This is a genomic window from Methylomonas koyamae, from assembly GCF_019669905.1.
GTDB lineage: Bacteria > Pseudomonadota > Gammaproteobacteria > Methylococcales > Methylomonadaceae > Methylomonas > Methylomonas koyamae.
On sequence record NZ_AP019777.1, the window covers coordinates 3,494,126 to 3,724,811 of the forward strand.

205 protein-coding genes, 6 tRNA genes and 2 pseudogenes (2 of these 213 cut by a window edge) are annotated in these 230,686 nt (G+C 57.7%); 108 read left to right on the forward strand and 105 right to left on the reverse strand.

Features of this window, described 5'->3' with window-relative positions; translation table 11 throughout:
- Positions 1-135: the 3' end of a hypothetical protein gene (locus MKFW12EY_RS15635; protein ID WP_245006325.1), read on the forward strand. 378 nt of this gene lie to the left of the window's left edge; only the last 135 of its 513 coding nucleotides appear in the window; its start codon lies off the left edge, out of view; it ends in the stop codon at positions 133-135.
- 39 nt (positions 136-174) lie between these two features.
- Here MKFW12EY_RS15635 and parE read toward each other — a convergent pair whose 3' ends face one another.
- From parE to MKFW12EY_RS15650, 3 genes are all read right to left on the reverse strand, one after another.
- The gene (gene parE / locus MKFW12EY_RS15640) at positions 175-2,067 is read right to left on the reverse strand and encodes a DNA topoisomerase IV subunit B (protein ID WP_221053337.1); all 1,893 of its coding nucleotides are present in this window, start codon (positions 2,065-2,067) and stop codon (positions 175-177) included.
- A gap of 402 nt (positions 2,068-2,469) precedes the next feature.
- A complete protein-coding gene (locus MKFW12EY_RS15645) occupies positions 2,470-2,967 on the reverse strand; it encodes a phage tail protein (protein WP_221053338.1) in 498 nt (165 codons plus the stop codon).
- 583 nt (positions 2,968-3,550) lie between these two features.
- On the reverse strand, positions 3,551-6,583 hold the full coding sequence (locus MKFW12EY_RS15650; protein ID WP_054763114.1) for a DEAD/DEAH box helicase: 3,033 nt from the start codon (positions 6,581-6,583) through the stop codon (positions 3,551-3,553).
- A gap of 292 nt (positions 6,584-6,875) precedes the next feature.
- Here MKFW12EY_RS15650 and MKFW12EY_RS15655 point away from each other — a divergent pair, with 292 nt between their 5' ends.
- Genes MKFW12EY_RS15655 through MKFW12EY_RS15670 form a run of 4 tightly spaced genes read left to right on the forward strand, consistent with a single transcriptional unit; the run spans position 6,876 to position 10,435 of the window.
- Positions 6,876-7,109, forward strand: a complete 234-nt coding sequence (locus MKFW12EY_RS15655) for an exodeoxyribonuclease VII small subunit (protein ID WP_054763113.1) — start codon at positions 6,876-6,878, stop codon at positions 7,107-7,109.
- The gene (ispA, locus tag MKFW12EY_RS15660; RefSeq protein ID WP_064020938.1) at positions 7,102-7,995 is read left to right on the forward strand and encodes a (2E,6E)-farnesyl diphosphate synthase; all 894 of its coding nucleotides are present in this window, start codon (positions 7,102-7,104) and stop codon (positions 7,993-7,995) included. Before MKFW12EY_RS15655 ends, ispA begins: the two co-directional genes overlap by 8 nt.
- A 47-nt stretch (positions 7,996-8,042) precedes the next feature.
- Positions 8,043-9,905 (forward strand): 1-deoxy-D-xylulose-5-phosphate synthase, encoded by a 1,863-nt coding sequence (gene dxs / locus MKFW12EY_RS15665; protein ID WP_221053339.1) that lies wholly within the window; start codon positions 8,043-8,045, stop codon positions 9,903-9,905.
- A 14-nt stretch (positions 9,906-9,919) separates the two neighbouring features.
- Positions 9,920-10,435 (forward strand): adenine phosphoribosyltransferase, encoded by a 516-nt coding sequence (locus MKFW12EY_RS15670; protein ID WP_054763211.1) that lies wholly within the window; start codon positions 9,920-9,922, stop codon positions 10,433-10,435.
- A gap of 42 nt (positions 10,436-10,477) precedes the next feature.
- Here MKFW12EY_RS15670 and MKFW12EY_RS15675 read toward each other — a convergent pair whose 3' ends face one another.
- The 3 genes from MKFW12EY_RS15675 to hpnH are packed head-to-tail and all read right to left on the reverse strand — an operon-like array spanning position 10,478 to position 13,253.
- Positions 10,478-11,488 (reverse strand): MlaA family lipoprotein, encoded by a 1,011-nt coding sequence (locus MKFW12EY_RS15675; protein ID WP_221053340.1) that lies wholly within the window; start codon positions 11,486-11,488, stop codon positions 10,478-10,480.
- Positions 11,489-11,508: 20 nt separating this feature from the next.
- Positions 11,509-12,114 (reverse strand): ABC transporter substrate-binding protein, encoded by a 606-nt coding sequence (locus MKFW12EY_RS15680; protein ID WP_054763210.1) that lies wholly within the window; start codon positions 12,112-12,114, stop codon positions 11,509-11,511.
- Between the two features lie 35 nt (positions 12,115-12,149).
- Positions 12,150-13,253, reverse strand: a complete 1,104-nt coding sequence (gene hpnH, locus MKFW12EY_RS15685; protein ID WP_064023399.1) for an adenosyl-hopene transferase HpnH — start codon at positions 13,251-13,253, stop codon at positions 12,150-12,152.
- 436 nt (positions 13,254-13,689) lie between these two features.
- Between hpnH and MKFW12EY_RS15690 the strand changes: the two genes are divergently transcribed.
- The 9 genes from MKFW12EY_RS15690 to MKFW12EY_RS15730 all read left to right on the forward strand — a co-directional run bounded on the left by MKFW12EY_RS15690 (position 13,690) and on the right by MKFW12EY_RS15730 (position 24,595).
- A complete protein-coding gene (locus MKFW12EY_RS15690) occupies positions 13,690-14,781 on the forward strand; it encodes a phytoene/squalene synthase family protein (protein WP_054763209.1) in 1,092 nt (363 codons plus the stop codon).
- Positions 14,782-14,790: 9 nt separating this feature from the next.
- Positions 14,791-16,749 carry a squalene--hopene cyclase gene (gene shc, locus MKFW12EY_RS15695; RefSeq protein WP_054763208.1) on the forward strand — a complete coding sequence of 653 codons (1,959 nt, stop codon included), beginning with the start codon at positions 14,791-14,793 and terminating at the stop codon, positions 16,747-16,749.
- Between the two features lies 1 nt (position 16,750).
- The gene (locus tag MKFW12EY_RS15700) at positions 16,751-17,455 is read left to right on the forward strand and encodes a phosphorylase family protein (protein WP_054763207.1); all 705 of its coding nucleotides are present in this window, start codon (positions 16,751-16,753) and stop codon (positions 17,453-17,455) included.
- An 81-nt stretch (positions 17,456-17,536) separates the two neighbouring features.
- Positions 17,537-18,922, forward strand: a complete 1,386-nt coding sequence (locus MKFW12EY_RS15705; protein ID WP_054763206.1) for an aspartate aminotransferase family protein — start codon at positions 17,537-17,539, stop codon at positions 18,920-18,922.
- Positions 18,923-18,932: 10 nt separating this feature from the next.
- Positions 18,933-19,292 (forward strand): copper resistance CopC family protein, encoded by a 360-nt coding sequence (locus MKFW12EY_RS15710; RefSeq protein WP_054763212.1) that lies wholly within the window; start codon positions 18,933-18,935, stop codon positions 19,290-19,292.
- Positions 19,293-19,298: 6 nt separating this feature from the next.
- Positions 19,299-20,930, forward strand: coding sequence for a copper resistance D family protein (locus MKFW12EY_RS15715; RefSeq protein ID WP_054763205.1), 1,632 nt, complete (start codon positions 19,299-19,301; stop codon positions 20,928-20,930).
- A 1-nt stretch (position 20,931) separates the two neighbouring features.
- Positions 20,932-22,794, forward strand: coding sequence for a 1-deoxy-D-xylulose-5-phosphate synthase (dxs, locus tag MKFW12EY_RS15720; RefSeq protein WP_221053341.1), 1,863 nt, complete (start codon positions 20,932-20,934; stop codon positions 22,792-22,794).
- 98 nt (positions 22,795-22,892) lie between these two features.
- A complete protein-coding gene (gene gloB, locus MKFW12EY_RS15725; protein WP_054763062.1) occupies positions 22,893-23,660 on the forward strand; it encodes a hydroxyacylglutathione hydrolase in 768 nt (255 codons plus the stop codon).
- 77 nt (positions 23,661-23,737) lie between these two features.
- Positions 23,738-24,595, forward strand: a complete 858-nt coding sequence (locus tag MKFW12EY_RS15730) for a glycosyltransferase family 2 protein (protein ID WP_172680340.1) — start codon at positions 23,738-23,740, stop codon at positions 24,593-24,595.
- A 5-nt stretch (positions 24,596-24,600) separates the two neighbouring features.
- On the opposite strand, the gene MKFW12EY_RS15735 is transcribed toward MKFW12EY_RS15730, so the two are convergent.
- The 12 genes from MKFW12EY_RS15735 to MKFW12EY_RS15790 form a co-directional block, all read right to left on the reverse strand.
- Entirely contained in the window at positions 24,601-25,734 is a 1,134-nt protein-coding gene (locus tag MKFW12EY_RS15735) for a methyltransferase (RefSeq protein WP_054763060.1), read from the reverse strand.
- Positions 25,735-25,934: 200 nt separating this feature from the next.
- Complete coding sequence (locus tag MKFW12EY_RS15740) at positions 25,935-26,732, reverse strand: TatD family hydrolase (RefSeq protein WP_221053342.1); 798 nt, start codon at positions 26,730-26,732, stop codon at positions 25,935-25,937.
- A gap of 46 nt (positions 26,733-26,778) precedes the next feature.
- Positions 26,779-27,129, reverse strand: a complete 351-nt coding sequence (locus tag MKFW12EY_RS15745) for a PilZ domain-containing protein (RefSeq protein WP_054763059.1) — start codon at positions 27,127-27,129, stop codon at positions 26,779-26,781.
- A gap of 4 nt (positions 27,130-27,133) precedes the next feature.
- A complete protein-coding gene (locus MKFW12EY_RS15750) occupies positions 27,134-28,129 on the reverse strand; it encodes a DNA polymerase III subunit delta' (protein ID WP_054763058.1) in 996 nt (331 codons plus the stop codon).
- The gene (gene tmk, locus MKFW12EY_RS15755; RefSeq protein ID WP_054763057.1) at positions 28,117-28,743 is read right to left on the reverse strand and encodes a dTMP kinase; all 627 of its coding nucleotides are present in this window, start codon (positions 28,741-28,743) and stop codon (positions 28,117-28,119) included. Before tmk ends, MKFW12EY_RS15750 begins: the two co-directional genes overlap by 13 nt.
- A complete protein-coding gene (mltG, locus tag MKFW12EY_RS15760; protein ID WP_231879557.1) occupies positions 28,740-29,729 on the reverse strand; it encodes an endolytic transglycosylase MltG in 990 nt (329 codons plus the stop codon). Before mltG ends, tmk begins: the two co-directional genes overlap by 4 nt.
- Positions 29,714-30,553, reverse strand: a complete 840-nt coding sequence (gene pabC, locus MKFW12EY_RS15765) for an aminodeoxychorismate lyase (RefSeq protein WP_054763056.1) — start codon at positions 30,551-30,553, stop codon at positions 29,714-29,716. Before pabC ends, mltG begins: the two co-directional genes overlap by 16 nt.
- 27 nt (positions 30,554-30,580) lie before the next feature.
- On the reverse strand, positions 30,581-31,825 hold the full coding sequence (gene fabF / locus MKFW12EY_RS15770; protein ID WP_221053343.1) for a beta-ketoacyl-ACP synthase II: 1,245 nt from the start codon (positions 31,823-31,825) through the stop codon (positions 30,581-30,583).
- 94 nt (positions 31,826-31,919) lie between these two features.
- Positions 31,920-32,153 carry an acyl carrier protein gene (acpP, locus tag MKFW12EY_RS15775; protein ID WP_013820083.1) on the reverse strand — a complete coding sequence of 78 codons (234 nt, stop codon included), beginning with the start codon at positions 32,151-32,153 and terminating at the stop codon, positions 31,920-31,922.
- Between the two features lie 162 nt (positions 32,154-32,315).
- Entirely contained in the window at positions 32,316-33,251 is a 936-nt protein-coding gene (locus MKFW12EY_RS15780) for a hypothetical protein (RefSeq protein WP_054763063.1), read from the reverse strand.
- A 105-nt stretch (positions 33,252-33,356) separates the two neighbouring features.
- Positions 33,357-34,247: an ADP-ribosyl-[dinitrogen reductase] hydrolase gene (draG, locus tag MKFW12EY_RS15785; protein ID WP_221053344.1), complete on the reverse strand. Its 891-nt coding sequence runs from the start codon at positions 34,245-34,247 to the stop codon at positions 33,357-33,359.
- The gene (locus tag MKFW12EY_RS15790; RefSeq protein ID WP_221053345.1) at positions 34,247-35,053 is read right to left on the reverse strand and encodes an NAD(+)--dinitrogen-reductase ADP-D-ribosyltransferase; all 807 of its coding nucleotides are present in this window, start codon (positions 35,051-35,053) and stop codon (positions 34,247-34,249) included. Before MKFW12EY_RS15790 ends, draG begins: the two co-directional genes overlap by 1 nt.
- A gap of 306 nt (positions 35,054-35,359) precedes the next feature.
- Between MKFW12EY_RS15790 and aqpZ the strand changes: the two genes are divergently transcribed.
- From aqpZ to MKFW12EY_RS15810, 4 genes are all read left to right on the forward strand, one after another.
- The gene (gene aqpZ / locus MKFW12EY_RS15795) at positions 35,360-36,049 is read left to right on the forward strand and encodes an aquaporin Z (RefSeq protein ID WP_054763055.1); all 690 of its coding nucleotides are present in this window, start codon (positions 35,360-35,362) and stop codon (positions 36,047-36,049) included.
- A gap of 99 nt (positions 36,050-36,148) precedes the next feature.
- Positions 36,149-37,072: a DUF3616 domain-containing protein gene (locus tag MKFW12EY_RS15800; protein WP_054763054.1), complete on the forward strand. Its 924-nt coding sequence runs from the start codon at positions 36,149-36,151 to the stop codon at positions 37,070-37,072.
- A gap of 87 nt (positions 37,073-37,159) precedes the next feature.
- Positions 37,160-37,909: an IS5 family transposase gene (locus tag MKFW12EY_RS15805; protein WP_054763859.1), complete on the forward strand. Its 750-nt coding sequence runs from the start codon at positions 37,160-37,162 to the stop codon at positions 37,907-37,909.
- A 177-nt stretch (positions 37,910-38,086) separates the two neighbouring features.
- On the forward strand, positions 38,087-38,494 hold the full coding sequence (locus MKFW12EY_RS15810; RefSeq protein WP_054763149.1) for a hypothetical protein: 408 nt from the start codon (positions 38,087-38,089) through the stop codon (positions 38,492-38,494).
- A 137-nt stretch (positions 38,495-38,631) separates the two neighbouring features.
- On the opposite strand, the pseudogene MKFW12EY_RS15815 reads toward MKFW12EY_RS15810, so the two are convergent.
- The 4 genes and pseudogenes from MKFW12EY_RS15815 to MKFW12EY_RS15830 all read right to left on the reverse strand — a co-directional run bounded on the left by MKFW12EY_RS15815 (position 38,632) and on the right by MKFW12EY_RS15830 (position 45,309).
- A pseudogene (locus tag MKFW12EY_RS15815) lies at positions 38,632-39,171 on the reverse strand (REP-associated tyrosine transposase).
- A 431-nt stretch (positions 39,172-39,602) separates the two neighbouring features.
- A complete protein-coding gene (locus tag MKFW12EY_RS15820; protein ID WP_221053346.1) occupies positions 39,603-42,863 on the reverse strand; it encodes an efflux RND transporter permease subunit in 3,261 nt (1,086 codons plus the stop codon).
- Positions 42,860-43,957, reverse strand: coding sequence for an efflux RND transporter periplasmic adaptor subunit (locus MKFW12EY_RS15825; RefSeq protein WP_054763150.1), 1,098 nt, complete (start codon positions 43,955-43,957; stop codon positions 42,860-42,862). The genes MKFW12EY_RS15820 and MKFW12EY_RS15825 overlap by 4 nt, the downstream gene beginning before the upstream one ends.
- Before the next feature lie 20 nt (positions 43,958-43,977).
- The gene (locus MKFW12EY_RS15830; RefSeq protein WP_245006327.1) at positions 43,978-45,309 is read right to left on the reverse strand and encodes a TolC family protein; all 1,332 of its coding nucleotides are present in this window, start codon (positions 45,307-45,309) and stop codon (positions 43,978-43,980) included.
- Positions 45,310-45,540: 231 nt separating this feature from the next.
- Between MKFW12EY_RS15830 and MKFW12EY_RS15835 the strand changes: the two genes are divergently transcribed.
- From MKFW12EY_RS15835 to MKFW12EY_RS15865, 7 genes are all read left to right on the forward strand, one after another.
- Entirely contained in the window at positions 45,541-46,065 is a 525-nt protein-coding gene (locus MKFW12EY_RS15835) for a hypothetical protein (RefSeq protein ID WP_054763151.1), read from the forward strand.
- Between the two features lie 50 nt (positions 46,066-46,115).
- Positions 46,116-46,191 (forward strand) — tRNA-Gly (locus MKFW12EY_RS15840).
- Between the two features lie 49 nt (positions 46,192-46,240).
- Positions 46,241-46,314: transfer RNA gene (locus tag MKFW12EY_RS15845), tRNA-Cys, on the forward strand.
- 164 nt (positions 46,315-46,478) lie between these two features.
- Positions 46,479-47,717 (forward strand): tyrosine-type recombinase/integrase, encoded by a 1,239-nt coding sequence (locus tag MKFW12EY_RS15850; RefSeq protein WP_221053348.1) that lies wholly within the window; start codon positions 46,479-46,481, stop codon positions 47,715-47,717.
- A gap of 128 nt (positions 47,718-47,845) precedes the next feature.
- Positions 47,846-50,458, forward strand: coding sequence for a COR domain-containing protein (locus MKFW12EY_RS15855; protein WP_221053349.1), 2,613 nt, complete (start codon positions 47,846-47,848; stop codon positions 50,456-50,458).
- Between the two features lie 82 nt (positions 50,459-50,540).
- On the forward strand, positions 50,541-51,638 hold the full coding sequence (locus tag MKFW12EY_RS15860; protein WP_221053058.1) for an IS5 family transposase: 1,098 nt from the start codon (positions 50,541-50,543) through the stop codon (positions 51,636-51,638).
- An 89-nt stretch (positions 51,639-51,727) separates the two neighbouring features.
- Complete coding sequence (locus MKFW12EY_RS15865; RefSeq protein WP_221053350.1) at positions 51,728-51,961, forward strand: hypothetical protein; 234 nt, start codon at positions 51,728-51,730, stop codon at positions 51,959-51,961.
- A 53-nt stretch (positions 51,962-52,014) separates the two neighbouring features.
- Here MKFW12EY_RS15865 and MKFW12EY_RS15870 read toward each other — a convergent pair whose 3' ends face one another.
- Positions 52,015-52,266 carry an Ogr/Delta-like zinc finger protein gene (locus MKFW12EY_RS15870; RefSeq protein WP_054763777.1) on the reverse strand — a complete coding sequence of 84 codons (252 nt, stop codon included), beginning with the start codon at positions 52,264-52,266 and terminating at the stop codon, positions 52,015-52,017.
- A gap of 227 nt (positions 52,267-52,493) precedes the next feature.
- On the opposite strand from MKFW12EY_RS15870, the gene MKFW12EY_RS15875 reads away from it, so the two are divergent.
- From MKFW12EY_RS15875 to MKFW12EY_RS15955, 17 genes are all read left to right on the forward strand, one after another.
- Complete coding sequence (locus MKFW12EY_RS15875) at positions 52,494-53,078, forward strand: hypothetical protein (protein WP_221053351.1); 585 nt, start codon at positions 52,494-52,496, stop codon at positions 53,076-53,078.
- A gap of 358 nt (positions 53,079-53,436) precedes the next feature.
- On the forward strand, positions 53,437-54,156 hold the full coding sequence (locus MKFW12EY_RS15880) for a hypothetical protein (protein WP_157199694.1): 720 nt from the start codon (positions 53,437-53,439) through the stop codon (positions 54,154-54,156).
- Positions 54,157-54,409: 253 nt separating this feature from the next.
- Positions 54,410-55,507, forward strand: coding sequence for an IS5 family transposase (locus MKFW12EY_RS15885; protein WP_221053058.1), 1,098 nt, complete (start codon positions 54,410-54,412; stop codon positions 55,505-55,507).
- Between the two features lie 171 nt (positions 55,508-55,678).
- Positions 55,679-55,909: a helix-turn-helix transcriptional regulator gene (locus MKFW12EY_RS15890; RefSeq protein WP_054763857.1), complete on the forward strand. Its 231-nt coding sequence runs from the start codon at positions 55,679-55,681 to the stop codon at positions 55,907-55,909.
- A 299-nt stretch (positions 55,910-56,208) separates the two neighbouring features.
- Positions 56,209-56,451 carry a hypothetical protein gene (locus MKFW12EY_RS15895; RefSeq protein ID WP_054763856.1) on the forward strand — a complete coding sequence of 81 codons (243 nt, stop codon included), beginning with the start codon at positions 56,209-56,211 and terminating at the stop codon, positions 56,449-56,451.
- The gene (locus tag MKFW12EY_RS15900; protein WP_221053352.1) at positions 56,448-56,825 is read left to right on the forward strand and encodes a DUF7673 family protein; all 378 of its coding nucleotides are present in this window, start codon (positions 56,448-56,450) and stop codon (positions 56,823-56,825) included. The genes MKFW12EY_RS15895 and MKFW12EY_RS15900 overlap by 4 nt, the downstream gene beginning before the upstream one ends.
- Positions 56,822-57,172: a hypothetical protein gene (locus MKFW12EY_RS15905; protein WP_054763074.1), complete on the forward strand. Its 351-nt coding sequence runs from the start codon at positions 56,822-56,824 to the stop codon at positions 57,170-57,172. Before MKFW12EY_RS15900 ends, MKFW12EY_RS15905 begins: the two co-directional genes overlap by 4 nt.
- Before the next feature lie 96 nt (positions 57,173-57,268).
- Positions 57,269-58,135 carry a toprim domain-containing protein gene (locus MKFW12EY_RS15910; RefSeq protein ID WP_221053353.1) on the forward strand — a complete coding sequence of 289 codons (867 nt, stop codon included), beginning with the start codon at positions 57,269-57,271 and terminating at the stop codon, positions 58,133-58,135.
- Positions 58,135-59,646, forward strand: a complete 1,512-nt coding sequence (locus MKFW12EY_RS15915; protein WP_221053354.1) for a DUF5906 domain-containing protein — start codon at positions 58,135-58,137, stop codon at positions 59,644-59,646. Before MKFW12EY_RS15910 ends, MKFW12EY_RS15915 begins: the two co-directional genes overlap by 1 nt.
- Complete coding sequence (locus MKFW12EY_RS15920; RefSeq protein ID WP_157199492.1) at positions 59,643-59,999, forward strand: hypothetical protein; 357 nt, start codon at positions 59,643-59,645, stop codon at positions 59,997-59,999. Before MKFW12EY_RS15915 ends, MKFW12EY_RS15920 begins: the two co-directional genes overlap by 4 nt.
- Positions 60,000-60,068: 69 nt before the next feature.
- Complete coding sequence (locus MKFW12EY_RS15925) at positions 60,069-60,374, forward strand: hypothetical protein (RefSeq protein WP_054763071.1); 306 nt, start codon at positions 60,069-60,071, stop codon at positions 60,372-60,374.
- A gap of 23 nt (positions 60,375-60,397) precedes the next feature.
- Complete coding sequence (locus MKFW12EY_RS15930; protein ID WP_054763070.1) at positions 60,398-60,976, forward strand: tail assembly protein; 579 nt, start codon at positions 60,398-60,400, stop codon at positions 60,974-60,976.
- An 80-nt stretch (positions 60,977-61,056) separates the two neighbouring features.
- Positions 61,057-61,419, forward strand: a complete 363-nt coding sequence (locus MKFW12EY_RS15935) for a hypothetical protein (RefSeq protein WP_054763069.1) — start codon at positions 61,057-61,059, stop codon at positions 61,417-61,419.
- 78 nt (positions 61,420-61,497) lie between these two features.
- Complete coding sequence (locus MKFW12EY_RS15940; RefSeq protein WP_054763068.1) at positions 61,498-61,767, forward strand: hypothetical protein; 270 nt, start codon at positions 61,498-61,500, stop codon at positions 61,765-61,767.
- 62 nt (positions 61,768-61,829) lie between these two features.
- The gene (locus MKFW12EY_RS15945; protein WP_054763067.1) at positions 61,830-62,459 is read left to right on the forward strand and encodes a hypothetical protein; all 630 of its coding nucleotides are present in this window, start codon (positions 61,830-61,832) and stop codon (positions 62,457-62,459) included.
- A gap of 69 nt (positions 62,460-62,528) precedes the next feature.
- Entirely contained in the window at positions 62,529-62,999 is a 471-nt protein-coding gene (locus MKFW12EY_RS15950) for a phage integrase (protein ID WP_054763066.1), read from the forward strand.
- A 634-nt stretch (positions 63,000-63,633) separates the two neighbouring features.
- Positions 63,634-63,709: transfer RNA gene (locus tag MKFW12EY_RS15955), tRNA-Gly, on the forward strand.
- Between the two features lie 173 nt (positions 63,710-63,882).
- On the opposite strand, the gene MKFW12EY_RS15960 is transcribed toward MKFW12EY_RS15955, so the two are convergent.
- The 3 genes from MKFW12EY_RS15960 to MKFW12EY_RS15970 all read right to left on the reverse strand — a co-directional run bounded on the left by MKFW12EY_RS15960 (position 63,883) and on the right by MKFW12EY_RS15970 (position 71,074).
- Positions 63,883-67,794, reverse strand: coding sequence for a DUF3683 domain-containing protein (locus tag MKFW12EY_RS15960; protein WP_221053355.1), 3,912 nt, complete (start codon positions 67,792-67,794; stop codon positions 63,883-63,885).
- Between the two features lie 198 nt (positions 67,795-67,992).
- Complete coding sequence (locus tag MKFW12EY_RS15965) at positions 67,993-69,228, reverse strand: autotransporter outer membrane beta-barrel domain-containing protein (protein WP_157770251.1); 1,236 nt, start codon at positions 69,226-69,228, stop codon at positions 67,993-67,995.
- Between the two features lie 145 nt (positions 69,229-69,373).
- Positions 69,374-71,074 (reverse strand): serine/threonine-protein kinase, encoded by a 1,701-nt coding sequence (locus MKFW12EY_RS15970; protein ID WP_221053356.1) that lies wholly within the window; start codon positions 71,072-71,074, stop codon positions 69,374-69,376.
- A gap of 105 nt (positions 71,075-71,179) precedes the next feature.
- On the opposite strand from MKFW12EY_RS15970, the gene MKFW12EY_RS15975 reads away from it, so the two are divergent.
- On the forward strand, positions 71,180-71,998 hold the full coding sequence (locus tag MKFW12EY_RS15975; RefSeq protein WP_245006328.1) for an alpha/beta fold hydrolase: 819 nt from the start codon (positions 71,180-71,182) through the stop codon (positions 71,996-71,998).
- An 84-nt stretch (positions 71,999-72,082) separates the two neighbouring features.
- Positions 72,083-74,323: a caspase family protein gene (locus MKFW12EY_RS15980; RefSeq protein ID WP_245006329.1), complete on the forward strand. Its 2,241-nt coding sequence runs from the start codon at positions 72,083-72,085 to the stop codon at positions 74,321-74,323.
- A 56-nt stretch (positions 74,324-74,379) separates the two neighbouring features.
- Here the strand turns inward: MKFW12EY_RS15980 and MKFW12EY_RS15985 are convergent, their stop codons facing one another.
- A complete protein-coding gene (locus MKFW12EY_RS15985) occupies positions 74,380-75,735 on the reverse strand; it encodes a coiled-coil domain-containing protein (protein ID WP_221053358.1) in 1,356 nt (451 codons plus the stop codon).
- Between the two features lie 222 nt (positions 75,736-75,957).
- Here MKFW12EY_RS15985 and MKFW12EY_RS15990 point away from each other — a divergent pair, with 222 nt between their 5' ends.
- Positions 75,958-76,161 (forward strand): hypothetical protein, encoded by a 204-nt coding sequence (locus tag MKFW12EY_RS15990; RefSeq protein ID WP_054762987.1) that lies wholly within the window; start codon positions 75,958-75,960, stop codon positions 76,159-76,161.
- On the opposite strand, the gene MKFW12EY_RS15995 is transcribed toward MKFW12EY_RS15990, so the two are convergent.
- A complete protein-coding gene (locus MKFW12EY_RS15995) occupies positions 76,139-77,026 on the reverse strand; it encodes a DMT family transporter (RefSeq protein WP_221053359.1) in 888 nt (295 codons plus the stop codon). The two genes, MKFW12EY_RS15990 and MKFW12EY_RS15995, sit on opposite strands and share 23 nt — an antisense overlap.
- Positions 77,027-77,206: 180 nt before the next feature.
- Between MKFW12EY_RS15995 and MKFW12EY_RS16000 the strand changes: the two genes are divergently transcribed.
- The 4 genes from MKFW12EY_RS16000 (at position 77,207) to MKFW12EY_RS16015 (ending at position 79,728) form a co-directional block, all read left to right on the forward strand.
- Entirely contained in the window at positions 77,207-77,986 is a 780-nt protein-coding gene (locus MKFW12EY_RS16000; protein WP_054763001.1) for an MlaA family lipoprotein, read from the forward strand.
- 93 nt (positions 77,987-78,079) lie between these two features.
- Positions 78,080-78,364, forward strand: a complete 285-nt coding sequence (locus tag MKFW12EY_RS16005) for a hypothetical protein (RefSeq protein ID WP_054762990.1) — start codon at positions 78,080-78,082, stop codon at positions 78,362-78,364.
- Between the two features lie 210 nt (positions 78,365-78,574).
- Positions 78,575-79,150, forward strand: a complete 576-nt coding sequence (locus tag MKFW12EY_RS16010) for a chemotaxis protein CheD (protein WP_054762991.1) — start codon at positions 78,575-78,577, stop codon at positions 79,148-79,150.
- A gap of 185 nt (positions 79,151-79,335) precedes the next feature.
- The gene (locus MKFW12EY_RS16015) at positions 79,336-79,728 is read left to right on the forward strand and encodes a lipocalin-like domain-containing protein (RefSeq protein ID WP_054762992.1); all 393 of its coding nucleotides are present in this window, start codon (positions 79,336-79,338) and stop codon (positions 79,726-79,728) included.
- A 159-nt stretch (positions 79,729-79,887) separates the two neighbouring features.
- Here MKFW12EY_RS16015 and MKFW12EY_RS16020 read toward each other — a convergent pair whose 3' ends face one another.
- The 5 genes from MKFW12EY_RS16020 to MKFW12EY_RS16040 form a co-directional block, all read right to left on the reverse strand.
- Positions 79,888-80,415, reverse strand: coding sequence for an SRPBCC family protein (locus MKFW12EY_RS16020; RefSeq protein ID WP_054762993.1), 528 nt, complete (start codon positions 80,413-80,415; stop codon positions 79,888-79,890).
- A gap of 132 nt (positions 80,416-80,547) precedes the next feature.
- The gene (locus tag MKFW12EY_RS16025) at positions 80,548-82,338 is read right to left on the reverse strand and encodes a sigma-54-dependent Fis family transcriptional regulator (protein ID WP_054762994.1); all 1,791 of its coding nucleotides are present in this window, start codon (positions 82,336-82,338) and stop codon (positions 80,548-80,550) included.
- Positions 82,335-84,977 carry a hybrid sensor histidine kinase/response regulator gene (locus tag MKFW12EY_RS16030; RefSeq protein WP_221053360.1) on the reverse strand — a complete coding sequence of 881 codons (2,643 nt, stop codon included), beginning with the start codon at positions 84,975-84,977 and terminating at the stop codon, positions 82,335-82,337. Before MKFW12EY_RS16030 ends, MKFW12EY_RS16025 begins: the two co-directional genes overlap by 4 nt.
- Positions 84,974-85,432, reverse strand: a complete 459-nt coding sequence (locus MKFW12EY_RS16035; RefSeq protein WP_054762998.1) for a hypothetical protein — start codon at positions 85,430-85,432, stop codon at positions 84,974-84,976. The genes MKFW12EY_RS16030 and MKFW12EY_RS16035 overlap by 4 nt, the downstream gene beginning before the upstream one ends.
- Entirely contained in the window at positions 85,429-86,562 is a 1,134-nt protein-coding gene (locus tag MKFW12EY_RS16040) for a TonB-dependent receptor (protein WP_221053361.1), read from the reverse strand. The genes MKFW12EY_RS16035 and MKFW12EY_RS16040 overlap by 4 nt, the downstream gene beginning before the upstream one ends.
- 409 nt (positions 86,563-86,971) lie before the next feature.
- Between MKFW12EY_RS16040 and MKFW12EY_RS16045 the strand changes: the two genes are divergently transcribed.
- Positions 86,972-87,175, forward strand: a complete 204-nt coding sequence (locus MKFW12EY_RS16045; RefSeq protein ID WP_054763131.1) for a hypothetical protein — start codon at positions 86,972-86,974, stop codon at positions 87,173-87,175.
- Positions 87,176-87,224: 49 nt separating this feature from the next.
- On the forward strand, positions 87,225-87,443 hold the full coding sequence (locus tag MKFW12EY_RS16050) for a hypothetical protein (RefSeq protein WP_221053362.1): 219 nt from the start codon (positions 87,225-87,227) through the stop codon (positions 87,441-87,443).
- A gap of 354 nt (positions 87,444-87,797) precedes the next feature.
- On the opposite strand, the gene MKFW12EY_RS16055 is transcribed toward MKFW12EY_RS16050, so the two are convergent.
- Positions 87,798-89,819, reverse strand: coding sequence for a cache domain-containing protein (locus MKFW12EY_RS16055; RefSeq protein WP_054763133.1), 2,022 nt, complete (start codon positions 89,817-89,819; stop codon positions 87,798-87,800).
- A gap of 348 nt (positions 89,820-90,167) precedes the next feature.
- Between MKFW12EY_RS16055 and MKFW12EY_RS16060 the strand changes: the two genes are divergently transcribed.
- The gene (locus MKFW12EY_RS16060) at positions 90,168-92,309 is read left to right on the forward strand and encodes a sensor domain-containing protein (RefSeq protein WP_245006330.1); all 2,142 of its coding nucleotides are present in this window, start codon (positions 90,168-90,170) and stop codon (positions 92,307-92,309) included.
- Positions 92,310-92,590: 281 nt separating this feature from the next.
- Here MKFW12EY_RS16060 and MKFW12EY_RS16065 read toward each other — a convergent pair whose 3' ends face one another.
- The 11 genes from MKFW12EY_RS16065 to MKFW12EY_RS16115 all read right to left on the reverse strand — a co-directional run bounded on the left by MKFW12EY_RS16065 (position 92,591) and on the right by MKFW12EY_RS16115 (position 106,053).
- Positions 92,591-93,322: a PEP-CTERM/exosortase system-associated acyltransferase gene (locus tag MKFW12EY_RS16065; RefSeq protein WP_054763136.1), complete on the reverse strand. Its 732-nt coding sequence runs from the start codon at positions 93,320-93,322 to the stop codon at positions 92,591-92,593.
- Positions 93,323-93,644: 322 nt separating this feature from the next.
- Entirely contained in the window at positions 93,645-94,595 is a 951-nt protein-coding gene (locus tag MKFW12EY_RS16070; RefSeq protein ID WP_221053363.1) for a glycosyltransferase family 2 protein, read from the reverse strand.
- Positions 94,592-95,788 carry a glycosyltransferase family 4 protein gene (locus MKFW12EY_RS16075; protein ID WP_054763134.1) on the reverse strand — a complete coding sequence of 399 codons (1,197 nt, stop codon included), beginning with the start codon at positions 95,786-95,788 and terminating at the stop codon, positions 94,592-94,594. The genes MKFW12EY_RS16070 and MKFW12EY_RS16075 overlap by 4 nt, the downstream gene beginning before the upstream one ends.
- Before the next feature lie 14 nt (positions 95,789-95,802).
- On the reverse strand, positions 95,803-96,669 hold the full coding sequence (locus tag MKFW12EY_RS16080; protein WP_054763135.1) for a glycosyltransferase family 2 protein: 867 nt from the start codon (positions 96,667-96,669) through the stop codon (positions 95,803-95,805).
- A complete protein-coding gene (locus MKFW12EY_RS16085; protein WP_221054622.1) occupies positions 96,666-97,457 on the reverse strand; it encodes a glycosyltransferase family 2 protein in 792 nt (263 codons plus the stop codon). The genes MKFW12EY_RS16080 and MKFW12EY_RS16085 overlap by 4 nt, the downstream gene beginning before the upstream one ends.
- A gap of 7 nt (positions 97,458-97,464) precedes the next feature.
- Entirely contained in the window at positions 97,465-98,433 is a 969-nt protein-coding gene (locus MKFW12EY_RS16090) for a class I SAM-dependent methyltransferase (protein WP_245006331.1), read from the reverse strand.
- A gap of 38 nt (positions 98,434-98,471) precedes the next feature.
- Positions 98,472-99,809 (reverse strand): lipopolysaccharide biosynthesis protein, encoded by a 1,338-nt coding sequence (locus MKFW12EY_RS16095; protein ID WP_221053364.1) that lies wholly within the window; start codon positions 99,807-99,809, stop codon positions 98,472-98,474.
- Positions 99,802-101,043 carry an O-antigen ligase family protein gene (locus tag MKFW12EY_RS16100; protein WP_221053365.1) on the reverse strand — a complete coding sequence of 414 codons (1,242 nt, stop codon included), beginning with the start codon at positions 101,041-101,043 and terminating at the stop codon, positions 99,802-99,804. Before MKFW12EY_RS16100 ends, MKFW12EY_RS16095 begins: the two co-directional genes overlap by 8 nt.
- Positions 101,044-101,050: 7 nt before the next feature.
- Positions 101,051-103,402 (reverse strand): polysaccharide biosynthesis tyrosine autokinase, encoded by a 2,352-nt coding sequence (locus MKFW12EY_RS16105; RefSeq protein ID WP_221053366.1) that lies wholly within the window; start codon positions 103,400-103,402, stop codon positions 101,051-101,053.
- A 113-nt stretch (positions 103,403-103,515) separates the two neighbouring features.
- Positions 103,516-104,619, reverse strand: coding sequence for a polysaccharide biosynthesis/export family protein (locus MKFW12EY_RS16110; protein WP_064024483.1), 1,104 nt, complete (start codon positions 104,617-104,619; stop codon positions 103,516-103,518).
- 12 nt (positions 104,620-104,631) lie between these two features.
- Positions 104,632-106,053, reverse strand: coding sequence for an undecaprenyl-phosphate glucose phosphotransferase (locus MKFW12EY_RS16115; RefSeq protein WP_054763296.1), 1,422 nt, complete (start codon positions 106,051-106,053; stop codon positions 104,632-104,634).
- A gap of 374 nt (positions 106,054-106,427) precedes the next feature.
- On the opposite strand from MKFW12EY_RS16115, the gene MKFW12EY_RS16120 reads away from it, so the two are divergent.
- Positions 106,428-107,177 (forward strand): zinc ribbon domain-containing protein, encoded by a 750-nt coding sequence (locus MKFW12EY_RS16120; protein WP_221053367.1) that lies wholly within the window; start codon positions 106,428-106,430, stop codon positions 107,175-107,177.
- A 25-nt stretch (positions 107,178-107,202) separates the two neighbouring features.
- On the opposite strand, the gene MKFW12EY_RS16125 is transcribed toward MKFW12EY_RS16120, so the two are convergent.
- The gene (locus MKFW12EY_RS16125) at positions 107,203-111,087 is read right to left on the reverse strand and encodes a hypothetical protein (protein ID WP_221053368.1); all 3,885 of its coding nucleotides are present in this window, start codon (positions 111,085-111,087) and stop codon (positions 107,203-107,205) included.
- 208 nt (positions 111,088-111,295) lie between these two features.
- Between MKFW12EY_RS16125 and MKFW12EY_RS16130 the strand changes: the two genes are divergently transcribed.
- From MKFW12EY_RS16130 to efpL, 7 genes are all read left to right on the forward strand, one after another.
- A complete protein-coding gene (locus MKFW12EY_RS16130; protein ID WP_054762140.1) occupies positions 111,296-112,756 on the forward strand; it encodes a HAMP domain-containing sensor histidine kinase in 1,461 nt (486 codons plus the stop codon).
- A 7-nt stretch (positions 112,757-112,763) separates the two neighbouring features.
- A complete protein-coding gene (locus MKFW12EY_RS16135) occupies positions 112,764-113,339 on the forward strand; it encodes a hypothetical protein (RefSeq protein WP_054762137.1) in 576 nt (191 codons plus the stop codon).
- A gap of 5 nt (positions 113,340-113,344) precedes the next feature.
- Positions 113,345-114,925, forward strand: coding sequence for a sensor histidine kinase (locus MKFW12EY_RS16140; RefSeq protein WP_054762135.1), 1,581 nt, complete (start codon positions 113,345-113,347; stop codon positions 114,923-114,925).
- Between the two features lie 12 nt (positions 114,926-114,937).
- Positions 114,938-115,666, forward strand: coding sequence for a response regulator transcription factor (locus MKFW12EY_RS16145; RefSeq protein ID WP_231879360.1), 729 nt, complete (start codon positions 114,938-114,940; stop codon positions 115,664-115,666).
- Positions 115,667-115,749: 83 nt separating this feature from the next.
- Positions 115,750-116,439, forward strand: a complete 690-nt coding sequence (gene aat, locus MKFW12EY_RS16150) for a leucyl/phenylalanyl-tRNA--protein transferase (RefSeq protein ID WP_221053369.1) — start codon at positions 115,750-115,752, stop codon at positions 116,437-116,439.
- Complete coding sequence (locus MKFW12EY_RS16155) at positions 116,439-117,158, forward strand: arginyltransferase (protein WP_221053370.1); 720 nt, start codon at positions 116,439-116,441, stop codon at positions 117,156-117,158. Before aat ends, MKFW12EY_RS16155 begins: the two co-directional genes overlap by 1 nt.
- 3 nt (positions 117,159-117,161) lie before the next feature.
- Positions 117,162-117,728: an elongation factor P-like protein EfpL gene (gene efpL, locus MKFW12EY_RS16160; protein ID WP_054762133.1), complete on the forward strand. Its 567-nt coding sequence runs from the start codon at positions 117,162-117,164 to the stop codon at positions 117,726-117,728.
- Between the two features lie 15 nt (positions 117,729-117,743).
- On the opposite strand, the gene MKFW12EY_RS16165 is transcribed toward efpL, so the two are convergent.
- Positions 117,744-117,953, reverse strand: a complete 210-nt coding sequence (locus tag MKFW12EY_RS16165; protein ID WP_064020858.1) for a hypothetical protein — start codon at positions 117,951-117,953, stop codon at positions 117,744-117,746.
- 627 nt (positions 117,954-118,580) lie between these two features.
- On the opposite strand from MKFW12EY_RS16165, the gene MKFW12EY_RS16170 reads away from it, so the two are divergent.
- From MKFW12EY_RS16170 to MKFW12EY_RS16195, 6 genes are all read left to right on the forward strand, one after another.
- The gene (locus MKFW12EY_RS16170) at positions 118,581-120,125 is read left to right on the forward strand and encodes a 2-isopropylmalate synthase (RefSeq protein WP_054762131.1); all 1,545 of its coding nucleotides are present in this window, start codon (positions 118,581-118,583) and stop codon (positions 120,123-120,125) included.
- Positions 120,126-120,133: 8 nt separating this feature from the next.
- Positions 120,134-121,003, forward strand: coding sequence for a uracil-DNA glycosylase (locus tag MKFW12EY_RS16175; protein ID WP_221053371.1), 870 nt, complete (start codon positions 120,134-120,136; stop codon positions 121,001-121,003).
- A gap of 5 nt (positions 121,004-121,008) precedes the next feature.
- Entirely contained in the window at positions 121,009-121,563 is a 555-nt protein-coding gene (gene rimI / locus MKFW12EY_RS16180) for a ribosomal protein S18-alanine N-acetyltransferase (RefSeq protein ID WP_054762129.1), read from the forward strand.
- Positions 121,564-121,610: 47 nt separating this feature from the next.
- Complete coding sequence (locus MKFW12EY_RS16185) at positions 121,611-122,471, forward strand: L-ribulose 3-epimerase (protein ID WP_054762127.1); 861 nt, start codon at positions 121,611-121,613, stop codon at positions 122,469-122,471.
- Between the two features lie 3 nt (positions 122,472-122,474).
- The gene (locus tag MKFW12EY_RS16190; RefSeq protein ID WP_054762126.1) at positions 122,475-123,119 is read left to right on the forward strand and encodes a YqiA/YcfP family alpha/beta fold hydrolase; all 645 of its coding nucleotides are present in this window, start codon (positions 122,475-122,477) and stop codon (positions 123,117-123,119) included.
- A gap of 115 nt (positions 123,120-123,234) precedes the next feature.
- Positions 123,235-123,531 (forward strand): GIY-YIG nuclease family protein, encoded by a 297-nt coding sequence (locus tag MKFW12EY_RS16195; protein WP_064024456.1) that lies wholly within the window; start codon positions 123,235-123,237, stop codon positions 123,529-123,531.
- A 40-nt stretch (positions 123,532-123,571) separates the two neighbouring features.
- Here the strand turns inward: MKFW12EY_RS16195 and MKFW12EY_RS16200 are convergent, their stop codons facing one another.
- Together MKFW12EY_RS16200 and MKFW12EY_RS16205 are read right to left on the reverse strand one after the other, a co-directional pair.
- Positions 123,572-124,171 (reverse strand): retropepsin-like aspartic protease family protein, encoded by a 600-nt coding sequence (locus MKFW12EY_RS16200; RefSeq protein ID WP_221053372.1) that lies wholly within the window; start codon positions 124,169-124,171, stop codon positions 123,572-123,574.
- A 104-nt stretch (positions 124,172-124,275) separates the two neighbouring features.
- Positions 124,276-124,944, reverse strand: a complete 669-nt coding sequence (locus tag MKFW12EY_RS16205) for a Bax inhibitor-1/YccA family protein (protein WP_054762121.1) — start codon at positions 124,942-124,944, stop codon at positions 124,276-124,278.
- A gap of 126 nt (positions 124,945-125,070) precedes the next feature.
- On the opposite strand from MKFW12EY_RS16205, the gene MKFW12EY_RS16210 reads away from it, so the two are divergent.
- From MKFW12EY_RS16210 to MKFW12EY_RS16230, 5 genes are read left to right on the forward strand one after another with little or no spacing between them, the layout of a single operon-like run.
- Positions 125,071-125,463: a group II truncated hemoglobin gene (locus MKFW12EY_RS16210; RefSeq protein ID WP_064020850.1), complete on the forward strand. Its 393-nt coding sequence runs from the start codon at positions 125,071-125,073 to the stop codon at positions 125,461-125,463.
- A 5-nt stretch (positions 125,464-125,468) separates the two neighbouring features.
- Positions 125,469-127,373: a bifunctional diguanylate cyclase/phosphodiesterase gene (locus tag MKFW12EY_RS16215; RefSeq protein WP_221053373.1), complete on the forward strand. Its 1,905-nt coding sequence runs from the start codon at positions 125,469-125,471 to the stop codon at positions 127,371-127,373.
- Positions 127,360-128,031, forward strand: a complete 672-nt coding sequence (locus tag MKFW12EY_RS16220; RefSeq protein WP_245006332.1) for a transglutaminase-like cysteine peptidase — start codon at positions 127,360-127,362, stop codon at positions 128,029-128,031. Before MKFW12EY_RS16215 ends, MKFW12EY_RS16220 begins: the two co-directional genes overlap by 14 nt.
- Positions 128,028-128,747, forward strand: a complete 720-nt coding sequence (locus MKFW12EY_RS16225; RefSeq protein ID WP_245006333.1) for a M48 family metallopeptidase — start codon at positions 128,028-128,030, stop codon at positions 128,745-128,747. The genes MKFW12EY_RS16220 and MKFW12EY_RS16225 overlap by 4 nt, the downstream gene beginning before the upstream one ends.
- Positions 128,747-129,229 carry a protein disulfide oxidoreductase gene (locus MKFW12EY_RS16230; RefSeq protein ID WP_064020847.1) on the forward strand — a complete coding sequence of 161 codons (483 nt, stop codon included), beginning with the start codon at positions 128,747-128,749 and terminating at the stop codon, positions 129,227-129,229. The genes MKFW12EY_RS16225 and MKFW12EY_RS16230 overlap by 1 nt, the downstream gene beginning before the upstream one ends.
- A gap of 22 nt (positions 129,230-129,251) precedes the next feature.
- Here MKFW12EY_RS16230 and MKFW12EY_RS16235 read toward each other — a convergent pair whose 3' ends face one another.
- Complete coding sequence (locus tag MKFW12EY_RS16235) at positions 129,252-129,626, reverse strand: PilZ domain-containing protein (RefSeq protein ID WP_054762117.1); 375 nt, start codon at positions 129,624-129,626, stop codon at positions 129,252-129,254.
- A gap of 4 nt (positions 129,627-129,630) precedes the next feature.
- Complete coding sequence (locus tag MKFW12EY_RS16240) at positions 129,631-130,209, reverse strand: FHA domain-containing protein (RefSeq protein WP_245006334.1); 579 nt, start codon at positions 130,207-130,209, stop codon at positions 129,631-129,633.
- 279 nt (positions 130,210-130,488) lie between these two features.
- Here MKFW12EY_RS16240 and pta point away from each other — a divergent pair, with 279 nt between their 5' ends.
- From pta to MKFW12EY_RS16270, 6 genes are all read left to right on the forward strand, one after another.
- Positions 130,489-132,624 (forward strand): phosphate acetyltransferase, encoded by a 2,136-nt coding sequence (gene pta, locus MKFW12EY_RS16245; protein ID WP_221053374.1) that lies wholly within the window; start codon positions 130,489-130,491, stop codon positions 132,622-132,624.
- Complete coding sequence (locus MKFW12EY_RS16250; RefSeq protein WP_245006335.1) at positions 132,615-133,151, forward strand: DUF2380 domain-containing protein; 537 nt, start codon at positions 132,615-132,617, stop codon at positions 133,149-133,151. Before pta ends, MKFW12EY_RS16250 begins: the two co-directional genes overlap by 10 nt.
- Positions 133,148-134,353, forward strand: a complete 1,206-nt coding sequence (locus tag MKFW12EY_RS16255; protein ID WP_221053375.1) for an acetate/propionate family kinase — start codon at positions 133,148-133,150, stop codon at positions 134,351-134,353. The genes MKFW12EY_RS16250 and MKFW12EY_RS16255 overlap by 4 nt, the downstream gene beginning before the upstream one ends.
- Positions 134,354-134,468: 115 nt before the next feature.
- A complete protein-coding gene (locus MKFW12EY_RS16260) occupies positions 134,469-134,951 on the forward strand; it encodes a cupin domain-containing protein (RefSeq protein WP_054763826.1) in 483 nt (160 codons plus the stop codon).
- A gap of 413 nt (positions 134,952-135,364) precedes the next feature.
- Positions 135,365-137,437, forward strand: a complete 2,073-nt coding sequence (locus MKFW12EY_RS16265) for a TonB-dependent receptor (RefSeq protein ID WP_221053376.1) — start codon at positions 135,365-135,367, stop codon at positions 137,435-137,437.
- 136 nt (positions 137,438-137,573) lie between these two features.
- Positions 137,574-137,714, forward strand: coding sequence for a hypothetical protein (locus MKFW12EY_RS16270; RefSeq protein ID WP_157199701.1), 141 nt, complete (start codon positions 137,574-137,576; stop codon positions 137,712-137,714).
- 116 nt (positions 137,715-137,830) lie between these two features.
- Here MKFW12EY_RS16270 and MKFW12EY_RS16275 read toward each other — a convergent pair whose 3' ends face one another.
- A complete protein-coding gene (locus tag MKFW12EY_RS16275) occupies positions 137,831-138,142 on the reverse strand; it encodes a hypothetical protein (RefSeq protein WP_221053377.1) in 312 nt (103 codons plus the stop codon).
- A 111-nt stretch (positions 138,143-138,253) separates the two neighbouring features.
- Entirely contained in the window at positions 138,254-138,979 is a 726-nt protein-coding gene (locus tag MKFW12EY_RS16280) for a restriction endonuclease subunit S domain-containing protein (RefSeq protein ID WP_157199669.1), read from the reverse strand.
- Positions 138,980-139,172: 193 nt separating this feature from the next.
- On the opposite strand from MKFW12EY_RS16280, the gene MKFW12EY_RS16285 reads away from it, so the two are divergent.
- Positions 139,173-140,633, forward strand: a complete 1,461-nt coding sequence (locus tag MKFW12EY_RS16285) for a bacteriohemerythrin (RefSeq protein ID WP_221053378.1) — start codon at positions 139,173-139,175, stop codon at positions 140,631-140,633.
- 292 nt (positions 140,634-140,925) lie between these two features.
- Here the strand turns inward: MKFW12EY_RS16285 and MKFW12EY_RS16290 are convergent, their stop codons facing one another.
- From MKFW12EY_RS16290 to MKFW12EY_RS16305, 4 genes are all read right to left on the reverse strand, one after another.
- Positions 140,926-143,991, reverse strand: coding sequence for a DUF3857 domain-containing protein (locus tag MKFW12EY_RS16290; RefSeq protein WP_221053379.1), 3,066 nt, complete (start codon positions 143,989-143,991; stop codon positions 140,926-140,928).
- A 272-nt stretch (positions 143,992-144,263) separates the two neighbouring features.
- A complete protein-coding gene (blaOXA, locus tag MKFW12EY_RS16295; protein WP_425334045.1) occupies positions 144,264-145,046 on the reverse strand; it encodes a class D beta-lactamase in 783 nt (260 codons plus the stop codon).
- 59 nt (positions 145,047-145,105) lie between these two features.
- Positions 145,106-145,624, reverse strand: a complete 519-nt coding sequence (locus MKFW12EY_RS16300; protein ID WP_054763645.1) for an REP-associated tyrosine transposase — start codon at positions 145,622-145,624, stop codon at positions 145,106-145,108.
- Between the two features lie 637 nt (positions 145,625-146,261).
- Entirely contained in the window at positions 146,262-146,807 is a 546-nt protein-coding gene (locus MKFW12EY_RS16305; protein ID WP_054761211.1) for a uracil-DNA glycosylase, read from the reverse strand.
- Between the two features lie 157 nt (positions 146,808-146,964).
- Here MKFW12EY_RS16305 and MKFW12EY_RS16310 point away from each other — a divergent pair, with 157 nt between their 5' ends.
- From MKFW12EY_RS16310 to bfr, 3 genes are all read left to right on the forward strand, one after another.
- A complete protein-coding gene (locus MKFW12EY_RS16310) occupies positions 146,965-147,117 on the forward strand; it encodes a hypothetical protein (RefSeq protein ID WP_221053381.1) in 153 nt (50 codons plus the stop codon).
- Between the two features lie 55 nt (positions 147,118-147,172).
- Complete coding sequence (locus tag MKFW12EY_RS16315) at positions 147,173-148,156, forward strand: CobW family GTP-binding protein (RefSeq protein WP_245006336.1); 984 nt, start codon at positions 147,173-147,175, stop codon at positions 148,154-148,156.
- A gap of 109 nt (positions 148,157-148,265) precedes the next feature.
- Positions 148,266-148,733, forward strand: a complete 468-nt coding sequence (bfr, locus tag MKFW12EY_RS16320; protein WP_054761208.1) for a bacterioferritin — start codon at positions 148,266-148,268, stop codon at positions 148,731-148,733.
- 130 nt (positions 148,734-148,863) lie between these two features.
- On the opposite strand, the gene MKFW12EY_RS16325 is transcribed toward bfr, so the two are convergent.
- The 3 genes from MKFW12EY_RS16325 to MKFW12EY_RS16335 form a co-directional block, all read right to left on the reverse strand.
- On the reverse strand, positions 148,864-153,078 hold the full coding sequence (locus tag MKFW12EY_RS16325) for a PAS domain S-box protein (RefSeq protein ID WP_221053382.1): 4,215 nt from the start codon (positions 153,076-153,078) through the stop codon (positions 148,864-148,866).
- Between the two features lie 167 nt (positions 153,079-153,245).
- Positions 153,246-154,190: an ATP-binding response regulator gene (locus MKFW12EY_RS16330; protein WP_221053383.1), complete on the reverse strand. Its 945-nt coding sequence runs from the start codon at positions 154,188-154,190 to the stop codon at positions 153,246-153,248.
- A gap of 4 nt (positions 154,191-154,194) precedes the next feature.
- Complete coding sequence (locus tag MKFW12EY_RS16335; protein ID WP_221053384.1) at positions 154,195-155,295, reverse strand: response regulator; 1,101 nt, start codon at positions 155,293-155,295, stop codon at positions 154,195-154,197.
- A gap of 281 nt (positions 155,296-155,576) precedes the next feature.
- On the opposite strand from MKFW12EY_RS16335, the gene tgt reads away from it, so the two are divergent.
- Entirely contained in the window at positions 155,577-156,689 is a 1,113-nt protein-coding gene (tgt, locus tag MKFW12EY_RS16340) for a tRNA guanosine(34) transglycosylase Tgt (RefSeq protein ID WP_221053385.1), read from the forward strand.
- 9 nt (positions 156,690-156,698) lie between these two features.
- On the opposite strand, the gene lpxB is transcribed toward tgt, so the two are convergent.
- From lpxB to MKFW12EY_RS16365, 5 genes are all read right to left on the reverse strand, one after another.
- Positions 156,699-157,853 (reverse strand): lipid-A-disaccharide synthase, encoded by a 1,155-nt coding sequence (lpxB, locus tag MKFW12EY_RS16345; RefSeq protein ID WP_221053386.1) that lies wholly within the window; start codon positions 157,851-157,853, stop codon positions 156,699-156,701.
- A 51-nt stretch (positions 157,854-157,904) separates the two neighbouring features.
- Positions 157,905-159,002 carry a DegT/DnrJ/EryC1/StrS family aminotransferase gene (locus MKFW12EY_RS16350; RefSeq protein ID WP_054761191.1) on the reverse strand — a complete coding sequence of 366 codons (1,098 nt, stop codon included), beginning with the start codon at positions 159,000-159,002 and terminating at the stop codon, positions 157,905-157,907.
- Between the two features lie 12 nt (positions 159,003-159,014).
- A complete protein-coding gene (locus MKFW12EY_RS16355; RefSeq protein WP_221053387.1) occupies positions 159,015-159,953 on the reverse strand; it encodes a Gfo/Idh/MocA family protein in 939 nt (312 codons plus the stop codon).
- 442 nt (positions 159,954-160,395) lie between these two features.
- Positions 160,396-162,654, reverse strand: coding sequence for a heavy metal translocating P-type ATPase (locus tag MKFW12EY_RS16360; RefSeq protein ID WP_245006337.1), 2,259 nt, complete (start codon positions 162,652-162,654; stop codon positions 160,396-160,398).
- Positions 162,655-162,700: 46 nt separating this feature from the next.
- The gene (locus tag MKFW12EY_RS16365; protein WP_064026687.1) at positions 162,701-162,910 is read right to left on the reverse strand and encodes a heavy-metal-associated domain-containing protein; all 210 of its coding nucleotides are present in this window, start codon (positions 162,908-162,910) and stop codon (positions 162,701-162,703) included.
- A gap of 119 nt (positions 162,911-163,029) precedes the next feature.
- On the opposite strand from MKFW12EY_RS16365, the gene MKFW12EY_RS16370 reads away from it, so the two are divergent.
- The 4 genes from MKFW12EY_RS16370 to mutM are packed head-to-tail and all read left to right on the forward strand — an operon-like array spanning position 163,030 to position 166,150.
- Positions 163,030-164,235, forward strand: coding sequence for an EAL and HDOD domain-containing protein (locus tag MKFW12EY_RS16370; protein WP_064022421.1), 1,206 nt, complete (start codon positions 163,030-163,032; stop codon positions 164,233-164,235).
- A 27-nt stretch (positions 164,236-164,262) separates the two neighbouring features.
- Positions 164,263-164,700, forward strand: coding sequence for a rhodanese-like domain-containing protein (locus MKFW12EY_RS16375; RefSeq protein ID WP_054761190.1), 438 nt, complete (start codon positions 164,263-164,265; stop codon positions 164,698-164,700).
- Between the two features lies 1 nt (position 164,701).
- Entirely contained in the window at positions 164,702-165,325 is a 624-nt protein-coding gene (hflD, locus tag MKFW12EY_RS16380) for a high frequency lysogenization protein HflD (protein WP_054761188.1), read from the forward strand.
- Between the two features lie 9 nt (positions 165,326-165,334).
- Positions 165,335-166,150 carry a bifunctional DNA-formamidopyrimidine glycosylase/DNA-(apurinic or apyrimidinic site) lyase gene (gene mutM / locus MKFW12EY_RS16385; RefSeq protein ID WP_221053388.1) on the forward strand — a complete coding sequence of 272 codons (816 nt, stop codon included), beginning with the start codon at positions 165,335-165,337 and terminating at the stop codon, positions 166,148-166,150.
- 8 nt (positions 166,151-166,158) lie between these two features.
- Here the strand turns inward: mutM and MKFW12EY_RS16390 are convergent, their stop codons facing one another.
- Complete coding sequence (locus MKFW12EY_RS16390) at positions 166,159-167,832, reverse strand: fused response regulator/phosphatase (protein ID WP_221053389.1); 1,674 nt, start codon at positions 167,830-167,832, stop codon at positions 166,159-166,161.
- Positions 167,833-167,959: 127 nt separating this feature from the next.
- Between MKFW12EY_RS16390 and MKFW12EY_RS16395 the strand changes: the two genes are divergently transcribed.
- Positions 167,960-168,325: a DUF6164 family protein gene (locus tag MKFW12EY_RS16395; RefSeq protein WP_054761182.1), complete on the forward strand. Its 366-nt coding sequence runs from the start codon at positions 167,960-167,962 to the stop codon at positions 168,323-168,325.
- On the opposite strand, the gene MKFW12EY_RS16400 is transcribed toward MKFW12EY_RS16395, so the two are convergent.
- Genes MKFW12EY_RS16400 through MKFW12EY_RS16420 form a run of 5 tightly spaced genes read right to left on the reverse strand, consistent with a single transcriptional unit; the run spans position 168,322 to position 171,472 of the window.
- Positions 168,322-168,561, reverse strand: coding sequence for a TIGR02647 family protein (locus MKFW12EY_RS16400; RefSeq protein ID WP_054761180.1), 240 nt, complete (start codon positions 168,559-168,561; stop codon positions 168,322-168,324). The genes MKFW12EY_RS16395 and MKFW12EY_RS16400 overlap by 4 nt on opposite strands.
- A gap of 22 nt (positions 168,562-168,583) precedes the next feature.
- Positions 168,584-169,357, reverse strand: coding sequence for a DUF3530 family protein (locus MKFW12EY_RS16405; protein WP_221053390.1), 774 nt, complete (start codon positions 169,355-169,357; stop codon positions 168,584-168,586).
- 5 nt (positions 169,358-169,362) lie between these two features.
- A complete protein-coding gene (locus MKFW12EY_RS16410) occupies positions 169,363-170,430 on the reverse strand; it encodes an AI-2E family transporter (RefSeq protein WP_064022427.1) in 1,068 nt (355 codons plus the stop codon).
- A 24-nt stretch (positions 170,431-170,454) separates the two neighbouring features.
- Positions 170,455-171,090 (reverse strand): DedA family protein, encoded by a 636-nt coding sequence (locus MKFW12EY_RS16415; RefSeq protein WP_054761176.1) that lies wholly within the window; start codon positions 171,088-171,090, stop codon positions 170,455-170,457.
- A 52-nt stretch (positions 171,091-171,142) separates the two neighbouring features.
- Positions 171,143-171,472 carry a cold shock domain-containing protein gene (locus MKFW12EY_RS16420; RefSeq protein ID WP_054761174.1) on the reverse strand — a complete coding sequence of 110 codons (330 nt, stop codon included), beginning with the start codon at positions 171,470-171,472 and terminating at the stop codon, positions 171,143-171,145.
- A 52-nt stretch (positions 171,473-171,524) separates the two neighbouring features.
- Here MKFW12EY_RS16420 and MKFW12EY_RS16425 point away from each other — a divergent pair, with 52 nt between their 5' ends.
- Complete coding sequence (locus MKFW12EY_RS16425) at positions 171,525-171,722, forward strand: hypothetical protein (RefSeq protein ID WP_054761172.1); 198 nt, start codon at positions 171,525-171,527, stop codon at positions 171,720-171,722.
- Between the two features lie 21 nt (positions 171,723-171,743).
- Here MKFW12EY_RS16425 and MKFW12EY_RS16430 read toward each other — a convergent pair whose 3' ends face one another.
- The 6 genes from MKFW12EY_RS16430 to MKFW12EY_RS16455 form a co-directional block, all read right to left on the reverse strand.
- On the reverse strand, positions 171,744-172,106 hold the full coding sequence (locus MKFW12EY_RS16430) for a hypothetical protein (protein ID WP_054761170.1): 363 nt from the start codon (positions 172,104-172,106) through the stop codon (positions 171,744-171,746).
- A gap of 106 nt (positions 172,107-172,212) precedes the next feature.
- The gene (locus tag MKFW12EY_RS16435) at positions 172,213-172,623 is read right to left on the reverse strand and encodes a ketosteroid isomerase-related protein (RefSeq protein ID WP_054761169.1); all 411 of its coding nucleotides are present in this window, start codon (positions 172,621-172,623) and stop codon (positions 172,213-172,215) included.
- 62 nt (positions 172,624-172,685) lie between these two features.
- Positions 172,686-173,222, reverse strand: coding sequence for a cob(I)yrinic acid a,c-diamide adenosyltransferase (cobO, locus tag MKFW12EY_RS16440; RefSeq protein WP_054761216.1), 537 nt, complete (start codon positions 173,220-173,222; stop codon positions 172,686-172,688).
- Positions 173,223-173,332: 110 nt separating this feature from the next.
- The gene (locus MKFW12EY_RS16445; protein ID WP_054761166.1) at positions 173,333-173,593 is read right to left on the reverse strand and encodes a SemiSWEET transporter; all 261 of its coding nucleotides are present in this window, start codon (positions 173,591-173,593) and stop codon (positions 173,333-173,335) included.
- A gap of 6 nt (positions 173,594-173,599) precedes the next feature.
- Complete coding sequence (locus MKFW12EY_RS16450) at positions 173,600-173,794, reverse strand: hypothetical protein (RefSeq protein WP_054761164.1); 195 nt, start codon at positions 173,792-173,794, stop codon at positions 173,600-173,602.
- 4 nt (positions 173,795-173,798) lie between these two features.
- On the reverse strand, positions 173,799-176,117 hold the full coding sequence (locus MKFW12EY_RS16455; protein ID WP_221053391.1) for a DNA translocase FtsK: 2,319 nt from the start codon (positions 176,115-176,117) through the stop codon (positions 173,799-173,801).
- A 171-nt stretch (positions 176,118-176,288) separates the two neighbouring features.
- On the opposite strand from MKFW12EY_RS16455, the gene trxB reads away from it, so the two are divergent.
- Positions 176,289-177,245 carry a thioredoxin-disulfide reductase gene (gene trxB / locus MKFW12EY_RS16460; protein ID WP_054761214.1) on the forward strand — a complete coding sequence of 319 codons (957 nt, stop codon included), beginning with the start codon at positions 176,289-176,291 and terminating at the stop codon, positions 177,243-177,245.
- Between the two features lie 150 nt (positions 177,246-177,395).
- On the opposite strand, the gene MKFW12EY_RS16465 is transcribed toward trxB, so the two are convergent.
- On the reverse strand, positions 177,396-177,968 hold the full coding sequence (locus MKFW12EY_RS16465) for a methyltransferase family protein (RefSeq protein WP_054761160.1): 573 nt from the start codon (positions 177,966-177,968) through the stop codon (positions 177,396-177,398).
- A gap of 84 nt (positions 177,969-178,052) precedes the next feature.
- Between MKFW12EY_RS16465 and MKFW12EY_RS16470 the strand changes: the two genes are divergently transcribed.
- From MKFW12EY_RS16470 to MKFW12EY_RS16485, 4 genes are all read left to right on the forward strand, one after another.
- Entirely contained in the window at positions 178,053-178,748 is a 696-nt protein-coding gene (locus MKFW12EY_RS16470; protein ID WP_064026710.1) for an ABC transporter ATP-binding protein, read from the forward strand.
- Positions 178,745-181,156: an FtsX-like permease family protein gene (locus MKFW12EY_RS16475; protein ID WP_221053392.1), complete on the forward strand. Its 2,412-nt coding sequence runs from the start codon at positions 178,745-178,747 to the stop codon at positions 181,154-181,156. Before MKFW12EY_RS16470 ends, MKFW12EY_RS16475 begins: the two co-directional genes overlap by 4 nt.
- 223 nt (positions 181,157-181,379) lie before the next feature.
- Positions 181,380-182,366, forward strand: coding sequence for a methyl-accepting chemotaxis protein (locus MKFW12EY_RS16480; protein ID WP_054762975.1), 987 nt, complete (start codon positions 181,380-181,382; stop codon positions 182,364-182,366).
- The gene (locus tag MKFW12EY_RS16485) at positions 182,252-182,515 is read left to right on the forward strand and encodes a hypothetical protein (RefSeq protein ID WP_245006338.1); all 264 of its coding nucleotides are present in this window, start codon (positions 182,252-182,254) and stop codon (positions 182,513-182,515) included. The genes MKFW12EY_RS16480 and MKFW12EY_RS16485 overlap by 115 nt, the downstream gene beginning before the upstream one ends.
- Positions 182,516-182,538: 23 nt before the next feature.
- Here the strand turns inward: MKFW12EY_RS16485 and MKFW12EY_RS16490 are convergent, their stop codons facing one another.
- The 4 genes from MKFW12EY_RS16490 to MKFW12EY_RS16505 all read right to left on the reverse strand — a co-directional run bounded on the left by MKFW12EY_RS16490 (position 182,539) and on the right by MKFW12EY_RS16505 (position 187,702).
- Positions 182,539-182,943 carry an RNA-binding protein gene (locus MKFW12EY_RS16490; protein ID WP_064022438.1) on the reverse strand — a complete coding sequence of 135 codons (405 nt, stop codon included), beginning with the start codon at positions 182,941-182,943 and terminating at the stop codon, positions 182,539-182,541.
- Positions 182,944-183,037: 94 nt separating this feature from the next.
- Positions 183,038-184,534: a phytoene desaturase family protein gene (locus MKFW12EY_RS16495; protein WP_221053393.1), complete on the reverse strand. Its 1,497-nt coding sequence runs from the start codon at positions 184,532-184,534 to the stop codon at positions 183,038-183,040.
- A complete protein-coding gene (locus tag MKFW12EY_RS16500) occupies positions 184,534-186,126 on the reverse strand; it encodes an aldehyde dehydrogenase family protein (RefSeq protein ID WP_221053394.1) in 1,593 nt (530 codons plus the stop codon). The genes MKFW12EY_RS16495 and MKFW12EY_RS16500 overlap by 1 nt, the downstream gene beginning before the upstream one ends.
- Before the next feature lie 49 nt (positions 186,127-186,175).
- Positions 186,176-187,702 carry a phytoene desaturase family protein gene (locus tag MKFW12EY_RS16505; protein WP_221053395.1) on the reverse strand — a complete coding sequence of 509 codons (1,527 nt, stop codon included), beginning with the start codon at positions 187,700-187,702 and terminating at the stop codon, positions 186,176-186,178.
- A gap of 873 nt (positions 187,703-188,575) precedes the next feature.
- Here MKFW12EY_RS16505 and MKFW12EY_RS16510 point away from each other — a divergent pair.
- The gene (locus MKFW12EY_RS16510) at positions 188,576-189,373 is read left to right on the forward strand and encodes a hypothetical protein (protein WP_221053396.1); all 798 of its coding nucleotides are present in this window, start codon (positions 188,576-188,578) and stop codon (positions 189,371-189,373) included.
- A gap of 62 nt (positions 189,374-189,435) precedes the next feature.
- Here the strand turns inward: MKFW12EY_RS16510 and MKFW12EY_RS16515 are convergent, their stop codons facing one another.
- The 5 genes and pseudogenes from MKFW12EY_RS16515 to fdhF form a co-directional block, all read right to left on the reverse strand.
- Complete coding sequence (locus MKFW12EY_RS16515) at positions 189,436-189,672, reverse strand: phosphopantetheine-binding protein (protein ID WP_054762980.1); 237 nt, start codon at positions 189,670-189,672, stop codon at positions 189,436-189,438.
- A 321-nt stretch (positions 189,673-189,993) separates the two neighbouring features.
- Positions 189,994-190,664 (reverse strand): annotated as a pseudogene (locus MKFW12EY_RS23095) (IS5 family transposase); the annotation flags it as partial.
- A gap of 133 nt (positions 190,665-190,797) precedes the next feature.
- Complete coding sequence (locus MKFW12EY_RS16530) at positions 190,798-191,226, reverse strand: TOBE domain-containing protein (protein WP_054762981.1); 429 nt, start codon at positions 191,224-191,226, stop codon at positions 190,798-190,800.
- 104 nt (positions 191,227-191,330) lie between these two features.
- Positions 191,331-192,140 (reverse strand): TOBE domain-containing protein, encoded by an 810-nt coding sequence (locus MKFW12EY_RS16535; protein WP_064026741.1) that lies wholly within the window; start codon positions 192,138-192,140, stop codon positions 191,331-191,333.
- Between the two features lie 2 nt (positions 192,141-192,142).
- Positions 192,143-195,010, reverse strand: a complete 2,868-nt coding sequence (gene fdhF, locus MKFW12EY_RS16540; protein ID WP_221053397.1) for a formate dehydrogenase subunit alpha — start codon at positions 195,008-195,010, stop codon at positions 192,143-192,145.
- A gap of 690 nt (positions 195,011-195,700) precedes the next feature.
- On the opposite strand from fdhF, the gene MKFW12EY_RS16545 reads away from it, so the two are divergent.
- Positions 195,701-196,927: an IS256 family transposase gene (locus MKFW12EY_RS16545; protein WP_221052987.1), complete on the forward strand. Its 1,227-nt coding sequence runs from the start codon at positions 195,701-195,703 to the stop codon at positions 196,925-196,927.
- A gap of 97 nt (positions 196,928-197,024) precedes the next feature.
- On the opposite strand, the gene MKFW12EY_RS16550 is transcribed toward MKFW12EY_RS16545, so the two are convergent.
- From MKFW12EY_RS16550 to MKFW12EY_RS16610, 13 genes are all read right to left on the reverse strand, one after another.
- Positions 197,025-199,019 (reverse strand): ABC transporter ATP-binding protein, encoded by a 1,995-nt coding sequence (locus MKFW12EY_RS16550; protein WP_221053398.1) that lies wholly within the window; start codon positions 199,017-199,019, stop codon positions 197,025-197,027.
- On the reverse strand, positions 199,016-200,197 hold the full coding sequence (locus MKFW12EY_RS16555; protein ID WP_054759821.1) for an ABC transporter permease: 1,182 nt from the start codon (positions 200,195-200,197) through the stop codon (positions 199,016-199,018). The genes MKFW12EY_RS16550 and MKFW12EY_RS16555 overlap by 4 nt, the downstream gene beginning before the upstream one ends.
- Entirely contained in the window at positions 200,190-201,263 is a 1,074-nt protein-coding gene (locus tag MKFW12EY_RS16560; RefSeq protein ID WP_054759823.1) for an ABC transporter permease, read from the reverse strand. Before MKFW12EY_RS16560 ends, MKFW12EY_RS16555 begins: the two co-directional genes overlap by 8 nt.
- Before the next feature lie 159 nt (positions 201,264-201,422).
- Complete coding sequence (locus MKFW12EY_RS16565; RefSeq protein WP_245006339.1) at positions 201,423-203,270, reverse strand: peptide-binding protein; 1,848 nt, start codon at positions 203,268-203,270, stop codon at positions 201,423-201,425.
- Between the two features lie 248 nt (positions 203,271-203,518).
- Positions 203,519-205,387, reverse strand: coding sequence for a SurA N-terminal domain-containing protein (locus MKFW12EY_RS16570; protein ID WP_221053399.1), 1,869 nt, complete (start codon positions 205,385-205,387; stop codon positions 203,519-203,521).
- Between the two features lie 98 nt (positions 205,388-205,485).
- Positions 205,486-205,562 (reverse strand) — tRNA-Asp (locus MKFW12EY_RS16575).
- A 6-nt stretch (positions 205,563-205,568) separates the two neighbouring features.
- Positions 205,569-205,644 (reverse strand) — tRNA-Val (locus tag MKFW12EY_RS16580).
- 13 nt (positions 205,645-205,657) lie between these two features.
- Positions 205,658-205,930 carry an HU family DNA-binding protein gene (locus tag MKFW12EY_RS16585; RefSeq protein WP_054759825.1) on the reverse strand — a complete coding sequence of 91 codons (273 nt, stop codon included), beginning with the start codon at positions 205,928-205,930 and terminating at the stop codon, positions 205,658-205,660.
- Between the two features lie 206 nt (positions 205,931-206,136).
- A complete protein-coding gene (lon, locus tag MKFW12EY_RS16590; protein WP_054759827.1) occupies positions 206,137-208,545 on the reverse strand; it encodes an endopeptidase La in 2,409 nt (802 codons plus the stop codon).
- Positions 208,546-208,704: 159 nt separating this feature from the next.
- Positions 208,705-209,982: an ATP-dependent Clp protease ATP-binding subunit ClpX gene (clpX, locus tag MKFW12EY_RS16595; protein WP_054759829.1), complete on the reverse strand. Its 1,278-nt coding sequence runs from the start codon at positions 209,980-209,982 to the stop codon at positions 208,705-208,707.
- 104 nt (positions 209,983-210,086) lie between these two features.
- Positions 210,087-210,692, reverse strand: a complete 606-nt coding sequence (clpP, locus tag MKFW12EY_RS16600; protein WP_054759870.1) for an ATP-dependent Clp endopeptidase proteolytic subunit ClpP — start codon at positions 210,690-210,692, stop codon at positions 210,087-210,089.
- A 48-nt stretch (positions 210,693-210,740) separates the two neighbouring features.
- Complete coding sequence (gene tig / locus MKFW12EY_RS16605; protein ID WP_221053400.1) at positions 210,741-212,033, reverse strand: trigger factor; 1,293 nt, start codon at positions 212,031-212,033, stop codon at positions 210,741-210,743.
- Positions 212,034-212,140: 107 nt separating this feature from the next.
- Positions 212,141-212,224, reverse strand: a tRNA-Leu gene (locus tag MKFW12EY_RS16610).
- A 69-nt stretch (positions 212,225-212,293) separates the two neighbouring features.
- On the opposite strand from MKFW12EY_RS16610, the gene MKFW12EY_RS16615 reads away from it, so the two are divergent.
- On the forward strand, positions 212,294-212,779 hold the full coding sequence (locus tag MKFW12EY_RS16615) for a DUF192 domain-containing protein (protein ID WP_082409694.1): 486 nt from the start codon (positions 212,294-212,296) through the stop codon (positions 212,777-212,779).
- Here the strand turns inward: MKFW12EY_RS16615 and topA are convergent.
- The 4 genes from topA to MKFW12EY_RS16635 all read right to left on the reverse strand — a co-directional run bounded on the left by topA (position 212,776) and on the right by MKFW12EY_RS16635 (position 217,779).
- The gene (gene topA, locus MKFW12EY_RS16620; protein WP_221053401.1) at positions 212,776-215,091 is read right to left on the reverse strand and encodes a type I DNA topoisomerase; all 2,316 of its coding nucleotides are present in this window, start codon (positions 215,089-215,091) and stop codon (positions 212,776-212,778) included. The two genes, MKFW12EY_RS16615 and topA, sit on opposite strands and share 4 nt — an antisense overlap.
- A gap of 16 nt (positions 215,092-215,107) precedes the next feature.
- Positions 215,108-215,575 (reverse strand): Smg family protein, encoded by a 468-nt coding sequence (locus tag MKFW12EY_RS16625; protein WP_054759831.1) that lies wholly within the window; start codon positions 215,573-215,575, stop codon positions 215,108-215,110.
- A gap of 8 nt (positions 215,576-215,583) precedes the next feature.
- Positions 215,584-216,630: a DNA-processing protein DprA gene (gene dprA / locus MKFW12EY_RS16630; protein WP_054759872.1), complete on the reverse strand. Its 1,047-nt coding sequence runs from the start codon at positions 216,628-216,630 to the stop codon at positions 215,584-215,586.
- Between the two features lie 117 nt (positions 216,631-216,747).
- On the reverse strand, positions 216,748-217,779 hold the full coding sequence (locus MKFW12EY_RS16635) for a LysM peptidoglycan-binding domain-containing protein (RefSeq protein ID WP_054759833.1): 1,032 nt from the start codon (positions 217,777-217,779) through the stop codon (positions 216,748-216,750).
- A gap of 239 nt (positions 217,780-218,018) precedes the next feature.
- On the opposite strand from MKFW12EY_RS16635, the gene def reads away from it, so the two are divergent.
- The 8 genes from def (at position 218,019) to rpsI (ending at position 225,699) form a co-directional block, all read left to right on the forward strand.
- Positions 218,019-218,525, forward strand: a complete 507-nt coding sequence (gene def / locus MKFW12EY_RS16640; protein ID WP_221053402.1) for a peptide deformylase — start codon at positions 218,019-218,021, stop codon at positions 218,523-218,525.
- Positions 218,526-218,533: 8 nt separating this feature from the next.
- Entirely contained in the window at positions 218,534-219,460 is a 927-nt protein-coding gene (gene fmt, locus MKFW12EY_RS16645; protein WP_054759834.1) for a methionyl-tRNA formyltransferase, read from the forward strand.
- Positions 219,457-220,752, forward strand: a complete 1,296-nt coding sequence (rsmB, locus tag MKFW12EY_RS16650; protein WP_054759835.1) for a 16S rRNA (cytosine(967)-C(5))-methyltransferase RsmB — start codon at positions 219,457-219,459, stop codon at positions 220,750-220,752. The genes fmt and rsmB overlap by 4 nt, the downstream gene beginning before the upstream one ends.
- Positions 220,727-221,293: a DUF4390 domain-containing protein gene (locus tag MKFW12EY_RS16655; protein WP_221053403.1), complete on the forward strand. Its 567-nt coding sequence runs from the start codon at positions 220,727-220,729 to the stop codon at positions 221,291-221,293. Before rsmB ends, MKFW12EY_RS16655 begins: the two co-directional genes overlap by 26 nt.
- A complete protein-coding gene (locus MKFW12EY_RS16660) occupies positions 221,275-223,434 on the forward strand; it encodes a sensor histidine kinase (protein ID WP_221053404.1) in 2,160 nt (719 codons plus the stop codon). Before MKFW12EY_RS16655 ends, MKFW12EY_RS16660 begins: the two co-directional genes overlap by 19 nt.
- A complete protein-coding gene (locus tag MKFW12EY_RS16665; protein WP_064022482.1) occupies positions 223,427-224,788 on the forward strand; it encodes a sigma-54-dependent transcriptional regulator in 1,362 nt (453 codons plus the stop codon). Before MKFW12EY_RS16660 ends, MKFW12EY_RS16665 begins: the two co-directional genes overlap by 8 nt.
- 77 nt (positions 224,789-224,865) lie before the next feature.
- On the forward strand, positions 224,866-225,294 hold the full coding sequence (gene rplM / locus MKFW12EY_RS16670; RefSeq protein ID WP_054759837.1) for a 50S ribosomal protein L13: 429 nt from the start codon (positions 224,866-224,868) through the stop codon (positions 225,292-225,294).
- A gap of 15 nt (positions 225,295-225,309) precedes the next feature.
- Positions 225,310-225,699 (forward strand): 30S ribosomal protein S9, encoded by a 390-nt coding sequence (gene rpsI, locus MKFW12EY_RS16675; RefSeq protein WP_054759838.1) that lies wholly within the window; start codon positions 225,310-225,312, stop codon positions 225,697-225,699.
- Between the two features lie 64 nt (positions 225,700-225,763).
- Here the strand turns inward: rpsI and MKFW12EY_RS16680 are convergent, their stop codons facing one another.
- The gene (locus MKFW12EY_RS16680; RefSeq protein ID WP_245006340.1) at positions 225,764-226,471 is read right to left on the reverse strand and encodes a 4'-phosphopantetheinyl transferase family protein; all 708 of its coding nucleotides are present in this window, start codon (positions 226,469-226,471) and stop codon (positions 225,764-225,766) included.
- Positions 226,472-226,615: 144 nt separating this feature from the next.
- Here MKFW12EY_RS16680 and MKFW12EY_RS16685 point away from each other — a divergent pair, with 144 nt between their 5' ends.
- The 4 genes from MKFW12EY_RS16685 to MKFW12EY_RS16700 all read left to right on the forward strand — a co-directional run.
- Complete coding sequence (locus MKFW12EY_RS16685) at positions 226,616-228,352, forward strand: acetolactate synthase 3 large subunit (RefSeq protein ID WP_054759840.1); 1,737 nt, start codon at positions 226,616-226,618, stop codon at positions 228,350-228,352.
- On the forward strand, positions 228,352-228,843 hold the full coding sequence (gene ilvN / locus MKFW12EY_RS16690) for an acetolactate synthase small subunit (protein WP_054759842.1): 492 nt from the start codon (positions 228,352-228,354) through the stop codon (positions 228,841-228,843). The genes MKFW12EY_RS16685 and ilvN overlap by 1 nt, the downstream gene beginning before the upstream one ends.
- Positions 228,844-228,942: 99 nt before the next feature.
- Positions 228,943-229,959: a ketol-acid reductoisomerase gene (ilvC, locus tag MKFW12EY_RS16695; RefSeq protein ID WP_064022486.1), complete on the forward strand. Its 1,017-nt coding sequence runs from the start codon at positions 228,943-228,945 to the stop codon at positions 229,957-229,959.
- A gap of 66 nt (positions 229,960-230,025) precedes the next feature.
- On the forward strand, positions 230,026-230,686 hold the 5' portion of the coding sequence (locus MKFW12EY_RS16700) for an outer membrane protein OmpK (protein WP_054759845.1). 113 nt of this gene lie beyond the right edge of the window; 661 of the gene's 774 nt are visible here — the first part of the coding sequence; the start codon lies at positions 230,026-230,028; its stop codon lies beyond the right edge, outside the window.

A 230,686-nucleotide genomic window follows, 5' to 3' on the forward strand; every position in this document is an offset into this window, starting at 1 on the left:
GTGGTCTGGTACATCAGTATCGTCAGCTACATCTTCCGCGGTTTTTTCAAATATCCGACCAGCACCAGCGTAATCTATGCCGTCAGTTACTTCGTGATGACCTACGGCATTCCGATGCTGTTGATGGACATTTAATCGGGCTCCGGGCGGGCTCGATTCGGCGTCGGCTTGACGTTACAAAATCTCCGCCAAATTGCCTTTGTCTTCCAACCAGATCTTACGGTCGCCGGCTCGTTTCTTTGCCAGCAATAGATCCATCTGCTGAAACGCCTCGGCGTGGTCCGGCACCGTCAATTGCACCAGCCGGCGCGTATCCGGATTCATCGTCGTTTCGCGCAGTTGCGACGGATTCATTTCGCCCAAACCCTTGAAACGCTGGATATTGATCTTGCCGCTGAGTTTTTCGGCTTCGATCCGCGCCAGCACACCCAAACGTTCCGATTCGTCCAACGCGTAAAACACCTTTTTGCCGACGTCTATACGGTACAACGGCGGCATTGCCACGAACACATGGCCGGCTTCGACCAAGGCTTTGAAATGCTTGTAAAACAGTGCGCAAATCAAGGTCGCGATATGGTTACCGTCGGAATCGGCATCGGCTAGGATGCAGATTTTGCCGTAACGCAGATTGCTGAGATCGTCGCTGTCCGGCTCGATGCCCAGCGCCACGGCGATGTCGTGCACTTCCTGCGACGCCATCACCTCGTTGGAATCGACTTCCCAGGTGTTCAAGATTTTGCCGCGTAACGGCATGATGGCCTGGAACTCGCGGTCGCGAGCCTGTTTGGCCGAACCGCCGGCCGAATCGCCCTCGACCAGAAACAGTTCGGTACGGCTGATATCCTGCGCCGAACAATCGGCCAGCTTGCCGGGTAAGGCCGGCCCGGCCGTGATTTTCTTGCGGACGATTTTCTTGGCCGAGCGCAAGCGTTTTTGGGCGCTGGCCAAGATGATCTCGGCGATTTTCTCGCCTTCCTGCGGATGCTGGTTCAGCCACAGGCTGAAGGTATCCTTGGCTACGCCGGAGACAAAAGTCACACATTCGCGCGAACTCAAGCGTTCCTTGGTTTGCCCGGAGAATTGCGGATCTTCCAGTTTCACCGACAGCACGAAATGGCAATTTTCCCAGACGTCTTCCGGCGCGATCTTGACGCCGCGCGGCAGCAGATTGCGAAAATCCAGAAACTCGCGGATTGCTTCGGTCAAACCGGCGCGCAGGCCGTTGACGTGGGTACCGCCTTGCGCGGTCGGCACCAGGTTGACGTAACTTTCCGCGACCGCCTCCGGCAGACTGTCCGGCGTCCAGACGATACCCCACTCCACCGCCTCGTTGCTGGCGACCATGTTGGCCATGAACGGCGGCTGCGGAAAGATTTCGGCATCGCCGACCCGGTCCAGCAAGTACTCCTGCAAGCCGTTCTGGTAGCACCATTCCAAGCGTTCGTCGCTGAGCTCGGACACCAGCACGATTTTCAGCCCCGGACACAGCACGGCCTTGGCCCGCAATACGTGCTTCAGCTTGCTGACCGAGACCCGGTTGGAATCGAAATACTTGGGGTCCGGCCAGAAATGCACGCTGGTACCGGTGTTGTTTTTGCCGACGTTGCCGGTTTGCACCAATTCGCCGACTTTATCGCCGCCGGCAAACTCCATTTGGTAAACGCCGCCGCCGCGTTTGATCTCGACCAGCAATTTCTCGGACAGCGCATTGACCACCGACACACCGACGCCGTGCAGGCCGCCGGAGAACTGGTAATTCTTATTGGAAAATTTACCGCCGGCGTGGAGTTGGGTCAGGATCACCTCGACACCGGGAATGCCTTGTTCCGGATGCATATCGACCGGCATGCCGCGGCCGTCGTCGACGACCTTGACCGAGCCGTCTTTATACAACGTCACTTCGATGTACTTTGCGTAACCGGCCAGCGCTTCGTCGACGCTGTTATCGACCACTTCCTGCACCAAATGGTTGGGCCGGGTGGTATCGGTGTACATGCCGGGACGCTTGCGCACCGGGTCCAGGCCGCTCAGCACCTCAATCGCGGCGGCGTTGTATTCTTGGGTCATGGTGTCTTGTCAAAGTTAATGAACGAGTGTCGGCCGGCCATTATATGCCAAGCCAACCGCGCAACGGAGGCTACGGGCAAATGTTCGTAGCGGTGAGCGCGAGCCGGAACCACTGAATTCATAAGCACCCTGGCCGGTGCAACAGCCAGTTGCGCGAATTCCAACTCACATTGCTAGCCGTTATCGAATGGGTGTGATCGAGGTTAAAGGTATGTTTTTCGGATTGAAACGGCCACCATTGCATTCGACGCGCATGAATCTATCACACGCGGTTATCGGCCTGCCCTTGGCAGATAAGGAAAGGCTCTGCGAAAAGCCGGACTAACGGCATTTTCCAGAGCCCTATTGCTTATTGTGATGGGGAGCCAACTATATCGGTCTTGGCGGTAGACCCGATTTCGATCAGCGCAGCCGTTGAACTTGGTCGGCGGCAAACACGATGGTTTCTTTGCCGGGCGTCGTGTCGTTGAAATCGATCGATGCCGGCCACAAGCCATTGAAGCTCCACTCCGCAATGGGTGTCATCGCCTGGTCATAGGCGATCAGTGTCGCATCGACCCGCGACCGGGCTGACCGTCCGCTGACAAACTGTTGTCGCCAAGTCCAAAGATCCATCGACTTGGTCAAACCTTTGCTGCAAGTAATATTTTTAACCGACAAGCGTCCGGGTATCTTAACTGTAAGGTTCTCTCCGCGCGCACTAACCCTGGTTTGCTCCACTTCGTTCTGCGAACCCATGCCTTTGCAATCCGTGAAATAAGTGGTGATACCGCCTGCGCTGAATTCGTAATAGACCAACGGGGCGGCATTATCTATGACATTCTCAACGGCGCCGCCGCTGGCTGACGAAACCATGAGCGCACCCAATAAAACGCTGATAAAACGGCTAGTTGTTTTCATGACATATCCTCAAAAAGTTTGGTAAATAACTATCCGGCTAAGCCTTAGCGGCGGCCGAACGGTTCGATAATTTGGTTTAGAAGAAAGCCACCGATCCGATGTTTAAACAATCTGTCGTAAAAATCGATGAACTTCGACTTGTAGTCGCAAATGGAATGCCACTTTCCGAAAATCGGAGCAAAAACAGAATAAACCATTGAATAAAAACAATTATTTTTAAACCGCCATCGACAAACAACACCGCCAATACAGTCTATCGCCCACGGCATATCGTTTTTTGCACGAAATATCGTAAAACTTCGAGAGGTTAGTTGGTCTGGCTTGCTGACCCTTCGTACCCAGCGACGTAAAAGCTATCGAATAATGGCGTAAGCGGAGAGCGGTTCTGGCGGAAACTGGATAGAGATACAGGCAAATCCAAGTTCATAAAGAGGCATTGCCCGCTTAAACGCCCCCCATTGCAACTGGAAATTTCGGACGTGCTTGGCTTGAGTGGGGCTTTTGCTGGGGCTTCACTCAAGCCGGATTTCTTAATACTCGCCCGCACAAAGCTAGGCGGTCGCGCCTCTACTGTTTGCGGCGGTCAAACCAGCATACTGAAATACCGCTCGGCATCGGCGGCCACCTGGCGCAGCAGTGGTTCGGGAAGGCTGGGACTTTGGCTGAGCGATACGGCTTGCAAAACCAGCGTGACCTGCTCGGCCTCCAACAGGCCGCGTGGCACGATGTCGGCGTAGAGCCAGACCGCCGCTGCGTTGACCGGCGGCGCGCGGTCCGCCCCGGCCAGCGCGGCGACCTTGTCGAGCAGGGCCGACGCCAGCAAATCCATCACGCCTGCGGTGCACTGTTGTTCCAGCAATACTTGCGCCGAGCGCAGTTTTTGCATGGCCGTCTCGTGCAGCGGATTGACCGGCGCCGGCTCGGCGGCGGCTTCGAACACGGTGCTCGATTCGGCCAACGGCGAGGCGCCACCCAAACGCAGCAAACCGCGCCAGGTGCGGCGGTCGATCACCGCGACCGGCAGGCCGCCGGCGGACAAGTTTTCGGCGGCTTCGTCGTCGCCTTCCCGCCAGCTTTCGACCACCACCAGCAAACCGCCGGCCTTGGCCAGCACGCGTTCGATGCGCGCGCCAAAAGCGGTCTGGATGCCGGCGACCGCCAGCCTAACGCTGTCTTCGTCGTCGGAGCCAGTTTCGGTCGGCACATGGACGGTAGCCGGACGAGGCTGTTCCGCTTCGGTTTCCGGAACCACAAGCGGCTCGGGCGCCTCCACCCTGGCCGCATCGTCAGCCGGCGCACCGCCCGCCAAATCGTCGACCAGGCTTTCCAGCATTTTCTTGGACAGGCCAACCACGTCTTCGCTGGCATCCGGCTCGATGACGTTGTCGAACAAATCGCGCTTGCCCTTCACCAACTGGGCGACGCGCTGCTCGTAGGAATCCTCGGCCAGCAAAATGAAAATCTGCACCTTGTGTTTCTGGCCCAGACGGTGAATCCGGGCGATGCGCTGATCCAGAATCGCCGGGTTCCACGGCATGTCCAGGTTGACCAGCACCGTCGCTTCCTGCAGATTCAGGCCGGTGGCGCCGGCGTCGGTGGAAATGAACACCTGTATCGAGTCGTCGTTACGGAAACGCTCCATCAGCTCGCCGCGCTGGCTGCTCGGCACGCCGCCGTGCAGGCGCACGCAACCCAGGCCCATGCCGCGCGCCAGCGACTCGACCATCTCGGTCATCAGCGCCCATTGCGAGAACACCACGGCCTTGCGGTTGCTTTGCAAACACAGCTCTTCCAGCAAGCGCGCCAATTCGTCGAGTTTCGGCGAACCGACGGTTTCCTTGTCCACCAGTCCCGCCGCGTTGCAGGCCATCCGCGCTTGTTGCAATGCCGCCAACATGCGATTGCTCTCGCCCGGCGTCAGCGGCCGGCGTTTGGCGATTTGCGCGATCTGGCCGGCGGCGTGCATGGCGGCCTCGTGCAAACCCCATTGCGCATCAGACATCGCAATGTCCAGCGTCACCTCGGTGCGGTCCGGCAACTGGTCGGCGACCAGACTACGGTCGCGGCGCAGCAACACCGGCGCAATGCGGCGGCGCAGTTCCGACAGATTGCGGTAGCCGATGACCTTGCCGCGCTCGTCGGTGACGTGAAAATCCAATAAACAACGCCACAGCGGCCCCAGTACCCGCGCGTCCACCAGTTGCAGCAGGCTGTACAAATCCTCCAGGCGATTTTCCAGCGGCGTGCCGCTGAGCACAAACACGTAGCGGGCCGGAATCAGTTTGACGGTCGAGGCCAGTTTGGTACGCCAATTCTTGATGCGCTGGGCTTCGTCGAGGATCAGTAAGTCGGGTTTGAGTTCTTCGCCGATCAGACTCAGGTCGCGCAGCACCAATTCGTAGTTGAGGATGAAAAAGCTCGCGTCGGCGCGGTATTGCACGCCGCGTTGCTCCGGGCCGCCGCTGACGATTTGGGTGGAAAGGCCGGTGAACTTGGCGATCTCCCGCGCCCATTGGTGTTTCAACGACGCCGGGCATACCACCAGGATGCGCTTGACACCTTCGTGCTCGGCCAACCAACTGCCAGCGGCGATGGCTTGCAAGGTCTTGCCGAGGCCCATGTCGTCGGCCAGCAAGCCCCGGCCGCGCGCCGCCAAAAACGCCACGCCGTCGACCTGATACGGAAACAATTTGACCTTCAACCCCGGCAGCACGCCGTTGCCTTGCTTGATTTGCCGGGCGATTTCCTGGCCACGCAGCGCCTGAGCCGCGTCTTCGGCGACTTGCCGGACGTATTGCACGGCATCGTCGCCGAGCAGAAAATCCTCGCGGCCGTAAACGAGTTGCGAGAAGCGGAAGAAATCCTCCGGCAGGCGGCCCGAGAAGCGGTCTTGTTCGTCGAAGAACTCGGCCAGCAGCGCCGCCAAGTCTCCGGCCAGACTGGCGCGGCGTTGCAGTTTCAGCACCGGCCTAGTCGCCGACTCCCAGGCCAGATAGACGAAGGACAACCGGCAACCGGCGTCCTTCAGGCGTTGGTAATGCGGCTGCTTGCGGGCATGATGCAGCACCGCCTCGATATGCTTGCAGGTGCCGAGCCGGTTGCTGGCGAGATCGGGACAGGTGCAGTAATTGACGCGCTGGTCCAGCGAACGGATCTGCACCTGGTAGGAGCGCTGCCAATGCGTCGCCGACACCAACGAGGTGGCTTGCCAGGTGCCGAAACCCAGATTGCCGCTCAGCAATTTAACCCTGACCTCGTTGCGGCCCTTCTTGATCCGCTCTTGTATCGCCTCGTCCACCGCGCTATCCAGGCCGCTGGTGTCGATAGCCGCGAACTGGTCGGCATAGGCATACAGCGCGGCGACGGCATGGACGCAGGCAGTGGATTCTGGATGGCAATCGCAGCCCACCAACAGATTGCCGTCGCCGTCGTTCGCGAGTTCCAGCCAATATTGCTCGCCGTTTTCGTCCTCGACCTGAGCCGTCAGTCGCTCCTCTTCCCGCGCGACGCCAATCACCCGGTTATCGTTGAAATAGCGCAAGCCTTGCTTGATCAAATCGTCCGAGGCGATGGCGTGCAGGCGTTCGGTGTCGTAGAGGTAAATATCGTTGTCCATCGCAGGTCGATTACAGTTTTCGGAATGTCCGAGATTCTAACTGGACGGAACTGCAGGCAAAACTTAAATCCGCTGCCAGCGACGCCACCGCGCTGCTTGCCGCGGGCCGGCTGAAACCGTTACATCGGGCTCACCAGTCCGCCGCTAATCAACGAATAGCAAACGCCTCCGCCAGTTCGTCCGCAATCGCAACTAGCGTTGGCCGAATGCCGGATCGCCAATCCGGACTCAATCGGCCGGCAAAACATACTATAATGCTCGGTCATTTTTTCGAGCATAACCGCGCATACCAATGACGAGACGCAAAAACGCTGCCCAATTCGAAGAAGCCATGGCCGAACTGGAAAAGTTGGTCGAGCAGATGGAGCGCGGCGATATTACGCTGGAAGAATCGTTGAAATTCTTCGAACGCGGCGTCGGCTTGACCCGCACCTGCCAGCAAGCCTTGCAGGACGCCGAACAGAAGGTGCAGATTTTATTAGAAAAAAACGGCCAGCAAACTTTGGAGCCATTCACCGATGAGTAAGTTGAAAGAATATTTAGTCGCCTGCCAAAACCGCGTCGAACGCGCGCTGGATGCCAGGCTGCCGGGCGAAAACATTTTGCCGCAGACGCTGCATGCGGCGATGCGCTACAGCGTTTTGGACGGCGGCAAGCGCACGCGGCCTTTGCTGACCTATGCAACCGGCGTGGCAGTGGGCCTGAGCGAAGACGAGCTGGACGCCCAGGCCTGCGCGGTGGAGTTCATCCACGTGTATTCGCTGATCCACGACGACTTGCCGGCGATGGATAACGACGATCTGCGCCGCGGCAAACCGACCTGCCACAAGGCTTTCGACGAAGCGACGGCGATCTTGGCCGGCGACGCATTGCAAGCCCTGGCTTTCGATACCTTGGCAAACGACGCCGCCATCAAAGCCGGCGCGGAAGCGCGGCTGAGAATGATTGCCGCATTGGCCCGCGCCAGCGGCTCGCAAGGCATGGTCGGCGGCCAAGCCATCGATTTGGGCTCGGTCGGACGCAAACTGACGCTGCCCGAATTGGAAAATATGCACATCCACAAAACCGGCGCATTGATCCGAGCCAGCGTGAATCTGGCGGCGCTATCGAAGCCGGACCTGGATGCCGACGCCGCCAAAAAACTGGACCATTACGCCAAGTGCATCGGCTTGTCGTTCCAAGTCAAAGACGACATTCTCGACATCGAAGCCGACACCGCTACCCTGGGCAAAACCCAAGGTAAAGACGTCGATAACGACAAACCGACCTACCCCGCCTTACTGGGTCTGGCCGGCGCCAAGGAAAAAGCCCAGCAATTGCACGAACAAGCGGTGGCAAGCTTGGCCGATTTCGGCCCCGAAGCCGACCTGTTGCGGGATTTATCCTTGTACATCATCGAGCGCACCCATTAGACAAGCGCTTTCCCGCCGCCCTGCGTCCCCAAGGAAATAATAACAACATGACATCTTCCGGAAACTTCCCGCTACTCGACACCATTGCCGGCCCGACCGACATCCGTGCCCTGAAGAAAGAGCAACTGCCGCAGTTGGCCGACGAGGTGCGTTCGTATTTGACCCACACGGTCAGTATCTCCGGCGGCCATTTCGCCGCCGGCTTGGGCACGGTGGAATTGACCGTGGCGCTGCATTATGTGTTCGATACGCCGGTAGACCAGTTGGTGTGGGATGTCGGCCATCAGGCCTATCCGCATAAGATTCTGACCGGGCGCAAGGATAGGATGACGACGATCCGCACCCTCGGTGGGGTGTCGGCGTTTCCGTCGCGCGAGGAGAGCGAGTACGACGCCTTTGGCGTCGGCCATTCGTCGACGTCGATCAGTGCGGCACTGGGTATGGCCATCGCTTCGCAGTTGCGCGGCGAGGACAAGAAGATGGTGGCGATCATCGGCGACGGTTCGATTACCGGCGGTATGGCCTTCGAGGCGATGAACCATGCCGGCGATGTCAATGCCAATCTGTTGGTGATTTTGAACGACAACGAGATGTCGATTTCGCCGCCGGTCGGGGCGATGAATAATTATCTGACCAAGATTTTATCGAGCAAGTTTTATTCGTCGGTCAAGAAGGAAAGCAAGAAGGCCTTGTCCAGCATGCCCAGCGTCTGGGAATTGGCGCGCAAGGCGGAAGAACATGTGAAAGGCATGATCGTGCCGGGCACCTTGTTCGAGGAGTTGGGCTTTAATTATTTCGGACCGATCGACGGTCACGATCTGGAGATGTTGGTATCGACGCTGGAGAATCTGAAGGATTTGACCGGGCCGGTGTTCCTGCATGTGGTGACCAAGAAGGGTAAGGGCTACGCCCCGGCCGAGAAAGATCCTTTGGCTTACCACGGCGTACCGGCCTTCGATCCGACCAAGGATTTTTTGCCCAAGGCGGCGCCGTCGCCGCATCCGACTTATACCGAGGTGTTCGGGCGTTGGCTGTGCGACATGGCGGCACAAGACGAGCGGCTGTTGGGTATTACGCCGGCGATGCGCGAAGGTTCGGGACTGGTCGAGTTTTCGCAAAAGTTTCCGAAACGTTATTTCGACGTGGCGATTGCCGAACAGCACGCGGTGACCTTGGCGGCCGGCCAGGCTTGCCAAGGCGCCAAGCCGGTGGTGGCGATTTATTCGACCTTTTTGCAACGCGGTTACGACCAGTTGATTCACGACGTGGCTTTGCAGAATCTGGATGTGCTGTTTGCGTTGGATAGAGCCGGTCTGGTCGGTCCGGACGGCCCGACCCATGCCGGGGCGTTCGATTACAGTTATATGCGCTGCATTCCGAATATGCTGGTGATGGCGCCGGCCGACGAGAACGAGTGCCGGCAGATGCTGACCACCGGTTTCAAGCATAACGGCCCGGCCTCGGTGCGCTATCCGCGCGGCAAGGGTCCCGGTGCGGCGATCGATCCTGCGTTAACCGAACTGGAAATCGGCAAGGGCGAGATTCGCCACCAGGGCGGGCGGATTGCGATTCTGGCTTGGGGCAGCATGGTCGCACCGGCCAGCGAAGCCGGCAAGCAACTGGGCGCCACCGTCGCCAACATGCGTTTCGTCAAACCGATCGATGAAGACTTGATCCTGCAATTGGCCAAGACCCACGACGTGTTCGTCACGGTCGAGGAAAACGTGTTGGCCGGCGGCGTCGGCAGTGCGGTATTGCAATTCTTGCAACAACAGAAGATTCTGATGCCGGTGTTGAATATCGGCCTGCCCGACCGCTTCGTCGAGCAAGGTTCTCGCGAGGAACTGCTCAGCTTGGTCGCACTCGATGCCAAGGGCATAATGCAACAGATTGAAGCGTTCTGCGCTTGATAACGAGGTGATAAATGGACCGCTTACGTAATAAAATCCGCGATATTCCCGACTTCCCAAAACCCGGAATTATCTTTAAAGACATTACGCCGCTGGTTAAAGATCCGGCCACGCTGCGCTTGTCGGTACACCAACTGTTGCACCCGTTCTTGGGCCGGGACATTACCGCGGTAGCCGGTATGGAAGCCAGAGGCTTCATTTTCGGCTCCTTGGTAGCCTGGGAACTGGGCATTCCGTTCATACCGCTACGCAAACCCGGCAAACTGCCTTACGACGTTCAGAGCGTTTCTTACGATCTGGAATACGGCTCGGCGGAACTGGAAGTCCATATCGATGCCGTCGACAGCGACGATAGAGTGTTACTGATCGACGACTTGCTGGCAACCGGCGGCACGGCGAAAGCCAGTTGCGACCTGATTGAGAAATTAGGCGCCCAGGTCATTGCCTGCGCCTTTGTGGTGGAACTGGATTTTTTGGCGGGAAGAGAAAAACTGGCAGGCTACGAAGTACACTCCCTGTTGCACTACTAATTCAAGGAATCGAAAGACGCTTCCGTGCGTCTCTAAACAAAGTCAACGGCGTTTACGCCGAACTTTTTTTTTACTGCTGAACTCATCCATCTTTGCCGAGGCTTGCTCGAACTGAGACTCCGCTCTTGCGAACGAGCGGGACATATTGTCGAATGCGTCGGGTTCGGCCGCGGCGCTATCCACAACCGGTTTCAGACTGGATTGAGGCCCCAGCAAGTCGCTTCCGTTTGAAGATTTAGCTTTGTCCGCCGCTTTTTCGGATTTTGCCGGCTTGGCTTCGCCACCGATAGCGTCTTCGACGTCGATATCATAAATTTCGGCGGAGTGCTTGCCGTCGTTGACCAAATTTTGCCGGTATTGCAAAAACGATTCGCGAGTAAAGACGTAAGGGTCCAACGCCGCTTCGTCGATAAAATTCAACGCACCTTCGGCATTGGCCCGGTCGTTGATACCCTCAACAATGCCGGTACCAGGCACATAAGTACCAGGGTTAGCCGCCCTGTCGAGAATACTGGCTGAGCCGTCACGAATTGTAGTGGGACCTAAAATCGGCAGCACCAAATAAGCGCCCTGATCGACCCCCCAAACCGCCAACGTCTGGCCGAAATCCTCGACGTTGCCCTGCATGCCAAAACCGCTGGCAACGTCGAACAGGCCCAACAAACCAATGGTCGAGTTGGTCAAAAAACGGCCGGTATCGGACGCCCCTTGGCTAACTTTACCTTGCAGAAAATCGTTCAAAACGACGTTGATACCTTTCAAATTGGTGAAAAAATTTGTCACGCCGGTTTCCATGAAATCCGGAGTAATGAACTTGTACCCGTCGGCTACCGGCTTCAGCAGATATTTATCCAACCCCATGTTGAAACTGTACATGGAGCGGTTGAATCCTTCGTACGGATCGACCGAATTGGATTTGGGCTCGGCAATATTGGTGGTACCTAGATCTTTCGGCTCGGTGCTGGCGCAACCGCCGACCGATAACGCGCCGGAAAACAGCATGGCCCACATCAGACAGGCTTGGCTTTTACCTTGATTACAGGGGTTAAACATTACTCACAATTCCTGGCAAACTATTGTTTCGCGTAGCTTTCTATTTTTTCGTTGATTTTGGCGATCAATGCGTCGAAACCTTCCCTGCTTAAAACGCTGGTATATTCCGATCTTTTCAAGGCCAAATCGCTGACACCATCCGCTATTATATTGATAATTCGCCAGCCATCGTCCTTTTTCTTCATCATGTAGTCGAATTTGACGTCCTTCTCGCCGGGAATTACCAAATTGGTATGGATCACCACGCCGCCGCGGCCGGTCTCCTCTTCCGAGACGAAATTGAACGATTCCCCGGAAAAGTCTTTGAAGTTATGCGCATACGCGGAAACGCTGAGGCGACTGAAAACGGTCTCCAATTTTTCCTGCTGTTCCGGAGTCAATTCTTCCCATTGTTTGCCGACCACGATACGCGCGATCTTCGGCAAATCGTGGCTCTTTTTGACCAATACATCCAGCTTGTCGTAACGGCCGCTGAAGCCGAGCGTCTTGCCCTGCTTCATGATCGCCAGCAATTCGTTTTGAAACTCATCGACCACCTGCCTGGCGGTCTGTTCTTCCGCCGCCACCAGCGGAGAAAACACCAGCAACACCAGCAAGCTCAGTACGCAATACATTCTGTGGAACATAACGTTATCGAAACCTCATATTAAGAGCGGCCATTTTAAGACTCGACTTTGACCGGGATTTCCGAAATCGAGCTTTTTTTGTAGGTCATCACGAACTCGGGCTGTTTTTCCGGCAGCATGTCTCCGGACGTTTTCGGCCCGCGAATTTTAGCCAGTAAAGCCTTCAGCGGATTGGCCAAAGTATCCTCCACCGCAGTCGCTTCATAACCGCAATGAGCCATGCAATTCGCGCATTTGGGATTCTTGACGGTACCGTATTTATCCCACGGCGTAGAGTCCAACAACTCTTGGAAGGATGAGGCGTTACCTTCGTCGGCCAACAAATAGCAAGGTTTCTGCCAACCGAATACGTTACGGGTCGGATTGCCCCACGGCGTGCAGTCGTAGTTTTGGTTACCGGCCAGAAAATCCAGGTAAAGCGAGGAGTGGTTCAGCTTCCACTTGCGGGTTTTACCGATCTTGAATATGTCGCGGAATAAGTTTTTGACTTCCAAGCCTTTAATGAATACATCTTGGCGCGGCGCCCTCTCGTAGCTAAAGCCCGGAGCGATGGTTACGCCTTCCACGCCGAGTTCCATCGCATAATCCAGAAACTCCGCAACCTCTTCCGGCGTTTCGCCCTGAAACAGCGTGCAGTTGATCGTCACGCGAAAACCTTTGCTCAAAGCCAATTTGATCGCTTCCACCGCAATATCGAACACACCGTCCTGGCAGACGGATGCGTCATGGCGGTTTTTCAAGCCGTCCAAATGCACCGAGAACGTCAGATAAGGCGACGGTTTGTAATCGTTGATGCGCTTTCTCAACAATAATGCGTTGGTGCACAAATAGACGAATTTCTTTCTGGCAACGATGCCCTCGACGATTTGCGGCATCTCTTTATGGATCAAAGGCTCTCCGCCCGGAATCGAGACCATAGGCGCGCCGCACTCGTCGACGGCATCCAGGCACTCCTGAACGGACAGGCGCTTATCCAAAATGTCGTCGGGATAATCGATCTTACCGCAACCGGCGCAAGCCAGATTACATCTGAACAAAGGCTCCAGCATCAGAACCAAGGGATACTTTTTTACCCCTTTGATTTTTTGCTTGATCAGATAACTACCCACAGCCAATTGCTGACGTAAAGGAACACTCACGGCATTATTCTCCAAAAACTATCAAGACCTTCAGCTCCGCCGGCTGTTACATAAAAACAACAGCACTCGAGCCATGACTATCGCGAGCGCGCCCCGGCCAACAACCTTCGGCCCAAGCAAACCAGCGGGCGCACAACTAGATGTGGTAAGAATACTACTTTTTTACCCGACACTCCAGTCGAAATACGCAAAAAACAACAACATGCTGCGGCAGCCCGTCGCAAAACCACAATTTCGACCGCTTAAACGCCAACCGACCCAGCACCGAATATCAAAAAATTTCCTTTTTAAATCATAACAAAAGCACAAAAACCCAGAATTAAAATCGGAAAAACCAACACCGCTTCCGGCAAATTTGCCTTAACGCAACATCACTTTGCAAAACCCCAACAAACAGTCTATCATTGCCGCTACCGATAGTTAGACCAAAAAGTAAATGAACGGATTTCAATCACCCATCGACAACCCGGAATCGCTGAAACAGCTATCCGACCACGAACTTCAAGCCGTGCTGCTCGAAGGCGTTTCGCGTACGTTTGCGTTGACCATTCCGCAACTGCCGGAAGCGCTGTACCCGGCCGTGGCCAATGCCTACCTGCTGTGCCGAATTGTCGACACTATCGAAGACGAGGTTTCCCTCAGCCCGCCGCAGAAAAAGCGCTTTTGCGACAGCTTTATCGAAATCGTCAAAACCGGCCGCGGCGCTGATGCATTTGCCGACGAATTGGCGCCATTACTGTCCGCGCAAACCATTCCGGCCGAGCACAGCCTGATACGCCTAATTCCCCGCGTCATTGCCATCACTCATAGCCTGTCGGCCCCGCAAATCGAAGCCCTGGCTTGCTGCGTGGAAACCATGGCCCGCGGCATGCCGGTATACCAGGCCCTGGACCTGCACGCCGGCCTGAAAACGATGAAGGACATGGACGACTACTGCTATTACGTGGCCGGATGCGTCGGCGAAATGCTGGCCAAACTGTTCTGCCATTACTCGCCGGAAATAGCCGCGCACCGCGAAGAACTGTTGAAGTTATCGGTATCGTTCGGCCAGGGTTTGCAGATGACCAACATTCTGAAAGACATCTGGGACGACGCCAAACGCGGCGTATGCTGGCTGCCGCAAGATATTTTCGACGAAACCGGCTTCGATTTGGCCGATCTGACGCCGACCACCAACGACGAACGCTTCCGCAAAGGCCTGGAACGCTTGATCGGCATCGCTCACGGCCACTTGCAAAACGCGCTGACCTACACCCAGTTGCTGCCCAGCCATGAAACTGGCATCCGCAATTTCTGCCTGTGGGCACTGGGCATGGCGGTGTTGACCTTGAAAAAAATCAAACAACATCTGGATTTCAACGAATCCAACCAGGTCAAGATCAGCCGCAACAGCGTCAAGGCCACGATTATCGCCAGCAAATTATCGGCACGCAGCAACTGGCTGTTGTCACTGCTTTTCAATCTCACCAGCAGCGGCCTAAAAACCCCTGACTGGCAGTATTCACCCGTATCTCACACTGGACCATAAGGAATCGCCATGTTTACTGAAGCCCCTGTAGAGACCAGCAATCACGACTTTTCCCACCACAGCTCGGCGGCTGCCATCAGCCCGGGCAAAATCCAAGCCGCCATCGACCGGGCGCAGGCGAAACTGCTCAGCCTGCAGCATCCGGCCGGCTATTGGGTATTCGAACTGGAAGCCGACTGCACTATCCCGTCCGAATACATCATGATGATGCATTACCTGGACGACATTAACGAAGAGCTCCAGGCCAAGATAGCCGTTTATCTGCGCAGCCGCCAATCCGAGGACGGCAGTTATCCGCTGTTCACCGGAGGCCCCGGCGACATCAGCGGTAGCGTCAAAGCCTATTACGCATTAAAAATGGCCGGCGATGCCGTCGACGCGCCACATATGAAAAAACTGCGCGACTGGATTTTGAGTCAGGGCGGTGCGGCGCGCGCCAACGTCTTTACCCGAATCGCGCTGGCGATCTTCGACCAACTACCCTGGCGCGGCGTGCCTTACATTCCGGTGGAAATCATGCTGTTGCCCAAGTGGTTTCCTTTCCACCTGGACAAAGTGTCTTATTGGTCGCGTACCGTAATGGTGCCGTTGTTCATCCTGTGCACGCTGAAAGCCAAAGCCAAGAATCCGCATAATGTCGACATTCTGGAATTGTTCGTCGTACATCCGGACGAAGAAAAACACTACTTCCCGGAACGCACCTTCTTAAACAAATGCTTTCTGGCGCTGGATAAGCTGGGCCGCGTGGCCGAACCGCTGATCCCCAAGAGCATGCGCAAACGCGCCATCGACAAAGCCGTGTCGTGGTTTACCGAGCGCCTGAACGGCGAAGACGGCTTGGGCGGTATTTTTCCGGCGATGGTCAACGCCTACCAAGCCATGCTGCTGCTGGGTTTCCCGGAGGATCATCCCAACGTCGCGATCTCCCGCAGGGCCATCGACAAATTGCTGGTCGTCAAGGACGACTACGCCTATTGCCAACCCTGTCTGTCGCCGGTTTGGGACACGGCATTGGCGAGCATGGCATTGATCGAAGCCGACAAACACGGTAACGCCGGCCACCTGGAGAAAGCCAACGACTGGCTGAAAAGTGTGCAATTATCCGACGAACCCGGCGACTGGCGCGTCAGCAAACCCGATCTGGCCGGCGGCGGCTGGGCCTTCCAATTTGCCAATCCGCATTATCCGGATGTCGACGATACCGCGATCGTCGGTTTCGCGATGGCAGAATCCGAGCAAGACGGCCTGGATGAATCGATTCATCGCGCCACCCGCTGGATCGTCGGCATGCAATCCAAGAACGGCGGCTACGGTGCGTTCGATGTCGACAACACTTATTACTACCTGAACGAAATTCCGTTCGCCGACCACGGCGCGCTGCTCGACCCCCCGACCGTCGACGTCAGCGCCCGTTGCGCGATGCTGATGGCCCGCGTCGCCAAAGGCCACGACGAATACCGCCCGGCCCTGCAACGCACCATCGATTACATTCGCAGCGAACAGGAAGCCGACGGCTCCTGGTTCGGCCGTTGGGGCACCAACTTCATCTACGGCACCTGGTCCGCATTGCTGGGCCTGGAGCAAACCGACCTGCCAAAAACCGATCCGATGTACGTTAAAGCGGCCGCGTGGCTGAAAAGCGTGCAACGCGAAGACGGCGGCTGGGGCGAGGACAATCTGAGCTACCACGACGACGTCAAATACCGTGGTCGTTACCACTTCAGCACCGCCTTTCAAACCGCGTGGGCAATATTGGGCCTGATTGCGGCCGGCGAAGTGCACAGCAAGGAAGTCAAGGCCGGCATCGAGTTTCTGTTGCGCAGCCAGCAAGCCGACGGCGTCTGGAACGACCCTTGCTTCACCGCACCGGGTTTCCCGCGCGTGTTCTATTTGAAATACCACGGCTACGACAAATTCTTTCCGTTGTGGGCGCTGGCCAGATACCGTAACGAGCTGAGCAAGCACTAACGTGAGTTGCGGAATCGTCGTCGCCCTACCCGAAGAGCTTAGCACGCTGACCAAGCGCAAATTCGCGCCGGGCGAGTGCCATGCCATCGGTGGCGGCGTACTGCTGAGTTACTCCGGCGCCGGCCCGGCCAACGCCGAAAAAGCCGCCGCCGGGTTAATCGACCGGGGTGCGAATCGGCTAATCAGCTGGGGCTGCGCCGCGGCATTGGCTCAAGATCGGCGACCGGGGGATTTGGTCTTGCCGGAATACGTCCTCACCCAGGATCGGCATAGTTTGGCTACCGATCCGTCTTGGCGGCAACGTTTGGCAAACCTGCTGGCGGACCACCAAGCCGTCGGCTCCGGCACTTTACTGGAAAGCGGCCGGATCGTCGGGCAACACGAGGAAAAGCGGCAATTGTTCGAACAGACCGGCGCCGTCGCCCTCGACATGGAAAGCGCGGCGGTCGGCCGAACCGCCGCGAATGCCCAGTTGCCGTTTTTAGTGGTCCGCGCTATTGCCGACCCGGCCGAGATGAGCCTGCCGGAAGCAGTGGTTCATGCGCTGGACGCCGACGGCCAAGTGCAATTGGGCCGCCTGCTTGCATTTCTATTGGCCCACCCTTGGCAACTCGGCGGTTTGATCCGCTTAGGCATACATTTTCGCGCGGCGCAAACCAGCCTGAAGACCGCCGCCCGGTTCATCAACGAAATTACTCGGATTTAGCATCAGACTCCAACGCCACGCGGTGGAAAGCGGCGAACCTGTTCGACACCGGCCTGGCGTTAACCAACTACGAGGTATTACATGTCCTTTAGCATTGCCGAACTTTTTAACCAACATTTCGCGGAAAAATTCGAACTGCACGAACACTATCTGAACAACCAGATGGTGCGGGTTTTGCGGACTATCGGTTACGACCGCAATTATAAAAAAGCTATCGGCCAATACCTATACGACGAAGACGGCAACGAATACCTCGATCTATTGAGCGGTTTCGGCGTATTCGCGATGGGCCGCAACCATCCGACCATCGTCAGCGCCCTACAGGAAACGCTGACCATGGAATTGCCGAATCTGGTGCAAATGGATGTGTCGCTGTTGAGCGGCTTGCTGGCCAAGGAAATTCTGGCCACCTGCCCTGACAATCTGGAAAAGATGTTTTTCTGCAATTCCGGTACCGAAGCGGTGGAAGCGGCGATTAAATTCGCCCGCTACACCACCAAACGACCGCGAATTCTGCATTGCGAACACAGCTACCACGGCTTGACGATGGGAGCGCTGTCGTTGACCGGCGAGCATATCTTCCGCGAAGGCTTCGGCCCCTTGTTGCCGGACACCGGCTCGGTGCCGTTCAACGATCTCGAAGCCTTGGAAAAAGCGCTGAGCGGCAATGACGTCGCCGCCTTCATCGTCGAACCGATTCAAGGCAAGGGCGTCAACGTCCCCGACGACAACTACCTGCCGGAAGTCGAACGCCTATGTAAAAAATACGGCACGCTGTTCGTCGCCGACGAGATCCAGACCGGTATCGGCCGTACGGGCAAGTTCTGGGCCATCGAACACTGGGGCGTCAAGCCCGATATGATTTTGATGGCAAAAGCCCTGTCAGGCGGCTTCGTGCCGGTCGGCGGCGTGGCGATGACCAGCAAAATCATGGATACCGTGTTCAACCGGATGGACCGCGCCGTCGTGCACGGCTCGACCTTCTCCAAGAACAACATGGCGATGGCCGCCGGTCTGGCCAGCTTACACGTCGTACACTCGGAAAAGCTGGTCGAAAACAGCGCCAAAATCGGCGATGACATTATTGCTACCATCAACGCGATGGCTCCGAAATACGAATTCCTGAAAGAAGCGCGCGGCAAAGGTTCGATGATCGCAATCGAATTCCACGCCCCGAAAAGCTTAGGGCTAAAAGCCGCCTGGGCCATGCTGGAAGCGGCCAACAAAGGCCTGTTCTGCCAGATGATTCTGATTCCGCTGTTCAAGGAGCACCGGGTGTTGGCGCAAGTCGCCGGCCACGGCATGAACGTCGTCAAATTCCTACCGCCGCTGATCCTGACCGAAAAAGACCGCGACTGGATCGTCGGCTCGGTCGAGAAAACCATCGCCGACACCCATAACGTCACCGGTTCGATTTGGACGCTGGGCAAAAACCTGGCCGGACACGCTTTGAAAAACAAAAAATAAGGAGATGAGCATGCGTTTTGTACCCCGGATCTTATTGGTGTTGACCCTGGCCGCCAGCCAGACCGCCTTCGGCCACGCCGTCGTCACCCACAACTCGCTGAAACTGAAACCGGTGCCGGTCAACCAGGCCAGCCAGGTCGAGTTATCGTTCAACTCCAAAGTCGAGTTGGACTTGTCCGAAGTGTTTCTGGTCAGCGCCGGCGACGTGATGAAGCCGGTCGCCGCTTCGCCGGGCGCTAAACCCGGCCAGGTATTGTTGGATTTACCGGCTTTGGCGCCGGGCGAATACGCCATCAAATTAAAAATTTTCGCCGCAGACGGCCATCTCAGCGAAGACCTGTTGCGCTTTTTCGTCAAAGAACCCAAATAACCGGATATGGAAGGTATAGCCAATTATCTCGACTCGCTGATCGGCGGCGTCGATCTGACGTTTTACTCGATCGCCATCGGCGGTTTGCTGTGGGGCTTGTTCGTCCTGCGGCCGTGGGATGAAAATGCCAACTACAACAGCGCCTTGCTGGAAAAAACCGTCAACCTGATCCATTTCGGCAGCAAGGCGCTGGTCATTACCCAACTGTCGAAAATCGGCCTGAAAATCTGGTTAATGGCCGTGACATTGGGCAAATCGCCGTTTCCGGCGTTTTTCAATACGGTGCAGTTCAATGCCGGCTTGGCACGCGCCACATTCGCTTTTGCCTTGTTTTTATTCATCAAACAAGCGCTGAAAGCCAATCTGCGCTCGAAAACGCATTGGCTGGTCGCTACGGCCATTGTGGTCCCGCTGGTCATGGCCGCAGCCTGGTTGGTGCACGGCGCCAGCCGTCTGGAAGATCGCGGACTGCTGATGGCATTGACCGTCAGCCACCAGATCGCCGCGGCGGCCTGGGTCGGCGGCATTTTCCAAATTCTGGCGCTGTGGGGTTTGAAAAAACAAAATGCGATTGCCGAAGAACTCTGGCCGTTGCTGCTTAAGCGATTCTCGGCCCTGGGTATTGTCGCGGTCGCGTTGTTGCTGGTGACGGGTACGCCGTTGGCCTGGTACTACATCCGCACCTTCCAAGGCTTCATCGGCGCCGGCTACGGCAACCTGTTGATGGTCAAAATCATGATGATGGGCCTGGCCTTGGGTTTTGCCTGGATAAACCGGCAAGCGGTAGAAGAATATTTTGCCAGCCGCAGTCTGTATGCGTTGACGGCACGAGTCCCTTACTATATCGAAGCGGAAACGCTGATTCTGCTGACCATACTATTCACTGCAGCAAGTTTGGCCTCGCAACCGCCCTCGGTCGATATTCCGCACCTGACCGCGACTTGGGAAGAAGTGTTGAACATGTTTCATCCGCGCATTCCGCGTTGGGAATCGCCGACCCATGAAGCCTTGATTGCCGGGGAAGCCGGCCGCGTTGCCATCGTCGGCCAAGTGCCTTCGGAAGCCGCCACCGCCTGGTCGGATTACAACCATAACATCTCGGGCATCTTCCTGACCGTGATGAGCTTCTTCGCGATGCTGTCCTACTCGGAACGCTTTCACCGTTGGGCGCGTTACTGGCCGGTCGGTTTCATGGGACTCGGCATCTTCCTGTTTTTCCGTTCCGACGCCGAGAGCTGGCCGTTGGGTCCGATCGGCTTTTGGGACAGCACCTTCAACAACGGCGAAATTCTTCAACACCGCATCGCCACGTTTTTGGTTTTCATGCTGGGCTTATACGAGACCCGCGCCCGCGTCAAAGCCGATCCCGGCATCCTGCCCTATTTGTTCCCGCTGATGTCGGCCTTCGGCGGCATGATGCTGCTGGCGCACTCGCACGTAGGCTTCGAAGCTAAAACCGCGTTCCTGATTCAAGTCGGCCACACCCTGATGGGCGTGTTTGCGTTGATTCTGGCCTGCGGCCGTTGGCTGGAGCTGAAGCTGGACGCTCCCGGCAAGAATGTTGCCGGCTTTATCTCGGTTTTCGCCTTGTTCCAAATCGGCGTGATTCTGATGTTCTACCGCGAACCCCTGTACTGATATGAAACAGACTCAAGAATTTCCTCTGCTGAACACCATTGCCGGCCCGACCGACATCCGTGCTCTGAAGAAAGAGCAACTGCCGCAGTTGGCCGACGAGGTGCGTTCGTATTTGACCCACACGGTCAGTATCTCCGGCGGCCATTTCGCCGCCGGCTTGGGCACGGTGGAATTGACCGTGGCGCTGCATTATGTGTTCGATACGCCGGTAGACCAGTTGGTGTGGGATGTCGGCCATCAGGCCTATCCGCATAAGATTCTGACCGGGCGCAAGGATAGGATGACGACGATCCGCACCCTCGGTGGGGTGTCGGCGTTTCCGTCGCGCGAGGAGAGCGAGTACGACGCCTTTGGCGTCGGCCATTCGTCGACGTCGATCAGTGCGGCACTGGGTATGGCCATCGCTTCGCAGTTGCGCGGCGAGGACAAGAAGATGGTGGCGATCATCGGCGACGGTTCGATTACCGGCGGTATGGCCTTCGAGGCGATGAACCATGCCGGCGATGTCAATGCCAATCTGTTGGTGATTTTGAACGACAACGAGATGTCGATTTCGCCGCCGGTCGGGGCGATGAATAATTATCTGACCAAGATTTTATCGAGCAAGTTTTATTCGTCGGTCAAGAAGGAAAGCAAGAAGGCCTTGTCCAGCATGCCCAGCGTCTGGGAATTGGCGCGCAAGGCGGAAGAACATGTGAAAGGCATGATCGTGCCGGGCACCTTGTTCGAGGAGTTGGGCTTTAATTATTTCGGACCGATCGACGGTCACGATCTGGAGATGTTGGTATCGACGCTGGAGAATCTGAAGGATTTGACCGGGCCGGTGTTCCTGCATGTGGTGACCAAGAAGGGTAAGGGCTACGCCCCGGCCGAGAAAGATCCTTTGGCTTACCACGGCGTACCGGCCTTCGATCCGACCAAGGATTTTTTGCCCAAGGCGGCGCCGTCGCCGCATCCGACTTATACCGAGGTGTTCGGGCGTTGGCTGTGCGACATGGCGGCACAAGACGAGCGGCTGTTGGGTATTACGCCGGCGATGCGCGAAGGTTCGGGACTGGTCGAGTTTTCGCAAAAGTTTCCGAAACGTTATTTCGACGTGGCGATTGCCGAACAGCACGCGGTGACCTTGGCGGCCGGCCAGGCTTGCCAAGGCGCCAAGCCGGTGGTGGCGATTTATTCGACCTTTTTGCAACGCGGTTACGACCAGTTGATTCACGACGTGGCTTTGCAGAATCTGGATGTGCTGTTTGCGTTGGATAGAGCCGGTCTGGTCGGTCCGGACGGCCCGACCCATGCCGGGGCGTTCGATTACAGTTATATGCGCTGCATTCCGAATATGCTGGTGATGGCGCCGGCCGACGAGAACGAGTGCCGGCAGATGCTGACCACCGGTTTCAAGCATAACGGCCCGGCCTCGGTGCGCTATCCGCGCGGCAAGGGTCCCGGTGCGGCGATCGATCCTGCGTTAACCGAACTGGAAATCGGCAAGGGCGAGATTCGCCACCAGGGCGGGCGGATTGCGATTCTGGCTTGGGGCAGCATGGTCGCACCGGCCAGCGAAGCCGGCAAGCAACTGGGCGCCACCGTCGCCAACATGCGTTTCGTCAAACCGATCGATGAAGACTTGATCCTGCAATTGGCCAAGACCCACGACGTGTTCGTCACGGTCGAGGAAAACGTGTTGGCCGGCGGCGTCGGCAGTGCGGTATTGCAATTCTTGCAACAACAGAAGATTCTGATGCCGGTGTTGAATATCGGCCTGCCCGACCGCTTCGTCGAGCAAGGTTCTCGCGAGGAACTGCTCAGCTTGGTCGCACTCGATGCCAAGGGCATAATGCAACAGATTGAAGCGTTCTGCGCATAGGCCAGATCTTTCTGGCAGGTTATTTTTAATTCTTGTATCAGCCCTCCACGACGGAGGCAGCAGAGATCGTAACTGACGATAGTTAAGGCCACTGAGTTATGTTAGAAATCAGCATCATTCCGGCGTTAACCGACAACTATATTTACCTGCTGCACGAACCCGATAGCGGGCTGACCGCGGTGGTCGACCCGGCTGCGGCAGCGCCGGTTATAGCCGCCTTGCAACGGTGCGGTTTTGGATTGAACTACATTTTCAACACCCACCACCACAGCGATCATATCGGCGCCAATCTCGAACTCAAAGCCGCGACCGGCTGTAAAATCGTCGGCGCCAAGGCCGACCGCAGCAGAATTCCGGGTATTGACATCGCGCTTGGCGACGGAGACCGGATAGCACTCGGCGCAGAAGAACTGGTGGCCACGGATACGCCGGGCCACACCGTCGGCCATATCGTCTACTACAGTGCCGGCAGTAGCGCCTTGTTTTGCGGCGATACTTTGTTTTCGTTGGGCTGCGGCCGCCTATTCGAAGGCAGCACCGAACAGATGTGGCATTCGCTGCAAAAACTGAAGACACTCCCGGCCGCCACCAAGGTCTACTGCGCGCACGAATATACCGAAGCCAACGCCCGCTTCGCGCTGACGCTGGAACCCGGCAATCCGCTATTGCAGCAGCGTTACGCCGACGTCTGCCAACTCCGGCGCAGCAACGCTCCCACCCTGCCCACCACTATCGGCCAGGAATTGGCGACCAATCCTTTTTTCCGCGAGCACAGCCCGGAAATCCGGCAAAACCTGGCCTTGGCCGAGGCGTCGCCGTTGGCCGTGTTTGCCGCGATACGCAAACTTAAGGATGGGTTCCGCTAAAGCCGATACCAGGTGATACCGGCTAAGTCTGCTAAACTGAACGGCGCTTTCCACCGTTAATTGACCGCTCGATGAAGATGCCTGAGTCGCTGAGTATTGTCCTGCCCGCCAAAAATGAAGCGGCAAACCTGCCGGTTTTTCTGCCGAAATTACTGGAGTTGTATCCGCAAGCCGAAATTTTACTGGTCGACGACGGCTCCAGCGACGATACCGCCGCCATTGCCGGCAACGCCGGCGTCAGGGTCGTTCGCCACCCGTATTGCATGGGTAACGGCGCCTCGATCAAGACCGGGGCCAGACAAGCCAAAGGCGAAATTCTGGTGTTCATGGACGCCGACGGCCAGCACGACCCGCAAGACATCGCCCAGTTATTGGCAAAATTACACGAAGGCTACGATATGGCGGTCGGCGCCAGAAATGCGCGTAGCCACGCTTCGTGGTTCAGGCGCATTGCCAACAAGTTTTACAACAAACTGGCGTCGTTGATGACCGGCCATCGAATCGAAGACTTGACCTCCGGCTTCCGTGCTGCGCGCGCCGACAAATTCCGCAAATTTCTTTACCTGCTGCCCAACGGATTTTCCTATCCGACCACCAGTACCATGGCCTTTTTCCGTTCCGGATTTCCGGTGGCCTACGTCCCGATCCACGCCGGGAAACGCAGCGGCAAGAGCCACATCCGCCTGCTGCAAGACGGCTTGCGCTTCTTTATCATTATTCTGCGCATCGGCGTACTATTTTCGCCGATGCGGCTGTTTCTGCCGATCAGCGCCTCGATTTTTAGCCTCGGCATGGGATATTACGCCTACACCTATCTGACCGAAGCCCGCTTCACCAATATGAGCGCCGTACTATTCCTTTCCGCCATCGTGACGTTCCTGATCGGCATCGTCTCGGAACAAATCTCGTCGCTGCATTACAAAAACATCGAATAGCCGGATCAAGCCTTTTCGCAACTGAAAATGGCAAACTTGGCATTAGCCGCCAGTTGCCGGCAGCGGCCGAACAGTTTTTTCAGCGTGATATGGTAATTCAGATGGCGGTTACCGATCACTCGCAACTCGCCGCCGGGCCGTAACACCGCATGCGCCTGTTGGAACATGCGCCAGGCAATATGATCGCCGATCGCGTGTTGTTGATGAAACGGCGGATTGCAGACAATGCAGTCGGCACTGGCCGGCGCAAAGCCGGTTAGACAATCGCCGACCACGAACTTAGCCTGCGCCGAATCCCCGAACCGGCTGCGAAAATTTTCCGTTGCCGATGCGATTGCCATGAACGATTCGTCGACAAACACGATATTCGCGTCCGGATTCAGTTCGGCGAGGCGTAACCCGATCACGCCGTTGCCGCACCCCAAATCGATAAAATCCCGATATAAAGCCGATTCCGGTAAATGTTGCAATAGAAAGCGGGCGCCGATATCCAGGCTTTCCCGAGAAAACACATTGGCATGATTGCAAATCGGCGGCTGTTCCGCCGTCAAGCGGTAATACGTAGGGTATGGATTCGGCGGCAGCCGGATGTTGGGATCGAAACCGGCGAAAATCAGCCGGGCCTTTTTTCTGGCCAGCGACGGCACGGTCGGGCCGACCAGCCGCTCCAGCAGTTTCCAGGCATTGGCCGGCAAGGTTTTGACCATGCCCGCCGCAACGATGCGGCAATCCGGCTGCAGCAAGGGCCGAAGCCGGTGTAATTGGTATTCCAGCAAAGCCAAAGTCTTCGGAACCTTGATAAGCAACCGATCGATCGGAGCCGACGGCAACGACAAACTGTCCAACAGCAGCACCCGGTCGGCTGCTACCGCGTTCGCGGCCAAATTTTCGCGCGTCGCCTGCTGCGACAACCAGGAGTCGGAAATGGCCGTCGGCCGAAATTCGCTCAACGCCACTGCCAGCGCCCCGAAGCTATCGTTGAGGATGGCGATATTCTTACCGGCAAGCGCTTCCTGCTCGGCCAGATGATGCAGCAAATAGTCGTCGGCCGCATCCCAGGCCTGCAACAACTCGTTTTTTCGGTGGGGTTGGCGCGTTAGTCGAAAACGGCCCTGCGGGACGCTGAATTCCTGTTCCATCGCTGGTTAAGTCCGGAAAATGGGAGATGTAGAGCTACGACCGAAGTCAGCGACAAATTGTCACGCGGCAAATTGCCACATTTTCAACGTTAGAATGCTTCAGTACACTGACAGCAACTCTTGTATGCGTCCTTCGGGAAATGAGAGTTATACCCCACCTCTTTGTGCGGTAGCGCCGGTTCCGGCACTACCGCATTTTTTTAGGCGGCCAAATTGCGGCGGCCGGCATCGAGTCCGAACAGCCGATAAAAATTTTCGCTGGATTGCGCCGCCACCGCTTCGACCGAGCTGCCGCGCAATTCGGCAATATGCTCGGCGACATGGCGCACGTAAATCGGGTAGTTGGGTTTGCCGCGGTAAGGCACCGGAGCCAAATAAGGCGAATCGGTTTCGATCAGAAAGCGGTCGGCGGGGATTCTCCGCGCCACGTCCTTAATCGCTTCGGCGTTTTTGAAGGTGACGATCCCGGAGAACGAGACGTAAAAATTCAAATCGATCGCCCGTTGCGCGTAGGCCCAATCCTCGGTAAAGCAGTGAATCACGCCGCCTACCGTATCGGCGCCTTCCGCCTGCAACACATCCAAAGCATCCTGCCCGGCATCCCGAGTATGAATGATCAAGGGCTTGTGCAACTGCTTGGCCACGGCGATATGGTTGCGGAAACGCTGAAACTGCCATTCCAGATCGCCTTGGCTATGAAAATAATCCAAGCCGGTTTCGCCGATGGCAATGACCTTGGCGTTCGCCGCCAATTCCAGCAATTCGTCGAGAGTCGGTTCGCGGCCGTCGCTGACATTCGGATGCACGCCCACCGACAACGAGATGTCCGGATAAGGCGCCGTTTGCGCCAGCATCGCCGGGTAGGATTCCATATCGATGGCAATGCACAGCATGTGCTCGACGCCAGCGGCCCGGGCCGCACCGACAAAAACGTTGAAATCGTTGGCATAAGGTGCCAAATCGATGCGATCGAGATGGCAATGGGAATCTATGAACATGAAGCTTGGGAAACGGTAGCGCCGAGCGGAATGTGCCCGGTACGGGTTACATGGTATGGGTGGAGCGGTCCGACTCCAGCGCGCCGGCCAGATAGGTTTCGATTTTATTGCGCGCCGCCCCGCCGTCCTGATCGCTGAACTGCACGCCGATACCCGCAGAGCGGTAACCTTCGGCGCCGTTCGGCGTTTTCCAGATAATTTTTCCGGCAATCGGTAAGCGTTCGGTCTCTTCCATCAAATTCAACAACATGAACACTTCCTCGCCCATTTCGTACTCGCGTTTGGTCGGAATGAACAGACCGCCGTTTTTGACGAACGGCATGTAGGCCGCGTAAAGCGCGTTTTTGTCCTTGATCGAAAGAGACAGGATGCCCTGCCGAGGAGCTGCTTCCGCCATAATGTCAGTGTGCGTTGAGTTGAGACCAGTCGATTAACAGTTGTTCTAGCATCAGTTGCTGATTCAGTTGCGTGGCCAACTGCGCTTTCGCGGTTAACACGCGGTCGTAGAATCGGTAAACTCCGGGCAATTCTAGCCGCTCGGCAAAGCCTTGCAAGCTGTTTTTCAGATCGGGATTGGCCAAATGCGCCGAATCGGCCCGATGCCGGCATTTGACGATATCGGCCAGCCAACCGGCCATCCAGGCCAACACCACCCCTAAATCGAGATGTTCCTGTTTCTGCCAGCGCTCGGCGACGGCCAACCAGTCGGCCTTGCCCTCGGCAATTTGCAGCCAAGCCCGAAAATATTCTTGCCGCAGCGGGACTATCCCGGTTTCGGCGTATCGTTTGGCCAATAGCGGCGCGCCCCCGGCCAAATCCAGCAGCAACTCGGCCTGTTCTCGCACGCCTGCGCCGCTCAACCACTGTAAGGCTGCGTTACGTTCCGGTACTTCGCAGACGATCTTCTGGCAGCGGCTGCGTATCGTCGCCGGCAGGCGGGCCGGTTGTTCGCTGATCAACAGCAGACAAGTCCGCTCGCCAGGCTCTTCCAGGCATTTCAGAAACGCATTCGCGGATGCGGTGTTCATTGCATCGGCCGGTTGGAAAATTGCAACCCGGTAAGCATGGTATTGCGGCTTCAACGCCAGTTTGACGATCAACTGCCTGACTTTATCGATGCCGATGGTCTTGCCGGGTTCGTCCGGCTCGACCGCGATCAAGTCGGGATGGGTAGCGGCGTCGCATAATTTGCAAGCGGAGCAAACCCCGCAGGCATTACCGCCGTCTTGCGGGGCATGGCAGAGTATGGCGCGGGCGTAATATTCGGCCAGATGGCGGCGACCCTGGCCGGCCGGCCCGGAAAATAACAGGGCTTGCGGAACTCTGTTTTGTTGAATGTAGCTCCGCAGCCGCTGCCAATGTTGCTGTTGCCACGGATAAAGCGTCAGTTCGCCCATAGCGTTTCCAACTCGGCCAGCAGACGCGCCTGAACTTGCGGCAACGGCAGCGCGGCGTCGATGACTTTGTAACGCGCGGGGTCGCCGGCGGCGCGGTGTAAATAGCTTTGCCGAATGCGTTCGAAAAAACCCAGTTGTTCGGTTTCGAAACGGTCCAATTCGCCGCGGCATTTGGCCCGCTGCAAACCGGTCGCGACCGGTGCATCAAGGACGAAGGTCAAATCCGGGCGCAGCCCGCCTTGCACCGTCCGCTCCAGCCAGCCTATCGTAGCCAGGTCCATATTGCGCCCGGCACCTTGGTAGGCGTAGGTCGCATCGGTGAATCGATCGCAAACCACCCATTCTCCGCGCAGCAACGCCGGCTCGATCACGTGGCGGATATGTTGGGCCCGCGCTGCGAATACCAGCAACAGTTCGGCCTGTTCGCTCAACGCTTCGTCGCTCCGTTCCAACAGAATGGCGCGGATTTTCTCGGCAATCGGCGTACCGCCCGGTTCGCGGGTAACCAGCAGCGGAATATCGCGTTCGGCCAAACATTGGCGGATGAATTGCAAATTAGTGGATTTGCCGACGCCTTCGCCGCCTTCCAATGTAATGAACCGGCCCGGCTTCATCGCTGGTAACGGTCCACGTATTTCTCGTGCTCGGCCAGGGTTGCCGAGAAGGCGTGACGGCCGTTGCCGCGGGCGACGAAAAACAGCGCATCGCCGTCGTCCGGATGCAAAGCGGCGGCGATAGACTGTTTGCCGGGCATCGCGATCGGCGTCGGCGGCAGGCCTTCGATCACGTAAGTGTTGTAAGGCGTCGGCTCGCGCAAATCTTTGTGGCGAATGTCGCCGTGGTAATCGTCGCCCATGCCGTAAATCACAGTCGGATCGGTTTGCAACAGCATGCCCTTCTTCAAACGGCGGGCGAACACGCCGGCTATTTGCCGGCGTTCTTCGCCGGCACCGGTTTCTTTCTCGACAATCGACGCCAGAATCAGCGCCTGGTAAGGGTCGTCCAACGGCACGTTCTGGTCGCGCTTGCGCCATTCCTCGCGCAGCACGGCCTGCATCCGGTCATGCGCGCGTTTCAGCAAATCCACGTCCGAGGTATTTTTTTCGAAAAAATAGGTATCGGGAAAGAACAGGCCTTCCGGGTGGTTCTTGTCGGAACCGATCTTCGCCATCAAGTCTTTCAGCTCGCTGTCGCTCAGCGTGTGTTGCAAATTCGGGTTTTCCTTGATGGCCTGGAACATCTGCTTGAACGTCCATCCTTCCGGAAAGGTAATCGAATATTGGCGGGTACGGCCTTCGGTAAGCTGTTGCAGCACGTCGGCGGCGGTGGCGCCCTTGGCCAGCACGTATTCGCCGACCTTCAAGGTGCGGTCCAGATGCTTGCGGTAGGCGAACAGCTTGAACCAAAACCGGTTTACCATAACCCGCTGGTTACGCAGGGTTTTGATTACCGTTTCCAGCGTATCGCCCTTTTTGATTTCGATGACGGTTTCGCCGATCACAATCGGTTTTTTCTCGATGATGTGGTAATGCATGCCGGCCCAAATCGACAGCAGACCGAAGACCATCAGCAAGGTGAAGGCGACTATGCTGCGAAACACGGCTGTGCCTCGGCCATTCGGGCCTGATTCAACAAGCTCTGCAGGCGCCGGGTTAACGGCCCCACTTCCAGTACGCGCTGTTCCAGGCGTCTGACCGGCCAAATGCCGATCACCGAATTGGTTACGAACAACTCGTCGGTGGCCAGTACCTCGACTTGATCGAGCGGAATTTCATGGACCGGCAGGCCGATATCGCGGGCAAAACCGATCACCAGTTCGCGGATAATCCCGGCTACGCCGCAGCCGGCCAGGCTCGGCGTATACAACTGGCCGGCTTTGACGGCAAACAGGTTGCTCATCACGCCCTCGACCACGCGTTCCTCGGTATCCAGCATCAAGCCCTCCTGAATATCGTCGTCGCGCCATTCGGCTCTGGCCAAAATTTGTTCCAGCCGATTCAAATGCTTGATCCCGGCCAGAGCGGAATTGACCGACAAGCGCTGCCAACAGAAACGGGCGCGAATACCTTGGGTTTGGAAATTCTCGGGATAGTCCGGGTAAGGATGCAGGCCAAGCAGCCTGGTCGGTTGAATTGGCTCGGGCTGGCGATAGCCCCGGCCGCCGCTGCCGCGGGTAACGATTATTTTCAGCACGCCGCGGTCGGACTCAAGCGCCAGTTGCCTAGCCTCTGCCGCCAACAGCTCGGACGGCGGCATCGGAATCAGTAAACGCCGGCAGCCGTGGGCCAAGCGTTTCAGGTGGCGATCAAGAAATAGCGGCCGCCCATTCAGAACTTCGATAGTTTCGAATAGGCCGTCGCCGTATTGAAAGCCGCGATCGGCAACGTCGACATAATGTCCGGGTTCGCCATTCAATAAAAACATAGCCGGACACTGTCGGATCGGGCCGCTTTATTCGAAGCGCTTGAAAACCAGCGAGCCGTTGGTGCCGCCGAATCCGAAGGAGTTGGAAATCGCCACGTCGATTTTCATGTTTCTGGCAGTGTTGGGCACGTAGTCCAGATCGCAATCGGGATCCTGATTTTCCAGATTGATGGTCGGCGGCGCGATCTGGTGCTTGATCGCCAAGGCCGTCAACACCGCTTCGATACCGCCGGCGGCGCCCAACAGGTGGCCGATCATCGATTTGGTGGAACTGACCGCCACTTTATAGGCGTGATCGCCCAGCGCCTTCTTCATGGCATGGGTTTCGCCGACATCGCCGGCCGGGGTCGACGTGCCGTGAGCATTGATGTAGTCGACCTGCTCCGGGGTGATTTTGGCGTCGCGCATCGCATTACACATACAACGCGCCGCGCCTTCGCCGCCTTCCGACGGCGAGGTGATGTGGTAGGCGTCGCCGCTCATGCCGTAACCGACCAACTCGGCGTAAATCCTGGCGCCGCGGGCCTTGGCATGTTCCAGCTCTTCCAGCACGATAACGCCGGCGCCGTCGCTGAGGACGAAGCCGTCGCGGTCGCGGTCCCAGGGCCGGCTGGCGCGTTGCGGATCGTCGTTACGCCGCGACAAGGCTTTTGCCGAGGCAAATCCGCCCATCGCGGTCGGCGAAGTCGTGCAGCGCTCGGCGCCGCCGGCGACCATCACGTCGGCATCGCCGTATTTGATCAGCCTGGCGGCGTCGCCGATGTTGTGGGTACCGGTCGAACAGGCAGTGACGATTGCGAAATTCGGCCCTTTCATACCGTATTTGATCGACAGGTTGCCGGAGATCATGTTGATGATGTTGCCGGGTACGAAGAACGGCGAAATCCGGCGCGGGCCGCCCGCCACGTATGTCGCGTAGCACTCTTCGATACCGGTGATGCCGCCGATGCCGGCACCGATAGCGATGCCGATGCGCTCGGCGTTTTCTTCGGTAACGACGATGCCGGAGTCCTCGATCGCCTGGCAGCCGGCGGCGATGCCGTAGTGGACGAAACCGTCCATCCGCTTGGCATCCTTCTCCGGGATGTAGTCGCCGATATTGAAGTTTCTGATCACGCCACCAAAAGTCGTTGCGAAAGGCGAAATATCAAAGGAATCGATCGGGCCGATGCCGCTTCTGCCATTGACAATACCGTCCCAGGTATCCGCAACATTGTTGGCTAACGGCGTAACAGCGCCTAAGCCCGTAATTACAACTCGACGTGTGCTCACAGTAAACTACCGGTAAATAAAGAAGACGACCAGAGAAGGGGATATATCGGCTAGTGGATGGCATCATCCACTAGCGTTTGGAAACAACGTGCTGTTATTGCAGATTGGCGTTGATGTAATCGATAGCCAATTGGACGGTGGTGATTTTTTCGGCTTCTTCGTCCGGAATTTCGCATTCGAATTCTTCTTCCAAAGCCATGACGAGTTCAACTGTGTCTAAAGAATCAGCACCAAGATCGTCGACAAAAGACGCATCGTTTGCGATTTCTTCCTTTACGCCTAATTGTTCCGCGACAATCTTTTTTACTCGTTCTTCGATATTACTCATATGTTTTTCCTCGAACAATGCAAATGCCCGATTGCAAGCACTTACCTTATCTTTAGTGTTGTATTAATTGAATTTGCTATCTCGTCACTGGCCTAGCCTAACGACTTCGCGGATTATACTTGATGTTCCAAAAATTTCACAACATTAGGCCGGCCCGCGCCGCTAAGCGGCCTTACCGCGCAAATTTCTCAGAATCTCTTCCAAAGGCACCAAATTCAGCTTGATCCGGTACAAAATCGTGCCGTCTTCCAACAAACCGAAGCACTCGTAAGTGCGCAGCATGATACTGGTTTGGTTCAGCGTATTGTCTTTCGATTCCGGCAATTGCTTGACCAGGATATGCAGTTTGTCGTTATTTTTGACCCTGGCCAAATGCACTCGGTCCACCGAAATATCGTGCGAGGTGTATACCATCGGATTGCGCTTGAAATCGTGGTTCTCCAACTGCGCTTTCTCCAGCAAGGCTCCGGAGGTCAGGCTGCACGGATACACCTCCGGATAATGCGCGACATGGGTCAATTCGTCGAAATAATCCGATTGCTCGGCGAACGATCCGGACAGAAAATTTTTGACGTTGCCGTTGTTCATCCATTTCCGCTTCAGAAAGAAATCGGTGCCCGGCACTACGGTTTTATCGGCGATGCCGTTCAAATCCGGCAAGCCGCCCAAATCGACATCGGCCAAAAACAGCGGCGACTTGGTCTCCTTCTTGTAACCCAGCAGAATGGTCTTGCCTTGCGATTTCATCGCCACCCGGTTGGTCAAGGTCAACTCCGGTATGGTATTGATCAAAGTCTTCTTGATGTTCAACGCCATTTCCTGACGCGGCCGTAGCGCGTTGACAAAGGTAATCTGGTAATTGCTGAACCGCAGTTGCTTCTCGGCAATGATTTGGTCTTCGTACTGCGCCTCGCGGTACAGGCGCATCTGGTACTCGATCAGCGTATTCAACTGGAAACCCAGCACGATCGGGCCTTTGAACGGGTTATGGGTAATCTGCAACCATTTATGCTTGTCGTGAAACAGGTTGAAATCGTCTGAGGCGTTGCGGGCGACTTCTATATGGATTTGTTCGAAGGTAAACGACTGTTGCGTCATCGGTTGATCATCCTTATGGCCAAGCTCGGCATTGTAGGCCGAATCGGGCTGATCGAACAAAAATCTCCCGTCAACGAGCGGCCGTTTCCGTGTGCGTTATGCCGTTTATCCCGGAGAACCGGCACCACTGAGCCGCAATAGAGCATCGGTCTGGCTGCGAATTTGTGCGGCAACCGCGGAGTCCAGTCGATGCAGCCAGCGCTGCGGAATGTCGTCTACGCCATATTTGGCACCGGCCAGCATGCCTGCCAGCGCGCCGGTGGTATCGGCATCGCCGCCCTGGTTGACGGTGGCAACCAGGCAGGATTCGACGCTGTCGCTGTTGAAAAAATGGTGCAGCACGGTCTGCACGGTATCGACGATATATCCCGATGCCCGGCCCGGATAAGGGTCGTAAGCGAACTCCGCGAACCGCCCCACCAAACCATCGGCTACCTCGCGGCAAGCTGCTGCGTCTTGGCCGTCGATCAACAGCCCGGCGATCCGGCCCAGCGCCAAAGTCCCGGCGTCGGATAACGGATGGTGGTGAGTGATCCGGCTCTGCTGCAAACTCCACAGTTCAAACAATTCCGGCCGCCGCAAGGTCGCCAACACTACCGGCAGATTGCGCATGCAGGCGCCGTTACCGGCTTCGTCGTCGCGTGGATCGCCGGACAGTTCGCCACGGTCGCGAAACCGGAGGATGCCGCGGCGGCAGGTATTGCCGACATCGACCGGCCCGCTTTCCAGCCAGGCCAGAAAATTTTCGGCTACCGCCGACAAATTCCAGCCTTGGTTGCCGATGATTGCCTGACCCAAGGCCAAACACATCTGGGTATCGTCGGTAACCTGGCCCGGCTCCAGGCCCAGCCAGCCGCCGCCAACGATGTCGCGGTGCACACCGTAACGTTTTTGAATCCGCTGCGGCGACATGAACTCCACCGTCGCCCCCAGCGCATCGCCGCAAGCAAAGCCCAGATAAGCGCCCAAGGCACGATTCGAAATCTGCGCATCCATCAGCTCAACACCCTAACCCGGTAATCGCCGCCAATCGCCAGATATTCCGCTTCGCCGCGCAAAGCGTGGTGCGGCAGCAATTCGTTAAAAAACACCAGCTTGACCATCGGCACCCGCACTTCCAGAATGTTGGCGCCGAATTCGCTGGCGATACCGGGCCGGTCGGTAAAGGACGTAATACTGTTAAACCGCACGATTTTGTCGTGCCGGCCCTCGTCTTTGACGACGCAATCGTCCAGCGTATCGACACCGCGGTACAAGGTTTTGTGGGTCGCGGCCGGAACCTGGAACCGCTCCACCACCCACTGGCAAAACTCGTAAACCAGATCCAACTGCATATAAATGCAATTGTTGTGGTAGCGGCTGTTCATCTTTTCTTCGATGTAAATCAACCAGTCGTTGCTGATGAAATTGCGAATCCGGGTTTTATGAAAGTTCGGAAACAAGCCGAAGCGGCTTTCCACCCAGCCCTTCAGTACCGCACCCTGGGCGTTGTTGGAATCCATGCCCCAATCCTGAATCAGCCGTAAGTAACTGTTACGGTAGCGGCGCCGGCCCAGGGCATCGTCGCGCAGGCGCTGTTCGGTCTCGAAACCGAACACCACGCACATATAATCCTGAAACACCCGGCCGCATTCGGCCAAACTCGGCTGCTGCGCCAATTGTTCGAACAAACCCGGCGCAGACTCGCGGGTACCGGCGATATGCAGAGGTTTGGGATAGTCGTTAAACAGATGGCTGGCCATGCAAGCCGTCGCCATGCCGATCAAATTGGTGCTGTGGCTATACAAAGAACTATCGGGCATAGATTTATCGGAAAGCAAGTCCGGCAATTGGATAAGCGCTAATTCTCACATCGAATAGGGCAATTCGCCATCCCGAACAGGCCTGCAGGGACGAATTCGCCCGGTATTCTTCGCGCCGTAAAGCTAAATCCCAAACCACGCAACCGGGCGACGATAAAAATAGCAAGCAGCAAGCAAGAACCTAGCCGTTTTTTGTGATTGACATCACACAAAGACAGAGAATACAGTGCGGTAGCCGATTGATTATTAAACAAAAAACAAGTGATCGATGACGGGCAAAACTATAACAACACACAGGAGATTCATATGAAAAAGTATGTAGCCGAGTCCTTCGGGACATTTTGGTTGGTTCTTGGTGGCTGCGGTAGCGCGGTGTTGGCCGCGGCGTTTCCAAATGTGGGCATCGGCTTGCTCGGCGTCTCGCTGGCGTTCGGCTTGACGGTACTGACCATGGCCTACGCCATCGGCCATATATCGGGCTGCCATCTCAATCCGGCGGTGTCGGTTGGCTTGTGGATGGGCGGCCGCTTTCCGGCCAATCAACTATTGCCTTACATTGTCGCCCAAGTCATCGGCGCCATCGTCGCCGGCGGCGTGTTGTATTTAATCGCCAGCGGCAAGGCCGGTTTTGATGTGGCTGCGGGATTTGCCTCCAACGGTTACGGCGAACATTCGCCGGGCGGCTACTCCCTGCTGTCCGCGCTGATTACCGAAGTGGTGATGACGATGATGTTTTTACTAATCATCCTCGGCGCCACCGACGCCCGCGCCCCGGCCGGCATGGCACCTGTCGCGATTGGTTTGGGCCTGACCTTGATTCACTTGATCAGCATTCCAGTCACCAACACCTCGGTCAATCCGGCTCGCAGCCTGGGCGTGGCGGTTTATGTCGGCGATTGGGCCTTGGCGCAACTCTGGCTGTTCTGGCTGGCACCGATTATCGGCGCGGTGCTGGGCGCGTTGATCTATCGCTTTATCGGTAGCCCCGACGAGTAAATTTCGCACAAACATCCGTTCCAGTACTCCACGATAGTGGGGCGAGCCTTCAGGCCGCCCCACTAAACATGCAATCAGCTCTTCTTCCATCATTCCACCATGGATATAAAAACCTATAAAGGCCGATCCAATGTGTCCGGCGCCATCGCGCTGAACGACCGCTACTTTGTCGTCGCGGACGACGAAGACAACCAACTCAGCGTGTTCGACAAAAATGCGGAAAAAGCCTTGAAACCGGCAATCGCCCTCTCGGCGGTGTTCGACGGCGAGATCGAAGACGGCAAACATCAGGAAATCGATCTGGAGGGCGGCACGTGCATCGGCGACGTCTATTTCTGGATAGGTTCGCACAGCACTAGCAGCAAAGGAAACGACCGGCCCGCCCGGCGGCGCTTGTTCGGCATTCATCTGAACGAAGTCGAACCGGGCGAATTCAGCGCCCAACGTTACGGCTCGATCTACACGCAATTCATCGCCGATCTAAAACAGGACAGCCGCTTCGCCCGCTACGACTGGGAACAAGCCGAACGCACACCACCCAAAGACACGGGCGGCTTGAGTATCGAAGGCCTGGCGACCACGCCGGCGCAAGGTTTATTGATAGGCTTTAGAAATCCGCTAGCTGGCGGCACCAGCGAAAATGGCGTGTTGAAAAACGGCAAAGCCATATTAGTGCATCTGCTCAACCCGCTGGCATTGCTGCAAGATCAAACCGCCCAATTCGCCGCGCCGATAGAGCTGGATTTAGCCGGCTTGGGCATCCGCGACATCGCCTGGCGCCAGGACAATCAATACCTAATCGTCGCCGGCCCATACCACGCCAATGAACAGCGTTTGGAGAAACATTGGCTGTATTTATGGGATAGCGAATCCGGGGACCTGAAACGTCTGGAGCATATCGACCTGGGAGAATTGAATATCGAAGCGGCGTTCTTTTTTCCCGGCGATGAAAATTGGGTAATGCTGCTTAGTGACGATGGCAAGGATAAAAAGAGCTTTCGATGCGTTTCGGTAAAACTTTAGGGGCTGTTGCCATTTTCAAACAATAGCCTTGAAATTGAGCGGCTCTGCCTCAGTAGATTGATTTTTCAATCAAAAGACAAGCAACCGATGCCACGACAATTGTTTACGGACGAATACTGGAATAAATTCAAAGCCATCATGTTAAGCCTGGGGATTTACGACAAGCCTTCGCTCCGGCAAACGGTAGAAGGGATTTTTTATCGCATGCGAGTCGGCTGCCCCTGGCGAGACCTGCCTGCCACGTTTGGTAAGTGGAATGCCGTGTACAAACGGTTCAATGCGTGGTCACTGCAAGAAAAACTGATGGGCATTTTTCGAGGTCTAGTTGTGGCACCCGATTTGGAATGGACCTTTATTGACGGCAGTATCGTAAAAGCGCATCAGCATAGTAGTGGCGCGGCTCGTGAACAGGATGCCGCGATTGGGAAATCCGTCGCGGGTAACACCACGAAAATCCATATGGCCGTTGATGCCTGCGGGCTGCCTATTCATTTCTCGGTCACCGGTGGTGAAGTCCATGACTGTAAAGAAGCGCCGAAATTAGTGGCTAAACTGCCTTTGGCTGACTACACGGTCGCTGACAAAGGCTATGACAGTGAACCTCTAAGGATTCAAATTCGAGAGAAAGGGAGTGTGCCCATCATTCCTAGAAAACAGAATTCAATCGTCGGGAATGACGGAATGGATTGGTGTCTCTACCAATATCGCCACCTCGTTGAAAATGTCTTTGCGCGATTGAAACATTTCAGAGCCATCGCGACGCGATATGACAAATTGAAACGCAATTTTGAAAGCGTTGTCGCTTTGGCCTGCGCTTTTATTTGGTTACCCATGTAAAACGGCAACAGCCCCTAACCAAAGCTGGCTTTTTGAAGTGGACTGAGATCGACGCTCGGAATGTAGGACTTCTAATCAGCTCGGTAATTTTGTTAGTATACAAACGCTATATCATCTGTTTTGGCGAGATATACAGAAACCATTTAGTTACTTGTTAGAGCCTACAATATTCATCCTATGGACACAAAGAAGATTGCCTCCATCGCTGGCGACGTTGCCATTGAGTTTTTTGTCCCCGGTTACCTGCGGGCGGCCTATACAGCGCTCTCGAAGTCACGTGAGGATGTTGATGCCGCAGAATCAAAAGGAGTTGCGAGCCTTGAGGAAGAGGCGCGAAAGCAGCAGATCGTCATGGAATTCCAGGCTCATCAAGCCCGCGTCTCGCAAGAGCTGGCAATCGCCGAACGCATCGCAAACTCCGCTGAAGTCCAAATCGAGGAGTTCTACGATCTTTCAGGTAAGGGACACACCGGCGCGAAAGCCGACGAACAATCCATTACTCTTGGTATTGGCGCAGAAGGACGTAGGGTGACCAAACGGGTTATCCGATTCACGGGTTGGCGCGACCAAGCTGGACAGCAGTGAGCTCTAACAGGTTGATCGAGCCGACTCATGCGGCGTGTCGCCCAGCTAGCGGCGCGACTTCAACGCGAGGCAACCACAGGAAACGCACATGAGCCGCGTAGGTTGGGTTGCATGCTGTTCGCAACCCAACAAACCGCTCACTCCCATCCAATACTGCTGTCCAATATTAACGGCGATTCTCCCCAATTCGCGGGCAACACACCTTGCCGAATGTAACGGTGGAGACTGCTGAAAGGCCAATCCACGGGCCTGGCAACTAAACCGTGTTTGACCGGGTTGTAATGGATGTAATCGATATGCTGGATAAAATCGCGTTCGTCGCGAATCTTCTGTTCCCAAAAACGCCGCTGCCAAATCGCTTGTTCGTTTTTATGTTGCCGACTCGCTGAGACAAAAGGCCTTTGGCTGTCGGCAATCGATGCGGTAAAGGCCCGTTTAATATTGCGCCAGCGGATCGAATAATCGCTATCGCCATCCGGTAATGTCCATATGGCATGAAGATGATCCGGCATCACCACAAACGCATCGATTGCAAAGGTACGCCGGGCTTTTTCTTGCCGAATTGCCTTACGTAATTGTTCCACCGTTTCAGGCTCGGCAAACCAAGGCTACCGCCGATGCATTACCACGGTAAAAAAATAGCAAGCTCCGGGATGATAAATACGGCGGTATTGCATGATTGTGTGGTTTCCGGATTATGCCAGCATCATGTTGGGTTGCGAACAGCATGCAACCCAACCTACAAATAACGAGAATCCAGCGAGCGACGTATTTGGGACCGGCCTTATCCCGTATGCCGCGCCGAGTACCGGAGCTTTTGAATGGATCAGCCCGTAGGGGCGATGCAGGGATGCATCGCGTTGCCGAAGGGGCAGGAAGCCCCTTTCGGCAACCCCGTTCAAAAGCTTCGGAGCGCAGGGAACAAGCGGCATCCGGGTCGCCTTTTCTTTGGATACTTTCTTTTGGCGGAGCAAAAGAAAGTATCTCGGCTGTCGGTCCGAGAACCGACATTAAAATAACCGTCGCGCCAGCGACACATCATTCTGCAAAACATCAAACCCGCGTGGGCACAAAAACCGTGCCCACCCTACCCCTGCGCCATTCAAGCTCACTCCTCCTCCGCGACTACCTTGGGCATATCCCGATTAATCAAGAAATACACCACCGGTATCACCACCAACGAAAACAAGGTGGAAGCGATGATGCCGAAAATAAAGCTCCAGGCCAAGCCGGAAAAAATCGGGTCCAGCACGATCATCATCGAACCCAATACCGCCGAGGCGGCGGTCAAAAAGATCGGGTTCAAACGGGTGGCGCCGGCTTCGACGATGGCGTCGGCCAGGCTGATGTCCGGATTGCCGCGGTAAATGTTTTCGATGAAGTCGATCAGAATAATCGAGTTACGCACCACGATACCGGCCAGCGCGATCATGCCGATCATCGCCGTGGCCGTGAAATAAATCGGGCTGGCGTACTCGCCGACATCGCCGGCAAACAGATTGATCAGCCAGAAGCCTGGCATGATGCCGATCACGGTCAACGGAATCGCGATCATCATGATCAGCGGTACGCCCAACGAGCCGGTTTGGCCGACCAGCAGGATGTAGATCATCACCATCGCCGCGGCAAAAGCCAGACCGAGGTCGCGGAACACGTCGACGGTGATCTTCCATTCGCCCTCGCCGGCCATTTCGGCTTTATAACCGGCCGGCAGCGGTTTGGTTTCGAACACGTCGAACAAATCCAGAATCGCCTCGACCGGACTGCGGCCGGCCATTTCCGCGGTGACGTAAGCCACACGCTGCAAGTTCTTGTGGTAAATGGCTTTTTGCCCGCTCTGGCGGTCGAATCGGCCCAATTCGCTCAGATGCACCAAGACGCCGTTGGCGGTTTTGACCGACAAGGCCTGCAAATCGGCTTCGGCCGAACGCGCGGCTCTGGGTAATTGCAGCCGGATCGCCAGCGGCTGCCGCTCGTTTTCGGCATGCAATAAGCCGACATCGGCGCCGGCCAGCGCCAACTGCAAGGTTTGGGCAATTTGCGCGGCCGTGACGCCCAACGCGGCGGCCTTGTCGTGCTCCACCAGAAACTGCCATTTTTCGTAGTCGGCTTCGACGAAATCGTCGACATCGACCACACCCTCGGTTTGCTGCATGTCGGCCCGCACCCGGTTGGCGACATTGATGATATCGGCATAATCGGCTTGCGGCGGGCCGTAGACTTCGGCGACGACGGTGGACAATACCGGCGGCCCCGGCGGCATTTCCACGATCTTGATGTTGGCGCCGAATTGTTTTTCGATGCGGTCGATCTCGGGCCGCATCCGCAACGCGATTTCGTGCGAGCCTTGCTCGCGGCGGGTTTTATCGGCCAACACGATGCGAATATCGCCCAGGTTGGCGCCCTGCCGTAAATAGTAATGGCGAACCATACCGTTGAAGTCCATCGGCGACGACAATCCGACGTAGCTCTGGTAGCTGCTGATTTCGTTGACGGTCGCCAAGTAGCGGCCTAGCTCGGCGGCAACTCGGTCGGTAGCCTCCAATGACGTCCCTTTCGGCATGTCGATGACCAGTTGCAGCTCGTTTTTATTGTCGAACGGCAACAGCTTGAGCGGCACTACTCGGGTCACCGCCATCAACGCCGACAACACGAAGGCCACGATCACCGCCGCCAGAAACCACCAGGCCTTGGTCTTATCGGCCAACAGCGGCGCCAGAATGGCCTGATAAATCTTGAAGCCCCGACTTTGTTTCAAATCGAACGCCGGGCCGTGGTCTTTGCCGTAATCGCCTTTCAATAAACGATAACTGGCCCACGGCGTGACGCTGAAAGCGATGACCAGCGACAGCAGCATCGCGATCGGCACGTTAAATGCCATCGGCGCCATATAAGGCCCCATCATGCCGGTAATGAAAAACATCGGCACGAAGGACATGATCACCGCAAACGTCGCCAGTATGGTCGGCGGCCGAATTTCATCGACGGCGCTGAGCAAGGCTTGCAATGGTGGCTCTTTACGCATCTTGTAATGGCGGTGGATGTTTTCGACGTCGACGATAGGGTCGTCGACCAGTAAACCCAGCGACAAGATCAAGGCAAACAAGGTCACCCGGTTGATCGTGTAACCGAAGATCAAATCGCACAGCAGCGTGATGGCGAACGTCATCGGCACCGCCAGCGATACAATCAGCGATTCCTTAAATCCCAGCGACAAGGCCAGCAGCACAATGATGGTCAGAATGGCAATGCCCAAGTGCATGACCAGTTCGTTGACTTTGTGATCGGCGGTTTCGCCGTAGTTGCGGGTCACGGTCAGCAACACGTCGTCCGGAATCAAGCTGCCTTGCAGTTCCTCGGTCAGCGCCAGCACCTGCTCGGCCACGCCGACCGCATTGGCGCCGCGGCGTTTGGCGATGGCGACGGTCGCCAGCGGCCGTTCCTCGCCGGCTTGCGGCAAGCGGCCGGGCTCGCCGAGCGCGTGCATTTGCGCCACAGCCGGACCGAAGCCGATACGGGTGTAGTAATCGGTATCGGCCGGTCCGTCGACCACCTCGGCCACGTCGCGCAAATGCAGCAAACGGCCGTTGCCGCCGGCCACCACGGTATTGCCGACCTGCTCCGCGCTTTGGTAGTACGGTCCGGCTTCCAACACGATTTCGCGGTCGTTGGCGGTAGTTTGGCCAACCTGCAAATTCAGGTTGTTCTGTTGCAAGGCGCGCTGGACATCGGCCAGTCCGATACCGCCGGCCTGCAATTTGGCCGGGTCCGGATAGACCGAGACCCGCCGCGGTGCGGCGCCGACCACCCAGCTTTTGCCGACGTTATCCACCGCGCGCAGACGCTCGATCAGTTCGTCGGCAATTCGGCGCAAAGCCATAGCATCGACGTTGGCGTTTTGCGGCGACAGGCTCAGCAATAAAATCGGCACGTCGTCGATTTCCACCGGTTTGACCAGCCAATCGCTGACGCCCGGCGGAATGATGTCCTGGTTCGCCAGCAATTTATCGCGGGTCTTGATCAGGCTGTTTTCCAGGTTTTCGCCGACGTAATAGCGCACCGTCACCACGGCTTGGCCCGGCCGGGAGATGGAATAGACGTATTCCACGCCTTGAATCTGGCGCAGCAATACTTCCAGCGGCGTCGTAATCTGTTTTTCCACTTCGTCGGCCGAGGCGCCCGGCGCCTGCACGAACACATCCATGACCGGTACCACGATTTGCGGGTCTTCCTCGCGCGGCGTCAACATCAGCGCCGCGGCGCCGGCCAACAACGAGATCAGCAAAAACAACAAAGACAGGTGCGACGTGGTAAACAACCGGACGATGGCAACCGTCAGACTGTCTTTTTTAATTTCGTTGGAATTCATTGCCCAAGCTCGCCTTGCCGGAGGATGGTTTCGCCGTCCTTTAAACCGGACAGCACTTCCAGTTGGTCGCCGTAACGTTTGCCGCTACGGATATGCCGCATCTGCCATTGTCCGCCCTCGACCACGCGCACGGCCTGTAATTGGCCGAATTGCACAATGGCGCTGGCCGGCACCAGCAGCACCGCTTGCGGCGCCTGGCAGCGCGCTTCCAGCCAGGCGAATTGGCCGTGTTGCAAGCCGGGCGTTTTCGGCAAATTGACCTTGACTTGTTGAGTCAGGGTTTGCGGATCGATCTCCGGGCTGATTTCGTCTATGGTGCCCGCCAGCGTCTGCCGCAAGGCGTCGATTCTGACCGATACCATTGCACCCAACTCAAGCTGAACGGCACATTGGCTGGCTATCGCCGCTTCCAAGCGCAAATCGTCAGGTTGATGAAAACTGATGACAGGCTGGTTCGGCGCGGCCATGTCGCCCGGCTCCTGGAAGCGTTCGCCGACCACGCCGTCGAACGGTGCGTACAGCATGTTCTCGCCGAGCATGACCTTGCTCTGCTGCGCCGCGCTGGCGGCCTGATTCGCCATGGCCCGCGCGGCTTTGGCCTGGGCTATTACCGCATCGTAGTTTTGCCGGGTGGCGGCTTGCTTCTGGTACAGATCGACGATGCGTTTCTCGTCGGCGCCGGCCTGAGTTGCCTGGGCTTGGGCCGCGACGTAGGCGGCATTCGCAGCGTTATAGGCGGCTTGCAAATCGCGGTCGTCCAATTTGGCGATCAATTGGCCTTTTTTCAAACGGTCGCCGGGATGAACCGGCATTTCGACGATCCTGGCGTTCAGTTTCGGCGCAATTTTTACCGCCAGCCGCGAACGCAGTGTACCCTGCCACACCGACGATCCGGCCTCCGCCTGTCTGGCAATGCGCACAGTCGCCGCGTTGGCGGGAACGGTTCTGGCGGCTATCGAGGTAGTGCCGGGCTTGGTCTTGCTGTCGCCGCCGAGCACGCCGAGCGCCAGCAGAATGACCAATAACAGGCCGCCGATAGCCGCCAGCGGCACCAGCCATTTCGGTTTGTCGGAAAGAAAACGATGTTGGGACATGTGGTTTTGCCTGCAAGGGTTTATTGCCAAAAGCCGATGGCTTGTTTCAAGTCCGCTTCGGCGCGCAATGCATCGTAACGGGCGCCGATTTGCCGATTGCGCGCCCGATCACGGGCGACTTCGGCCTCGAGGTAGCGGGTGACGGTGACGACGCCGGCCCGGCGTTGCTCGTTGACTAAGCGCAACGCTTCTTCGGCGGCTCGCACCGCGGCGTCGCTGACCTCGGCCCGGTGCAAAGCCTGCTGCAAGCCGAGCTGCGCCGATTTAAGCTGGTTTTCGATGCGCAACCGGGTCTGCCTGACGGTTTCTTGGGCCGCGGTCAGTTCGTGCTCGGCCTTGCGGATTTTTTCCTGGGTGGCAAATCCGGAAAACACGTCCACTTCGACCATAACGCCGGCACTGACGTTGTCGCGGTTGCTGCTGAACGCCAAATCCTTGCTGTCCGAACCGTAACTGACATAAGCATCGGCGCGCGGCAGATGCGCGGCTTTGGCCGCCGCCAATTGCTGTTCGGCAATAGCCACGCGTTTCTCGGCATTTTTCAACTCGGGGTGTTGCGCCAAGGCTTGGTTCAGCAATTCGTCGAAACCGGCGGGATTGTCCGGCAGACCGGGTTGAAAATTGCCGGCAAAATCGAATGCGTCGTTAGCATTCAAGCCCAATAGCGTCCTCAACAGGCTCTGCGCCAACTCGATGGCATGCGCCGACTGGATTTCGGCATCTTTAGCCTCGGCCAATTGCGTTTCCAACGACAGCACATCGGATTTCAGCACCACGCCGGCGTCGTATTGAATCTTGGATTGATTCAATTCGCTCTGTACCGCTTCAATTGCGCGGTTATTGACCTGATGCGCTTCGATCGCCGCCAAACCGCCGTAGAAGGCGGCGGTGACGTTATTCACCAAACGGTTGCGGGTAGCGGCCCTTTCCAGTTCGGAACTTTCGACGCCCAGTTGTGCGGCTTGGCTCAAATAGTAGTCCTGGCCGCCGCGAAACAGCGAGTAAGTCGCCGTGACTTGCGGACGGTAATTGTCGACGCCGCCCGGATGGTTAAAATCGCCGCCGTTAAGATTCAAGCGGCGTTGAGCAATGATCATCGAGAACGCCATGGCCGGATTGTCGCTATGCTGGTATGACAGGCTGGTTTTGATTTGCGGGTAAAAATTGGCCAGCGCCTGCCCCAACTGGGCGTCGGCTTGCTCGATCCGCTCCTGCATGATTCGCAGTTCCGGGTTGTTCGCCAACGCCTGCTCGACGGCTTGTTCCAGCGTGTAGGTATTCGACGCCCGCGCCGCCGATTGCGCAAAACCCAACAAAGCCGCAAGCGGCACAAGGCCATATTTCACAATCATTCGCATAGAAATGCCAAACGTTAGTAATTAAGTATTTCCTAATATTATAGGCCAAATCCGTCCTTTCCTCGCCTTTTTTATTTGCCTAAATTCGATATTGCCCGTATGCCAATTTAAGATAGTCGTTTAGGCGTAGAAATGAATGCTTGAAATGTTTGGTCATCATGGTAACTTTAGGCACTCACCCAATAACCTTCCCATAATAATAATTAGCTTGAGAGGATACAGCGCATGAGCCTTGACGAAAACACCAACGAAACCGCGAATCAAGCCGAGGAGCCGAATCAGGCCGCCGCTAGCCCTGCTGCAGCCCCAACCGCCGCCGGCAATGCTCTGGCCGGTTTTCTGGCTTTAAAAGAATCCAACCCCAAAGTTTTTTACGGCGCGATCGGCGGTGCTGCCGTCGTTCTGCTCGCTTTGATGTTCAGCGGTGGCTCCGACCCAAAATTGCCGGTCCACCAACAAAAACCGCTGGTACCCGGCCAAAGTTACGTACTGAAAAGCCCTAACACTTACGATCCGAATGCGACGGTTAGATTGGTTTCCGTGCCGGGCTCGTTGGCGGCCTACGACGATACCGAGGAAAACGACCGCGATGGCTCTTGCAAACACATGCCGATGAATACACCGGTCAAATTAACTCAAGTCCAAAACGATCCGACCGACAAGAATCTGGTGTGGGCCGAAGTCGAAATCGCAGCCAGCGGGGAATGCCAAGGCCGACGCGCGTGGACTTCTTCAATAAACTTGCAATAAGAGTTGACACAAAAAAATAAGCTTTTATAATACGCAGGATAGTTAGCCAAGCGGGAATAGCTCAGTTGGTAGAGCACGACCTTGCCAAGGTCGGGGTCGCGAGTTCGAGTCTCGTTTCCCGCTCCAAATTCGATTAAGCCGCGGCAAAACGCGGCTTTTTTGTTTAACCGATCAAGGCTGCGTAGCAAAGTGGTTATGCAGCGGCCTGCAAAGCCGTATACACCGGTTCGATTCCGGTCGCAGCCTCCATTAGTCGATTCGGCACAGTTCAACGAAGTACATCAAACCCGCAAGCTGCAAGGCTTAGCGGGTTTTTTATTGTTCAATAGCGTTCAACGGGATTCATTGAAATCCAGGGGTAACTGGGGGTAACATTCGGGGGTAACCGAGTTACCCCGATTGGAGTTACCCCCATGGTCCTATCCGACATCGCCTGCAGGAACGCCCACAAAAGCGACAAAGCCAAAGACGGCAAGGCTTTCAAGCTGTTCGACGACAAAGGTTTATTCCTGCTGGTCAAGCCCACGGAAAGCGGCTGGGGTAAGTGGTGGCGGTTTAAATACCGCTTCGACGGCAAAGAAAAACAACTCTCGCTCGGCACCTATCCGGAAGTCAGTCTCGGCCAAGCCCGAGAAAAACGCGACGAAGCCAGAAAACTGGTCGCGGCGACGATAGACCCCGGCGAAAACCGCAAAGCCGTCAAAGAAGCCAGAGCCGACAGCTTCGCCAACAGCTTCGAAGTCATCGCCCGCGAATGGGGCTCCAAAAAAGTCCAAACCTGGGACGAAAAAAACAACCGCTCCAAGCGCATGCTGGAACGCAACATTTTCCCCTGGCTCGGCGCCAAGCCGATTGCCGACATCCTGCCGAAAGACATCCTGGCCAGCCTGCGCCGCATCGAAGAGCGCGGCACCATAGAAACCGCCCACCGTACCCTGCAAATCTGCGGCCAAGTGTTTCGCTACGCCGTCGCCACCGGCCGCGTCGATCGCGACATCACCCAAGACCTGAAAGGCGCCCTGCCCCCGGCCAAGGGCGAACACTTCGCCGCCATCACCGAACCAAAAGAAGCCGCCGAACTATTACGCGCGATCGACAGCTACCAAGGCTCACTGCCGGCGCTGTGCGCACTGAAACTGGCGCCGCTGGTGTTCGTGCGGCCGGGCGAACTGCGAGCCATGCAATGGCAAGACGTTAATCTGCAAACCGCCGAATGGCGTTACCTGGTAACCAAAACCAACGTGCAACACATCGTGCCGCTGTCGCGCCAGGCGCTCGCCATCTTGGAAGAACTGCAACCGCTCACCGGACACGGCCGCTACGTGTTCCCGTCGGAACGGACGCCGTCCGGCATTCGCTGTATGAGCGAAAACACGCTGAACGCCGCGCTAAAACGCTTGGGCTACGGCAAAGACAAAATGACGGTGCACGGCTTCCGGGCGATGGCCAGGACTATACTCGACGAGGTGTTGGGCGTACGGCCGGACTTTATCGAACACCAACTCGCCCACGCGGTCCGCGATCCCAACGGGCGCGCCTACAACAGAACCGCACATTTGCCGGAACGGCACAAGATGATGCAGCAGTGGGCGGATTATTTGGATGCAATACGAAACGGCGCGACGGTTCTCCAGTTTCCGCGCCAGACTTGACTCTAAAATGCAGTGTGCGTGGCAGGATTGTGCGTTGGACCTTCAGAATTTTCTGTCCCGAAATAATGCCTTTAAATTGGTGGCGGCCAGAAAGGCCTGCCCGTAGTGAACTTTAGAAAGGATTGTAAATGGTTAACAAATCAACGATACCTAAAATTGAAAAACAAATTCGAAGTTTGCCGCCAAAACTTGTTGGTCTAGTTTCGGTGCGCGCAGCGATGCGCCTATTGCCTTGGGTTGAGTCCGAAGAATCAATTTGGGGGAAATCGCAATTGCTTAAGTTGCTAAAACGCCCACTTAACGAGATGGTTTCCGAAATGAGTTTCCCGTTATGGCGCGCCTGTCAAGTAGCCAATGCAGTTACAAATATTGATAGTGTCGTTACATTCGCCGACGCCGAGATCACTACATACGCCGCCAGTGCCTCAGCCACTTATGCGGACATACACTCCGAAATCTCCAACTATGTCAAAACTGACCGGATTGTTGCCGCTGTCATCATATCCTCCGCAGCCAACTCCGTCGCTGCCTACGCAGCCTCGACGGCCTCCGCTAACAACTTCGATGATGGCGGCAGCACCTACAAAAACGCTTTACGATGCATTAGTTTTCATAAATTTTTATCTGTTAGCTTGTATCTGCAAGCCATCAGTCACGATTTGAAATTGGCTGATCAGACTAAGTCATTAAGCAATCAGCCGCTTTGGCCTGACACATCGCTAAGGCCACGTAGAGACATCCAGTTCTGGCAAGAACTGCAAAAAAAATGGTTGGAACTCGATACAAGCTACCAATATTGGATTGATTGGTACGAGGCACGTTTGCGTGGTGAGCCGGTCGTCTGGCAGGAGGTCCGTGATCAAATCCTATTAACCGAAGAGCAATTAAGACAAAAACCAGAAGCCATCAACGCCTATTTACTGAAATTGGCTCAATCAGCGCAGCAAGATGGTTTGCGACCACTGAATCGGTTGCGGGTGATTTTGATTGGGCCGGGAGACTCCGGCAAGACCTCATTATTGAATGCCTTGCATCGGCAGCCAGTGGTGGAGGGCGTTGGCGATAAAACGGTCGGTATCGAGGTGCGCGAATCGGTGTTCGACGACAAGAAGTCCAGTTTCTGCAATCATACCGCTCCAGATCAGCGTGGTGACGACGTTATCATCCACTTTTGGGATTTCGGCGGCCAAATCATGTACCACGCCACCCATCAGTTTTTTTTACGTGCCAATTGCGTTTATATCGTGGTCTTAGACGGCCGGCGTGCGGCTGCCGGCGGCAGCGAGGCGGATTATTGGCTGGAGCATATTCGGGCGTTCGCTCCCGATGCCCCGGTTTTGCTGGTCGGCAACAAAGCCGATTTGGGCCCGATGGAATGGGATGCTAATAGGCTTCGCCGCAAATATCCCAACATCCGCGAAGGTGGATTTTTCCAGTTGGCTTGCACCGACCCGAGCAATCCCCGCTATGATTTCGCCAAATTCGTTAGCGCTTTACGGGACGAGTTACAACGCGCAAGCACGGTGCAACAAAAGTTTTCGAGGGCTGAGTTTAATGTATTGGCAGAGCTGCGGCGTTGCTCTGCGAATGATACCTTTATGCCTAAAAACGATTACGGAAACTTGTGTCGCAAACACGGTTTGTCGGTTGAGGAGGGGCAAGCCGTATTGCTGGATTTGCTGGACAAATTGGGCGTCATCATCCATTTTCCAAGCTTATATCGGCTGGACGATTTTTTGTTGAATCCACGTTGGCTCACGTATGGCGTGTATCAAATCATCGAACGGCAGCAGGCGGATGTTTCTGAACAAGAGGTGATTGCTTGGCTGAAAGACAAAACGGTGGTCGATAACCTGGGCAACACTTTGGCGTTTCCTAGGACGCATTGCGGTTATCTGTTGGACGCGATGGAAGCCTTTAAGGTGGCTTATCCTATAACAAACCTAGGAGGTGCGCATCGCTTTATCATTCCGAGTTTATTGCCAACCGATGAGCCTCCTTTGACGTTTCCGGAGCGAGAGGCACGAGCCTTCCGCTTTCGCTTTGAAGGTTTATTGCCGCCGCAATTGTTGCCTCAATTGATCATAGCTAGGAATTCGGACATTGATGCGGAACACGTTTGGCGACATGGCGTCATGCTGAAATCGACGCATCATGGCGGTGCCCGTGCTTTGGTGCGTGGCGACGATTACGCCAGAACCTTGACACTTTGGGTGATTGGGCAGGGTTTGCAGGATTATTTCTCAGTTCTTTATCAGGCTGTACAGGATGTTTTGGCATCCATGCCTAAGTTGAAATATGACGAACTGATTCGTTTACCAGATTCTGCTCGTGTTGGCGATAATGGATTTGCCGATTCGGTGACTCAAGAGAATTGGGCCAGTTGGACCAACGTGCTTTATGCATGGCGGGACGGCGAGAAAAATTATCGAGAAAACGGAGTTAAATACGATTTGATCAAAGTGTTAGGCATCATTAATAGCAGTACGTGGGAAACATTTTTGAGTAAACTTACCGTCAATCAATTGGAAATTTTTATGGGTGATCAATTTATCAATAACGGGCAAGCGGGTGCGATGGGACCAAATGCTAAGGCGGAAGGCAACCATTTCCAGCAAGTATTGCAACAATTGCAGGCTGCGGACACCGGCCAATTAGCTGAAGAGTTAGGGACATTGCGTAGCCATTTACGCCAAGCCGCGACCGAACCGGAACATGATGAAGCGTTAGCAGGCTGGTGAAAAACTCCCAAAGCTGCAGTCATCAAGGCGCATAGCCTCAGCAAACAAGTAAAATAGCGCATCTAAATTGGAGAAGCCCCCCATGCGCGGACACGATGCCATTCAAAATAGCTGGTTCAGCTACGTTAGCCTGGAAGACCGTATTCCCAAACAGCATCCGTTGCGTCGTTTACGGCTACTCGTCGATGGCGTATTGGCCTCTATGGATGCGGTCTTTGCCGAATGCTACTCCCATACTGGCCGCCCGTCGATTGCGCCCGAAAAACTGCTGCGCGCCTTGCTATTGCAAGTGCTGTACACCGTTCGTAGCGAACGCCAGTTGATGGAACAGCTGGACTACAACCTGCTGTTTCGCTGGTTTGTCGGTTTGGGTATCGACGATGCTGTCTGGGAACGCAGCGTGTTCAGCGCCAACCGCGAGCGCCTGCTGTCCGAAGCACTGAGTCGCGAGTTTTTTGAGCGGGTCTTGGCCATTGCCGAATGGCAAAACCTGGTGTCCGACGAACACTTCAGTGTCGACGGCAGCCTGATCGAAGCCTGGGCCTCGCACAAAAGCTTCGTGAAGAAAGACGGCAGCGGTCCTGATAAACCCGCCGGCCGCAATCCCGAGGTCGACTTCAGCGGCGAAAAGCGCAGCAATGCCACGCATCAGAGCACGACAGACCCCGAAGCGCGGCTTTACAAGAAAGGCGAATACACCGAGGCCAAACTGCGTTACATCACCCATGCCCTATCCGAGAATCGTAACGGCCTGATTGTCGATGTCGAAACCACCCAAGCCACCGGCACCGCTGAAATCGAAGCCGCGCAAACAATGATCAAACGCCGTGTTCCCAAAGGCGGCAGCGTCGGTGCCGACAAAGGCTATGACCAACCGGCGTTCGTCAACAAACTCAAGACGCAAGACATCAAAGCCCATGTTGCTCGCAAAAAGACCGGCAGTGCCGTCGATGGCCGCACCGCGCGCGGCAAAGCGTACGCTCAAAGCCTCAAGCGCCGCAAAATCGTCGAAGAAGCCTTCGGCTGGATCAAGACCGTCGGGGGCCTGCGTAAAACCCGCCACATCGGCTTAGCCAAAGTCGCAGGTCAGGCCTTGTTTTGCTTTGCCGCCTACAACCTGACGCGCTTGCTCAACCTATTGGTGTTCACGCCGAAACCGGCGTGGAGTGCGCCCACCTAGGGCGAAGTGCGCCTGAAAACCGTCCACAGACGGCTTCAGGCGAATAAAAAGCCCTTGAAACAGGGGCAAAACGGTTGAAACTCGATGTCATGACCGATTTCAACACGAAAAAATCACGGAAACCGTGGGTAAGGGGAAATATCAGTGGGTTTTTCACCAGCCTGTTAGGCGCGGTAGCAGGTGCCGAAAAAGCGGCCCGGAACGGCGATGGGCCTGCATTGTTGGAGCATCTGAAAAAAGCCGGAAAGTGGTCGCTGGACATTGCCAATAAGGTGGGCATAGCCGTTGCTGCCAAAGCCATCCAAGCGGCAATGGGGCTATAGTCGGGAACGTTGTAACGAATGTCGTTAATCGTTGGTATCGGTGAGGCTCTCCATTAACCAAATTGTCTTAACAGCGCCAATCTCTCCTCCTTCGACAACGTGCCAATCAAACTGGCGGCTAGTTCCATGGTATTTGTGATGGGCGGGTTAATCCAGCGTTGGAAGCCGAGTTGCATGACGAAGCGGGCGGCGCAGGCGGGGTTTGAGCAGTTGCAGTAAAGGTCGGCGATGGTTTTTTCGTCGTTCAGGTTGTTGCGCGAGGCGATGTGGGCTTTGTGTTGGCAGTGCGGGCAATATATGATCATGTTTTTAGATAGTAAGTTTCAACCTAATAGCGAATATCTAGCCAAATAATTATAACTATTAAATGGAAGAACTAAGACGACTTGCTACCGAATACTATAATAAAACGGTTGGCTTTAGTTACTATGGGCCGAAGGGGATAATATTTTTATCCCTATCTTTGCCATTTCTATTTTTTTCATTGTATTTTAACTTCAAAACGCAGAGCTCTTATCTCACAATCTTATTAATGTTTCTAGCAGTATTCTTATGGGGTTTAGCAAAAAAGGAATACGAAAAAAACTTAATCTACCAGCTTTCATTCTATACACACCTGCAAAGCAAAAACGTCGATGAACAAAAGGCCGCTTATTTGTTATTGCTGACAAGCCACGTAGCAGGCTCTTTGTTCGAAAGCATGAAAATATTTAAAGAAATTGTAGAGACTAATAATAAGAATAAAAGCTTAGTTTTAGATAATGTCTGGCATCATTTTTTTAAGTTTTTATACAACCCTGATTCCAAAAACAGAATATTGAGTTTGATTATTTATTTAATAAGCTTAGTTGCATTGCTTACAATAGTAAAGCCACAAACAAACATTGATTTTTATGGCATCATTTATGCGATTGATTGGGAGGAATTGATTTGGTATTTTGCAGGGATCGCACTCATGATTGTAATATCTTACGTAATAATTGTAGTGCCAATCATGTTTGTAATTACCTACCTGGCTATTCCGCTAATGTTAAAGAATAATTCGAAAGTTATGTTGAATAAGTTCTTTATTTCCGAGCTGAATAAATATGCATTCCTTGAGAAGAGTATTGATTAATTTTTTCGGCTGCAACAAAATTTTTTGACTAGGCCGAGGAGATTTTGTGGGAAATAAAGGTATCAAACTTGAGTTGTTTTCCACGGTCACGATACTTCCGATATTGGCCTATACCACTCGCCAAATGACGTCGGCTGATTGGTTGGTAGTTGTCATACTTTTGGGGCTTGCCGCGTCTTTTCTTAGTTTTTCGACATCTTTCATCTGCTGGTGGTGGCGCCGATAAAGCAGATTATTTAGCGTTATGGTCATTATGGCTATAATGTAATCAACCGGATAGCCCGACGGGGCGAAAAGCGGGTTTCGTCAGCTCGTTTCCGGTTTTCCATTCTGACGGTTTCACTTTGACGGAGTGGCAATGCTGCTGGTGTATTTTTCCGGGCACGGCAATTGGTATCTTGCCGACGCAACGGGCGTTTCAAAATCAGAAAACCGGGTTGAACATCGAGAAATCTCGCCCGAAAATCCTAGAGAGTCGGGATCAGCATTTTACCGACCCGGAGACGCCGTTGCCGGCGTATTTAGTTTGTCGGAAGCCGACAACTTGCAATACCAAATTACCGGATCGCTCGACAAGGAAAAAATCAATCGCTTATTTCCTTGTCGGCATCCGCACAGCGCTTTCCAAAAACTCGCGGATAACGGTAGGCTTCCGCCAGAAATCTTTGAGCGCTGTTACTTCGAAATCAGAAGGAATAGATATTCCGAATTCATAATAAGCCGCCGACCATATTTGCGAGAACGCGGCGCGTTGGATTATTCGTTGGAATTTCTCACTCCATCCGAACAATCAGACTTGCAAGATGCGCAACGCCAAGATAAACCTATTCTCGATTTCCTAGACCAAAAACACCCATTGCACAGCTCCGAATTACGGATCGCATTCGAGGTGTGGAACGCGGTACTGAAAGACAATCCGGAGAAGCCCAAGCGCGGTAGTCGCAAGAAATTTATCGAGGATTGGTTGAGAAAACATTACCCCACAGAAAAGGAATTAACCAATTCGGCCAGAGACAGAATTTCGACCTTGGTCAATTCCGACATCGATAAAAACGGCGGGCCTCCTTCAGCTTTTTAAATAACCTACCTACCCCCGGAGGTCTTGCCCGGCATGGCCTAGCGAGAATTGCGACGGCTGAAAATTCATAACCCCCTGGAACTGTTCCACCTTCTTTACATCCACCAGACGCCGTACGCTGACCCCGAACGTAATTGGTCCAAACGGACAAAGGGGTTAACAGGCTGGTGAAAAACTCCCAAAGCTGCAGTCATCAAGGCGCATAGCCTCAGCAAACAAGTAAAATAGCGCATCTAAATTGGAGAAGCCCCCCATGCGCGGACACGATGCCATTCAAAATAGCTGGTTCAGCTACGTTAGCCTGGAAGACCGTATTCCCAAACAGCATCCGTTGCGTCGTTTACGGCTACTCGTCGATGGCGTATTGGCCTCTATGGATGCGGTCTTTGCCGAATGCTACTCCCATACTGGCCGCCCGTCGATTGCGCCCGAAAAACTGCTGCGCGCCTTGCTATTGCAAGTGCTGTACACCGTTCGTAGCGAACGCCAGTTGATGGAACAGCTGGACTACAACCTGCTGTTTCGCTGGTTTGTCGGTTTGGGTATCGACGATGCTGTCTGGGAACGCAGCGTGTTCAGCGCCAACCGCGAGCGCCTGCTGTCCGAAGCACTGAGTCGCGAGTTTTTTGAGCGGGTCTTGGCCATTGCCGAATGGCAAAACCTGGTGTCCGACGAACACTTCAGTGTCGACGGCAGCCTGATCGAAGCCTGGGCCTCGCACAAAAGCTTCGTGAAGAAAGACGGCAGCGGTCCTGATAAACCCGCCGGCCGCAATCCCGAGGTCGACTTCAGCGGCGAAAAGCGCAGCAATGCCACGCATCAGAGCACGACAGACCCCGAAGCGCGGCTTTACAAGAAAGGCGAATACACCGAGGCCAAACTGCGTTACATCACCCATGCCCTATCCGAGAATCGTAACGGCCTGATTGTCGATGTCGAAACCACCCAAGCCACCGGCACCGCTGAAATCGAAGCCGCGCAAACAATGATCAAACGCCGTGTTCCCAAAGGCGGCAGCGTCGGTGCCGACAAAGGCTATGACCAACCGGCGTTCGTCAACAAACTCAAGACGCAAGACATCAAAGCCCATGTTGCTCGCAAAAAGACCGGCAGTGCCGTCGATGGCCGCACCGCGCGCGGCAAAGCGTACGCTCAAAGCCTCAAGCGCCGCAAAATCGTCGAAGAAGCCTTCGGCTGGATCAAGACCGTCGGGGGCCTGCGTAAAACCCGCCACATCGGCTTAGCCAAAGTCGCAGGTCAGGCCTTGTTTTGCTTTGCCGCCTACAACCTGACGCGCTTGCTCAACCTATTGGTGTTCACGCCGAAACCGGCGTGGAGTGCGCCCACCTAGGGCGAAGTGCGCCTGAAAACCGTCCACAGACGGCTTCAGGCGAATAAAAAGCCCTTGAAACAGGGGCAAAACGGTTGAAACTCGATGTCATGACCGATTTCAACACGAAAAAATCACGGAAACCGTGGGTAAGGGGAAATATCAGTGGGTTTTTCACCAGCCTGTTAAGCAATGTCAGAAGCAAACACGCCGCAACCGGCGGTCGGTTATTTACGAGTCTGGGACATCGTCGGCGATCGGAAACGCGGCATCGAGCCGTTGATTCCGGTCAGCCGCACCACGTGGTGGAACGGCGTCAAAGAAGGCAAGTATCCCAAGCCGGTTAAACTCAGCGAACGCATCACCGTTTGGAAGCGTGCCGACATCATGGGCTTGCTGGAAAGTGTAGGCGGTGAAGCATGAATTTGTTGACGAGTCAAAGTTGCAGCGCTATTCTTTCAAACGCTGGAAGATCCAGCACCTGGCCTGAGAAACCTGGTTTTAGTTATGGCGAAAAGTCGCCGCAGCCTATAGCGGCTTTTTTATGCCTGCCATTCAACGCGGCCTTGTGCCGACTTATTCTGTTTTGGCGGCACGATTTGGGCAGCGTTCGGCGCTGGCCGGACCCATAACCCGGTTTTTCTCAGTCCCACTTCGTGCCGTCGCCCAATGCCCTGAGAAAGTGTTGGCGGCGGTTAAATCCTCAGTTATGGAGTAACCGTATGAATACCCCAACTACGGGCAAAATCCGCCCAATCACCAAGAAACAACTCATTTCGTTAACCCAAAAACACTTCGGCCTGAAAAAGCCGTTTCAGCCGCTGATCGAGATCCGCAAAGGCTATACCGGCCACTGGGAGATCTACAACCAACACGGCTTAGAATTCGGCGTTACCGACGAGCAAAAAACCTTCATGCTTGACTTGATCGAACAGCATGGCGGCGTTGTCGGAGGTGCAAAATGAGCGCGAATACCGTCAATTCAAGTTCTCCGGCCGGCACTCAACCGCTTAACGATTTTTTCCAGCAAATAGCCGAACTGGACACCGAGCGCCAAGCCGCCACCGCGGCCGGCATTCCGGCGTTGCTGCGCCTGGCCGACGTGGCCGAGCGCGACAGCGGCCAAGCCAACACCGTGCGCAGTTTCCTCCTTGGCTTGTATAACGGTTACCGCTTCCCGTTCAACCTGGTCCGCCTCAGAGGCTTGGACAAAACCCTGTTCGACGACTGCCTTTTGGTGCTTACCCTGGACGCCAGGGCGACCGCTAAGGAGGTCCACCAATATTTGGACGACGGCGGCGACCGTTTCGAGCGCTGGGCGCAAGGCGGTGCAGCATGAGCGCGCAATCCGTCAAAAAATCCGCGGTTACCTCATCGCCATTGGCCAGCATCAAACCGGCCGGCACCGTTGCCATGGTGCCCGACTCCGCCGAGCGAATCAGTTACTGGCAGGACCAGGTTGAAGACTTCCTGACCGAGTTGAGCAAATTGCGTTGCCTCTCCGGCCTGCTGAACGGCCAAAACGAGCACAACAACATTACGCTGTCGGAGCTGTGCTATCTGATTGACCCCAGTGTGGAGCGCTTGAAGGACATTTGCGACGAACTGAGCGACCTGTTTTATCAAAAGCAGGTGGCATTCGTGCAAGCGGCCGACGAGCGCGGCAACCCAACTGACGCGGCATAAGCCGACCGGCAACTTTTAGCTGCCGGTTTTGCGCCGGCCGTGGCCGTTCTCCGCCCGGAGACCGCCCGCGGCCGCGTACCGGCAAGGAAGCAGACAATGACAAACGATGTCCAAACGATTATCGATCAGTTTCGCGCCGATATGGCGGCGGCCGGGATGGTCGTCAACGAACCCCTGATCGCCGACGGCGTATTGCACCGCGTCTACGTGGCAGGCGACCGGAGCGGCACCCAGAACGGCGCCTATATCCTGCATGTGGACGGCCATTCGGCCGGCTACTTCGAACACTTCCCGCAAGGCTTGAAAGTGACGTGGCGCTTCGGTAGCGCCGCTGCCAAGCCGTTGTCGTTAGCAATGCGCCGGCAAATCGAAGCCGAGCGTAAACGCCGCCAACGCGAGCGCTGGCAACGCCAACAGGAAACCGCTGACAAAGCGCGTTTGATCTGGCAGAACGCCAAACCGGTGTTCGAGACCCGGCAACACCCTTACTTGAAGCGCAAATCGGTCAAGCCTTACGGCATCCGTACCGGCCGCGGCGCGCTGATCTTGCCGTTTTACGACGACACCCGCCAGTTGGTGAATCTGCAATTCATCGAGGGCAACGGCCAAAAGCGTTTTATGGCCGGCGGCCGCAAGAAAGGCTGTTTTTCCCCGATCGGCGAACCTGCCGGCGCCGAGCGCTTGTTGATTTGCGAAGGCTGGGCCACCGGCGCCAGTCTGCACGAGGCCTTGGGCGTGGCCGTGTTGGTCGCGGCCGATGCCGGCAACTTGGAACCCGTGGCCCTGGTGGCCAGGCGTTTGTATCCGGCGGCCGAGATCGTCATTGCCGGCGATAACGACGCCAGCGGCGTCGGCCAGATAGCGGCGAAAAAGGCCGCGCTGGCGGTTAAGGGTAAATACCTGATACCCGCGCAACCGGACACCGACTGGAACGACGTGATTGCGGCGGGAGGCTCGGTCTGATGGACGCCGCCGACGACTTGAGGCAAGACCTGTTCGATAACCTGGCCGAACAGGGCGAACTGCCGGCAATCGAGCCATCTGCCCCGTACAAAGGTACGGTGCAGGTGCCGCAAACGCCAACGAAAGGCGCTAAAACGGCGCCCAATTTGGCAGCGGCAGTCGATCCATTCGAGGAGGATGCGGACCTGCTCACCGCGCTGCCGGACGGCACGCAATTGAGCCCGGACGACATCGCGATTCTGAAACGGATGAACCGCGACTATTGCCATACCTTGGTCGGCGGCAAAAACCTGGTGATCGGCCAACGCTATTGCCAGGTACAGGGCAACGTACTGACTTTCGAGGCGCCGGCGGAATTCAAGAAAAAGTTCATGCATGCGCCGTTGATAGGCATGAGCGACGGCCACGGCCGCGGCAAACGCAAGAATCAGGGCCAGGCGTGGCTGGAATGGCCGGGTAAGAACATCAAGCTCGGCGGCACCGGCTTTTTCCCCGATCCGAAAAAATGCCCGGCCGACGCGCTTAACTTTTACCGCGGCTTGCAGGTAAAGCCGATGGCCGGCGACGTCAAGCCATATCTGGACCATTTGCGCTACGTGATTTGCGCCGGCCACGAGCCATCGTTTCGTTATCTGGTGGGTTGGATGGCGCACCTGTTCCAAAAGCCGGACATCAAGCCCAGCGTGGCCGTGGTCCTTAAATCTGTCGAAGGCACCGGCAAAGGCACCATGGCGGAACCTTTGTTGCGGATCTTGGGTTCGCACGGCAACAAGACCAACGGCGCTTATGCGATCGCCGGCCGCTTCAACGGCTTGGTCGCCAATCGGCTATTGATCTTCGCCGACGAGGTGGACTTGACCGACAAGCACGTCGCCGACCGCCTGAAAGGCATCATTTCCGAAACCACCGTCAACCTGGAACGCAAAGGCCTGGAGATCGAGCCTTTGCCGAACTATTGCCGGCTGATCTTCGCCAGCAACCACGCCAGAGTTTTGAGCGCCGGCATCCGCGAACGCCGCTATCTGGTGTTGGAACCGTCGGACGGCTTTGCCCAAGATCCCGGTTACTTCCGCCGGCTGTGGCATTGGATCAATCAAGACGGCCCGGCCAAGCTGCTGAACTATCTGCTGATCGTCGACATCGCCGACTTCGACCCGTACCGCTGCCCGCAAACCGCGGCGCTGATCGCCGAAAAGCTGGGCAACCTGAGCGGCGTGAACCAGTTTTTCTATCACCAGATCGCCAAGGCGGAACCGTTCGGGGGCCGGCCCAGGATTCGGGCGACGGAACTGGTCGACGACTTTGTCAGTTGGAGCGCCGAGGAAGGCGAGAAAGTCTCCAAGGCGGCAGCCGCCAATTTAACCGGACGCATGATGGCCAAGCTGGGTATTCAAGTACACGGCCGCTCCGATCGCGGCGGCGGCAAGTATTACGATCTGCCGGAACGGTCTGAATTGGTACAGCGGTTCGCTTTATTGCTGGATATCCCGGTCGAGGAGCTTGACCAATGAAATTCTGCAAACCGGCGTTCTTGCTGCCCCAACTGTACCACCAAGAAAAACCCACTGTATTTCAATATGTTAAGTGGTATAGCAATTATTTATCTATCTATACCATATCGATACCAACTAACCCGAAATCAGCGGGAAAAAAGGAAAGCGGCAACAGTTATTTAATCGCTGTACCACCTATTTTGGCAACTGTACCCCACCTGGAAGCCGCGCCAGCCGTGGGCTTGAGGGGTGGTGGTACAGTTGGGATGGCAAAAATCGCATTTTTTCTTTTTATTTATTTCGTCGGCGTTTTCCGCCGTTCCTTCCCGTTTTTGGCGACCGCACCCGGCGCCGGGGAGGTGCCGCACTGATCGACTAAGCAATCCCGTTGGACTGGCCAGGGCTTGAGGAGGAAACCAACCACTGACGAGGATTTGAACATGACTGAATTTAACCCTTTGGCGGAACTTCGCCGGCAAGGCTTCGACGCCGATTTACACCAAGGCCGAGTGCGGGTTTGGCCGCGGCACAAGGTCAAAAAGGCGCTGGCTTTGTTCGTTACTACCAACTTACCGGCGATTACCCAAGCGCTGGCGGTCGAACACAACATGAAGAGCGTCAACAACGTGTTGTTGTGGGAGCCACCGACACCGGTAGCCATCGCCGACCGCGAGCCGCCGGCCGGCGCCATTCCGGAACACTTAAACGGCCAACGGTTTGCCGGCATTCCGGCGCCAGGCGCTTGATAAACCGATTTACGGAGAATCTCATGAAAACAATTCGATTGTTCGGCGAGCTGCAGAAATACAAAGCGGAGTGGCGACTTGACGTGAAAACCCCGGCCGAAGCCCTACGCGCGATCGACGTGCAACGCGACGGCTTTCTGTCCGAATGCGATGCCGGAAACTACGCGGCGATCCTGATCGATAAAAACAACACCGAACTTTGTCGCCGCCTTGACCCGCAAAACGCCAACGATCCTTGGGCTGATGAAGAGCTTTGGATCATGCCGGTTGCCAGCGGAGAAATCATGGCGCCTATGGTTGTCGCGGCGTTTGCGACTGTCGGTATTGCCGTTGGTGAAGTGGCGGCAATGATGATCGCCGGCCTGCTTAATATCGCGATATCCATGGCGTTTACCGCGGTGGCCAATATGTTAACCAGCAAGAAACGCAATACCACAGCACCACAACAGGAACGGCCGGACAGCAAGCCGTCATTCATCGCCGACGGCGTCGTCAATCTGACCGCGGCCGGCCATCCGCACCCGATCTTGGTCGGCGACGTGCCGGACGTGGGTTGCATCATCCTGTCGTCCGATTACTGGGTCGAGGATGTGCCTGTTTAAGTTTGGCCGCACTACCAATTGGGTTTGAGGAGCAGTTCCGGCTGTAACCGGTTTTTTAACGATTATTTTGGAGAACGAACATGGCTTTAACCGCATTACCCGTTAATTCACCGCTGACCCAGCTACGCGCGCAGGGCTTGGAAGCGGAATTCAACCGCGCTCGGGTCATCGTCTACCCGCGGCCGAAGATCACCAACACGTTGCGGCAATTCGTGTCCGACAACTTGGTGTCGATCGTCAACGAGCTGAACCTCGAGGGCTATTACACCAAGAATCCGGACCCGCTGGGCTATGCCGCCAAGAGCACCAGCGACGGTCGCCGCAATCAGGGTTGGCTGATCTGGTCGCTGAATGCCGATCTGCGTACCGAACTGGGTGCAAGGCCGGTCGACGAGACCATAGACGCCGTTCCGGATGCGTTGAACGGATATCTGTCGTTTTAACGTCAGAGACAGGGGCTTGAGGAGGCCACGCCGGCCGCGACAGCGCCGGCATTTTTAACCCAATACCAGGAAATCACCATGAACCACTTAAGCGCCACGCAAAAGCAATACCTCAGCGAGACAGTCCAAAAGCTGTCCGCCTGCATGAAAAATATCAAGTTCACTCGGAAAATGTCGCGCGACGAAGCCGACGCGATCCGCCGGGATCTGGACGACGTGAAAGGCGCGCTGTTTATGTTCGGCGACCTCCATCCGGAGGTGCAACAGATCGAGCTGTTCAAACAGACGGCCGATTTGACGGAATACGCCCTCAGAGCCTTAACCGATAGCCACGAACATTTGGTTTAACCCTTATCCGTTGCGCGGCAGACACCGCGCAGCGCTTGATTCATTAATTTGGAGTACATGACATGAATTCTTCATCGATTGCCGAACAGGCCTTTCTGGCCAAGAAAACCGAGCTGCAAGCGGCCCAAGCCGACGAAGCCAACAAGCGTCGAGAAGTGGCAACGCTCAGACAACGCCAACACGACCTGGAAGCGGAACTGGCCGCCTTAAATCAACGCCTGGCGCAGGCCAGTAATGCCTTGGCCAACGGCGATATGACCAGCGCCGACTATATCGCGCTGAAGCGCTCGATTGCCGACAAGGAGCTGGAATGCGAAGCGGCAAGCGCAGTGTTCGAAGCGCAGAACAACGCGCTGCAAATGCTGGTCGACCATGCGAGGATTTTGGCCGGAAGGTTGGGGCGGCATTTAACCGACGCCGCCGCAGGCGTTAAACAACGGGCGCTGGCCGCGGGTGTCGCCACCGGCGAGGCACATTTGAAACTATTCGCCTTGGCGGTCGCCGCGCAGCACTTGGAAAGGCATCCGTATACGGGTCAAGAGAAATCCGAACAAGCCCAATTGGCCTATCGGATCATCGGCGAAGAATTGTGCAAAGCCGTGTTCGCCGACGAGACCGAAGCCTGGCTGTTTATGGTCGAGCCGTCGCGGGCGCGAATCGCGATCGAGGAGATTATCGAGCAGGCGGCTTAATCGCATTGGCAAGCCGGGATCGCGCCGGCTTGCCTTTTCGTTGTCAGCCTATCACCGGAGGGATTAAGGATGGCCATTCATCAAGACGAAAACGGGATTTGGCATGTACAAGTCCAGCGCAAAGGGATACCCCGCATCCGCCGGAGCGGCTTTCTGTCGAAAGATGCCGCCATCGTGTTCGAGCGCAGTTATTTGGAGAAGCACCGCGCCGCCGCGGGATCGTCCGGCGACGGCCGCCTGCTGTCGGAACTGATCGAGCTATGGTTCGTCCGCCACGGTGCGCACTTGGTCGACGGCAAACGCCAGCGCCGCGAGCTGCTGGCGATCGCGGCCGAGTTGAAAAACCCGGTGGCCAGCCGGCTGTCGCGCGATCAGTTCTTGGCCTACCGTTACGCAAAAACCCGCCAGGCGGATACCGCCGGATTGCGCTCATTCAACCAGGCGCACCATGGCTTGATCGCCATGTTCAACCGCTTGCGCAATCTGCGGGAGATCGATTACACCTCGCCGGTCTGCGACCTGGAACTGATCGAACTGTAACGGCCGGAAACCTCCTCCTAGCTACGGGGAGGTGGTCGGTCGTGCCGTTCGCGTCCCGGTACCGGTATAGCGGTCGAAATCGCCGCCGCCCGGGCCCAAATTCACTCCTCCTCACCTGCGCGGTTTTTGCACAAAAATTTGCATGTGAATTTCGTTTTGCAGGGCTTGAACCGGGATAAATTGCCGGAAAGCCACGAAAACCGCGGCTTTCAGATACCAAAGCGGCCCACCTTTACCCGATTTGCAAACTTCACAAAGTGACGATCATTCTCACTTTCTGCAATTGAACACACCGAAACGGCAAACCTAAAAACCGGTCGATTTACGGTAACTCATTGATAGATACGACGTGAATTATCGATTCCATTTTTTGGCGAAATTTCGATGCGTGCAGCAAGACGGGCTGAAGGCCGCGAAAATGCTGGAATTGATTGCAAAGCAATTGGCGAAAATTGGCGTTTATTTTGCATTCAGAGCCCCCTTGCCTTTTGCGACTGTTTTATGTGAAAATAGCCGCTCTTTCGGAGGTAGCAGGGGTAACTTTTGGGGTAACCCAAAAAATCGAAACCTGCAAAAACCAGAAAAGACGCTACTTGCAGAGGTTTTTGCGGTAGTGGTCGCACCATACAAATATGCGGGAATAGCTCAGTTGGTAGAGCACGACCTTGCCAAGGTCGGGGTCGCGAGTTCGAGTCTCGTTTCCCGCTCCAAATTAATAAAAAAGCCGCGATATTCGCGGCTTTTTTATGCCCGACAGATTTCCTCTCCCGCTCAAACTTGGCGGTCTACCGGGAGAAAGCGGCGCCAATAAAACAGCCGCCTCGTATCCGAACCCAATGTCAGGTCGTGCTCGCTGCAGCGCAGCGAGCACGACACATCACCGTCATACCAACACCCGCTCGACGCCGCCCTGGGTCACCTGCTCGACATATTCCGGCATCCAGTTTTCGCCCAGCACGTGTTTGGCGATTTCGACGACGATGTAATCGACTTCCAGCGTTTCCACTTCGTCCTGAAAACGTTGCAAACCCTGCATGCAGGACGGGCACGAGGTCAGCATTTTTACCGGGCCGGCGTAACCGTCACCGCGCAATTTGGCGGCATCCTTTTGTAGCTCCTCGGCTTTTCGAAACCGGATCTGCGTCGAAATATCCGGCCGCGCCACCGCCAGCGTCCCCGATTCGCCGCAGCAACGCTCCGACTTGCTAACCGGTGCGCCAAGCAATTGGTTTACCACTTTAACGCCGTCCTGCTGTTTGAATGGACTGTGGCAAGGATCGTGGTACAAATAGCGCGCGCCATTCACGCCATCCAATTTCACGCCTTTTTCCAACAAATATTCGTGAATGTCGATCAAGCGGCAGCCTGGGAAAATCTTGTCGAATTCGTAATCCTGCAACTGGTCCTGGCAGGTACCGCAACTGACCACGACAGTCTTGATGTCCAGATAATTCAAGGTGTTCGCCACCCGGTGAAACAATACCCGGTTATCGGTGGTTATTTTCTGCGCCTTGTCGAATTGGCCGCCTGCCCGCTGCGGATAACCGCAGCACAAATAGCCCGGCGGCAATACCGTTTGCACCCCGATCTCGTACAGCATCGCCTGAGTCGCCAGACCGACTTGGGAAAACAAGCGCTCGGAACCGCACCCCGGAAAATAAAACACCGCTTCGGAATCGGCTTTGGTCTTCTGGTGGTTGCGGATAATCGGCACGATTTGGTTATCCTCGATATCCAACAGCGCCCGTGCAGTCTTGTTCGGCAATTCTCCAGGCATTTTCCGGTTCATGAAATGAATCACCTGCTCCCGCATCGGCGGCTTACCGACCGTCGCCGGCGGCTGCGCAATCTGCGCCCTGCCCCAATGTTTCAAAAAGCGATTGCCGATGCGTTGCGCCTTGTAGGTCCAGTCGATCATCGCCTTGCGCATGGCTTTGACGTTACCCGGCTTGGACGCGGTCAAAAAGGCCAGCGCCATGGTTTTGGCCGGGTTGAAGCTCTGTTTGCCCATTTTGCGCAGCAAATTGCGCATATTCATCGATACGTCGCCGAAGTCGATATCGACCGGACACGGATTGAAACACTTATGGCACACCGTGCAATGGTCGGCGACATCCTCGAACTCTTTCCAGTGGGTAATCGAAATACCGCGCCGGGTTTGCTCCTCGTACAAAAAGGCCTCGATCAATAACGACGTCGCCAGAATCTTGTTGCGCGGCGAATACAGCAAATTCGCCGGCGGCACATGGGTAGCGCAGACGGGTTTGCATTTGCCGCAGCGCAGGCAGTCTTTCACCGATTCCGAAATCGCGCCGATATCGCTTTGTTGCATGATCAGCGACTCATAGCCCATCAGACTGAACGAAGTGGTATAGGCCGAGCGTAAATCGGCGCCGGGCATCAGTTTGCCGCGATTGAAACGGCCTTCCGGATCGATCCGGTTTTTATAGGCGTGAAAATCGGCCAGTTCGGCCTCGCTGAGGAACTCGTATTTGGTGATGCCGATACCGTGCTCGCCGGAAATCGCCCCACCCAAGGCCCGCGCCAATTCCATAATCCGCGCCACCGCCGCATTGGCTTCCTGCAGCATTTCATAATGGTCGGAATTGACCGGCAGATTGGTATGCACATTGCCGTCGCCGGCATGCATGTGCAAGGCCACGAACACCCGGCCGCGCAGGATTTCCTTATGTACCGCTTCGATACGCTCGATAATGGGCCGGAAATTGTCCCCTTCGAAGATTTCCTGCAAACGCGGCAATAGCTCCAGCTTCCAGGACACTCGTATCGAGTAATCCTGCAAACGATGAAACAAGGTTGGTTGCGCAGCGCGATTGGTCAGTTCGCCTGCCAGAACGCCGTAGTTGGCGAACTGCGGCTCGGCCTGCGCCAACGGCAAATCGAGATTATCGTAAAGCCAGGCCCAGCGCGCCTGCACCGCCGCGACGGTCTCCAACGCCTGACCCTGTCGCTCGCCGAGCAGTTCTTGGCGATTGACGCCGTCCTCGTAAGCGCGCAACGGCAATTCGCCACTGAAGAATTCCGCCAAAGCCGAGCATAGGCGCAACTTGTTACGAATCGACAATTCGATATTGATGCGCTCGATGCCGTCGCAATAATCGCCCATGCGCGGTAACGGAATCACCACGTCTTCGTTGATCTTGAAGGCGTTGGTGTGTTTGGCGATTGCCGCGGTCCGGGCCCGGTCCAGCCAGAACTTTTTGCGGGTCTCGGCCGACACGGCGATAAAACCTTCCGCCCCGCGCGCATTGCACAAACGCACCACTTCCGAAGCGGCCAGCGCCACCTGGTTCTCGTCGTCGCCAACAATATCGCCGATCAATACCATCTTCGGCCGGCCGTGGCGCTTGGCCTTGGTGGCGTAGCCGACCGCCTTGACGTAGCGTTCGTCCAGATGCTCCAAGCCGGCCAACATCACCCGTTGCGCGCCGTCTTTCGGCAAGCTCTCCAAATAATCTCGAATCTCGACGATGGCCGGCACCGCTTCGCGCACCTGGCCGAAAAACTCCAGACAAAAGGTGCGGGTCACCGGCGGCATTTCGTGCAAAATCCAGCGTGCCGAGGTGATGATGCCATCGCAACCTTCTTTCTGCACGCCGGGCAAACCGCCCAAAAACTTGTCGGTGACGTCCTTGCCCAACCCGGTTTTGCGGAAAAAACTGCCGGAAATTTCCAAATCTTCTTCGCCCAGCAACTGCTTGCCGCTGGCGTCGAAACGCTTCAACACAAATTTAGCGGTTTCCTGCTCGTGGATCTTGCCCAGATTATGCTGCAACCGTTCGATTTCCAGCCAGTTGCCGTCCGGCGTCACCATGCGCCAGGAGGCTAGATTGTCCAGCGCGGTGCCCCACAGCACCGCTTTCTTGCCGCCGGCGTTCATCGCGATATTGCCGCCGATGCAAGAGGCATCGGCCGAGGTCGGATCGCAGGCGAATACCAAACCGGCCTGCTCGGCCGCATCCATCACCCGCCGGGTGACGACGCCGGCGCCGGTGTGGATCGTAGCGTAGGATTTATCGACGCCGGGCAACAAAGTCTGACGATCCACCTGGCCCATCGCCAGCAATTTTTCGGTGTTGATCACCGCCGAGTAGGCATGCAGCGGTACCGCACCGCCGGTGTAACCGGTACCGCCGCCGCGCGGAATGATGGTCAAACCCAGATCGATACAGCCGCGTACCAGATGGCCGACTTCGTCTTCCGAACAGGGATACAGCACGACGAAGGGATATTCCACCCGCCAGTCGGTGGCGTCGGTGACATGGCTGACCCGGGCGAAGCCGTCGAAGCTGATATTGTCTTTACGGGTGTACTGCGACAACAGCGTCATGACACTGCGCCGCAATTGGGCGGTACGTTCGAAATGAGCTTCGAATTCGTCTACGGCCCGATGCGCGGCGAGGATTAATTTGGCGACGCGTTCGGCGCGGTCGGCATTTTGGTTTTCGGCTTCGGCGTGCCTGGCTTCCATTTGCCGCAAACGGTGGCGTAAAGCTTGCAACAAGGCTCGGCGGCGCTTAGCGTTATCGAGCAGGTCGTCTTCCAGATAGGGATTGCGCCGCACCGCCCAGATGTCGCCCAACACTTCGTAAAGCATCCGCGCTGAGCGCCCGGTGACCCGCTCCTCGCGCAACACATCCAGGATCGCCCACATGTCTTCGCCCAACAGGCGAATCACAATTTCGCGGTCGGAGAACGAGGTGTAGTTGTAGGGAATTTCCCGCACGCGGGCGGGGGTTGAATCAAGCGAAGCGGGAAATAATGGAGAAGCCACAGGATTTCGGCGAACGGAAAGTCAGAATCCACCGAATTTTAACACGGCACCCAACCGGGCCGACCGAAAAATCGCCGCGCAAACCGCGGAATATCTGGGGTTTATCGGCCGCCACCACTCGATAATGCGGCCTAACCGTTGCCACCGGACAACCGGTGCGCCGTTCGCCGGCGCCCGATCGTCCCGGTAGCGGCGACTTTAAAATTCCAAACGGCCGCCCAGCATCAAACGGTTACTTTCCACATGCCGATAACTTTGCAATGTCTCGTAAGCCAGGAAGGCCGAGACGCCGCCCGGCAACACCGTGGATACTTCGGCGCCGAAGGTGTAGTAATCCCGAGTCGGGGCGTCGTTGACCAAACTAAAGGTGGAGCCGCTACCGTCCGCAATAAAACTGCCGGTCACGCTGCGCCGACCGTCAAGAAATTGGTGGTGCCACTCGCCGCGCAATTGCGGAATTAAAACGCCCCACGGAAAACTGAAGGTGTAAGCGGTTTGCACGCCCACCGTGGAAATCAGCGATTCGATATTCTGCTTACCGAATCGAACCGCGGCGACACTCCCGGATTCGGCGTAGCCGTCGATGTTCAAAGCGGTATATTCGCCCCGCGCATAAGGCGCAATGCTCAACGCCTTATGGTGCCAGTCGTAGCCGCCACCCCAACTGAACGAATATTGGTCAGCATTCGGCTTGGCTTTGGCCACCGACGATACGCCGCCCAACGTGATATTACGGGTGGTTTCGAATTCATGGCCGCCATACGAAGCCGTTGCATCTAAATGAAAGGCCTCGGTCACGAAGTAAGAGGTATACAGCATACCGGTATAACTATCGCCCAACGTTTCGCCGCGGCCGGCGTTGAACGCGGCGTTACTATGGCGGTAGTTGAAGACTGCGCCGCTGACCCAACTGTCACTAATCCGGTAATCGACGCCGGCCATGAAATTATGGTTGTCGTATTTAAAACCGGCCACGTTAAGCCCGGTATTGTCGTACGCACCGAAGCCGCTATCGACCTTGGTCCAAAAATTCAACGGCGGAAAATCGGCGTCGCCGCTGCCAGCGCCTAATCTCGAGGTTTGATTGTTGCTGTAATAGTCGTAAGGCACCGGATTACGGCCGCCGTCCAACCGCGTGATCGAGTTGCCCAGACCCAGGACTTGATCCGGCGTCAGGCTCTGGATGTCGGAAAAACTGGCTTGGCAAACCGCCGGTGAATCGCTTTCCAAATCCGAGTAATACGACGAACACGAACCGATTGCCGCATCCACCGATCGTTGATTAGGATTCAGATTATTCAGCGGCGCGGGCGCCCCGTTGGCTTGAACCGAAGACAAAGCCAACACAGCCATTCCGGCCGCAATCGGCAAATGCCGCTTTACCGCCGGCCCAAGCGGAACTGCAGCTTCCGCTTTCGAAATCGAATAACGCATAATATTCTCCAATGAATTCATAACACACATCTTAACACTGTAGCCGGCGCTACCGCAAAATTGCTACCAAGCAATTACCCAGCAAAATCAGACAAATAACCAAAATTCACAACTCAATCTATCAACATAATCCGGCCGCCGCCATTCAATTGAACCGAAGTTTTTCCTGCAAACTCAGCAGGCCTTTATGCGCCGGGTTGACCTCCAAGCCCTCCTGAACTCTCTTCAGGGCTTCGGAACGGTCGCTCTTTTCGTAAAACTCCCAGGCTTGTTGTTCCAGGGTATCGGCGATCTTGTTCAAACCGGCAATCGCCGCTTTATTGTACGGATCGATCTTCAACACCTCCTGGTAAGCCCAAAAGGCGTTGCTACCGGTCGGCGCAGTCAAATAGCCCACGTCGAAATGAATCTCGGCCAGTTCCAACAGGTCCTTGATCTTTTGCAGTTGTTCCGCGGTCAGGCTCGGCACCACCTTGGGCGGTTCGGCCACTGCCGTCTTCTCGGTCAACGTCCAATAGACGTTGACGCCGATCGAACAAACGATAATCAAGGCGCTGGCCCACAGGCCGTAATACACCGACGAACGCGGGCCGATAGACGCGACGAATTCGTCGATACTGGCGCTGCGGTTTTCCTGCTTGAACGCCAGACCTTTTTGCAAGCCCTTCCACTGCCGGCGCGACAATTTCGGAATCGGCTTCGGCTGCAAATTCAGTTCCCTGGCTTTTTCGGCGGACAAGCGGCCGAACGGATGCTTACCGGATAACAACTCGTAGGCGATACAAGCCAATGCATAGATATCGTCGCGCGGATCCGGCGCGCTGTGCTGCAATTGCTCCAGACTGGCGTAGGCTGGCGTCATCGCCCCCAAATCGCGGGCATTGAACACAGTCGCGTCGTGGCCGTCTTTCTCGCCGCGGCCGATGGCGCAGGCAATGCCGAAATCCAGCACTCGGATTTCGCCGTCGTCGCTGACGAAAACATTGCCGGGTTTGAAATCGGAATGGACGATATTTTTGCTATGCGCATGCCCCAGGGCTTCGGCCATGGCATGGATGATAGGCCAGGCTTTTTTGAACGGCAGACCGGTTTCGGCGTGGTCGCGGATCAAATGGCTCAACGGCCGGCCTTGTAGATATTCCATCGACATGAAGACGTAGCCGCCGTCCCGGTCGAAGTCGTAAACTTTGATGATATTGGGGTGGGAAAGGGTTTGCGCCCGCTTGGTTTCGCGTTGCAGCCCGACCAGCGCCATCGGATTGAACTGAAAATCCTGGTTCAACACTTTCAAAGCCACGAACGGGTCTTTATCCGCTGCCTCGACTTTGCGCAAGTCGGTAGCCTTGAACACCATGCCCATACCGCCGACGCCGAGCAGTTCCTCCAGCACAAAGCGGTTTTTCAAGGTACAGCCGACCGTCAGCTCCGCTTGCGGTTGGCTCGGGTCCAAACCTTGTAACAGGGATTCGGTGGTCATGGTCGGCGCCTGGGTTTGCAGCGAGGTCGGCTCGGCTGCAATCGGGGCCGCCGAAGGCCCTGGCACGACCTCTGTCGCCTCGTCGGCCGACGCGGGCCGCGGCGCCAGTAACGTTTCGTCGTCGCCGCCCGCCGATAGCGGTGAAACCGGCGCAACCGCCAAACGGGTTTGGTCCTGCAAGGCCGCCTGCAACGCGAAATAGCGCTCGGCCGCCAAGCCGCCGCCACGGTATGCCGCCTCCAAATGTTGCAACGCTGCCGCCACTTCCGCGGCCGATTGCCCGCCGGCAGCGCGGGCCGCCGCCAATAACTCGTCGAATGAAATTTGCGATTGCCGGAACGCGTTTAATGCGCTATCAAATGCTGCCATGATCAATCCAAAACCAAATTGTCCAAGGATTTTAGCCGAAGACCTGGTTTTGTGTCGCCGCCGCTACGGACAACCGCCCGATTCCGGCCAAGGCAGCGCGCAAATATGCTGAAACCACGTGCCCATCGGTATTCGTTACTGGTATGGCTGACGCTGGCGCCAATGCTGCCGGGCTGCGTTTCCCCGGTCGCCAAACTGCATCAACAAGCTAGTGACTTCGGTTTCGTCGGGCTGGACCTCAGCGGCGGCGGTTATATGATGCGCGGCTTCCTCAATCAGCCGGCCCCGGCCGCAGCACGGCTACACGTTTACTTGGAAGGCGACGGCCGGCCGTGGGAGCGCGGCGTGATTCCCGCCGCCGAGCCGACCACGCGGGACTCGGTGATATTGCCGTTGATGGCCGCCGATCCGGCGCCCAGCCTGTATTTGGGCCGGCCTTGCTATAACGGCCACGCCGAAGACCCCGGTTGCACCCCGGAACTGTGGACCGGCAGCCGCTACGGCGAAAACGTCGTCGCCAGCATGGCACAGGCGTTACAACGCTTTATCGAGCGGAACGGTTACCGCGAACTGGTATTGATCGGCCACAGCGGCGGCGGCACGCTGGCCCTGCTGCTGGCGGAAAGATTGCCGCAAACCGCTGCCGTCGTGACCTTGGCCGGCAACTACGACATCGAGCGCTGGACCGCTTACCACGGCTACCAGCCGCTGCAAGGCTCGCTCAATCCGGCGTTACGGCCGCCGGGCCGGGTGCCGGAGTGGCACTTGCTCGGCGAGCGCGACCCGATCATCCCGCCGGCATTGTTCGAACCGGCTTTAAGCGCCCGCCCGCACGCCGGCGTGATTCGGGTCGATGCCGACCACAGCCGCGGCTGGCAGGCGATCTGGCCGGAAATATTGCAGCGCTTGCACAGCGTGAGATAAGCGCTATTGCGGCCCGGCGGTTTTCTGCTATCGTTGCCGGCCTAACCCTTCACAGCAAAAAGGCGGCTCGTTATGGCTCAGAAGATGTATCAAAATCGTACGCTCGCTCTGGCGATCGGCAGCATACTCATGGCGGCTTGCGCCCGCGACGTCAGCCAAGAAGAAATGGCCAAGGCCACCGAAGGCTACATCGTAGCCGATACCAATAAACTGTTTGTGGTCGATTGCCTGCTGCCCGGCCAGGTACGCAAACTCGGCTCGCAAATGACCTATCTCAGCGCCCGCCGACCGATTCGCACCACCGCGGCGGATTGCGAAGTCCGCGGCGGCGAATATGTCGCCTACGACCGTGCCAATTACGCCAGCGCCTTGAACATCTGGCTGCCGAAAGCCCAGGAAGGCGACGCCTCGGCGCAATTGACCGTCGGCGAAATTTTCGAGAAAGGTCTGGGTACGCAAGCCGACTACAAGGCCGCCGCACAGTGGTACGAAAAAGCCGCCCAGCAAGGCAATGCCCAGGCGCAATTGAACCTGGGCCATCTCTACGAAAAAGGCCTCGGCGTCGCCCAGGACAAGGAAGCCGCGTTGCGTTGGTACCGCAAATCGGCCGGCCTGGAAGACGCCGGCATCCAATTCGCCCCGGCGGTCAATGCCCAGGAACTGGAGACGCTGCGCGGCGAAGTCGCCGAATCGCGCCGCGAAGCCGAACAACTGCGCGAGCAATTGCAAAACACCCGCCAACAAACTCTGGACCAACAGGAAAGCCTGCGTAAGGCCCAAAGCGAATTGGAAGCCTTGCGCAACAAGCTGCAGCAACAAAAATCCACCGCGCCGGGCAATTCCAGCGACATCGAAATGCTGGAAAAACAATTGCGCGAAAAAGAGTCGCAACTCAAAGAACAACAGGCCAAACTCGGCACGTTGACCCAAACCTTGAGTCAGGAGCGGCAACGCATGAAGCGCGAGCTGGAAACAGCCCGCCAAGAGGCTCCCGCCGCCAAAGCCCTTGATAGCAAGGCCAACGAACTGGAAAGCCGGCTGAACGAAAAAATCGAGACTTTCCAAAAACAATCGGCCGAATTGACCGCTTGGCTGACTTCGCCCGACAAACTCGACCGTAGCCAGATCGACAGTCGCAAACAAGCATTGCAACAGCAAGCCAAGGAAATCGCCGCGCTGAAAGAAAAACTGGAACAATCGCGCAGTACGCTGCTGGCTTCCGGCGCCGGGCCGAACATCGAGTTGATCGAACCGGCCGTGACCGTCACCCGCGGCATCCCCAGCATCCAATTCGCCGTCGGCGAAAGCAGCAAACGCATCATCGGCAAAATCGACGCCAGCACCGGCCTCAGCCGCTTGTTGCTGAACGACAAACCGGTCAAAGTCGACGCCAACGGCCGCTTCGAAACCGACGTCAGCCTGCAGGGCGACGAGACGGTGGTCCGTATCAGCGCGACCGACAAGCGCAACCAACGCAGCGACCTCAGTCTGCGCCTGCTGGCAGCCAGCAGCGGGATTGCGGCCGAACCGTTTCCGAGCGGCAACGGCAGCGGCGGCGATCTGAAACGCAGCGGCGATATCCAGTTCGGCAAGTTTTACGCCATCATCATCGGCAACAACGACTACGGCGCCTACCCGGCGCTGAAAACGCCGATGGCCGACGCCAAGAGTCTGGAACTACTGTTACGCGAGCGTTACGGCTTTAAAACCAAACTGCTGCTGAACGCCAACCGCCACGCGATCATGTCGGCGCTGAACGAGCTGAACCAAAAATTGACCGAGCAGGACAATGTGCTGATTTATTACGCCGGCCACGGCGAAATCGACAAGCGCAGCCAAACCGCCTATTGGCTGCCGGTCGATTCCGAAACCGGCAACAGCGCCAACTGGATTTCCAGCCAAAGCATCACCGAGTTTTTGAGCATCATGCCGGCCAAGCACATCATGGTGGTGGCCGATTCCTGTTATTCCGGCGCCTTGACCGGGTCCGCGGTGGCCAAATTGCCCGAGGGCATGGACGACGCCAAACGCGAGCGTTGGTTGAAAGCGATGAACAGCCGCAAGGCCCGCACCGTGTTGACCTCGGGCGGAGTCAAACCGGTTATGGACCAGGGCGGCGGCGAGCATTCGGTGTTTGCCAATGCGTTTTTGAAGGTGTTGCGCAGCAACAAACGCATTATCGAGGATTACGATATTTTCAGAGACGTGGCGAATCAGGTGCAGGCGTCGGCGGCGCGCGGCGGCTTCGAACAAAAACCGCAATATGCGCCGTTACAACATGCCGGGCATGAAGGTAGCCCGTTCTTTTTCGTACCGGAGGTTTGATCCCGCCGAAGCGGGCCGGGCCACTAAAGCCCGGCCGGAACGGATGTTTTAAACGCTTATTTCCATTTCGAAAATAAATCTTTCAGCTTGTCTTGCTTGGCCGCGGCCGGGATTGGCGCCGGCTCCGGCGTTGGCACAGGCTCCGGCTCGGGAGCCGCGACCGGAGCGGGTTGCGCTTCCGCGGCCGGTTTGCTTTTGCCGAACAGGCTTTTCAATTTACTAGCTTTTGCCGGCGCAGCCGGCTCTGCCACCGGTTCGGCAACCGCAACCGGCGCTGGCGGCGCGGCTTCGATAATCGGTTCCGCGGCCGGCGCGGCCGCTTCTTCGACGGCTTCGGCCACCTCCACCGTAGTTTGGGTACCCAGCTTCTGGTCCAGTTTGGCCATTTGCTGCATCGTGTTGTTCAGTAGCTGTTTGAACTTACCGAAGCCGCCGCTCTTCTCGACGGCCTTATCCACCGACGAATGCTTGGCCGTAGCGGCAATATCGTTAGCGGCGACGGTTTCGACCGGGGCTGCGGCAGGGGGAACCGGAGCCCGCGCAGCCGCAGGCTCGACCGCTGCCGGTTTTACCACTGCCGGCGCGGGAGCGCTGGCCGCTTCGATCACGCTGGGTTTTGGCTCGTCCACCGGTTCGGGTCTGGGTACTGGCGCGGGAGCAATTGAGACAGCCGCGTTGTCCGCCGGCTTGACCTGCTCCGCGAATTCGGTTTGGTAGCGGTTGACGGTTGCGGCCAGCGCTTTCTCGGCATTGGCTTGCTGGCGTTCGAATAGAATTTTTTGCTCTTCCAGCGCCAGTTCCAATTTAGCGACCTGCGCGGTTTGTTCTTCCACCTTACGTTGCAGCGGCTCCAGCAAGGCGTCCTTTTCGGCCAGCTTCGCGCTTTCCGCCCACAGCGACAATTGCAGATCGGTCTTGCCTTTTTGCTCGGCTTGGAAACGTTCGACCGCCTGCTCGCTAATCGCCGCATACCGGTTCCACAGTTCGCCGTTGTCGGCCGAGTTAGCCGCAGGCAGGCTCGGCTCGGTCAATTCGAACTTGTTGGCCAAAGCCTTGATGCTGTCGATCAGTTGCCGGTTGCCGGCCACGACTTGTTCTTCCAAACCGGCGGCGCGTTGCGCGGATGCTTCGGCGGCGGTTTGCACTTCGGCCAATTGCTGGACGCTGGCGGCCAATTCGGCTTGGCTGCTTTGCACTTGCTGCTGCGCCGCTTCCAGGTCGGCCTGCAAGCCGAGACGCATTTTCACCAGAGCGGCGTTGGCTTTTTTCAAAAAGTAAATACGGATACTGTAAAAAATCGAAGTCAGCAACCATACCGCAATGGCCACGGCTCCGGCATATTCCGGATTGGCAACGGTTAATTGGTACCAATCCAATAATATGCTTTGAATCATCGGTAAATATGCGTCCATAGAAAATCCCGGCTAAATGTAGTTTTTATAATGAAGACCCGCGCCCGGCACCGAGCGGCCTGGAACCGCTCCGGATCGGAACGGTGCAGTATACCAGCTTGATTGTATTACGGATTATCGGCGTCCGCCGGCCGGCGGTATCGGGCAGCCGCAGCGCCGGATTAAGCCGCTGTTAAGCGCTGGGCGGCCAGACTAGCGGCAGGATCGCCAACAGGAACCGACATGAAACACGTACCCAACGCAATTTCCCGCAACCGCACCGTACCTTATCTGGCTACCGACGGCGCGTTACGCTTCTGCGTCAGCGCACCGTTGCTCGAACCGCCGGCGGATTTCAAAGAGTGGTACCGCCCACGGCAAAGACCGGAGCGGCCACGCCGGCTGGAGTCCGCCGCGGCTGCCGCTAAGCCGGTTTGCGCCGCCTGACAAGATCGCCAACCCGAAAACCGGTCGACAGCGCCGTTCCGGCCAAGATCACCGCCATGCCAAGCAGTTGCTGCGGCGTGACCGCTTCGGCTAGATACAGCGCACCCCACAAGGTCGCGAATACCGGATTTAAAAACGTGACGGTCAATGCCGAAGAAGCGCCGATATCGCGGATCAACCGGTAATAGAGCGGAAAGGCGACGCCGGTGCAGACGATACCCAAACCGACCACGGCGATTAACGACTCTGCCGTCGGCACCTGCTTTACCGGCCACAGAAACAACATCGGCAACAAAAGCAGCGACGCCGCCCACAGGCTGCCGTGAGCGGTCTCGAACGGTGCTAATCTGGCGTTGGCCTTGGCATAATTCGTCGCAATGCCGTACGAAAATGCGGCGGACAGCGAACCGATTACCGGCAGCAAAAATTGGTCCGGACTCGCGGCCAGCACCCCCCAAAACAACAGCACGACGCCGCAGAACGCAGTTACCATGCCGCACAGCCTTTTAAAATCGAGCCGCTCAAGTCCGAGCGCCAAACCGATCGCATAAGCCCAAATCGGCGCAGTCGCGTTCAACACCGACAGTTGCGAAGTCGACAGCGTTGCCGCCGCATAGGCGAACAAACTGAACGGCAACGCGACGTTGAAAAACCCCATCGTCAGCAAATAACGCCAGTTCCGCAACAATCCGCCCGACCGTTTCCTGAACAAGGCCAGCACGAACAGAAATAACGACGCCGACAACACCCGGCCCTCCGCGACATAGGCCAGCCCCAAAATCGGCGCGGCAATCCGCATCAACAGAAAGGACCCGCCCCAGATTGCAGACAGAAGCAGCAAGCGCAAAGCATCGGCAAAAGCCATAAGGATGATCGGTTGTTGGAAAAGGCATTATTGTGCCGCACCGCTACGCAACCGAAAACGTGCCGCAATCGAAATACCGCCGGACACGTCGCCCACGGCGATGAGCGCATGCGGCAAGACAAATACCCCGCGAATACGTTAACCTTGCCGTTTCAGTCGTTGGCTTCTGGAGCACGCTCTATGCGAAACGGAACAATCCCTACCCTGGCTACTGTCGCCGCCGCCGTGGCCGTTTTGGCCGGCTGCGCCGGCATTCCGGCATCCGACCCGCGCGACCCGTGGGAAAACTGGAACCGGCCGGTGCAAACCTTCAACGACCGTGTCGACGACTACGTGATGAAACCGGTGGCGCGCGGCTACCGCTGGATTACGCCGGACTTCGTCGATGCCGGCATCAGCAATTTTTTCAGTAACGTCGCCGACATCCGCGTGTTCATCAACGATGCGCTGCAGGGTAAATTCCAGCAAGCCGGCATGGACGCCGCCCGCTTTTTGGTCAATACCACCGCAGGCGTGGCCGGTTGGTTCGATCCGGCCAGCAGCATCGACTTGCCCAAACACCACGAAGATTTCGACCAAACCCTGGGCTATTGGGGCGTCCCGACCGGACCGTATTTGGTATTGCCGCTGCTGGGGCCGAGTTCGCCGCGCGGCGTCGTCGGCTTGATCGGCGATACCGCCGCCAACCCGATCAGCTATACCGGACTGTTCACCAACTCGTCGGTACTATCGCAGGCGATCTCCGGCGGCTTGGGCGGCCTCAACGCCGCCGATTTGCGTGCCGACAATCTGGAAACCGAAAAAATCGCCAGCGAAGCCGCCGTCGACCGCTACGGATTTTTCCGCGGCGCCTATTTTTCGCAGCGCAACTATTTGGTCAACGACGGCAACGTCACCGACGACGACATCTTGCATCTCGACGAAACCGAGGAAAAACTGTCGCCGGTCAATCCGTATTAACCGGCACATCGGCCGCAGGCTTGATCCGGGCAAACGCGCCATCCGGCAAAGCTTGCCCGGTCGATCATCGAGCGACAACCAGAGCGACCTGCCATGAAAAAACCGATATTCACCGCGTTATTGAGCCTCATCGGGACCCATGCCGCCGCAATGCCGCCGGACATCCGTTCGTTGCCGCTGGAGCGGATCGGCATCGAACGCATCGATATCCAGAGCCAGATCAGAACCTGGACCCTGAATAAAGTCTGCATCGACGGCCAGGCCTACCTGCTGTTAATGAAAGGCTTGACCGAACCGGTGAGTATTACGGCGGCGTTCGCAAACGGCAAGCCTGAGCAATGTAGGGTCGCAGCCGACGACACTTTACCGGGCAAATGACGACCCGTTCCCGGCCAACATAGCACGTCCGGCCTGCAACCGGTCGAGCACCGGAGACTCGTCGAACCTCTGCGCCTGTCGATCCGCTTTACACTCCGGTTGCCGAGTGCCGGCCGGCAAGGCCAACCATTTGTACCGCTACCGTTACTGGAGATTGGCTCGATTTTTGTTTGTTATCTTTACAGTTTGCCCAACCGAATCCATTGAGCCATGTACCTGAAGCAGCGCTCCGAAACCTATTTCGACCCTTACTGGCGCACCCGCGCTCAGAAAATCGCCCCTGGCGAATACTGCGTCGCCGCGGCCGACTCGGTCATCGTTACCGTGCTCGGCTCTTGCGTCACCGCCTGCATCCGCGACCGCAACAAGGGCATCGGCGGCATGAACCATTTCATGGTCGCTAACACCAACGAAGGCCGGCCGGTCAATGCGCGTTTGGAACACCAAGCCAAGGCGGCGATGGACAAATTCATCGACCACTTGCTCGACTTTGGTGCGGAACCGCACCAGTTGGAAGCCAAACTATTCGGCGGCGGCAATATTCTGAACGGATTGCAGCGCGACAACGTCGGCGCCCGCAGCGCACAGTTCCTACGCAATTACTTGGCCGAACGCGGCATACCGGTTGTCGCCGCCGACATGCTGGACATTTATCCACGCAAGGTCTCCTTCTTTCCCGAATCCGGCAAAGTGCTGGTCAAAAAACTGAAAGACATCAAAAACGAAACCATCCTGATCCGGGAACAGCAATATTCGCAGCGGCTATTTGCCGGCAGCCTGGCCTAGCCGGTTTTGGCGATAATCGCAAGCTCATCCGAACCACCCCGCTAGCCAATTCGCCGCGCGCTCGCCGCAATAGCAAGTAAACCGGCGCATTATCAACGGCATAGTCTTTATTGCAGCCGGAATAACCCTGCTATCCGTACGTGATACAATCCGCGACTCACCCACAATCAAATCAAAGGAATTTTATGCCTTTTCTCAAACACCTTGGCTTGCTGTTGTTCTCCGCTTCATTCGCTGCCGGCGCCGCGGAAATTCCGCTGACCCAAGCCGACCTGCTGGGCACTTGGCAAATCGAAAAAGAGTCGGTCAACGCCGACGGCAGCGGCGCCCGTGGCCTGAACACGACATGGACCTTCAGAAACGACGGCACCATGGAAGGCATTTCCCAAGAAAACGACTCCCATGCCCGGATCGAGCAACTTAAAGCGGTATTGAATTACAGCGTCGAAGACGGCAAGTTGAAAAAACAAGCGGCGCCGGGCCGCTCGAAAATGGAAACCTGTGCCGCCACTGCCAGAGACGGCAACAAAATGGTCTTGAAGTGCCAGTCGATTTATTTCTTTATGACAAAAAAATAATCTTAGCGATCTGCACGGGCGACATGTCGAACCCACCTTACCCGGCTTCTTCCCGTGCGGAGCCCTTAAGGCGAAACACCTGGATGCGTTTCGTGAAACCGGCTGTAAATGAGTGCCGCCGCGTCAGCGACACAACCGGGCCAACAGGCGAAAAAGCCCCTACTTCTCCAACTTCCCCTTCAACCCGTTCAAGCCGTCTTTGAAAAACCGGGTCATGGCCTCGACGGCGGCGGCGTCGTTCAGGTTGTCGGGCGGCGTGTTGCCGGTGTCGCCGCGGTAGAAGCGGCTTTTCAGCGTGACGACGCTGGAGTCGGCGCTGTCGCCGTGGCCGACTTTCAAGTCGACGGTATGGGAGCTGGTCGGAAAGGCTTTGACGTTTTCGGTTTTCAGCCGATAGCTGTATTCGTGTTCGGCCTCGTTGTAGTAGTCGAGCTCTTCGACGATGCTTTCGCCGTTCTGGAAGGTCAGTTTGCGGCTGCCGCCGGACTGGTTTTTGCCGTCGCCCTCGGCCGCCTTCAAATCCGGATGCCAATTGCCGATGTCGCCGAAATTTTTTACCGCCTCCCAGACCTTGGCGACCGGGGCTTGAATCGTCACGCTTTCCTTGGCTTTTTGCGGAGTGGGGCCGTGGGCCTGAGCTTGGCTGCACAGCAGGGTGAGTCCGAGGGCGTATATGATCTGGCGCATGCTAAATACCGGTAATAGTTAAAACCGGCATTATCGGCAACGGCGGCCATTCTGCCTTGGGAAGAATGCCTGTTATGCGCCGGGCAGTTTTCATTAATTTGGCTGCCGCCGGGCCGCCGCGCGCAAGCCCGCTCAGACCGGCTTGCTGATGCCCAAGCGCTCCATCCGCGAACGTAACGTGGTCGATGGCACGCCAAGGATTTTGGCGGCACCCTGGTTGCCGGCGATACGCCAGGAGGTAGCTTCCAGCGCTTTCAGAATATGCTGCCTTTCGGCTTCGTCCAACGTCAGGATCGGCCCTGCGGCTTGCGCCCCCCCGCTCGCGGTGGCGTGCACGCATTCGACGTTGGCGAGTTGCGAGCCGTTGGTCAGAATCACGGCCCGCTCGATGATGTGCTGCAACTCGCGGATATTGCCGGGCCAGATGTAGCTTTGCATGTCCGACATCAACCGTTCCGGAATCGTCGTAATTTTCTTGCCGAACTTGGCCGCGTATTTGTTGATGAAATGCCGCACCAGATGCGGAATATCTTCTTTGCGCTCGCGCAGCGGCGGCAAATGGATCGGAAATACGTTCATCCGGTAATACAAGTCGGCGCGGAACCGACCCTCTTGGGAAAACTGGGCCAGATCGCGGTGGGTGGCGGCGATGACGCGCACGTCGCATTTCAGGGTTTGAGTGCCGCCGACCCGTTCGTATTCGCCCTCCTGCAGCACGCGCAGCAGTTTGGCCTGCATTTCCAGCGGCAGTTCGCCGATCTCGTCCAAAAACAAGGTTCCGCCGTTGGCCAATTCGAACCGGCCCAGTTTGCGGTTGATCGCGCCGGTGAAGGCGCCTTTTTCGTGGCCGAACAATTCGCTCTCGGCCAGATTTTCCGGAATCGTCGCGCAGTTCAATTTCACCAGCGTCTTGTCCTTGCGCCCGCTCAGATTATGGATCGCCCGCGCAATCAACTCCTTACCGGTACCGGTTTCGCCGGTGATCAATACCGTCGCATCGGTCGCCGCCACCTGCTTGACCAACGCCATCGCCTGGCGCAGGCCGGCCGAATTGCCGATCAATTCCTCGCCGTCGCGGCTGGCCAAAACCTCTTCCTGCAGATAAGAATTGATGCCGCGCAGGGTATGGCATTCGGCTTCGGCCTGTTCCCGCGCCTTGCGTTCGTTGATGTCGCGCAGAATCAGGATGTAAAGCTGTTGGCCGGACGATTCCACCCGCGATATGGTGGCCTCGATCGGGAATTCGCTGTCGTCGCCGCGGCGGGCGGTCATGCCCTCGGAAATCCAGATCGCCTGCTTGGCCGGCACGCCGGCGCGGAAATTGGTCACGGTCTTGTACAACTCCGGCGACAGGAAGCGGTCTACAGCGCGGCCGATGGTGTCTGTGGCTTTGCGGAGGAACATTTGCTCGGCGGCGGCATTGAACATGGTAATCCGGCCGTCCTGGTCCAATGCCAGGATCGCGTCCATCGCGTTCTCGAAGATGCGCGACAGGCGCTGCTCCTTTTCCTGCAGCTCCGATTTGAGCATTTGCAAGGTCAAATGGGTTTGCACCCGGGCGATGACTTCCTCGTATTGAAACGGCTTGGTGATGTAATCGACCGCGCCGACGTGGAAACCCTGCACCTTGTTGGCGGTATCGGCCAGCGCCGTCATGAACAGCACCGGAATCTCGCGCGTGGCCGGGTGGCTTTTCAACGTGGCGCAGGTGGTGAAGCCGTCCACGCCCGGCATCAGCACGTCCAGCAACACCAAGTCCGGCTGCCGGCTTTTCGCCAGTTCCAGCGCGGTTTCGCCGGTCTCTGCGCGCAGCACGTCGAAACCGGCGTCGTTCAATAAAAACGCCAGCTCTTCCAGATTGACCGGATTGTCGTCCACCATCAGGATGGTGGGTTTGGCGTCGGAGCGGGCGGACATTGTCATACGCTATTCTCGGCCAGGAAAGTTTGGATTTCGGGTTCCAGGCGCAGCATCGCCGCGCGCAGCAAGGCCAGATCGGCGCCGGCATCGTCATAGGCGGCTTCCAGGCCCGAGGATTCGATGCGCTGGGCGATCTGGCCGAATTCGAAGGCGCCGATGCTGTTGGCCGAGCCCTTCAAGGTATGCGCCGACAGGCGCAGGGCTTCGCCGTCGCGGCGTCTGATCGCCTCGGCGGCGTCTTCCAGCAAACCGGTGGACTGCTCCAGAAACAGCGACATCATCTTGGCCAGCAACTGGCTGCGGCCGCGCACCCGGTTGAGAGCCTCCTGCCATTCCAGTACCGGCGCTGCCGGCGCCGCAGCGCCGCTTTGGTGTTCCAGTTCTGCCGCCGCCATATTCCAACACTCCACAGTCGCTAGTAATTCCTGTTCCTGCACCGGTTTGGCGATGTAATCGTCCATGCCGGCGGCCAGACAACGTTCGCGGTCGCCCTTCAAGGCGTGGGCCGTCATCGCCACGATACGCTGGTGTTTTTGAGTTTGCGCTTCCGCGGCGCGGATCGCTTCGGTGGCCTGGAAGCCGTCCATCACCGGCATTTGCACGTCCATCAGGATCAAATCGAATCGGTCGCGCTGCAAAATATCCAGCACTTCCTGGCCGTTGTTGGCGACTTGCACCGTATGGCCGCGCTCTTCCAGCAAGGCCACGGCCATGAACTGGTTCACCGGGTTATCTTCGGCCAACAGAATATTCAGTAATTTCGGCGGTTTCGCCAATACCAGCGGCCCGCGCTCGGCCGAACGGCTTTCGGCCTTGCCCAGCGCCGACTGGATCGCATGCCACAGCTCGGAGTGCTTGACAGGCTTGCGCACGTACAGATTAATACCCAGATCGCGGCAGCGTTCCGAGTCGTCGGGGCGGTCGGCCGACGACAGCATCATGATGGTCACCGGCTCCAGCCGCGGGTCTTCGCGGATCATTTTCGCCACCATAAAGCCGTCCATGATCGGCATCATCGCATCGAGCAAAATCAAAGAATAAGTGCCGCCGGTTTCGGCCATGCGCTGTAAGGCCTCGATCGCCGCCTCGCCGCTGTCGACCGTGGTCGGGGCCATGCCCCAATGGTGCAGAATTTCCTCGAACACGCGCAGATTGATGTTGTTGTCGTCGACGATCAACACCGGCAGTCCTTTAACGTCGATCAAGGCCGGCGCGGCGGCTTCGGCGTCGCTCCGGCTATGGCGGTCGAACCAGGCGCTGAAATAGAAGGTGCTGCCTTTGTGTTCCTCGCTTTCCAGCCACAACTGGCCGCCCATCAGTTCGACCAGCCGCGACGAGATCGACAAGCCCAGGCCGGTACCGCCGAATTTGCGGGTGGACGAGGCGTCAATCTGGGCGAAGGCTTCGAAAATCAATTGCTGTTTGTCGCGCGGAATGCCGATGCCGGTATCCTGCACGGAGAAATGCAGCCGCACCCGGTCGTCGTTGACCGCCTCGGGTTTGACCTGCAACACGATCTCGCCGTGCTGGGTAAATTTGATCGCATTGCCGACCAGGTTGATGATGACCTGGTTCAAGCGGCCGATATCGCCCATCAGGTCGTCCGGGGTTTCCGGATCGATGCGCAGCATCAATTCCAGGCCTTTTTCGTGGGAATGGCCGGCCAGCAGTTTCAGCGTGTCGCCCAGGCTTTCCCGCAATTTGAACGGCGCGTGGTCCAGCTCCAGCTTGCGGGCGTCGATCTTGGAAAAATCCAGAATGTCGTTGACGATGCGCAGCAAGGCATCGGCCGAACTGTTGGCCATCGATAAAAACTCGCGCTGCTGCGGCGTCAATTCGGTGCGTAAGGCCAGGCCGATCATGCCCATGATGCCGTTCATCGGCGTGCGAATCTCGTGGCTCATGTTGGCCAGAAATTCGGTCTTGGCGCCTGCCGCCTGCAACGCCGCGTCGCGGGCCGACACCAAGGCCTGGCGCATTTTCTCCAGATGCTCGGTCAAGGCCAGCACTTCGCTGATCTTGGTGCCGGAACTGAATTGGCGGGTGTGGTTGCCGGCGGCGATCTGTTCGGCTTCGTCGCGCAAACGCTCCAACGGACTGACCAAGCGGCGGCCGAACAAACCGACCACCAGTAGCGACAAACCCAGATAAATCGCGACGAAGTAGGCGCTGCGCTGGTAAATGACGACGATGTCGTGGCGCACCTGGCGTTCGTCGTAGCCCAACCGCAATATCGCCAGCGAACCGTCGTCGGGATTGGCGACCGGCACGGCCAGGAAGTAAATGTCGTCGCCGTGCTCGCCGAAGAAAAAGTCTTCCTGGAATTGCTGCTTGGCGTTGAGTTCGACATCGGCGTGCAATTCGCCGCTTTCGCTGACGATGTCGGCGTAAGCCAGGCGGCCGTTCAATAAAAAATCGCCTAACAATTCCTGCAATTCCCGGCTCTTGCCGCCGCCCAACCGCGGCGCGATCAAATTGCCGAACAACAGCGCGTCGGAGCGGACGAAGTTGACGAATTGTTCTTCCACGCTGGGCTTGATCACCCGGTAAATGCCGAACAACAACACCGGCACCAGCAACAGGTGGATACCGACCACCGCCAAAATCATGCGTCCGTTGAAACTATGAAAAAACCGCCTCATTCCGCCGCTCCCTGCCATAACACGTTAACCGCTTTGATACCTTGATTGGCCCGCACCTGGTCTTCCCATAAGTAGGTCACGGTGCCGGGATGTTGTTGCAATGCCGCCAGCAAATCCTTCAAATCGCTGTAGCTTTCCGGCCGTTTGCCGCCTAGGCGGAACACGACGGAAATGGTCTGGTTTTCGTAGGCGTTCGCCGACATGAACGCCACTTTTTGCAGAAACACTTCGTAAATCAACGGGTCGCTGACGTTCAACAACGGCACCGGCCGTTCGCCGCCCTTCTCCAGCGGCACGCCCAGAAACAGTTTTCTGGCTTCCTGCACCGTCAACGCTGGTACCGACGAAGCGGTGCCGGTGACCAGCACCAGCGATTGTCTGGTAACCGCCTTCAGGCTTTGTACGCCGAGCACAAACAGCAAACCGAACAGGCACAGGCCGCGCAACCGTCTCATGGAAATACCGCGCTCCATTGAAACATGACGACGCCGAAATGGTCGTCGCGCAAATGGTCGCGGGAAGCTTCGACCTTCAACGCCATGTTGTTATTGACTTTATAGCGCACGGCGCCCATGAAACGGTCGTCGACGAATTTGGGGAACATCGCCAGATAGGGGTCGTGGTTGGCGCCGAACGTACCTTCTACCCGGCCGACCAGGGTCCAGCGCGGCATCACCTCCCATTCCACCTGGCCGTAGGCGCTGAGGAAATCGTCGTTCTTGGCGCCGCCGTGCGGGTTTTCCAGCCGGTTATTGACGTAAACCAGTTCGCTGAGCAGCGTTACCGCATCGATCTGGTGGTTGGCGTAGGCGGTCGCAACGTACTGGATGACGTTGTTGACTGTCAATTCGTCGGAATGGATCTGGTTGTAAGCGCCGGAGATGCCGTACTCGTCGACGCCGAAGCTGACTGGCTGGTAACCGAGGCGGAACGAGGCGGCCGGCCGGTGCGAGCCGGCCGGCTCCACCAGATTGAAGGCTTCCAGGCCGCGGTTGATTTGCGGGCCGGCGCCGGCACCTATCGTGTAATAAACGCCGCCCTCGTCGAGCTGGTGCACGCCTTCCCACAGAAAACCGGTCAGATGGTTCGGAATCACGCCGCCGGCCGTTTCGAAGGCCATGATGCCGGGCCGGCTGATCGTGGACTGCAAAAACGCGCCGTGGTGGAATTGCATATTCCAGTAGCCGATCGGGTTATGAAACCGCCCTAGCCACAGAGTGGATTCGTCGCCGATATGCAGGCCGAGTTGAAACCGTTCCAGATTATGGGTTTTGCTGCTGACCAGCCATTCGCCGAGAAAACGGAAGCGCTGGTAATCGGTGGTGTAAAACACGTTGATGGCCGGGATCACGTCGCCGGTACTGAGCTTCTTTTGCGGTTCCTGGTCGTAGCGGACGATACCGGTCAAATCCGGAAACAACAGCAAATCGCCCGGCAGCATGCTGGCATCGCCACTCGCGGCGTGGCCGGCGTGGCCGAGCCCGGCCGCTTGCGCCGCGGCACAGGTCAATGCAAGGCCATGAATCGCCGCGGCAAGCGTACGCAGCTTACGGAAAAAGTTCGCTGAACGGTGTCGTCGCCGCATGTTGGGTTCTCTGCCGAAAGAAGCCTGGCTAGATTGCTATTGGTTGAAAGTACAAGTCCGGGTCGAAATTTAGCGAAATGTATCACATTTCAAGCTGAGGTTGACGCTATTTCGTAACTGCCGGCCTCCGCCGCAACCCCGGGCCGCAGCAATGCGCCATCTGCCGCCAATATTTACGAAATGTCGTAACCGCTACGAATAATAGTAACGACTTTGGCCGGTTCCGTCCGCCGCCAGCCGGGCAAGCGCCCCGCAAAATCAAAAAAATACAAATACATTCAATAATTTATAAAAACAAAGCCGGCAACTAGGTTATTTGGCCCGGGATTTGCCATAAGTGAAATAGTTCTCTTACTTCACAACGACAAACGTCGTTTAATCCAACCAGACCGAACGGGAGCCGATTGCCATGAACAGATTACGCCTTCCCCATTATTGCGACAGATGCGGCGACAGCTTGTCGCAACACGAACAACGCCTGTACAGCGACGGCGAGGCTTTATGCGCATTCTGCGAACAAATGCGTAGCGAAGCGCTGGAAATTTACCGGCAAAACCTGGCGCGCAAAGCCGAAATGCCGCGCCTGCGGCCGGTCAAAAACGCTTGCCTGTGAGCGCCGCCCACGCCGGCGGCCAACGACAAAAACCACCAGGAGCACGTAAATGAACCCTTCCAAACTGCTAACGGCCTACTGGCACGAGTTGAAACGCTGCGCGATCAGCCTGCTGTTCATCGTCATAGGCTTGTTTTTGGCTACGGCCAATGCGCCGGCGGCAGAGGCCACGGCATTAACCGGATCGACCGAGCCGGCAGCCGTGACGACGCCGGCTGAGCCCAACCCGTCCTGCCCCCGGATAGCGAATTTTTTTAGTCAGCGGTAACAGCAACCTCCAGTCGGGCGAACGCCATACGGCGTCCGTCCGGTTTTTTTTGCGTTTCGCCCGGCATTGACTGTGTCCGAGCCCGCGGTAAGCTGGTTAGCACGGGGTTGGCGTCCGGTCAAGACTGTATCCCTCGAAGCGCATCCGAAGGCGATCGCCGCCATCCCCACCCGAAAAACCGTCTCGGCTTGACTATGCCGAGTTGCAAGGTAACTTGGCTCCGGTGGTGCTCGTGCTGCTTCGGTTTAGGTTGGAGATAGCTAAAACGGACACATTAGCGCCACTGACTCATTTACGCAGCCCCCTCCCTCGAACAATGCCACTCCCGCTTCCACCTGCGCGGCTAGCTCCGGGTTATAGCGGTATGAACACGAAGGCCAGCACATCGTTGCAGTAACCATCCGCGGTTTTGTATTCGCGGTAGCCCTTCCCGGCCGCAATCCCTAACACATAATTCGCTCCCTCGTGGCGCAGCAGCGACGAGCTGGTCTGGCCGTTTTTCAAAGCAAAGTGGCTATCGTCCAGCGGCAAACGTTCGCCGACCCGGTAATGGCCATGGTTGGCAAGCCCCAAAATTCGGCCCTGGCGATCGGTAAACGCGGCAAAACTGTTTTTCAGCGGCGCGCCGCCGGCTTCTTTGGGAAGGAGCTCCCGCAGCATCGCGCTGAATTGCGGTTCGCTGTCGAACACAATGCCGATACCGCCCACCACCCGGCCGTTGCCGGCCGGATCGGTCACGGCGGCGTTATAAATATAGGTGTGGCGGCCTTGATAGAAGCGGCTCGGCACGAAATCGGAAACCCCGTAATGCTGACTGTCGGCGTTGTTCAATACGGTTCTGCAGCCGCTGGCTTCGTCGGCCTTGCTGCCGATCAACGCCGTTTGCGTCGCATCCGACACCGCGACAATCTCGCCGTGGGCATCGTACAGGTACAGGTTGGTATACACCGTGTACAGCGCGTTGATATAAGCCAGGATTTCGCACATTTGCCGCTTCTCCACAGCAGTGGTTTCGGTTTTGGCCAGATTGCGGCGGAAAGCCGAAGTCAAGGCCCACCAGCGGCAATCGTTGGCCCGTTCGTACAGGTTACGATCCATGATGTTGACGGCGAGCGACGCTAAAAAACCGGCGTTGTTCAGATGCGACGACATCACCGTGACTTCCTGCAGACTGTTCACCGAAGCCGCGAAAATGCCGGCAATATCGGTACCGATCTGTTTGATCGCTTCCAGCACCGGCATGAATTCGGCCGCATTCTGGCGGGCGGAGGCGATTTTGCCGTTCAACACCAGCAGCCCCAAATCGGCGTTGATATCGACAGAAGCTTTGTGGATTTCCTTTAATTCCGGCGGAAAACTGTCCGACTGGCCGATGATCTCGCTGTAGTCGGCACCGCCCTGCTCGTCGCCAGCGCGGCCGAAAGCAAAATCCAGCCGCGTCATCATCTGCCCGCGCCAACCCAGGCCGTAGTATCCCTGATAGCCGTTACCGGGCCGGGTATTGACGATGTAATCCTGGCCCTGAAAATTGACCAAGCCGACCGCCTCGCTACGCGGAAAGCGGGTATCCACCGGCAGCAATTGCTCGTTGCTGCTGGCGATAACCCGCCGCTCCGCATCCAGGATGGCGATGATGCCGCGGTCGCCCGCCGCCAACAAATCGGCAAATATGCCGCGCATTTCGTCTTCGAAGCGAAAACACAGGCACAGCACGCCCAACACCCGAGAGTTCTTTTGGTCGGTTTCGGTGATCTTGCAGGAATAAATCAGTGAGCGGCAACGTTCGGCTTGCAACACACTGTAACGGAAGGTTTCCAGATAATCGCGGTCGCTGTGCAAGGTCTCCGCCACCAGCGGGTCGCTGCCTTCGATCCGGTTATCCGGGTCCAAATGCGCCCGCAACCGGCCCTGCGCATCGAAAATGGCGATTTCGTCGTAAACGCTGTACTTTTTCACGTATTCGCGCAAACGGTTTTCGATGCAGCGGACTTGTTCCGGCTCCGGCTCGGTCTGAGCCAAAAACACCCGAATATCGTCGTCGGTGGCCAGAAAGCCGACGTCGGCGGTGCGCTCGAACAAATTTCGCACCAGCAGATCGATCGCCACCTGCGCTTTCGAGGCATTGTCCAGCACCAGCTTCTGCACGTTCTCCACCAGCAGGTTATGGGTCAGTTTGCGCTGCAATTCGCCGAATTTGCTTTGCGTACGTGCCATATCGTCCAGAATGGTCGGCGCAACATTGTGGCTGTTGATCTTGCCGATCAACGTGATTTTTCCCCACCAGTCGTTCAGTTGCGCCAGACGCGTTTCGAAATTTCTGACGTCGACCATTGCGTTCAGTAGCTTGGGCGTATGTTTCTCGATCAATGCATTCATATGACTCAATCCCTGCAAAGTTAGCGGATGCGAAACCGCGGCCGCTAATTTGCAACGCCCCGGCGCAGGTCTGATAGCAGGATTCGTACCAGCGCCAATGCCAGCCATTTTTTGCGAAACCCGTCTCACCCCCAACTCACAGCGCACCAAGCCAGCGCATATCGCACCAAGCTGAATCAGCCCATTTTGCCCAAAATTAGGTCCCAGGCACTAGAACCAGGCACAACAGCGCCGCTGGCGTGCAAATTGCCGCCGCCTCCGCGTCCGGCAACGGCGGCGGTTCCCGCCAATCGGCAGCGGGTACGAAATGTGCTTAACTCCTGGTTGGTTTATTCAACGATCCCCTTCATGCCAGCCAACTCCAAACTTTCCGCCGCGTCCGACTTCTCGCCATGCCTGAACCCGAAACTGCGCGCGCTGCTGCAAGACCGCGAACGTATGCTCAGCATGCTGATGAGCAATCTGCAAGGCATGGTGTATTGCTGCCTGCTGGATGCCGACTGGACCATGGTCTTCGTCAGCGAAGGTTGCCGGGCGCTGACCGGCTACTCGTCGGAGGAATTGCTGTTCAACAAACGCATTTCCTACGAGGAATTGACGCTGGCCGAAGACCGCCTTTGGGTGCGAAGATTGATCGAAAAAGCCGCCCACGCCCGGAAAAAGTTCGATCTGGAATACCGTATCGTCCATGCCGACGGCAGCGTCCACTGGGTCCAGGAAAGCGGATTTCCGCTGTTCAACGACCACAGCGAACTGGTGGCGCTGGAAGGTTTCATTCAGGACGTGACGGCGCGCAAACGCAGCGAGCAAGCGGCCCGCGACGCCGAAGCCCGTTACCGCTCGATTTTCGAAAACGCCATCGAAGGGATTTACCAGACCACGCCGAGCGGCCAATACCTGGATTTCAACCCGGCGCTGGCCCGCATCTACGGTTACGCATCGACTCAGGATTTGCGCAACGGCATTTCCGATATTCAACGCCAGCTCTACGTCGATCCGGAAAAACGCGGCGAGTACATAGCCATCATGCAAGCCAACGGCGAAGTGCGTAACTTCGAAGCCCAGGTCTACCGCAAAAACGGCGACATCATCTGGATCACCGAGAACGCCCGCGAAGTGCGCGACCGCGACGGCCGGCTGTTGTTTTACGAAGGTACGGTCGAAGATATCTCGGAACGCAAATATTACGAGCAACAAATCGAATACCAGGCCACCCACGACATGCTGACCGGGCTGCCCAACCGCACGGTGTTGTCCGACCGGCTGCAACAGGCCATCAATTTCGCCGCCCGCTACGACAATATTCTGGCGGTGGCCTTCGTCGATCTGGACCAGTTCAAATTCATCAACGACAGCATGGGCCACCATGTCGGCGATTCGCTGTTGGTAGTGATGGCGGAACGGCTGGCGCAGTGCGTGCGCGACTCGGATACCGTGGTCAGGCTGGGCGGCGACGAGTTCGTGCTGCTGCTGTGCAGCCTGCAAAAGATCGAAGACATCAGCCACAGCATGCAGCGGATTCTGGCGGCGGTGGCGGCGCCCTGCACCATCGACGGCTTGGAATTCGTCGTATCCTGCAGCATCGGCATCAGCGTCTATCCCGGCGACGGCCAGGAGGCCGGCACGCTACTGAAACATGCCGATTCGGCGATGTACAAAGCCAAACAACTCGGCCGCAACAATTTCCAGTTTTATACCCGCGAGTTGAACCAGGTTTTGACCGAACGCATGGCGATAGAATACCGGCTGCGCCACGCCATCGAGAACGAAGAATTTCTGCTGTATTACCAACCCAAAATCGAATTGGCCAGCGGCCGGATTTGCGGCGCCGAAGCCCTGATCCGTTGGCAGCCGCCCGACGGCGCTTTAATTTCGCCGCTGAGTTTTATTCCGATCGCCGAAGAAACCGGCCAAATCGAGCAAATCGGCCGCTGGGTACTGCAACAAGCCTGTCTGGCCGCCAACCGCTTCCAACAAATCCTGGGCCGGCCGCTGCCGGTTGCGGTCAACGTGTCGCCGCGCCAATTTCGCCAGCGCGATTTGATCGGCACCATCGCCGCCACGCTGGCCGCCACCCAAGTCGCCGCGCACACGGTGGAACTGGAAATCACCGAATCCTGCCTGGCGCACGACACGCCGCAATTCATCAAAACTCTGCACGGCCTGAAAGCGTTGGGCTTGACCCTGGCCATCGACGATTTCGGCACCGGCTATTCCAGCATGGCCTACCTGAAGGACTTTCCGGTGGACCGCTTGAAGATCGACAAGGCGTTCGTCGGCAACCTGGAACACGAATCCACCGACGCCGCGATTTTGAAAGCCATTATCGCGCTGGGGCACAGCCTGGGCTTGAAGGTGGTTGCCGAAGGCGTCGAGACCGAACAGCAATCCGCCTACCTGCTGCAAAACGGCTGCGATGAAGCCCAAGGTTATTGGTTCGGCCAACCGCTAGCGGAAGCGGAATTTTGCGCGCTGCTGACCAGCCGCTAGGAGAGTCGCTATTTTTGCCGAAAGATTTTTTCGGGCCTCCTGCCAGAAAAAATCGACAAAAATTACGCGGTCGCTTCTGCCTTCGGCGGCCTCGATTCGTCCCTTTCGTTGCGAAAACCCACCCGGCATTAAGGCTATCGTGTACTGAAAATCTTCGCTTCGCGTTCGCTCCGTTTCTAAGATTTTCAGTGCTGGACATGCTTATGCCGGCGCCCATCCAATCAGCGCCGGCGTAGCCAGATAGGCAGTTGGCCTCTCTCGGCCGAGCGAACAGCCGCCGCTTATGCCCGCTGGCGGACGGCGTAATTACCTTGTTCGAGCTCGGAATAACGACGGTAGCCGAGCTGGTAATCCTCTTGCCACAGCGGATTTTGCAAAATGTGGTGGACATCCAGCCGGTAAGGCGTGCGCAGACCGCGATGTTCGCACGGTTCCGCCACCTGGTGCATTTCGAAGCCCTGTTTTTTCACCGCATAAGCCAAGGCCGGCGCGACCAGAATGAACCAGTGCTCGATGCCTTGCTCCACCGAATAATCGACGGCGGCGCGGTACAGGCCCCACATGATGCTACGGCTTTGCTGGCGTAAGGTGTTCAGGTATTTGACGTTGCTTGCCGGATCGGGCTCGGTTTGGCTGAGGATGCGGGGAGCGAAGCGCCGGGCTTCGCGCAACACGCACAGGCGGGAAATTTCGATGGCGCCGCGGTAATCGGCGTCGGCCAGCGGCTGGTCCGCTTCGCATTTTTCCTCGAACGGAAAGCGCTGCCGATGCGGACTGACCACGCGCAATGCGCCCAGCCATTGGCCGGTGTAACGGTGGCGGACCATGAAATGCTCGGCGTGTTGGTCCCACTCGTCGAATTCCAATTGTTGCGGAAACAGCTCCTTGTCTTCGTAGCCGAGCTCGTCGCAGTAGACTTGATAGCGGAGGTTGTAGTGGATTCGCTTGCTTTCCGGCGTATCAGCTAAAAAAACCTCAAAACAGTTGTCGAAAGAATGCTTTTCAGAAATCAAGTTGAAACTCCATAACAAAATTAATCAAATCCCTTAAATTCAGGCGCTAACTTTCTGGCGTCATTGTAACGCTGCGAAGCGGTTTTGCCGAAGCGCCCTGCCGGGGAATTATGTTTTCCATTCAGCTATTTGCCTGTAGTTCTGCCAATAAATCGCGATAGCGTCTCGTAAGCTACAGGGCCAAGATTAAAGAAAACCTGCAATTTTCATTAAGGAATCATTAAGAAACGGTATTTTTCAAGCAAAAAAGCCCGTCGGAAGCGGAAAATTTACTAGAGCCGCAGGCCTTGGCGGGCCTGGGCTTGAAGCGGATATTGCGAAATCAGTCCGCGCCTGGCGGCGCGGATGAGGAAAATGAAGCGGACCAGTAGGCCCGGTGCAAGCTGAAATAGCGGTTGACGCCGGCCGGCAAACGCCGGTGGCAGGAACGCCCGATGTGATAACCCAGCCACTTCAGCAAGGTCCGCAGCATCGCGGAAGGCAGCAATGCCGGCGCATGCCGAAACAAATAACGCATTTCGGACCCGACGAAGCGTTTGCCCTCGCCGGCGGCACCGCCGAAAGTCCGCTGCAACCACGCCGCCCGGTTATGAAACACGCCGATATCGAAATAGCGTCTGAATTCGTCGGCAAAGCCGTAATCGTGGGAATGGAATACCCTGGCATCGGCGCAATATTGCAATTTCCAACCGTGCAACAGCATCTTTCCGGCGGCGAAGGTATCTTCGTTCATTACGGTATGCCGCGGAAAACCGCCGGCTTGCAACAACGCGCTACGCCGGTAGCCGGCAAAGGAATTGGAGATGAATACGGTCTTGATGCCGAAGCGGTCGCGGTCGGCCAGGCTGCGCACTTGGCTGTGCGCCGGGTAATTGAACAGGCGGGCGTGGGCGCCTATGGCACCGGCGCCGACATGCGGCAACTGCCGGCCATAGGCGACACCGACTTCGGGATCGGCGAAGGCCGCCAGTAAATTGGCCAAGGCCTCGGCGTCGGCCAGCAAGGCGTCCTGGGTCAGAAACAGCAGAATCTCGGCATCGGCCAGATAGTCGACGCCGAATTGGCGGGTACCGCCGTGGTTGAAGTCTTGGCGGGCGATGGTTTTCACTTCGAAACCGGCCGCTCGCGCCAGTTCGGCGGTCGCGTCATCGGACGACGAATCAATCAACAACAGATAATCGGGCTTGCGGGTTTGGCCGGCAAGCGCTTGCAACCAAGCCGGCCATAAAGCGCCGACATTCAGCGTCGGTACGATCAGCCCCACTTTGCTCATGTGCGCTGCTCCGCCAAACTAGCAACCGGGCCGAATTCGGCCGGTTCCGTTAACGCCTGCCAGACCCGGTCGCCCAGCGACACGGCATCCAGCGCTTGTTCGGCATGGCGCCGCGCGGATTGCGACATCTGCCGCCAGCCTTCGGCGTCGATCGCCTGCGCCGCGCGCAACACCTGGCAAACGGCAGCGTGGTCGCGTTCGAACACCCAACCGGCGCCGATCTGAGACAGGTGATCCCAGGCCAAACCTTTGGCGACCAGGGCCGGCCGGCCGCTGGCCAAGGCTTCGGCGACGACGTTACCGAAATTCTCGCGCATGCCGCCGGCCTGCTCCAGACCGGACGGCAAGACCAGAAAATGGCTTTGCGCCAGCAACTCTTTGACTTCATCGGCCGCCAGATAACCCCGGTACTCGATTGCGCCGTCGGCTTGCGCTACCAATTGCAAAAACTCGTCGAAATAAGCGCCGTCGACGCTGCGGCCGGCGACGACCAAACTGTCGCCGCTACACCGGGTTTGCAACCAGGCGCGAATAAAACCATTGATGCCTTTCTCCTGTTGCACGTGGCCCAGAAAACATAATTGCAAACCGGCCTGCGCCGGATAATCCGCAACCCGGAACGCCCGGCTGTCGATGCCGTTCGGCACTAACAAAATTCGCCCGCCGCCGGCCAACGCAGTGCGGACGCCCTCGGCTTCGGTATCGCTGGTGCAATGCACGGCAACGGCCCGGCGTAAGGTCGGAAACGTCAGCCAGCGGTAAAACAGCCATTTCAGCGGCTTGCGGCGTTTTATCAACGCCACGTGCTCCGGCATCAGGCCGCCGTGCACGGCAACGACGAACGGCCGCCGCAATAGCAGACAAAACCAGGCCGCCAAGGTCGAGGGCCAGGTGGCGATACCGTGAATGTAAAGCCGCGGCGCTTGCCGGCACAACTGCCAAATCGCCGGTATTGCCCCCAAGCCGAAGCCCCAGCGTCGCCAGCCGTAGCAGCGGTAAAGCCGCACGTCGACCGTATCGCCCAATTGCACGTCTTCGGCGCGCAAACGGCCGGAAATCGACTCGTCGGACGCCACCAAAGCCATACGGTGACCGCGCTCGGCCCAGGCCTGGGTCAACACGCCGCAAGTCACCGATACGCCGCCGTAGCCCTTGGCCGGCGGCACGTGCGTCGCAACTATTCCCACATCCATCCTATTCTCCTTAACTAAAGGCAACCGCTGCTGCGGTAAGCAAAAAATCCGCGCCAGATGCCGACCAGGCTGTAATACCAGTACGCCAGCTTGGCGCGGTTGCCGGACAAAACCGCCAGCAGCATTTTCAAAACCGGCGCCAGCAACATTTTTCTGGCGATGTAATAAGCGATGAACCAATCGCGCTGATTGGCGAATTTGCGGATATAAGCGCCGATACCGGTCGAGTACATCAACATCCGCGCGTTGCCCAAGCGGTAATGGTCCTTGTCTGGATGGTAGATGCGGATATCCGGCGTATAAAAGGCTTTGGCGCCGGCGCGTAACAATCGATACAGCATTTCGAAACCTTCGCCGCCGGCGTATTTGGCGCCGATGCCGAAATCGTGGTCCAGATAAAACTGGCTGCGTTCCAGCCGAGCGACGGCAAAAAACTGGGTAAACTCGACCCCCAGCATGGCCAAGCGCGAGAAATAACGCGCCTTGCGGCTGTTGACGCCGATGCTGAAGCGGCGGGTATCGGCGTCGTAAGACGCCCCGACCACTATCGCCAGCTCCGGCCGCAGATCGAATTCGGCGACGACCTTCTGCAACACGTCGGCTGCGTAGCAGCAATCGTCGTCCGGAAAGGCGACGATTTCGCCTTGCGCCAGCGCGATACCGTAATCGCGGGCACGGGCGTTGCCGGTGAAATCGACTTTGACGTGCCTGATCGCCAATTCCGGCCCAAACCGATCCATGATTGCGTCTATTTTGCCGTCCCGGTTCTGATCGATGACGATCAGTTCGAAATCCCGGTAATTCTGCGCCAGCAGCGAGCGCAAAAACTCGGCGACCTGCCAGTCCCGCCCCAACGTCGCCAGAATCAACGACACCGTCATGCCGAAGGCTCCGCCCAGCGTCCGGCCTTGGCTTGCAAGTAAATCGTCGCCTCGTACCAGGTAAACATCAACGCAAATTCCAGACCTGCCGCACCATCCAGAAAACCGCCGCGCAACAGGTAGTGGTAAGCAAACCGCGCCGGAATCCGCAGCCAGCAGCGGCCCAGCCAGACGCTGATCCGGCCGCGCGCGGTCATCAAGGCACCGGCGGTCGGTTGCAGCTCGATTTCCTGCGCCGCCTTGCCGACGTGCTTGTGCATCCAGGCCACGATCTCGCCATGGTAAAAATAATGTTGGTAGGCGATATCGGCCGTCGCCACCCGACTGCTTGCCAGCACCGCCTCGCCGTGGCCGGTATGGTTGCGGACGAAACCGACCGTTTCCCGCCGCACCAGCCGCGGATGGTAAATCGGATAGCCCGGCGCGTATTTCAAGCGTTTGCCGCGCAGATACAACACCGACGGCACCATCAACACGTCCATGTCGCGCGAGGTGGCCCATTCGGCATCGAATTGCTGGTAAAACAACGGCGGATAAATTTCGTCGGCATCGACGAACAACACCCACGGCGTCTCGATAGCGCACTGCTGCAGCGCAAAATTGCGTTGCTCGGCAAAGCCCGGCCAGGGATTGTGGTACACCCGGCAGCCGCGGCGCTCGGCGATGGCGACGGTGTCGTCGCTGCTGCCGGAATCGACCATGACAATCGGATAACGCTCCGGAATCGCCGCCAGACAACGCGGCAAATTCGCCGCTTCGTTACAAGCCAAGATCACGACGGTCAACATAGGCACCTCACTCGGCCGCAGCCTTGACCGCGTAAACGTTCAGGTAAATTCCCATGCCAAACAGATTCATCAGGCCGTTGAACGGAATTTGCGCGTATTTGACCAAACCGTTCAACAGCTCGCCCCACTTGCCCTTGGCGCCCAAGCGTCGGGACAAGGCATCGAACGGCACCCGGGTGATCTGTTCGGTTTTCACGACTTGCAAACCGTTACGCTCGAATAAGCTGCGCAAGCCTTGCTCGGTAAAGAAATTGACGTGCTCCGGCACCCACAAACAGGCGTTTTCGTTGGCGCCCAGCAGCTTGACCAAAAACGACGCGTAATTCGGCACGGCACAAGCCAGCACGCCGCCGGTGTCCAACAGGCCCGCCACCTTGCGCAGCGCCCGCTCCGGCTCCAGCAAGTGTTCCAACACCTGCGACATGACGACGACGCCAAAGCGCTCTTCGCTGCGAAACTCTTCGAACATGATCGGCAACGGTTGGTCGCCGTTCATTTGCTCGAACACTTTATTTTCGTAGGCACCAGGATTGATGCTGACGGTGCGGTAACCCAGCAGGCGCAAAGCCCGGGTGTAAAACCCGAATCCGGAACCGATATCCAGCGCCCGGTAATTCAACGTGGCGTTGTAGCGATCGGCATAGTGAGCGATACGTTTGGCATCCACCTTGCAATTCGGATACAGCCGCTCGCGCCGCAGCACTTCGTCCAAACCGATCTCGGCGGTCAAGGCCTGACCGGAATGTCGATAAATCTGCTGTAACCACTCCCGGTGCGGCGGCTGATTCAGAAAGCCGGTGCCACAAACTTGGCAGCGGTAAATCCGAAATTCTTCGGCATCGGCGCCGGCCGTGTACTGGTAGTGTTTGTGCCGCCAAAAGCGGATGCGTTCTCCGCCGCAGGCAACGCAATGGTGCAACAGTTCGCCGTAAGTCTGGTGAGCCATGCTGGCATAAGTCATCGTTTTCACAGGCATCCGCCGTAAATCGTAAGGGTTGAATATCAAAAAACGTATCAGGCCGGCGCCCGTAACGGCGCTGCGGCGGTCGGTTCCGCCACGGCCGGCAGCGATTCGCCGTCGCGCAGCCGCCACGGTTTGGCCAGCAACGCCAGTACCAGGGCCTCGATACCGAAATAGACCGGGTTGGCCCAAGCCGCGCCGGGCAAACCGTATTGCAGGATCAGCAACGGTAAAGCGGTGATCGCGGCCAGAGCCCCGCACAAGCGCCCCTTCAACAAGACCCGCGTGCGCTTTTCCGCCAACAGCGGTTGCGCCCACAACGTACCCAGAGCGTGCAGCAAACAGCCGCCGCCGATGGCCGGCAACAGCGCCGCGACCGGGCGATAGGGCTCCGCCAATAACAGCGCCACCAGCCTATCGCCCAACCACGGCAACGCCAGCAGGCCCAAACCGCCGCCGGCCAGCAAGCAATACAGCCATAAACGCAACACCGCATGGGCGCGGCGGCGCTCGCCGGCCGAGAAAGCTTGGAAATAAGCCGGTTGAAAGGTGCGTAGCAACACCATGGCGCCGCGGTTGAAGGCTTCGTTGACCAGGGTATAACCGGCCGCGTATAGGCCGACATCGGCGGCACTCAGCAAGCAAGCGATTGCATAACGGTCGCCGACGCCGTTCAGCCAAAACACCAGTTCCATCGGCAGCAAAGGCCAGGCGTAACGCCAAACCTTGCCGGCAAAGCGGCGCACATCGGTCGCCGCTAGCTCGCCGGCCGCGGATTCGGCGCCTAACCGGCACCAAAGCAGATTGGACAGCAAGGTCGCCGCGGCATAAGCCGCCAAAATCGACTCGACCTGCGCGCCCAGATAGCCAACCGCGGCCACGGCCAGCGCCGGCCGCAGCAAGCTGTCGCCGGTTTGCCACAACGCGGCGCGGCGCTGGCGGCGGCCGCCGATTGCCAGTTGCACGCCGAATTCGCGCCAGACCGTAACCGCCAACAACGCCCCGGCCAACAAGAACGGCGCCGCCGGCGCCCGGTACAGGTAGGCGTAACAGCCGCCGCCGGCCAACAACAAACCCAGCGCCAGCAAGGTCGCTTGTCCGGTCAGGCCGGCGACGGCCCGCTGCAGTTGGCTGCGTTGCGCCGGACCGGCGCATTCCGGCAACAAACGCATGCCGGCGCAAATGAACGGGTAGGAAAAGGCCGCGACGCCGAGTGCGACGCAGCCGCTCAATAGCGCGACCTCGCCGTAGACGTCCGGCGCCACTCGCTCGGTCAACAATCTGGTACCTAGCAACAGCGCCAGCGCCGAGGCCAGTTGCCCGAGCAACGCCCAGAACGCGTCGCCGCACAGACGCGATTGCCGCAGCCGGAGCAGCGTGCGCTTAACCATAAAACCTCGCCGGTTGCGGTTGGCCGTTCGGTTGCGCCAGAGCGACCGGATGGCGGCTATGCCCCAACATCGCGCCCCACAAAAACATCAGTACCGCATTCTGCGGAAAGTACTCCCACAAATTGAAGGTCAAGCCGGCGACGAAAATAAACGCCGCGACCAAGCCTTTGCCGGGGTGGGCCGACGTCCTTGTCGTTGCCCATAGCAAACCCAGATAGGCCAACAAACCGATCAGGCCGTAACCGTTCAGTAAAAACAAATACAGGCTGTCGGAATCGAACTGGCCGGGAAAATGCTCGGCGCCGAACAACAGGTTGACGGTATTCGAACTCAAGCCCAAGCCCCAACCGAACAGCAAATCGGCGGCATCGTGCACGTGGTTGGCGAACACCCGTTGCCACAAGGCGATGCGGCCGTCCTCGGTCGGATCGGCGTCGTCGCGGCCGCTCAACAAAGGACTGGAGGCCAGGATCAACGCGCCGACCGCCAACATCGGCGCCGGCATCCACAAGGCCCAGCGGTCGCGTGGCCGCAGCGCGGCGTAGACCCGGAAAAACACCACCAGCAACCCGCTCAGAAACGCGGTACGCGAGCCGCTCAACAAAGCCAGCAACACGCTGAGCCCCAGCCAACGGCGCATGCCCGGCACTACGGCGAATACCAGCGCGCAAGTCGCCATCGCCGCGCCGAACAGGTTCGGGCTGACGAAAGTTCCGAACGGCCGGCCGCCGCCCAACATCGACACGCCGAACAACGGCGGCGCCCACAAGGCCTGGGCCAAGGCCAAGCCGGCCTGCAGCAGCAAGTAGTAACGCAAGTAATGGGCGAAGCGGCCGATGACCCAATCGGCCACGCCGCGGCGACCGCAGACGAAGCCGATCAAAGCCAGCGGCAAATATTCGAAAATTCTGAGCCCGGTCATCGGCACGATCAACGGCAAATCCAGATAGACGGCGTAGCCGATTTCGCACAGGACGTAGGCGGCTATTAAACTGAGAAAGGCCGGAATCGGACCGCTGAAGATGCCGTTGCGCAAACGCGGTTCGGCCCAGGCGTAGCAAACCAACAGCGCCAGCATCGCTTCGCGCAGCAAACGCAAGCCCATCTCCTGTTCGCCGTAAACTTCCTTGATGCCGGCCCAGGCCGACTGCACCTGCGGCAACGAGGCGACAGTCGAGGTACAAACCAAGCCGAACAACAGCAGCGGCAGATCTTTCTCCAGCCTCAAGACCATAACCGGATTAACCCCGTTCGTCCGACTCGGCGGCGGCCGGTTGCCATTCCCGCTCCAACTGTTTGCTCAGCCAATCGCCCACGGCATGGTATTTGTCGCTCCATCCGCCGGCCGCAGCCGGCTCCTGGTCGGCGCGCTGGTAGGCGTAACCGTAATACGGGTAATACGAGGAACCCTGTTTCATGTCGTTGATGATGAAGCCGTTCGGGTTGATGCCGACTTGCTGGAAGCGGCGGGCGCTGACTTCCAATTCCTGCGCGGTATAGCGCCCTTCCTTGACTACCAGAAACGTGGCGTCGGCATGCTTGCCCAGGATGGCCGCGTCGGTGGCGCCCAAAATCGGCGGCGAGTCGATCACGATATGGTTGTAAAAACTCTGCAACTGGCGCAAGGTCTCGCCCAACTCGCCCAAAACCAGCAACTCGGCCGGATTCAACACCATATTGCCGCGCGGGATCAGATCGATACCGATCTCGGGCAGGCTGACGATGACCTCGCCCAGCGTGGCGCGGCCGGCCAATAAATCGGACAAGCCGGGCTGCTTGCCGATGCCGAAGGTATCGTGCAGGCGGCCGTTGCGCATGTCGGCGTCTATCACCAATACCCGTTTTTTGATGCTGGCCAGCAAAGCGGCCAAATTGGAGCTGACGAAGGATTTACCCATGCCCGGCGCCGGGCTGCTGACCATGATCACCTTGCTTTCCCGGCTGGCTAACGTGGCTTCCAGGGTCGTGCGCAGGCCGCGCAACGATTCGACCGAGATATCCAGCGGGTCCTGGCTGGCCAGGATGCCGCCGTCCTTGTCGCGGCCGAGCAGGCGCCCCAGTTTGCGCTGCTTTTTACTGTGCGGGATGGCGGCAAACATCGGCAGCCCGACCTGGTATTCCAGCAAGGCCGGATAATTGTCGTGGCGTTGCAGCGAGTGGCGCAGAAAAATCAGTGCCGACCCCAGGCTCAGGCCCAGCAGCGTGGCGATGGCCAGCAACAAACCGGGTTTCGGCCAGTAGGGCTTTTCCGGAACCACCGCGAAATCGACGATGCGCGAGTTGCCCAACGAGCCGGCGGCGGCGATGCGCTGCTCCTGGGCGCTGTTCAGCAACGAGGTATACAGTTCGGTATTGACCTGCACGTCGCGCGACAGGCTGACCATGTTTTGCTGGGTTTTGGGTAAGTCCTTGATCCGCTTTTCCAGGGCTGCCAATTTGTTATTGACCCGCTTGATCTGGGCGTTGGTGGCGATCATGTCCGGATGTTCGGATTCCAGCCGTTGGCTTTGCTCGTCGTATTTTTGCTTGAGCTGGATGCTCAGGGTTTCCATGTCCGACGCCTGCTTCAACAGAATTTCGGCCTCGGCGGAAATATCCACCGCACCGTGCTGTTGGCGGTAGGCGCTCAAGCCCTGCTCGGCCTTCTCCAGCCGTTCTTTGACCACCGGCAACTGGCTTTCCAGGAAAGCCAGCTTTTGCGAGGCCTCCGCCGACTCCCAATTGACGGTGGCGTTGACGTAGATCGCGGCGATGTCGTTGACCGATTTAGCCAACTGCTCCGGGTCGCGGCCTTTCAACTCCACGCTCAAGATGTCGGTATCTTTCGACACTTCCTTGACGGCAAAGGCTTTCTGCAACGTTTCGATGGCCGACAGCGCGGTGCGCCGCACCAGCTCGAAATGGGTGCCGGGATGGGCGTCCAGCGCCTCGACCTTAATGGCGACCGGCGTTTTCTCGCCGACTTCGGCCGTCGCTACCTGGCCGACTTCGCCGGCCAGCAATTCGTCGCCGTTGGGCGCCAATAGCCGATAGCGGCCGTGTTCCAGCGCAATCAGCGTAAATTCTTTTTCCAGATAGCGATCCGGCACTTCGAACGCGGCCACTTTGACGCGCTCGCCGCCCCAGGCCCAGCGGCCGAAGCCCCACCAGGCGCCGGCAACGCCGTCGTGCCTGTCGTGGCGGCGCGCCAGAGTTTCGCCGATCAACGGGAAGTAGTACGGTTGGATTTCGATTGCCAGATTCAGGTTATCCACCACCTTACCCAGCACCGACCGCGAACGCAGAATCTCCACCTCGCGCTGCGCCCGCGGACTTTCCGCTTCGGCCGGGGTCTGGTTATTGTCGCCGCGCAAATTGGCCACCAATAACGCTTTATTCTTATCGATGCGCAGCAATGCGTCGGCCTTGTAGGTGCGCGGCGCCAAGACCAAGTACGCCAGCGCCAGCGTCAAGACCGCGGCCACGGCGACAAGGATGGTTTTTCGGCCTTCGACCAGCAAATCCACGTAATCGCGAATGCTGACGCTCTGCTCTTGCAGGCGGCTTGGATTCGGCAAGGCCAAGACCGGAGTGGCTTCATTGTGTGGAACCATAGTTTTGATAATCCATTCGCTGTTTAACACTGAATTCCCCTCTTTGGAAAAGAGGGGGCTGGGGGAGATTTATGCAAATAATCCCCCCGCGATCCCCTAGGGGAAGCTAATAACTACATCCCCATCAACGCCGCTTGCGACATGATCGCGGTAAACGAACCGGGCAGGATTTGGTTCAACACCCGCGACCATTGGGTAACGCCGGCGGTACCGACGAACAGGGTGTCGTGCGCCTGCAGCGGAAATTGCTCGGCCAGAATCATCGCATCGGGCGATTCGGCATTCAGTTGGAAAATCTCCGGCTGCATATCGCCGGCGCGCACCACGTAGACGTCGCCGGGGCGCGAGGTATTGAAATCGACGCCGTAGGCCTCGACCAACGCTTGCGCCAGACTCATCCGGCCTTTGTTGATCTGTACCGCCTGCTGCCGGCCGACCTCGCCCATCACGTAGACTTTGCTGTCTTTCTGGTCGCCGACGTTCAGCACGTCGCCGTCTTTCAATAGTACGTTCTGCGTGGTCAGGCCTTTCTCGTACAGCGCTTGCACATCCAGTTTGTAGAGTTTGCCGTCTCGGGCCAGCGCAACGTTGTTCATATCGGAATCCTTGGTGGCGCCGCCGGCGCGGCTAATGGCCTCGGCCACGGTCAGCGGGGTTTCGTTCATCGCCAAGATGCCGGGCTGTTTGACCTCACCGACCACCGCCACCCGGTGTGCCTGGAACGACAACACCCGGATGTCGAGTTTGACCTTCTTGAAATAACGCGACAATTCCCGGGTCAACTCTGCGCGCACTTCCGGAATGGTTTTGCCGCCGACGTGAAGCGTGCCGACATAGGGGTAATACAGATCGCCGTTGTCGTCGACCACCTTGCCGGCCATCTCCGGCAGAATTTTCTCGCCGCCGGGATCGTTCAGTTCCGGGTGTTCCCAGACGGTGATTTGCAGGCGATCCTGCGGGCCGATCCGGTAGCTGGTTTTGCTGTTGTCCACCGGCAGCAATTGGCCGACCGCTTGTTGCCGCGCCGTTTCCTTGTCGATGATCAAGTCGGCGGTGATCGGTACGACGCGGACTTTCTCCTTCACCAGCCGGCCGTCTTTGCGCGCCGGCAATTCGATTTCGGTCAAGCCGTTACTGTCCGTCTCCATGTCCATGCCCGGCGCCAGAAAACAACCCGGCAGGATTAAGGCCAACACAATAGGAAGCAATCTGAACATGCAAAGGATTCCTTAATAAGCGTTTTTGTGGATAAAACCGGTCAGCACGGTGCGGAAAGCGATCTCGATATCGAACCACAACGACCAGTTCTGGATGTAATACAAGTCGTGCTCGATGCGCCGATGCAAATCGGTATCGCCGCGCCAGCCGTTGACTTGGGCCCAGCCGGTGATGCCGGCCTTGACCATGTGTTTTTTCATGTAATTGGGGACTTGTTCCTTGAACACTTCGACGAAATCCGGCCGTTCCGGGCGCGGTCCGACCAAGGACATGTCGCCGCGCAACACGTTGAGCAATTGCGGCAGTTCGTCCAGGCTGGTTTTGCGCAGGAAGGCACCGAACGGCGTGGCCCGATTCTCGCCGGGCTTAGCCCAAACCGCACCGGTTTTGGACTCTACGCCGACCGGCATCGAACGGAATTTCAACATCGTGAATTTGCGGTTGTTCCAGCCCACCCTGACCTGGCGGTAAAACACCGGACCGGGCGAACTCAACTTGACGCCGACGGCGATCAGCAACATCAGCGGACTGATCAGCAGCAGCAAAACCAAAGCCAGCAAACGGTCTTCGGCTTCTTTGATGTAGCGGTTGACGCCGTGCAGCGGCGACACCGAAAAATCCAGGGTCGGAATTCCGGCCACCGTGTTCAGGCTCAGGAATTTGCTTTGTTTGAAGGCAAAGCAATCGATCAGCAGCCGGATGCTGACCGGCAGATGCCGCAACTGGTATTGGGCGCGTTCGGTCAGCGACTCGCCTTGATAGGCCACCCAGACTTCGTCGACGCCGTAGCGGTCGATCAGCGCCGGCAAATCGGCCAGCGTACCCAAGTGCGGCAGGCCGTCGGCGTTCAGCGCCTGGCGGTTGCCGCTGCGGTCGTCGACGTAACCTACCGCCTGCAAACCGGCCCAGGGCGACTGGTTCAATTGCCGCGCCGCGGCCACCGCCATTTGATTCAAACCGACCATAACGATTTTGCCTTGCGACCAGCCCCGCGCCCGCAACCCGCGCAAAATCTGCGACATTACCGAGCGCGCAGCCAATACGCAGACCAAGCCCAGCACACCCCAGGAGGCAATCCAGCGGTAACTGGAACCGAACCAGACATGTAACCGCACCAGGAACACGATGGAAACCACCGCCAACAACGCCAACAACCAGGCCCGAACGATGCGCGCCACTTCGCCGCGCATCGCATCGTTGCGCCAGGGCCGGTAAACCTGGCCGATTTCGAAGAAAATGATGGCGCCGAGCACGCCCAGCGCGGTGACGATCCGATAGTGTTGATCGACCGCGTATTCGCGCAGCCAGAAAAAATGCGCAGCCCAAGCTGCGGCTAACAGCATCGCCACATCGACGATCCGCAAAAGCAGAATCACGGTGTGGCCGTATTGGCGAAAAAGTCCGTTGAAAATATTTCCGAAGCCGAGCGGCATAGCGGCGTTCCCCCTGTTGCGTCTAGTTCCGAAGACTTAAGGACGCCATCCTTGGCATCCTCAACCTGCTTGCCGACCGTGCGATTCTGCAGCGGCCGGCTTGGGTACAAAGATTACCGGCGCAAAATGAGAAGAAACCTGGGGGTTCAATTAAGAAGAGATGAGAGGGAAATTAGAGTTGGATAAGCGCGCCGACCGGCGTTAACCCGGCTCCCAAAGCGCCCCGCATACCCGGCTGCCGCGGCCAAAACCGGCTGGCGATCCGTTGTCGCCGACGAATTAGCGCCGGTTCGGCTTAAAAATCCCAGCCCGGCTGCTAAGTTTATCGACACCAGGCCGATAGCTGTCGCACTTCACTGAAACGGAGCCCGTTGATGAAACACTGCCCAAAATGCAATCGCGAGGTGGCGCCTGCGGCTGCAATCTGCCCGCACTGCGGCATCGTCTTTGCCAAATACTATAAATACCACGCCGATCCGCAGGCGCCGGCAACGCCACGCCCGCAAGTAACCGTCGTAATAGACCCGGCGCCGGACTCGCTGCTCGGCGGCGACGCCTACCGCGATAACTCGGCCGTGTTTCTGGGCCGCTGCCTGCTGTTGCCGGGCTTTGTACTGTGGAGCTGGCTGCTGATCGCACCCGGCATCGCCGCCAATGCCGCCGGCGAATCGTTTTTGCATTTGGTCAACCTGCCGTTTCACGAAGCCGGCCACGTAATCTTCCGCCCGTTCGGCCAATTCGTCGCCTCGCTGGGCGGCACGCTCGGCCAACTGCTGATGCCGACCGTCTGCCTGCTGACGCTGTTGTTAAAAACCCGCGACCCGTTCGGCGCCGGCTTGTGCTTATGGTGGATAGGCGAAAATTTTCTGGACATCGCGCCCTATATCAACGACGCCCGCACCGGCCAACTGCCGCTGTTGGGCGGCAACTTCGGCCATTCCGCGCCTTACGGTTTTCACGACTGGGAATACTTGCTGACCGAATCCGGCCTGTTGGCGCAGGACCATCGCTTGGCCAACGCGGCGCAACTGACCGGCGCCGTATTAATGATTACGGCCTTGCTTTACTGCGGCCGGGTGTTGTGGGAGCAGCGGCGCGGGCTAAATCGCCCACAGCAAGAATAACCAGTCCCTATTCGCTGCAAGACCGCTAATTCAAATCCGCCAACTCCCGGCTGCCACCCGCTGTCAGCTTACGGTACAGGGCTGCCGGCAAGATGTAGATCGGGCTGGCGGAAAGCGGCACGCGCGCGCTGCCGGAGCTATCGGTAGCCAAGGCCCGGACCCGGCCGACCACGTCCACCAGCACCCAGGTTTGTTTGGCGTCCAATGGCAGCGGCCATTCTCCCTCGCCTTGCTCGCGCCAAACCATCAGGGTTTCGCCGAAATAACCGGCCTGAATATTGGCATCATGCGTATCGACGGGCCGGTACGGCAGGCCGTCGATCAATGCACCGGCGGTGTAAAGCGCCGCTTCGCCGGGTTTGTGGCCGAGCGAATAATCCCATAAGCGGCCGTATGCCAGATCGTATTCGTGGGCGATGCAGAAGGCCAGGCCCAGGTAATCGTTGCGGCTATTCGCCCAGGCTACGATCTTTGCCACCTGTTCGGCTTGCCAGCGCCGGCCGCTGAAGCCGTGCATGGCTTTGGCGCCGGTCTCGCCCAGCCAGAACGGCAGTTTGTTGGTTTTGCCCAGGCGGGCATACGCCGCCAGCACGCCGCGCTCGTCTTCCAACTCGCCGTTGCCGATCGGCCCGCCGAAACGCGGCGGCCGTTGCGGATAGGCGTGCACGTCCCAGGCATCCTGGTAATTATCCAAGCCAAGCTGCAACACTTGCTTGAACCACTCGCCCTCCCCCGGCCGCACCAGACTGCCGCCCAGGTAAAGGGCGTCGTTACGGGCTTTATGAACCGTCTCGTATTCCCATTTGGCCCGTTCCAGCCAATGCACCGGGTCGCGCAATTTTTGCCATTCCGGCTCGCGGCGGATGTCGATCTCGTTTGTCGCTTTGAAGAAACGGGTATACGCGGCCGCGGCGTTAACGAAGTTTCGGCCGTCTTCCGGCCGGTCGTTCAGCCAGTGGCTATCGCCGGACGAGTCGGCAAATACTTCCAGGCCGCGCTGTTTGGCTTGTTCCCATAACGGCCGATACTGTTCGGCGAAACCGGGGTAGCTGCCGACGCTGCGAAAAATGCCCATCCGCTCCAACCAAGCGAAGTAATCGCCGGCTTGGCGCAAGCTTTTGTCGCCGTCGGCGAAGGCGTAGTAATCGTTGTTCCAGATTTTCTTCCGCGCCAGGCGTTGCTGCTGGGCGGCGTTGCCGGCGACGACGCTAAAGCCGTCGGCCGGGTAATGCATGATCGAGCGGCCGTCCTCGGCATACAAAGACGGATAAACCGCATAGTAGCCCGGCTGTTCGAGTCGGCCGAAATCGGCTGCGACCCGGCCGGGGAACAGCCCGCGAATTTCCCGTTCGGCGATCGGTTTGCCGGCGTAGTCGACCAGCCGCAGGCGCAATTTTGCCGGGAAGCGCAGCAGCGGCGCGGCCAGTTGGGTTTCCTGCAAAATCGGTTGCCAACGCAGATCGACACTCAGCTTGATCGGCTCGCCCGGATGCGGCAGATTGGCCGGCGCAGAGTTGAAAATCAGCGGCCTAAGTTTGGCGGCGATTCGGTTCAAGGCCAAATCGGCGCTGGGTTCGGCGGTTTGCGTGCGTAGACCTTCGAGCGGCTTACCGCCGAAATCGGTGAACCGCCCGGCGAAGTAAAAGCGCTGGCCCTGATCGTGCTGCATGACCAGTTTCAGCAACAGGCTATGCCAGCCGGGCGCCAGGTTTAACGTAGCGACTTGCGGCGGTTGCGGCCGCTCGGGACTGGCGCTTGCCGGCAAGCCTTCGGCCGTCAAACCGTGCAACGTGGCCTGGGCTTGCCGGTCTGCCGCTGGCGCCAATCCGGCCGGCGGCTCGGCAGCGTCCGCCAAGCTCAAAGCTTGCCCGTCCAGCCACGCTGCGGCTTGAATGCCGGATTGGCGCAGGTGCAATTGCGCTTGCAGCGCACGCTCGGCATGCAGATACAACTGGGCATAGCCGGTGCCGCGCGACCAGCCGTAAGCGTGATCGGTGCCGGCCGCAATCGTAACTTCGGCGTTGGCCGCGGTAAGCGCCACCTGCCATTGGCGCAGTTTGCCGCCCATCATTTCCAAACTCGGATAGGTTTGCTCGGGATTGGGCCGCAATGCAGTTTCGGCATCCAAGCCAAACACTGACATGCCGGCCGGCCCGTCCTGTAGGCCGCCGACCAGCCAGGCGGCCGGGACGCCGTTTTGCAGAGGTGTTGGAGCCGGTGACGGCACGGCTAGCGGTGGAGGCATCCAGCCGATTCGGTCGGGTTCGGCTAGAAATTTCGCCACGCCGGCTGCGTCGGCCGGCTGGGTCAACACGCCCAGCACGGTATCGCGGTCATCGGTCACGACCGCGGCCGGCAACGACGGTAGATTCAGTTGCCGCGCCAAGCTTTCTGCGGCCGGCCCGATCAGATAACGCACCGGCGGGTCTTGCCAATCGGGCCGAGCGGCGGCCGCGGCCAGACCGCGAAACAACCGCTCGCCCTGCTCGCCGTCGCCGTCCAACACCAATAAGCGTTGCCGGCCTTTGCCGTCGGTGCGGGTTAAGGCCAAAAACCGGTTGCGGAGTCCGGCCTGTTCCGGCGTCATGCCTCCCGCCAGCGGCGTATCCAACTGCAACAAAAAGGCATCGAACACCTTGGCGCCGTCGGCTTTGCCGCTGTTTTCGATAGTCAGCCAGCGGTCGCCGGGTAGCAACGTCACGCTGTCGGCGGCCGGCAGCCATTGGTATTGCCAAGGCGTGGCATTGCTTGTGCTGAATTCGCCGCGGGCCGCCAGTTCTTCGGGTTTGGCGCCGGCTTTGACGGTGAAATTTTGTTTGACTTGCGCCACCTCGCCGCCGCTTTTGTAGCGAGCCCACAGCCGGTATTGGCCGGGTTGGCTGGTGGCGGGCAGCGGAAACTGGAAGCTGCCGCTCCAGTCGCCGAAACCGGAATGGAACAACAACACTTCGTCTTGCTCGACGGCCAATGCGCCGGTGTTGGCGCCGGCCTGCGCGGTGCCGGCGACAGCGTCGATATGGGCCGGCTTGGGCAACTCCATCAGAGCCGGCGCCTTGCCCAATTCCAACAATATGGCCGGCCGCTCGGCACTGGCGGTTGTCGGCAATTCCGCCCAGGGCGAAGCCAACAAAAACGCATCGAACACCTTGGCGTCGTGGCCGGAGCCGCTGTTGCGAACTTCGATCATGCGGTCGCCGGCCTGGAGCCGAATCAGCTCGGCACTGCTTAACCAGGCGTACTCCCAACCTTTAGGAACCAGTTGCACGCTGCCGCGCCGTTCCAGATGCGTAGCGTCCGCCCCCGCCCATATTTCGAAAGTCTGCCGGCATACCGCCGGATCGCCGCCCTGGCGCCAACGCGCCCAGAAGCGAAAGCTTCCGTTGACCGGTCGATTCAAATCGAAACGAAACGCCGCCCGCCAATCGCCGAAGCCCGGATGCAGCACACCGACGGCGTCCGGCTCGACTTGCCAAGCGACGCCGGGCTGAGAATCCGGCAGCGCTCGGCCGGCAACGGTCAGCAGGTTGGCGGCCGCGCGGCTCGGTACGGTTGCCGCGCTACCGAGTTCGAGCAACAACATAGGCTGGCCGCCGGCGTTTACCAAGGTTAACGCGTCCGGCTCCTGGCCAAGCGCAAGGCTTTCCGCGGCAGCGGCCAAGCCGGCGGCAAACAGCGCGGCCGACGGCAGCCGCCAGCGGCCCCGATTCGAGCGGAATAGCCGGCGATCGGGTAGGTAACGGCCGCCGGCCACGTCGTAGCATGCGGTCGAAGCGGTGTTGGGGCAGGTGCGGCGGGGCGACGCGCCGGGCAAATCGGCGCCCGGTCGGAACAATAAAACCTTTAAAAAAAGGAGCGGAAAAGCCGATACGGCGGCGAGTAAGCGTAGAGTGGGCAGAACGGACTGAGGCATCGCAAATCCTTGTCGAATGGCAACCTCCGGGGCATGCCCCGGCACCTTAAACGTCCCTGTCGACGCCATGATATGACAATCCGTGACATTTTCCGACCAACGGAAACGGCTGCGCCGGTTTAAACGCTAACCGGAATTTTGCCGCGTCCGTCACGAATTTTGCCAGCCAAGCTATACTATTGCGGATTTACAGTCGCTCTTGCCACGGATGAAGTTCAAAAATCTGCTGTCCTTGAAATCCCTGATCGTGCTGGGATTTGTCGTTGCCGTGATCCCGCTGTTCCTGGCCGTGATGTATGCCGCATTTGGTATGCGCGAGACGTCGGCCTTGGGCCGCACGGTGAATTCGCAAGTGTTCGAACAGACCAAAACCATCCGTCTGGTGCTGCAGCGGGCGTCCGACATCGAGCGCAAAGCCAAGCTGTTCGTGCTGCTATCCGACCCCGAATTGCGCCAGCCTTACGAACGGCAGTCCTACGAAACGGTAAGGGCATCGTTCAAACAGGCGCTGAGCGATTTGTTGAAACTGCAGGTCGATAACCGTATCGCGTTGCTGGTCAACGAATTGTCGGAAAAGGAAAACCTGATTTACCAGCAAATCATCGGTTCCGAAGGCGACAACAACCTGAAACTGCCGCTGGACGAGGCGTTTCAAGGTTTGCGCGAGTCGTCTTATACGCTGTCGCGCGAGTTCGAAAGCCACGTCGACCACGAATTCAACGAGCTGCGGCAAATGTCCGAATCGCTGGAGCAAGGCCTGTTGATCAAAGGCGCGGCGCTGTTGGCGATATCGTCGGCGGCGATTGCGCTGTTGTTGCTGGTGATCTCGCGCTCGATGCGGCAATTGGACTCGTCGATTCGGCGCCTGGGCGCCGGCGAATTGGACGAGCCGGTGACCGTCCACGGCCCGTCCGATTTGGCCTTTCTCGGCAACCGCCTGGAATGGTTGCGTACCCGGCTGATGGAACTGGAGTCGTCGAAACAGCAATTCATGCACAACGTCGCCCACGAAATCGAAGCGCCGCTGGCCGGCATCCGTTACGGCGCCGAGCAAATGGCCGACGAGGCCGAATTGGACGGCAATTTGCGCCAGCAGGACATCGTCCGCAAGCTGGGCGCCAACATCGACAAACTGCAAGCTGTTTCCGACGAATTGCTGCGCTACAGCAAACTGAGCAGCCAAAGCGAAGCCAAACCCAAGCAGGCGCTGAACATGAAGGAACTGCTGGAGACGGTGGTCGCCGATTTTCAAGCGGCGCTCACGGCCAAAGCCATCGAAATGCGCATGTTGCTGCGGCCGGTACATATTTCCGGCAACGCCCAGCAACTGCGCGCCATCGTCGAGCAGTTGCTGGACAACGCCGTGAAATTTTCGCCGCCGAAAGGCGAGATCCGCATCATGCTGCGCGACTCCGGTACCCAGATGGAATTGGAAGTTGAGGACGAAGGCCCCGGCATCCCGCTGGACGAACGCGGCCATGCCTTCGAGCCGTTCTACCGCGGCAAGGCCGCTCAGGCCGAAGGCATTCCGGAAGGGCCGGGCCTGGGGCTGGCCATCGTTAAGGAATATGTCGCCAACCACCAGGGCCATGTAGAAATCATCGACGCCCGACAAGACCAACACGGCGCCCGCATCCGGGTGCAATTGCCGTTGAACGAGGAGATTTAAACCAACCATGACGTTTTTCAACCCGCGCCTGCTGCTGCCGGCGTCGCTGATCCTGTTATTTGCCGGCTGCGCCGAAGTCGATTCCAACGTGCGCCAGGGGCCGCCAGTGGCCGCCGCCGAGCCGACCGTCCATTCCGACTTCGAGGATTTGCTGGATTTCGGCGCCAATCTGGCAGCAATGAACGCCCAGGGCCGGAGCGAAACCTGCCGCAGCCTGGCGAAACACCATAAGGAAACCCCGGACAAAACCATAACCCTGCAATTGATGACCGGCCGCCTGTTGTCGGATGCCTGCGGCGACATTCCGAAAATACTGGACGAACTGGCCGACATCCCGCCGGAAAGCTACGCCGACGACCGTACCCGCCGGCTGGTGACAATCCACACCGAAGCCTTGAAGCGCATCAATAGCGCGAACAAGAAAATCGCTTCGTTGGAGCGCAAGCAAAAATCGGTGCAGAACGTGCTGGATGCGAAGGAAACGGCCGGCTCGAAAAAAACCCCATCGCACCTGCTGCGGGAAAAACTGGAAGCGATCCGCTCGATGGAAAAACAATTGGACGAAACCGGCGACGCCAAGTAATAGCCATGTTTCGGTTTCGGCTGGCCATCGTCATGTTCGTTTCGTTCGGCTTCGTCCTTAGCTTGGGCGTGGCCCTGTATCTGGGCGCCGACGAAATGGCGCTACACTTCCAGCACAGCCAGACCGCTTACGAAACCTTCGACGATTACGAACAGCTATCGCAGGAAGCCTACCGCCATTTCAAACAGCGCATGGACCGGCTGATCACCGCGAATCCGAATTCGGAGACCGGCGTCGAATCGTCGAAGCAGCGGCTGCAGGCGGCGATCCAGGCGCTCAGGGAAACCGCAGTCAAGGAACCGGTGATCGGCGGCGAGGCTTGGGTCGACAAACCGGCCGAACTGGAACGGGTAGCGCATTTGACCGCCTTTCTGGAAGCCAGCGAATACCGCTTCGAAGAGGTGGAGCGCCTACGCCTGCAAGGCAAGCTGGCCAACGCCGTGCAAGCCTTGACCAAATTTACCGAAGAAGAAATCGACGGCAAATTTCAGCCGCTGATCGATGCCGCGATCGACGCCGAACGCGAAAAAGCCAAGCAAGCCAAACGCGAGCTGGAAAGCCTGGTGCGCCAGTCGCGGCTGACGGCGATTCTGGCTTCGGTGACCGCCGCGCTGTTCAGCCTGATGTCCGGTATTCTGTTGATGCGCCGCTTCCGCCGGCCGATCCAGGCCTTGATGAAAGGCACCGACGAAATCGCCAGCGGCAATCTGGAATACCGGATCAAACTCGATACCCGCGACGAATTCGCCTATCTGGCCAGCCACTTCAACCAAATGGCGCAAGAACTCGAAGTGCAGCAGAACAAATTGCGCGAGAGCCGGGCGGTACTGGAACAACGGGTGGCGGAACGCACCCTGGAATTGAACCTGCTGAACGACGAACTGAAGCGGATGGACAAGGCCCGCCGCGAATTTTTGGCCGACATCAGCCACGAACTGCGCACGCCGATTACGGTAATCCGCGGCGAGGCCGAAGTCACCTTGCGCGGCGAAGACCGCTCCACCGAAGAATATAAGGATGCGCTGCAACGCATCGTCGAACTGGCGATGCAACTCGGCAAATACGTCAACGATTTGTTGTTTCTAGCTCGCGCCGAAACCGCCCATCTGCAATTCGAGTGGGGCAAGGTCGATCTGACGGAGCTGGTCGGCAATGCGGTCGAGGATTTTCAGGTCATGGCCGAGGAGCGTTCGCTGAGCGTATCGTTCGTGGGGCCGGAGCATCCGGTTTGGGTACGCGGCGATAAGCAGCGGTTAAGGCAGGTGCTTTTTATTTTGGGAGAAAATGCGTGCCGCTACTCAAATCCCGGCGGACATATTTCGGTAGCCTTATGGGTGCAGGGTAAGGAAGCGAGTTTCAGCCTTACCGACCGGGGTATCGGCATTCCCAGCGGGGATTTGGAACGCATTTTCGAACGCCACTTCCGCAGCGATAACGCGCAAAGTTCGCGCGACGAAGGCTCCGGCCTGGGCCTGCCGATGGCAAAATCGATTACCAAGGCGCACGGCGGTCGCGTCGCGGTGGAGAGCCGGGAAAACTCGGGCTCGACCTTTACCGTGACCTTACCGCTGCTGCCGAGCACATAGGACTAACCAGACATGAGCGACAAATACACAGCATCCGGCAATCTGAGCGGCATCGGCTACATGCGCGTGCTGTTGGTGGAAGACGACGAACGCATCGTCGATTTCGTCCAGCGCGGTTTGAAGGCGGAAGGTTATTCCGTGGAAGTGGCCCGCAGCGGCCAGGAAGCCATCACGTTGGGCGGCGAAGGTTCGTTCCAGGTGATCGTGCTGGACTTAGGCTTGCCCGATATGAACGGCCGCCAGATTTGCGAACGGCTGCGCGGCAGCGGCGTCGACACGCCGGTGTTGATGCTGACCGCCCGCGACACGGTGCAGGACAAGGTTTCCGGCCTGCGCGCCGGCGCCGACGACTACATGACCAAACCGTTTGCCTTCGAGGAGTTGCTGGCGCGGATCGAAGTGCTGCTCCGCCGCCGCGGCGGCGAAATCAAGCCTGAAGCCAAGGAGCTGCGCATCGCCGACCTGGTGTTGAACGGCGAAACCCACGAAGTGCGGCGCGGCGATAACCCGATCGAGCTGACGCCGAAGGAATTCGCACTGCTGGAGTGCTTCATGCGCATGCCCGGCAAAGTGCTGAGCCGCACCCGAATATTGGAGCAGGTCTGGGGCTACAGCGCCGACCCGCTGACCAACGTGGTCGACGTTTACATCCGCCAGTTGCGCCGTAAAATCGACGACGATTACGAACAAAAACTGCTGAAAACGGTACGCGGTTTCGGCTACAAACTGGAAGCCCCCTAAGCCCAACCGGCCACCGGCCGGGACGCAGACCGGCCGGGCCGAATTGTCTATAATCCGCGTACCTGAAATTCGCGGCTTATCGCATGCAACTCACCTTACTCGACTCCGACCATCCCGAGCAGGCATTTCCGCCGCTGCACAAGGCGCTGAAAGAACCGAACGGCCTGCTCGCCTTCGGCGGCTGCCTGTCGCCGAAACGCATCGTCAACGCTTACCGCCACGGCGCGTTTCCTTGGTTCAATCCGGGCGAGCCCATCCTGTGGTGGTCGCCGGACCCGCGTCTGGTGCTGTTTCCGGAACATCTGCAAGTCTCGCGCAGCCTGGCCAAAACCCTGCGCAAAGGCCGGTTCGAGATCCGCTACGATACTGCTTTCAAAGAAGTGATTGCCGCCTGCGCCGCACCGCGCAGCGACAGCCGCGGTACTTGGATCACCGACGACATGCGCCGGGCTTACCAGACCCTGCACCATCTCGGCATCGCCCATAGCTGCGAGGCCTGGCGCGACGGCAAACTGGCCGGCGGCCTGTACGGCCTGGCCATCGGCCAGGTCTTCTTCGGCGAGTCGATGTTCCACCGCGAAACCGACGCCTCGAAAGTGGCGTTCGTCAATCTGGTCGAACGCTTGAGCGCTTGGGGTTACCGCTTGATCGATTGCCAGGTGCGCAGCGAACATTTGCTCAGCCTCGGCGCCGAAGAAATCCCGCGCCAACGCTTCGCCGAATTGCTGGAACGGCTTTGTACCCAAGCGCCTGCGGCCGAGGCGTGGCGCTAATGAGCAGCTTGCCGATCTGGCTGGACGGCGCACGCGCCTGCGGTTATCTGCCCGACCGCCAGGCCCGCTCAGGCTTCGTGCATCCGTCGGTGGCGATGACGCCGCAGCTCTACTCGCAACTGATCGCACTGGGCTTCCGCCGCAGCGGCGATTACGTTTACAAACCCTATTGCCCATCCTGCCAAGCCTGCATACCGACCCGGCTGCCGGTCGCGTCGTTCAAGCCGGACCGCAAGCAAAAGCGTTGCCGCAAGCGGAACGCCGACACCCGCAGCGTGATCAGACCGGCCGAATTCGATCCGCGCCATTTCGACTTATACCGGCGTTACCTGGCGGCTCGCCACGACGATCCGGACAAGGAGCCGGTCTCGGCGGAAGACTATCTGAATTTTCTCGGCAGCCGCTGGTGCGATACCCGCTTCGTCGAGTTTTTGATCGGCGGCCGCTTAGCTGCGGTTGCGGTGGTGGATATCGTCGACGACGGCCTGTCGGCGGTCTATACCTTCTTCGATCCCGAGTTCGCCGAGTTCAGCCCCGGCGTTTATGCGGTTTTGTGGCAAATCGAAACCGCCGCACAATGGGGCTTGCCTTACCTTTATCTGGGGTTTTGGATCGAAGACTGTCGTAAAATGCGCTACAAAATCGAATATCAGCCGCTGCTCGGCTTGGTCGGCGACCGGTGGCAACCCCTTTCAAACCACACATTCAACGAGGAATAAGCAGTGCCGAAAGCCAACGAACTGAAACTGGGAACCGCGATCGAAATCAATGGCGAGCCGTACGTGGTCAAACATATCGATGTGCGTAATCCCACCTCGCGCGGCGCAACGACGCTGTACAAAATCCGCTTCAACCACATGAAAACCAAGCAGAAGCTGGATGAAACCTTCAAAAGCGACGATATGCTGAAAGCCGCCGATTGCTCGCGTTGCAACGTGCAGTTCTCCTACCAGGACGGCGACACTTACTACTTCATGAACAGCGAGACTTACGACCAATACGCGCTGTCCGCCGAGGATTTGGAAGGCCAAACCCTATACCTGACCGACGGCCTGGACGGCATCATCATGCTGTTGATGGAGGACTCGCCGCTCGGCATCCAGTTACCGACCACGGTGACATTGCAGATCGTCGAAACCCCGCCGGCGATGAAAGGCTCCAGCGCCACCAAGCGCACCAAGACCGCCAAACTCACCACCGGCCTGGAAGTACAAATTCCCGAATACATCGAGTCCGGCGAACTGATCAAGATCAACACCGAAACCGGCGAATTCTCCTCCAGGGCTTGAGCACGCCGATCCAGATCAGGCCACAACGTTCCTGACGCATTGCCGGGCGTAGGCGTTGATCGGCACGTTGCTGGCCATATACTGGTTAAACAATTCGTTGATCGTAACCGGATTCAAATAGGCATAAATGCCGCAGCCGGTTATGGCAATGAATTGCCGGCTCAGGGTTTCGATGAACACAATCCGCAGATTGTTGATTTCGTTAACTTGATGCATAGTTTCCATGACACTCTCCCGTGGCTGTTGATCGAACTCGACCAAGTAAATGCATTAGTTGCGCCAGCAGAAAAACACCTATAAAAATCAAAGCCATAATTCCTGATCGGCATTTTCAACAGCCCATTCCGTGACGACCTGGCGTCACGACTTACGGCATTTCGTACCGGCGCGTTTCCCGCTTCGACCAGGAACAGCCGCCGCCATTTTTCGGCACCGAAAGATTCGGCTTAAGCTCGGCTGACGTTAACCTGCAATTGAAGCGTGGATTAAGAGTAACGGCCGAGTTCGCGATTGTCGGTGGCGCACACCACTACCATTCGGTGATTTGTTTCACAGTGGTCCGGCAGAATTCGGCTGCGCCTGCGGCGGTCGCCAAGCGATAGCGGTGGCTGCAAATATTTCCTTACCGCCGCAGTTGAGCACCACCGGGCAATGCAGTATAGTGCCGCGGCATGAATATTCGGCCGATGTTTCCCGCACCCACAGCAAGCCGCACACCGGCTGCCAGCCGCTTGCCGTCCGGGCTGCCCCTAAGACTGCTGCCCTGAGGGGCGTGCAATCTTCTTTATCAAGTAAAATCACCCTTTTCCGTATCCTCGGCCCGAGGCCGAACGTTTCATGAACGGAGTTCTCATGAAAGACCAATTGATTATTTTCGATACCACGTTGCGCGACGGCGAGCAAAGCCCCGGCGCGTCGATGACCCGCGACGAAAAAGTCCGCATCGCCCGCGCTTTGGAGCGGATGAAAGTCGACGTGATCGAAGCCGGCTTCCCGGCCGCCAGCCAGGGCGATTTCGAAGCGGTACAAGCCGTTGCCGACGCGATCAAAGACAGTACGGTCTGCGGCTTGGCCCGTGCCTTGGACAAGGACATAGACCGCGCCGGCGAAGCGTTGAAAGGCGCCAACAGTTCGCGCATTCACACCTTCATCGCCACCTCGCCGATTCACATGGCGAAGAAGCTGAACATGCAGCCGGACCAAGTCATCGACTACGCGGTCAAGGCCGTCAAACGCGCCCGCCAGTACACCGACAATGTCGAGTTTTCGCCGGAAGACGCCGGTCGCTCGGAAGAGGATTTCTTGTGCCGAATTTTGGAAGCGGTCATCGACGCCGGCGCCACGACCTTGAACATCCCCGACACCGTCGGTTACAGCATGCCGCAACAGTTTGGCGCCACCATCGCCAATTTGATCCAGCGTATCCCCAACTCCGACAAGGCCATTTTCTCCGTACATTGCCATAACGACTTGGGCTTGGCGGTTGCCAACTCGTTGGCGGCGGTGATGAACGGCGCCCGCCAGGTGGAATGCACCATCAATGGCTTGGGCGAACGCGCCGGCAATGCTTCGCTGGAAGAAGTGGTGATGGCGATACGCACCCGCCAGGACTTTTTCCAGTGCGACACTCGCCTGGACACCCGCGAGATCGTCACCTGTTCGAAACTGGTGTCGTCGATTACCGGCTTCCCGGTGCAGCCCAACAAGGCCATAGTCGGCGCCAACGCCTTCGCTCACGAGTCCGGCATCCATCAGGACGGCGTCCTGAAGAACCGCGAGACTTACGAAATCATGCGCGCCGAGGACGTGGGCTGGACCACTAACCGCATGGTGTTGGGCAAGCATTCCGGCCGTAACGCTTTCAAGACCCGGATGGCGGAATTGGGCGTGGAGTTTAGTGGCGAAGCCGATTTGAACGATGCCTTTTACCGCTTTAAACAACTGGCCGACAAAAAGCACGAGATTTTCGACGAAGACTTGCAGGCCTTGATTTCCGAGCAAAGTTTCGAAGCCGAGGACGAGCACATCAAACTGGTGGCGCTGAAAGTCTGCTCCGAAACCGGCGAAGTGCCGAACGCCACCGTGACGATTCTGGTCGACGGCAAGGAAATGACAGGTAGCGCCACCGGCGGCGGCGCGGTCGATGCCAGCCTGAAGGCCATCGAAAGCTTGGTGCAAACCGGCGCGACACTGGCGTTGTACTCGGTCAATAACATCACCACCGGCACCGATTCGCAAGGCGAAGTGACGATCAGACTGGAAATGGCCGGCCGCATCGTCAACGGTTCCGGCGCCGACACCGACATCGTCATCGCCTCGGCCAAGGCTTACATCAACGCGGTCAACAAACTGCAAAGCCCGGATCAGCGCCAGCACCCGCAAAAGGGCGACGTCTAAAGCTGCCGATGGAAGAATCGGTTCGCTTGCAATATCTGGAGGCAATGGGCATCGATGTCTGGGTTCCCCGGCATCCGCCCGTCGTCACCGAGCAAGCGGTTGCTGCCCCTGTAGGGTTGGCATCGCAAAGCGAAGCCCACCACTTCGACGTCCCCGATAACGAAGCCGCGCCAACACCGGAACATCCGGCCACAAGCGAAACTGCCGTCAATCGCCAGCACGTCGAACCGGCAGCGCAAACCGTCGAGTCCGCCGCGCCGCGTAAATCCGAAAGCGATGCCTTCGCGCCATTGCCGCACCACCCCAAGTCCCACACCGACGACCAGGCCTGGAAAGACCTGCAACACCAAGTCGCAATCTGCCGCGCCTGCTCGCTATGCGAAACCCGTACCCAGACCGTATTCGGCGTCGGCAACAAGCATGCGGACTGGCTGCTGATCGGCGAAGCGCCTGGGCGCGACGAGGATTTGCAAGGCGAGCCTTTCGTCGGCCGCGCCGGCCAGTTGTTGAACGAAATGATCCGCGCCATCGGCCTGCGCCGCGAGCAGGTCTACATCGCCAACATGCTGAAATGCCGGCCGCCCAACAACCGCGACCCGCAGGCCGGCGAAGTCGATGCCTGCCACGGCTTTTTGCAACGCCAGATCGAACTGATCCGACCCAAGTTGATTGTGGCCGTCGGCCGCATCGCCGCGCAAAACCTGCTAAAAACCCAACAACCCTTGTCGCGGCTGCGCGGCATCCGCCACGAACTGGAAGGCGTTCCGCTGACAGTGGTACACCACCCGGCTTATCTGTTACGCTCGCTGCCGGAAAAAGCCAAGGCCTGGGAAGACCTGCAATTTGCTCTGTCCGTTTACCAATCATTACAACTATAACAACGATGTGGAAACTGCTACATAAACTGAAATCAGCCATGGTTTACGACGCCGACCGCGAGTTTTACTCCAAAGTATTCCCGGATTCGGTGGAACCGCGCGACCTGCTGCGCTTGCGCAAAATGGACCACTCCGACCTGCCCGGCGTGATGGCGATCGAAACCGTCAACTACGAATTTCCCTGGACGGAAGGCGTGTTCAAGGATTGCTTCCGGGCCATGAATTACACCAACTGGATTTGCGAAGCGCCCGACGAGACCATCGCCGGCTACGCAATTATTTCGGTCGTGGCCGGCGAAGCCCACATCATGAACATCAGCGTCAACCCGGCCTTTCAACGCCAGGGCGTCGGCCGCAAAATGCTGGAACATTTGATCGAATACGCCCGCCCCCGTGCCGAAACCCTTTACCTGGAAGTTCGGCCCAGCAACCCCGGCGCGATTCATCTGTACCGCAGCAGCGGCTTCCGCGAAATCGGCATCCGCAAGAATTACTATCCGGCCAAGAACGGCAAGGAAGACGCGCTCATGTTCGCGCTGGACTTGGTGCCGATGCTTTGAGCCTCGCCCCGGCCCTATCCTAAAACTATAACCACAGGAGACCCGCTATGGCATTCCCCAAACGTTTGGAATACGGCGGCCACGCCCTGGTCTGGTCCGGCGACTGGTCCGCCGTAGGCGCCCGCAAAGCCATCGCCGGCGCCGCCCGCGCCGGTTACGACTACATCGAAATCGCCCTGCTCGACCCGTGGCAAATCGACGTCGCCCTGACCAAGGATTTGTTGCAGGAATACAATCTGCGCGCTCACGCCTCGCTGGGTTTGTCGGCCGCCACCGACGTCACCAGCACCGACCCGGCCATCGTTGCCAAAGGCGACGAACTGCTGCGCAAGGCCACCGACGTACTTTACGCCCTTGGCGGCAGCGAGCTGTGCGGCGTGATTTATTGCGCGCTGGGCAAATACCCCGGCCCGGCGTCCCCGGAAAACCGCGCCAATTCGGTGGCGGCGATGCAGCGTCTGGCCGACTATGCCGCCGACAAAGGCATCAACATCGATCTGGAAGTGGTCAACCGCTACGAAACCAACATCATGAACACCGGCTTGGAAGGTCTGGCCTTCCTGGACGAGGTCAACCGACCCAACGCCTTCCTGCATCTGGATACCTACCACATGAACATCGAGGAAGACGGCATGGCCAAGTCGGTATTGGCCGCCGGCGACCGGCTCGGATACGTCCATATCGGCGAAAGCCACCGCGGCTACCTGGGTACCGGCAATGTCGATTTCGCCAGCTTCTTCGCCGCCCTGAAACAAATCGATTACCGCGGCCCGATCACCTTCGAATCGTTTTCGTCGGAAATCGTCGATCCCAAACTGTCCAACACCCTCTGCGTCTGGCGCAACCTGTGGCACGACTCCGACGATCTGGCCGGCAAAGCGCTGGAATTCATCAAACAACGCTATTAAGCCATGAAACGAGCCATCGTCTACCTGCACGGCTTCAACTCGGCGTCGCTGGATTCGCACGGCAAACTATTGACCGCCAAAGAAAAACTGGCCGTGCTGCAAGCCTTTTGCACCGAACGCGGCGTACTGCTGTACGCACCGAATCTGGATTACCGCGACTTCCAAGGCCTGATCGAAGACCTGTTATTCGAATGGAACCAACTGCTGGACCAAGGCTACGACGTGGTATTCATGGGCTCGTCGATGGGCGGCTTCAGCAGCGAATACCTGGCCTATAAAACCGGGGCCAGGGCCATCATGATCAACCCCGCCGTCAAACCCAGTGCCGTGCTGCCGCAGTTCATCGGCGTCACCGCCAATTTCGAAACCGGCGCCCCCTACGACTGGCAGCAAAGCCACTGCGACCAATATGCCAAATTCGAGCAAGAACTGGCTGGAAGCCGGCAAAAACTGGATTTGACGCTGCTACTGGACCTCGGCGACGAGCTGCTGGACTCGGCCGCCACCCGCGATTTGTACCAAGTCAAAGCCCGCGTCGCCTGCTTCCCCGGCGGCTCGCACGGCTTCGAACACATGCGCGAGGCCTTGCCGTTGGTTGAGCGGGTGTTGTTTGGCGAAGAAGACAATCCTGTTTCCAGGTTGAATTGAGCCCGCGGTCCTAGCCTCCTCCCACTCGGCACTTGTAAAACATGGCCACTGTAGTCATACGACAGGTGCGAGGAATTATGAAACATCAGATGTCGTCTATACCAAGTTGTACCTCATGAGAACGAAGGTCATCTACAAGATTACCTACCCAAACGGGAAGATATACATCGGGAAGGACCTCACCGGCACCTTCACATACTTTGGTAGCGCCAATGGCGCTTTGGTTGAAAAGGATTTCACGCCCGAGCAACGCCGGATACTAACGGTCACAAAAGAGATTCTATGGGAATCAGCAACGGCAGAAGATAGCGAAGTTAATAAGAAAGAAGTCGAGTTCATCCTCGCGAATGGCTCAAATGATCCTGCCATCGGCTACAACCGGTGGCCAAAGTTCAAGGGGACAAGTACATGACGTGGCACTATGTGTTCCATCCGAAGATTCTCACCACGCCTTACGACACCCCTGCCGCCATCAACACCAAAGAATCCCCGTTCTGCTCGATTCGAAAATATTTCAAGGTATTCATGCCGACCAGCACTTCATCCAAATGGCGGTTGATATGGGCGTCCAGATTGCGCAGTTCCAGGTTGCCTAGCTTCAGGCTGGCGATGCGGGTTTGGTGGTCGGTGACGCGGCCGCCTGCGGTCTCGGCTTGCACCGCGCCGCCGACGGGCAAACCGGCAGCACGCGCGTATTTTTCCGGAATCGAGGTTTTGGTGGCGCCGGTATCGATCATGAACGGCATCGGCACATTATTGATCGATAAAGTACCGCGAAAATGGCCTTGGCGGTCGGCCTTGATTCTTACGGTACCGGCCGGTCTGCCGCTGCCGTCCGCCGCGGACAATAAGACTTCCGGTAGCGGATGTTTGGCAGCGGCTTGCTTTGCCAGCAAGGCGTCCGCGCCGTACCACAGCCCGGCCAAAGCCGCCAACGGCATCAGCAGATAACGCAATGCCCCTGCCGAATCGGCTCTGGCCGGCGGCGCAGATTGTTGCCGGGCCTGGTTGCGCAGCTTCTCCCGGTAATAATCCCGATCTTCGATTCCCATCGCCCTACCCTCTCCTTACAAACAAAAAAGCCCCCGCCGTTCGGCGGGGGCTTGTGTCGGTTATGCCGGATTATATCGCTCCGGCGTTAACGCTAGCGGCCGGATCAATCGTCGCCGCCGAACACGCCCAGGATTTGCAGCAAGCTGACGAACAAGTTGTAGATCGATACGTACAACGATACCGTGGCCAAAATGTAGTTGGTTTCGCCGCCGTGAATGATCTCACTGGTTTGGAACAGGATCATGCCGGACATCAACAGGATGAACATGGCCGATACCGCCAACGACAAGGCCGGCACCGAGAACAGGACCGCAGCCAAACCGGCGAAGAACGCGACCAACACGCCGACCATCAGGAAGCCGGCCATGAAGCTGAAATCCTTACGGGTGGTCAAGGCGTAGCCGGACAAACCGAGGAAAATCACGCCGGTACCGCCCAGCGCGGTCATGATCAATTGATGGCCGTTGCTGAAGGCATTCAGATACATGTTCAAGATCGGGCCCAGGGTCATGCCCATGAAACCGGTCAAGGCAAATACCCACAACAAGCCCCAGGCGCTGTTGCTGAAACGGGTGGTTAAAAACAGCAAACCGAAATAACCCACCATGCTGACGATCATGCCTGGATGCGGCAGATTCAATGCCATGGACAAGCCGGCAGTCGCCGCGCTGAACAACAGCGTCATCGCCAACAACAAGTAAGTGTTTCTCAAAACCTTATTGGTCGCCAGTACCCCGGCTTCCGATCGGGTGGTTGCAGTTGATAATCTCATGGTCAATTGTCCTTTGAAAGTTACGAACGAAGCTGTGACCGCGCAAATGCGCGGGAGTTTCCCGCCATTGTCGGCGCCGTCTGCTAGTATACCTAAACAAAATACAGCGACGAGGTTAATTCAAGCATGAGCACGACGCCCTACGACTTGATCGGCGGCGAAACCGGCATCAGACGGCTGGTGGACAAATTCTACTTTTATATGGATATCCTGCCGCAGGCCAAGGGCATCCGCGCCATGCACGCGCCCAATCTGGCGTCGGCGAAAGACAAACTGTTCAAATTTCTGTCGGGCTGGTTGGGCGGCCCCAATCTGTTTATCGAAGAATTCGGCCATCCGATGCTGCGCGCCCGCCATTTCCCGTTCGCCATCGGCGAAGCGGAACGCGACCAGTGGATGTTGTGCATGAACAAGGCACTGGACGAAGTCACGATGGATGCGCGGCTACGCGAGAACATCCGCAACGCCTTGCAGCAATTGGCTACGCATATGATCAATCAAGAAACCACGGAAAGCTAAGCGACATGTCGTTATCCAAACAATTGCTAATTCTGATCTCGGCTCTGTTTCTGATGATTTTCAGCGTCAACTTCGCCCTCAGCGTCAATAACATCAAGGATTATTTGGAAGGCGAAGCCAAGAACCACGCGCAGGATACTGCGACCTCGCTGGGCCTGTCGCTGAGCCCGTACATGACCAACGACAAGGACCCGGTCATAGAAACCATGATGAAGGCGATTTTCGACATGGGCTATTACAAGGAAATTCGTTTGGTCGACGCCGACAATAAGGAACTGGTGGAGCTGGTCAGCGACAAGGCGGTGGCAGGCGTGCCGGACTGGTTCATGGATCTGCTGCCGATGACCTCGGCCACCGCCGAAAGCGAAATCAGCTCCGGCTGGAATCTGAGCGGCGTGATCTACGTTACCGTCAATTCCGGCTACGGCTATCTAAAGCTCTACGAACAGGCCAAATCCGGCTTTTATTATTCGCTGGCGGCATTCCTGATTTCGATAGGCCTGCTGGCGTTGACCTTGCGCTTTACGTTGGCCTCGCTGTCGCGGATCGACCAACTGGCCCGGCAGATCAGCGACGGTCAATTCGACAGCATCGCCGAACTGCCCTGGACCCGCGAAGTGCGTAACGTGGCGCTGTCGATGAACACCATGTCGCAGAAGATCAAAACCACCATCGCCGGCCTGCACGGCAAGCTGGACAGCATGGGCGCCAGTCTGTTGCGCGACGATCTGACCGGACTCTACAAAAAATCGGTGTTCGAGACCGACATCAAGCAATTGGCCTTGGAAGAAGCCGAGGCGTTTATCCTGTTGATCAAAATCGACGGTTTGCTGGAGCTGGTCAAAGAGTTGGACAGCGATGCCATCGACGGCTTCATCAAAGCCTTCGCCACGACGCTGGAGCAAGTCGCCGCCGCAGCCGGCAACGATACCGGCAAGGCCTACCGCTTCTACGGCGCCGAATTCGCGCTGCTGGTGAAAACCGGGGACCGAAACCAGATCGAGTTGTTGGCCAAAACCCTGAGCAACCGCTTCAGCGAACTGGGCGAGCAATACCAAAAGGCCGACTTGGCCCACATCGGCGTGGTGCCGTTCAACCCGCTGACCACCAGCGACAGCATGCTGGAAGCGGCGCACGAGGCCTACGAACAAGCCCATTTGATCGGCGCCAACAGTTATTTCATCCGCAGCAGCGACAATTTCGCCCGCGACATCGCCACCTGGAAGGAACTGGTGTTCGATTGCGTGGATAACAATGCCTATTCGCTGTGGTACATCGGCCCGATCCACGGCATGAAAAACGGGGAACTGATGATGGAGGAAGCCTTCATTCAAGTCCACGACAAACAAGGCGACCTGGTGGCAATCGGCCCGTTCATTTCGATTGCCGAAAAGTTCGCCAAAATCGTCGATCTGGACAAAGGCGTAATCGGCATGGTGATCGAGCATATTCTGCAAAGCCACGTCGAGCATGCGATTGCCGTCAACGTCTCGACCCGCACCATCAAGAACAGCGATTTCCGGGTCTGGCTGGAAAAACTGATTCAACGCAACGCCGCCGCGGCGAAATACTTGGTGTTCAGTTTGTCGGCCTACGCCGTGGTCAAGGACATCGAGGCCTACCAAGCCTTCATCGAGGTGGTGCACCAGTGCGGCGCCAGAGTCATGATCAAACGCTTCGAAACCCAATCGATGTCGGCCGAGTTGGTCAAACAACTGAAACCGGACTACATCCGCCTGGCGCGCGACATCGGCAACGGCATCGCCGAATCGACGCAAACCCTCGCCTTCGTGCAGACCATCGCCGAAATGGCGGCCTTGCTGGACATTTCGATACTGGCGGAAAACGTGCAAGCCGATTCCGACTTTGCCGCCTTGCGCGGCATAGGCATCGCCGGTGCCAGCCGTTAATACCGGCCGCTCCCACCTCGCCGCACTCGCCGTTTTTGCCGCCAGCCTGTGCTGCGGCATCGCCCTGGCCGGCAGCCTGTTATTCGACCGGGAATTACTGGACAAGGTCGGCACCAAATACGGCGCGGCGGCCCGGCAGCGCTTCGCCGATTGGCAGAATCTGATCGAAACCGGCAAAGACTGGCCGGACGCCGAGAAACTGCGCCAGGTCAACAATTTCTTCAACCGTAACGTCGACTTCGTCGACGATATCGTGCTGTGGAACAAAGTCGATTATTGGGCGACACCGACCGAATTTCTGGCCAAGGGCGCCGGCGATTGCGAGGACTACTCGATCGCCAAATATTTCACGCTGGTGGAAATGGGCGTCGACGAAAGCAAGCTGCGCATCACCTACGTCAAGGCCTTGGAACTGAACCAGGCCCACATGGTATTGACCTACTTCGAATCGATGCGCGCGCCGCCGTTGGTACTGGACAACCTGAAGCCGGCGATACTGCCGGCTACCCAACGCAGCGACCTGCAACCGGTCTACAGCTTCAACGGTACCGGTTTGTGGCTTGCCAAAAGCCGGGGTTCCGGGCAACATGTCGGCGGTTCGGACCGGTTAAGTCTGTGGACCGAGCTAAAATCGAGAATGTTGGAATCGCCTTTTTGAACGCCCCAAGTTATACCCTACGCCGCAGCAGCCGCGCCAAACATACCCGCATCGTCGTCAAAGCCGGCCAAATCGAAGTCGTCGCCCCGCCGAAAGTTTCGGAGCGCAACATTCACAGCTTCGTGCTGGCGCAACGGGATTGGATCGAATCGGCCTTGCGCCGGGTCGCCGCGAAAACCCGCGAGGTGCCGGCGCTGGCCCCGGCCAGTTACCATGACGGTGTCGCTATCCCCTATCTCGGCCGCCAGTTGCCGCTGCGCATCGAAACCACCCGCAACAAAACCCCGCGCCTGGATTTGCACGACGACGCCTGGTTTTGCGCCAAATTGCCGGCCGGCATCGACGCCGGCCAGCACTCCGAACTGGTCCGCCAAACCTTGATCCGCTGGATGAAAAGCCAGGCCCGCCAGCATGCGCAACTGTTCATCGACCGCCATGCGCCGCGCCACGGCCTCTACCCGCGCAGCATCCGCATCAAAACCCAGAAAAGCCGCTGGGGCAGTTGCGGTCCGGACAACGATATCAATCTGAATTGGCTGTTGCTGCTGGCGCCGCCGGCGGCTTTGGAGTACGTAGTGGTACACGAGTTATGCCATATCCGCCACAAAAACCATTCCGCCGCGTTTTGGGACTTGGTCGCGGAACACTTGCCGGACTTCCGCCAGCGCCGCTTGTGGTTGAAGCAGCACGGCGCCAGTTTGATGCAAGGTTTGTGATGCGCAAAAAGGATTGGGCGTTTTATCTGTTTGCCGCGCTGTTCATTTTCGCCGGCCAATTTCTGGCGCATCGGGATTTGGTGACCGGCACGCCGCCGCCAATAACGCAAACCACGTTGAACGGCGAGGCGGCGCTAAAAAACCTGGGTATGCGTCCGGGCTTGATTTATTTCTGGGCGGAATGGTGCGGCGTCTGCCGCAGCATGCAGAACTCGGTGACGCAGGTCGGCAAAGACCATCCGCTGGCGACCGTCGCGATACGGTCCGGCGACGACGCCAAACTGGAAAGCTATCTGCGGGAAAAAAATCTGTCTTGGCCGGTCGTCAACGATAACGGCGGCGACATCGGCCAGCGTTACGGCGTCAAAGCCGTGCCGGCCTTGTTTTTTACCGACCGAAGCGGCGACATCGTCTTCGCCACGGCCGGTTACACCTCGGAATGGGGCATCAGAGCCCGGTTGTGGCTGGCAAGTTGGATTTAGCTTGTATTAAAAGCAGAGAAGCTCAGGAAAAATTGCCCAGCGCCGACAGTTCGCGCTCCAGCAGCTCGCTATCGCCCAGATTCAATTCCACCAGCCGCCGCAGCAAGGAGATGCTGTCGATATCGATATGCGCGCAACGGAATCCGGCTTGATTGCCCTGGACATGGGTAGCGACGATTTCCATCCGGATCGCCGCTTCGGCCGATAACTCGAACTTCAGTTGGTAAGGCTGGTCGCCGATTCCGGCCAGCGGTTCCGCCAATTCCAGCAAACAGCCGCGCAACGATAGGTCGATGATCCGGCAGCTCTGCGCCAAGCCTTCGGCCGACACCAATTGCGCATCGGCATGGTAGAAAATCCGGTGAAACCGGCGTTTTTCTTCGTTTTTTTCGCTCATGCGCTCAATCCAGGAAAAATTGCATGGAAGTGCGGTCGACGACGACCACGTCGTTGTTCTGCAATTGCACGGTGCGGTCGCCCAGGGGTTCGTTGTTCACCGAAAGCCCGTCGTGGCCCTGCAAGGCCGACAAGTAGTAGCCGTCCTTGCGCCGGGCGATGACGATGATGCCGGCGCCTTCGTGGCCGAGCCGGGTCATGGCTTTTTTCAACGGCAGGATGCGGCCGATGTGGACGCCGTTCAGCACTTGCAAACTGGCGTCGCGGGTTTTTACCGCTTCTTCGAGTTTTTCGTTCAAGGCCTGAACGTCGGCGTCGACCGAATTACTCAGCGTATTGACCAACACCTTTTCGGAAAACTCGTCGGTGGTGTTGTAAACGATGTAGTGTTTGCCGATGTTGATGATGTCGTTGTTTTGCAAATGCCATTCCTTGGTCGGCTGGTTGTTTACCAGCAGCGGAAATTTTTCGTTCATTTGCTTCATCACGCAACTGCCGTCTTTGATCACGACCACGGCATGCGCCGGCGCCACGGCCAAGCTGTCCACCACCAAATCGTTGGTGTCGTCGCGGCCGATACGCACGATCCCGGAATCAAAAACACCTGTATGGATTGCTTTATCTTTGAAGTAAACGGTAAATTTCGCCATCGCTGTTGTGTTGGTAATTCCCTGCGCCCGGCTAGTAGTATAGCCACTAAAGCCAAGCTTGCAGATAATCGATAGTAAATTGCAAGCTTGGCACGACGGCGAAACCGGGTGCCGCCGCCCGGATATTAATCCAGCCGCAAACTCGCCGGGTAAAGTTGCTCGCGCTATCGCCGTCCTGGTTTAGAATTTAACAAACAGCCATCCGCAACGACCATGAACTCGACCAGCCCCGCCGCAACCGACGCCGCCTGTTTTGCCCAAGACATTTACATCGCCAGCCTCGACGAAGGCAACGGCAAATCATTGGTAATGCTGGCGATGATGGAGATGCTGTCCGGCCTGGCCGACAATATCGGCTTTTTCCGGCCGATCATCCACAGCACGCCGGATAAGGACGATCTGATCCAGTTCATCAGCCACCGCTACCCGGTTGCCGTGCCGCAAGCCGCGATGTACGGCTGTACCAGCGCCGAGGCCCGCGAGTTGCTGGCCGCCGAACAATACGACGAACTGGTCAAAACCATCCTCAGCAAATTCCGGGCGTTGAAACGGCAATGCCTACACGTGCTGTGCGTCGGCTCCGACTACAGCCACGGCAACGCGGTATTCGAATTCGACTTCAACGCCGACGTCGCCAATAACCTGGACTGCTTGATCATGCCGGTGATCCAGGGCGAAAACCGCAGCAACGAACAACTGCTGAGCAGTATCGCCAGCCTGAAACACTCCGTGCACGAGAACGGCTGCGAACTGCTGGCCAGCGTCGTGATCGGCGTTGCCGGCAACCAATTGGCCGGCCTGCGCCACGACCTGAATCATGCCAAAGGCTTTCCGGTTTATCTGGTCCCGGCCGAATCGTCGCTGGAAAAACCCAGCGTCGGCAACATCGCCAAAGCCCTCGGCGCCAAGGTGTTGTGCGGCGAAGCCGCAGCGATGAGCCGTGAGGTCTACCATTACAAGGTCGCGGCGATGTTGATTCCGGATTTTCTGGATTACGTCGAAACCGGCGACCTGATCATTACGCCGGGCGACCGTTCCGACATCCTGTTGGCCAGCATCATGGCCTACAGTTCGGCCAGTTATCCGCAGATCGCCGGCCTGATTCTGACCGGCCACCAACAGCCGCCGCCGCAGGTGCAAAAATTGATCGACGGCTTGGGCGGCACCCCGTTCGCAGTGCTGGCGGTTGACTCCGATACCTTTACCACGGCGATGCAAGTCAGCCAGGTGCCGGCCAGCCTGCACTCGCAAGACGACCGCAAGATCGCCGCGGCCTTGGGCCTGATCGAACGCAACATCAATATGGTCGAACTGCGGCTGCGCCTATGCAGCAAAGTCGGCCACAAAACCACGCCGCTGATGTTCGAATACGACATGTTGCAGCGGGCCAAGGCCCAGAAACAGCATATCGTGCTGCCGGAAGGCAACGAAGAACGCATATTGCTGGCCGCCGAAATCCTGCTATTGCGCGACGTGGTGAAAATCACGCTGCTGGGCAACGAAGCCGAGATTAGGCAAAAAATACAAAACATGGCGTTGAAGCTCGATGCCGTCAACATCGTCGATCCGGCCAATTCCGAGCTGCGGCCGCTGTTCGCCGAAACTTACTACGAAGCGCGTAAACACAAATGCATCGTTTACGACACCGCCTACGACCTGATGGCCGACCCCAGCTATTTCGGCACGCTGATGATCCATCTGGGCTACGCCGACGGCATGGTCTCCGGCGCCGTGCATTCGACGCAACATACCATCCGGCCGGCGTTCGAGATCATCAAAACCAAGCCCGGCGCCTCGATCGTTTCCAGCGTATTTTTCATGTGCCTGGAAGACCGGGTGCTGGTCTACGGCGATTGCGCGGTGATTCCTAACCCCAATGCCGCGCAACTGGCCGACATTGCCATCAACGCCGCCGAGACCGCGCGCATGTTCAATATCGAACCGCGCATCGCGATGCTGTCCTATTCCACCGGCGAATCCGGCAAGGGCGAAGCGGTCGATAAAGTCCGCGAAGCGGTAAAAATCGCCAAGTCGCTGCGGCCGGAGCTGCTGCTGGAAGGCCCGATGCAGTACGACGCCGCGGTCGATGCCAGCGTCGCCAAAACCAAATTGCCGAACAGCCAGGTCGCCGGCCGCGCCACGGTATTTATCTTCCCCGACCTGAACACCGGCAACAACACCTACAAGGCCGTGCAGCGTTCGTCCGGCGCGATTGCGGTCGGCCCCATCCTGCAAGGCCTGAATAAACCGGTCAACGACCTGAGCCGCGGCTGTACCGTCACCGATATCGTCAACACGGTGGTGATCACGGCGATTCAGGCGCAGGAAGGCGGCAAACCGTGTACCTAGTTCGCGCCTTTTTTGCCGTGTTGCTGGCATTGGCCGCCGCGCCGGCCGCCGCCGACACCCGCATCGCCGTACTCGATTTCGAGTTGAAAGACCTAACGCTGGCGCCCGGTGTCCCGGCCGAAATCGCCCGCACCGCATCGATCAAGCCATTGCTGACCAAAGAACTGGAAAGCGCGGGTTACCGATTAGTCGAGATTCCGGCCGATGCCAGGCAAGCCGCCAATAGCGGCGTCGGCTATTTGTTCGACCACGCCGACGCGGCAGCAGCATTGGCGAAAAGCTACGGCGCCGACTATATATTGGTCGGCCGGCTGCACAAGCCCAGCTTTCTGTTCGCCTACCTGATGGCGCATCTGGTTCGGGTAAGCGACGGCAGCCTGGTCGGCAATTACATCACCGAATCCAAAGGCCCCAATGCCGGACTGACCGGCAAGGCCGTGGAAAGCCTGACGGTCAAAATCGACCATGATCTGGAGCGGCGTTACTCGCCACCGCCGCCGCAAAAACGCGTAATCGACTCTAAATGAAAATTCTGGTACTCAACGCCGGCAGTTCGTCGCTGAAATACAGCCTGTTCGACATGGCCGCGCGGACTGCATTGCTGTCCGGCCTGATCGAACGCATCGGCGAAGCCGAATCCAGCCACCGCTATCGGCTCGGCACTTCCGCTCCGCAACAACAAGCGCTGACTTGCCGCGACCACGGGCAAGCGCTGCAAACCCTATTTAGCCTGCTCCGCGCAACCCTGCCAAGCGGCTTGAGCGAATTGGCGGCGGTCGGCCACCGCGTCGTCCACGGCGGCGAATTCTTCCACGAACCGGCCTTGATCGACCGCCGGGTTATCGCTCACATCGAGGCGGCGATTCCGCTGGCCCCGCTGCACAACCCGGCCAACCTGTCCGGGATCGAACAAGCCCTGCACCTATTGGCCGAGGTGCCGCACGTCGCCGTGTTCGACACCGCTTTCCACCAGACTTTACCCGACTACGCCTTCCGTTACCCGCTGCCGAGCCAGTTGTACAGCGAACACGGCGTGCGCCGTTACGGATTCCACGGCACATCGCACGCCTACGTCGCCAAGCGAGCCGCCGACTACCTGGATAAGCCGCTGGCCGCAACCAATCTGATCACGCTGCATTTGGGCAACGGCGCCAGCGTCGCCGCGATTGCCGGCGGCATCAGCATCGACACCTCGATGGGCATGACGCCGCTGGAAGGATTGATGATGGGTAGCCGTTGCGGCGACATCGACCCGGCCATCGCCTTTTACCTGGCGCGCACGCTGGGCATGGAGCTGGATGCAATCGACAAGTTGTACAACAAGGCCAGCGGCTGCCTCGGCGTCTGCGGCGAAAACGACATGCGCGCCATCCACGCCAAAGCCGAAAGCGGCGACGACTCGGCCAAGTTGGCGCTGGCGATGTACGCCTACCGCATCAAAAAATACATCGGCGCCTACTACGCCGTGTTGGGCCGGGTCGATGCGCTGGTATTCACCGGCGGTATCGGCGAGAACGACGCCTGGCTGCGCCAAACCTGCTGCGAGGGCTTGACGGCGTTCGGCATCGCCGTCGATCCGGCCGCGAACGCGGCGCCGGCCAAACCCGCAGCCGCCATCAGCCCAGCCGCGTCGCCGGTCGCGGTGCTGGTCATCAATACCGACGAAGAACTGGAAATCGCCTTGCAAACGGCGGAGTGTTTGGCAAAACGGGCCGATTCGCCGATTTAGCTTGCATGCAACGGGTTCTATTTGCCGCGGTAGTTATCACGCCGCGATTCGGGCGATACCGCCGTGTGGGCAATTTAGGCCAAATCCACCACATAGTAAGAACAGGAGAAACCGGATGAGAATTTTTTTGATAGCCGTCTTCACGATTTCATTGGCCAATTCGGCATGGGCTCAGGATAAGATCGATCGCCTGCACGCCGAGACCATGGCTTCGTTTAAACCGGATTCGGTTAACTGGCAAGCTGAACCGATACTCCCCAAGGGCGCCCAAAGCGCGGTGCTGGTTGGGGATCCAAACAAAGCCGGCATTTTTATCGCGTGGCTTAAATTTCCGCCCAACTATCCGATTCCTCCTCATATACATCCCTATACCGAAGTGATTACGGTGTTGCACGGCAAATTGGGCAACGGTATGGGCGAAAGATTCGACGTTAACCAGCGCGAGATACTTAAAACGGGCTCCAGTTTTGTGCTCCCGGCAGGCCATAGCCATTATGTCTGGACCACCGATGAGGAAACCATCGTCGAGCTGATCGCTACGGGGCCTTGGGGCATCACTTACACGAATCCTGCCGACGATCCCCGTAACCGTAAATAGCGCGCAGTTTAGACTGACTCTGCAAGCCCTACGCTATTTACCATCGAACTCAATCGGCCTTCCCCTCCACTTAGTATTTGCCAACCAGCGGGGCTTGCGGTTCGGCCGGGCCGGAGCTTGAGCGCCAGCCAAGGCTCTGAATGTTTGTTTCTCATTTCTTCGGGCATTTTTTGCTTCGTTCCGTTACTGTCGCGAACGGGCAACTGAAACAGGCCTTTCACTGGCCCCACTGAGCAGCGTTTCGGCGCCGCTAAATCCCCGGCCAAACCTTAATGGTTGCAACGCAAGGATACGCTAGCTGAGAACCGGCAAGCACGCCGCACAGGACAAACCAGTTTTGTTATATTGTTGCAAACATGGCTGCGACAATATAACATTGGCATTCCGTTTAGCTTAGTCGTCGCGTTTTGATTATGAATAAATTGCCGCCCTTTCTGTTGCTGTTGCCCGCCAGCCTGCTGCACGCGGAAACCCAAACCGATGCCAGGTTGGATGAGATCGTCGTCACCGCGCCGCTGCCGGTCAGCAAATCCGACGCGGGCTCTCCGGTCACCGTGCTCAGCGACGACGAGTTGCGGATGAAGACCGGCCACAGCATCGGCGATACCCTGAAAAACGAATTGGGCATCAGCAGCCAATCCTTCGGCCCCGGCGTCGGCACACCGGTGATTCGCGGCCAGGCCGGCCCCAGGGTGCGGGTATTGAGCAACGGCATCGGCGCCAACGACGTGTCTTCGATCAGCCCGGACCACGCCACCAGCGTCGAACCGCTGCTGGCCGAGCGGATTGAGGTGCTGCGCGGCCCGGCCACCTTGCTGTACGGCAGCGGCGCAATCGGCGGCGTGGTCAACGTCATCGACAACCGGATTCCGGGCAAAGCCTTCGACAAAGCCTTGAACGCCGCGCTGGAACAACGCTTCGACTCGACCAGCGACGAGACCAGCACCACGATGAAAGTCGAAGGCAGCAAGGACCACGTTGCCTACCACCTGGACGGCTTTTATCGCCACCGCAACAACATGGATATTGGTGGCCAAGCCATCGACACCGGCAAAATCGCCGTCAACGATGCGGAGCTGGCCGCGGAAATCGCCGACAACCCGCGCGGCTACCTCAACAACACCGGCGCCGAGGCCATCAGCGGTTCGGCCGGCTTGTCTTGGATCGACAAATTCGGCTTCGCCGGCGTTTCGATCAATAATTTGAACAACAACTACGGCATCGCCCCGGACGGTACCGGCGAGGAAATCGTCCGGATTGCGATGCGGCAGAATAAGTACGACTTCAAAAGCGAAATCGTCAAGCCGTTCGCCTTCGCCAAATCCTTGCGCGCTAGGCTGGGTTACACCGACTACGAACACTATGAAATCGCCAACGGCGAGGTCGGCGCCCATTTCAGCAACGAAAGCTACGAAGGCCGACTGGAACTGGCCCACGAAGACATCGGCCCATTGCGCGGCGTGGTCGGCTTTCAAGCCCAGTCCAGCGATTTTCTCGGCCTACACATGCACGGCCACGAACACGCCGGCGGCGAACCGGAAATCGAAGCCATCGTGCCCCGCTCCAACATTCAGAGTTACGGCGTATTTGCCGTGGAATCCTTCGACGCCGGCCCGGTCGCTTACCAGTTGGGCACCCGCGTCGAACAAACCGACATTCGCCCGGACGGCATGGCCGGCTTCAGCTACACATCGGTCAGCGCCTCGGCCTCTGCGGTATGGAAACTGGGCCAGCGCAACAGTTTCAACTTGGCCGTGACTCGATCCTCGCGGGCGCCGCAAGTCCAGGAATTGCTATCCGACGGCTTCCACCACGCCACCCGCAGCTGGGAGCGCGGCAACGCCGCGCTGAAAGAGGAAACCTCCTACAACCTCGATTTGGGCTACCGCTTCAAAACCGACTGGCTGCGCGCCGAACTGGACTTGTTCCATAACTGGGCCAGCGATTACATTTACCAGCGCCGCACCGGCGAATTTCTCGACGAAGAAGGCACCGGCGACCACTGCGACACCGAGCACTGCGTACCGGTGTTGCAAAGCAGTCAGCAGGATGCGATTTTCAAAGGCTACGAAGCCAAGCTGATCTTCCCGGTGCTGGAAAACCATCTGGGTCTGTTGGAACTGACTCTGTTCAGCGACTACACCCGCGGCGAATTCGTCAACGGCGGCGACGTGCCACGCATGCCGCCGCTGCGTTACGGCCTGCAACTGGACTACAACAAAGACAAACTCTCCAGCTACCTGCGCCTGACCCGCGCCGACGACCAGACTCACGTCGGCGACTTCGAGACCTCGACTGCCGGTTATTACCTGCTCAACGTGGGCGTCAATTACCAAATCAAGGCCTTGCAAGACGCCAAGCTGATGGTGTTCGCCAAAGGCAACAACCTGCTGGACCAAAACATCCGCAACGCCGCGTCCTATCTGCGCAATTTCGCGCCGGAAGCGGGGCGTGGGGCGGAAGTGGGATTTCGCTTAAGCTATTAATTCGTTATTAACTCGTTCCCACGCGCTGCGTGGGAATACCCAGCTACCGCGCTGCGGTACGTATCGGGCCGCAGCGCGGCCAAGCTCTACGTTCTCACGCGGCGCGTGGGAACGAGGAAACTACCAAGTCAAGACCTTGCAAGACGCCAAGCCGATGGTGTTAGCCAAAGGCAACAACCTGCTGGACCAGAACATCCGCAACGCCACGTCCTATCTGCGCAATTTCGCGCCGGAAGCCGGGCGCGGGGCGGAAGTAGGGTTTCGCTTAAGCTATTAACTCGCTCCCACGCGCTGCGTGGGAATGCCTAGCTACCGCGCTGGGGTAAGTATCGGGCCGCAGCGCGGCCAAGCTCTACGTTCCTACGCGGCGCGTGGGAACGAGGAGACCGGCAACTAACTAGCGCCAACCCAAACCCGGTTCACCCGCTCGTCGTCGCGGATCCGCTCCAGGATTTGGTAAATGCGGCCGCAGTCTCGGGCTTGCATCGCGATGCCATAGCGTTGGTTAATCGCATCGGCCAAAGTTTGATAGTCCTCTTCGGTGATGCCCGGCAGAAAATCGCTCAGTTCGGAGCGATTGGTGAAAAACGCTAGCGTATTCGGGCCGAAATCCAGAAACGGCCAGAGGATGTGTTGCAAAAAATCCTCCAGCAATTCCGGGTCGTCGTAAACCCGGTTAGGGCCGTCCAGTTCGTCGTCGTTCATCCTGTTTTCTCCTGTCAAGTTGCTTGTAATGTGGAGCAAAAAGACCGACTACCGTTAAGTTAAGCATTTAGGTTTTACTCCCCTCTTTGAAAAAGAGGGAAGCGGCTTAATTTAACGGTATCGCAAATAGGCCAGGGCCTCGGCTTCCGATTGCTCGATGGCGATTTCGACCGCGCGTTTGGCGGCTTCGAGAAGTTGGGTGGCGCGTTGTTTGGCTTGGCGTGCGGATTTTAAAGACTGCTCAACTGCCTTTTCAGTGGTCATTGAAAATTTTGGAATCGGCAGATTCAGCAAATCGGATTCGGAAATCGCCGGATACATGCTGGCGCTGGTGTACAAATCCATCAATTTGCAAATTAGCGGCAACCCAAGGTAGGTCAGCAATACGTCTCCGCTGATATGCTTGGGCTGCAATACGACAAAACCGGAAGAACAAACGAAGCCGTCTTGCTGCTCGCTAATCGATGCCGACAAACGCCGGTTAGGTCGTACCGTGGATGTAATGACATCATGCGAACGGACATACTGCGTTGCCCGGCTTGGCGCTTCGCGTTGCGGTAAACATTGCGCTTGAGCTTTACCATCGTTGTTGAATGTGCCAATTTCGATGTAATGAAACTCATCGGTTTCGTTGGGGGTAAAGCGTTCTTTTCTGGCGGGCGCTACATCGCGTATTTTTAAACTGTCGCAACTCAGCCGCTTGAGCAATTGGTCGATGCCGGGATTGAAAAACTCGGCGTCCAAGCGGCCGGCTAAGAAGGCTTCGCTACTGTTGCGGATATAACTCAGCGGCTCTGGAACTTGCCAATTCTCAAGGCTTAATGCTCGTAAAAGCAATATTTCGGCATCTAATAGAAAATTTGCTGCCTGACTATTAGCTTCAAACGCAGAATTTACTAAACCGCCAAACACCCCGTTTTCGGTGCCGCGTGTTCCGAGCTATCGTTATCCGGCGATACTGAGTAGAATCCGTCTGAACGCGGTGCTAGATACATCGACACTCTTACAATAATAACAAGCGGATGTTTCGATGACTCAGACAGAAATCTTTCCCTGGAACCCCGGTTTCGAAACCGGCCTGCCCGTAATCGATGCCCAACACCGGCAATTGGTCGAGCTGCTTAACCGCTTAGCGGCGCATTTGGCCTATCGCAGCGCTATCCCGGAATTAGAGGCCATTTTCGATCAATTGACGCAATATGCAGCTTTCCATTTTCAAACCGAAGAAAGTATCTGGGCCCAATACCTCGATAGCGACGATTCGGTGGCGCTGCACAAATTGTCCCATCAACACTTCGTTACCGAACTGCTGGCGCTAAAACACGATCGGACCGATGCCAATTTCGAGAAAATTTTGGAGCGGATCGTCAGCTTCTTAACCCGCTGGCTGGCGTTTCATATTCTGGACACCGACAAACGCATGGCGCAAATCGCCCTGGCAGTCGGCCAAGGCGTCCCCCTGGAAACCGCCAAACGCAGCGCCGAAGATCTCACCGACGCGCAACAGGTTTTAATCAAAACCATATTGCGGATGTACGAAAACCTGTCGTCCCGCACGCTACAGTTGATGAAAGAAGTGGCCGAACGCCAACGCGCGGAAACCAAATTGCGCTTGTTTGCGAAAGTGTTCGAAAACACGCTGGAAGCGATTTGCATCACCGATCCCGAGCGGCGCATCATCGATGTCAACGTCGCGTTTTGCCAGGCGACAAAAAATAGCTCGGCGGAACTGCTCGGCAAACCGCTCGACCGGATTAAATCCGGCTTCACCGATACCCAGTTGGCCGCCACAATCGCCCAAGCCATGCAGGCTAGCGGACATTGGGCCGGAGAAATCTGGAACCGCAACCCAAACGGCGAATTGGAGCCCGAATGGCTGACCCTGTCCGCCATCAAAAACAGCGACGGCGAAATCAGCCACTACGTCAACGTTTTTTCCAGCGTTGGCGAATTGATCAAGCGCCAGCGTTATCTGGAACACGCCGCCAACCACGATGCATTGACCGGTTTACCCAACCGCCTGTTGCTGGCCGACCGGATGAACGTTGCCATGGAATTGGCGCTACGCACCAAAACCCTGTTGGCCGTTTGTTATCTCGACCTGGACGGATTCAAACCGGTCAACGACCATTGGGGCCACGAAGCCGGCGACGAAGTGTTGAAACAGGTAGCGGTCAGATTGAAAAGCTTGATACGCAAATGCGATACGGTTGCCCGCTTGGGCGGCGACGAGTTCGTGTTGCTATTGGGCAATATGACCAACTTGACCGACTGCGACTCGTTTCTGACGCGAGTGTTAACCGAAATCGAACGGCCAACCCCCATCGCGCAAGGCTTCGCCTATGTATCGGCCAGTATCGGCGTCACGGTTTTTCCGCTGGATAACGTGCCGGCCATGACTCTTTTATTGCACGCCGACCAAGGGCTGTACCAAGCCAAAAACTCCGGTAAATCCTGCTTCAGCTACTGTTCCGCGTTGCCGAGGCAATAAGTCCGGTAAGCCGGAAACGCCTGACGGCTTATTCCGGCCTACTCAGCGTTACGTTATACGGAATTGCTTTCCCCCATAATCGGGCAAATCCGCTCGAACCTTCCTGTAGGCCGGAATAAGCGCCAGCGTTTCCGGCGGGGCCTAACTCACCGGAAGCACCAGGCATCGCGCCGGTAGCCACCGCCACAGGTTATGCCGCGATTCAGGCTGGGATATTGTCAAAAACGACGGCAGATCCCCGGCTTTCCCGGCCGGGGCGACGTGCGTTTGTAAAATCGATAACACTGTTCCCTCACCTCACCAACGTCGCCCGCTGTTCGTCGGTCATCAGGCGGGCGGCTTGCTGGCGGGCTTCGGCGGCGTTGGTATCGCCCAGTGCGTCCAGCACTACCGAGTAATTCAACCACAGGTTGCCGTGGGCCGGAAACTTATGGGTGGCGGCTTCCAGCAGGCTTTGCGCCTCCCGGTCGCGGCCGGTTCGATGCAGGAAAAAGCCGTAGCTCGACACCGCATCCGGATTGTCCGGCGCCAGTTCCACCCACTCTTTAAACGCCGGTTCGGCGCGCAGATTGTCGTTGGCCATCGCCGCGGCCGTGGCCAACGCGGCGGCGGCCATCGGTTGTCGCGGAAATTTTTCGCTGACGCCGATGGCAACCGCCAAAGCCTCGGCATGGCGGCCGCTTTCGATCAAGGCCCTGACGTGCTTATAGGCCAAGTACGGGTCGCCCGGTTCGCGCTCGCTGGCGCGCCGCGCCGGTTCGATTGCCCGTTCCGGCCGGCCGGTCACCGAGAAATAGCGCGCCAAGGCGCCCTCCAACGCCGCGCTGGAAACCGGCTGCGAAGCGATCACGCCGGTGATCAGGCTGTCGCCGCGTTCCCGCTCGCCCGCCAACCACAACAAACGCGCCAGGCTATATAAGGCTTCCGGTTCCGCCGGATGGCGCGACAACACCGTTTCCCAGGCCGCCCGCGCGTTGCCGAATTCGCCTGTGCGCTCCGAAACCCGGGCCAGATCGGCATAGACCCGCTCCGGCGCGCCGGCTTGGCCGGCCAAGCGTTTCAACAATTCCAGCGCCTGGGGCAGTTGGCCGCGCGCTTCGAATAACGCCGCCTGCAACTGCTCCGGCAAGATTTCGCCCGTGCGCAGGATACGCGCCTGTGCCAACGCCTGTTCCGCTTCGGCGAAATGGCCGGTGCGGATCGAGGCTTCGCTAAACATGATCTGAAAATCGAAATTGTTGCGGTAATTGGGCTGCACGGCGGCGGCCAGACTGTAGGCCTGGGAGAATTCGCTGCGTTTAACGTGCTCGAACGCTTTGGAGCCCGCCGCTTCTATGCCGCCGGCCTCGCGGACGATACGGTTATTGCCGGCGTTGCCGAGCCAGCCGGCCGCCAAGCCGCCGACCACAGCCAGCACCGGAAACAGGCGCAGCGCGACGGCCACCGGTTTGAAGGCCGGGGTGTGCACCAAAGCCCCGGCCCGTTCTAGCGCCGCCGCCCGTTGTTGGCAGTATTCCGGCCATTGTTCCGCCGCAATCTCCGCCGCGGTGCTTTCCCAACGGTAGTCGAAGCGGACTTCGCGCCGTCGCGACCGGACATCGACCCGGTAACGAAACCCCGGCCCTTCGTGGCTAAGCGCACCCGCTTTCAGTTTTTTCACCGCTTTGCCGCGGACGACGACGCTGTGGCAAACCCGCAGCGGATGGCGCAATTGGAAAGGCTGCGCGCGCTGTTGATGCGGATCGATGGTTTCCACGGCCAGAAACAAGCCGTGGGCACCGTAGCTGAAAAAGTCCGGCGGCTTGCGCCCGGCCTGGCCCCAGGTCGGCAACGAATGGCGGCTACGCAATTCGATCCGGTTACCGTCGCTGTCGTCGCCGATCTGCATGCTTTCGGGATTCGGCAGCAATGCCGGAAAATTCTGCTGCAACGCGTCGGCCCGCTGTTTGGCGAACTGGCGCTGGCCTTGGTTCAGGATGGCCGCGCGGATGTCGTCTGCCAACCAACCGCTGGCCTCCAGCACCTGATCGACGGCGCCGTCACGGCATTTCCGATCCAGTGTGAAGGTTTCGGTCAGCGTCAGTTCGGCCAGCGCCGGTGGCGGCAACTCCAGCAAGGCATCGGTTGCCGGGTCGATCTGCAAACCGGCACCGAACGGCGGCGCGGCCAAACGCTCCAGATCGCCGCCCTGGCCGACCACGGTCGGATCGGCGAAATAACGTTGGCCGTCCAGCTCGAACCCGACAATGACGTGGTTGAAACAGGCCGTGGACGGCATCAGCCGTTGAATGCCGTCGCGCCAGCCGCTGGCGACCAATACCGGCCACGCCGCGATGCCCAACTCGCGCAGCAAGGCCGCCAGCAAAATCGATTTATCCTTGCAGTCGCCGAAGCGCCGCCGCAATACCGTACCGGCCCCGTTCGGCAACATGCCGGCGCCGTGGCCGAAATCGACGCTTAAGTAGCGAATGTCGTTTTGGACGAAACGCAACGCGGCCACTATGGCCGCGGCGCGGGTTTTGCCGTCGGCCAAGCGTTGCGCTTCGGCGGCGACGCTTTCGGCCGCGTCGGTTGCCGCATCGGCCCAAAGCTCGGCGAAAAAGCGGGCGACCTGGCCCCAGGTTTGCCAGCAAGTCGCTTCCAGTACCGGAAACGGCCAATGGCCGCCCGGCACGTTGCCCTCCGCCTGAAACATCGGCGGCCGGTCGTAGCGCCAACTCACGCCATCGGCTTCGCTAGTCTCGACCGGTACGGCCGCGCCATCCGGCGTATGCAAGCGCCAGCGCAAGTCGCAGCCGGAAGCTCCGGTCAAGGCCAAACAGTAAGTTGCCACCGGTACGCTCCAAGCCAGAAAATGCAACGCGGTGAACAACAGGCCCGGCAGCGGTTCGCGCGGCAGCAGCGTCCAGGACAGGTCGATCACGTCGCCGACCCGCACGTCTTCCAGCAAAGCCACCAGCGACACGTAGCCCTTCAGCATTTGCTGTTCGAATTGCTGCTCGCGCTGGCGAAGCAAAAACGCCTCTTTCGCCACCGGCTCGCGCTTTTGCCAGGCGCCCTCCGCGCTCATGCGCCAAATCGCCAATTCGTGGAGTTGTAAACGCTGGGCGGCCGGATCGAACTCGACTACTACCTGGCTTTGGGTTTGCACCGCCGATAACGAGGTCAGCATCTTCACGGTGCGCACATACAGCGCCTGGCTTGTCACATGGTGTTGTTCGTCGATCAGCAAAAAACCGAAACCCTGGCCCTCGCCGGGCCGCCAGGCCCAATCCACGGAGCGTTTCCGCACCCACTCGGCCGGCGGCTGTACCGACCATTCCGCTTGCTCGATCGGCACGTGTACGCGTATCGACATGAAATTCCTCTTCTCGTTATTTTTTCCAATGGGGACGTTTGCTCGGGCCGGCAAACTCTTGGCGGATAACGCCAAGCAACGCGGCCGGTCGCGGCGGAGCTCAGCATGCGGCGAAAGCGGTCTAGAGTCAATCGTCGGCGCCGCGGCTGTTCAGGTACGATGGTTTACGGCTATGACCTCCCGGCTTCAGGCGATGCCAGCCGGTTTCAACAATCAACGGTACGACAAACCGCTCGCCAATCGCTCCGGGGTTTCGCTAGCGTAGTCGGGGCCTAACCGAAGATACCTTTAACCGCCAACGCCTCGCGGGCCAGCTTCTGCCGCAGCGCTAAATCGTCTTTGCCGCGCACATCGATGTTGAGCGCAAACAACCAGACCTCGGCCTGGGTCTCGACGTAACCGACGTACCAGCCAACTTGGGGATTGGCGCGCGCCGCCCAGCCGGTCTTGGCCCGTAGCGCATAAGCGGGGGTTTGTTCGGCCAGCATGATGTCGCGCAGGGTGTCGTAAGCGAATTCATCGAACGGCAGCGAGCGCCTGACCAGTTTGCGCAGGAATTCGACCTGCTCCGCCGCGCTGATCTGCAACGAACCGTCCAGCCAGAATTCCGTCAACGCAAACGGTTCGCGCAATTCGCCGTACTCGGTTTGCTGCAGATAGCGGCGATAGGCATCGGCGCCGATTCGCCGCGCCAACTCCTGGTAACACCAGACGCAGGACACCTTGAACGCCGAAGCCAGGGTCTGGTCGCGGTTCCAATCCGGAAAGTCGTGGATTTGTCCATCCCAGTGCAAACTTTCGTCTTTGCCGGCAATGGCCCGTTCCTGCAACGCAATCAGCGTGTTCAGGATTTTAAAAGTGGAAGCGACCGGCAAACGCCGGTTGGCGCGGGCATCGTTATGGACGAAACTCCGGCCGGTGCGTAGCGACGAGATCACCACTGTGCCCTCCAGGCCGCGGTCGGCAAACAGCTTCGCCAACGCCGGGTCTTCGGCGCGAGCCGGCCCGGCTGCGGAAACCGCAAGCAGCAGAATGGCAAGGCAGGATTTGATTATTGGGTTCGGCATGATGTCAGTGAGTTTTGGTGAGCGGGAACCGTTAGTACGTCGCCGGCTTATTCGCAGTCGAAATCGGCGCTAGCCGGGACACCGGCATTGCCCCAATGCAACGGATACTCACCGCCGGCGACGAAACGACGGAAGGAACTGTGCGGCCAGTTCGCTGGGGAGTCCGTTAAACCGTGCTTGACCGGATTGTAATGAATGTAATCCAGGTGGCGCTGAAAATCGGCTTCGTCGCGAATGCAATGTTCGAAAAAACGCGGTTGCCAGACGGTTTTGGCAGCGTCCGCGTTAACTTCGGTCGTCATGCTGCGGGAAAAGTCGGTCTTAATCATTTGCCAGCGCACCGAATAATTTGCATCGCCTTCCGGCAATTGCCAGATGCAATGCAAATGGTCCGGCAACACCACCTCGGCGGTTAATTCGAACGGCCGCTTGGCTTTCACAGCTTTAAACGCCTGCCGCAGCCGCGCCACATTTCGTCCGTCGGCGAAAATCGCTTGCCGGCGGTAAGTCACCACCGTGAAAAAATAACAACCGCCGGGAATGTAAACGCGTCGGTAATCGCTCATCGCTTTCAAGATGTCGGAGGGATTAAACCAATTCAAACAATGTAGGCCGGAATAAGCGTAGCGTTTCCGGCAATTTAACCGGTATGAATCGTTGGGTTGCACCGCCCAGGAAAATGGGCGGAGAGCAACAGACCGCCACCGTCATTTCATTCGTGGCCCACGTCGGCGAGTCGCGAGTAAACCGCTAGGGTTGCCGGTCGATTTAAAGCTTGCCGGAAAGATTAAACCAATTCAAACAATGTAGGCCGGAATAAGCGCAGCGTTTCCGGCGATTTAACCGGCATGAATCGTTTTGCGTTGTACCGCCTCGGAAAATGAGAGAAGAACAACAGACCGCCACCGTCATTTCATTCGTGGCCCACTTCGGCGAGTCGCGAGTAAACCGCTGGAGTTGCCGGTCGATTTAAAGCTTGCCGGAAGGATTAAACCAATTCAAACAATGTAGGCCGGAATAAGCGCAGCGTTTCCGGCAATTTAACCGGTATGAATCGTTGCGTTGCGCCGCCCCGGAAAATGGGCGGAGAACAACAGTCCGCCGCCTTCATTTCATTCGTGGCCCACTTCGGCGAGTCGCGAGTAAACCGCTAGGGTTGCCGGTCGATTTAAAGCTTGCCGGAAACGCTGCGCTTATTCCGGCCTACATTTTCGTCGCCTTGAGGAACCGAAATAGCTCAACATTCTCTTCCGCCGCCTTTGAATTGCTGTTCATGACTCGCATCGACGGGTGGTGGCAACTTACTATGCGTGCCGCCGTTAGCCGCGATAGAAAAATGTGCGCCCTGCGGGCGGCGGCGCCAACCAATACAATAATCTTCAGGTTTGGCATTGCCTCCAACACAAGCGGAAGGTATTTCATCCCTTCTCTCACATCGTCTCCGTCTGCCGCTCGAATTGCCGTCCCAGCGCTATTCCCGAGATACCAAGGCACTATGTTCCAAATTGCTATTTCATCCCTGTCGATACCCGCTACCGCCAACTCTCTCCCAAATTCCCTCGCAGACGGATCTGGATTATCAAATGAAATTCGCCCAGTCTGAACGGCTTTGGGGCCAGGAGCTTCCAACAGGAACAGATATTCGGCGTTTTCGTTCCCGTTGCTCGGATCAAAGCTGGGGACTTCTTTCCCAAGGTGTTTATCCGCCTTGATGCGCTCAACTATTTCGGCAAACGTCACGTTCTTCATATCCACATCTAATTAAAAAATTCCGCATATCATCCATTCCAAGCCGATATTCAGCTCTACCCAATTCTAACAAACATATTCACCCTCCATAAATCCCGCCAAACGCCACCCCATCCCCAAACCGCCTTATAATCCGGCCAAAATCCCGGAGACCAGCATGCTCAAACACGCCAACGCCCGGCAAGACCACTTTCCGGAATTCGCCGGTTGCCGGGATGCGGTGGTGGCGCAGTTGATGGAGGCGGCGACGCTGCCGGCCGGGCAGCCGGTGTTTTATCCGGGCAAGGCGTGCGAGAACTATTTAATGTAGCGCCGGCCGCCCTATTACTCAGCGACAAAGTCACCAAGCTCGGAACCGACACCGTTTGATTAAGCCCACCCAAAAACCCAGCCTGCCCCAAATCCCGGTGATATTGCTCACCGGCTTCCTCGGTAGCGGCAAGACCACGCTGTTGAACCGCCTGCTGGCGGACGGCGTGAAAACCGCGGTGGTCATCAACGAATTCGGTGCAGAGCCGGTCGACCAGGATTTGCTGCAGCGCCAGGACACGCCGTTGACGGTGCTGTCCGGCGGTTGCCTGTGCTGCCAGGTGAAAGGCGCGCTGGCGCCGACGTTGAAAAACTTGCGCATGGCCTGGGATGCCGCGGCCGACAAACCGTTCGAACGCGTCGTCATCGAAACCAGCGGCGTCGCCAGCCCGGAGCCGATTCTGGATACGCTGCTGCGCGAGCGCTGGCTGGCCGGGCGTTACCGGCTGCAGGCGGTGTTGACGACGCTGGCGATTCCGGCGGCACTCGATCAGTTGGATCGTTTCCCGGAGGCCGCGGCGCAGGTGGCATGGGCGGACCGTTTACTGTTGACGCATGCCGATCTGGCCGACGTCGGGCAACAAACCGCGCTGGCCCGGCGTCTACAGCAGTTAGCCCCGGCCACCCCGAGCGACCTGCTGCGTCCCGATGCGGCGATGCCATCCGACCTGTGCAGCGGCAACGTCAGAAGTTTTCGGCTGCTGCCCGCTGACGCAAAGCCGACGCACGAGTTCCGCAGCCTGTCGCTGCGCTTAACACAACCGCCGGCCTGGACCCAATTGGAAGCGGCGCTGTTGGCGCTGCTGGCCGGCCACCCCCAATTGCTGCGCATCAAAGGCGTGGTTTATCTCGCCGACCGAACCGAACCGGTGGCGATACAGGCGGCCGGGCAACGCTTGTATCCGCCCGCCGCATTGCCGCCGCGCCACGAAGGCGACCTTTACGGGCGCTTGGTGTTTATCGTCAGCGGCACTAGCGACGCGCTGGCCGCGGATTTGGCAACCGCCTTCGGCAGCGGGGCCGATATCCGCGCGTCATAGTAGCTCGTTGCGGAACCCCGGCAATGCCACGAAAACCGGATACGGGGCTAGGTTATTTGTATTACCATAGCAGGCAGCCAATTTACGGACTTTCAGCGGGAGGCAGACTATGCAAGGCGACAAACAAGTCATCGCTTATTTGAACGAATTACTGGCCGGCGAATTGACGGCCATCGACCAATATTTCATCCATTCGCGGATGTACCAAAACTGGGGTTTGGACAAGCTGTACGAACGCATCAGCCACGAAGTCCAGGACGAAACCAACCACGCCGACGCGCTGATCAAGCGGATTCTGTTTCTGGAAGGCACGCCGGATCTGTCCAAGCGCGAACCGCTAGCGGTGGGTGCCACGGTGCCGGAGATGTTGCAAAACGATCTGGCCGTCGAACTGAAAGTGGTGGCCGATTTGCGCAAAGTGATGGCTTATTGCGAAAGCGTGCGCGACTACCAGACCCGCGAGATTTTGAAAGTGATGCTGGACGATACCGAAATCGACCATGCCCACTGGCTGGAAAAACAATTGAGCTTGATCGAAATGGTCGGCTTGGAAAACTATTTGCAATCGCAAATTTAGCGATACTCCGACAAAATCGATTCCGTCCGCGGCGAGCTTGCCCAACCGCGGACGGCAGCTTCAGATTAGCCGCCGTCCCGCGCCGGCCGCAGAATTACCTCCAAACTCCCGCCAACCAACATCGGTCGACTCAGTCGCATCCGCTTGCCGGCGGCGGAGCCGACTCGCCGTCCGGCCCGGCCAGATTGCCGATCCGGTCCAGCAACGCCAGCGCCGCAACGAAATCGAATCCGTCGATCCGGCGGCTGAACTCGGCGTAATCGGCACCCAACGCCGCAGCCAGCGTCGCCGCATAATCCCTGGCCAAACGGCAGGCCAGCGCATTGTCCTCGGCCAGCAAATTCCGCAGTTCGGCAATAGCGGCTTCGGCCCGTGCGCCGCTAACGGCATCCGTAGCCGACGCCAGTTCGGCGTCGCCCAAGACTGCAATGCCGGCCAGCAGCGGACCCAGTTCGTCTTCGCACAATTGCACCAATTCCAGGCAGGCACTTAGTTCGCGTTCATCGTGCAAGGCGCAGTCCAACTTGCCGGCGGCGGCGGCCAGGCCGAAAGCTCCCAATGTCGCGGCGACGCCTTTCAAAGCATGCGCCAAGGCCCGGGCATCGCTTTGCCGGTGTTCCAGCAAGGCATTGACGACCCGCTTCATGTCGTCGCGGTGAGACTGCTCGAACATGCGCAACAAGCGCCGGTATTTGGCGAGATCGCCTTTAACCAGCGCCAGCCCTTGCGCACTATTCAAGCCGGCGATTGCAATCGGCGCGGCGGCAATGTTAGCGGCAACCGGCCGCGCCGGCGGCGGCAAAACCGGTTGCGCCGCAGGTTTCTGCCGGCCGCCGCGCTGCAGCCAATCCAACAATGCCCGGTACAAATCCTCGGGTACCACAGGCTTGACGACGAACCCGTTCATGCCGGCATTCAGGCACGTTTGGCGGTCGTCGTCGAATACATTCGCCGTCATCGCCAATATCGGCAAGCCCGCGTATTCGGCATTTTCCCGGATCAAACGGGTCGCTTCCAGCCCGTCCATTTCCGGCATTTGCACATCCATCAACACCAGATCGTATGGCTCGGCCAAGACTTTTTCGACCGCAATCCGACCGTTGGCGGCGGTCGCCACGGCCAATCCGACGCCGTGCAGCAATTCCATTGCCACTTCGCGGTTGATCGGATTGTCCTCCACCAACAAGATGCGAGCCCCCGAATGCGTGCGCCGCAACTCGAATTCCGCGTCGCTGTTTTTGGCGGCGGCATACTCGGCCACGCCATGCCCGCGTTGCAAGCGCACCGTAAACCAAAAACGGCTGCCTTGGCCGATGCGGCTGTCGGCGCCGGCATCGCCCCCCATCATCCGCGCCAGGCGCCGGGTGATGGCCAGCCCCAGGCCGGTACCGCCGTATTTGCGGGTGGTCGTGACATCGGCCTGGGCGAACACTTCGAACAGCATCGGCATTTTGTCCTGTTCAATCCCGATCCCGGAATCTTCGACCGCAAAACGCACCGTCAAGCCGTCTTCGCCCTCCTGCAGCAATTCGGCCGACAGCCGGATTTCGCCGCGTTCGGTAAATTTCACGGCATTGCTGGCGTAATTCAAGATGGCCTGGCGCAAGCGGGTCGGGTCGCCGCGCAACCATTCCGGCACGTCGCCCTGCACCAACGTTATCTGCAAGCCTTTGCTGCGGGCCTGGTCGGCCACCAGCGAGCGGACGTGGTCCAGCAAGGCCGACAACGAAAAATCGGTATGTTCCAATTCCAGGCGGCCGGCTTCGATTTTCGACAAATCCAGAATATCGTTGATTACCGCCAGCAAATGCTGGGCCGCGCTATCGATCTTGTCCAACCGGTCTCTCTGCTCCGCACTGACCTGGCTTTGCCGTAACAGATAGGTCAGGCCGATGATGGCATTCATCGGCGTGCGGATTTCATGGCTCATGTTGGCCAAAAACGCGGTTTTGGCCTGGTTGGCGGCGTCGGCTTGGGCCCTGGCGGCCGCCAACTCGGCGGTACGGCTGGCCACCAGCTCTTCCAAATGGTGGCGGTGTCGGTCCAGCTCGGCGCCGATCCGCTTCTTCTCGGTGATGTCTTCCTGCACCGCGACGAAGTGGGTAATGCGGCCGGCCTGGCGGATCGGAATCACGCTGGCGAATTCGGTGTACTCGCCGCCGTGTTTGCCGCGGTTGCTGAATTCGCCTTTCCAGACCCGGCCCTCGCTCAGGGTTTGCCACATTGCCCGGTAAGTCTCCGGCGGCGTTTTCCCGGATTGCAGAATCCGCGGATTGGCACCCAACACCTCTTCGCGGCTGTAACCGGTTAGCTCGACGAAAGCTTGATTGACGTACTCGATGTTGCCGTCGGCATCGGTCACCAGAATGCTGGACGGGTTTTGTTCGACCACCTGCACCAGCTTAATCAATTCCTGTTCCGACTTTTTCCTGGCGGTGATGTCCAGATTGATACCGAACAAGCGCACCGGATTGCCGTCCGCATCGTATTGGGCCTGGCCCCGGCTGACCATCCAGCGCAGTTCGCCGGAGCTGTGCCGGAAACGGAATTCGACCTCGATCGGCAGCCGCTGCAGCACGCGTTCCCGCCATTGCGCCTCGATCAGCGGCTGGTCGTCCGGATACACCAGCGCCAGCCAGTCGGCGTTACTGCGCAAGCCGCCCGGCTCCAAGCCGTAAAGCCGGGCGCATTCCGGCGTCCAATAGCACAAGTCATTGACGATGTCCCAGTCCCAGATGCCGACTTGGGCGCCCTCCTGCGCCATCCGCAACCTCTGTTCGCTTTCGCGTAGCGCATTGCTGGCCTGTTCGGCAGTTTGCCGGGCCAGGACGGCTGCTTCCATCGATTTCATCGCCTCGGCCTGGGCCTGGTGCCGCTCCTGCTCGGCCCGCTTCCGCTCGGTAATATCGAACAGCACGGCCATGAAATCGCGGCCGACGATAATGCCGGAAATCTCGACGATTCGGACTTCGCCGTTCTTACAGGTTATCCGGTATTCGGCCGGCTCGATGTCGCCGCCGCTGGCGGCGGCCTTGGCCAACGCGGCACCCCAAGCCTGCATCACCCGGCGGCGGTAGTCCGGATCGGGATAAGCCAGCGGCCACCACGCATCCAGGGACGGCACTTCGCTCAGGTTGTAACCGAATGTCTCGAAAAAACGGGCATTGGCATCGACCAAATCGCCGTTGCCGGCAACGTAAGCCAACGCGATCGGCGCATCTTGAAACAACCGGCGAAACCGTTGTTCGCTTTGCTGCAACGCCATTTCGGCCAGTTTGCGCGCGGTGATGTCCTGCATCATGCCGTGCAAGCCGACAATCTCGCCGCCGGCACTGCGCAGCGCCTCGCCGCGGGCGATCAGCCACCGCCGTTGCCCGTCGCCGCCGACGATTTCGACATCGCATTGGTAGGATTCCATGTCGCTACGGCATTTATCGACTGCCGCCGCCAGCCGCTGCCAACTCTCGGCAGTAAAATAATTGCGCACTTCATCGGAATTGGCCGCCCCTTGTTGCGGGTCGCGGCCGAAAATCCGGTACAGGGCTTCCGACCAGACGATTTCGCCGGTCTCGAAATTCCAGCACCAGTTGCCGATACCGGCCAATTGCTGAGTGTCGCGCAGTGTCCGCTCGCTTTCCTGCGATACGTTATCCGCGCGTTTGCGGTCCTGAATGTCTTCGACCACGGCAAGAAAGCAAGCCGGCATATCGCCGGTTTGGCGGACTACCGATACCGTCCACTGAGACCACCGCTCATGCCCGGCTGTATCGACCAAGCGCTTTTCCGCCGCATATGCGGCAATGGTTCCCGCCAGCAAATCGTCGAATTCGCGGCGACTCAGCGGGTCATCGTCGGGGTGGGTTATTTCGGCGCAAGTCCGGCCGTTGAGTTCTGCCGAGCGATAGCCCGCCATTTCGCAGAAACGGCGATTCGATTGCAGGAAACGGCCGTCGCTATCCAGTAGCGCCATCCCAACCGCCGCCTGTTCGAACGCGGCGGCTTGGCTTGCGCCTCTTAGCCTACGCTGCAGCCGCTGCCGGATTGCGCCGGACAGGCTGGCCAGCAAACCGTTGCCGAGCAACAGCGCAACCGGCAACGCATCGAAATCCGTGCCGCCGAACAAGCCCGAATAGGCCGTAGCGGCGACAGCCGCCAAGGTCGCGGCCAAGCCCGGTCCCGGCCCACCCAGCACGGCGCTGGCGATAACCGGTAACAGCAGCAAGAGCGGTATGCGGTCCGGCTGTGCGCCGGCCGGCAAATAAAACGAGAGTGCGAAAAACGCCGCCACCGCCAATAAGGCCAGCAAATAGACTGCGACGGTCGAGCCAGAGTTAGAGCGCTGCATTCGAGTTCATTCTGAAACCACGCCAAGATTGGACGAATAAGTTTGGACCGGTCCGCCGTTGGCCTGATTCGGCATGGTTTCGGCGGCAGGCGGGAAAATTGCCGGCATCGTCAAATTCCACGCTACGGATATCCCCAAAAAGCCGCAGAAACGGCGCAGCCCAACGGCTAAGCCTGAGCTGCCACGGGTTTAACCGGGTTTAAGCCGACACTGTGTCCGCATAAGTTGAAACGGGCGATTACGGTATTGCCGTTGCCGAGATACTCCAAGCTGTCGAAACTCAAATGCCGCGCCATCGCGATGCCGCGGCCATGGATATCGAAAGCCCGCTCGGGGGAGAAATCCATGTATTCCGTCCAATCGAAACCGTCGCCCTGGTCGGAAATGGTAAAACTCAGTTCTCCCCGGCTGCGCCGGAAATCAACCTCGGCGAAGCGTTGGGAATATTCCGGCGCTGCCAGCCGGCGCTCGATTTCTTCGGCCCAGGTGCCGGCCAGCACGTAACGGCCTTTCTCGGCATAGCAGATGCCCAGGTTGCCGTGTTCGACGGCGTTGACCATCAACTCTTGCAACCCCTGCACCGCGCGCTCCGGCTCCGGGCAGGTGCGGGCCAAATGGGTCGCCAATACCCGGGCATCCTCCAGCGTCTGGAACCGGAAGCGGCCTTCCTGCATCAAGGCCAGCGGCCGTTCCGCACTGCGCAGGTTTTCCTGCATCCTATATTGTTCGTGGCGCTGCTCCAACGCGGCGTCGACGACCGCCAACAGCACTTCGGGCTGAAACGGTTTGGTCAGATAGTAATAAGCGCCCTGGTTCAACCCCTGCTGAATGCTGTTTTTGTCGCTGCGCGCGGTTTCGATGATCACCGGGATACCGGCCAGACTGCGGTCGGATTTGATCAAACGCAACAGCTCGATGCCATCCAGGCTGGGCAAGCCCCAATCCAGCAACACCAGATCGTAAGCGGCCGGCTCGGCTTGCAGTTTTTCCCAGGCGTGCATGCCGTTGCGGCAGACGTCGATCCGGTAACCTCGGTCCTGCAAGATGCTTTCGATCACAATCGATATGATTTCTTCGTCTTCGACCAACAGTACATTAGGGGACGTGATCATGCCGCTACCTCTGCGGAACATCGGGATGGTGGTGGGCAATAGCGCAGTAAACATCGAAATCGGCCAGAAAGGCATCGGCCATATCCGGATCGAAATACCTGCCGCGGCCCTCGGCAATGATAATTTTGACATCGGCCGGCGGCAAAGCCGGTTTGTAGACGCGCCTGGATATCAACGAATCGAACACGTCGGCAACGGCCATAATCCGCGCCGACACCGGAATCGCTTCGCCCGTCAGGCCGTCCGGGTAGCCGTTGCCGTCCCATTGTTCGTGGTGCCAATGGGCGATTTCCTTGGCCAAGGCCAGAAACTCGACGTTGCGGGTCGCATCGCGCTCGGCCATTTCTATCGCGTCGCGGCCCAGTTTGGCGTGGGTCTTCATGATCCGCCATTCTTCGACCGTCAGCGGCCCCGGCTTGCGCAGGATGGCATCGGGGATGCCGACTCTGCCGATGTCGTGCAACGGCGCCGAGCGGGTCAGCAATTCGACGTAATGGTCGCTCAATACTCCGGCGAACCGCGGCAACTTTTGCAGCGACTCGGCCAAATGTTGCACATAGGCCCGGATGCGCAGGATGTGGTTGCCGGTCTCCAGGTCGCGGATTTCCGCCAGGTGCGCCAGTGCCCGGACGCTGATTTTCTGGATCAACTCGTTTTCCTGCATTCTCCTGGCCACTTCCGCTTCCAGATAGGCGTTTTGGTCGCTGAGCCAGTCGCGGGTCTGCTTCAGTTCCAACTGGTTCCGCACCCGCGCCATCGCGATCTGCGGCAGAATCGGCTTGGTGATGTAATCCACCGCGCCGGCGTCGAGGCCGCGCAATTCCGATTCCACACTATCCGTCGCCGTGACGAAAATGACCGGAATTTTGCTCGTCTCCGGAGTGGCGCGCAGGTTTTCGAACACATCGTAACCGTCCATCTCCGGCATCATCGCATCCAGCAGAATCAAATCCGGATGCGGCCGGCTGGCCGCCACCTGCAATGCCCGCGCCCCCGTCGTCGCCACGCGTACCCGGTATTCAGGCTGTAACAATTCGCTGAGATCAGTTACGTTTTCCGGCGAATCGTCGACGACCAAGATGGTCTGCATTTTTTTGTCGTTCATATCCTGCTCATCGCGAAATACCGGATAGGCCAAACCGCCGAAAAACCAAACGTGCTATCGGATCAGGGCCGTGTAGGGCTGTTGCGGTTACGGCGGCAGAAGACGGCGAAACCTCGGTTCATGCCGCCTTTTTCAGGTTCCCGCCCGAAAAACTCCCCCGCCCCGTAGCGCGCGCCTAGATACTTTAGCCTATTTTGGCTTGCCCGCGAGCCAAGCCGGTCTGGCCTGAAGACGGAAAAGGCCGGATAATTGCCGGTTTTTTCGGAATTCGCCCAATCGACATGCAATTTACTTTGAAATCCGCCGACGGTTTCGCCCGCCGCGGCCAGTTGAGCTTTGCCCGCGGCGTGGTGGAAACGCCGATTTTCATGCCGGTAGGCACTTACGGCACAGTCAAGTCACTGACGCCGGAAGACCTGGAAACGCTGGGCGCGCAAATCATTCTGGGCAACACCTTCCATTTGCTGCTGCGGCCCGGCATGGACGTGATGAAAGCCCACGGCGACCTGCACGATTTCATGCGCTGGCAAAAGCCGATTCTGACCGATTCCGGCGGCTTTCAGGTGTTCAGCCTGGGTGCGTTGCGCAAGATCAGCGAGCAAGGCGTGACCTTCAAATCGCCGGTCAACGGCAGCAAGATCTTCATGGGGCCGGAAGAGTCGATGCAGGTGCAGCGGGATTTGGGCTCCGACATCGTCATGATTTTCGACGAATGCACGCCCTACCCGGCCACGTTTCAAGAAGCCGCCGATTCGATGCGGCTGTCGCTACGCTGGGCCGAGCGCAGCAAACGCGCCCACGAGGGCAACGATTCGGCCCTGTTCGGCATCGTCCAGGGCGGCATGTATCCGCAACTGCGGGAGGAGTCTATCGCCGGGCTGACCGGCATCGGCTTCGACGGCTACGCCATCGGCGGTTTGTCGGTCGGCGAACCCAAACATGAAATGCTGGCGACGCTGGACGCGATCCACCAGAAGATGCCGGCCGATAAACCGCGTTATCTGATGGGCGTCGGCACGCCGGAGGATTTGGTCGAGTCGGTGCGGCGCGGCATCGACATGTTCGATTGCGTGATGCCGACCCGCAACGCCCGCAACGGCCATTTGTTCACCCGCTACGGCACCATCAAAATCCGCAACCAGCAGTACCAGTTCGATACCCGGCCGCTGGACGAAAACTGCGCTTGCTATACCTGCCGCAATTACTCGCGCTCGTATTTGAAGCACTTGGACAAATGCAAGGAAATGCTGGGCTCGCGTTTGAACACGATCCACAACCTGCATTATTACTTGGAGTTGATGGCCGGCATCCGCGCCGCGATCGAGGCCGGCCGCTTCGCCCAATTCGCCGAAGAGTTTTACGCGTTGCGCGGCATGCGGCCGCCGGCCGCATAAGCCGGCAAATTAGCCGCCGCGCAACATTTCCAGCGCCAGCTCGGCCATGTTGCGCGAACCGCCGCCTTGGCCGAGCTGGCGCTTGACCTCGCCCAAGCCGCCGATGCAGCGTTCCCGATGTTGGCTGTCGTCGAGCAAACGCCGAATTTCCGCAGCCAGATTGTCCGCCGTCAATTGTTCCTGAATCAACTCCCGGACAATGCCTTTGCCGGCGATAATGTTAGGCAGGCCGATGAACGGAATTTTAACCAGGCGTTTGCCCAGCCAATAACTGAAGGCCGCCAAGCGATAGACGATCACCATCGGCACCTGCAGCAAAGCGATTTCCAGCGAGGCGGTACCGGACGTGGTCATCACCGCATCGCAGCATTGGATCGCATCGTACGGCCGGCCTTTGATGACCCGCACCGCAACTTGCGCCTGCGCCAAATGCGCGGCGAGTTCGGCATCCGCAATCGAATCCGCTTGCGGCAGCAGGAATTGCAGTTGCGGCCGCGCGGCAGCCAGTTTTTCGGCTGCGGCCAGCATCACCGGCAACATGCGCTTGATCTCATTGCCGCGGCTGCCCGGCAACAGGCCGACCACCGGCTGCGCCGGGTCCAGATTGAACAAGGCCAAAGCCTCGTCCCTGCCGAGCTGCGGCAGCACCTTGTCCACCGACGGATGGCCGACGTAGCGCACCGGCACGTTCTCGGCTTCGTAATAGCGGGTTTCGAACGGAAAGATTACCGCCATCATATCGATGGCCTTGCCGTAAGTCTTGACCCGCCCCGGCCGCCAGGCCCAGACCTGCGGGCTGACGTAAAACAGCACTTTGACGCCCCGGCGTTTGGCGAACCGCGCCAGTTTCAAGTTGAATTCCTTGTAATCGACGCAGACCAGCAAGTCCGGCTTTTCGTCGACGACAATCCGTTTCAGCGCGGCCAGCGCCCGGCGGATTTCGCCGTAATGCTTCAGGATTTCCACCAAACCGATCACGCCGATACCGGACGAATCGACCCGAATGTCGATGCCGGCCTGGCGCATTTTGAGGCCGCCCATGCCCAGTCCTTTAATGCCGGGGCAAAGCTGTTGCATCTCGGCGAACATGTGGGCGGCGTGTTGGTCGCCGGAGGATTCGCCGGCGCTGAACAGCACCGTGTAGGAGGCTTGGGAATCGGTCATGGTGGGCGGCAGCGGGCCGCTCTGGGCGGCCCGCCCTGCATCGGTTGAAAGTTAGGCTTGAAATACGCCGCGGATCACGTCGGCGATTTTGCGGACGTTGTCGTCGCTCAGGTTGGCGCAGATCGGCAACGACATGCAGCGGGCCGCGACCGATTCGGTCACCGGCAACGACACGCCGGCACATTCGGCTTTAAACACGTTTTGTTGATGCAACGGCACCGGATAATAAATCGCGCTGGCGATCTGCTGCTGCTGCAAAGCTTGCATGACCTCTTCGCGGCGGTCGCACAACAAAGTGTATTGGTGGTAGACGTGGACGCCGATACCGTCCTCGTAAGGCGTGGTCAACGGCAGATCGGCCAGCAATTCGGAATACAAGTGCGCGGTATGGCGGCGGGCGGCGTTGTATTGGTCGATGCGCTTCAACTTGGCGCGCAACACCACGGCCTGCAACTCGTCCAACCGACTGTTGTAACCGACCACATCGTGGTAATAACGCACTTCCGAGCCGTGGTTGCGGTATTGCTTGACCTTGGCCGCGGTGGCGTCGGAATCGGTCGTGACTAGACCGCCGTCGCCGAAGCAGCCCAGATTCTTGCTGGGAAAGAAACTGAAGCCGGCGGCGTCGCCGAAACTGCCGGTCTGCTTGTTGTAAACCGTGGCGCCGAAGGATTGGGCGCAGTCTTCGATCAGCTTCAAACCGTGCTTGTCGCAGATCGCTTTGATCGCCGGCAAGTCGACCGGCTGGCCGAACAGATGCACCGGCATTACCGCCTTGGTTTTTGCGGTGATGGCTTTTTCGATGTTTTCCGGCGTGATGTTGAAGGTACCCGGATCGATATCGACGAATACCGGCGTCGCGCCGACGTATTTGATCGCTTCGGCGGTGGCGATGAAGGTAAACGCACTGGTGATGACTTCGTCGCCGGCGCCGATGCCCTCGGCCAGCAAGGCCAGATGCAAGGCGTCGGTGCCCGAGGCGCAACCGATGGCGTGTTTGACGCCCAGGTATTCGGCCGCCTCTTTCTCGAACGCTTGCACGTTCGGCCCCAGAATGAACGCGCAATTGTTCAGCGTTTCGCCGAAACCGCTGACGATTTCATCTTGAATTTCCGCATACTGCGCTTGCAAATTGACCATCGGGATCATAGTGGCCGCCCTTTAGCGATGGGTTAAGAATTTGGTGATTTCGATCGCGGTCGCCAGCGCCTTGCGGCCGGCTTCGCCGGGAACCAGCGGATTTTCGCCGGTTTGGATGCAATTGACAAAATGTTTGATTTCTTCCAACAGCGCGTCGCCGCTCTCGAAAGTCAATTCCTCGGTGACGATTTCCGGAATGCCCGGAAACATCTCCTTGTCGCCGGTTTTATGCTTGACCAGCACCCGGTTCTGAAAATCGACCGAGACGTAGGAGCTGGGGCGGAACATGCGCATCTTGCGCTCCATTTTCATGCTGATCCGGCTGGCGGTGACGTTGGCGACGCAGCCGTTTTTAAAGGTGATGCGGGCGTTGGCGATATCGGTGCCCTGGGTCAATACCGCAGTGCCGCTGGCGTCGATTTTTTCGATCTCGGAATTGACCAAGGCCAGAATGATGTCGATGTCGTGAATCATCAGATCCAGCACCACGCTGACGTCGTTAGCGCGCGGGTTGAACGGCGACAAGCGGTGCGATTCGATGAACAGCGGTTTTTCTTCCAGCGTTTCCAGGCCGCGTACCGCCGGATTGAAACGCTCCAAATGGCCGACTTGCAGGATCACGTTTTTCTCTTTGGCGATGGCGATCAATTCGTCGGCTTCTTCGACCGTCACGGTAATCGGCTTTTCCACCAGCACGTGGCAGCCGGCCTGCAGAAAATCCTTGGATACGCTGTGGTGGTAGCTGGTGGGTACCACGATGCTGACCGCGTCGACCTGGCCGAGCAAGGCATGGTAATCGGTCAAAGCCTGGGTGCCGTGCTTTTCGGCGACCTGGCGCGCCGCCTCTTCGTTGATATCGACGACGGCCACCAGTTCGCAGTTTTTTAGCGATGCATATTTTTCCGCATGAAACTTCCCCAAATATCCGGCGCCGATCACGGCACATTTCAATTTACTCATAGACGACCTAAGCACGATTCGCGGTTTCCCGGCCTTTGACCACACGCTGCCGGGCATAAAAAGCCGGCCATTGTATCACCAGAATGGGGCGCGAATAAGCGGCATACCAAACTGCGGCCGCTTTCTCTTGTATTGCCGGCAAACACATCGAACCTTGGCTGTCGACACCGACGGTGCAGCCTGTTTCTTACATGCCTAAAACGGATGTTGCCGTCGAAACGTATACCTTTTTTAGCGGTATTAACAAGCGGCTCTGGAAGATGCAGCCCGCGGTAAAGCCGACTGGATTTGATTTCAAACACTAATGCGAACATAGCCCAACGCATTTACTCCCCTCTTTGAAAAAGAGGGGGCGGGGAGATTATTTACCCCCTCCCATCCCCATCCTGTTCCCAGGCTATTCGTGCTCCGAGGCTACTTTTAAGCTATTGGGGCGAGATCCTTAACCGCCACTGTCCAATTTGATCCAGCGCAACCGGTTGGCGTTGCTGACCACCGTGACCGACGACATCGCCATCGCTGCACCGGCGATCATCGGATTCAACAAAATGCCGAACAAGGGGTACAACAAGCCGGCCGCCACCGGAATGCCGATGGTGTTGTAGATAAAGGCGCCGAACAGGTTCTGCTGGATATTGGCGACGGTCAATTGCGACAGCGCGATCGCCTCCGGAATTTTCAGCAAGGAACCTTGCAACAGGACGATGTCGGCGCTTTCGATTGCCACGTCGGTACCGGCACCCATCGCAAAACCGACATTGGCCTGGGCCAGGGCCGGCGCATCGTTGATACCGTCGCCGACCATACCCACCAGCTCGCCCTGCTGCTGTAAGGTCTTGACCGTTTCGGCCTTATCCTGCGGCAACACCTGGGCGCGAAATTCGGTTATACCGGCCTGGGCGGCGATGGCCTTGGCGGTGATTTCGTTATCGCCGGTCACCATCAGCACCCGCACGCCGCGCCGTTTCAGTTCGCGCACCGCCTGAGCCGAGTCGGGTTTGATCGGGTCGGCCACCGACACCACGCCGACCACGGCCTGATCGACCGCCAGCATCATCGGCGTCTGGCCTTTTCCGGCCAACTCGGCCATCTTGTCCCGGCACACGCCGGTATCGATGCCGTGCTCGGCCATCAGCGCGGCATTGCCGAACAGCCATTGCCGGTCGCCGATGCGGCCGGTAACGCCGTGCCCGGCCACGGCCTGAAACCGGCGAACTTTTTCCAAAGCCAGTCCGCGTTGTTCGGCAGCCGCCAAAATCGCCGCGGCCAGCGGGTGCTCGGAACCGGATTCCAGACTGGCGGCGAACTGCAGCACTTGGCTGCCGTTATAGTCGCCGAACGCCAGCACTTCGGCCAAGGCCGGCTTGCCGGCGGTTACCGTGCCGGTCTTATCCAGTATCAGACAGGTCAATTTACCGGCCGTCTGCAGGGCCTCGCCCTTGCGGATCAAAATTCCGATCTGCGCCGCGCGGCCGACGGCGACCATCACCGAAATCGGCGTCGCCAAACCCAAAGCGCAGGGGCAAGCGATTACCAAGACCGTCATCGAAGTGACGAAGGCATATCCGAAAGCCGGATCCGGCCCTACCGCCCACCAGACCAGGAAGGTAAATACCGAAACCGCAACGACCGCCGGCACAAATACCGCAGAAATTTTATCGGCCAGTTTGGCAATGGCCGGCTTGCTGTTTTGCGCCTGGCGCACGCTCTGAATGATATGCGCCAGGGCGGTATCGCGGCCGATATGGGTGGCCGTGAACAAAAAACTGCCTTGGCCATTGATCGAACCGGCGGCGACGCTGGCGCCGACGTTTTTCTCGACCGGCATCGATTCGCCGGTCAGCATCGATTCGTCGACGCTGGAATGGCCTTCCGCGACCGTGCCATCGACCGCGATCTTTTCGCCCGGCCTTACCCGCAGCGTCTCGCCCAAACCGACCTCCTCGATCGGCACGTCGATCTCTTTGCCGTCGCGCACGACTCTGGCCGTGCGCGGTTGCAAGCCGATCAAGGCTCTGATCGCCGCCGAAGTCTTGCCGCGGGCACGGGTCTCCAAGGCGCTGCCCAGATTGATGAAGGCCAGAATCACGGCCGAGGCTTCGAAATAAGCGTGGGCCGACAGCGGCGGCAATTGTGCGGAATAATCGATGACGATGCAGGAATAAAACCAGGCCGAACCGGTGCCCAACGCAATCAGGGTATCCATGTTGGCCTGCTTCACGGCCAGCAGTTTCAATGCGCTATGAAAAAAATGGCCGCCGGAGTAATACAGTACCGCCAGAGTCAGCAGCGCGACTTCGGACCAAAACACCGTACCGGCTGCGGTGCCCATCGCCGGGAACAGGTCGATATGGGCGCCCAGCATCAGCGGCAGACCCAACGCGCCGGCGACCCCGGCTTTACGCATCAAATCGCGGTAACGCTGTTCTTCCTGGGCCTCCTCTTCCGCCGGGTCTTCCAAGCCTTCCATCACCGCCGCGTCGTAACCGGCGTCTTTCAAGGCCTGCTTCATTGCCTGTCGGTCCGGATCGCCGACCACCGTCGCGGAATGGTCGGCAAAGTTGACCGCGACCGAAGCCACGCCCGGCACGCCTTGCAAGGCGGTTTCGACGGCGCTGACGCAACCGGCACAGCGCATGCCCAATATCGATAGGCGTATCTCCCGGGTTTGGCTGATTTCTGGGTGTTGGGCGTCTGTCATGCTGCCTCCTCGAGCGCCGGCAGCGTCGCCTGCTGCCAGTAGAAAATTATTCGACCTTGAAACCGGCGTCGACGATGGTGTCTTCGATCTCGTCAAGACTGGTCTGGTCCGGATCGAATTCGACGCCTACCTGCTTGTCCTGGTGCGATGCCTTGACCGATTTGACGCCGGGCAGAGCCGAAACCTTGCTGACGATGGTATTTTCGCAACCGCCGCATTTCATACCGGTGACGGTTAACGTTGCTGATTCAGACATTGTTCCTCCTGTAGTTGGTAAAGACGCGTCCAGCCTCAATCTCGACTAAATCTCGGCTTACGTGATATAAGGCGCGACGTAGCAGCATCATAGTGCAATGATCGGGAGCCCGTAAATAAATGACAGATTTTCTGATTGGCCGGCAACAGATACTGGACCGGCAACTGAATACCTTCGCTTACGAAATTCTGTTCCGCGGCACCGATTTCGACCTCAACTTGAAAGATGGGGCCGCCAACGCCACCAAACAAGTCATCAGCGACACGCTACTGGAAATCGGCCTGAACGACTTGGTCGGCCCGCACAAGGCCTTTATCAACTTCACGACCCAGAATATTCTGGATAAAGTGCCGTTGCATCTGCCGAAAGACCGCATCGTGGTCGAAGTGCTGGAGAGCGTGGCGGTCGACGCCGAGATCGTCGCCAACTTGCGGGAACTGTCGCAACTCGGCTACACGCTGGCGCTGGACGACTTCGTGCTGGCACCGGAATGGCTGCCGCTGCTCGAATTCGCCGACATTATCAAGATAGATGTGATGGCCGACACGCTGGAGGCGACCCGCACACTGATAGACCAGCTTCGACCGTATAACCTGACCTTGCTGGCGGAAAAAGTCGAAACCCACAGCCAGTTCGAAACCCTGCGCGATTGGGGTTGCCAGTTATTCCAGGGTTTTTTCTTCAGCAAACCCAATCTGGTGGAAGGCAAACGCCTCGGCGTCAGCCAGACCGCAACCTTGCAATTGCTGGCCACGGTCAATAAACCCGATGTCAGTTTCGCCGAAATCAGCGGTATCATCTCGCAGGACGTCAGCATGAGTTTCAAGTTGCTGCACTACCTGAACTCGGCGTTTTTCGCGCTGCCGCAGAAAATCGAGTCGATCCAGCACGCCGTGGTCTGTTTGGGCCTGGTCGAAATCAAGCGCTGGATCAACATCCTGACCTTGTCGGCGTTGTCGGACAAGCCGTCGTCGGTGCTGCAGAACGTGCTGATCCGGGCCAAAATGTGCGAACTGCTGGCCAAGGAAGCCAAAGACGACAGCGAACATTATTTCTTGATCGGCATGCTGTCCGGCCTGGACAGCCTGATGGATTCGCCTTTGCCGAAATTGCTGGAACAATTGCCGCTGGCGCAGGAAATCAACGACGCCGTGCTGCACCATCGCGGCCCCGCCGGCGAAGCGTTAAAATTCTGCATCGCGTACGAACGCTGGGAACCCGGCCTGAGCGCTTACCGCAACATCGCGCCGGAGCGCATCGCCAACATTTATTTGGAAAGCATCGACTGGTGGGCGACCCACATATCGCCGTTACTGGCCGGATAACACTTCATTGACTGGTATGTATCGACTATGAAACGCAAATTACCCCTGTTCTGCCTGGCCGCGTTATTGTCGGCCAGCCTGCACGCCGCCGAACTCGGCGAACTCGACACCGAACAACTCGGCGCGATGCAACAAAACCAAAGCGCGCTGGTGGTAGACATCCGCACGCCGCAGGAATGGCAGGCCACCGGCCTGATTCCGGGCAGCCACAAGCTGCAATCGTTCGATGCCGACGGTAAATTCGACCAGGAAAAATGGCTGGCCGACCTGGAGAAATTGAAAACTTCGCCCGACCAACCGGTGGTTCTGGTGTGCCGCTCCGGCAACCGCAGCGCCAAAGTCGGCAAAATGCTGAGCGAACAGCCCGGCATAGCCAAGGTTTACCATTTGAACAACGGCATCCAGTCCTGGATCCGTTCCGGCCGGCCGGTAGCGCCGGATTGCCTAGCCAGCGCCTGCAACTGATATGGCGCTGTACACGCTCACCAATCAGACCATCGCGCTGGCCGGCATCGCCCAGACCTGTTCGCTGGTACAGCAACTGGCGACGGCCGGCGCCTGCCAAAGCACCGCTTTGGAAGCCAGCATCGGCAGCCTGTTGAAAATAGACTCGGATAGCGTCGCCGATGTATACGGCGGTCTGGCCGGCGTCCGCCACGGCCTGGAGCAATTGCAGACCCAATTGGGCAGCAGGGCCTTGGCCAATCCGGAACAAGCCCGCTATGCCGCGCAACTGGTCTACCTGCAAAAGCGGCTGGCCGGCAAGCCGGAGATGTTGGACAGCATCCGGGCCGGAGTCGGCCGGGCCCAGGCCCAGGCCGAGCATTTCGGCGTATTGCACGAAAACGTACTGGCCAATCTGGCCGACGTTTACCACAGCACGATCAGCACGCTGCAGCCGCGGATCATGGTCCAGGGCGATCCGCAGCATTTGGGCAACCAAGGCACCGTCAACAAAATTCGCGCCGTGCTGCTGGCCGGCATCCGTTCCGCTCACCTCTGGCGCCAGTGCGGCGGTAGCCGCTGGAAATTGTTGTTGGCCCGGCAGAAAATCCGCCACGAAGCCCAATTCCTGTTAACCCAAATCTGAAGCGCCGCGATGCCGGAATTACCCGAGGTCGAAACCAGCCGGCGCGGCATCGCGCCGCATATTCTGGGCAAAACGTTCAAGGCGGTCGAGGTACGCGAGCCGCGCTTGCGCTGGCCGGTTGCGGCCGAAATCGGTGCGGTTCTGCCCGGCCAAACTCTGCGCTCGGTCGAGCGCCGCGGCAAATACCTGTTGCTCGGCGCCGAAACCGGAACGCTGATTCTGCATCTGGGCATGTCCGGTAATTTGCGGATCACGGCGCCCGACCAGTTGCCCGGCAAACACGACCACGTCGATTTCGTATTTGCCGACGATACGGTGTTGAGATTCAACGACCAGCGCAAATTCGGCGCGGCGCTGTGGACTTCTGCCGATCCGCTGCAGCACCCGCTGCTGGCGGAGCTGGGGCCTGAGCCGTTATCGGCCGAATTCGACGCGGCATATTTGCAACGGCGCGCCGGCCAACGCTCAGCGTGCATCAAGAGCCTGATCATGGACAGCCACATTGTGGTCGGCGTCGGCAATATTTACGCCAGCGAATCGTTATTTCTGGCCGGCGTGCTGCCGACACGCGCGGCCGGAAGTTTGCAAACGGCAGAGTTCGAACGTCTGGCGGCCGCGATCAAAACCGTACTGGGCAAAGCCATCGAACAAGGCGGCACCACGCTGCGCGACTTTACCAACGCCGAGGGCAAACCCGGCTATTTCAAGCAGGCATTGGCCGTCTACGGCCGCGGTGGCGAACCCTGCCGAACCTGCGCCGAACCGGTCCGGCATTTGAAAATCGGCCAACGCGCCAGTTATTACTGCGGCCGCTGCCAGCGCTGAGCTTCGGCTTAGGCCTGCCAATCGAACACGGCCGTGACCCGGTTACCGCATCCGTGGTAGGTCACGCTGCTGCAAAGCTTTTCCAATAGGGCAATGCCGCGCCCGCTGTAGCCGAAATTGTGTTGCAACTCGGTACGGCACCGGCGCCAGTCGAAGCCGCTGCCGCTGTCGGCGACCTTGATCGTCAGCCGCCCGCCGGCCGCGGTGGGTTGGTGGGCAAACAACAGGCGGATTTTGCCGTGCGCCTGGGTTTGCAAGCGTTGCTGTTTCAATTCGTAAAAGCGTAGGAAACCCTCGGGACTATCCTTGTCGGCGGAATCCAGTTGCAGCAGGCCATGATCCAAAGCGTTGCTGAACAACTCGTTGACGATCATGAATATCGCCTGGCGATGGGCCTGCAAGCACTGAAGCTCCAACAAAGTATTGACCAGCAGCGGAACCGGGTTGCTGCTGCGCAGGCTGTCGATATCGAACTCCATCATCTGTTTCCAGGCCATCGCCGCCAATCTATTGCCGGCAGCGCGGTCCCGACTGCTACGCCACGGTGCGCTGTCGACCGCGCAATGCAGAATCGCCATCGTGTTGTCGTCTTTCCGCAGGCCGCCGCCGGTATGTTCCGCCAGCCGGCTTTGCAGCAGTTCGAAGTCGCCGGCCGGATTTTGCAGGATGGCCTGCAATACGCGTTCGGCGCCGAACAATTCGCCCAGCGCGTTTTCCGCCTCGAAAACGCCGTCGGTCAACAAATACAAACTTTCGTGCTCGCCGACCCGGTGCAGTTGCGGATTGGGCCGGATCGCCGGCTGGATCCCGAGCGGGATATTGTTGGAAGTTATGGTCCGGTAACTTTTATCGATACGGTTGACCAGATAATGGTCCGGCAAACCGCAGGCGATGGTTTTTAGCGTCGAACCCTCGGGGTACAGTGCGACCAGCGTCGCCGCCAGGAAGCGATTGGCCGGCAGCAACCGATACAATTTCGCGTTGATCTCCGCGGCGATGTCTTCGACATCGAAGCCTTTGCGGGACATGCCGTAAAACATGTCCGCCAGCGGCGGCGTTGCAATCGACGCCGCCAGGCCGTGGCCGGTGAAATCGCCCAATAGCAGGTGCAAATGGTCTTCCGGCGTTTTCGCCACCAGCACCAGATCGCCGTTGAACAGGGCCATCGGCGACATCGATACGGCAACCGCCTCGGTTTCCAGAAAATCGGCTTTAAGGACGTTGTTGAACAATTTGGCGGCCACTTCGTGCTCGAGGTCGGCGGCCTGCCAGTAGCCCAACAATTGGTTTTTTTGCTCGCGCTCGCGCCGGTACAGTTCGCGCAAGCGTAGCGAAGAACGGATTTTGAACAACAACAAGCCGAAGTGGACCGGTCTGAACAATACCGTATCGACGTCTGCGGCGGCGCACTGCTCTAGGACGGTATCGCTGATCGATTCGCTGATGCGGACGATAGGCAGATAGCTGTCGGCCGCTTCGCGAAGCTCGGCCATTTTCCGCCAAGGCCAATCGCGGCAACTGGCGATCAACAGATCGGCCGGCCGCCCTTCGACCAGTGCCAAAGCCTCCTCGACCGATGTCGCTGGCCAACAGGTGTAGCCTTGGCCGGCCAGCAGGCGTTGTAAATTATCGGCCTCCGCGTCGGCGCCGGCATCCCGGAAAAACACGATTGCTGTTTGCATACTCGGCGAAAATCGAACGGATCGTTACATTTCGGCCAATTCGGCGGAACGGCGTATTGCCATTCGCAACAGGCGCGGGTTTACGGCTGGCTTATAATGGCAGCCCCTAAACCCCGACCCAGCAGCCATGGCGATACTATTTTTTTCACTCCGCGGCGTCCCGGCCGACGAAATCGAGGACGTCCGGCAACTGTTGGCCGATAACGCCATCGAATTCTACGAAACGTCGGCCGGCACCTGGGGCACGTCGCTGGCGGCGATCTGGCTTTACCACGCCGAGGATCTACCGGCGGCGAACGAATTGTTCGACCGCTACCAGACCCAGCGCGCATTGACCCAGCGGGCGCATTACCAAGCCCTGAAAAGCAGCGGCGCGGCGGTCGGGTTTTGGCGTCACAATCTGGCGCGGCCGCTACGTTTCGTCGGATTGAGCATAGCCATAGCGCTGGTCGCTTTCGTCTCGCTGAAATGGCTGTTCGAGTTGGGCCTTTAAGGCGCCGTCGACAATATCGCCAAAGCCCGCTGAGCGTGTTCGGCGGCTTCGATGCCGAGGTCGGTCAAATAACCGCCGTCGGCCTGCGAAATCAAACCCTTGCCGAACAGGCGCCGGGCAGCCTCGATCAATTCCGGATCGGCATTGCCGTGCACTTTGACGCCTTCTTGCGCGCTGGCCAAGTTGAACAGCGATAAAAATCGGATTTCCGCGACTAGTTCTTCGTTGAATAACATGCTGATTCCCCTGTTGTTATGGTTATTTTTCGTTGGCTGTTACAGCCAGCCAAGCATAAATCCGCTTCAGCAGCAGATTGTGTTCTTGTAGATATGCATGCCCCTCGCCATCGACGCGGATTTGCCGGTACACCGGGTTATCCTTGCCGGCCATGCGCCGTTGCCAGGCGCTGCCGAGCACGGCGGGCAGGTCGAATTCGGCATACACATCGAGAAACGGTAAGCCGATCCGTTTGATCTGCTCCAGGCTTTGCCCTTGCGGCAGAGGATAGTCGGCAACCGGTAGACTGATTGCGGCGAAAGCCATGACGCCGTCCGGTTTGCCGCTGAGCCGGTAAAGCGCCATCGCCGCACCGACGCCGTAACCGACCACGGCGATCCGTTTGGCACCGCCCTGCTGCAAGTAGGCGACAGCCGCATCGATCCGCGCTGCCGCTTCGTCGAACAGTGCAAAGTATTCGTCAAGGCCCGCGCCGGCCTCCCGCACCGGCATTTGTATAGCCAACACCGCCCAGCCGTGTTGCGGCAAGCTGGAGCGCAGGCCGCGCACCACCGGACCTTGGTCGGGATGGCCGCCCATGTCGTGCAATACGATAGCGGCATCGCGGTTGTCGGTTTTTTCGGCGTCGCTATAAAGCCCCAGAAACGTCCGGCTCTCGGCCTGTAGCCAAACCGCACGGCCGGCTGCCAACTGACGTTGGATTTGTTCGGCATAATCCTGTTCGCGGCGCGGGTCGCCGGCGGCGGGCAGCGCCGCCGCCAAGCAGAAAATCGCGAACGCCGGCCCGAAACGCAAGACGGCTAACCGTTGCTGTAGAAACCGCTGAAGGTGTAACGCTCGTGGATGTGGCGCAACAGCACCATCACCACCGATGCTACCGGCAAGGCCAATAACACCCCCAAAAACCCGAACAGCCGGCCGCCAGCCATGACCGCGAACATCACCGCGACCGGATGCAGGCCGATCTTGTTACCGACCAGCCAAGGCGTCAGCAACATGCCTTCTATGCTTTGGCCGACCGCAAACACGGCAACCACCGGCAACAAATGCATCGCGTCCTGGAATTGCAGCAAGGCCGACATGCAGGCAAAGACGATGCCGGTGATCGCTCCCATGTAGGGCACGAAACTGACCAAGCCGGCCATCATGCCGATGACCAAAGCCAATTCCAGATCGACCAGCCATAAACCGAAACTGTAGATGCCGCCCAAAGCCAGCATCACGTAAAACTGGCCGCGCATGAAGGCGCCCAACACGTCGTCGGCTTCCGCGGCCAATTTCGCCACGGTGCCGGCCGCCCGGCGCGGAAACAAATCGTGGATTCTTCTGACCAACTCGTCCCAATCGCGCAGCAGGTAAAAGGTGATGACCGGAATCAGCACCAAATTCATGATCCAGCCGATCAACACCGCGCCGGAATGCGACACCGATTCCAGCAGATTTTCGCCGACGCCGCCGTTTTGCCAGTGGTTCTTGATCATGTTCAGCAATTGTTCTTCGCGCAGCGGGCGGATGCTGCGGCCGAAGTATTTTTGCAGATCGGGAATCACCGCCTTGTTGATCCAATTCAAGTAGGACGGCAATTTATCGATGAACTCGCCGATCTGGTATTCCAACGCCGGAATGATGACGACCAGCAGCGCCGCAATCGTGAAAATGATGCCGGAAAACACGACAACCACGGCCAGCGTGCGATTCAGGCGCCAGCCGCGTAATTGCAAAGTTTCCAGCCGGTCGACCAAGGGGTCGCCCAGATAAGCCAGAATCGCGGCGACCGCGAACGGCATCAATACCGGGGCCAGCAAATAGAGCAAAGCGCCGAATACGGCAACGAAAGCCAATAACAACCACTTCTGCGAATCACTCATCTCCACACCGTTTCTCCGCTGGATTTAATTTTCCGGTTGTTTGCGCGCCTTCCAGAGCTCAATTGCAATAGGCGTGACCGACATCAGTACGATGGCCAGAATCGCCAGCTCGAAATTCTGTTTGACGATCGGAATGTTGCCGAAAAAATAGCCGGCAAACACGCAAATCAAGACCCAGGCCAAGCCGCCCACCACATTGTAAAGAATGAAATAAGCGTAGGGCATGCGGCCGATGCCGGCGACGAACGGCGCAAAGGTGCGGACGATCGGCACAAAGCGCGCCAGCACGATGGTTTTGGCGCCGTAGGTTTCGTAAAAGCTTTGCGCCCGCTCCAGATGTTGCCGGTTGACCCAGCTCAACGAGTAAGCGCGTTTGCCGATGCTGCGGCCGATCCAGTAATTGACGGTGTCGCCCAACACGGCGGCTACGCTCATGATGCCGAGCAGCATCGGCAGATTCAGCGCATCCACCGCGACGAAGGCGCCGGCGGCAAACAGCAAGGAATCTCCGGGCAGAAACGGCATCACGACAAAACCGGTTTCGACAAAGATCACGGCAAACAAGATCGCATAGGTCACGGCGCCGTATTCGCCGATCAACTCGGCCAGATGCTTATCGATATGTAACAAAACGTCGAGCAGGTAATGTAGCCAATCCATCTGTAATCTCTGAAATCCTGGAAATAGTGCGGTAATGCGCCGGCCGGCCGAGTTACCGGTAGAAATAAGCCGCGGCCGCCGCGCTGATCAAGCCCAGCAACAGCGCAACCAGCCAACGCCAGACTTTAACGGGCTTGGATGGGGCTGCCTCCTGATAGGCCACGCCTTCGATGCTGGCGTCAACCGCCTTCAATTTGCCATCGGCTTCGCGAGCCACCCGGTAGACTATCACGTCACCCCTTAACGGCCGCCGCGCCATGCCTTTCAGCGAAGAGATATGGATAAAAATGTCCTTGTCGCCGCTATCCGGCTGAATGAAGCCGAAACCTCTGTCGTCTTTCCAGGTTTTTAAAACACCTTTGTGGACGGTGCTATCCGCCATATCGATTCACCTCTTAAATTACGAACTGGATTTGTAGGGAACTCCGCTGCCGATGCAGCAGATTAACGTCGCCCGTATTTTGGACGAAATGCGCGACAATGCGGTTAAGCCGGATCGATCCGGCCGCAAGCGCGAAAATGGAATAGGGTCGCAAGGCTGGCAAATTCGCAAAGTGCAAGTTACCGTCCCGGTCTGCCTCGGCAATAATCCGCGCAGAACCCACCGAGACGAAAACGGCGTTTACGCTTAAGCGCATAAACGCCGTCTGCACTCAAATTTTCTTGTCGATCAAAACCTTATCGTCTATGACCAACTTCGATACGCCCCCCAGCGACAAATGCAGCGTGCAGGACGCGGTTTTAAAGTTGGAGCCCGGTTCGCCCACCCATTCCATCGTCACGTAAGTGGCTTTATCGGTATCGGTCTTGGACGGGAAATAAACCTGGGTGCCGGTTTTGTTTTGAATCAATTTCGGGCATTTTTGGTTGGCCATTTCCTGCATGGCGACCAAAGAACGGATCTGCGACGCGGCTTCCTTCTCTTCGTTGCTTTGCTCCTTGCTGGCGCCAACCAGAATGAAACCGATCACAAATACACCCAGCACAGCGATCATAGCTTTTTGTATTTCACCCATTGTTGCTCTCCTCTGTTTGTAATTATTCTCAAAGCAAATCCGAAACCTCAGGTTTCGGATTCTAAGCTAAATGGCCGGTAGCGGCAATGAGCCGGCAATAGAGCGTTTAGGCCTGCGGATCGACCTGGGCAATCCAGTCGCCGAGATTGTAGTAATTGGTGATGCGGGCGACTTTACCGTCGCGGATTTCGAAGAACGCGCCGGCCGGCAGGCGGTAAGTCTGGCCGTTGGCTTCCGGCAGGCCTTCGTCGGTATTCAGGTATTCGCCCAACACGACGAATTCGGCGGCACCGCGGCTACCGTCGGCATTGGCCATGACCACCATGTCAACCAACTGCTCCTTATAGTGGTGATTCATTTTTTTCATGAATTCGGCAAACGCGGCCTTGCCTTGTTCGCGGCCGCCTTGATTGATGTCGTGCACCACGTCGTCGGTCAACAAGCTCAGGAAAGTCTCCATGTCGCCGTCGTTGAATGCTTGATAGTACTTTTGGATCAATTCGATTGCTTGTTGCATAGTGGTCTGTGACTGAATGGAAAAAGGCGGCAATTTTGCCAGAAGCCCGTTTTTTTTTCAGCTTAAAATTCAACGCCCTGCTCGGCTTTGATTCCGGCTTGAAAGGCGTGTTTGACCCGGGTCATTTCGGTGACGGTGTCGGCGATCTCGACCACTTCCGGCGCCGCGTTGCGCCCCGTCAACACCAAGTGCAGCCAGCCGGGCTTGTGTTGGCGGATGAAATCGGCGATTTCCTGGCCGCTGATCCAGCCGTAGCCGCAGCAGTAATTGATTTCGTCCAAAACCACCAAATCGAATTGTTCCGACAGGATTTTCTGTTTGGCAAATTCCCAAATCTCGCGGCTGGTCTTAATGTCCTGTTCCGGATTTTTGGTATCCCAGGTAAAGCCGTCGCCCAGGGCGTGCCACTCGATTTCCTCGAAGCGGGCGGCCGCTTTCTGTTCGCCGGTCTGCCACTGGCCCTTGATGAACTGGATCACGCAAACCTTCATGCCCCAACCCGCGGCGCGAAACACCATGCCGAACGCGCTGGACGATTTGCCCTTACCCTCGCCGGTATGTACCAATACCAGGCCGTGTCGTTTTTCTCTTACTTTCATGCTGCAGCCTTCGCCATCCCTACGGTTAAAGGGCGCGCATTGTAACAAGTTATTGTTGCCGCTACCGGTTTCCGCCGAGCCGATTGCGGCGGCAACGAAAAACTCCTGATCTATTTCCGCAACGAATTATGCAACTTAACCGCCAGTATCGCTGCGGCCAATAAAAACGTCACGGCGTTGGCGACAATGATCGCCCAGTTCGCCAGAAACACGCCGTAAATCAACCAGCACAGCACGCCCAGCGTGAACAGGCTGTACATGCCCAAAGACAGCGACGATGTATCGCGGGTTTTGACGGTCATGACCGCCTGCGGCAAAAACGAGGCCGTCGTCAACGCCGCGGCCAGATAGCCTATCCAATCGGAATTCATAAAAAATCAAACGCCAAAACGTTGCCAGCCCAAATAGGCCAACACCGCCAATATCAGTAAAGAAAAAGCCAGCCCCCAAAAATAACCGACGAACAGCATGACTTTAACCGGTTTTTCGACGGGCTTGTTGCGGCACAGCAGCCAACCACCCAAGGCCGATACGGCAAGAATAGCCAGTAAGGCGTCGATGGCGGGATTCATCTAGTTAGCGCGGCGGCGGCGCCAACACTTCGCGCGAGCCGTTGGTTTCGGGCGGGCTGACCACACCGGCGTTTTCCATGTCTTCGATAATCCGCGCCGCACGGTTATAGCCGATTTTGAAGCGGCGCTGCACGCTGGATATAGATGCCTTGCGCGACTCGGTAACAAAAGCGACTGCCTCGTCGTACAACGGATCGGACTCGCTCTCGTCGCCGTCCGCACTCGCCACTTCGCCGCTGTCGGTACGCTCCTGGGTAATCTCGTCCAGATAGTCGGTCGGGCCGGTCTTTTTCATGAACTCGACTACCCGATGCACTTCGTGGTCGTCGACGAAGGCGCCGTGAGCCCGCAGCGGAATGCTGGTACCCGACGGCAGGAACAGCATGTCGCCGTTACCCAGCAAGGCTTCCGCACCACCTTGGTCGATGATGGTCCGGGAGTCGATCCGCGACGACACCTGGAACGAAATCCTGGTCGGCACGTTGGCCTTGATCAAGCCGGTCAAGACGTCGACCGAAGGCCGCTGGGTCGCCAACACCAAATGGATGCCGGCGGCACGAGCTTTTTGCGCCAGACGGGCGATCAGTTCCTCGACCTTCTTGCCCACCACCATCATCATGTCGGCCAGCTCGTCGATGATAATGACGATGCTTGGCAACGTGGTCAGGTAGGGATAATCGTCCAGCGGAATCGGCGTTTGCGGGTTGAACAGCGGATCTCGGATCGGCTGGCCGGCCGCGTCGGCTTCCTTAACCGCGTGGTTGTAACCGGCCAGATTGCGCACGCCGACTTTGGACATCAATTTATAGCGCCGCTCCATTTCCGCTACGGCCCAACGCAACGCGTTTTGGGCGTCTTTCATGTCGGTGACGACCGGGGTCAGCAAATGCGGAATGCCTTCGTACACCGACAGCTCCAGCATTTTCGGGTCGATCATGATCATGCGCACGTCTTCCGGCTTGGCTTTGTACAGCAAGCTCAGAATCATGGTGTTGATCGCGACCGACTTACCGGAACCGGTGGTACCGGCTACTAGCGCATGCGGCATTTTGCCGAGATCGGCCACCACCGGCGTCCCGGAAATATCCTTACCCATCGCAATGCTGAGTTTGGACTTGGCCCGCTCGAATTCGTCCGATACCAGTAGATCGCGCAGCGACACCATCTCCCGCTCTTGGTTCGGAATCTCCAAACCGATTACCGATTTGCCTTCGATGATTTCGACGATGCGCACGCTGGTCACCGACAGGCCACGCGCCAAGTCTTTGGCCAGACTGCTGATCCGGCTAACCTTGACCCCGGCGGCCAAACGCAATTCGAACCGGGTAATCACCGGCCCCGGCAGCACCGCTTCCACTTCGGCGGCGATGCCGTAATCTTGCAGCACGTCCTCGACCTGGCGCGAAATCTCTTCCAGCTCGGTTTTGGAATAGCGTTTGACCTTGATGTCGCGTTTGTCCAACAACGACAACGGCGGCAAGGCATTCAGGAAGGCGCTGTCGTCCAAATTTTCCAGGACCTTGCTGTCCTTGCGCCGCGCCGGTCTGATGACCTCGGCGGCGTTGGCGTTCGCCTGCACGGTTTCCACAACCTGAATTTGCGGTTTGTTGCGCGGCGCCTCGTCGGCTCTGGCATCCACTTTGGTTTCGGGTTTGCTGCGCACTTTTTTGGCTTCGGCGCGAACCGGTTTCTCGATGCTACGGTAACGTTCGGCACCGGTGACAGCCTGGCGGCCGACCACGGAACACGCGCTCATCGCGCATTTGCCGATCAAACTCATCACCATCAGCCAGGACAAGCCGGTGAACATCGTCACCCCGGTCATGAAAATGGCCAGCAGCAACAGCGTCGAGCCGGAGTTGCCTAACAAATGTACCAAGGCGTCGCCGATTTCCCGGCCCAGAATACCGCCCGGACTCTCTGGCAGATCGACTTTGGTCCGCAAAAAATGCAGATGTAAGAACAAAATGGCCGAGCCGGAAACGACGGTCGCCAGAAAACCGACCGAGCGCGCCGCGACCAACCATTGGCTGGCCTGCTGTTGGCTGGGACCTTGATAGACCATGTAGCCGTACCAAAACACCATCACCGGGATCAGATAGGCCATCAAACCGAGAAAACTCAACACGAAATCGGCCAGCCAGGCGCCGAACACGCCGCAAGCGTTGCTGATCGATTGGTAGGACGTGCTGTGGCTCCAACCCGGATCGTTGGAGTTAAAAGTCAATAAGGCAATCAAAAAGAACAAGGCAAAACAGGAACAGCCCAGCAATGCGATTTCGCGATATCCTCGCGCGTCTTTCTCTTCCACAACAGCAACCATGGGTGACGGCTCACAATAAAAGTGTAACGAAAACTGGATTATAGATGATAAAAATCGATTTCACATTAGCTCAGTCGGCGCAGCCCGCAAAATCCCGGCATTCCGCCGGTTTAATCCGCGGGGGATTGCCCATATAATCTTTTCATCCTAACCCGCATGGAGATCGTGAAAATGGCTGCTGCCAAGCATTGCAAACTTTTAATCCTAGGTTCCGGCCCGGCCGGCTACACCGCAGCCGTTTACGCCGCGCGCGCCAACCTCAATCCGGTCATGATCACCGGCATGCAGCAAGGCGGACAATTGACCACCACCACCGAAGTCGACAACTGGCCCGGCGACGTCGACGGCGTCCAAGGCCCGGAATTGATGGACCGGATGTTGCGCCACGCCGAGCGTTTCAACACCGAGGTTATTTTCGACCACATCCACACCACCGATCTGTCGCAAAAACCGTTTACCTTGACCGGCGACGCCGGCGTTTACACCTGCGATGCGTTGATCATCGCCACCGGCGCCTCGGCCAAATATCTGGGGTTGGATTCCGAAGAAGCTTTCAAAGGTAAAGGCGTTTCCGCTTGCGCCACCTGCGACGGTTTTTTCTACCGCAACAAACCGGTCGCGGTGATCGGCGGCGGCAATACCGCGGTAGAAGAAGCCTTGTATCTGGCCAATATCGCCTCGGAAGTCATCGTCGTGCATCGGCGCGATAAATTCCGTTCCGAGAAAATCCTGTCCGACAAATTGATCGAGAAATCCAAATCCGGCAACGTGCGTATCGAATGGAACCACGAACTGGACGAGGTGTTAGGCGACGACATGGGCGTCACCGGCCTGCGCATCAAAAGCACGCAGGACGGCTCGACCAAAGAACTGGACGTACACGGCGTCTTTATCGCGATCGGCCATACGCCCAACACCGACATTTTCGCCGGCCAATTGGAAATGGACCACGGGTACATCGTGGTTAAAAGCGGCATCCACGGCAACGCCACCGCCACCAGCGTGCCGGGCGTATTCGCCGCCGGCGACGTGATGGACTCGCATTACAAACAAGCCATCACCTCGGCCGGCGCCGGCTGTATGGCGGCATTGGATGCCGAGAAATACCTGGACGATTTGTTCGGTTAAACCCTCCGCTGCGTTGCGGCCCGGCGCCGCAACGCCGTTTCAAGCCCCCTGACCCATCTGCTCAGCGGCCCGCCAAATCTTAATGGCCCGAAACGCCCCGTCCGCAGCGCCCGGTTCGGCGCCAATCCCAAGGTAAAACTTCGGCTTGTTTCAATAAAACCAGGGCAGCAAGCGCCAGCGGTTGTTCCGGTACGCCCGGTATGCGTCGCCGAATTGCCGCTCCAACAAACGCTCTTCGATCTCGATCCGCCGCGCCAGCGCCCAAGCGGCCGGCAGCAACACACTGAGCAATGCCAGGCCGTCGCCCATGGCCAATCCGGCCGCGGCCAAAGCAATCAACAAACCGGTATAAGCCGGATGCCGCAGCACACGGTAGGGCCCGTCCTCGACCAATCGATGGCCGTGCAAAATCGCTACATTCGTGGTAAAGAACCGACCTAGCCCGACCACCGCCGTATAACGCAAATACAAACCACCGGCAAATATCGCCAACGCCAGTATCTGCCGCGGCAGATAATCCAGCGGAATCGGCAGCCAGGCCAGTTGTTTGAACACCAGCGCCGACAACAGTCCCAGCGTCACAAACAGCCACAGCCGGCGTTGCGAACGCCGCTCGCCGAAGGCGATTTCGCTATCCGGCGAACTCCGCCGCCGGGCCAGCCCGATCTCGGCCGCTACCCAGGCCAGAAACACCAAAAACCAGAAAACTCTCACCCAAACCATCGCCTGCCCTCCTCCGGCTAGCGGCAGAATCCTTTGCCTCGCGTCGCGTTACCTCGTGTAACATACCCCAATTTGCCGAGCGCCATGCAGCCGATTATCGAACTGAACCAGGTTTACAAGGATTACCCGCAAGCCGGCGGCCGGCAAACGGTCTTGCACGGCATCGATTTACGCATTGCCGCCGGCGAATTCGTCGCGATCGTCGGCCCGTCCGGTAACGGCAAATCCACGTTATTGAACCTGATCGCCGGCATCGACCACCCGAGCCGCGGCGAGATCGTCGTCGCCGGCCACGCCCTGCAAAACCTCGGTAACGAACGGCTGGCGCGCTGGCGCGGCGAGCATGTCGGCATCGTATTCCAGTTCTTCCAACTGCTGCCGGCGCTGAGCCTGCTGCAAAACGTGATTCTGCCGATGGACTTCCTGGGCCGGCTGCCGAAAAGGCAACGCCGCGAGCGGGCACTGCAATTGCTGGACAGCGTCGGCTTGCTCGGCGCAGCGGACCGGCTGCCGAGCCAGGTATCCGGCGGCCAGCAGCAACGGGCGGCCATCGCCCGCGCCCTGGCTAACGACCCGCCGCTGATCGTCGCCGACGAGCCGACCGGCAATCTGGACAGCGCCAGCGCCGACTCGGTGTTCGATTTATTCAGCCATCTGCGCGACCGCGGCAAGACGCTGTTGATGGTCACCCACAACGAGGCGCTGGCCGACGCGGCCAGCCGCAAACTGGAAATTCGCGGCGGCCGGCTGCACGCCGACAGCCACCGGGAACCGCGTTGAGCGCGCTGGCCTACAAATTCCGCGCCGATTTGTGGCGCCATAAAGGCCGCAGTCTGCTCGCCGTCGCCAGCATCGCCATCGGCTTGTTTTGCGTCGGCACCATCTTCGGCATGATCGATTTATTGCTGGCAAAAATGGATGCCGCTCACCGCCAATCGCAACCTTCGCATATCAATATGCTCCTGCGCAGCGCCGCCGATTCGGCGCTACTGGAGCGGATCGCGGCGCTGCCCGACATCGCCGGCGTCGAAGGGGTAAATCCGGTGGCGGCGCGCTTCCGTTCGGCGCCTGACGCCGCTTGGCAAAACGCCAGCCTGATCGTCAGAACCGATTACGCCCACCAGCTTTACGACAGGACGACCTTGGTTTCCGGCGACTGGCCGACTGCGGGCAGGCTGGCCATCGAAAACCTGTCGGCCCAACATACCGGGCTCGGCAGCGGTGCCAACCTGCAACTGCAAATCGAACGCGCTGAACTCAATTTTCCGCTCGATGGCGTGGTCCGCCACCCGTTCGTCAAACCGCCCAAATTCGGCGGCCAGACCGTGTTTTTTGCTTCCGCTGCGGATGCGGCCTTATTCGGGCTGGCCCCGCGCAGTTTTCGGCAACTGCTGGTACAGGTCAAGCCGCCTTACAGCGAGGACAAGGCCCGCGCCGCCGCGTCCCAAATCCGCAGCCTACTCGCCGAACGCGGCGTTGCGGCTAACGCCACTTTATTGCAAGACCCGGACCGGCACTGGGGCCGGCCGTTTCTGGCCGGCATCAACGGCGTACTGGAAATCATGGCTGTGGCGGCGTTGGCGCTGTCCGCTAGCCTGATCGCCAACACCGTCTCGGCCCATATCACCCAACAAACCGATCAGATCGGCGTGATGAAGGCGGTCGGCGGCAGTAATCTCGCCATCGCCGGTTTGTACCTGAGCGAAACCTTGCTGCTGGCGATTGCCGCAATCGCGCTGGCCGCGCCGCCGGCGGCGCTGGCCGCCCATTTTGCTTCGTGCCGGCTGCTGGCCATCTTCGATATCGGCTGCGGCACGTTCGAACTCCCCAACCGGGCACTGGCGTATCTGGTCGTCGGCGGTTTGCTGGTGCCGCTGGCAACCGCCGTCGGGCCGGTGTGGCGCGGCGCGGCGATGACGGTGCGCGCCGCGATCGCCAGCTACGGCCTCGGCGCCGATTTCGGCAAAAGCCGGTTCGACGCCCGGTTACAAGGCCTGGCCGGCCGCTGGTTCCCTACCGTCTACGCCGCAGCGCTGGGCAATCTGTTCCGCCGCAAAACCCGGTTACTGTTGACGCAGAGCGTATTGGCCGTGGCCGGCGTCGCGTTTTTGAGCCTGGCCAGCCTGATCGCGTCGCTCAACCTGACCTTGGACAACGAAATGGCGCGCAGCCGATATGCCTTAAAATTGGGTTTGGCCAGCGACCAACCCCGGCAAATGGTGCAGGATACGATCAAGGCCGCCGATCCGGCCTGCAGCGTCGAAATCTGGCGCCGCCTGCCGCTGGAACTGAGCGGCGGCCGGGGCGTTTTCCGCCAGAAAGGCAGCCTGGGCCTGCAATTGCTGGCATTGCCGGCCGGCAGCGAGACTTACCGGCCGCGGATCGAGAGTGGCCGCTGGCTGCAAGCCGACGACGCCGGCCGGGCCGTATTGGTGCTGAATGCCGAAACCGCGGCCTTGAACGGCATTAAAACCGGAGACACGGTCGCAGCGGCGATCGGCAGAGACCGCCAAACTTGGCAAGTCGTGGGTTTGTACCGCTGGCTGGCCGGTAGCCAATATGCCGTGGAACCGGTATACGCCCCGCTGGAAACGATAGAAAAAAGCCTGGGCGGCGATACCGCATCGTTGGCGCTGGTCACCGCGCCGGTCGCCACTCTGCAGGACGAAACCGCGCTGCTGAGCCGGCTCAGCGAGATACTGCAGCAACGCGGCGTCGCGGCGGACATTTACAACACACACGGCCGACTGGAACAGCGCGGATACGCCCGCAACCAATTTAAACCGTTGATTGGGGCCTTATCCGGCCTGGCGGCGATGCTGGCCGCGGTCGGCGGCATCGGCCTTTCCGGTACGCTGGCGATCGGCGTGCTGCAACGCAGCCGGGAAATCGGCGTGTTAAGGGCAATCGGCGCCCCATCGCCGACCCTGTTCCGGCTGTTCATGCTGGAAGGCTTGTTCCACGGCGTTCTGGCCTGGCTGATCAGCGTACCGCTGGCCTACCGGGCCGGCGCACCGCTGGCGAAACGGCTCGGCGAAACCATGTTCGGCTTGAGTCTGGACTATCGCTTCGACTTCGCCGCGGCCGGCTATTGGCTGGGCCTAATCTTACTGCTGGCCGCCACGGCCTCGTATTTCCCGGCGCGGAAAGCGGCAAATATGGCGATCCAAGACTGCCTGTCGCATTGAGCGCCGGCTGCGGCCGTTCCAGGCACCTGCTTGCAGTTCGTAGCTCGGCTTGCGACCGCCGAAAAAGCGGAACTCGGCAGCAAAACGCCGGAACGCGGCGGTCGCAGCGGCTGCAGAAAGCGGCCGGGTAGCCGATAATGATGAATAACGACGAGCCGCTGCGACTGCTCGATCGAACCCATTTGCTACCGTAACTCAAGCTTTTATTACTCTCACCCGAATTATGTTCTCAATATTCAGCCGCAAACGCGAAATAGAAGAATTACAACAACATCTGGCTAAAGCGGAACAGCGCATCGAACAGCAAAACAGCGAGCTGGAACAACTGCGCCAGCGTGTGCAAGTAGCCGACAAAGCCAATTCCAGCCTGGAGCAGCAGTTGAACAGCCAGAACGGCACCGTGCGCCATTTGCAAAATTTCGGCCAGTCGCTGGTGACGATGCAGGCCAGTTTGCTGACACTGGCCAACCGCCTGCGGGACGAAAAAGACAATGCGGTCGAGGCGCAAGGTATCTCGCTGGATAGCAGCAACGCCATCGAGCGCATTTCGAAAAACCTGGCCAACCTGGCCGACGCCTCCAGTTCCGCCGCGCAGCAGGCCGGATCGCTGGACCAAAGTTCGCGAGAAATTATCGGCGTCGTCAAACTGATTCACGATATCGCTGACCAAACCAATCTGTTGGCGTTAAACGCGTCGATAGAATCGGCCCGTGCCGGCGAACAAGGCCGCGGTTTTGCCGTCGTCGCCGACGAAGTGCGGACGCTGGCGCAAAGAACGGCCGAGGCCACCAACAAAATCGCCAAACTGGCCGAGTCGATCCGCGTCGCCAGCGGCGGCACCCGCGACCAGATGAACTCGCTGGCCGAACAGTCGCGCAGCTTCAGCGAGGATGGCCAGCGCGCCACCGGCACGATGCGCGAATTGCTGGATTTTTCGGTGACGATGGAGAAAGTGGTCGCCGCGTCGTCGTTACGCAGTTTTTGCGAACTGGCGAAACTGGACCATCTGATTTACAAGTTCGAACTGTATAAAGTGCTGTTCCATTTATCGCAAAAATCGCGGTGCACGATTTTGCCCAACACACCGAATGCCGCTTGGGTAAATGGTATTACCAGGGCGAAGGCAGGGCCTGTTTTTCGCAATTGCCCGGTTACCACGACATCGAACAACCGCATATCGGCGTACACAGCAGCGCCATCAACGCGCTGAAAGCCCATGCCGCCGGCGACGTCGACACCATGTTGCGCGAGGTCGGCAATATGGAAGACGCCAGCTTGTTGGTGTTGTCGAATTTGGAAAAGATGGCGCACAGCGCCGAAGCGAACAGCAATTTGCTGTGCCAAGCCAAGCACCCCTGAATTGGCGACGGTTGCCCCGACCGCTAAAGCAAAGGGTCGGGTGCGAAGAAAATATTCGATAAATCGATGAAAATTTCGATCCGGTCGCCGCGCCGGCGTTCCCGCTGCCTTTGCTCCGCTGCGACATCCTCTTCGCAGCCGCGGCGGCGGTCGTTCAGATCGTCCCGGAAATTGTAGGGCCGCACCAAGATTTCGCTGCCGTTGAAGGCTTTGCCGTTGAGCCGCTCTATGGCTCTGAGGCCGGACTGTTCCGAATCGAGCATGGCCAAACCGTGGTGCTCCAGCGCATTGGTGGTTTTGTCCCGGATCACCATGACCTCGGCTTTCAACACCTCGCCGCTGTCCGCTTCGCCGCCGGCCGAGGCAATCAGGCTGTACAGTTCGTTGGGCCGGGAATTAACCGGAATATCTTTAAAAAACAAAATCATAAAGCGCTCGATGCCGTTGCGGCAGGCTGGTTATGGGCCAAGCCGGCGACGACAACCGGCCCCGGCCGCATTTTAGCCCGTTGCCCGGCTAACTTTAAACCCCCATGTCGGCCAGGATTTTGTCGCGCACCAATTGCCCGGACAGCGTTACCATCGGCATGCCGCCGCCCGGATTGACGCTGCCGCCGACAAAATACAGATTGGCCAACTGGCTGCTGCGTTGCGGCGCTTTGAAGCCCAAATTCTTGTTGCGGTCGGCCACCACGCCGTAAATCGAGCCCCGATTCGAATAGTAACGGGCCTGGATATCCAGCGGCGTCCAGTACTCCTCGGTAACGATGTGCTTACGCAGATCGGTCAGACCCATCCGTTCCAGCTTCAGCAAGACCCGTTCGCGCAGCGCCCAATAATCCTCCGCGGTTAACGGCTTGTCCGGGTCCAAATGCGGAATGTGCGGCAGAATTTTGATGATCTCGCAACCGGCCGGGGCCTGCTCCGGATCGGTTTTACACGGTGCGACCAGATAAATGGTCGGATCTTCCGATAACCGGTGGCTGTGAAACACCGCGTCGAAATGCGCCCGCGAGTCGGCCGAATAAAAGAAGTTGTGGTGCGCCAATTGCGGATAAATCCGGTCCACGCCCAAGTGCAACACCAGACCGGAACAGGTCGGCTCGAAGCGCTGCATTTTTTTCAGTTCGGCCGGAGTGCTGTTTAGCAATTTCTGCATCGCCGGGATCACTTCCATGTTCGATACCACGATATCGGCCTGCAACAACTCGCCGTCGGCCAAACGCACGCCGGTTGCCCGGCCGTTTTGGCGTTCGATTTCGGCGGCTTCGGCGTTCAAGCGGATCGTCACGCCGAGTTCTAAAGCCAGTCGTTCCATGGCCTTGGCCAAGCCGTACATGCCGCCTTTGACGTACCACAAACCGTAGCCGTATTGGATGTAAGGCATCAGATTCATCAAAGCCGGTGCATCGTAAGGCGAGGAACCGACATATTTAATGAAGTAATTTAGAATGTCGGCCAGCTTCGGATCCGAAACGAAACGCCTGACGCCCTGGTCCATGGTCCGAAACACATCGAATTTCAAACTGCGCAACGGACCGTAAAACTTCAGCAATTCCCAAAAGCCGTCCAAGCCCTTGGCAAAATACCCGGCTTCGGTTTCTCTAGTAAGCTCTTGCGAATAGGCCATGAAGCGTTGAAACTCTTGGTAGACCTGCGGCCCGAGCTTATCCAGTTCTCGGCGCTGGTTGTCCGGGTCTTCGCATAAATCGACGACGGTGCCGTCTTCGAAAAAATTGCGCCAGTGCGGTTCGACTTTTTCGATCGCGACGTAATCGGCCATGCGTTTTCCGGCCCGCTCGAACAACGCCTCGAACACGTGCGGCATGGTCAGAATCGACGGCCCCAGGTCGAAGGTGAATCCGGCTTGGGTCATGATATTCAGCTTGCCGCCGACTTTGTCGTTCTTGTCCAGTAACTGTACCCGAAAGCCTTCTGTGGCCAACGAGATCGCCGCCGACAAACCGCCCAGGCCGGCACCGACTACGACGACGTTTTGATTACCAAGGTTTTGCTTCATCAATAATTCCTATGCCAAGTCAGCAGTAATTTCAGGTTATGCCAGCGCTGGGCCAGATCGAAAGCCGAATACTCCCGAAACGCCTGCAAGGCCGGCCAATTGCGCTTTATGCGTTGCCGCAGCGAACCGCTGCCGTAGACGAAATCGAGGTAGCCTTGCAACGCCCGGTAATGTTGTGCCGAATACGGAAACCAGTTGGGTTCCTTGGGCAAGTGGCTACGGCTGGTCAAGCCCGACACCGGATAACTGAACGCCAGCAAGCCTTCCGCACCGTGGTAACGGCCGAAACCGCTACGTTTGACGCCGCCGAACGGCAAGCCGGCGTGGCCAATGTTTTTGATCACATCGTTGACCGCCCAATTGCCGACCTGCAATTGCCGAGCGACCCGCTCGGCTTTGGCGATGTCGCGGCTCCACACCGAAGCATTCAAGCCGTATTCGCTGTCGTTGGCCAGCCCGACTGCATCGGCTTCGCCGTCGAAGGCCATCACCGGCAGCAAGGGGCCGAAGGTCTCTTCCCGCATCAGCCGCATGCCGTGGTGCACGTTCCACAACACCACCGGCCTAACGAAGTTGCCGTCGCAAACCAACGGTCCGGAGGCTGCCGCGCCCTGCGCGATGGCATCCTCGTACTGCGCCTTGATCAGCTCGATTTGCCGCCCGGAAACCATCGCCCCCAGCTCGGCATCTGCGCCGACTCCGACCCGTAGCGCCGCCACAGCGTCGAGCAAGCGGCGCAGGAATTCGTCGTGGCAGTGCCGCTGCAGGTACAGCCGTTCCACTGAGACGCAGACCTGGCCGCTGTTGCTGAAGGCGCCGTAAACGGCCGCCGCCGCGGCCCGATCCAAATCGGCATCGGCGAACACCAACATCGCATCCTTGCCGCCCAATTCCAGCAATACCGGCAGCGGATGCTGCGCAGCCTGGCGCATTACCGCTCGGCCACCCTCCAGACTGCCGGTGAAAAAAACCAGATCCGGGCCGGCCTCGATCAACTGGGCACCAACCGAGCCGTCGCCCGCCAGCCATTGCACCAAGTCCGGCGGCAGCTCCAGGCGTTGAAATAAATCGACAATGAGTTGGCCGACCGGCAGGCTCAACTCCGACGGTTTCAAAATCACGGCGTTGCCGGCAAACAAGGCGGTCAGCAGCGGCGCCACCGACAATTGGAACGGATAATTCCACGGCGAAATTATCGCCGCGACGCCGACGGGCCGGTAGCGAATGCCGGCGGTGGCGCCGGGAAAGGCAAACGGCGAGGTCGCCACACTACGATCGGCCAAAATATCCGGCGCATGTTTGCGGTAATACGCCAGCAAATCCAGCAACGGATAGATTTCGCCGAGCAAGGCCTCGCATGCCACCTTGCCGGTAGCCAGACGCAGGCAATCGACGATAGGGTCGATTTCGGCCAGGACCAGTTCGCCGAATTTCGCCAGAATTCGGCAACGCTCCCGAACCGGCGTTTGGCCCCAAATGCCGGCAGCGGCACGGGCGCGCTGCAGCTTGAGGGCTATCTCGTCAGCAGTAGCGGCGGGATACTCGCCGAGCAAACGGCCGTCGAGCGGAGAAATGGCAGGTAATATCGCCACGGCTGGGGCAATCCGGTTAGCGGAAATATTGAAATAACATGGCCGAGGCTTACGACTTCAACCAGCGGCTGTGCTGGATGTCGGCAAAGTCCGCACCGTGTTTTCGGGAAATCATGTTGGCGGAGATCCGCGCCGACTCGTAAATCGTCGGCAAGCCGCTGCCGGGATGGGTACCGCCGCCGACCAGATAGCAATTGTCCAGTTCTTCGAAGCGGTTATGCGGCCGCCAGTACAGCATCTGGCTGAATTTGTGCGCCAGACTGAAAGTGGCGCCTTTGTAAACGTATTCGTCGCGCTCCCAGCCGCCCGGCGTGATGATTTTTTCGCATTCGATATGGTCGCGGATATCGCTCAAACCCAGGCGGGCGCCCAAGCTATCCAACACCTGCTCGCGTACCGCCTGGCAATGGGCATCCCAATCCAAGCCGCTGTCGTTGTTCGGCATCGGCGCCAACACGTACAAGGCCGACTTTCCGGCCGGCGCCAGACTGGGATCGTTGACCGAAGCGTTTTGCACGTAAAACGACAAATCCGCGCTCAGCGTCTTGTTGGCGAAGATATTGCTGATGTTGGTCCGGTAATCCTTGGCGAACACGATGGTGTGATGCGGCAGGTCGTAAAGCTTGTCCAGCCCCAGATAGAGCATGAAGGTGGAACAGGAATAATCCAGCTTTTGCAATTTGTCCGGCGCATATTTCTTTAGGCTGCCGGCCGGCGCCAACCGGCTCATCGCATGGGCGAAATCGGCATTGACCACCGTTTCGTCGCCGCTTACTTCAGTGCCGTCGTCGAGCCTGACGCCCTTGACCGCGCCGTCTTCGACCCATAACGACGCCACGCCGGTCGAGGTGTGAATTTCGCCGCCGTTTTCGACGACGACTTTGGCCATCGCCGCGGCGATGCGGTTCAATCCGCCAGCCACGTGGTAGATACCGTATTCGTGTTCCAAATACGGCAACATGGTGAACAGTGCCGGACATTCCCACGGCGACATGCCCAGATATTTGGACTGGAAACAAAAAGCCAGGCGCATTTTTTCCTGGGTGAAATAGCGACCCAGATTGGCGAACACGCTTTTCGGAAACGCCAGCCACGGTAAGGCTTTAATCAAGTCCGCCGACAAAAACGAACTGAGACTGGAATAGTCGCGGGTGATGCAGGGATAGAGTGCGTTAAAACGCTTGCGCTCGACTTGTAAGAACGCTTCGTAACCGGCCGCGCCTTCGTCGAACACCCGGTTCAACTCGGCCCGCATGTTTTCCCGATCGGAATACACCTCGATCTGACGGTCGTCGTACACCAGCCGGTACATCGGCGACAGCGGCAGGAATTCCAGATAATCCGAACTACGCCGGCCGCACATTTCGAACATTTCATCCAACACACCTTTCATCAACAAAAAGGTGGGACCGGTATCGAAGGTAAAACCGTCGAGCCGAATCGGCCGGTTCCGGCCGCCGACTTCCGGATGCTTGTCGTATATCGAGACTTTGAAACCGCGCTGGCTCAGGAGCATGCCTGCGCACAAGCCTCCCGGGCCGGCGCCGACGATGATGATGTGTTTGGACTGGCTCATGTTTCCGATTGAGTTTTCGTAGCTATAGCTTTGGAATATGCCGGTAATGTAACAGTAAAACTCGAAAAAGCGATTTTTGATCGGCCTTGCAGCGTATTCGGATCTGGCAGCGGATTGGCAGGAAACACAGCCGAGAGGCCTGGCGCAGGCGGATTGCGGGAATTGCAGGGCCTGGCCGCGTGGCGAAAGGCGGCCAACGAAGTTGCCGCAGCCATTACCTCGGCGGATGATTTGTTCGCAGGCATAAAAAAGCCCACCTAAGTGGGCTTCGTCCGGTTTTATTTGTTATGTGTTGGACGCCTACCGCGCGATACGGCAGGTTAATGGCTTGCGTTTATTATTGTTGTTCTACCAGATAACTGGTCGCTTTCCTCCCTCCCCCTATTGGCAGGAAGCGCCTCTTGCGAAGCGACCAACCTACTCAAGGTGGACGCATTGTAGGGGATAAAAAAACCGATGTCCAGAAAAACTGCGACGTTTTGTCGCATACCCTGCCACACCTTGAATCTTAAGGCTTACAGCCGTTCGGAGCGGATGAGTTCGCCGTGTATTTGCCCGGTTTCGAATCTTGGCCTGGCCGTCGCTGCCTGCAAAAAAAAGCCCCGGAGAACCGGGGCAAATGTCAAAGAGGGGGAACTCCGCTTCAGGCTGCGCCGGGTATTCGCTCCGGAATACGCCGTCGTGCCGCTCCGCTCATAGTTCGGAAACAGTTATAGAAGAGTCTGCCGAAAAAACCTGGACGGCAATCACAGATACAATATTGCGCGGCAATCGGAGCCGAACGCTTGGTACCGAAAAGCTGCGGCCGTCACAAAATCACCCAGCAACCCAACGCATGCCGCCGATCAGGCGCACGACACCCATACGACTTCGATGATCGCGGAATTCATACACTACCTGGGTACACGGACCAATCCAGGCGCGCGACGATTGGGTTACGCCGGCGAAGCAGCCGCCTTGGAAGCCCGCCACCGCCGCTGCCGGGAGGCCTGGTTACCGCATTTGGCCGCCACCCGAGCCGCCTTGCTGCGCGCCGCCGAACTGGCTCATCCGAATTCGGGCGACGCTTTGCTGGTCGGCGGCGGCAGCGTCCACGATCTGCCGCTCGCCGAGTTAATGGACCGGTTCGACCGCATCGTGTTATTGGACATTGCTTTCGGCGTCGAGGCCCGGCGCTTGGCCAAACGTTGGCCGAAGCGGTTGCGGCTATGCCGCCACGACGTCACCGGCATCGTCGATTGGCTGGCAAAACACCGCAGCCTGCCGCCCGCCGAATTGCTTAGCCGCCCCGTGTTGCCGCAACTTGACATACCCCCCGGCTGGGTCGCGTCGGTGAACTGCCTGACGCAATTGCCGCTGCTGCCGCTAAATTACCTAGCCGGCCGCATAGTCGACGAATCCGCGCTCGAGGCATTCGGCCGAGCGCTGGTACAAGGCCATTTGCATTGGTTGCAAGCGTGGCGCGTGCCGATTTGCCTGGTCACCGAAGTCGAGGACCGGCAGTTCGACCGGGACGGGGTATTGACGAGCGGCACCGACTACCGCGCCTTACTGCAAGGGTTTACAACCGATGCCGCACGCATCGGCCGCTGGCCGTGGCTGATTCATCCGCCGGGCGAACTGGCCGACGGCCGCCACGAAAGCAGAATTGTCGAAGCTTGGTGCCTTTGACGTTTGGCCGCTCGAAAAAAAGCCGGCGCGAGGCCGGCTTGGTTGAGCGGGTTCGGAATGGTTCAGTGAACCGTCACTTTGGCGATCTGCCGAACCACGTCGCGCACGGTATTCGCCTGGCTGAAGTCGACCTGAAAATTGTTAAACATCTCCATGATCGATTGGTCCAGTTCGTGCAGAACCGCGGATGTCATACCTAAATCCTGCTTCAGGTTGCTGTCGGGGTAAATCTCGTCGACATCGATATCCAATGTGTCGGCGATCACCAAATAAACCGCCATGGACATCATATTTTCCATACTCTCAATCTCGTTCTCACCCATTTTTCCGCACATTTGCTGGAATCTCCATGCTGTTATAGATGGAACAATTGTCGGAAAATACTTACAAAATATCCGTGAATAACTACCTTTTTCCTTACCCGAATTGAGAAATACCGGACAAATAAAGCGATATTGCGTCCAGACCGCCCCAAACCGCTTCGCAAAGGAATCGCGCTACCTTGTTATATTTTTTAGAGACCACCGTTTTTCGCCAATTTCCTCGTCAAAAAAACTGTTTCTAAAAAACGTACTAATAAATCGATTAGCCAGCAAATCAGCCCCTTACCCCAAGCCACAAGGCGGATTTAGGATAATGGCCTCTGCGTTCCGTTCGGCAATCGCCGTGTGAGCGTGCTTGGTATCTTAGGCGCCATCGCCACTGACGGCATCGATCCGTTCATTTTGAGGAATCTGGTTGAGCAAATCCGGCAATACCTGGGCATCACCGATACGATTCGATGTGACTTCAATCGCTCGAATTTCCAGCGTTTCGGCGTCGATACCCAAATGAACCTTGCGCCACTGGCGACGATACTCGGCACCGTGCTTCTTGGTTTTCCATTTATGCCCTTTGGGTATCACCCAGCATTTTCACGCCGGTACTATCGACCAGCAAATGCAAGCCATTTGGATTAGGGCGATAGGCAATGCAAACCTGCAAACGCTGCTGGCGACGACATAATGTGGAGTAATCAGGCGTCGGCCAATCCAGACAGGATAGTTTCAATAAGCTTTCCGCCATGCCGGTGACTTGCCGGAGCGCCAACCCAAATAGATTCTTAACCATGAGGCAAAACTGAATGGCGGCATCAGAAAATTTTTCTGCTCGCTCCCGCTTTCCGCTGGCGACTGCTAACCAGTCCATTTCTTTATCTATCCAGAGTAAAAAGCGAACCGCGTTGCTTCAAGGATCGGTTGTAATCTCGCCAGTTCGTGGTTCGGTATTTGATGGATTGGGGCTTTGGCATTCGGGGCGTTAGGTTAACAATTTGACCTTAACATGGGGTTGTCATCGGATTTATGCAACAAAGCACCGCACATGAAAAGGGCCGCGGTTGCGGCCCTCGGTTTATCCGCCGGTTGCCGCCGGGGATTGCCTTATCAGGCTTTTGTCGCCAACAACACGGCGCCGGCTTTGAATACCGCGGTAACGGTCTGGCCCTTTTTCAAGCTCAGAGACGACGCACTTTCGTTGGTGACGGTCGCCGAAATTTGCTGGCCGCCGGCGGTATCCAAATCGATTTCGGTGTTGACTGCGCCCGGTTTGACCTCGGTAATGGTACCGGCCAGTTGGTTTCTTGCCGAAATTTTATAGCCGCCGAAATCGGCAACAATGACGATTTGCGGGGCTTTTATCAAGGTAATGACTTCGCTGCCCGGTTTGACGCTCAGCGCCTTGACTGATTCCTTGGTGATCGACGCCACCACTTTTTCCCCGCCGGCCAGTTCGACGATGACTTCGGCGTATACGGCGCCATCGATGATTTCGCTTACTTTGCCGCTGAATTGATTTCTTGCACTGGTTTTCATGGTTACTCTCCTTAGTGGTTCGGAAAGCTGCAGTGTAGCCTTGTTGAACCGCACGGTCCTTTATTCGATTTCGAATAGCGCCACCCGACAGCAACCGGGCCTAGTCAGCAAGCCAAGGTTGCCAGCAATACTGCATTGGCTTTGAAGATGGCCCGGCATTGCAAACCGGGTTTCAACCGCATGCGTTCCGCACTCGCCCGGGTCATGACGGCCGACAAGGTTTCTTCGTTGCCTTTCAGATTAACGATAATTTCCGCTTCGACCTGGTCCAGCTCGATTCTGCCGACCGATCCCCACAGTTGGTTTCTGGCCGACAAACGCAACTTTTCCGGTCCGGTCGCCAGCGTAATTTCGGTGTTGTTGATCAATACCGCGACTTCGGCACCAACCGCCAGTTCCAACGCGTGCGCCTCTTGCCGGCTCAAGTTGGCGCAAACGTATTCGCCGCCTTTGAGTTTGACCACGGCTTCCGAGCCGACGATGCCGTGTCTAATTAGCCAGACTACCCCGAACATTTGATTGGCTGCGGTCGTCCTGATCGTCAATGGTTTCAGCAGCCGCAACGCTTCGGTGTCGGATTCGACCGCGCGATTCAATTCCACCAGCAATTGGGCGTGTTTCTGTTCCAGCGATTCGAATAGTTTGAGCAGGATTTGGCCGGAGCCGGTCAACATGGTGCCGCCGCCCTTTTGGCCGCCGGTTTCCGACACCACCAAAGTCTTGGCCGACTTGTTATTGGCGCGTTCGATCAGCGTCCAGGCGCTTTTGTAACTCAGCCCGACCTGCTTGGCGGCGGCGTTGATGGAACCGGTGCGGTCGATGGCGCGCAGCAATTCGAACAAATGCCGGTCCAGGCCGTTGCCCAACCGGATGTCGCCTTGTACGCACCAAGAGCGTCCATCGCGCTGCCACATACTTAAGTGCCGGCCGCGGCATTGGGTTGCTTCAAAAAATTCTCCTGCGCTTCCTTGAATTGCAAATAGCGCTGTTGCCATTCGGACGGCAACTCCACTTTGACCACCTGTACCGCGGTGACCTTGTATTCCGGGCAGTTGGTCGCCCAGTCGGAGTTGTCGGTGGTGATGACGTTGGCGCCGGAAAACGGGTGATGAAAGGTGGTATAGACCACGCCGGGCTGCATTCGGGTCGAGATTTTGGCGTGCAATACCGTTTCGCCGGCCCGGCTTTGAATGCCGACCCAATCGCCGTCGAGGATGCCGCGTTCCTCGGCGTCGTGCGGATGGATTTCCAATATGTCCTCTGGATGCCAGGCGGTGTTCTTGGTGCGCCGGGTTTGGGCACCGACGTTGTATTGCGACAGAATCCGACCGGTGGTCAAAATCAGCGGGAAGCGGCGGGTGATTTTTTCGTCGGTGGCAACGTATTCGGTGGTCATGAAGCGGCCCTTGCCGCGCACGAAACCGTCGATGTGCATGGTCGGCGTGCCTGCCGGCGCATCGTCGTTGCAGGGCCATTGAATGCTGCCCATTTCTTCCAGTTTTTGGTAGCTGACGCCTTTGAACGTCGGCGTCAGCGCGGCGATTTCGTCCATGATTTGCGACGGATGGTCGTAGTGCATCGGGTATCCCATCGCGTTGGCCAACATCATCGTCGCTTCCCAGTCGCCGTAACCGCCCAGCGGCGCCTTGACCTTGCGCACCCTGGAAATCCGGCGTTCGGCATTGGTAAAGGTACCGTCCTTTTCCAGGAACGACGCCCCCGGCAGCAGTACGTGGGCGAATTTGGCGGTCTCATTCAGGAACAAGTCCTGGACGACGATGCATTCCATCGCTCGCAACGCGGCTTCGACGTGCTGGGTGTTCGGGTCGGATTGAGCGATGTCTTCGCCCTGGCAATACAGGCCCTTGAAAGTGCCGTCGAAGGCGGCTTCGAACATGTTCGGAATGCGCAGGCCGGGTTCGCTTTGCAATGCCACGCCCCAGGCTTGTTCGAACGTGGCCCGCACCGCATCGTTGGACACGTGGCGATAGCCCGGCAATTCGTGCGGGAAGGCGCCCATGTCGCAGGAGCCTTGCACGTTGTTCTGGCCGCGCAACGGATTGACGCCGACGCCGGGCCGGCCGATATTGCCGGTTGCCATCGCCAGGTTGGCAATGGCGATCACCATCGTCGAGCCCTGACTGTGTTCGGTCACGCCCAAGCCGTAGTAAATCGCGCCATTGCCGCCGTTTGCAAACAAGCGCGCCGCGCCGCGTACCAGCTCGGCCGGCACGCCGGTAATCGCCGCCATTTCTTCCGGCGAATTGCGCGGGTCCAGAATGAAGCCCTTCCATTTGGCAAATTCGTGGCTGTCGCAACGTTCATTGATAAAAGCTTCGTCGTACAAACCTTCATTAATGATGACGTGGGCCAGCGAATTGGCCATCGCCACGTTGGTGCCGGGGCGCAGTTTGAGATGGAAATCCGCCTTGATATGCGCGGAATTGGCCAGATTGATTTCGCGCGGATCGACCACGATCAGCTTCGCGCCTTGACGGATGCGGCGTTTCAGGCGCGAGCCGAACACCGGGTGGCCGTCGGTCGGGTTGACGCCGATCAGCATCACCACGTCGGCATCCATCACCGAATCGAAGGTTTGGGTGCCGGCCGAGGTGCCGAAAGTCGCGCTCAGGCCGTAACCGGTCGGCGAATGGCACACCCGCGCACAAGTATCGACATTGTTGTTGCCGAAGGCCGCGCGTACCAGTTTCTGCACCAAGTAGTCCTCTTCGTTGGTGCAGCGCGACGACACCAAGCCGCCGATCGCGTTTTTGCCGTATTTGGCCTGGATGGCCTTGAATTTGTCCGCCGCAAACTGTATGGCCTGTTCCCAGCTGGCTTCCTGCCACGGATCGGTGATTTTCTCGCGGATCATCGGCTTGGTCAGCCGGTCCGGATGGTTGGCGTAACCCCAGGCGAAGCGGCCCTTGACGCAGGCGTGGCCATGGTTGGCGTGGCCGTCCTTATTCGGGAACATGTTGACGACCTGGTCGCCCTTGACCTCTGCGACCAGCGAACAACCGACGCCGCAGTAAGCGCAGGTGGTGACGATGTGGTCGTCGGTCTGGCCGTGCTCGATCAGGGTTTTTTCCATCAAAGTCGCGGTCGGGCAGGACAGCACGCAGGCGCCACAGGACACGCATTCCGAATCCAGAAACGGTTGATTCTGTCCCGCCGATACCCGCGATTCGAAACCGCGGCCGTCTATCGTCAAGGCGAAAGTGCCCTGGATTTCTTCGCAGGCGCGTACGCAGCGGTTACACACGATACATTTGGAGGGATCGTACGTGAAATACGGGTTGGATTCGTCTTTGGTCAGCGACAAATGGTTATGACCTTCGTAGCCGTAACGTACTTCGCGCAAGCCGACCCGGCCGGCCATGGTTTGCAGTTCGCAGTGGCCGTTGGCCGGACACGTCAGGCAATCCAGCGGGTGGTCGGAAATATACAGCTCCATCACGCCGCGCCTAATGTTGGCGAGTTGCGGCGTTTGGGTCTTGACCACCATGCCGGCTTCGGCCGGCGTGGTGCAGGATGCCGGATAGCCGCGTCGGCCTTCGACCTGGACCAGACACAGGCGGCAGGAACCGAAGGGCTCCAGGCTCTCGGTCGCGCACAATTTGGGAACTTCGATACCGGCCATCGCGGCGGCGCGCAGCAACGAGGTACCCTGCGGTACGCTGACCTTGATGCGGTCTATTTCCAATTCAACCAAAGTGTTCGAGACTTTTTCAGGGGTTCCTAAATCACTCCCGCATCCGCAGTTACCGCATTTGTGCGCCATTCAATTTTCTCCAAAATCCGATCCGGAGCTGTTTATCTCCGGCTTACAAAAACAGTGACAACGAAGCGCTCCGGTTAACAGAACGAAAGCGGCCGCTGAACTGCGCGCCGGGAACGGGGCGAACCGATATGCACTCACATTATGTATCCACAAGTATGTAACGAAGTACAAGCGCCTTCCATCCCCGGCCACGGCGGCCATGTTTTATTCCAACCACTGGAAAATGGCTCAGATCGCGCAGGCAACGCCCGCTCAACCGCGTTCGACCCTAGCGCATCCAGCAACCCGCCACCGCCAACGACACAGACAGAATCAGATATATATTATTTTTTAAGGACTTGACGGCATTGGAATCGTCAACGGTGCCCCGCCGCAGCATAGCGGATTCGTGCAACCAGCCGGCCTCCGACGCGCGGGGCGTTAACATCGATAAACAATAAATTTCCGCAAAGTGAGCAAACGCCCTGCCGGTTTAAGCTGGTTTATATCCGGCGTTTGGCCCTATAATCCGACAAACGTTATATATAAAAATTCATAACGAAATACACGAGCCATGGAGAAGGACGCTGACTATGCGACACGATCTGTACGAAATATTGATTTCCGCGCCGGCGGCGAGTAAAGAGGGTGTAAGAATTTTTGTGTAAACGGCCATTAGGCAGGAAACTGCCCTTACTTTGAGGAGTAACTATGACCTTACCAAAAGCCATCCCAACCGACCTAATTGATACCTTATTGTCGGGCTATCAAAAACCTGAAGACCTGCTGGGCGAAAATGGCCTGCTAAAACAACTCACCAAGGCCTTGGTCGAGCGAGCCTTAGAAGCCGAAATGACTGAACATTTAGGCCATGCCAAGCATGAGTCAGTCTGCAACGCCACCGGCAACACCCGCAATGGCAAGAGCCGTAAAACCCTCAAAGGCGATTTTGGCGCATTGCCGATTGAGATTCCCCGTGATCGTCATGGTCAGTTCGAGCCGCAAATCATTGGCAAACACCAATCCCGCTGGACGGGCTTTGATGACAAGATCATTTCACTCTATGCCCGAGGTCTGACCGTCAGGGAAATCCAGAGCCATCTGGAAGAACTGTATGGCACTGAAGTTTCACCCACCTTGATCTCCTCGGTGACGGACGCCGTGATTGAGGAAGTCAAAGCCTGGCAATTGCGGCCGCTTGATCCGGTTTACCCCATCGTTTATCTCGATTGTATCCACGTCAAAGTGCGCGATACCGGTGCCGTTCGTGTCAAGGCCGTTTATCTGGCCATAGGGATTAACCTGCAAGGAGAGAAGGAAGTGCTGGGCTTGTGGATCGCCCAAACCGAAGGCGCCAAGTTTTGGTTACAGGTCGTGACAGACCTCAAGAATCGCGGCGTGCAAGACATCTTCATTGCCTGTGTCGACGGTTTGAAAGGCTTCCCGGAAGCGATTGAAACCGTCTATCCACACGCCGCCGTCCAACTGTGTATCGTCCACCTAGTCCGCAACAGCCTGAACTATGTCAGTTGGAAAATGCGTAAACAGATCGCCGGCGATCTCAAACGAATATACCAATCCGCCAGCGTCGTTGAAGCAGAGCAAAGGCTGGCTGAGTTCGAGACGCAGTGGAACGAGGCCTACCCGCCCATTGCTCAAATTTGGCGACGTAATTGGGATAGAATCATTCCCTTCTTCGACTATCCGCCCGAGATACGCCGCATCATTTACACTACGAATGCGATCGAGTCGGTGAACATGAGTTTGCGGAAAATCACCAAGAATCGCGGCTCATTTCCCAGTGATGAAGCCTTGTCGAAATTGTTCTATTTGGCCCTGATGAATATCAGTCAAAAATGGACCATGCCGTTGCATGACTGGAAAGCGGCTTTGAATCGGTTTAGCATTCAGTTTGAAGACAGGATGCCCAATCGATAATTAAATCCCGTTTACACAAAATTCAGGACACCCTCAGCTCCATAAAGTTAACACCTAACAAGCAATTAAAAAATTTACACATCTTCCTATGGGCACCCTAGACCACTAACCTCGGCACCGCCCCCAACAACCTCCGCGTATACTCATGCTCCGGCGCCCCACAAACCTTAGCAGTCAAACCTTCTTCTACGATCTTCCCCTGATACATCACCACCGTCCGGTCGCTCAAATACTCCACCACGCCGATGTTATGGGTAATGAACAACAAGGTCAGATTGCGGCGGCGGCGGATGTCTAACAGCAGTTGCAGGATTTCCGCCTGCACCGACACGTCCAGCGCGCTGGTAATCTCGTCGCAGACGATGAATTCGGGGTTCAAGGCCAGGGCCCGCGCCAGGCCGATGCGTTGGCGCTGGCCGCCGGAAAATTCGTGCGGATAGCGCCACAGCGAATCGCGGCCGAGTTGCATGTCGTCCAGCAGTTGTTCGGCCAGGGCGATGCGCTCGTCGCGGCTGGCGCCGATGCCGTGCACCTGCATCGGTTCGGTCAACGTGGTTTCGACCAGCAGGCGCGGGTTTAACGACGATTGCGGGTCCTGGAAGGCGATCTGCATCTGCCGGCGCAGCGGCCTTAGTTCTTTCGCCGACAAGCCGACCAATTCCCGGCCGTTTATCTTGATACTACCTGCGGTCGGCGGCTCCAATTGCAACACGGCACGGCCCAGCGTGGTTTTGCCACAGCCGGATTCGCCGACCAAGGCGACGATTTCGCCGCGCGGAATGTCCAGGCTGACGTCGTCGACGGCTTTGACGTGATCGACCACCCGACGCAACAAGCCCTTGCGCACCGGGAACCAGACTTTCAGGTTGCGGATTTCGATCAACGCGGCGCTGTCGCCGGAAGTTGTCTGCTTCGCCCCGTCAAATGCGGCGCCCCAATCACTCACCGTATTCTCAGGCAAATGAAACGGCCCAGAAGGTTCGTAGACGGGCGATGATATTTCGCCTGGCTTTGGAGCAGCCGTTCGATCGAAAACCGGCCCAGCGCCCGCTTCCACCGGGTCGGGATTGGATTGCGCTAAATTATTCGCGGCATCCAATGCTGCTTGCAGTTTCAGACCGGCCCTCTCCATAATCGTCGCCCGCTCAGACTCGACGCCACCCGCTTCCACGGCCTGCTTCCCCCTTTGCAAAAGAGGGATCGAGGGGGATTCATTCGATAAATCTCCCCCTTGCCCCTCTTTTTCAACGAGGGGTGATGAAGAGACGCTAGGTTTACATCCAAACTCCGGCTTGGCCAAATTCTCCGGCAGCGAAGCTAGCAATTTTTGCGTGTAGGGATGCTTTGGACTACCCAGCACTTCGCGACAACGGCCGGCTTCGACCAGGCGGCCTGACTGCATCACGCCGACCCAGTGCGCCATTTGCGCGACGACGCCGAAGTCGTGGGTGATGAACAGCATGCTCATGCCGATGTCGTCCTGCAATTGCCGCATCAGTCTTAGAATCTCCGCCTGCACGGTCACGTCCAGCGCGGTGGTCGGTTCGTCGGCAATCAACAGTTTGGGCCGGCAGGCCAAGGCCATCGCAATCATGACCCGCTGGCGCTGACCTCCGGACAGTTGATGCGGATAATCGCGGAAGCGCGAGCCGGGGTTAGGAATCTGCACCTGCGTCAATGCGGCGACGCTACGTTGTTCGGCCTCTTCCTCGCTCATGTTTGGAAAATGCAGTTGCAAGGCTTCGATGATTTGCTCGCCGACCGTCAGCACCGGGTTTAATGACGTCATCGGCTCCTGGAAAATCATCGCGATTTGCGCGCCGCGCACCTGACGAATATCGGCGTCCTGCAGAGCCAACAAATCGCGCCCTTCGAAGATAATTTCGCCGCTCGGATGGCTGGCGATACCGTCCGGCAGCAGCCGGATCACAGACAATGCGCTGATCGATTTGCCGCTGCCGGATTCGCCGACCAGGCAAAAGGTTTCGCCCTGCGGAATGTCGAAGCTGACATCCTCGACCGCCTTGACCGGTTCGGCGCCGGTTTGCAGATAGGTACGCAGGTTTTTGACTTGCAGTAACGGCTGGCTCACGACTCGCCTCCGTTGCGACGCGATAATTTCGGGTCGATGGCGTCCCTAAACGCTTCGCCGATCAGGTTGTAGGCGAACACAGTCATGAATATCGCGCCGCCTGGAAACACCGCCATCCACCAGTTGAAGGTGGATGATTTCACGGCCTGATCCAGCATCGCCCCCCAGGACGGCGCATCGACCACACCCAAGCCGAGAAAGCTCAGGGTCGCTTCAGACAGAATCGCACCGGCCACGCCGAAGCTGACCGCGACCAGCAGGGGTGCGACGCCGTTGGGCAGCATGTGGCGGAATAAGATCGACGGCAGCGGCAAACCGCTGGCAATCGCAGCTTGCACGTAATCCTGCTTGCGCAATTTCAGAAATTCGGTGCGCACGTAGCGGGCATAACCCGACCAGCCGGTGACGCCGATGATGACCATCATCATGTACAGGCTGCGGCCGAAAAAGGCGACGAAGGTCAGCAGTAAAAACAAGGTCGGAATGTCCTCGAAGATTTCCACCAAGCGCATGCCGAGCATGTCAACTACACCGGAGAAATAGCCCATCAGCCCGCCGACGACGATGCCGATGGCCAGCGCGATGCCGGTGGCGATGAAGCCGATGCTGAGCGCGATGCGGCTGGCGTGGATCATTCGGCTCAACACGTCGGCGCCGTTTTCCTCGGTACCCATCCAATGCGTGTGGCCTTCGCTGGCGAACGGCGCTTCCAGACCCTTGCTGCCCAGGTCGCGCAGATAATCGCCGGGCGCGTAGGGAATCGGCGGCATGATTTTCCAATCGACTTGAGTGTACTCGGGGCCGCGAAAGTCGTCGTAAATCACCAAGGCCGGCGGCTGAACGGTCAGGTTGGCAATCAACGCGGCGACGGCGGTGCCGGCCAAAAAAATCGCAAATTTGGCGCCGCCTTGTAACGGCAATCGAGATACCGCCAAGGCGATGAAAAACGCCGCCAATATCCAGGCATCCTCAATCGACAGATAGCGCAATACAGGAAAAGTGATTTCACCATTCTTGCTCATCAGCAATGGCATGGAGTTGGCTAGGAATGGCGCGATTACCGCGAATAACACCAGTACACCGACCCAGGCCAGGCCGAACTTGACCCCGACGCCGTCCAGGGTACGACGCCAGATGCGGGCGGCGAAGGATTGCCGGCTGACAACAGGCTTAGTCATAGCTCACCCTCGGATCGGCCAAGGTGTAACAGAAGTCGGCGATCAGATAGCCAATCAGAGTCAGAAAGCCACTGATCCAAGTTATCGACAACACCAATTCGCGGTCCCTGCCCTTCACCGCCTCGACGGCTAATTGGCCCATGCCGTTGATGCTGAAAATGTTCTCGACGATCAACGAGCCGGCCAGCAAACTGGGCAATAAACCGGCGGACACGGTAATCAACGGCAACAGGCTGTTGCGGAACACATGTTTCCACAGCACGTCATTTTCGGCCAAGCCCTTGGCTCGGGCGGTGCGGGCGTAGTCGGCGTGCAGGTTTTCCAGAATCGAGGTGCGGGTCAGTTTCGCCAACGCCGCGAAACCGCCGTAGGACAGACAAATCACCGGCAACACCAGATGCCAGATGCGGTCGAGCAGAAAGCCGCGCACGAAGCCGCTGTCGTCACAATGCGGCAAAAACGGCATGTCCAACGCCTCGCGAGCGCTGAGACCGGCGGTCGGGAACCATTGGAAGTATTGAACATTAGCGAAGAAACCGAGCAGCAACACGCCGGCCAGCATGGTCGGAATCGACCACAGACCCAGCATCGCCAGACTGGAGCCGACGTCGAAAGCACCGCCGCGCTCGGTCGCCGATTTCATGCCGATCCAGATCGCCAACGCGTAAGTAAACGGAATGGTCACCAAATTGAGCAACAAGGTGACAGGGATGCGCTCGGCCAAAATATCAGCCACCGGCCGGCCGTATTGAAAGCTGGTGCCAAGGTCCATGCCCTTGCGTAGCGAGAATGATTTATGGCCTTGCTCGTCGGTGACGAAACCGACCGGCGACACGTTATTCAGCCAGCGCAGATATTGCAGCGGCGCCGGCTGGTCCAGGCCGTAACGCTTGTTGTAGTAATCCAGCAAGGCCTGCTTTTCCTGCGGCTTCATGTCCATGCCGCCGACCAGAGTCTGGGCACTGATACCACCTGGCGAAGCGGCCATCACGGTGAATACGACGATGGTGATGCCGAGCAGGGTCGGCACCATCAGCAGCAGGCGGCGCAGCAGATAAGTCAGCATAACGAATTCCTTTTGAGTGCCGAGAGAAAAATCAACGTCAACTCGGCAGGGATTGCCGAGTTCCAGACTTCAGGAACATTAAAGGCCAACACCCTCCATGGTCTCTGGTCCCCGGCAGTCCCTGCCGGGGTGACGCAACGCTGAAAGCTTGCCACGACGTTATTGCGTATATTTTTGTTGCGCCAGCGGCACGTAGTTTTCCAGCGGCAGCGAACCCAGATTCAAGCCCAGCTTGGTCATTTGTAGATTGTGGATACGCTTGTCGACGAACAACAGGCTTTTGCGGCGCATCAGAAAGGTGTAAGGCTGGTCTTCGTACAGGATGCGCTCAGCCTGTTGCCACAGCGGCATGCGTTTGCCTTCGTCGACGGTGCGGCGAGCGGCGTCGATCAATTTATCCAGTTCCTGATTCTGATAGCCGATGAAATTATCGCCCTTGCTGATTGCCTGCGAGCTGTGGAAAGCTTGGAACAGATCGGTCTCGATGCTACTCGTCCAGCCCAAGGTGATGGCGTCGAAGTCTTTTTTGTCCAGATTTTCCAGCATCACCGGCCATTCTTGCGGGAACGGCACCAACTTGACGCCGGCCTTGGCGTACAGGTCTTTCAGCAACAGCACCATGCGGCTGGTATCTTCGTTGGCCTGGAAATAGGTCAGTTTGAATTCGAACGGCTGGCCGGCCTTGTCTTCCAGCACGCCGTCCTTGTTGCGGTCTTCATAACCTGCATCTTTCAGTAAAGCCTTGGCCTTATCCAGATTAGCCTGGTAAGGCTGCAACGCGCTGTCGTGCTGCTTGCTGGCATTGCCGAACGGGCTGACCGCCGGCTCGGCATAACCGAGGAACACGTCCTTGATGATGCGACTGGTATCGGTCAGATAGCTCATCGCCTGGCGCACGCGTTTGTCGGCAAAACGGGTCGGCTTGCCGGCGCGCACCTGGTTCCAGCCAATGTAGCTATAACCGACCACCGGCGGCATGTATTCGAAGCTCTGGCTCTTGGCCTGAATCTGGGCGTCGTTTTGCAGTTGTTTATATTCCGATGCCCGCGCCGAGTAGGAGTCGATATCGCCGTTGCGGTAGGTGGTCAAACGGGCGCTGTCGTTCTGAATGATTTTCCACAAAATGCGGTTGTAGGTCGGCTGCACGTCGCCCCAGTAGCGTTCGTTGCGCACCAGCTCGACGTTGCCCTGGTCCGGCGTCCAGCTTTTCGGATCGGCCAATTTATACGGGCCGCTGCCGAGCAACAGGCCCTTGGATTCGTTGAATTTTTGCGGTTCTTTCAAATAAGGTTCGTAGAAATGCTTGGGCATGATGTTCATACCGCCGGCCAACGACAGCGCTTCGAAATACGGTTCTTTATAAGTGAACACCACCCGGTATTTGCCCTCGGCCTTGACCGACTGGATCTTCTGCAAGTAGGCACGTTCGCGCGGCGCCTGAATCGCCTCGGTCATGATGAAATTGAAGCTGAACACCACGTCGTCGGCGGTCAACGGCTGGCCGTCGGAGAAGGTCACGTCGTCGCGCAAATCGAAGCTGATCGTCAAGCCGTCGTCGCTGACCGTCCAGCTTTTGGCAATCAGCCCTTCCCAGGCCAGCGTGTCCGGATTGCGGCTGATCAGGCTTTCCTGCACGTAGCTTTGCACGTTGGAGGCGTAAGCGTCTGTCGAGACCAGCGGGGTGATGGTTTTTAAGTTGGTGCCGAAGGCTTCGACGCTCCAGTCGCCTTGGGCGTAATCCGGCATTTTGCTGGCGACATAGGCACGTTGGAAGGCCGGCGCGATGCTAGCGGGTTGCGCGTTCGGCGTCTGCGCCGCCAACGCGCCGCTGCCGGCCAATGACCGTAATTCGCGCATCGCCTGAGCTTGTTCGGCCAATGCGGCCTGCATTTCGCTGAGCTTCAGCCATTGCCGGTCAATTTGGTACATGGTCAGCACGATCAGCACGAGTGCCAAGCAAACCAAGCTGTAAAGCGTCCAATCCCGAGAAGCGAATGGTTTTTCCATGAGTTGTCTGTCCGAGAGTTTCGATGCGAAAGGACGGGCTATTTACCGGCCTGAGCCGGCGACTTGCGCCGATGCCCGGAACCGTCCTTAAACCGGGTTTACTTTAACCGCAGGCCGGCAATTTGCAAAATGGCTTCGACCACCCAAAGCCAACGATTCGTCGAAATCACTGGCGCAGCCGGGGTTAGGCCGGTTGCAGGCATAAAAAAGGGAGCTCGACGCTCCCTTTCCAAGTCCAGCCAGCCGGATTATTGTTTCTCCGGCCGAATTTCGATATCGGCTTTGGCCTGCAACGCGTTCAGCACCGCTTCGAGTTGCGCCTTGCCGAAAGCCGCAGCGATGTTTTTCGAGATCGCAGCTTGCTTGCTTTTGTCGGCCTCGGACATCACGCCTTCGTTGACTTTGTGAATGGCCAACACCAGCTTGCCGCCGCCGGCATTTTCCAGCACGGCGATACTCGGTTGACCGGCTTGCGGCTTGGCGGTTTTGAAGATTTCCTGCACAACCGGTGCCGGTAGTTGGGTGGAATTCCGGGCCAAACCGTCCAGCTTTTTCGAAGCCAATTTTCTGGCCTCGGCCGCTTGGGCCAGGGTTTTTCCGGACGCCAGGTCCTGTTTGACTTGATCCGCAACGGCAATAGCTTGCTGGCTGGCCTTGTCGCGCTGAATCGCCGCAATCACCTCTTTTTTAACGTCTTTCAATTCCTTGACCGCCGCCGGTTGATGCGACGCTACCCGCAGCACTACCAACTTATCGCCGCCGACTTCTATCGGCTCGCTGTTGCCGCCTTTCAACACGTCTTCCGAGAACGCGGCCGCACGCACTTTTTCTTCAGCGGCAATGCCGACGCCGTTTGCCCGGGTAAATTCGCCGGTTTTCTGTGCCGGGCTACCCAGCAAATCGGCCGCGGCCGCCAGACTGTCCGGATTTTCATAGCTGACTTCGGCTAACTTCTCGGCCAAGGTATTGAATTTGGCTTCGGCTTGGCCCTTTTGGTAAGCCTTGGCGACTTCGGTTTTCACCGCTTCGTAGGGCTTGATTTCGCCGGGAACCAATTCGGTAACTTTGATCAGGTGGTAACCGAAGGCCGACCGGACCGGTTCGGAAACTTCGCCCAGCTTCAGCTTGCTGGCAGCGTCCTCGAAGGCCTTTTCCATCACGCCGACGTTGAACAGGCCCAAATCTCCACCGTTTTTCGCCGTGAGTTTGTCGTCGGACACTTCGGCCGCCAACGCGGCGAAATCCTTGGCTTGCAAATCCTGCTTGGCTTTTACGGCTCTTTGCAGCGCCTGGGCGTCGGCATCCTTATCTTTGCCGAATGCGAACAGGATGTGGCTGATTTTGCGGCGCTCTTGAGTCGTGAATTGCGCTTTCTGATCTTCGTAATAGGCTTTCAACTGATCGTCGTCGGCCGCAATCCCGGATGCCAGTTTATCGACCGACAATTCGACATACTCGACTGAAACTTGTTCGTCGGTACGGTAGTCGTCCTGGTGTTGCTGGTAATAAGCGGCAATTTCGTCTTCACCGGGCTGCTGCGAGACGGGAACCAACGGCACCGTGACGTATTCGATATCGCGGGTTTGGTTTTGGATTTTGAAGAATCCAGCGATTTCGGCCGGCGTCGCGAAACTGCTGTCGACGATCGCCCGCTGGAACTGCTCCATGACCAAGGCTTTTTTGATGCGGCTGACGAACTCGGCGGAAGACATGCCCTGAGAACCCAACAAAGTCTGGTACTGGGTTTTATCGAATTTGCCGTCCTTTTGGAAATACTCCAGCGATTGAATGAAATCGCGGGCGGTGTCGTCGCTGACGATCAGGTTTTCAGCCTGAACGTACTGCAACAATACTTCGTCGCGCACCAATTTTTCCAGCGCCTGCTTTTTCAGCGTTTCTTCATCGAATTTCATGCCCGCCAAGTTTTGGGCATATTGCTGGTAGGCCTGATTGACGTCGCGCTGGAAAAACTCCTTGCCTTCCACCGTGACGACCGGCGCTTCTTTGCCGCCGCCGAGATAATTTTGAATGCCCCATAATCCGAACAGCACGCAAATAAATATCAATATGATCGATGCAAAAACCCCATGCACCTTTTCTCTTATTTCTAAAAGCATAAACGCTTTCCTTAAACAGAATTAAACCCGATCGCTAAAGGCGATAAAAATTACACGCAAAAAAAAACCTCGAACCGTACGGCCCGAGGTTTCTGTTTTGGCGGAGCGGACGGGGCTCGAACCCGCGACCCCCGGCGTGACAGGCCGGTATTCTAACCAACTGAACTACCGCTCCAAAGTCTGGTGGGTGCTGAGGGGTTCGAACCCCCGACCCTCGCCTTGTAAGGGCGATGCTCTCCCAGCTGAGCTAAGCACCCGACTAAAGAGCGGCTAGTTTACAGCATCTTTTAAAGATTTGCCAGCTTTAAATGCAGGAATTTTTGCGGCCTTAATGGTGATCTCTTCACCGGTTTGCGGATTGCGGCCTTTACGTTCCGCTCTTTCTTTAACATCGAAAGTACCGAAACCAACCAAGGCAACGGAATCGCCTTGTTTCAATGCGTCTTCTACAGCTTTGATAAAACCATCTAAAGCCCTGCCAGCATCGGCTTTTGTCAACTGTGACGCACTGGCGATAGCGTCAATAAGTTCCGATTTATTCATTTATTTCCCCTTAGGATGTCGTTGTATTAATTATGCTCGGCAAACAAACGCAAGCTTTGCCCGCCAACCGGTATTTTCCACCAACCCGATTACAGCCTCTCCTCTGCGAGAGGCCGACATTTATATCAACGGGCTGTAATCGGTGTCAAGCGTTGGAAACCTTGGAAACCGTGATTTTTGCGGTTTCCAAGGATTTTAACCGAGCCTTAATGCGCCACGACTCCGGGCTGTTTTACTTCGACTTTTGCGGCCGCAGCATCGGACAGTTCGGCCGGAGAGAGAGGGGTTGGAATCCGCTGTAAGGCCAGTTCCAAGACTTCGTCGATCCAACGGACGCACTTGATCGCCAGATTGCGTTTGATGTTTTCAGGTATTTCGGCCAGATCCTTTTCGTTCTCGGCCGGAATGACCACGGTAGCGATGCCGCCGCGATGAGCCGCCAGCAGTTTTTCCTTCAAACCGCCGATAGGCAGCACTTCGCCGCGCAACGTAATTTCGCCGGTCATGGCCACGTCAGCCCGCACCGGAATCTTGGTCAGGGCCGAGATAATCGCCGTACACATGCCGATACCGGCGCTCGGCCCGTCTTTCGGGGTCGCCCCTTCCGGAACGTGGATGTGGATGTCGCTCTTCTGAAACACTTCGCTGTCTATCCCCAGGATATTGGCCCTACTGCGCGCCACGGTCACTGCGGCTTCGATCGATTCTTTCATGACATCGCCGAGTTTACCGGTGGCCAATTGCTTGCCTTTACCCGGCATCACCGCGGTTTCGATCGTCAACAACTCGCCGCCGACTTCGGTCCAAGCCAACCCGGTCACTTGGCCGATTTGGTCGCTATCCTCGGCCATGCCGTAGCTGAAACGGCGCACCCCAAGATACTTGTCCAGGTTCTTTTCGGTGATCGAGGTGCGCGACTTTTTCGACTTCAACAACAAATCCTTGACCACCTTGCGGCAAATTTTCGAGATTTCCCGTTCCAACCCGCGCACCCCGGCTTCCCGCGTGTAATAACGCACGATATCCTTTACCGCCCCTTCCGAGATATGGATCTCCGACTCGGCCAAACCGTTACTCTTGATTTGCTTCGGAATTAAAAACCGGATCGCGATATTGATTTTTTCGTCTTCGGTATAACCGGCCAAACGAATGATTTCCATCCTGTCCAGTAAAGCCGGCGGGATATTCATCGTGTTGGCGGTAGCGACGAACATCACGTCGGACAGGTCGAAATCGACTTCCAGATAATGGTCGGCGAACGTATGATTCTGTTCCGGGTCCAGCACTTCGAGCAGCGCCGAAGCAGGATCGCCGCGAAAATCGGCGGCCATTTTGTCGATTTCGTCCAACAGGAACATCGGATTGCGGGTTTTGATCTTCGCCAGATTTTGCAGGATCTTGCCCGGCATCGAACCGATATAGGTGCGGCGATGGCCGCGAATCTCCGCCTCGTCCCTAACTCCGCCCAAAGCCATCCGCACGTATTTGCGGTTGGTGGCGCGGGCGATCGACTGGCCTAGCGAAGTTTTGCCAACCCCCGGAGGCCCGACCAAGCACAAAATCGGCCCTTTCAGCGCTTTAACCCGCTGCTGAACCGCGAGATATTCGAGAATACGTTCCTTCACTTTCTCCAAGCCGAAGTGCTCGGCTTCCAACACTTCTTCCGCCACCTTTAAATCGTGGCGAACCTTGGTTTTTTTCTTCCAAGGCACGTTGACCATCCAGTCGATGTAATTACGCACGACCGTCGCTTCGGCCGACATCGGCGACATCATTTTCAGTTTGTTCAATTCGGCGGTCGCTTTGGTTTTAGCTTCGGCAGACATGCCGGCCGCGGCGATTTTCTTCTCCAGCTCTTCGATTTCGTTGCTGGCCTCGTCCATTTCGCCCAGCTCTTTCTGAATCGCCTTCATCTGCTCGTTCAGATAGTACTCGCGCTGGTTTTTTTCCATCTGTTTTTTGACGCGGCCGCGAATTTTCTTTTCCATTTCCAGGATGTCGACTTCGCCTTCCATCAGCGTCATCAGATTTTCCAAACGCTTGGCCACATCGACCATTTCCAGCATGGCCTGCTTTTCCTCGACCTTCAACGCCATATGCGCAGCCATCGTATCGGCCAGACGACTGGGGTCGTCTATGCCGGACAGCGAATTCAATACCTCCGGCGGTATCTTGTTGTTCAGCTTCACGTACTGGTCGAACGAATTGATCGCGGTGCGTTGCAGCACTTCCGCTTCCTGTTCGGAAATGTTCAGTTCGTCGTCCAATTCAACGACACTGGCGGCGCAATAACTGTCGACTTCGCAGTATTGGATTACCGAACAGCGCTGGCTGCCCTCGACCAATACCTTAACGGTGCCGTCCGGCAATTTCAGCAATTGCAGAATATTGGCCAGAGTGCCGACTTTGTACAAATCGTCGAAGCCAGGCTCGTCGACATCGGCCTGTTTTTGGGCGACCAGCAGCACCTGCTTATCCTGCTTGATCGCGGCATCGAGTGCGTCGATAGACATGCCTCGGCCGACAAACAATGGGATCACCATATGCGGGTAAACCACCACGTCCCGCAAAGGCAGGACCGGAATCAGTTCGTCTTGGTTTTTCAAATCGGTCATTTCAATTGCTCCCGGAGCACGTCAATACACACTCAATCCTATATGAGGACGATCCCGGAGAAAACAAGTATCTTAAATTCGGCGCAAAAAAAAGGAGCTTAGCACCGGCAAAGCTCCCTGAATTTCCGTTTCGGCTCAACGAATAGCCGAATGTTACCGCTACGAGGCGTCGGACACGGCCAATTTCGGCTCGGTTTCGTAGACCAAAATCGGTTCGGAGTTGCCCAAAATTACGCTTTCATCGATCACGACTTTCGCAATTTTGTCGTTGGAAGGCAATTCATACATCGTATCCAGCAATACGTTTTCGACGATAGTACGCAAACCGCGGGCGCCGGTTTTGCGCTCCATCGACTTGCGGGCAATCGCCGCCAACGAATCGTCTCTGAATTCCAATTCGGCGCCTTCCATCTCGAATAAATGCTTGTATTGCTTGATCAGAGCATTTTTCGGCTGCGTCAGAATTTGAATCAACGCCGCTTCGTCCAATTCGTCCAAGGTCGCGATAACCGGCAAGCGACCGACGAACTCGGGAATCAGACCGTATTTGATCAAATCCTCGGAGCGCACATCCGCAAAAATCTCACCGACGTTTCTGTTGTCGTCCTTGGTTTTGACTTCGGCAGAAAAACCGATCCCGCCTTTTTCGGTACGGTTCTTGATGACTTTATCCAGACCGGCAAAAGCGCCGCCGACGATAAACAGGATATTCGCGGTATTGACTTGCAGAAAATCCTGTTGCGGATGCTTTCTGCCGCCTTGCGGCGGCACCGAAGCTACCGTGCCTTCGATCAGCTTCAGCAGCGCCTGCTGCACCCCCTCGCCGGACACATCACGGGTAATCGACGGGTTGTCGGCTTTACGGGAGATTTTGTCGATCTCATCGATGTAGACAATGCCGGTTTCGGCTTTCTCGACGTCGTAATCGCACTTTTGCAAAATCTTCAGAATGATGTTTTCTACGTCCTCACCGACATATCCGGCTTCGGTCAAGGTCGTCGCGTCGGCGATCGTGAACGGTACGTCCAGCAATCTGGCCAACGTTTCCGCCAGCAGGGTTTTGCCGGAGCCGGTCGGACCGATCAGCAAAATATTGCTCTTCGCCAGCTCCACATCGCTTTTCTTGCTGTTGCTGCGCAGGCGCTTGTAATGGTTGTAAACGGCCACCGCCAGAATTTTCTTGGCATTTTCCTGACCGATTACATAATTATCCAATTCGGCTTTGATTTCTTTGGGTTTGGGCAACGCACCGCCGGATACCGCCATTTCGTCTTCGAGCAATTCATCCCTGATGATGTCGTTGCAAAGCTCGACACACTCGTCGCAAACATAAACGGATGGCCCGGCAATCAGTTTCCGCACTTCATTTTGGCTTTTACCGCAAAAAGAACAGTAAAGAAGCTTTTCGTCGTCTTTACCTTTCTTGTCTCTACTCATAGACTGACTCCACCGTTTCACTTCGCTTCATCACAGAGATGAAATACTTCAAAAACCAATAGTAAACTCCCCCGCACATCGCGGCAACCGGGGTGCGCCGTTTTTTAAACGCTACGGCTGGTCAATACCTTATCGATCAAGCCGTAATCCACGGCCTGCTCCGCGCTCAGGAAGTTATCCCGGTCGGTATCCTGCTCGATTTTTTGCAAGGACTGGCCGGTATGGTGAGCCAACACCTTGTTCAACCGGTCCCGAATCTGCAGAATTTCCCGAGCATGGATGTCGATATCCGAGGCCTGGCCTTGGAAACCGCCCAGAGGCTGGTGGATCATGACCCGGGAATGCGGCAAGCAATAACGCTTGCCGGCCGCGCCGCCTGCCAACAACAAAGCGCCCATACTGGCGGCTTGGCCGATGCACATGGTGCTGACATCCGGCTTGATAAACTGCATTGTGTCGTAAATGGCCATACCTGCAGTTACCGAGCCGCCCGGCGAGTTGATGTACAGGTGAATATCCTTATCCGGGTTTTCCGACTCCAGAAACAGCAATTGGGCCACGACCAGATTGGCCATGTAATCCTCAACCTTGCCCACCAGAAAAATCACCCGTTCTTTCAGTAAGCGGGAGTATATATCAAACGATCTTTCCCCACGGGCTGTTTGTTCAACCACTATCGGCACTAGACCGCCCGCCGCTTGCGGCGCCATCATTTCGCTAATCACATTTTGGTTAAACACGTTAAGCCCTCATTGTCACTATCGTTCCATTACCTGATCAAAACCGACGGTCACGTCGGCGACTTTAGCCTGGCCTACGATCCATGCCACAGCCTGGTCCTCGAGAACCATTTGTTGCACGTCGTTCAACCGAGACTTGTCCGCATAATACCAGTTCACGACATCTTCGGGGCGTTCGTAGCTCTTCGCCATATCCTCGATGACCGAACGCACTTTATCGGCATCGACTTTCAATTCGTTTTTATGGATCACTTCGCCCAAGATCAAGCCCAATGCCACGCGGCGCTTGGCTTGCTCCTCGAACATATCGCGCGGCAGATTCAGGTCCTCCAGTTTCAAGCGCATGTTTTTGGCCCGTTCCGCGTAAGGTTTCATCAGCGCTTGAATTTCCTGGTCGACCAGCGCATTCGGAATCGAGACCGGAACATGCTCGACCAACGCATCCATTACCGCAGTTTTCAACTTGGTCTTCAGGCCTTGCGCCAGTTCGCGCTCCATGTTGGCGCGAACATCGGCGCGAAACGTTGCCGCGTCGCCGTCTTCTACCCCGTAAGCCTTGATGAAGTCGGCATCGACTTCGGGCAGCACCGGCTCTTCGACCTTGACTAATTCGACTTCGAACTCAGCCGGTTTGCCGGCCAGTTTTTCGCTGTTGTATTTTTCCGGAAAAGTCACGCTAAAGGTTTTGCTTTCACCCGCGCTGAGGCCTTTCAGTTCGTCTTCGAAACCGGGAATCATTTGTTTGCCGCCGATTTCGACCTGATAATTTTCGACCTTGCCGTCGGTGAAGTTTTCGCCTTCGCAAACGCCGGAGAAGTGGATCAGAACTTTGTCGCCTTCTTGAGCGGCGCGCTCGACGCCGTTCCAGGTTTTCTTCTGCTGCCGCAACTTCTCGATCATGTTATCGACATCGCTTTCTTCGACGGTTGCATTCGGCCGCTCGATTTGCAGGCCGCTGACACCATCCAACGCTATTTCCGGATAGACTTCGAATTCAGCAACGTATTCGAAACCTTCGGTTTTTTCGCTGGGATGAATGTGGGGATGGCCAGCCGGGTTCAGTTCCTGCTGTTGCAAAGCTTCGAAATAAGTCGATTGAATCAGGTCGCCGGTTACTTCATTTCTGACCCGGTCGCCGTAAAGCTTTTTCACCATGCTGGCCGGCACTTTGCCGGGACGAAAACCGTCCACTTTGACGGTGCGCGCCAGGGTTTTAAAGCGAGTTTCCATTTTTTCCTGAACTACGGCGTCAGGAATACTGACGGTCATTTTCCGGCTTAATTCTGATGTCTTCTCGACAGAAACTTGCATTGCTTTACCTCAATAACTAAAAAATAGGAATTTATGATTCGGGGGAACGGTAGACGATGTTCAAATCCGGGGAGCTTACAGTCGTATGGCGACGCATGAAGCGGGTATGGTGCGAGCGGAGAGACTCGAACTCTCACGGGGTTACCACTGGAACCTAAATCCAGCGCGTCTACCAATTTCGCCACGCTCGCAAAACAAAAGAACGCGGCATTATAATCAGCCGCCCCTGCAAAAACAACACCGGTTTAACCGCTTCCAGCATGAACAATCGACTGCGCGGCGCAATCGCCGCTTTGATACTAACCGTTGTGCCAACGGCAAACCCGGCATTGGCCGAAGAGCAAAACCCGTTTGCCCACAAACTGGTTTTTGAAAATCAACAACATCCGGTCTACGTGGCTATTGCCAATACCGCCGAACAACGGGAATTGGGGTTGATGTTCCGCCGCGAACTGGGGCCGGACCAAGGCATGCTGTTCGTTTATGCGGACCAACGCCCGCGCAGCATGTGGATGAAGAATACGTTGATCGCCCTGGACGTACTGTTTGTTACCGCAGATGCCAGAATCGCCGCCGTATTGAAAAACCTGCCGCCCTGCAGAAAAGACCCTTGCCGGATCTACGATTCGCAGATCCCGGCGCAGTACATGCTGGAATTACCGGCCGGGTTTAGCGACCGGCACGGAATCGGCGTCGGCCAGAAACTTGGCTTACCCGCCGGCCCGACAACGGCCGACGCGGATTAAGGCCCGTTAACATCCTCGGCATCGCCTTCGTAAGGGGTTGCATATTTGCATTCCTTCTGCGGACAGACTTTTTCGGTGCCGCGGCGCTTGGTGGTTTTCAAGGTTAAAATCGGCCAGTGGCAATCGGGGCATTCTTCCTTGATCGGCGCATCCCATAACGCATAATCGCATTTGGGGTATTCCGAACAGGAATAGAAAATCTTGCCGCTACGCGCCTTGCGCTTCAAAATCGCGCCTTTCTTGCATTGCGGGCATTCGACACCGGTGTCCTGCGGCTTTTCCAGCGGCTCGATGTGCTTGCATTTCGGGTAAGCGCTACAGCCGACGAACTTGCCGTAACGTCCGGTCTTGATCACCAAAGCCGATTCGCACTTCGGGCAAACCCGGCCTTCAACCACTTCCGGTTCGCCGGCCGCCACGGCATTGTCTTCGCCCAGATTACGGGTGTACGAGCAGGTCGGGTAATTGGTACAACCGATGAAGCGGCCGTTCCGGCCCAACCGAATCGACAAGGCGCTGCCGCATTCCGGGCATTTCTCGTCGATACTCTCTTGCGTGACGTCCTTGCGCTGCACGCTCTCTTCTTTCTCGTTGATCAACTGGGTAAACGGCCGCCAGAAGTCGTTCATCAACGGAATCCAATCCTTTTCGCCGCGCGACACGGCATCCAGCTCGTCTTCCAGATTGGCGGTGAAACTGTAGTCGACGTATTTGGTGAAATGCTCGGTCAGAAACTTATTGACGATGCGACCGACGTCGGTCGGGTAGAAACGCTTGTTTTCTATCGTTACGTATTCGCGGTTTTGCAGCGTGGAAATGATGGCGGCATAGGTCGAAGGCCGACCTATACCGTATTCCTCCAACGCTTTGACCAGACTGGCCTCGCTGTAGCGCGGCGGCGGCTCGGTGAAGTGCTGGGTGGCGACGATCTCTTGCAATTTGACCGGCCGCCCTTGTTCCATCGGCGGCAGTATGCTTTCCTGGTCGTCGGCGGCCTCCTTGCTGTCGTCGACCCCCTCCAAATAAACCATCATGAAACCGGGATTGGTCACCGTGGAACCGGTAGCGCGGAACACATTTCGCTCGCTGCCGCAGTTCAAATCCACGGCAACCTGGTTCAAAGTGGCATGAATCATCTGGCAGGCCACGGTACGCTTCCAGATCAGATCGTAGAGCTTGAACTGTTCGACCGTCAGCCGGCCTTTGACCTGATCCGGCAAGCGCTGCACCGAAGTCGGCCGTATTGCCTCGTGCGCCTCTTGCGCGTTCTTGGATTTGGTTTTGAACTGGCGCGGCTCTTTCGGCACATTTTCGGCGCCGTATTTTTCGGCGATCAGACCGCGAATATCGGCAATAGCCTCCTCGGCCAGATTCACCGAGTCGGTACGCATATAGGAAATCAAGCCCACCGTTTCGCCGCCGAGATCGATGCCCTCGTACAATTGCTGAGCGACCATCATCGTGCGCTTGGTGGTAAAACCCAGCTTCCGCGCGGCTTCCTGTTGCAATGTCGAAGTGATAAACGGCGGCGCCGGATGCTTGCTGCGCTGCTTCTTTTCCAGTTTGGCGACAATCAATTCGCCGTCGGCCGCATCCAACAACGTTTGCCGCACCTGATGCGCTTGCGCCTCGTCGGTAAAACTGAATTGGTTGAGTTTCTCGCCGTTGAAATGGGTCAATTTGGCTTTGAACGCTTGCCCTTGGGCGTTGGCCTCGGCGGTATGCGACCAGTATTCCCGGGTCTTGAACGCTTCGATCTCCATCTCGCGTTCAACGATCATCCGCAGCGCGGGACTCTGCACCCGGCCGGCGGACAAACCGCGGCGGATCTTCTTCCACAACAACGGCGACAGATTGAAACCCACCAAATAATCCAAGGCTCGCCGCGCCTGCTGGGCGTTGACCAAGCTGTTGGACAACTCGGTGGGATGGGCGATGGCTTCGGTTACGGCCTTTTTGGTGATTTCGTGAAACACCACCCGCCGTACTTCCTTGTCTTTCAGCAATTTTTTTTCTTTTAGATGCTCGAAGACGTGCCAGGAAATCGCCTCGCCTTCCCGATCCGGGTCGGTCGCCAGGTACAAGGTATCGACGTTTTTGATCGCCTTGCCGATTTCCTGCAGATGGCGCTGATTGCGGTCGATCACTTGATATTTCATGGCGAAGCCGTTGTCGGGATCGACCGCGCCTTCCTTGGGTATCAAATCGCGCACATGGCCGTAGGAGGCAAGCACCTGGAAATCTTTACCCAGGTATTTTTCGATGGTTTTGCATTTTGCAGGCGACTCTACAATGACTAAACTTTTGCTCATACAGTCGGTAAAAGCCTCAGTGTAAAGAATTCGGTATCAGATCGTAGACGATGTCTTCCATTCTGGAAAAAGCGGCACTGTCGCCCGGTTGGCTCAACAACACCATCAACACAATCCACTTGAGCTTATCGATGGTGATATTTTCGTCTTTCAAGGCCATCGCCCGGTCGATGGCGATCTCGCGGTTGCCCGGCGTCAGAATGCCGGCGTGTTCCAAGTACATCAAAAAGTCGCGGCATTCCAAATCGAAAACGGCGACTTCCTGCTGGCTGAAAATTCGGAAAGACGACGAAACTGCCGGAGCGATGCTGTCCATCTCCGCCAGCGACTCCAGCCAATCGAAGGCTTTATTGACATCCGGCTGCTGAAAACCGGCATCCAACAATTCGCTGGCAATGATTGAAGTATCGGGATAGTTATCGCTGTCGCCATCCAGATAGTTTTCAAACAGATATATCAGCACATCAAAAATATCTTCTTTCATTAGAACCTTTATTTGATTCGAAGGTAGCTACCGCCGGCAATACCGGCCACGTAGCCCTGCAGCTCCAACACCAGCAACATCGAAGAAACCTCTTCGACCGACCAGATACCTGCCTGAACCAGCGCATCTACCGTTGTTGGGCTATACGGAATCAAATTCAATAGATTTTGTTGTTCCAGGTCAAGCACAGTCTGCGCCGTTTCCGGTTCGGTTCGCATACTTTGTTGATTATATTGGCCTAATTCTTCAAAAATATCCTCGGCGGTTTCCACCAGTTTCGCGCCTTGCCGGATCAGCGCGTTACAACCGCGCGCCAGCGGATTATGAATCGAACCCGGAATCGCAAACACCTCCCGGTTTTGCTCCAGCGCCAGACGCGCAGTGATCAGCGACCCGCTCTGCTGCGCCGCCTCGACCACCAGCAAGCCGAGACATAGGCCGCTGATAATCCGGTTCCTGAGCGGGAAATGGCTGGCCTTGGCCCCGGTTCCGGGCGGAAACTCGGACACCAGCGCGCCGTGCTCGACGATTTGCATCGCCAGGTCTTTGTGCCGGGCCGGATAAACCCGGTCCAGACCGGTGCCGGCTACGGCGACGGTGCGGCCGTTGGCGTTCAAAGCGCCCTGGTGGCTGGCGGCATCGATACCCAATGCCAAACCGCTGGTAATGACCAAGCCGGCGGCAGCCAGCGCTTCGGCAAATTGCAGTGCGGTGCTGACGCCGACCGGCGACGGATTCCGGCTGCCGACGATCGCCAACTGCGGTTCGGCCAATACGGCCGGATCGCCTTTGACGAACAACACCGGCGGCGGTCGATCGATTTCTTTTAATTGCGGGGGATAGTCCGGGTCCTGCAGCGTGAAGGCATGGTTACCGGGTTGAGCGAGCCAAGCCAAATCGGTTTCGACGGCTTGCCAGTCGGGCGCTTGCAGCACCGAGATTAATTTGTCGCTGAATCCGAGCGCACCGAGGCTGGCGCGGGACGCGGAAAAAATAGCTTCGGGTTCGAAATGCTCCAATAAGCGCTGGATCGTCCGGCCGCCGACTCCCGGCATGCGCTGCAACGCCAACCAGTATTTCAGCTCGGAATCGGGCGCCAGATCCAATGCAGTCAACCGATCGAGCCGTTCAATCCTGAGCTGTCAAGCCCAGAAGCAGCCACGCCTCAGCGGTCAAGGCGTCTGCACCCTATCCAAAGTGTGCATCGCCGCCGACGCTTTCATCACCAATGCGTAGCTGACCCGCTCGAAGGTGCGGAACACCATCAATTCGCCGGCGATTTCGTCCGGCATTTTCACCGCTACCCCTTCCGGAGATTGGTAGCGGTCCAGCACGAAATTGCCGCGCCGGTAAACATCGAACACATGGCCGACTTCGATGCCGTCGGCAGTGCCTTTATCGATCACCACCACGTCGTGCTGGCCGATTTGGGACACACCGCCCATGACGCGAATGATGCTGCCGATGATTTGTTCTTTCGGCGGCCGCGGAAAATAGTTCAGCGCCAATTCGCCCTCGGAGGTCAACATCAAGCGGTCGCCGCGCTGTACCTCCAGATCGGATTTATTGATCACCAGCGTCGCCGGATCGCCGGGCTGTTGCAAGGTGGTATCGGCGATGAACTGGGCCTCGTAACCCAAAATTTCTTTGGTCACCGGACTGACGTAAGGCTTGCCCTGCCTATAGATGGTATAACCCAAGCCTTCCGGTTCCTCGATCGCCCGGACGTAAATTCCGTCTCCGGCACCGGCGATCAGATGCTCGCCGACGAACCCGATCACATAAGGCGCCCGTTGCAATTCCTCCGCCGTCACCACTTTCGGCGAATTCAGAAACTGGATGATCGCATCGCTGGGCACCATGCGCACGGCTTGTTCGATCGACGACTCGCGCACCCGCGGCAACACCTTTTCTTCTACGGCGTCGCCCGGCGTCAAACTAAGCCTGGGTTTGCCGTCTACGTAAGAAAAATACAAGGTGTCGCCCGGATAAATCCAGTGCGGATCCTTCACTTGCGGATTGTTATGCCAGAGTTCGGGCCATTGCCACGGATGTTGCAGAAATTTGCCGGAGATATCCCACAGCGTATCGCCCTTCACCACCGTGTATTGGTCGGGATGGTTGGGGTTGATCTGCAATTCGTCGGCCCGCGCGGCGGCAACCCATAGCGAAAACGCGATACCCAGAGCGGTGCGAAGCAACATAAATTTGTCCTGCCGAAGCCAGTAATGAGTCTACCCGGCAGCAACAGCCGGCACCGGGCATGATATGGTCGGGCCGGCGCATTGCCGCCGGCCGCCAATGGAATTTGCCGCACAGTTTAGATGAATTGGCGCAGATTGCCAGCGCTGCGCCGCAGCCGCTCCGCCCGGCCACAGCATGCAAACCCGAGCCGATTTCGGATAGAATCCCTGCCATCGATTTCAGCAATGCGGAGTAAAGCGTGAGTATTCTTACGATTTTGGAGTTCCCCGATAAGCGTTTGCGCACCGTCGCCAGCGAGGTGGAACAAGTCGACGCCGGCATCAAAAAGCTCGTCGACGACATGATCGAAACCATGTATTCGGCCAAGGGTGTCGGCTTGGCCGCCACCCAGGTCAATGTTCACAAGCGAGTGATCGTGATGGACGTGTCCGAAAACAAGGACAATCCCATCTGCCTGATCAATCCGCAGATCGTCGCGCGCGACGGCGTCGAAGAATCCGAAGAAGGCTGCCTGTCGGTGCCGGGTTTTTTCGAAAAAGTCAGCCGTGCCGAGCATATTAAAGTCAAAGCGCTCGACCGCAACGGAGACAGTTTCGAACTCGAAGCCCGCGACCTGTTGGCGGTGTGTATTCAGCATGAGATGGACCATCTGGAGGGCAAGCTGTTCGTCGATTATCTGTCGCCGTTCAAACGCAACCGGATTAAAGCCAAACTGGACAAAATCCACCGCTCGCAGGGCGCATAAGGACAATCATGAAAATCGTTTTCGCCGGCACCCCGGAATTCGCGGTTCCGACCTTGCAAACTCTGATCGATTCGCCGCACGAAGTGGTCGCAGCCTATACCCAGCCGGACCGGCCGGCCGGCCGCGGCCGCAAACTGACGGCCAGCCCGGTCAAAGACTTGGCCCTGACAGCGGGCATTCCGGTCGCCCAACCGGAAAACTTCAAAGCGGCGGAAGCCGTCCAAGCCTTGGCCGATTTGCAACCGGAGCTGATGGTCGTCGTTGCCTACGGCCTGATCCTGCCGCAAGCCGTACTGGATATTCCCAAATTCGGCTGTATCAACGTGCACGGCTCGTTGTTGCCGCGTTGGCGCGGTGCGGCGCCGATCCATCGCGCGGTGATGGCCGGCGACAGCAAAACCGGGGTCACCATCATGAAAGTGGTAAAAAAACTCGACGCCGGCGACATGCTTTACAAAATCGAGTATCCAATCGGCGCCCAAGCTACATCCGGAGAACTGCACGACCGTCTGGCTGAACTCGGCGCCGAGGCATTATTGAAAGTCGTGGATATGATCGAAACCGGCACGCTACAGGCCGAAACCCAGGACGAGAGCCTGGTCACTTACGCGCATAAACTGGAAAAACAGGAAGCGGTGCTCGACTGGCGGGAATCGGCGGTCGAATTGGACCGGAAAATCCGCGGTCTCAACGCCTGGCCGGTGGCGCAAACGACATGCAACGGCCAAGTATTGCGCGTCTGGCGTAGCGAAGTGTTGAACCGGCCTGCCGCCGCTGCACCCGGCACGATAGACAGTTCCGCGCAGACGTTGGACGTCGCCACCGGCGCGGGCATGCTAAGGCTGCTGGAGGTGCAACTGCCGGGCGGCAAACGCATCAACGGCAAGGATTTTCTCAACGCGCATCCGGCCGCCGGCGTCGTACTCGGCTCATGAACCTACGCGGCTGCGCAGCGCAAATTCTGGCTATGGTCATCGGCGACGGCCAATCGCTGACCGCCGCCCTGGATCACGGCCTACCCAAGCTGAAGGACACCAAGGACAGAGCCTTCGTCCAAGCCCTGTGTTACGGGGTGGTCCGCCACTACTACGCGCTGGATTTCGCGTTAAGCAAACTGCTGGGCAAGCCCTTGAAAGCCAAAGACGGCGACATCAAAGCTCTGTTGCTGGTCGGCCTTTACCAACTGCAGCACATGCGGGTTAAAGCGCATGCCGCCGTATCGGAAACCGTCGCCGCCACCAGCCACAAGCCCTGGGCTAGGGGCTTGGTCAACGGCGTGCTGCGCCAGTATTTGCGCGAGGCGGAAAGCCTGCTGCAAGCCACAGAGCAAGACCCGCAGGCCCGGCTCAACCATCCGCAGTGGATAGTCGAAACGCTACGCCGCGACTGGCCGGAACGTTATGAAAAAATCCTGCACGCCAACGACCAGGCCGCACCGATGTTTTTGCGAGTTAACCAACGCCAAACCGGGCGCGATGCCTACCTGGACCAACTGGCTGCCCAGGGCATAGCCGGCCAGCCGGTCGATTGCTGTAGTACGGCGATCCGGCTGGACCAGGCCGTAGCAGTCGAGCAACTGCCCGGCTTCGGCGAGGGCCGGGTCTCGGTGCAGGACGGCGCCGCGCAACTAGCTGCGGAACTCCTCGACGCCCAAGCCGGCGACTGGGTATTGGACTTGTGCGCGGCACCGGGCGGCAAAACCGCGGCAATTCTGGAACGACAACCGGCGCTGGCCGGGCTGGTGGCGATCGATGTCGACGCCCAGCGCCTGCAACGGGTGGACGCCAATCTGGCGCGTCTGCATTTGCAGGCCGAAACCCTGGTTGCCGACGCCGGCCAACCGGCCGACTGGGCCGGGCAACGCCGTTTTCAACGGATTCTATTAGACGCCCCCTGCTCCGGTTTCGGCGTGATCCGCCGCCACCCGGACATCAAATTGCTGCGCCGGCCGGAAGACATCGCCGCATTGCAGGCGACACAAGCTCGGATTCTGCAAGCCGCATGGCAACTGCTGATTCCCGGCGGCATCCTGCTCTACGCCACCTGTTCGGTGCTGAAAGCGGAAAACGAGCAGCAAATCGCCGCGTTTCTGGCGGTTCACACGGACGCCGAAGAACTGCCGATAGACGCGCATTGGGGCTTGCCCCGCCCGCACGGCCGGCAAATCTTGACCGGAGAACGGCAAATGGACGGCTTTTATTATGCCAAGCTGCGCAAAGCGGTTTAGCCCCGGCCTGTTTGCGTTATGCCTGGCGCTCGCTTCGGCGCCGGCCGAGGCCGGCAACTACGCCGCCCGGATCGAGTACGCCGAACTGCAAACCGAAGGCGATACCGCGACCATCGCCAGCCAGATCGAATATCGGCTGAGCCCGGTCGCCAAAGAGGCGCTGGACAAAGGCGTGCCGTTAACCTGGGACGTGGTGATGGAATTGCGCGAGCCCGGCTGGCTATGGGACAGCGTCGCCTACCGCAGCAAGCAACGCTACCGGCTGCAATTTCATGCGTTATTGAACCAATATGCGGTGCAAACCCCGCAAAACCACAGCGAGATGTTTTTGACGCTGAGCGCCGCGCTGCATTTCATGGCCAGCGTGCGCGACCAGCAACCGATCCCGGCCGCAGCGCTGCAAACCGGCCGCTATTACCAACTGGCGGTGCGCAGCCAATTTAACCGCGAGGCGCTGCCGATTCCGCTACGCCCGATGGCGTATCTGGATCACCGCTGGTTTCTTTCCAGCCATTGGAGCTTATGGCCTATTCAAAAATGAAGCTGCCGGCCAGCGCGTCCATCGTCATTCTGTTCGGTTTCGTGCTGCTTTCGCTGCAACTGATGAGCAGCGCCACCCAAGAGTCTTCGGAACTCGGCGAGCTGTATTCCTGGCTGCTGGTGATCAATACCCTGGGCTCGATAATCCTGCTGGGCCTGGTCGTCGTCAACGCCTACTCGCTGGTGCGGGAGCTGAAGAAAAAGGAAGCCGGCTCCAGACTGACCACGCGCATGGTCTCGCTGTTCGTATTGCTGGCACTGGCGCCGGCGGCGATTGTGTTCTACTTCTCGGTACAATTCCTGCATCAGGGCATCGACAGTTGGTTCAACGTCGAAATCGACCGGGCCATGGACGACGCGCTGGAACTGAGCCAATCGGCGCTAAACCAGCGCATGAATTGGCACATCAAGCAAACCAAGCAAATGGCCGAGCAACTGCAGCGCAAATCGGAGACATTGATTGCGCTGGAAGTCGGTTCGCTATGGCGGGAGTCGGGTGCGCTGGAATTGGCGGTATTTACCAGCCAGGGCCGGATTCTGGCCTCGAGCAGCATCAATCCCAGCGATATCTTGCCGCATTTGCCGGACGAGCAAATTTGGCTGCAGTTGAAGCAAAACAAAGAATATTTCGCCTTCGATCCCGGCGACAACGACGAAATGCTGGTGCGCATCATCGTCGCCATCGAAGCCGACCAGAGCCGGTTTTTGCAGGTACTGTATCCGATTCCGGTGCGGGTCACCGATTTGGCCGATTCCATCGAATTCGCCTTCATCCGCTACCAGGAGATGAACTTCCTGCGCGACTCGCTGAAAACCAGTTTCTCGCTGATCCTGCTGCTGGTATTGCTATTGAGCTTGCTGGCGGCAATCTGGGTCGCCTTTATCAGCATTCGCAACATCGTCGCTCCGGTCCGGGAATTGGTCAAAGGCACTCAGGCGGTCGCCGACGGCGACTACCAACAACAACTCCCGGTCATGAGCCAGGACGACCTGGGCTTTTTGGTCGAATCCTTCAACCAGATGACCCGGCGCATCGCCCGTTCCCGCGACGAAACCCGCGCCGCCGGCCTGGAGGTGGAAAACCAGCGCGCCTACCTGGAAACCATCCTCGCCAATCTGACCGCCGGCGTGATCAGCTTCGATGCGGCTTATTTCATCCGCACCGCGAACCAAGCCGCCTACCGGATCCTGCATATTCCGGTCAGCCATTTCGTCGGCCAGAATCTGCCGGCCCTGGCCCGGCTGCACCCGGAATTGGCCGACGTGTTGACGGCGATTCAAAGCCTGCTGGAAAAAGCCGACGACATCTGGGAGCAGCGCATTGTGTTTCTCGGCCCGAACGGCCGCCAGGAATTGCTGTGCCGCGGTACGCCGCTATTCTCGCAACACGGCGCCCGCACCGGCGCCGTGGTGGTATTCGACGACGTCACCGACCTGATCCAGGCCCAGAAAAACGCAGCCTGGGGCGAAGTGGCGCGGCGTTTGGCGCACGAAATCAAAAACCCGCTGACGCCGATCCAACTTTCCGCCGAACGCTTACAACATAAGCTGTCCAAAGAGCTGCAGGACGGTTCGGCCGAATTCCTGCAGCGCGGCACCCGCACCATCGTCCAGCAGGTGGAAGCGATGAAACGCATGGTCGACGATTTCTCCGAGTACGCCCGCCCGTCGAAAAAACAGGTCGAAAAAATCAATCTGGTGGATTTGATCCAACAGGTCACCACGTTGTATCTGCCGTCCGGCATTAGCTTCGCGATGGCCGCCACCAGCCAACATGTCATTGTCGAGGTCGATCCGGTCAGCATTCGCCAGGTGTTGCATAACCTGATCAAGAACGCTCAGGAGGCCACCGCGGAAAAATGCCACATCAGTATCAGAATCGGCAAAGTGACCCGCAACAACACCGATTATGTGGAAGTGGGCCTGTACGACAACGGCAGCGGCCTGAACTCGGAACAGATCGAGACCATTTTCGAACCGTACGTGACCAGCAAGGCCAAGGGTACCGGCCTGGGCCTGGCCATCGTCAAAAAAATCGTCGAAGAACACGGCGGCGTGATTTGGGTCGATACGTCATATAATGGCGGGGCGGGTTTTTTGCTCCAGCTACCGGTTTTTGAATTTGGAACGATCGATGAATAAACAAACGCCTTACATTTTGGTGGTCGACGACGAACAGGACATTCGCCAACTGGTGTCTGAGATTTTGGAGGACGAGGGCTATCAAGTCGCGATGGCCGAGAACGCGGCGGAAGCCAAGAAGCTGAAAAGCCAGCGCCAGCCCAATCTGATTTTGCTGGATATCTGGATGCCCGACAGCGACGGCATCACCCTGTTGCGCGAATGGGTCGGCGAAGACAGCGCGCTGTGCCCGGTGGTGATGATGTCCGGCCACGGCTCGGTGGAGTCGGCGGTAGAAGCCACCCGCCTCGGCGCTTACGATTTTCTGGAAAAACCGTTGTCGATGGCAAAATTGCTGTTGATCGTCGAGCGCGCTCTGGAAACCAGTTCGTTGCAACGGGAAAACGCCGGCCTGAAACAGCAATTGATGATAGGCGTCGAACCGGTCGGCAAAAGCGCCGTGGTCGAACGCACCAAAGACAAATTGAAACGCCTGGCACAACACGATGCCCGCCTCCTTTTGGTGGGCGAAGCCGGCGTCGGTAAGGAAATGTATGCCCGCTACCTACACAACAACAGCTCCCGCCGCGACGGTGCGTTTGTCGACGTCTCGGTTGGCAGCATCTCCCCGGAAAACGCCGCGGTCGAGTTTTTCGGCCGCGAAGACAACGGCCGCGTTTACCGCGGCCTGCTGGAGCAAGCCGACCGCGGCACGCTATTCCTGGGCGAAATCGGCGGCATGGACCCGGAAACCCAAACCCGTTTGCTCAGCGCGTTGGAATCCAGTTCGTTCCTGCGTGTGGGCGGCAGCCAAGCCGTGCGGGTCGACGTGCGCGTGGTCGCCTCCACCCGGATGGCGCTGGAGGAAGAAGTCAACAGCGGCCGCTTCCGCCAGGACTTGTATTATCTGCTGAATGTGGTGACGCTGGAAATTCCACCGCTACGCGAGCACAGCGAAGACGTGCCGAGTTTGCTGAATTTTTACGTCGACCATTTCGTCGTGCACGAAAAACTGCCGTTCCGCCGCTTTTCGATGGCGGCGCAGAATTATCTGCGCAATTACAGTTGGCCCGGCAACGTCCGCGAGTTGCGCAATCTGGTACAGCGCCTGATGATTCTGGGCGCCGGCGACGATATCGAACTGGACGAAGTCAAGGCGGCGCTGGGCTCGATCGCCGAGCAACCCAAGCTGGGGTTAAACGTGCCCGAGTTTTTCAACCTGCCGCTGAAAGAAGCCCGCGACCACTTCGAAAAATCCTATCTGGAATACCATTTCGAAAAAAACGGCGGCAGCGTCGCCAAGTTAGCTGCCGCGATCGGTATGGAACGCACCCACCTGTACCGGAAACTGCATTCGCTAAAAATCAAGCTGTAATTGCAACTTGAAGTTAGCAGCCGCTTTAAGTAGAATGCCATGCTTTTACAGCTTCAACTGATTTTAAGAAAGCAACGATGAAAACATTTAGTGCAAAGCCCGCAGAAGTTAAGCGCGATTGGTACGTGATTGATGCAGAAGGAAAGACATTGGGTCGCCTTGCTACTGAAATTGCACGACGTCTTCGCGGCAAACATAAACCCGAATACACTCCGCACGTTGATACCGGCGACTACATCATCGTCGTCAATGCCGAAAAAATCGGCGTTACCGGCAACAAAGAAAAAGACAAAATGTACTACCGCCACACCGGTTATGTCGGCAACATGAAGTCCGCATCTTTGGGAAAATTGAGACAAACCTTCCCCGACCGCATCATCACCACCGCCGTGCAAGGCATGCTGCCCAAGAACCCACTGGGCCGGGCGATGTTCAAAAAACTGAAAGTGTATGCCGGTCCGGAACACAATCACCAGTCTCAACAACCTAAAGTTTTAGAATTCTAAGCAGGTAGATAGTTTATGGCAGCTCAATACTACGGAACCGGTCGCCGCAAAAGCTCTGTGGCGCGTGTTTACGCCACCGTCGGCTCCGGCAAATTCACTATTAACAGCCGTCCGGTTAGCGAATACTTCGGCCGCAAAACCGACGAAATGATCGCCAGACAACCTCTGGAACTGCTGGGTAAAACTGGCGATTTCGACATTAACATTATCGTTTCCGGCGGCGGCCCGTCCGGCCAGGCTGGCGCGATTCGCCACGGCCTGACTCGCGCATTGATGGAATACGACGAAGCATTGCGCTCTCCATTGAGAAAAGCCGGCTACGTCACTCGTGATGCCCGCGAAGTCGAACGTAAAAAAATCGGCTTGCACGGCGCCAGAAAACGTCCGCAATACTCGAAACGTTAAGCACCTGCCGACGCAAAAAAGCCGCTTACCAGCGGCTTTTTTGTGCCGGCCGCATTTTGCGACCTCACCCGCCCGGTTCGAGTTTGCGGCAACTGAATGCGTAGGGTTTATTCGGCACCACCAATGCGGCGGCGGCATTGGCATCGCCAAGCTGCAATTCAGCCACCGACCAATCGCCGGCGACACCGAATTCGGCTGGGATCGCAGCAATCTGCCCACCCGGCTCGACAGCAAATTCGCACAATTCCAAACCCGCCGCGATACCGCGGCCGACCGCCTTGACGAAGGCCTCCTTCTTTACCCAGAGACGGTAAAAGGCCGGCAATTGCTGATCAGCCGGCAATGCCGCCCAATCCCGATACTCCCGCCCGGAAAAACAGCGGCCGGCAAGCGCATGCAGATTGCGCCCAGCCCGAACTTTCTCCACATCGACCCCCACAACGCCGAAATCAGCCACCGCAATCAGCAAATGCGCTCCGGAATGGGAAATATTGAATTGCAGTTCCGCCGCCTGAAGCGCGGGCTTACCGAACTCGCCCAGTTCGAACACCAATTCCTGCGGCTCGACACCCAAATAGCCGGCCAACGTGCGCCGCAATAAGCCGCGCACCGCAACGAAGCGATGGCGCTGCTCAAGGCGCTTATACGCCTGGACCAGACCACGCTCCCGATCCGGCAACAATGCGTCCAAAGCGCGTAAAGCTCCCAAATCCAGCCGCTCCAGGTCGGCATGCCAAACATCAACAAAATTCGCCCGCAACACATCCCTCACTATTCGAAGCCGGTCGCCGCGTAGCGCGAAACCGAGTAAAACCCTTGGTTTTCCTTGACGAAACCGGCCAAAGACAGTAGCTTATCCAACCTTTTTTGTAAAATCCGCATTTCACGGTTTGGTTAGCTTTTCGAGGGCATAAAATTGGAACTCAGTGGCGGACAAATTCTTGTCCAATGTCTTAAAGATGAAGGTGTCGAATTTGTATTTGGCTATCCGGGTGGCTCTGTTTTGCACATCTACGATGCCATTTTCCATCAAGACGACGTAAAACATATTCTGGTGCGGCACGAACAAGGCGCCACCCATTCGGCCGACGCCTATGCGCGCGCGACCGGCAAACCCGGCGTGGTGCTGGTGACCTCGGGCCCCGGCGCTACCAACGCCGTGACCGGTATCGCCACTGCCTATATGGACTCGATCCCGATGGTGATCATTTCCGGCCAGGTACCGTCGCCGGTGATCGGCAGCGACGCGTTTCAAGAAGTCGATACGGTCGGCATCACCCGCCCCTGCGTCAAACACAACTTCTTGGTGAAGGATGTCAACCAGTTGGCCGAGACCATCAAAAAAGCCTTCTACGTGGCGACCACCGGCCGCCCCGGCCCGGTGTTGGTCGACGTACCGAAAGACATCACCGATCCCAACATCAAGGTACCCTACAAGTACCCGAAAAAAGTCAGCATGCGCTCCTACAACCCGGTTGTGACCGGCCACAAGGGCCAGATCAAACGTGCAGTGGAAATGCTGTTGAACGCGCAACGGCCAATGATTTATTCCGGCGGCGGTGTGATTTTGGGCGAAGCGCACGAAGAGCTGACCGAACTGACCCAATTGCTGGGTTACCCGATCACCAACACCTTGATGGGCTTGGGCGGTTACCCTGCCACCGACAACCTGTTCGTCGGCATGCTGGGCATGCATGGCACTTACGAAGCCAATATGGGCATGCACGAAAGCGACGTGATCCTGGCAGTTGGCGCCCGCTTCGACGACCGGGTGACCGGCAAATTGGCCGAGTTCTGCCCGTACGCCAAGATCATTCACATCGACGTGGATCCGGCCTCGATTTCCAAAACCGTTAAGGTTGACGTGCCTATCGTTGGCGAAGTCAAACCGGTATTGCAACAGATGCTGGAATTGGTCAAGGAGAGCAAAACCAAGCCGTCCAAAGCCGCACTGGAATCCTGGTGGCAATTGATTCAAAGCTGGCGCGATGTGAATTGCCTGGAGTACGACCGCGAAAGCCGGATTATCAAGCCCCAATACGTCGTCGAACAACTCTACGAAGTCACCAACGGCGAAGCGTTCGTGACGTCCGACGTCGGCCAGCACCAGATGTACGCGGCGCAATACTACAAGTTCGACAAACCGCGGCGCTGGATCAACTCCGGCGGCCTGGGCACGATGGGCTTCGGTTTGCCGGCGGCGATCGGCGTCAAACTGGCGTTTCCGGATGCCGACGTCGCTTGCATCACCGGCGAGGCCAGCATCCAGATGTGCATCCAGGAACTGTCCACCGCGTTGCAGTACAACACGCCGGTTAAGATCGTCAACCTGAACAACCGCTACATGGGCATGGTCCGGCAATGGCAGGAATTCTCCTACCAAAGCCGCTATTCGCACTCGTATATGGACACGATTCCGGATTTCGTCAAACTGGCCGAAGCTTACGGCCACGTCGGCATCCGCGTCGAGAAACCGGAAGAAGTGCGCGACGCCTTGAAACAAGCATTCGAATTGAAGGATAGAACCGTGTTCCTCGATTTCATTACCGACAGAACCGAAAACGTATACCCGATGATTGAAGCCGGCAAAGCCCACCACGACATGAAACTGCGCGTCGCGCCCGGTACGCCGGTCGAGAGGGAGTTGTCCTGATGCGCCACATCATATCTATTTTGATCGAAAACGAATCCGGCGCCCTGTCGCGCGTTGCCGGCCTGTTCTCGGCGCGCGGTTACAACATCGAGTCGCTGACCGTGGCACCCACCGAAGACCCCAGCCTGTCGCGGATGACTTTGGTCACCAGCGGCAGCGACGAGATCATCGAGCAGATCACCAAGCAACTGAACAAACTGATCGACGTGGTGAAACTGATCGATCTGGCCGAGTCGGCGCATATCGAACGCGAATTGATGCTGGTCAAAATCAGAACCACTCACGACACCCGCGAGGAAGTCAAACGCATGGTCGACATCTTCCGCGGTAAGATCATCGACGTGACGCCGAACAGCTACGTGGTCGAAATGACCGGCCAATCCAACAAGCTGGACGCCTTCATTCACGGCTTCGAGGAAGGCAGCATCATCGAAGTGGCGCGTTCCGGTCCGACCGGCATTTCCCGCGGCGAGAAAGGCTTACATCTGTAAAAATCGTCGGGGTACAAACGTGGCTTGTGCCCCGCAAGATAGCTAGTTCCCTGCTAGCAAAATAATTTTTAATTCACATCAAGAGTAACGAGAAACACTATGCAAGTTTATTACGACAAAGACGCCGATCTCTCGATCATCCGCAGCAAAAAAGTTGCCATCATCGGCTACGGTTCGCAAGGCCACGCCCATGCCAACAACCTGAAAGACTCCGGCGTTGACGTCGTGGTCGGCTTGCGCGCCAACTCAGCGTCCGTCGCTAAAGCCACCAACAGCGGCCTGACCGTAAAAGACGTACCGGAAGCCGTTGCCGGCGCCGACGTGGTCATGATTCTGACCCCGGACGAATTCCAATCCAAACTGTACAAGGAAGAAATCGAGCCGAATATCAAACAAGGTGCGGCACTGGCCTTCGCCCACGGTTTCTCGATCCTCTACAACCAAGTCGTGCCGCGCGCCGATTTGGACGTGATCATGATCGCCCCGAAAGCGCCGGGCCACACCGTGCGCTCCGAATTTACCAAAGGCGGCGGCATCCCTGACTTGATTGCGATCCACCAAAACGCCTCCGGCCAAGCCAAAGAACTGTGCTTGTCATATGCATCCGCAATCGGTGGTGGCCGTTCCGGCATCATCGAAACCACCTTCCGCGACGAAACCGAAACCGATTTGTTCGGCGAACAAGCGGTACTGTGCGGCGGCGCGGTGGAACTGGTCAAAGCCGGTTTCGAAACCCTGACCGAAGCCGGCTACCCGCCGGAAATGGCGTATTTCGAGTGCTTGCACGAACTGAAATTGATCGTGGACTTGATGTACGAAGGCGGCATTGCCAACATGAACTACTCGATCTCCAACAACGCCGAGTACGGCGAATACGTCACCGGCCCTCGCGTGATCAACGAAGAAAGCCGTTGGGCGATGAAGCAAGCCCTGGAAGACATCCAACAAGGCAAATACGCCAAGCAATTCATTTTGGAAGGCCAAACCGGCTATCCTGAAATGACCGCGCGTCGCCGCCTGAACGCCGAGCATCCGATCGAAACCGTCGGCGCCAAATTGCGGGCGATGATGCCTTGGATCAAGGCCAACCAAATCGTCGATAAAAGCAAAAACTAAGCTTATCGGCTAGCATTAAAGCCCATCTTCACGATGGGTTTTTTTTGCCCGCAGGATTTCCACATCATGCCCGTTTCGCCGAGCCCGTTGCGGCTGGCTTTGCTGCTTACTGCCCTGCCCGCGAGCGCCAGCGCCGACTCCCTGCTGTGGAGCAACAGCGAAATCCAATACCTGCACGGCGCCGGCTACAACGAGCCTTTTAATCCCAACCCCGTAGCGCAAATCATCGTCACCGTCACCCACAGCCACGGCTGGGCCTACGGCCGTAACTTCTTCTTCATGGATACGCTATTCACCGAGTCCGGCCAGCCGCCGCAAACCAACTTGTACGGCGAAGCCTATAGCACTTTCAGCCTGAGCAAAATTAGCGGGCTGGATTTGTCGTACGGTATTTTTAAGGACTTCGGCCTGACCGCCGGCATCAACCTGGGCGAGAACATGGACAGCAGGCAAAGCGGCTTTCGCGCCTGGTTGTATGGCATCAGCGTCGACTTCGATTTGCCCGGTTTCGATTATTTCAACGTCGACTTCCTGCGCCAGCGCGTCACCGAACCCGCCGACATCGGCACCTCCTGGCAAATTACGCCGGTCTGGCAATTGTCGTTCGAAATTGCCGGCAGCAAATGGAGTTTCGAAGGCTTCGCCGACTTCATCGGCCGCAACCAAACCGCTGCCCGCCAGACTTTGGCTCAACCCCAGCTCAGGTTGGATATCGGCGATTTTTGGG

Coding starts and splice junctions, on each gene's coding strand:
- parE (WP_221053337.1), bottom strand. CDS start 2,067: ATGACCCAAGAATACAACGCCGCCGCGATTGAGGTGCTGAGCGGCCTG.
- MKFW12EY_RS15645 (WP_221053338.1), bottom strand. CDS start 2,967: ATGAAAACAACTAGCCGTTTTATCAGCGTTTTATTGGGTGCGCTCATG.
- MKFW12EY_RS15650 (WP_054763114.1), bottom strand. CDS start 6,583: ATGGACAACGATATTTACCTCTACGACACCGAACGCCTGCACGCCATC.
- MKFW12EY_RS15655 (WP_054763113.1), top strand. CDS start 6,876: ATGACGAGACGCAAAAACGCTGCCCAATTCGAAGAAGCCATGGCCGAA.
- ispA (WP_064020938.1), top strand. CDS start 7,102: ATGAGTAAGTTGAAAGAATATTTAGTCGCCTGCCAAAACCGCGTCGAA.
- dxs (WP_221053339.1), top strand. CDS start 8,043: ATGACATCTTCCGGAAACTTCCCGCTACTCGACACCATTGCCGGCCCG.
- MKFW12EY_RS15670 (WP_054763211.1), top strand. CDS start 9,920: ATGGACCGCTTACGTAATAAAATCCGCGATATTCCCGACTTCCCAAAA.
- MKFW12EY_RS15675 (WP_221053340.1), bottom strand. CDS start 11,488: ATGTTTAACCCCTGTAATCAAGGTAAAAGCCAAGCCTGTCTGATGTGG.
- MKFW12EY_RS15680 (WP_054763210.1), bottom strand. CDS start 12,114: ATGTTCCACAGAATGTATTGCGTACTGAGCTTGCTGGTGTTGCTGGTG.
- MKFW12EY_RS15690 (WP_054763209.1), top strand. CDS start 13,690: ATGAACGGATTTCAATCACCCATCGACAACCCGGAATCGCTGAAACAG.
- shc (WP_054763208.1), top strand. CDS start 14,791: ATGTTTACTGAAGCCCCTGTAGAGACCAGCAATCACGACTTTTCCCAC.
- MKFW12EY_RS15705 (WP_054763206.1), top strand. CDS start 17,537: ATGTCCTTTAGCATTGCCGAACTTTTTAACCAACATTTCGCGGAAAAA.
- MKFW12EY_RS15710 (WP_054763212.1), top strand. CDS start 18,933: ATGCGTTTTGTACCCCGGATCTTATTGGTGTTGACCCTGGCCGCCAGC.
- MKFW12EY_RS15715 (WP_054763205.1), top strand. CDS start 19,299: ATGGAAGGTATAGCCAATTATCTCGACTCGCTGATCGGCGGCGTCGAT.
- dxs (WP_221053341.1), top strand. CDS start 20,932: ATGAAACAGACTCAAGAATTTCCTCTGCTGAACACCATTGCCGGCCCG.
- gloB (WP_054763062.1), top strand. CDS start 22,893: ATGTTAGAAATCAGCATCATTCCGGCGTTAACCGACAACTATATTTAC.
- MKFW12EY_RS15730 (WP_172680340.1), top strand. CDS start 23,738: ATGCCTGAGTCGCTGAGTATTGTCCTGCCCGCCAAAAATGAAGCGGCA.
- MKFW12EY_RS15735 (WP_054763060.1), bottom strand. CDS start 25,734: ATGGAACAGGAATTCAGCGTCCCGCAGGGCCGTTTTCGACTAACGCGC.
- MKFW12EY_RS15740 (WP_221053342.1), bottom strand. CDS start 26,732: ATGTTCATAGATTCCCATTGCCATCTCGATCGCATCGATTTGGCACCT.
- MKFW12EY_RS15745 (WP_054763059.1), bottom strand. CDS start 27,129: ATGGCGGAAGCAGCTCCTCGGCAGGGCATCCTGTCTCTTTCGATCAAG.
- MKFW12EY_RS15750 (WP_054763058.1), bottom strand. CDS start 28,129: ATGGGCGAACTGACGCTTTATCCGTGGCAACAGCAACATTGGCAGCGG.
- tmk (WP_054763057.1), bottom strand. CDS start 28,743: ATGAAGCCGGGCCGGTTCATTACATTGGAAGGCGGCGAAGGCGTCGGC.
- pabC (WP_054763056.1), bottom strand. CDS start 30,553: ATGTTTTTATTGAATGGCGAACCCGGACATTATGTCGACGTTGCCGAT.
- acpP (WP_013820083.1), bottom strand. CDS start 32,153: ATGAGTAATATCGAAGAACGAGTAAAAAAGATTGTCGCGGAACAATTA.
- MKFW12EY_RS15780 (WP_054763063.1), bottom strand. CDS start 33,251: ATGACGCAACAGTCGTTTACCTTCGAACAAATCCATATAGAAGTCGCC.
- draG (WP_221053344.1), bottom strand. CDS start 34,247: ATGGATGCGCAGATTTCGAATCGTGCCTTGGGCGCTTATCTGGGCTTT.
- MKFW12EY_RS15790 (WP_221053345.1), bottom strand. CDS start 35,053: ATGCCCGATAGTTCTTTGTATAGCCACAGCACCAATTTGATCGGCATG.
- aqpZ (WP_054763055.1), top strand. CDS start 35,360: ATGAAAAAGTATGTAGCCGAGTCCTTCGGGACATTTTGGTTGGTTCTT.
- MKFW12EY_RS15800 (WP_054763054.1), top strand. CDS start 36,149: ATGGATATAAAAACCTATAAAGGCCGATCCAATGTGTCCGGCGCCATC.
- MKFW12EY_RS15805 (WP_054763859.1), top strand. CDS start 37,160: ATGCCACGACAATTGTTTACGGACGAATACTGGAATAAATTCAAAGCC.
- MKFW12EY_RS15810 (WP_054763149.1), top strand. CDS start 38,087: ATGGACACAAAGAAGATTGCCTCCATCGCTGGCGACGTTGCCATTGAG.
- MKFW12EY_RS15820 (WP_221053346.1), bottom strand. CDS start 42,863: ATGAATTCCAACGAAATTAAAAAAGACAGTCTGACGGTTGCCATCGTC.
- MKFW12EY_RS15825 (WP_054763150.1), bottom strand. CDS start 43,957: ATGTCCCAACATCGTTTTCTTTCCGACAAACCGAAATGGCTGGTGCCG.
- MKFW12EY_RS15830 (WP_245006327.1), bottom strand. CDS start 45,309: ATGATTGTGAAATATGGCCTTGTGCCGCTTGCGGCTTTGTTGGGTTTT.
- MKFW12EY_RS15835 (WP_054763151.1), top strand. CDS start 45,541: ATGAGCCTTGACGAAAACACCAACGAAACCGCGAATCAAGCCGAGGAG.
- MKFW12EY_RS15850 (WP_221053348.1), top strand. CDS start 46,479: ATGGTCCTATCCGACATCGCCTGCAGGAACGCCCACAAAAGCGACAAA.
- MKFW12EY_RS15855 (WP_221053349.1), top strand. CDS start 47,846: ATGGTTAACAAATCAACGATACCTAAAATTGAAAAACAAATTCGAAGT.
- MKFW12EY_RS15860 (WP_221053058.1), top strand. CDS start 50,541: ATGCGCGGACACGATGCCATTCAAAATAGCTGGTTCAGCTACGTTAGC.
- MKFW12EY_RS15865 (WP_221053350.1), top strand. CDS start 51,728: ATGACCGATTTCAACACGAAAAAATCACGGAAACCGTGGGTAAGGGGA.
- MKFW12EY_RS15870 (WP_054763777.1), bottom strand. CDS start 52,266: ATGATCATATATTGCCCGCACTGCCAACACAAAGCCCACATCGCCTCG.
- MKFW12EY_RS15875 (WP_221053351.1), top strand. CDS start 52,494: ATGTTTCTAGCAGTATTCTTATGGGGTTTAGCAAAAAAGGAATACGAA.
- MKFW12EY_RS15880 (WP_157199694.1), top strand. CDS start 53,437: ATGCTGCTGGTGTATTTTTCCGGGCACGGCAATTGGTATCTTGCCGAC.
- MKFW12EY_RS15885 (WP_221053058.1), top strand. CDS start 54,410: ATGCGCGGACACGATGCCATTCAAAATAGCTGGTTCAGCTACGTTAGC.
- MKFW12EY_RS15890 (WP_054763857.1), top strand. CDS start 55,679: ATGTCAGAAGCAAACACGCCGCAACCGGCGGTCGGTTATTTACGAGTC.
- MKFW12EY_RS15895 (WP_054763856.1), top strand. CDS start 56,209: ATGAATACCCCAACTACGGGCAAAATCCGCCCAATCACCAAGAAACAA.
- MKFW12EY_RS15900 (WP_221053352.1), top strand. CDS start 56,448: ATGAGCGCGAATACCGTCAATTCAAGTTCTCCGGCCGGCACTCAACCG.
- MKFW12EY_RS15905 (WP_054763074.1), top strand. CDS start 56,822: ATGAGCGCGCAATCCGTCAAAAAATCCGCGGTTACCTCATCGCCATTG.
- MKFW12EY_RS15910 (WP_221053353.1), top strand. CDS start 57,269: ATGACAAACGATGTCCAAACGATTATCGATCAGTTTCGCGCCGATATG.
- MKFW12EY_RS15915 (WP_221053354.1), top strand. CDS start 58,135: ATGGACGCCGCCGACGACTTGAGGCAAGACCTGTTCGATAACCTGGCC.
- MKFW12EY_RS15920 (WP_157199492.1), top strand. CDS start 59,643: ATGAAATTCTGCAAACCGGCGTTCTTGCTGCCCCAACTGTACCACCAA.
- MKFW12EY_RS15925 (WP_054763071.1), top strand. CDS start 60,069: ATGACTGAATTTAACCCTTTGGCGGAACTTCGCCGGCAAGGCTTCGAC.
- MKFW12EY_RS15930 (WP_054763070.1), top strand. CDS start 60,398: ATGAAAACAATTCGATTGTTCGGCGAGCTGCAGAAATACAAAGCGGAG.
- MKFW12EY_RS15935 (WP_054763069.1), top strand. CDS start 61,057: ATGGCTTTAACCGCATTACCCGTTAATTCACCGCTGACCCAGCTACGC.
- MKFW12EY_RS15940 (WP_054763068.1), top strand. CDS start 61,498: ATGAACCACTTAAGCGCCACGCAAAAGCAATACCTCAGCGAGACAGTC.
- MKFW12EY_RS15945 (WP_054763067.1), top strand. CDS start 61,830: ATGAATTCTTCATCGATTGCCGAACAGGCCTTTCTGGCCAAGAAAACC.
- MKFW12EY_RS15950 (WP_054763066.1), top strand. CDS start 62,529: ATGGCCATTCATCAAGACGAAAACGGGATTTGGCATGTACAAGTCCAG.
- MKFW12EY_RS15965 (WP_157770251.1), bottom strand. CDS start 69,228: ATGCGTTATTCGATTTCGAAAGCGGAAGCTGCAGTTCCGCTTGGGCCG.
- MKFW12EY_RS15970 (WP_221053356.1), bottom strand. CDS start 71,074: ATGGCAGCATTTGATAGCGCATTAAACGCGTTCCGGCAATCGCAAATT.
- MKFW12EY_RS15975 (WP_245006328.1), top strand. CDS start 71,180: ATGCTGAAACCACGTGCCCATCGGTATTCGTTACTGGTATGGCTGACG.
- MKFW12EY_RS15980 (WP_245006329.1), top strand. CDS start 72,083: ATGTATCAAAATCGTACGCTCGCTCTGGCGATCGGCAGCATACTCATG.
- MKFW12EY_RS15985 (WP_221053358.1), bottom strand. CDS start 75,735: ATGGACGCATATTTACCGATGATTCAAAGCATATTATTGGATTGGTAC.
- MKFW12EY_RS15990 (WP_054762987.1), top strand. CDS start 75,958: ATGAAACACGTACCCAACGCAATTTCCCGCAACCGCACCGTACCTTAT.
- MKFW12EY_RS15995 (WP_221053359.1), bottom strand. CDS start 77,026: ATGGCTTTTGCCGATGCTTTGCGCTTGCTGCTTCTGTCTGCAATCTGG.
- MKFW12EY_RS16000 (WP_054763001.1), top strand. CDS start 77,207: ATGCGAAACGGAACAATCCCTACCCTGGCTACTGTCGCCGCCGCCGTG.
- MKFW12EY_RS16005 (WP_054762990.1), top strand. CDS start 78,080: ATGAAAAAACCGATATTCACCGCGTTATTGAGCCTCATCGGGACCCAT.
- MKFW12EY_RS16010 (WP_054762991.1), top strand. CDS start 78,575: ATGTACCTGAAGCAGCGCTCCGAAACCTATTTCGACCCTTACTGGCGC.
- MKFW12EY_RS16015 (WP_054762992.1), top strand. CDS start 79,336: ATGCCTTTTCTCAAACACCTTGGCTTGCTGTTGTTCTCCGCTTCATTC.
- MKFW12EY_RS16020 (WP_054762993.1), bottom strand. CDS start 80,415: ATGCGCCAGATCATATACGCCCTCGGACTCACCCTGCTGTGCAGCCAA.
- MKFW12EY_RS16025 (WP_054762994.1), bottom strand. CDS start 82,338: ATGACAATGTCCGCCCGCTCCGACGCCAAACCCACCATCCTGATGGTG.
- MKFW12EY_RS16030 (WP_221053360.1), bottom strand. CDS start 84,977: ATGAGGCGGTTTTTTCATAGTTTCAACGGACGCATGATTTTGGCGGTG.
- MKFW12EY_RS16035 (WP_054762998.1), bottom strand. CDS start 85,432: ATGAGACGGTTGCGCGGCCTGTGCCTGTTCGGTTTGCTGTTTGTGCTC.
- MKFW12EY_RS16040 (WP_221053361.1), bottom strand. CDS start 86,562: ATGCGGCGACGACACCGTTCAGCGAACTTTTTCCGTAAGCTGCGTACG.
- MKFW12EY_RS16045 (WP_054763131.1), top strand. CDS start 86,972: ATGAACAGATTACGCCTTCCCCATTATTGCGACAGATGCGGCGACAGC.
- MKFW12EY_RS16050 (WP_221053362.1), top strand. CDS start 87,225: ATGAACCCTTCCAAACTGCTAACGGCCTACTGGCACGAGTTGAAACGC.
- MKFW12EY_RS16055 (WP_054763133.1), bottom strand. CDS start 89,819: ATGAATGCATTGATCGAGAAACATACGCCCAAGCTACTGAACGCAATG.
- MKFW12EY_RS16060 (WP_245006330.1), top strand. CDS start 90,168: ATGCCAGCCAACTCCAAACTTTCCGCCGCGTCCGACTTCTCGCCATGC.
- MKFW12EY_RS16070 (WP_221053363.1), bottom strand. CDS start 94,595: ATGAGCAAAGTGGGGCTGATCGTACCGACGCTGAATGTCGGCGCTTTA.
- MKFW12EY_RS16075 (WP_054763134.1), bottom strand. CDS start 95,788: ATGGATGTGGGAATAGTTGCGACGCACGTGCCGCCGGCCAAGGGCTAC.
- MKFW12EY_RS16080 (WP_054763135.1), bottom strand. CDS start 96,669: ATGACGGTGTCGTTGATTCTGGCGACGTTGGGGCGGGACTGGCAGGTC.
- MKFW12EY_RS16085 (WP_221054622.1), bottom strand. CDS start 97,457: ATGTTGACCGTCGTGATCTTGGCTTGTAACGAAGCGGCGAATTTGCCG.
- MKFW12EY_RS16090 (WP_245006331.1), bottom strand. CDS start 98,433: ATGCCTGTGAAAACGATGACTTATGCCAGCATGGCTCACCAGACTTAC.
- MKFW12EY_RS16095 (WP_221053364.1), bottom strand. CDS start 99,809: ATGGTTAAGCGCACGCTGCTCCGGCTGCGGCAATCGCGTCTGTGCGGC.
- MKFW12EY_RS16100 (WP_221053365.1), bottom strand. CDS start 101,043: ATGGTCTTGAGGCTGGAGAAAGATCTGCCGCTGCTGTTGTTCGGCTTG.
- MKFW12EY_RS16105 (WP_221053366.1), bottom strand. CDS start 103,402: ATGGTTCCACACAATGAAGCCACTCCGGTCTTGGCCTTGCCGAATCCA.
- MKFW12EY_RS16110 (WP_064024483.1), bottom strand. CDS start 104,619: ATGTTCAGATTGCTTCCTATTGTGTTGGCCTTAATCCTGCCGGGTTGT.
- MKFW12EY_RS16115 (WP_054763296.1), bottom strand. CDS start 106,053: ATGCCGCTCGGCTTCGGAAATATTTTCAACGGACTTTTTCGCCAATAC.
- MKFW12EY_RS16120 (WP_221053367.1), top strand. CDS start 106,428: ATGAAACACTGCCCAAAATGCAATCGCGAGGTGGCGCCTGCGGCTGCA.
- MKFW12EY_RS16125 (WP_221053368.1), bottom strand. CDS start 111,087: ATGCCTCAGTCCGTTCTGCCCACTCTACGCTTACTCGCCGCCGTATCG.
- MKFW12EY_RS16130 (WP_054762140.1), top strand. CDS start 111,296: ATGAAGTTCAAAAATCTGCTGTCCTTGAAATCCCTGATCGTGCTGGGA.
- MKFW12EY_RS16135 (WP_054762137.1), top strand. CDS start 112,764: ATGACGTTTTTCAACCCGCGCCTGCTGCTGCCGGCGTCGCTGATCCTG.
- MKFW12EY_RS16140 (WP_054762135.1), top strand. CDS start 113,345: ATGTTTCGGTTTCGGCTGGCCATCGTCATGTTCGTTTCGTTCGGCTTC.
- MKFW12EY_RS16145 (WP_231879360.1), top strand. CDS start 114,938: ATGAGCGACAAATACACAGCATCCGGCAATCTGAGCGGCATCGGCTAC.
- aat (WP_221053369.1), top strand. CDS start 115,750: ATGCAACTCACCTTACTCGACTCCGACCATCCCGAGCAGGCATTTCCG.
- MKFW12EY_RS16155 (WP_221053370.1), top strand. CDS start 116,439: ATGAGCAGCTTGCCGATCTGGCTGGACGGCGCACGCGCCTGCGGTTAT.
- MKFW12EY_RS16165 (WP_064020858.1), bottom strand. CDS start 117,953: ATGGAAACTATGCATCAAGTTAACGAAATCAACAATCTGCGGATTGTG.
- MKFW12EY_RS16170 (WP_054762131.1), top strand. CDS start 118,581: ATGAAAGACCAATTGATTATTTTCGATACCACGTTGCGCGACGGCGAG.
- MKFW12EY_RS16175 (WP_221053371.1), top strand. CDS start 120,134: ATGGAAGAATCGGTTCGCTTGCAATATCTGGAGGCAATGGGCATCGAT.
- rimI (WP_054762129.1), top strand. CDS start 121,009: ATGTGGAAACTGCTACATAAACTGAAATCAGCCATGGTTTACGACGCC.
- MKFW12EY_RS16185 (WP_054762127.1), top strand. CDS start 121,611: ATGGCATTCCCCAAACGTTTGGAATACGGCGGCCACGCCCTGGTCTGG.
- MKFW12EY_RS16190 (WP_054762126.1), top strand. CDS start 122,475: ATGAAACGAGCCATCGTCTACCTGCACGGCTTCAACTCGGCGTCGCTG.
- MKFW12EY_RS16195 (WP_064024456.1), top strand. CDS start 123,235: ATGAGAACGAAGGTCATCTACAAGATTACCTACCCAAACGGGAAGATA.
- MKFW12EY_RS16200 (WP_221053372.1), bottom strand. CDS start 124,171: ATGGGAATCGAAGATCGGGATTATTACCGGGAGAAGCTGCGCAACCAG.
- MKFW12EY_RS16205 (WP_054762121.1), bottom strand. CDS start 124,944: ATGAGATTATCAACTGCAACCACCCGATCGGAAGCCGGGGTACTGGCG.
- MKFW12EY_RS16210 (WP_064020850.1), top strand. CDS start 125,071: ATGAGCACGACGCCCTACGACTTGATCGGCGGCGAAACCGGCATCAGA.
- MKFW12EY_RS16215 (WP_221053373.1), top strand. CDS start 125,469: ATGTCGTTATCCAAACAATTGCTAATTCTGATCTCGGCTCTGTTTCTG.
- MKFW12EY_RS16230 (WP_064020847.1), top strand. CDS start 128,747: ATGCGCAAAAAGGATTGGGCGTTTTATCTGTTTGCCGCGCTGTTCATT.
- MKFW12EY_RS16235 (WP_054762117.1), bottom strand. CDS start 129,626: ATGAGCGAAAAAAACGAAGAAAAACGCCGGTTTCACCGGATTTTCTAC.
- pta (WP_221053374.1), top strand. CDS start 130,489: ATGAACTCGACCAGCCCCGCCGCAACCGACGCCGCCTGTTTTGCCCAA.
- MKFW12EY_RS16255 (WP_221053375.1), top strand. CDS start 133,148: ATGAAAATTCTGGTACTCAACGCCGGCAGTTCGTCGCTGAAATACAGC.
- MKFW12EY_RS16260 (WP_054763826.1), top strand. CDS start 134,469: ATGAGAATTTTTTTGATAGCCGTCTTCACGATTTCATTGGCCAATTCG.
- MKFW12EY_RS16265 (WP_221053376.1), top strand. CDS start 135,365: ATGAATAAATTGCCGCCCTTTCTGTTGCTGTTGCCCGCCAGCCTGCTG.
- MKFW12EY_RS16275 (WP_221053377.1), bottom strand. CDS start 138,142: ATGAACGACGACGAACTGGACGGCCCTAACCGGGTTTACGACGACCCG.
- MKFW12EY_RS16285 (WP_221053378.1), top strand. CDS start 139,173: ATGACTCAGACAGAAATCTTTCCCTGGAACCCCGGTTTCGAAACCGGC.
- MKFW12EY_RS16290 (WP_221053379.1), bottom strand. CDS start 143,991: ATGTCGATACGCGTACACGTGCCGATCGAGCAAGCGGAATGGTCGGTA.
- MKFW12EY_RS16300 (WP_054763645.1), bottom strand. CDS start 145,624: ATGAGCGATTACCGACGCGTTTACATTCCCGGCGGTTGTTATTTTTTC.
- MKFW12EY_RS16305 (WP_054761211.1), bottom strand. CDS start 146,807: ATGAAGAACGTGACGTTTGCCGAAATAGTTGAGCGCATCAAGGCGGAT.
- MKFW12EY_RS16310 (WP_221053381.1), top strand. CDS start 146,965: ATGCTCAAACACGCCAACGCCCGGCAAGACCACTTTCCGGAATTCGCC.
- bfr (WP_054761208.1), top strand. CDS start 148,266: ATGCAAGGCGACAAACAAGTCATCGCTTATTTGAACGAATTACTGGCC.
- MKFW12EY_RS16325 (WP_221053382.1), bottom strand. CDS start 153,078: ATGCAGCGCTCTAACTCTGGCTCGACCGTCGCAGTCTATTTGCTGGCC.
- MKFW12EY_RS16330 (WP_221053383.1), bottom strand. CDS start 154,190: ATGATCACGTCCCCTAATGTACTGTTGGTCGAAGACGAAGAAATCATA.
- MKFW12EY_RS16335 (WP_221053384.1), bottom strand. CDS start 155,295: ATGAACGACAAAAAAATGCAGACCATCTTGGTCGTCGACGATTCGCCG.
- tgt (WP_221053385.1), top strand. CDS start 155,577: ATGCAATTTACTTTGAAATCCGCCGACGGTTTCGCCCGCCGCGGCCAG.
- lpxB (WP_221053386.1), bottom strand. CDS start 157,853: ATGACCGATTCCCAAGCCTCCTACACGGTGCTGTTCAGCGCCGGCGAA.
- MKFW12EY_RS16350 (WP_054761191.1), bottom strand. CDS start 159,002: ATGATCCCGATGGTCAATTTGCAAGCGCAGTATGCGGAAATTCAAGAT.
- MKFW12EY_RS16355 (WP_221053387.1), bottom strand. CDS start 159,953: ATGAGTAAATTGAAATGTGCCGTGATCGGCGCCGGATATTTGGGGAAG.
- MKFW12EY_RS16360 (WP_245006337.1), bottom strand. CDS start 162,654: ATGACAGACGCCCAACACCCAGAAATCAGCCAAACCCGGGAGATACGC.
- MKFW12EY_RS16365 (WP_064026687.1), bottom strand. CDS start 162,910: ATGTCTGAATCAGCAACGTTAACCGTCACCGGTATGAAATGCGGCGGT.
- MKFW12EY_RS16370 (WP_064022421.1), top strand. CDS start 163,030: ATGACAGATTTTCTGATTGGCCGGCAACAGATACTGGACCGGCAACTG.
- MKFW12EY_RS16375 (WP_054761190.1), top strand. CDS start 164,263: ATGAAACGCAAATTACCCCTGTTCTGCCTGGCCGCGTTATTGTCGGCC.
- hflD (WP_054761188.1), top strand. CDS start 164,702: ATGGCGCTGTACACGCTCACCAATCAGACCATCGCGCTGGCCGGCATC.
- mutM (WP_221053388.1), top strand. CDS start 165,335: ATGCCGGAATTACCCGAGGTCGAAACCAGCCGGCGCGGCATCGCGCCG.
- MKFW12EY_RS16390 (WP_221053389.1), bottom strand. CDS start 167,832: ATGCAAACAGCAATCGTGTTTTTCCGGGATGCCGGCGCCGACGCGGAG.
- MKFW12EY_RS16395 (WP_054761182.1), top strand. CDS start 167,960: ATGGCGATACTATTTTTTTCACTCCGCGGCGTCCCGGCCGACGAAATC.
- MKFW12EY_RS16400 (WP_054761180.1), bottom strand. CDS start 168,561: ATGTTATTCAACGAAGAACTAGTCGCGGAAATCCGATTTTTATCGCTG.
- MKFW12EY_RS16410 (WP_064022427.1), bottom strand. CDS start 170,430: ATGAGTGATTCGCAGAAGTGGTTGTTATTGGCTTTCGTTGCCGTATTC.
- MKFW12EY_RS16415 (WP_054761176.1), bottom strand. CDS start 171,090: ATGGATTGGCTACATTACCTGCTCGACGTTTTGTTACATATCGATAAG.
- MKFW12EY_RS16420 (WP_054761174.1), bottom strand. CDS start 171,472: ATGGCGGATAGCACCGTCCACAAAGGTGTTTTAAAAACCTGGAAAGAC.
- MKFW12EY_RS16425 (WP_054761172.1), top strand. CDS start 171,525: ATGCAGCAGATTAACGTCGCCCGTATTTTGGACGAAATGCGCGACAAT.
- MKFW12EY_RS16430 (WP_054761170.1), bottom strand. CDS start 172,106: ATGGGTGAAATACAAAAAGCTATGATCGCTGTGCTGGGTGTATTTGTG.
- MKFW12EY_RS16435 (WP_054761169.1), bottom strand. CDS start 172,623: ATGCAACAAGCAATCGAATTGATCCAAAAGTACTATCAAGCATTCAAC.
- cobO (WP_054761216.1), bottom strand. CDS start 173,222: ATGAAAGTAAGAGAAAAACGACACGGCCTGGTATTGGTACATACCGGC.
- MKFW12EY_RS16445 (WP_054761166.1), bottom strand. CDS start 173,593: ATGAATTCCGATTGGATAGGCTATCTGGCCGCGGCGTTGACGACGGCC.
- MKFW12EY_RS16450 (WP_054761164.1), bottom strand. CDS start 173,794: ATGAATCCCGCCATCGACGCCTTACTGGCTATTCTTGCCGTATCGGCC.
- MKFW12EY_RS16455 (WP_221053391.1), bottom strand. CDS start 176,117: ATGGTTGCTGTTGTGGAAGAGAAAGACGCGCGAGGATATCGCGAAATC.
- trxB (WP_054761214.1), top strand. CDS start 176,289: ATGGCTGCTGCCAAGCATTGCAAACTTTTAATCCTAGGTTCCGGCCCG.
- MKFW12EY_RS16465 (WP_054761160.1), bottom strand. CDS start 177,968: ATGGTTTGGGTGAGAGTTTTCTGGTTTTTGGTGTTTCTGGCCTGGGTA.
- MKFW12EY_RS16470 (WP_064026710.1), top strand. CDS start 178,053: ATGCAGCCGATTATCGAACTGAACCAGGTTTACAAGGATTACCCGCAA.
- MKFW12EY_RS16480 (WP_054762975.1), top strand. CDS start 181,380: ATGTTCTCAATATTCAGCCGCAAACGCGAAATAGAAGAATTACAACAA.
- MKFW12EY_RS16490 (WP_064022438.1), bottom strand. CDS start 182,943: ATGATTTTGTTTTTTAAAGATATTCCGGTTAATTCCCGGCCCAACGAA.
- MKFW12EY_RS16495 (WP_221053393.1), bottom strand. CDS start 184,534: ATGAAGCAAAACCTTGGTAATCAAAACGTCGTCGTAGTCGGTGCCGGC.
- MKFW12EY_RS16505 (WP_221053395.1), bottom strand. CDS start 187,702: ATGAGCCAGTCCAAACACATCATCATCGTCGGCGCCGGCCCGGGAGGC.
- MKFW12EY_RS16510 (WP_221053396.1), top strand. CDS start 188,576: ATGATCGCGGAATTCATACACTACCTGGGTACACGGACCAATCCAGGC.
- MKFW12EY_RS16515 (WP_054762980.1), bottom strand. CDS start 189,672: ATGGAAAATATGATGTCCATGGCGGTTTATTTGGTGATCGCCGACACA.
- MKFW12EY_RS16530 (WP_054762981.1), bottom strand. CDS start 191,226: ATGAAAACCAGTGCAAGAAATCAATTCAGCGGCAAAGTAAGCGAAATC.
- MKFW12EY_RS16535 (WP_064026741.1), bottom strand. CDS start 192,140: ATGTGGCAGCGCGATGGACGCTCTTGGTGCGTACAAGGCGACATCCGG.
- fdhF (WP_221053397.1), bottom strand. CDS start 195,010: ATGGCGCACAAATGCGGTAACTGCGGATGCGGGAGTGATTTAGGAACC.
- MKFW12EY_RS16545 (WP_221052987.1), top strand. CDS start 195,701: ATGACCTTACCAAAAGCCATCCCAACCGACCTAATTGATACCTTATTG.
- MKFW12EY_RS16555 (WP_054759821.1), bottom strand. CDS start 200,197: ATGACTAAGCCTGTTGTCAGCCGGCAATCCTTCGCCGCCCGCATCTGG.
- MKFW12EY_RS16560 (WP_054759823.1), bottom strand. CDS start 201,263: ATGCTGACTTATCTGCTGCGCCGCCTGCTGCTGATGGTGCCGACCCTG.
- MKFW12EY_RS16565 (WP_245006339.1), bottom strand. CDS start 203,270: ATGGAAAAACCATTCGCTTCTCGGGATTGGACGCTTTACAGCTTGGTT.
- MKFW12EY_RS16570 (WP_221053399.1), bottom strand. CDS start 205,387: ATGCTTTTAGAAATAAGAGAAAAGGTGCATGGGGTTTTTGCATCGATC.
- MKFW12EY_RS16585 (WP_054759825.1), bottom strand. CDS start 205,930: ATGAATAAATCGGAACTTATTGACGCTATCGCCAGTGCGTCACAGTTG.
- lon (WP_054759827.1), bottom strand. CDS start 208,545: ATGACCGATTTGAAAAACCAAGACGAACTGATTCCGGTCCTGCCTTTG.
- clpX (WP_054759829.1), bottom strand. CDS start 209,982: ATGAGTAGAGACAAGAAAGGTAAAGACGACGAAAAGCTTCTTTACTGT.
- clpP (WP_054759870.1), bottom strand. CDS start 210,692: ATGGCGCCGCAAGCGGCGGGCGGTCTAGTGCCGATAGTGGTTGAACAA.
- tig (WP_221053400.1), bottom strand. CDS start 212,033: ATGCAAGTTTCTGTCGAGAAGACATCAGAATTAAGCCGGAAAATGACC.
- MKFW12EY_RS16615 (WP_082409694.1), top strand. CDS start 212,294: ATGAACAATCGACTGCGCGGCGCAATCGCCGCTTTGATACTAACCGTT.
- topA (WP_221053401.1), bottom strand. CDS start 215,091: ATGAGCAAAAGTTTAGTCATTGTAGAGTCGCCTGCAAAATGCAAAACC.
- MKFW12EY_RS16625 (WP_054759831.1), bottom strand. CDS start 215,575: ATGAAAGAAGATATTTTTGATGTGCTGATATATCTGTTTGAAAACTAT.
- dprA (WP_054759872.1), bottom strand. CDS start 216,630: ATGCCGGGAGTCGGCGGCCGGACGATCCAGCGCTTATTGGAGCATTTC.
- MKFW12EY_RS16635 (WP_054759833.1), bottom strand. CDS start 217,779: ATGTTGCTTCGCACCGCTCTGGGTATCGCGTTTTCGCTATGGGTTGCC.
- fmt (WP_054759834.1), top strand. CDS start 218,534: ATGAAAATCGTTTTCGCCGGCACCCCGGAATTCGCGGTTCCGACCTTG.
- rsmB (WP_054759835.1), top strand. CDS start 219,457: ATGAACCTACGCGGCTGCGCAGCGCAAATTCTGGCTATGGTCATCGGC.
- MKFW12EY_RS16655 (WP_221053403.1), top strand. CDS start 220,727: ATGCCAAGCTGCGCAAAGCGGTTTAGCCCCGGCCTGTTTGCGTTATGC.
- MKFW12EY_RS16660 (WP_221053404.1), top strand. CDS start 221,275: ATGGCCTATTCAAAAATGAAGCTGCCGGCCAGCGCGTCCATCGTCATT.
- MKFW12EY_RS16665 (WP_064022482.1), top strand. CDS start 223,427: ATGAATAAACAAACGCCTTACATTTTGGTGGTCGACGACGAACAGGAC.
- rplM (WP_054759837.1), top strand. CDS start 224,866: ATGAAAACATTTAGTGCAAAGCCCGCAGAAGTTAAGCGCGATTGGTAC.
- rpsI (WP_054759838.1), top strand. CDS start 225,310: ATGGCAGCTCAATACTACGGAACCGGTCGCCGCAAAAGCTCTGTGGCG.
- ilvN (WP_054759842.1), top strand. CDS start 228,352: ATGCGCCACATCATATCTATTTTGATCGAAAACGAATCCGGCGCCCTG.
- ilvC (WP_064022486.1), top strand. CDS start 228,943: ATGCAAGTTTATTACGACAAAGACGCCGATCTCTCGATCATCCGCAGC.